This is a genomic window from Sodalis sp. dw_96 (assembly GCF_018449575.1).
Classification (GTDB): Bacteria; Pseudomonadota; Gammaproteobacteria; order Enterobacterales; family Enterobacteriaceae; genus Acerihabitans.
Window position 1 is genome coordinate 1 of record NZ_JAAVUT010000001.1, and the last position, 230,686, is coordinate 230,686.

Genomic DNA, 230,686 nt, shown 5'->3' on the forward strand with positions numbered 1-230,686 from the left:
CTGACCCGTTCCAGCAGGGTATCCAATTCAGCGACAGTGGTAACTGACATCAATGATCTCCTAAAGTGATAAAGACGGTTTAACGACACCGGCTAGCTGAATGGCATTATAAGGTTGTTATGTTTTATAAAAACTCATTTTAGAATAAAAATTCTATTTATGGGATATGGATCAAGAAAATGAAATTTCTGTTTCTTGACGCGTTTTTATTCAGACAATATTCCAATTAATTTTTAATTTTTAGATGCTTACCAGCTTGTTAAGGATTTATATCGAGCTGGGTCATATAAAAGGCACTCTTAACGTATTTTGTAAATAAGCATTACTATCAACTGGTTGTAATAAAGACCTCCTATAGATATTGCCTTTGGCATCGTTGCCAGTGGAGGGAATTTTTTTATTGTAATTGAAAACGAAATTTTTACTCCTCATAATGTCAACAGACATTTTATTGATTAGGGGATTGCACATTATGGGTACAGCGCAGCAGCAGAAAACGCTTGATGTTATTTGCATCGGACGCATCGCGCTCGATTTGTACGGACAACAGATCGGCGCCCGGCTGGAAGATATGACCACCTTTGCCAAATACCTGGGTGGGTCGTCGGGCAATGTCGCCTACGGTACGGCGGTGCAGGGCCTGAAGTCCGGTATGCTGGCCCGTGTGGGCGATGAGCATATGGGGCGCTTCCTGCGCGAGGAGTTACAGCGCGCCGGCGTGGATACGCGTTTTCTCATTACCGACAAGGAGCGGCTGACGGCGCTGGTTATTTTGGGAGTAAAAGATCAGGAAACCTTTCCGCTGATTTTCTATCGAGAAAACTGCGCCGATATGGCGCTGAGCCCCGATGATATCGACGAGGATTATATTGCGTCATCCCGGGCGGTGGCGGTAACCGGCACCCATCTTTCCCATCCGAACACCCGAGCCGCGGTGCTCAAGGCGCTGGAGTACGCGCAACGCCACGGTTTGCGGCGGGCGCTGGATATCGATTACCGGCCGGTACTGTGGGGCTTGACCGCGCTGGGGGACGGCGAAACCCGTTTTGTCTCTTCCGAACGGGTGACCCGGGAACTGCAAGAGGTACTACATCATTTTGATTTGATAGTCGGCACCGAAGAGGAGTTTCATATCGCCGGCGGCAGTACCGATACGCTGGCGGCGCTGCGCCAAGTCCGCCGGGTTAGCCGGGCAACGCTGGTCTGCAAGCGCGGAGCGCAGGGGTGTTCGGTTTTCGAAGGCGAGATTCCGGCCGGCTGGGACGATGTCGAACTTTTCAGCGGGGTACGGGTGGATGTGCTGAATGTGCTGGGGGCGGGGGATGCTTTTATGTCCGGTCTGCTGCGGGGCTATTTGAATGACGAGGGCTGGGATCAGGCCTGCCGTTATGCTAATGCCTGCGGCGCGCTGGTGGTGTCCCGCCTCGGCTGCGCGCCCGCGATGCCGACCCGGACCGAACTGGACGATTACCTGCTGCGCGAGAAGTCGGTGCCGAGGCCGGATAAGGATGTGCGGCTCAATCACCTGCACCGGGTAACCACCCGCAAACAGCAGTGGCCTGAATTGTGCGTGTTCGCGTTCGATCACCGCAAGCAGCTGGCGGACATGGCCCAGGCCGCCGGTCGGGACGAGAGCGATATCCCGCGGCTGAAACAACTGCTGCTGCGAGGAGCGCGGGAAGCGGCCGCCGAAGCGGGGTTGAACAATAACAGCGGTATCCTGGCGGATACGACCTACGGGCAGGCGGCGCTGAACGACATTACCGGACAGGGGTGGTGGATAGGCCGCCCGATTGAGCTGCCGGGTTCGCGTCCGCTGCGCCTGGAGCACGGCGATATCGGTTCGCAATTAGTGGGGTGGCCGCTGGAGCATGTGGTGAAATGCCTGGTGTTTTATCATCCGAAGGACAGCGAGACGCTGCGCAGGGAGCAGGAGACGTTGATCGGCGAGGTGTACCATGCCTGCTGCCAGTCGGGGCATGAGCTGTTGCTGGAAGTGATTTTGCCGGAGAGCAATCCGGACAAGGATGAGCGGTACTACGCGCAGATCGTGTCGCGTTTTTATGCGTTGGGCATTCAGCCGGACTGGTGGAAGCTGCCGCCGCTATCGCCATCCGGCTGGCGGGAAATAGGGCGAATAATCGAGACTCATGACAGTTACTGCCGGGGTGTGCTGATCCTGGGATTGGACGCGCCGGAGGCGAGTTTGAAGGCGGGTTTCGCGGCGGCTGCGGATGCGCCGTTCGTGAAGGGGTTCGCGGTGGGACGGACCATCTTTGGCGAACCGTCGATCAAATGGTTCCGCGGCGAACTGAAGGACAGCCAATTGATAGCGGAAGTGAAACGGAATTTCCTCAAGCTGATCGGCTATTGGCGAATTTATCGTCCCGCCCGTCCTTGATACCGGCCGCAGATATACCCGGCGCGGGAGAGAAAAGGCGGGCTCGCGCCATTACCAAGGACTTTCCTTACCGCCGCGCATGATTTATGGGCGGCATGGCGAATTCATTATGACAACACCAATGCAACTCACCTTGCTGCAGGATGAAATCCGCGGCCGCTACGATACGCTCAGCAAACGACTTAAACAGGTGGCGTGTTATATTCTGGATAACAGTAACAGCATCCCGTTCGAAACCATCGCCATCATCGCTGAAAAAGCCCATGTTCCACCCTCCACGCTGATCCGGTTCGCCAACGCTTTTCAATTTGACGGCTTTAATGAAATGAAACAGGTATTTCGCCAGCACCTGATAGAGGACACCGTCAGCTACACCGAACGCGCTCGGTTATTCCGCCGGACCGCCCCTAAGGACATCTTCGCGCCGGAAAAACCGATGGAAATACTTAACCTTTTCAGCACGGTCAACGAGGTAGCGCTACAGCAGCTGCCGGGACAAATCAATGAAGCGGATTTGTGCCGTGCGGTAGAATTATTAGCCGCCGCCAACAATATTTATATCATCGGATTGCGGCGCTCATTCAGTATCGCCGCCTATCTGACTTATGCCTTGCGGCATCTGGAACGTCACGCCTTTCTGATTGATGGACTGGGCGGCATGTTCGCCGAACAATTAAGCATGGTGCGGTCTGACGATGTGGTGGTCGCCATCAGCTATTCGCCGTATGCCCAAGAGGTGGTGGAGCTGGTTTCGTTCGGCGCGAAGAGCGGCGCCAGGCAAATTGCCATTACCGATAGTATGATAAGTCCCTTGGCCGCATTCAGCGATGTCTGCTTCGCGGTGCGCGAGGCACAGGTGGATGGATTCCGTTCGCAAGTGTTGTCCATGTGCTTGTCCCAGGCATTGATGCTGTCCCTTGCAGTGAATAATACCCACAGGCAACTAACTCCCCATGCAAATACAATCCGGCCGTTGAGAACGGCAAAATAGCTTCGTTAGCTTGCTAATGACCCATTTTGTGATGCATGTATAGAAATTTAAATTCTATTTTATATAAAATTGAATTTAAAATTTCATATTGGGTTGAAATCCCAGAGTGACATTATGGCGGCCCGTTGCAAGAGCAGCGACGCATCACTCCATTAAACCATCCAAAATGGGAGTCATCATGGATAACGGCATAATAAATAATAAAGTCTATTTATTATCGATATGCGGCATTGCGGCCCTCGGGGGAATACTCTTTGGTTATGATACCGCGGTTGTTTCAGGTGCGATAAATTCACTGCAAATCTATTTCAATCTGTCCCCGCTTGAAACAGGATGGGCGGTTTCCAACGTTGTTATCGGTTGCATCATAGGGGCCTTCGCCGCAGGCACCATCGCCGATCGCTGGGGCAGAAAAGTGGCTTTGATTATTTCAGCGATTCTCTTTTCCCTGTCGGCCTGCGGTTCGGCATTGGCGCCGACGTTTACCTCGTTTGTTTTATTCCGCATAATCGGCGGTTTGGCAGTAGGGCTGGCCGCGACCATTTCCCCGATGTACATGTCTGAAACCTCGCCCAAGGATTTTCGGGGGAGGGCATTAAGCATGCAGCAGTTTGCCATCGTATTCGGGCAGATCCTCATTTTTTATGTTAATTACGAAATAGCGCATTACGCTTCCAGCGAATGGTTAACGCAGGTAGGTTGGCGCTGGATGTTCGGTTCCGGCGTGATCCCTTGCCTGATATTTTGTGTCCTGGTGTTTTTTATTCCGGAATCTCCCCGTTGGGATGTTATGGCGGGACGTGATGATGCAGCGTTAAACACCCTGAGCCGTCTTTCCAACCCCGTTCATGCACAGCATTTGCTGCGGGAAATCCGCCAGTCGGTTATTGAGGCGGGAAAGAGCCATAATAAAGTCAATTGGCATGAAGGCACCACGCGTTTCATTCTGATTGTCGGTTGCCTGATCGCCATTTTACAACAGGTCACCGGGGTGAATGTCATGATGTATTATGCCCCGCTGGTGCTGAAAACCGTTACCGGCAGCGTGGAGTCCGCTCTGTTCCAAACCATCTGGATTGGCGTGGTGCAGTTAATAGGTTCCCTGATCGGCGCGGTACTCCTCGATAGGCTGGGCCGACTGCCGTTAATGCGCATCGGAACCCTCGGCGCCATTTTGGGGCTCTTGATCACCTCTTTCGCGCTTTATAGGCATTCCACCGGTTATTTCGCGTTATTCGGCATGCTGTTTTTCATGGTGTTCTATGCCCTTTCGTGGGGCGTGGGGACCTGGGTGTTGATTTCAGAAATATTCCCCAATGATATGCGCGCGCAGGGGATGAGTATGGCTGTGGGATGTATGTGGATAGCGAATTTTTTTGTCTCGCAGACCTTTCCGATGCTTAATGAAAATCCTTATTTATTCAGAGCATTCCACGGTGCTTTCCCCATGTGGGTATTCGCCGGCTTTTGTCTGTTCAGCTTCTTTTTTATCAGTCGCTATGTACCGGAAACCAAGGGCGTTTCCCTGGAGAAGATGCGGCAGACAATGATGGAGAAACATGAGGAAAATTTCAAAAAAGTCATGGAAACCAAGGATGCCAGTAATTAGCGATGGAGTTGCTGGATTAAAGAGCCCGGCAGCCGCGGGCTTTATTGCTTTTAACAGGATGACGGATCGCCGGCTTATGTGTTCTGACAACTGACGGTATAACTGATCCAATTGGGGGTTTTATCCGCCGCGCATGCCGGAGGCAAGGCGCCAAGACTGTCGGTGACATAAGAGATTTTCATGTTCATTTCCTCAGCTACGATATAAGTCGGGATAGGGGGATTTTTTCAGTGCTTCCCACTGAGTTTTCCTACGCGCTGTTGTTTGACGGATAGTTTGTCTCTTTGTAAATAAATATTCTATAAATATTTAATATGAATTAAATTTTCTTAAGTTTATTTCACGAAAGGAAAATTATTTTTTAAAATGTGATAAATATCAACTTATATGGCGAGAAATGTTTTTAGATTGAAAACTAAAATAGAAAAATAATTCTATTTAATATATTCGCAGGTCTATAAGTTCTTTTGAGTGATAGGGTGGGGATAACCATAATGTTGCGCAATGTCAGGGCTAACGCGTCATTGTTATTGCTAAGCAGCGCGGTATTTTTCTGTTACCTCACCATTGGCCTGCCGTTGCCGGTTATCCCCCTGTATGTCCATCACGTTTTGGGTATGAACAATACGCTGGTGGGTATTGCCGTGGGAGCCCAATTTTTGGCGACCATTTTGACGCGCGGCTACGCCGGACGCCTGGCAGACCGGCGGGGGGGTAAACGTCTGACCTTGCAAGGCATGTTGTCCTGCGCCTTGGCGGGATTTGCCTATCTGCTGTCGGCACGGGTTCCATTGCCCGCGGAGGGACGATACGTTTTGCTGATCATGGGCCGTCTGATCTTAGGATTCGGGGAAAGCCAATTGCTCACCGGCACACTGACCTGGGGATTCGGCCTGCTGGGTGCGGCCCGCTCCGGGAAAGTCATGTCCTGGAATGGCGCCGCGGTTTATGGGTCGCTGGCTGTCGGTGCTCCCCTCGGCTTATTGATTGATCAACACTGGGGGTTTATTGCGCTCGGTATATCGACGCTGCTATTACCTTTGCCGGCGTTGATGTGTAACGGCATGGTGCCGGCTGTAAAACCGCGACAGGGCAGCAGGCCGTCGTTATGGCGGGTTATGGGGCTTATTTGGCTGCCGGGGCTGGCATTGAGCTTGCAGGGTGTCGGTTTTGCCGTTATCGGTACCTTTGTTTCGCTGTACTTTGTCAGTCGTGAATGGAGCAATGCCGGACTGGCCTTGAGTGCTTTCGGACTGGCTTTTGTCATAATGCGACTGGTCTTCGGTCATTTGCCGGATAAGATAGGCGGTATCCGCATGACATTACTGTCACTCTGGATTGAAACGGCGGGGCTATTACTGCTTTGGTTGGCACCGATTCCCGCGGTGGCCTTCATGGGGGCGGGTTTGACCGGTGCCGGCTGTTCGTTGATCTTCCCGTCGATGGGGGTCGAGGTGGTCAAGCTGGTGCCGCCGCCGGTCCGTGGAACGGCAGTGGGCGCCTATTCGGCTTTTCAGGATCTTTCGTATGCGGTCACCGGTCCGCTAACCGGTTTGTTGGCAAGCTGGCTGGGTTACTCCTCGGTTTTCGCCGCCGCCATGTGCTGCGCGTTAGCGGGCATCGGGGTCACCTTGTCATTTGCCCGCCGGCATCTGTTGCGGCAGTTTTAACAGCCCGCGCTTGTCCGCCACATCGCGCGCCCCGACGGCGGGGGCGGCATTTCCCCAAGTATTACGAATGTAGGTCGTCACGGCGGCGACCTGCTCGTCCGACAGTTTCCAGGCGAAGCTCGGCATCGCACCCTGGGTTGGATTGCCGGTTGTCACCGCCCCTCGTCCGCCTTGCAGCACCGTGGTGATAAGCGATGAGGCATCCGGTCCCATGACGGCGGGATTATTCGCCAGGCCGGCCGCCAGATTGGGAATACCTTTTCCATCGCTGTTGTGACAGGCTGAGCAGTTCGCGGAATACACATTCGCCCCCATTTTCATCTGTGGGGTATCCACGGGTTGCCGCGCCGGTTTCTGGCTTTCCGAACCCGGCTGCGACCGAAGATAGGTTGTTATGGCATGCAGATCCGCAGCCGTAAGATATTGTGTGGAATTTGTGACGGCCTCGGCCATCGGGCCGGATGCCACGGCAACCTGGTTACTGCCCTGCTTCAGGTATTGCACTACTTGGTCGTCAGACCAGCTCCCTATGCCGCTATAGCGGTTGCCGGTAATTTCCGGCGCATACCATTCGCCGAGATTACTGCCCTGAAGATAATCGCCGGTATCCCCGCCAATCGGGTTTTTGGCCGTATGGCAGGCCGCGCAGTGCCCAAGCCCCTGCACCAGATAGGCTCCCCGGTTCCATTCGGCCGATTTTCCACCATCGGGGATGAACCCGTCGTTTTTAAAAAACAGCAGATTCCAGCCCATCATCGCCAGTCGAATGTTATAAGGGAAAGGCAGCCGGGTTGCCGGAACCCGATTATGCACCGGCTTCACCGAACGCATATACATCCACAGATCGCGCATGTCCCGATCGTTAATCTTGATATAGGCGTTGTAAGGCATGGCGGGGTAGAGGTTTTCACCGTTTTTCCCTTTGCCGTGGCGCACGGCCCGGTAAAAGTCCCGCTCGGTCCAGTTGCCGATACCGGTTTCAACGTCGGGTGTGATATTGCTGGCAAAGATACCGCCGAAAGGCGTGCTGATAGCGTATCCGCCGGAATAGGCTTCTTTGCTGCCCGGCTTGGTGTGGCAAGCAACGCAGTCGCCGGCCAGCGCAATATAATGGCCACGTTCAACCGCCGCGGCATCCCCGACGGTCAGGGGGTGTTTCATCTGTGTGCTGTTATCCGCCACGTCATCCGTCGTGGTATTGCCGTTCTGATACAACAAAACCCCTGTCACTACCGCGGCCACCACCACGATACCGCCGGCTATTTTGATTTTTTTCATATTACACCTTCACCAGGGGACCGGGATTCTTGAGGTACTGCTCAAGGATGGCTTTCGCTGTCCAGAGGCTGAGCGCGCCAATGGTCCCCGTCGGGTTGTAACCGGCGTTATTGGGAAAGGAGGATGCGCCAAGCACAAACAGGTTGTGCACATCCCAGCTTTGCTGATAGCGGTTAAGTACGCTGGTTTCAGGATCGGTCCCCATGACCGCGCCCCCGATGGTGTGATCGCTGGCGAAGTTATAGGGCGAATAATGACCGGAAGCCGAGTTGGTGCCGTTCACCATCTTCGCACCCATGGCTTTGCCTATCTCGACGCTTTTCTCTTCGATAAATTTTGCCGCCCGGCGATCGTTTTCGTTGTAGTCGAAAGTGACCCGCAATAAGGCGTTACCATTGTCATCGACATATTCAGGATCAAGGTCGAGGTAGTAATCTTCGTGGGAATAGCTGGTGCCCTGGCCAAAGATAAACGTCGCGTTCTGGAAGGCATGGGTATAGGCCTTTTTCCACGCCTTGCCCCAGCGCGGCGTTCCCGGAGGAAGGGCATCGGCGTTACCGATGGGTCTCGCGCCGCGCGCCACCACCAAAATGCCGGCCCCGCCGATAAAACCCAGGCCGGTATGGTCGAAATTATCGCCGTTAAAGTCATCAACCTGCTGGGAAAGCGCACCCGCGCCGATAAATTGATTGAGATTTTCATCTTCGAAGAACAGATTTGCGCCCGCCACCGTCTGGAAGCTGTAGGCCCGTCCGACGACCCCTTTTTTAGCCACCGGATCGTAGGGCCGGCCAATTTTTGACAGCAGCAGCAGGCGGACATTCTGCATCTGGAAGGCGGACAGGATGACAATATCCGCCGGCTGCTCCCACTCCTGTTTATTCCGGTCAAAGTAAGTCACGCCGGTAGCCGTTTTACCGTCTTGCGCCTTATTCACCCTGACGACGGCCGATTCCGTCAGCACGGTAAAGTTTTCACGCTGCATCAGCGCGGGGATCACGCAGGCATTAGGACTGGATTTCGAGAAATTACCGCAGCCGTAATAGAGGCAATATCCGCAATAGGTGCACGGCCCCATACGCACGCCGAGCGGATTGAGGTAAGCGCGGGAAGCCTGTCCCGCCGGCACCATAAACGGATGCTGGCCGAGGGATTTTGCCGCGTCGCGGAACAGGTCGGTCAGGCGCATTCCTTCCAGCGGGGGCAACGGGTATTCACTGCTGCGATTGCCTTCAAACGGATTGCCGTCAGCAATGATTTCCCCTTTCAACTTACCGGCTTTACCGGAAACCCCGGCGATTTTCTCAAACCGGTCATAAAAAGGCTCCAGTTCATCATAGGTCACGCCCCAGTCCTGTAAAATCAAACCGTCGGAAATCTGCTTTTTGCCATAACGTGCCAGGGTCCGGCTATAGGGCTGGAAATCGAACGGTGTAAAGCGCCAGGCCATTCCTGCCCAGTGTGTGCCGGATCCGCCGACGTTGTAGCCCAGTTCATTCAGATTCCAGTCGCGGGAAGGCAGGGCTTTCTGATAAATGGTATTACGGAAGGTGGTGGTCTCCACCGCCGGCGGCAACAGCATGCTGCGGCGCGTATCCCAGCGGAGTTCATCCGTATCAATGGAAGGCGGAAAATCAGTGGCGGTTTCAAACCAGGGGCCGCGCTCAATGGCCACGACATTCAGGCCGGCACGGGTCAATTCTTCGGCGATCAAAGAACCGCACCACCCCAGGCCGACAATGACGATATCAGCTTTTGGACGGACGTTTTTCATTATTAAGGCTCGTTATTGCTCAATCACTTCATTAAGGTCAGCTTAAAGGGTGTTATCTATCAGGCTGGTGGGGATAATATTCAGTTTCTGCCCTTTTTTACTCAGCAGATCGCGAAAGTCATATCGTGCGCCGGGAAAACCAATCATTTTCCAACTGGCCATGTCCTTATTCCCGCCGTAGAGGGGATCGGACAAGAAGCCTTCACGGACATTTTGCAATAACAGCTCGAAGAAAACGGGGGTCTCCACCTCCGCGCCGAGATCGAGCCTGTTGGCTTCCATGGCGTGCAGCACGTGATCCTGTTGGTCACCATCGAGCTGAATAAAGGTTTTACCGAACTGCTTTTGTGTAAAGGCATCCAGCGCGGCCAGCCCCTGCCGATAACGCTGCGCGGGGGTCAGTGAAGACTGGGAACCCTGTTCGGGCGTCCCTTTAACAAAGCGGCCAAGACGATAGAGGGAGACGGCATTGCCGTAGTCCCCCGCCAGCTGGCGGTCGATAAAAATGGCGCAACCGGCTTCCTTGCCGCTGATACTCATCTCATCGGCGGGTATAAAGCGTTCTGCAATGGCGCCGACGGTGTCGAATTCGTGTTCAGTCAAATACTGTAACCCGCCTTTCTTGGGCGGCGCCGGCGGCGTATGGATTTTTCCCGGCTCCCACGGTTGACCGCCATTCACTTCCTGTGCGTCTGCGACAGGGAGCGATGAAGTCAGGCCGAGCAGTGCTAGGGATGTGAGAAATTTTCTGCGTTTCATGACATTTCCCTGCCGTTAAAAGTCATTACAAATAGGAAGTCATCACTACCGGAGGTAATATAATTATTGTATTTACATTCAATTAAAATAATTAATAAATAAATAACATCCAAAGTATCTTAAAATTTTCCGGCTGCGCTGGGTACTTTTTTGTTGATGGTTTTCCATCAACAAAATACCGTTTGTTTTGTTAGCATTGCCCATCGGCCCTTTATCAACCTTGATGCTGCTGCGCGGCACCGGGGTAATCTCCGGTCCCGGTCGTATCCCAGGTTCAGCCAAAACCCGGGGTAATCTCTGGTCCCGGTTGTATACCGGGTTCAGCCAAGACCCGGGGAAAGGGCTGCTAGCGACAATTGATACTTGCGAGGATAATTTTGCTACGCATAATACCCCTTGCTGTAGCGCCTGCCGCCATTACAACAGCAGCGGTCGGTATGATTATGTTGTGTTAACCGAGGCCCGCTTACCGCTTTGACGGTATGCCGGCAAGATTTCGCTTTGTGGAGTTACCATGAAAAAGCTCACCCTGCAGATGCTGGCGCAAAGGGCCGGCGTCGGTGTGGCAACCGTTGACAGGGTGCTCAATGAGCGGGGCGGCGTCGCCCCCGAGACGGCCCGTAAAGTATTGCAGGCCGCCCGTGAGGTCGGACTGAAACGTATCCTGCCGGAGGAGTATCGATATCCATGGCAGATTGAAGTGATATTGAGCGCCGGGGACTCTTTTTTCTTCAAGCAGCTTGCCAGAGATTTCAGCCAGATTGCCGATGGCCTGGGCTATCGCCGCATCACTCTCCACCGGACATTTATACAGGAATCTCAGCCGGACAAACTGGTTCAGCACATTCTTGAATGCAGTAAGAACCGCGATGGGCTCATGGTTTTCGCCCAGGATCAGCCTGCCATTCATCATGCGCTGGCGTTTTGCAAGGCCCGCGGCGTACCGGTTATCACCCTTGTCACCGATTTGCCGGGGGCACAGCGTTTGTGCCACATCGGGATCAATCAACCCCAGGCCGGCCGTACGGCGGGTCTGATGATGGGAAAGATGCTGAATCGGCCGGGAGAGGTCATTATGGTCAGCGGGCGTTTCGATTACCGTGCCCACCGCCAGCGCATTGAGGGTTTTCGCGATGTGATGCGGCAGCGCTTTCCGCTGATCCGGCTGAGGGAAGTATTGGCAGGACAGGACGAGAGAAAAGTGATTACCGAACTTTTGAAGCAAAATCTGGCGACGTCGGCAAATCTGGTGGGCCTTTACAATACCGGAGCGGGGAATACCGAAGTCAGTCAAGCCCTGAAACATCACGGCCTGTTAGGGAAATGCATCTATATCACCCATGAGCTGTATGCCTTAACGCGCAGCTTACTGGAAAAAGACGCTGTAGCGCTGACCCTGGATCAAAATGCCCGCCAGCATGCCCAGTTAGCCACGGACATTTTGCTTCGCTATCTTGAGAACGGCGAAGCTCCCGGGCTTTATGCCGACGGGAAAGTCGATTTCCGGCTGATTACCTCTGAAAACACGTGCTGAAGACACACTCCCCGGCCGTGGTGGGCGGTGTATCACTCGCCGCGTCGCCGGGCATCGACTTGCCCGGGTTCGTCGCTGTTCTGCGCTGCTGGGCTACCTGGCTATGCTGGCAAACCTATGCCGCCTGCGCCCGGCAATGCTTTCTCAGACGGCGGGCTGGTAGCGTTTCTTGAAATGCTTTTCCAACTGTTCAAGCGTCTTGCCGCGGGTTTCCGGAACCAGCGTTATCACGAACACTCCGCCGAAGATGCCGACGATGGCAAAAAGCAGGAACGTGCCCGCCAGTCCGAAGGCTTGCATAAGCAACGGGAAGGACATGGAAATCACAAAAGTGGTAAACCACATGGCAAACACGGAAATGCCCATCGCCATGCCGCGTATGCGCATCGGGAATATTTCCGACAACAGCAGCCAGATCACCGGCGATAATGCCCCTTGCTGGAAACAGAGAAACATCATCATACCCGTCAGGACCATCCAACTGCGCAGCATATTCGGCCCCGCGGCCACATGTTCCGGCATAAAATAACAAACAGCGCTGATAAAAAATAAACAGCCGGTACAGCCCATTTGGCCTATCAGCACCAGCGGCCGGCGGCCGGTGCGGCTTAATAGATAGATACCGAACAGCGTCATGACCACCGAGGTCACGCCGTTGCCGATGGTAGCCAGCAACGCGGCGTTGGTGCCCATGCCGGTGGCCTTAAGCACGGTGGGGGCATAATACATGATGGTATTGATACCGGTCAGCTGTTGTATCATGGCGATACCGATACCCAGCCACACCAGGCTTTTCATCCAATGGGCGATGGCTTTTTTTCGCAGCGCTTTTTTCTCGGGCGTGGGTGCCAAGGCGTTTTTGATTTCCGTCAGCTCCTTTTCCACCACCCGTGAATGGCGGGTACGCTCCAGCACGTCCCGGGCTTCTTTAAAGCGGCCGTGCATCACATACCAGCGCGGGGTATCCGGCATAAACAGCATACCGATGCTAAAACACATAGCGGGGATGCAGGCCAAGGCCAGCATCCAGCGCCAGGTGGTCTCGCCACCCCAGACTTCATTCATCACGGCGTTGGAGGTATAGGCCAGCAGTTGGCCGGAAACAATCATCAGCTCCTGCAGGGTCACGAATTGCCAGCGTCGATTGGCCGGAACGATTTCCGCAATATAAATCGGAACGACGGCGGCGGCGCCTCCCACGGCCAGGCCGAGGATTAACCGCGAGACAATCATCCATTGGGCATTCGCTGAAAAGGCGCAGGCCAGGGACCCAAAGACAAAAATCAGCGCCAGACAAAGAATCACTTTTTTACGGCCCATATAATCCGCGAAGCGGCCGGACACTATGGCTCCCAGCGCGGCGCCGAATACCAGGGAACTGGTGACCATCCCGGTGGTCAGGGCGGTCAAGTGCAAATCGGTTTTCATAAACAGCAACGCCCCGGCAATCACACCGGTATCGTAGCCAAATAAAAGTCCACCCAGGGTGGCGATAATGGCGATGGCCTTGACCAGCGGTTCCACCGGCATTTTAACAGTGGCCTGCCCCGGACTCGTTGCGGCTGAATGTGTCTGTTCCATTTATATCCCTGTGGGTTATTATCATTATTCTTGTTTGCGTACATTTGCAGCATGGAACCCGTTAAAAATGTCAATATCTACTTCTAGCGGACGGCGTATGGTATCTGAAAATGTGAAGTAGCGCTAATATTTAGCTTCCTACCTGATTGTTCTCATTCGATGCATTCATCGCATTCAGGCCGACTCGAAAGTCCGAATCGTGGGGCGGGGTTAGCGTTTTTTAACCATGGAAATGGTTAATGATGCTAACTGATGATAATGAGATGCTTGTTATCGGCATTTAAATCTGAGTGATATTTGGCGGTAATTCCGTTGACCTATTTTACCTTTTTTTTACATGCCGGAAACAATCGCAACAGCAAATGGGAATATTCATTTATATTACGGACAGAGTATTTTTTGCCCGCTGGAACTGATTTTAAAATCAAGCGCCAATAATTACCCTTGCTTAGTCTTTTTAATTGGTTGCCCTGTGTGCGGATCCCGATAATGATATAAATAATTATTATCTGAGGAGTTTATTTATGGGCAATAATCAGTTCGATGCCAGCACGCTTTTTCGCGCAGGCCTGCCGGTGCCGGCGCCAGCCTGGCAGGGATTGCCGCGCTATGTCTTTAATTCCGGCCACAACGATCCGGATTTGATTCCATTGGAGGGACTCGCGCAGGCCGCGCAGCGGGTTATTCTGCGCGAGGGGAAAAGCCTGGCGGTCTATAATCAGGCCAATGGGCCGCAGGGATATCCGGCTCTGCGTCAGTTTGTCAGCAATAAGCTTAAAAATCGCGGCATCAGCGCGGGCATTAATGATATTTTAATTACCTCCGGCTCCGGCCAGGCTATCGACCTGGTGAATAATTTGCTGTTGGAACCGGGCGATACCGTACTGGTGGAAGAATTTTCCTACATCGGCGCCCTCAGGAAATTACGGGCAAAAAATATCAATATCGTCGGTATTCCCCTCGACGAACAGGGCATCCGCACCGATAAGCTGGAAGAACTGCTCGCTTCGCTGGCGACCAGGCATATTACCCCTAAATATATTTACACCATTCCAACGGTGCAAAATCCCACCGGCGCCATTTTAGGCCTGGCACGCCGCCGACAGCTGATATCATTGGCGGAAAAGTACCGCACCCTTATTTTTGAAGATGAGTGCTATGCCGATATTATCTGGTCCGGCGAAGCGCCGCCGGCGCTGTTTTCACTGCAGCCGGATCGGGTCATTCATATCAGCTCTTTTTCCAAATCCCTGGCGCCTTCGGTACGCGTGGCGTATCTCACCGCGGCTCCCGCTATTTTAAGCCAGATTGTCGCCCTGAAAAACGACGGCGGCACCGGAGCGCTTGATCAGATGATCGTCGCCGAGTATTTCACCGAGCATTTTGCCGACCATATATCGGCATTGACGCTGGCCCTGCGGCATAAACTGGATATTCTGCGTGATGTGGTGCAAAAGGAACTCGGTGATATCGCCACCCTGTGGCTTCCTCAAGGGGGCATTTTTTTATGGGTTAAGCTGCCGGACTACGTCGATACCCGCGAATTGGTGGCGCCGGCGGAACAGCTAGGCATCTCGTTTAACCCGGGGAGTGACTGGGCGGCGGATGCCGAAAACGGCAAAAACTGGCTGCGTTTGTGCTTTGCCCTGGCCGGCGAGCAGGAGCTTATCGACGGTGTGACGCAACTTGCGGCGTTGCTACGCAGCCATACCGCAATCGCCCGGACCGGACAAACGCTGCGGGAACCGGCTTAATATCATCGACCAGAAAAACGCGGTGGGAGCCGGCTTAATGTCATCGACCGGACAAACGCAGCAAGAACCCGCATAACATCACGGAGTATAAAATCTCAGCAGGTACCGGTATGCTGTCCCTCTCTCCGCCACCCATTCGGTGGCGGAAGATGACTGGCCGAAAGGGGGCCGGGACGCGGGTTTCCTACACGACGGGTTGATGAATGTCGGCGGGCGTGCCGGGATAACCTTTACCCGACGAGCTGATGCATGTCTGCCCTTTGGGCGGTGGAGGCATCCCCCAGGGCGCGGCGCAGGAAAAGCCGGGTGCGCTCGTGACTCGGCTGTTTGAAGATACGTTGCGGATCGCCGAATTCCACAATCCGTCCCGCTTCGGTAAAGTACAGTACGTCGCTTATCTCCTCGGCAAAACGCATTTCATGGGTCACCAATATGCAGGTGATGCCGTCGCTCACCAAATCCCGTATGACGTTCAAGACTTCCCCCACCATTTCCGGGTCAAGGGCGGAGGTGACTTCGTCGAATAAAATCAGCTCAGGGCGCATGGCCAGGGCCCGGGCGATGGCGACGCGCTGCTGCTGTCCGCCGGACAACTCCCCCGGATAGGCTTTTTCCTTATGTTCCATCCGAACCTTTCGCAGTAACTCATAAGCCCGCTCCGTTGCCTCCCGGCGCGACAGGCCCAGCACCTTCACCGGCGAGATCACCAGATTCTCCAGTACGCTTAAATGCGGGAAAAGATTGTATTGCTGGAAGACAAACCCCACGCGTTTACGCAGTTCAACAAACTCTTTTTCCGATTTCAGGTCGTGAACCGGGATGCCGCAAACCTGGATCTGGCCTTTTTGCGGACGCAACAGGCCGGTAATGCTGCGCAGAATGGTGGATTTACCGGAGCCGGAAGGACCGATAATGCAAACCGACTGGCCTTGCCGAACAGAAACATCAATGCCTTTCAGCACCTCGTTGTTATTAAACGAGAGATGCACGTTATCCAACTGCACCAACGGCCGATGGGAAGGATGGAGGACCGGGGAAGAGATCTTGTCAGACTCGCTCATGTCGTTTTTCCAGTAGCCGCGTCATACGGGCAATAGGGTAGCAATAGATAAAAAAGAACAATAACAGCGTGAAATAGACCAGCACGGTGAAGCCGGTGCGCGCCACCGTATTGCTGGCAATCGTGGCGATATCCACAATGTCGTGCACCCCGACCAGCGAGGCCAGCGAGGTGCTCATGGTGATGGCGGCGTACAGGTTCATCCATGGCGGCAGCATGCGCCGCAGACACTGCGGCAAGATCACGTAACGGAAAATCTGGCCGCGCCGGAACGCCAGCGATTGCGCCGATTCCCATTGAGGGCTGGGGATGGACTGTATGGCGCCGCGAAAAATTTCAGCGAGAATGGCGCTGGCGGACAGCCCCAGTCCGATAACCACCTTGATCCAGTCAGGAAACGGCAGATAAAAATGAAATAGACTGAATTCAAAAGGGAAAACATAGGTGGTGAAATAGATCAACACCAGTACCGGCGCGTTGCGGAACACCTGCACATAGAGGCGGACCGGATATCGCAGCAGCGGTGACGGCGAGAGGGATAACGCGCCGAACAGCAGGCCGATAAGCGTGCCCAACGCCATGGACGCCACGCTGATTTTAATATTGATCAGCAGTCCCCTCAGTATCGCCGGCAGCCAATGCCACAGCTGGCTGACGGAAAGGGGGGCCGTGCCGGTGAATAGCCAGAGCATATTCAACGCCGCCAGCAGCAGGAAGACCACAAACCAGGGGTCGGAAAACAGCGCCGAGGCAACGTTCCGGCGCCCCGGACGGGCGGCAAACAGCCTGAGGGAAAGGTCACTGGCCATAGCCGGGCATCCTCAAATGCGTTTCCAGCCAGCGCCCCGCCAGGCTGACTATCCAGGTCAGCAGGCCGAAGTAGACGAGAATCAGCAGCAACAGCTCCAGCACGTTGTCGCGCTGGGACCAAATCATAATGGACGCATAGGTCACGTCCCCGACCGCTATCGCCGAGGCGATGGCGGTCATTTTCACCAGATCAACCAGATTATTAATCAGCGAGGGCAGCGCGAAGCGGACGGCCAGGGGCAGTTGTATGCACCAAAAGGTTTGCCGCCCGGTAAACGCCAGCGAGCGCGAGGCTTCCAGCATCACCGACGGAACGGCGCCGATGCCTGCGCGCAGGGCCTCGGCGTGAAACACCGCTTTATGCAGCGCGATCACCAGCACCACCCACATCATCGGCGTGATGGGGCTGGTGCCGCCGGCTATTTGCCGGCTGATCAGCATATTCAGCACCAGAAACGCACAGTAAAGCTGTATCAATACCGGCGTGTTGCGCACGAGTTCCACCAAAGCGCCGATGGGGGCGACTATCCAACGAGACCGGTGGTTCAAGGCCGCCGCGATAAGCACGCCCAGCAGCAGGCTAAGAGGAATGGTCAACAGGCAGAGCTTGACCGACACCCACAGACCCTCGGCAAACGCCTGCCTGTCGACGGGGTCCAGAACAAAGGCATAGTTCAGGCCCAATGGCCTGAGCGCCTTCACCAGCCATTCGAGCGACGTTAACGGCCAGCCAAGCGCCGCCACCGACCCTCCGGACAGCGCCGGGATCATAAGATAAGCTCCCGTGCCGATGCCGGGCCTGACCTGATAACCTCCCGTGCCGAGGCCAGGCCTGACCTGAAAATCTCCGGCTCGCCTATTTCCGTACAGGCCCCGCTGAACCGGTCCTCAATGCCTCTATCCTGCGACCACCCGGTGCGGCATGTTGACGGCAGGTGAGTGAAATCAGACTTCATATTCCGGCTCCTGTGGCATGGGGGGAAGGGACATATTGTCAGTCCGCCGGTTCTGGCGGCGCGGCATCAAATGCACCCTGCTGCGCTTTTGCATGGGCCGCGGCAAAATACTCATCGGGCACGCCGTATTTATGAGCGAAATCCAGTAATAAACCGCTCTTATGCCAATCCCGGATTGCGCCGTCGACGAAAGCACGGGTATCCTTTTCACCGCGTCTCGTCCAGATAACGGTGGGGGACGGAATAAGCTGATCCCGGGTCGCCAGGGTGTAATCCGTCCATTCCGCCGCGCTGTCTCCTGTGAGTACTTGGTGCAGGGCGGGAGAAACATGCACCGAGGCGGCACAGGTTCCGCCTTTCAGGGCCAACAGGGATTCGGGAATGCCGCGCAGCCCTTTGACAATGGCGCCATACGCCTGCAGCGGTTTGGCAAAGTTGCTGCCCTGGGATACGCACGCCACCTTGCCCTTTAAATCTTCCCACTTGGTGATGCCGCTGTCCTTGCGCACCAGCGCCGCGCCCCCCACCAGATTGTAGGGTGTCGGCGCATAACTCAGCGCCTCGCTGCGTTCCCGGGTCCATTGGATGTTGGCAATCAGCAAATCAACCTTACCGGATTGCAGAAACTGTACGCGGGTCGACGCGGTAACCGGCACCACTTCCAGCGCAACCCCCAGACGCCGGGCGATATCGCGGCCAAGTTCAGTCTGAAAGCCGCCGGTCTGGTTGGTCTTGGGATCGAGAAAACCGAACGGCGGACTGACGCCGTCCACCCCCACCACCAGCTTTCCCCGGTCCTTGACCTTGTCCAGCGTCGCATCCGCCGTTGCGGGCGGGGAGATAAGCGGCAATAATATCGCCGCCAACACCAATGGAATAAATACCTTCATCATCACTCCCGCCACTCCATACCGTTATGCCCGTCATACTTAAAGTCGCAGGTAAGTTGGCTTTACTGCAACCTGAATTATTTAGGGAAATTTTTTTATTCCTATTGGCGATGAGACAAAGCGGCTTTTTCATCTGCTTCATTCAATTTAACACCGTCCAGCAGACGTTTATAATAAGAATGGCCGGTATTGAGGGCGCCAATAGGGTTATGGGCCAATACGCGATCTTTAACGATAAGATAGGTTACCGGCGCGTCCGACTGTTTCATAAAAAGCGAGTCGTGGCCGACACAAAGGCCGCTAATAACATTCAGGTCGGTTTTTTCTTTATTACATAAATTAGCCTGCATCACGGGATTACACATGGCTTCATAACGGCCCGGTTTAATTTTATCCCGGTCCTCGATACCGACGCTGCATTTATCCTGCGCGCCCACCTTGCACAGCACGCCGAAAACGTCTAAATCATTAGCGCGTAATATACTGGCAAAAATTCTGTTCTCTTGAATCAATCCGGCACAGGAAGCGATGCCGATTTTTTTAGCCCCTATTTTTTTGGCGAAAACAATGATTTCCTCTACCCGGGTCAATTGGCCGTAATACTGGCCTTCTACCTGAGCGGCCGCCAGCATGATTTTGTTGACCGAGCGATCATTGTCATAAACATCAAGACTTTGTTGTAAAACGGCGTTGTTGCCCTCAGCCGTGGTCAGGCACTTGCGCGGGAATTCGCTATCCCGGGTCTGGCAGTTAAGAAAGTTGCATTCTGTACACGTAAATTGATTTGCCATGGCGACGTCCTGATTTTTCTCCGCAAACTTTACCCACACAAACTATAAGTATTTTCTGCGCTGAATAAACCAACTATAACGCATATGGATATAAGAATAATGAGTAGACAGCGTCCATGAGGGGGTAAACTGCTTTATCAGGCGGAAATTTGATAAAAAATTCTCGTTGCTCTCATTCAAGGGGAAAATATTATGATCAGGATCAAATTCGGCATATTCAATTAGTCATTCACGGTTCTGAAAAGCTATTTTTGTTATAACGTTACTTGTAAATATACCAAGTGGTTATTCTCATCAATGGTTTTCAGGCATTTTTATGTTCTGTCTCTCACGCTTTTCACCAAAGAAACACGGCTTTATTAACTGTTAGTATTTTGTGACTCTTTTTTTGCCCATAAAAAAGTATACCCATCCATGTATTGTACTTTTTTGTTCTTTTGTGGGAAAAACCTTATGAGAAAACATTGCCATTATTACGCGTTGGTGAAGAAATCCGTGTTTTCTACTTTGTGACGCCATGGGATAGCGAGGAAAATTTATTTGAGGTATTTGAGGTATTTGAGGTATTTGAGATAAAGGTGTTAACGGCTATCGCAATGTACGGCGGACAGTGAGCTGCCCGCCAACGAAAAAAGGTTAGTTGTTACGCCCGGCCTCACGCACAACAACATGGTGAATGGGTCGATGCCTTCTTACAATATGATGTTTTCTGACGTGATGGCGGTGGTGATGGACAACCACCACTCTCTCACTGTTGGGGCTTTGGGCGAAACTCATCGTGGCTACCGGCAGCGTACCTATCAATAAAGCCAGACACAGCAGTAATTTTTTCATTATGAACCTTGCTTGAGAAACTATGTGATGGGTAATGATTATAAGCGTTAATGGATTTTGTATGGCGGGCATTTTTATTTTATTTTCGACGGCGCAAGATAGGATGTGCGGTCCGATTTTCTGAGCCGGCCGAAGTGGGCGTCAAAAGGATAAGTCTCCTTCAATACTCCCTTCTGGCGTATTGCTGTGCCTTGATGCTTCTTAAGTATTCTTAATCCGTACCGATGGAAAATTATTTGCGCCCGCCGCGACGGATCCGGCGGCTCTGATACGTTTAATAGTTGTGTTGCCGCAAACGCTGACCGGCGTAATCGCTGAATTGGCCGTTCCCGGCTTGGGCAAAGGAGATAACATTTCTTGCGGCAAGAGACAGATCCCGATCTGGCGTTGCTCATTCGCGTGGGCGCAGGCGATGGAAACGCCATGCGTCAACTGGTTGCGCGCAAGCTGCCGTGGGTGCTGTCCCTGGCGCAGCGGATGCTGGGGGATCGCGGCGAAGCCGAAGACGTCGCGCAGGAACTGTTTGTCCGCGTTTGGCAGCAGGCGCCCCACTGGAAACCGGGGGTGGCGCGTTTCGACAGTTGGCTGTATCGCGTGGCGCTCAATCTGTGCCATGACCGGCTGCGCGCCCATCGTGAACAACCGGTGGAGATTTTGCCGGAAACGGTGGATCCGGCCCTGGAACCGGCGGAAATGATTGCCGCCCGTCAGCGCAGCGAACGCATGAGGAGGGCGCTGATGGCTTTGCCGCCGCGACAGCGGGAAGCGCTGGTATTGCACTATTTCCAAGGGTTGCCGCAGGCTGAAGTGGCTGACCTTATGGCGGTCAGCGAGGAAGCGCTGGAGAGTATGCTGGCCCGTGCGCGACAGAAGTTGCGAATATCGCTGCAGGCCGATAAGACTGAGGAATTCTTATGACACCGAATCGTTTTCGGCGCCTGCTTGAGGCCTACGGCGCCGATATCGAACGCTGGCCGCCCGCTGAGCGCGTCCAGGCGCGGCTGTTGGTTGCCCAAGACCCTCGCTTCTTGCGCCAGGTCATCGGGCGGGCACGTATGCTCGACGACTGGCTTGATGGCTACAACGTACCATCGCCGTCGCCGGCACTGGCGGCAAGGATAGCGGAGCAGGCAATGACAGTACCGCTGCCGGAACCGGCACCCAGAGCGACGGAGCAGGCAATGACAGTACCGCTGCCGGAACCGGCACCCAGAGCGACGGAGCAGTCATTGATATTACCGCCGTCGGAACCGGCATCCAGAGCGACGGAGCAGTCATTGATGTTACCGCCGTTGGAACCGGCATCCAGAACGGCGAAAACGGCCATGGCATCGTCGGTACGGCGGCCCCCGACGCGGCGCGGGGCAGCGGGCTGGGTGGGCATTGGCCTTGCGGGCATAGGGCTGGCGGGGATGTTGGCCGGGGCAGTGGCTTTTTCGGCGATGTTTAATCTCACCGCATCCGAATCCCATCACGACGGTTTAAGCGATAACAGCGATGTTTTTGGCGTCAATATCGCCGAATGGAGCGATTAATGATTTTGTCATCGAAAATGAAAGCATCGGACATGAAAGGGTCGAAGAAAATGAAAGGCGCCCTGGCGGTCTCGCTGGCTATCAACCTGTTCTTTTTCGCGGCGATCGGCGGGGCGGTGGTGCGTTGGGTCATTCTCGAGTGGCTGATGCGGGATCTGTCCGGTCAACAGCATTACGGCATGCGTTATGTGGTCGACGCGTTGCCGTCCGATCAGAGCGATGCGTTGCGCGGCGCGTTGCGCACCGCCCGCAACGACAGCCGGAATGACGTTCAGACTGCCCGTGAAGGCCGGCGCGAACTGGCGCATCTCCTTGCCGCCCCGGTGTTCAACGCCCGTGACGCCGAAGCCGCCGCGGCGCGTACCCGTACAGCAGATATGGCGATACGCGCCCGGGTGGAGAACGCGGTGATCGACTACGCCTCCACCTTGTCCTCACCTCAGCGCCACACGCTGGCGGAGGCGTTGATCCAGCGCGGTCCGCTGCATGTCTCCGCTGACGCGCCGGCGGCATCAGTCCGCCAGGCGGCGGGGGACGCGCATGACCGCAATCCCTGAGGCGGCGATAGCGCTCAATCGCTTTGGCCTTGGCGCGCGGCCCGATGAAGATCCGCCGGACAATGCGCGGCGCTATCTGCTGGATCAATTCGAGATTTACCAACCGTTAACCGAGCCCTGGGACCCGTTACCCGCCAGCGCGGGGGTGCTGGCGGCGGATATGCTGACGCAGCGCGATCTGCGCGGTCAAGACCCGCTGGTTCGCAGTGATGCGCTGCGGGAGCAACGGGCCGAACAGCGGGACATCTATCTGCAGGCCGTGCAAATCCGCGCCCAAAGCGCATTGCTGACTCCCACGCCTTTTATTGAACGGCTGGTACATTTCTGGGCCAACCATTTTGCGCTTTCAGTTGAAAAAGGCGCGGTTATCGGACTGGCCGGCGGCTTTGAAGCCGAAGCCATCCGCCCCCATGTGCTGGGACGGTTCGAAGATTTATTGATGGCGGTGGAACAGCATCCCGCCATGCTGCTCTATCTGGACCAGACGACATCCATCGGACCGGATAGTCCGGCCGCCCTGCGAGCCGACCGCAAGGGGGATAAGACCGGGAACAAAAATCCTCGCGGCCTTAACGAGAATTTTGCCCGAGAAACCATGGAACTACACACTCTGGGCGCCCGTACCGGCTATACGCAAAACGACGTCACCGAATTTGCCCGCGCGCTGACCGGCTGGGGCGTCGCCGGACCGGAGCAGAACCCGCCGCGCCCGGTCCGTGCCGGCGACCAGCCGCCGCCCAATGCCGTGCCCGGCGCTTTTCGGTTTTTTCCGGCGCTTCATCAGCCCGGCGTTCGCACGGTGCTAGGCCGGCAGTATGCCGGACAGGGCGAGGATCAAGGGCTGGCCATCCTGCGGGATTACGCCGCATCGCCGGCAACCGCCCGGCATATCGCCACCAAACTGGCGCGCCATTTTTCCCAGGATACCCCCGCCAAAGCGCTGGTGGATCGGCTGACAGAGACCTTTATACACCAGCGGGGCTCCCTGCCGGCGCTATACCGCGCGCTAGTGGATGCCCCGGAAACCTGGGCCATGCCGGCCAATAAATTTAAAACGCCTTGGGAATGGCTGATATCAGGTTACCGGGCGCTGGGCCTGCGGGACGTGCAAGACGTCAATTTCAGCCAATTGATGACGCAATTGGGGCAGCCGGTGTGGCGCCCCGGCTCGCCGGCGGGTTGGGATGATATCGCCGCCGGCTGGGCGGCGCCGGATGCGCTGGTTCGACGGGTTGAATTGGCCCAGCGGATGGCGTTTCATGCCGGCAATACGTCCGATCCTAGGGTATTGGCGCGTCAGATCCTGCCCGGTGTGTTAAGCGAGACAAGCGCCACGGCGATATCCCGTGCCGAAAGTCCCGTTTCCGGGCTGGCGCTGTTATTGGTTTCCCCTGACTTTTTGAGGCGATAAAACATGCAACGACGTGATTTTCTGCGCTGCGGTGTGATTGCCGCCGCCGGCGCCCTGTTTGCACCGCGGGTGGTGTTTGCCAATGCCGCCACCGAGCGCCGTTTCGTGTTCATCATACAGCGCGGCGCGGCCGACGGGCTTGATACCGTCATACCCTTTGCCGATCCGGACTATGCCCGTTTACGCGGTGCGGCGGCGGTGGAATCCCCCCTCAGGCTTGACGGTACGTTCGCGCTGCACCCGGCGTTGGCGGAGACGGCAAAACTGTATAATCTCAAGCAGGCGCTGTTTATGCACGCCGTCGCCTCGCCATACCGCGACCGTTCGCATTTTGACGGGCAAAACATTCTTGAGACCGGCGGCACGCTGCCTTACCAGCTTAAAACCGGCTGGCTCAACCGGCTGCTGTCGCTGCTTCCCCCGCCGGATCGCGAGGCCATCGCCTTATCGCCGACGGTGCCGCTGGCGTTGCGCGGACCGATTGATGTTATCTCTTATGCGCCGTCGTCCTTGCCGCAGACGTCCGACGATTTATTATTGCGGGTCGCCCAGCTATACCAACACGATCAACAGCTGCACGGCCTGTGGTCGGAAGCCCTCAATGCCCGCAATATCGCCGGCGACATGAACGCCGGTAATGGCCGTTCAAAGCAGATTCCCGAGGAAATCGGCCGGATGGCGGCTAATTTCCTCAGCCGGCGCGACGGGCCGCGCATCGCGATGATCGAGACCGGCGGCTGGGATACGCATACCGCGCAGACCGGCCGGCTCAGCGGCCAGCTCAAGTCGCTGGATATGCTGGTGGCGTCGCTGCGCGCCGGTCTGGCGGATGAGTGGAACAACACCACGGTGATGGTAGCCACCGAATTTGGCCGCACCGCGGCCGCCAACGGCACCGGCGGCACCGATCACGGCACCGGCAGCGTCGCCATGCTGTTCGGTGGCGCGGTGAAGGGCGGCCGGGTGCTGGCGGATTGGCCGGGGCTGTCCCCGGGCGCCCTTTACCAGGGGCGTGATTTGAAGCCGACGCTGGCATTGGATGCGCTGGTGACCGCCGTGGTCAGCGAGTGTTTCAGTCTCGACCCGAAACGGGCAGGCCGTGTCCTGTTCCCGGCCATGGCGTCCGCTAACCGGCCTATGGCGCCATTGCTTAACCTTTAAAGAGGCTGATGCGCCGCGGGGTAATATTCATCGGTTCAGGCTCACCCGCGCGGAGGCGCCGCCGGGATAACGACAAACGTCAGCGGGTGCGTGGCGGGGTCGCTTTTATTTCAGATGATTGAGCACGGCGTTGCCCTTTATATACACCTGCTCCAGATTGTAGCCGGCGTCCAGCCGTACCAATGAGGCTTTCATGCCGGGTTGGATCCTTCCTAAATCACTCGCGCCTATATAATCCGCAGCCCGCGTCGATGTCATTTCGGAAACCAATTCGAGTGACAGTCCTAGGGACATAAGGCTCTGAAAGTTGGAGATCATGGTTGCGCCGCTGCCGCCGCGGGTGGTGGGGCGGTTTTTCAGGAAAACGTCGATACCGGTTTTGATGATGGTGCGTCTGCCGCCCCGGGTGGTATGTTCACCATCAGGCAGCCCGGCCACGCCTACCGCATCGGTAATGGCGTACAGCTTGGGGATGGCGCGGCAGGCCGCCAGCAGCACCGTGGGATGTACGTGTCGCAGATCGGTAATGATTTCAGCATGGAGCCCGTGAGCCATGGCATAAGCGGCAATGCCGAAAGTTTTATGATCAACCGGGGTCATGGCGTTAAACAGATGGGTATAACCGGTATAACCGATGGCAAAGGCATGGCGCAGGGTTTCGTCGTCGGCAATGCTATGGCCGACCTGCAGCCGGGTCCCGCTCTTGGCGAACTCTCTTGCCACCGCCATTCCCCCGGTGATTTCAGGCGCCACCGTGGCCACACGGATCGGGCAAATGTCCGCCCAACGCGCGGCCAGCCTAACATCGCCTTCCAAGGGTCTTGTCTCTTGGGCGCCGAGGCGATGTTCGCTGATAAAGGGTCCTTCCAGATGCGATCCAAGAATTTCCGCGTCGGTATCTTTATGGCTTGCCATCACCCGGGCGATACCGCCGAGGGCCGTTTCTATCATCTCTATCGGCGCGGTGGAGGTGGTTGGAAGGATGGCCACCGTTCCGTTACGGGCATGAAAATCAACCATGCCGCGTGTGGACGCCTCGCCTTCCAGGCAATCAAATCCGCCGCCGCCGTGCACATGAAGATCGACAAATCCCGGTAAAATAAACGGCGCGTGAGGATGTTCTCCGGGACGAAGCCTCTCACCGTGAATTGACGCGATAAGAGAACCGATTACTTCAATTTTCCCTTTTACCCATCCGCCGGGCGTCAGTATGGTTCCATCGATAAAAAAATTATTTTGCATCAGACATCGAGCTCCGTTGAGATAAAGAAGCGATCCCCGCGAAAATGAGAACGCGTAAATTCCACGGCATGGCCTTGGGCGGAAAATCCGAGCCGTTGCAATACAAGCAGCGGGTCGCCCGCAGAAATGCCCAAGTGTGCGGCCTGTTCGGCGGTGGCGAGGACGGCCCCGTAGCGCTGGACAATTTTCACCGGTTTGGTCCCCATGGATAACATCGCGGCATACAGGGATGTTGAACCGTCATAGCCCGCGGGTACGGCGTCCACAGGGATTACCGACGACTCGATATATATCGGGATTTGATCGGCGAACCGCAATTGTTCAAGGCGCAGCACCCATGCGCCGGGCGCCAGACCCAAATTGAAGGTCTCGTCCGGCAGCACAAGTCCGCGCCGGGTGGAGAGCAGGCGTGAGTGCGCCTTGACGCCGCGGTTTTCCATATCTTTCGAAAAGCCGGTAAGCACTTCTTTAGGTGCCATCACCCGGGCGCTGATAAAGGTACCGGCCCCCGGACGGCGATCGATAACCCCTGATTCCTCGAGAAATTCCAGTCCGCTGCGCAGGGTAGTGCGCGATACATCAAGCACCTCGCACAGCAGTCGTTCGGCCGGCAGCTTTTCCCCCGGCAGCAATTCCCCCGCCTGTACCGCCTCTTCCAATACCCTGGCGACAATCGCGCTTCTTAAACCGTTGGGCTGCAACGCCATGCGCGCCTTAAGAAAGTTACCGAGAGTGGTCATTTCCATTTAATGCCTCTTCATCCTGATAGGTGCTAAATGAGGCATCATCAGATGTCGCCGCGCCCGTGGCAATGAGATAGCAGCCGTACAGCGCATCGGCGGCCGGAACGGCCACCGGCCTTCCCAGCCGTCGGGCGAGACCGGGACCGAGAACGCCGGCAAGGCCTCCGGCCATAAACAGCGGCACGCTTTCATCCAAATCCAGCAGGGCGGCAAGCCGTTCATAATGATCCGTGGCCTCATGTAACAGTCCCTGGGCAAACAGGTCGCCTTCCTGTGCGCTGGCGATCACCCACGGGGCGTAAGCGGCAATCTGAAACGGACGGATGCCGGCGAAACTTTCGGCAATGCCGCCCTGTGATGCGAGTTGTTGCAGGATACGGCGCGCCAATATCGTCGGCGCCTTTATCCCGTCATAAACCTCAACCGCGTGACGCAGCGCTTTGCGGCCTAACCACACGCCGGAGCCGCGATCGCCGCCGATCCAGCCCCAGCCGTCCCGGCGAATCGACCGCCCGTCGGGATACAGGCGATGGGCCACCGCCCCGGTACCGGCGATAATCAATGCGCACGGCCTGCCGGCGCCGGCGCCTATCAGCGCCGCGTGGCCATCCATTTCCAGCGACAGCGTGGCGAAGGGCGGGATCCGTTGCAGAAAAACGCCCCGGGTGACGGTGGGCAGCGTGCCGGCGGCGGCGATCACCGCCGTGACATTCTCCGGCGACAGTTCGCCTTGGCCGTGCTGTGCCGCACAGGCACGCCACACCGAGACGACATTATCAGCGGCCATAGCAGGGTCGGAGGAAACATTGCATGGCCCGGCAACGGCATCGGCCAGTACCGTACCGTCACGGTCATATAGCCGGCCGCGCGTATTTGTCCCCCCGCCGTCGATACAGAAGATCAAGATTATGTTCATACCAATACAATACCAATTGGTCGAAAAAGATCAATACCCTTTGCTGCTAACGCGGCAATATTTTAGCGCATGCCTTTAATTTTTGTCTTTTACCGAAGAAGGTCATAAGAACTTTATATCTCATAAAGTCAAAATAGAGACAGATAAATAGCCAATGGGGGTTCCTTTTTAAAAATATTTTTATAACATTAAGTCAATTTTTCTTGTCTGGTATTTTTATCTATAGATAGATATAACATATTAAAAAATATGATTATTATTCAGTTATAATAAAACATTGTGTTCCACATATCTTTTTCTTATGGCGTTATCGTTATCGTTTTTTATTATATTTATAACGAACCCATTAAGCCTTTGCTATGTATGACGCGTCGGAGGAGTAATTCAATACTAAAGATAAGATTCTCATATTTAATCAGCAAAACCCTCGTTAAAAGTATAAATCACTTCTTGCTAAATGGTTTTTTTTGGTATTAATTTAGAACCCAGATAATCAAAACGCCACGAAAAACCACATCAAACAGGAAACGCTTATGAAATCTCTCGGTATAGCGGCCTTATTCGCAGGCTTCTTTCTCGCAATCGTTGCGCCCGCCTCCGCGCAGAGCACTGAGCTGACCATCGAAAGTTGGCGTAATGATGATCTGATGATCTGGCAGGAAAAAATTCTACCGGTTTTTCATAAAGAGCATCCCGACATTCACGTTACCTTTTCGCCGACGGTTTCAACACAATATAACGCGGCCCTGAATGCCAAACTGGATTCCCGAACCGCCGGCGACCTGATTACCTGCCGGCCTTTTGATATTTCCCTCAATATGTTTCAGCGCGGCCAACTGGCGGATTTAACTCAGCTGCCCGGCATGGCTAATTTCACTCCGCTGGCGAAAACCGCCTGGTCCACCGACGACGGGAAATCGACTTTTTGCGTTCCCATGGCGGCGGTCCTGCACGGTTTTATCTACAACAAGGATGCGTTTAAGAAACTGGGACTGACGCCGCCCACCACCCAGGAGGAGTTTTTTAAACTGCTGGATGCGATAAAAAAAGACGGTACCTATACGCCGCTGGCGATGGGAACCGCCGACGAGTGGGGCACGGCGTCAATGGGCTATCAGAATATCGGCCCGACGTTTTGGAAAGGAGAGGTCGGCCGCAAGGCGCTGCTTGACGGAACGCAGAAACTCACCGACCCGGACTGGGTTAAACCTTTCGAGGTGCTTCAACGCTGGGCTCCGTATATGGGCAAAGGTTTCAAGGCCCGCTCTTATTCCGATAGCCAGAATATGTTTACCCTTGGCCGGGCGATTATCTATCCCGGCGGATCGTTTGAAATCGCGCCGTTCGAAAGCCAGGGCGTCGATTTTGCCATGGGGGCCTTTCCGCCGCCTGTGGATGAAAACGGCAAATGTTATGTCACCGATCACCCGGATATCGCGATGGGCATGAATGCCAAAACTCCGCATCCGGAAGCCGCGCGACTTTTTTTGAGCTGGGTGGCGTCGGATGAATTCGCCCAACTTTACGCCAGCGCGCTGCCGGGATTTTTCCCGTTGTCGAAAGCCAAGGTCAAGATTACCGATCCCCTGGCTATGGATTTTATGAAAATGCGCACCCGCTGCGAAACCACCATCCGGCCGTTTTATCAGATTCTTTCCCGGGGTAATCCCAGCACCGAAGAGCTGAATAAAGTGGTATCGGCGGCGGTGATCAGCGGAACGCTCACCCCGCAGGACGCGGCAAAACGCATGCAGGACAGTGTGGGCTGGTACGGTCCGCAAAAAGCGGCGAAATAATAACCGAGTGCTTATTCAGTCGGCCAACGCCGGCTGAATGTCATATTGTGAGAGGTTTTTATGATCGCAGTGAGAAATAAGCGTCCTTTTCGTTGGTATATTCCGGTATTTCTTATTCCGGCTATTGTTATTTACAGCGTCGTCATGGTCTGGCCGTTATTCGAGAGCCTGCGGATGTCGCTCTATTCAGGTCACGACACTGACCAACAGGTCTTCATCGGATTGGCTAATTATAAAAAGCTATTCGGCGATGTCTTTTGGTCCGGACAATTCTGGAATGCGCTGAAAAATAATTTTCTTTTCTTTGTTATTCATATGATTGTGCAAAACCCCATCGGCATAGCTCTTGCGGCGCTGCTGTCGCTGCCCATCGTGAAAGGCAAGGCGGTTTACCGCACGATATTTTTTATTCCCGCGATGCTCTCTTTTGTCATCGTCGGTTTTGCCTGGCGGTTGATACTGAGTCCGACCTGGGGCGTGGCGGAATCGCTGTTGAGCGCGGTGGGACTGGGATCCTGGTTTCAGCCCTGGCTGGGTCAGCAGAGCACCGCGCTGATAACTCTCTCGCTTATTTCGGTCTGGCAATTTGTCGGCATTCCGATGATGCTGATTTACGCCGCGCTTTTATCCATCCCGGATGAACTCATCGAGGCGGCCGAATGCGACGGCATCACCGGCTTCGCGCAATTTTTCAAAATAAAACTTCCATTACTGTGGCCGTCCATCGGGATAATTTCCATTCTGACTTTTGTCGGTAATTTTAACGCCTTTGATCTGGTGTATGTCGCGCAGGGGGTTTTTGCCGGGCCGGACGGATCGACCGAGCTGCTGGGTACGCTGTTGTTTCGCACCTTCTTTGGCAATACCACCCAGCTTGGCGATCCCTATATGGGCGCCACCATTGCGGGCATTATGTTTGCCATTATTCTTGTTGGCGTGATGCTTTATCTGTTCGGTATTCAACGCCGTTTAACCTATTACAAATTGTGAGGCGTCATGAATTCATTTTATAGCCGTCTGCGCGTCATCGCACCCATTCATGCCATTCTGATCTTCTATGCGGCAATTTGTATCGCACCGGTAATCCTGATCGTTATCAATTCTTTTAAAGGCCGCGCCTGGATATTCAATGAACCGATGTCGCTCCCGGTCGGACAGGCCTTCAGCCTGATTGGTTATAAAACGGTATTCAGTATCGGCAATTTTCCACTTTATTTTGAAAACAGTTTCATCATCACCCTGGTGTCGCTGGTGCTGACCATCGTGTTCGGCGCGATGGCGGCTTTTGCCGTGTCGGAATATGAATTCCGAGGCAAAGAGGCGGTCAACCTCTACCTGATCCTGGGGATTATGATCCCTATCAGACTGGGCACCGTGGCCATTTTAAAGCTGATGGCGGATACCGGGCTCAGCAATACCCGCACCGCGCTGATCCTGGTGTATACCGCTCAGCACCTGCCGTTGGCGGTGTTTGTCCTGTCGGAATTGATGCGACAGGTTTCCGACGATCTCAAAAATGCCGCCCGTATAGACGGTCTGTCGGAATATCGCATTTTGTTTCGTCTGGTGATGCCCATTATGCGTCCGGCCATTGCCACTATCTGCGTTTTTACCATGATCCCCATTTGGAACGACCTCTGGTTTCCGCTGGTTCTCGCGCCGGGTGAGGAAACCCGCACCGTTACGTTGGGGGCCCAGACCTTTATCGGACAATTTGTCACCAATTGGAATGCCGTGCTGGCCGCCCTCACGTTGGCAATCATTCCCATTGTTATTCTTTATCTCATTTTTTCACGGCAAATCATCAGCGGCATTACTTCCGGCGCCGTGAAATAAACAGGCTTAACGAAAGGAAACCCGTTTCATGGGAAATCTTATTTTGCGTAATATCACCAAATGTTATCATAAAACCGAGGTGCTAAAGCGCGTTGACGTTGACGTGGCCAACGGAGAGTTTGTGGTGATAGTCGGTCCTTCCGGCTGCGGAAAATCGACTTTGCTGCGTATTATCGCCGGCCTCGAAAACCAAACCAGCGGCGAGGTTATCATCGGTGATAAAGACGTCAGCCTACTGGCCCCCGCTCATCGCGGAATCGCCATGGTGTTTCAAAGCTATGCCCTTTATCCTCATCTGACCGTCGAGGGCAACATGACCCTTGGCCTGCGCCAGGCGCGCGAGCCGGCGAAAATCATTGCCGATCGCGTCGCTGAAGCGACACGCATACTGGAGCTGGAGCCCTACCTCAAACGCAAGCCCGGGCAATTGTCCGGCGGACAGCGGCAAAGGGTGGCCATAGGCCGCGCCATTACGCGCCACCCGCAAGTGTTTCTTTTTGACGAACCGCTGTCGAATCTCGACGCCGCGTTACGCAACCAGGTGCGGGTTGAGATTGCCGATTTACACCGTCGGCTCGGCACCACCATGATTTATGTCACCCATGATCAGGTGGAGGCGATGACGCTGGCGGATCGTATCGTGGTGATGGACGCGGGCATTATTCAGCAGATCGGCACGCCTTCGGCGCTTTATCGTCAGCCCGCCAACCTGTTCGTCGCCGGTTTTATCGGTACCCCAAAGATCAATTTGCTCACCGGGCATATGGCAAACGCCCGGATTGATATCGACGCTATCGGCGTCCTTAGTACGAAACCTGCCGGCAAGGGCCCGGTCACCGTCGGTATCCGGCCCGCGGATTTTATCATTAACGCCGATCCGCGGGACGACAGCGCGTTTAGCGGGAAGGTTATCGGTACGGAATATTTGGGGAATGTCACCTATATCCGCGTGCTGCTGGGTAACGGACAAACTGTGGTGGTTGAAGAGAAGCCCGACCATCTCTGGCAACACGACCAGCCGGTTTATCTCGGGGTGAATATGGCGAACGTGCATGTGTTTGATGGTGCGGGTATACGCCTGGACCTCAACAAGACCACCGTCACCGATTAGGTATGGTCATCACGGAGCGATGAGGGCATTTTTCAAACAAAAAGGGTTTTCCGAAGAAAAAATTATCAGTGACGGCGTGGGTTTTAGCCGGAAAATTGTGCACCAGATCTCACACCGCATAAACAACGTTAATGTGCGGTTGCCTTGGACGGGGTTTTGTCATCTACACTGAAAAGCATGTCGCATTTTTCCCGATGACTCGGTCTAAGAGGTCGCCCCTTCCAAGGAAACCACCATGAATTCACTGTCTGCGTCTGCCAAATTGCCTCAGCGCGGGGCCAAGACCATTTTTAGCGTCACCAGCGGCAATTTCCTGGAAATGTATGATTTTATGGTGTTTGGCTATTACGCCACCGCCATCGCGAAAACCTTTTTTCCCGGTACGAACCCCTTTGCCTCCTTGATGCTGACCTTGATGACTTTCGGCGCCGGATTCCTGATGCGGCCGCTGGGAGCCATCCTGCTGGGGGCCTATATTGACCATCACGGTCGTCGCAAGGGCCTGCTGCTGACGCTGGGATTGATGGCGCTGGGCACCCTGACCATCGCCTGCACCCCCGGCTATGCCACCCTCGGCATGGCGGCGCCGATCATTATTTTGCTGGGCCGTTTGCTCCAGGGTTTTTCAGCCGGAGTGGAACTTGGCGGCGTGTCGGTTTACCTGGCGGAAGTGGCCCCCAAAAACCGTAAGGGCTTCTATGTCAGCTGGCAGTCCGGCAGCCAGCAGGTGGCGGTTATTTTCGCCGCCCTGCTGGGATTGATGCTTAATCATCTGTTAAGCAACGATCAGGTGACCAATTGGGGCTGGCGCATTCCTTTCGTCATAGGCTGCCTTATCGTGCCGTTTCTGTTCTGGATCCGGCGCATGCTGGAGGAGACGGCGGTGTTTAGCCAGCGCACCCACCATCCTTCCATGAAAGAAATTATGCGTTCGGTGGCGGGTCACTGGGCGCTGGTGCTGGCGGGCATGCTGATCGTGGTCACCACCACGGTGATGTTCTACATGATTACCGCCTTCACCCCGACCTTCGGCAAGACCGTGCTTTTATTGAGTGACCGGCAGAGCTTTCTGGTTACCATGGCGGTGGGCATTTCCAATCTCTTCTGGCTACCGGTGGCGGGGGCCTTCTCTGACCGGGTCGGCAGGCGACCGTTGCTGCTGCTATTCACCCTGCTGATGGTTTTTACCGCCTGGCCGTCGCTGCGCTGGCTGGTGAAGGATGCATCCTTCGAACATCTGCTGGAAGTGGAGCTGTGGCTGTCATTTCTCTATGCCGGTTATAACGGCGCCATGGTGGTGTATCTGACCGAGATTATGCCGGTGGAACTGCGCGCCAGCGGATTTTCCATGGCCTACAGTCTGGCTACGGCCCTGTTCGGCGGATTTACGCCGGCTGTCTGCAGCTATCTGATTCATTTCACGGGGGATAAATCCATGCCGGGGGTGTGGCTTACCCTGTCGGCGCTGTGCGGATTGGCCGGCACGCTGATTATCCCGCGGCTGGTGAGGCAATATCAGGCGGAGCGCGTCCCTCCGGCGGTCAATGCCCTGAATAGCGGGAGCGGCGGCTGATATGCTTTACGTCTCGGACGATTTTGTCACGGCGCGTCCCGTTAAGCGCAAGACATGGCTTATACTTAACACCCCCCGTATCGGGGGCTGAGCTTGTTGACAAAGTGCCTGGTCGGGACAGGCTGCCAGATCGTAAACACGCCGTGAATCCATCCCTGGAGGCTCGATCCGCGCCATCCATGGCGCGGACGGTTTACTTTTCTGGCAGCCTGCCCCGCCTCATTGACGCCGAGTACGTTTGTCAGCAGTCTGAGCCCCCATATCGGGGGCTGTCTATTTGCGGAGAACCGGTAAACATACAGCGGAGGTATTTACCGCCAATCAGGCATTGTTCTCAAGGGCTTCCCACAGGCCGAGCAGATAACTCAGGCCGATGGCGCGGTCATACAGGCCGTAGCCGGGGCGACCGGTCTCTCCCCAGATAAAACGACCGTGGTCAGGACGGATATAACCGTCAAACCCGTTGTCATGCAGGGTTTTCATGACTTTAAACATATCCAGCGAACCGTAGCGGGATAAATGGGCCGACTCGTAGAAGTCTTTATCCTGAATGCGCTTGATATTGCGGACATGGGCGAAATGGATACGTTTACGGCGGGTGAATTCTTCCAGAATCCCGTAGACGTCATTGGTAGGATCCTCGGCAATGGAGCCGGTGCAGAGCGTGATGCCGTTGGCCTCGGAATCGACGGCATTGCAAATCCAGTCTAAATCCTCACGGTTTTTCACCACCCGCGGCAGGCCGAAAATGGAATACGGCGGATCGTCGGGATGAATGGCCATTTTCACGCCCACTTCTTCACAGACCGGGATAATTGCCTGGAGGAAATAGGCCAGGTTTTCTCGCAGCTTTTTATCATCCACATCTTTATATTTGGCGAACAGCGTCTGCACCTGGGCCAAACGCTCCGGTTCCCAGCCCGGCAATGCAAAGCCGTTGGCATTGTCCAGGACCTCTTTCACCACGTCTTCCAGCGATTTGTCGATGCCCTTTTTTTCAAAGGCCATAGTCAGGGAACCATCAGGCAGCACGTAGTTCATATTGGTCTTCATCCAGTCAAAGACCGGCATGAAGTTATAGCAGATAACCTTGACGCCGAACTCGGCCAGGTTGCGGATGGTCTGCTTATAATTGGCAATATATTGGTCGCGGCTCGGCAATCCGATTTTGATATCGTCATGGATATTGACGCTTTCGATGACTTCCATCGTCAGATTGGCCTTATGCGCCAGCCCAACCAATTTTTCAATTTTGTCTTTCGGCCAGACTTCCCCCACCGGCACGTCGTACAACGCACCGACCACACCTTCCACTCCGGGCACCTGGCGAATATAATCCAGGGTGACTTTATCTTCGTCCGGCCCAAACCAGCGCATTGTCATTTGCATGTTTACATCCACCTTTTATCACTAAACGGGTATTGATTTTTTGCCATAGTACCATACTAGTATATGCTTTTAACAGCCTGATTTATGTATGCGTTATTATGATCGTAGCCGTGATAGCAGTTGAAAACAACGGCGGCGGTTGTCCGGCATGGCGGGACGCGATTGGTCAGACTCGGTTGGCAGTGGTTTCATCAACTTACCATCCTATTCGATAATATTGGATAGATAAAAAAATAACCAGTACGATGCCTAGTCATCGGGCCGATATTAACCCCACCCGCATGTCATTGCATATGCGGCCCACCTCGGCAATGTTCTGGGAGCGAGTACGGATGCCTATGAAATTCAGGACGCCTATAAGGCGGCGCTTGCCATCCACTGTCTTAAAAGTCCGTGTAACAGGCGGGAGGTACAGGCCATGACCTCGCCGATAAATGCCGATATCCCTATGCTCCGGAAGTATCTCCAGGGCGAGGTGGACGCCGCCTGTATCTATGCATCCCTTGCACGGGCGGAGACCGAACCTGGCGTCAGGGAGGTATTTCAACGTCTGTCCGCCTCCGAAACGCAACATGCCGCCTTCTGGCAGGCCAGGCTGGCAAGAGCGGGAATGGAGGTCGCCAAGCCAAAACCAAGTTGGCGCGCGCGGGTATTGGCCTGGACGGCGCGGTGTTTTGGCCCGGCGTCGATATTGCCTTACCTGGCGCGTATCGAGATGACGGAAAGCCAGGTGTATGACGGCGAACCGGATGCCGTCGCCGCCGGCATGTCGGCTGACGAACATGGCCACGCCCGCATCGTCCAGGCGGCGGCAATTGCGGCGGGGGGCTTGTCCGGCAAGACCCTGGCGGTGATTGAAGGCCGGCGCAGAGGCGGCAATGGCAATGCGTTGCGTGCCGCCGTACTTGGGGCGAATGATGGCCTGGTCTCAAATCTCAGCCTGGTGATGGGGGTGGTGGGCGCGAGAGTGGATGAACCTACCATCCTGTTAACCGGTATCGCCGGGCTTGTCGCCGGCGCCTGTTCGATGGCGATGGGTGAATGGCTGTCGGTGAGCAGCGCGCGGGAAATGGCCAAGCGCGCCATTGCCGCTGAAAAGGCTGCCATCGATGAAAGCCCGGAGATGGAAAAGCAGGATCTGGTGGTGATTTACCAGTCGAAGGGGCTGGATGCCCTCTCCGCGCGGCGACTGGCGGACCAGCTTTTTCAGTCGCCGGAAGATGCGCTGGATTCCATGTCGCGCGAGAAATTGGGCATCGATCCCAGCGAACCGGGTGGTTCGCCCTGGTCCGCCGCAGCCGTTTCTTTTGGCCTTTTTGCCCTCGGCGCGGTTTTCCCGGTGTTGCCTTTTTTTCTCCTGCACGGGGCCGCCGCCTTCGCGGCAAGTTTTGCGCTGAGTACCCTGGCTTTGCTGGGGATCGGCGCGGCCACCAGCCTGTTCACCGGCCGGAAAATGACCTTTTCGGCGCTGCGGCAGTTGGCCATCGGCCTGGCCGCCGCCCTGGTCACCTTTGGGCTGGGGCACCTCATCGGCGTCAACATCCGTTGATGCCGGTCAATTTCGCACCGCGGCGGATGATGATCGGGATGAGACGCCCTGTATTCAAAGCGGCATCTCTTAGGTACCGCACCGGTTATTATCATGCTTTCCCCTTGACCGCCATAGGGGCGTCCGGTAAAGGGGATATTCCGGGCTAAGCCAGTCCCGCCTAAGTCGAAAAAACGCGGGACTGGATAGAGATAGGTTTAAAAGGTCACCATCGTTTTCAGCGCCCCCACCCATGCATCCGGCGTTTCGCTCAGGCCGGCGGGATTCTTCCAGAACTGGATTTCCGGCTGGATGGCCAACCACGAGGTCACCTGTACCCGGTAATACAGATCCAGATCAATACTGTGTCCGGGAACGGGCTTCCATAACGGATCGTTTATGTCGCTGACCCCATTCATTCCATTGAGGTAATTCTGCTCACGCTGATAATGACTACTGGCTTGGATATAAGTTACGCCAAGTGCCATCATGTCGTCAGGGCGGCTATCGAACAACCCACGATAACGAAGCGCGGTTGAATTCACATATTTAAAGGCCATCGTCCGCTCATCCGCCCAACCGAAGCTATTGGATACGCTGAGCCCGCGGTTGGCATCATCCCCATGCTGGGTAATCTGCTGGTTGAACGAGGTATAGATATACCAGGTATGGTCATGATAGAGATAACCATCAGGATGATAGAGATCGGCCCGTTCGCCGTTGGTGAATATGGCGCCCAGGTTATAGGCGCCCGGCAAGCCCACCACATCACGGGTCCGCCACAGTACCTCCATCGGCAGGAGGAAGCCTTTACTGCCTTGAGTTGACCAGCTCCAGGCATGGCTGCGTTCGGTTGCGGAAGGATTGTATTCCAGCACGCCGGTTTTCAACGTCACCTCCGGCGTCAACTTATATTGAAAGGCGGTTCCCCAGGTGTGAACATTCCAATTAGACCACAGTCCGGATTTTGCGGACTTTCCGCCGCACAGGCTGATGAGCTGAAAATCACAGGGAACAATCAGATCAAAGTCCTGATTTTTATTCATCATCCCGATGCGCCAATTAAGTTTTCGATCCATAAAGCTTCGGCTAAACGTCAGCCAGCCGAGACGGGTTATTGACTGGCCGCCATTAGCAGCTTCCTGTGCCTGATCGTTTCTTGAAACCGAGGGATTGATTAAACGTTCCGACGTTAAATCATCATCATGGTTACGGTTAACGATATTGCCGTCAATTTTTGCATCGGGAATGCCGGTATAGCGTTCGAGATCTTGTGAGAAGGTGAGGGCGGTATCATCGACAAAAGCATAATGATGACTATCATTGTAACCGCCGGACAGGTTATAAGCACTTTCGGTCAGATAAGCCAGGCGGAAGGTAAAACCATGATCCGCAAGATCGGATCTTATTCCCCACATGTCACCCAATAATCCTTGCTTAACGGGTTTGTCATAGCCGAGAACAATATTGCTCCAGGGAACCGTTTGCTGGTTAACGCTATCCGCCAGCGCTGTGGAAGTGAGGCATAAATAAAGTACGGCCAGAGATAAAGCTGTTTTGGTATTGATATTATGTTCCATAATAAAATAGCCTGAATTGAAGCCGCATGGATGCGGGTTGTTGTTATTGGGGTTTATTTATGGCCTGGTTGTCCATTTTTTTGATAAAATCATCCCATGCCTGTCAGTGGGTTACCGACAGGTCAGCCATCAAGGTTTTTTTAATAAAAATGACGTCTTTTAACTAACATTACTTTTAAACACTTTTGGCAACCAGAGTACTTCTTTTGACCGGCTTTTTATGTTCCCCCACATTGGCCAACATTTCCTTTTCCATATTGTCATTAAAGCCAAACAGGTAAGTCGAGACGGCTGTGAATACGAAAGCAAGGGTTATGGCGCAAATAAAGCCGGTAAAACCCGGACCAAAAAATATCGGTAAGGTTGCCAGGCCGGGAATGCCGGGGGCCATGGCGGTGGAACCGGCAAAACCACTGATGGCGCCGCCTAAACCGCCGCCGACCGTTGCCCAGATAAACGGTTTCTTATAACGCAGGCTGATGCCGTAGATAATGGGTTCCACAATCCCAAACAGACCGGTGATGGTGGCGGGTCCGGCGATTTGCTTGATTTTCGGATTGCGCGTTTTCAGGAAAACCCCGAGCGCGGCGCCCGCCTGGGCAAAGTTTGACGGTGCGAACAGCGGTTTCAGGGTATCACTGCCATGAATGGAAATATTATTGTACATGATAGGAACAAAGGCCCAGTGCAAGCCAAAAATAACCAGCACTTGCCAACCCATGCCGGCAACAATGCCGGCAAGGATCGGGCTGAGGTTATAAATAAAGGTATAACCATTGGCCAGAGCAAGGCTGAGATAGGTTCCCAGAGGTCCGATGGCAATCAGGGTTAAGGGCACAATCAGCATGATACAAATTAACGGTGTAATAAAATTGCGGATGCTGTCATGCAGATGTTTGTTTAAAAAACGTTCCAGCAGAGAAAGCAGCCATACCGAGATGATGACCGGTAATACCGAGGAAGTATAACGCATCAGGATCACCGGTATATCGAAAAAATCCAACGCGGCTTTATTATTGAACAGCGTAATCAGGGTTGGATAGACCAGCGCACCGGCAACGGAAAGAGCAACAAAAGCATTGGCACCGAACTTTCTTGCTGACGTAATGGCAATGGCTATCGGCAGGAAATAAAAGATACTATCAGCCGCGGCAAACCAGATAATATAAACGCCGCTCTGAGGCGACATCCAGCCCAGGGCGGTCAGCATCATCAATAACCCTTTTAATATCCCCGCGGCGGCCAACGCGCCAAGAAACGGCGTGAAGATGCCGGAGATAATATCGACGGCACGGGCGAATAATCCCTCTTTTTCACCATCGTCATTTTTTATAGCGGCGGCTGAGTCGTTATTCCCCAGTTGCGTTATAGCCTGAATGGCGTTGAATACTTCACTGACTCGATTACCTATGATTACCTGAAATTGACCGCCGCTTTCGACAACGGTAATGACACCATCAATATTTTTACACTGTTCTTTATTGGCTTTGACGTGTTCTTTAAGTTTAAATCTCAGCCGGGTGGCGCAATGAACGAGACTGATAATGTTCTCTTCACCACCCACCGCGACCAGAATTTCTCTGGAGGTATTTTCGGGGTTCATCATTCTATCCTTTCAGATTTATGGAAATCTCTATAATAAAAAAATAAATACGCATTGGTCTCGTGGCTTTTACGGCACTTGCATAACCGGTGCGTTATAAGTTGCAATATCGCGCCGGTCATTGAGCTCTCGAGCTTATCGGGATCGGCCTACCATTCTTTTAATGGTATGACGCTTGCCTTTTATGGATATCGCCAGCTGATAAACATTTTCAGGCATGGGCGTACCGGCATAACCCCCATCACCTATGGCATGAATATCCGCACCGGTTTGTTTCATCATCAGGGCAATCAGGCGGATGGTTTCCACATCCGCCCCCTCAACCGAACTATTAAGGAAAGAAAGCGCCAAGGTGCCGGGTTTATAGCTATGGGTAAATTCCACGCATTGCCGTACGTGCTCAAGAGTAATGCCGTGACGGGAACCCGGCGCGGGTAAAGTAATCACGTCGGCGCCGGCGTCAATAAGATCTTTGATGATGTCGTTGGCCGGTCGCTTGCTCAACGGGTCGCCGAGCACTTTTTCAATGGTGCCGTCTTCCCATTTACCGGCGCAAATCAGTACGCCGTCACCCAGGACTTCTTTTGTCAGTCGGGTAGCGGCGATAATCTGCTCAAAGGTGGTGCCTGAGGAGGGATTCCCCCCCAGCACCACAAAATCAGCGCCGATATTTTTTATTCTCAGCAAATTTTCACGAGAAATGACGCGGCCTTCTTTTGCCTCGACATAACGCTCGCCGGCAATCTTGGCATTGACGTCCGGACACTCGAGGTAAATTCCCAACGGGATCCCCGCCCACTGTTTGATTTGGCTGACACTGTAAGGCTCATCGGCCATCCTGCCGCTTTTCATCTCATGCATGCCTATATTCTTTGACGCATTCACCAGGTCAAATCCATTGAGCATCACCATATCCGCACCAAACGCGGCCTGGATTTCCGTATTGGTTACGCCGTCCACCAGGCCGGTATTCAGCATCACATGATGCTGTCCCATAATGACCCGGCCCTCGGATGCCAGAATGGATTCTTTAAGACCCATGGCATTCATGGCAAGAATTTCAGTCTTGGTGCTGGAGATTAAACGCATCACCATTTTTTTGTTCTCCTGTTTAGGTCTTTTATTCCCCGGATTCTCGCCGATAAAATAAACTGGTTTTAGTTCGTAAGCGCGCGTAACCGTGCAATGGACTCGCTATAATTGCCTTTATCATTGAATAAGCCCGCCGTTCCCAGCACAAAATAGCTGACCTCGTCGGCCAACTGGCCGACCACCGTCGGACTTATGGCACCGTCGATGGCTATTTCGGTGGTGGCACCCCGTACTTTGATCATGGCGGACAGGCGACGGATTTTATCGAGGGTGCCCGGAATAAAAGGCTGTCCGGCAAAACCCGGATCCACCGACATCATCAGCACCACGTCAATATCCGTCAGTACTTCTTCTATCACGCTCAGCGGAGTGCCGGGATTCAGCGCGACGCCGACCTGACTGCCCGACGCCCGGATCCTCGTCAGGGTCCGGTGCAAATGAACCGGCGCTTCAGCGTGGACATAAATGATTGAACAGCCCAGTCGGGCGAAGGGCTCAATATAATTATCCGGCGAACTCACCATCAGATGAACATCGTAAGGAATACCGGCCAACTTACTGATGGCTTTGATATCTTCAGTGCCCAAGGCAAAATTCGGTACAAAATTACCGTCCATGACGTCAATGTGGAACATATCGGCCCCCGCCTGTTCCAGAGCGCTGATTTCCTCCGCCAGGCGCGAAAAATCCACGCACATCATTGAGGGACAAAATTTAGCCAATGTGTTCACCCCGCTCAATTTGAGAGATTAAATCAATGCGTTTCTGATGACGTCCCCCCTCAAATTCCGCATTTAGCCACGCATCAATGATCATTTTCGCCAATTCACTGCCCACTACCCGCGAGCCGAAGGCCAGGATATTGGTGTTGTTATGCTCCCGGGACAATTTCGCTGAGTAGGGTTCGCTACAGGCAACGGCCCGGATACCGTTAACTTTGTTGGCCGCAATGGATATCCCGATTCCCGAACCACAGATCAGGATGCCCAGATCCGCCTCTTTTGAAATCACGGCATCCGCCACGCGCTTGCCGTACAATGGATAGTCCGTCCGGTCTGATGAATTTGTGCCTTTATCAATAACCTCTATGGATTTTGATTCTAAATATTGAATAACGTCCGGCTTCAGCAGCAGGCCAACATGGTCACATCCCACAGCAATTTTCATTACACCACCTCTTAATCAAACCATTTTTTCAGGCAACAAGCCAAATGGCCGTTGCAGTAACTTCACAAATAAAATACTTTATGTGAAGTATTGATAATGTGAAGTGGATCATATTTTATTAAAAATAATAAAATATATTATTATCATATAGTTATGTTTTGGTGAGCCGTCAGGAATAGTACCGAAAGAGACTCTTTAGTAACCTAGGTTAATGCCAGCCCGGTTTAGCGGTGAAAGAGTAGACCATACTGATAGCCAATCCGTTACAGGATATCCAGGACAAACGGTTCCCCAAAGTGGCGTGATTCTTTTGATAAAAAAAGAGAAAATTCAATGACCAATGTAGATGGCAATATTCTCGCGATTGGCGCACGTATTCGCATGGCATTGTCCAGGCTGAGTTTGACCGAAAAAACGATTGCTGAATGGTTAATCACCAAAGGAAACGTTAAGGAAGAAACAAGCATAAAAGAGGTGGCGGCTGCGATGAATGTGTCGGAACCCCTCATCGTAAAAGTGGCGAAAAAACTCGAATACCAGGGATTCAGGGAGTTAAGGACCGCATTGGTTGCCTATTTTTCAGCCCTACCGTTTGATCAAGAGTTTGAAATCTCAGAAGTTGATAATCTGGAGATCGTGTTGGACAAGGTTTTTAATACCTCGATCCAGTCGTTAAAGGAAGCCAAATCGGTTGCCAAACCCTCGGTGATTTCCCACGCCGCGGCGTTGATTGGCCAAGCCAATCACGTTGTTATACTGGGGGTCGGCGGCTCGGCGTCGGTATGCCGGGATTTCGAGCATAAGCTCCTGCGTATCGGCATACTCGGTCACTCATACAGTGATTACCACTTGATGCTGATGGTCTGCTGCCAATTGGAAGAAAACGATGTGGTCATCGTGATTTCCCAATCGGGCGATACGGTAGAATTGCTAAAATCTATTGAAATCGCAAAGGAAAATAAAGCCAAAATCATCTGTATTACCAATGACGACGCCTCTCCTTTATCACAAGCTTCCGACCTGTCGATTTTCAGCCCGGCCTATGACGGCCCTTTGATAGGCCAGAATGCGGTGGCGCGGATCGTTCAGCTGAATCTGCTGGATACCCTGTTTATCGCCATTATCATACAGGACTATCGGGGAACGAAAACCAAACTCGACAGAAGTATTCAGGTGGTAAAACCGCTGCACGGTAAAAATAGCTGACGGGTATAATGCTGATTAATAACTTCACGGAATTATCACTTCATGTTAACCCTTGCCGATATCCTCCTGATACATACAGAACTTCTTCGGCGCCTCGTCCATGAGAAAACCGATGACGGTGAATGATGCGTTATTCCTTGCTCGGATTGACGCTGCTATCCGTATCGCTTCAAGGGTAACAATTGGTACTGACGGGAAGACGGTGACGAAGTTATACTGAACATATATATGAATTAACTTAAAAAAATTAAATATGAATATAAAGCAGTTGCAGACCATCATTATTACTGCGGATACTGGCAATGTGGGACAAGCCGCCAAGCTGTTGGGAATTACCCAACCGGCCGTCAGCCAGCAGATGCACAGCCTCGAAACCGAACTGGGTTTTCGTTTATTTCAGCGCGAAGGGCGCGGCATGGTATTGACCGCCGCCGGGCGTGCCTTCCTGCCGCAGGCGCGTAAGTCGGTCCAGGCGGCGGAAGAGGCCATACAGGCCGGCGAACGGGCCAATCGGGGCGAGACCGGCCGTTTGCTGGTGGGGTATTGCCATTCATCGCTGCTGGAGCCGGAACTACCGGAATTGATCCGTAGTTTTTCGCTGCAATGGCCTGATATCCGTATTGAAATGCAGGATTTGACGGTACAGCAGCAGGTGGAATACCTGTGCCTGAACCGCTTGGATCTGGCGTTTGCCCGTACGCCTATCGGCCAGGGTGAAAACCAGGAGAAGCTGCGGGTGCAGCCCTTTTCCTGTGCCAGGCTTGAAGTGGTGCTGCCGGTCGATCATCCGCTGGCCGGGCGTCAAGAAATCGATGTTTGCAGTCTGCGTGATGAGCGTTTTTTGCTGCTAAACGAGCCGGATGGGGTCGGGCTGCGCAACCGTATTCTTGACGCGTGCCACCTGGCGGGGTTTGAACCCCTGGCCGAGAACGCCTCCACCAATATGACCAGCATCATCAGCATGATTGCCGCCGGCCTGGGCATTACCCTTGCCCCCAGTCACCTGAGCGGGCTAAATATGCCCGGCGTGATCTTCCGGCCGTTGACCAGCGCCGCCGCCCTTAGTGAGCTGGCGCTCATTTCGCGGCTGGATGAAACCTCCGGCATCATTTTACGCTTTGTCGATCAGGTCTGGGCGCGGCAGTTTGCCTCGCCCGAGCCTCTCCGGACGCCATAAGACGCCGTGGGATGCGATTAAAAATCGTACCACAGGCGAATCAGGTTCATGCCATAGCTGGAGCCGGTGACAGTGGTGAAGACATGCTCATAGTCCGCCCGGAAACCATAATCCAGCTGCGCCGACAGACCCACCCCGTTGTCGTGGCGCTGATAATTGCGGCCACTGACATATTTAAGCCGATCGCCCATAAAATAGGGTTTTAGCGTTTTAACGTTATAGTGTCCGATAGGGAAAGTATAGCCGAGGAAATATTCCGTTCCGTAAGCATTATCGGCAAAATAATCATCGGATTTTTTTATACCGGTGGTCAGGAAATTATGATACCAGCCGCCGCCAACCGCCGCGGTCCAATTTCCCGGCTTCCAGCTCAGCGCGGTGCCGGTAATATCCTGATGATAATCGGCCGAGCCGTGCGTCGCCGGATCTTTCATTGTCGCCTGGGTGTAGTTATAGGCCAGTCCCCAGGTTAAATCGGGCGTGAAATGATAATCCACCCCTGCCGAACCGCCGCCCTTACGCTGATAGCGCAAGCCATTTCCCGGCAGGTAATCGTTATCGGAAAATAAATAGGCCGCATAAAGATCGGTATCACCCAGACTTTTTTTGTACTTTAATTGCTTTCGCGCGTGGTAAGAACCGTCATAATCACCGCTGATGCCGTTATTTGGCGCCTGCGCGAGCATATCATCGTCCCAGATATCGGTTTTGACACCCACCACGTCGTAATAAACGCTATTTTGCTGGCCGAAGGTGAGCTGGCCGTAGGTCTTGCTTTTGAAACCGGTATAGAGCTGGCGCCGCACGGTATCGGTGGCACCTTTGGCGTAATGATCCTTCCAGGCGAATATGGCCGGAATGTTAACGCCCAATTCGTAATAGCTGATCCAACTGATATCATCAAACAGATAGTAATTGGCCGAGAAGCGGAAACGACTGGCACTATCAAAGCCATTTCTTTTGAAAGACCCCTTATCGACGCTGGTGGTTTCGCTATTGAACTGCGGACGAATACTGCCTCCCACCTGGAAATTCAGGCGGCTCAGAGGGTCGCCGGCCTGGGGGTCTTGCTTGAGTAGGGTAATTTCCGCCTGGGCGGCAAAGCTCGCGCAACCAAATAATACGCTCGCGACAACCCCTAGTGCGAGAGGCTTTAATGACATCGCCATGAGTTACTCCAGTATCAAAAAATATATTAAGACAGGGCAGGTATAAAACCGCGTTTGGGCTGGATATAAGGCAATACTTCACCGAGAGATTGAGCAATTAATGCTATCGATAAAATAATGCAAAATAAAAAGGCCTTGAAAAAAACAGAGTGTTTATGAACTTTTTTCGGTCGATTTTCAACTCTAATTTATATTATTCATGCCTGCCTAATTCCAATTTTAGCGACAAAGCCGCACCACAGGCCGATTTGTGTCGGCAAAATTCATCGGCGAATATCCATTGGCATCCATAAGTACTACCTTATGGGTTAATTATATATTGCTTATGGTTTGTGCATTAACTGGAGTTCCTATTAGCGAAAGGATAATTAATTTTATTTTCTTCGCGTTTTATAAAAGCGGGCTTATTTGTCTTTTTTGAGAGAAAAGGTATGATTTATTCCCGTCCGGTAAGATTGAATAATCGGCAACCCTTTATTTTACATAACGCCAACATCAGGGAGATATTTATATGTCAAAACCCACTCGTCCCGCCGTGCAAAGCGGTCCGGCCACCTTTGATTTACGAGGCTGCCTGGAATATCTGAAAACCTTCGATGACGAATATATTGAAACCGACGAAATAGTGGACCCCATAGCCGAGCTTTCCGGCGTGTATCGTTATGTGGGGGCGCACGGTACCGTGATGCGTCCTACCCGCATCGGTCCGGCCATGATGTTTAACAAAGTGAAAGGCTATGACGACGTGCGCGTCATCATCGGGCTTTTGGCTTCCCGTCAGCGGGTGGCCCGCCTGCTGGGTACCACGCCGCAGAAGCTGGGTTTTTTGCTTAAGGATGCCGTCTCCACCCCGGTGGCGCCGGTAGTGGTCCCACGTGAGCAGGCGCTATGCCAGGAAGTGGTGCATCTGGCGAGCGAAGCGGATTTCGATATCCTCAAACTGCTGCCGGCCCCGACCAATACGGAGGAGGATGCCGGTCCGTACTTCACCATGGGCCTGTGCTACGCCGCCGATCCGGAAACCGGTGAGCACGACATTACCATCCATCGGCTGTGCGTGCAGAGCAAAGACGAAATCTCCATGTATTTTGTGCCGGGACGGCATCTGGATGCGTTTCGCATGAAGGCCGAAGCGGCGGGCAAACCCCTGCCGATTTCCATTAGCATCGGCGTGGATCCGGCCATCGAGATTGGCGCCTGCTTTGAGCCGCCCACCACGCCGCTGGGTTATGACGAACTGTCGGTGGCCGGCAGCCTGCGTAAAAAAGCGGTGGAACTGGTGGAGTGCGTCTCGGTAAAAGCCCGGGCCATTGCCCATGCGGAAATCGTGATAGAAGGCGAACTGTTGCCTAACGTCCGGGTACGGGAAGATCAGAACACCAATACCGGCAAAGCGATGCCTGAGTTCCCGGGCTATACCGGCGATGCCAAAGCGGCGATCCCGGTGATCAAGGTTAAAGCCATCACCCACCGCCGGCACCCGATTTTGCAGACCTGCATCGGACCGAGCGATGAGCATACCAACATGGCCGGGATCCCCACCGAAGCGAGCATCCTGCAAATGGTCGAACGGGCGCTGCCGGGTTTTGTCCTGAATGTGCATTGCCCGTCCGCCGGGACCGGTAAATACCTGACCGTTATCCAAATCAAGAAGCGCTCTTTGAACGATGAGGGACGCCAGCGCCAGGCGGCATTACTGGCCTTCTCGGCATTCTCCGAGCTTAAACACGTGATCCTGGTGGATGAAGATGTCGATATCTTCGATATGGACGATGTGCTGTGGGCGATGACCACGCGCTACCAAGGGGATGTCAGCACGGTGTTTATTCCCGGCGTGCGTTGCCATCCGCTGGACCCGTCTTCCGACCCGCGTTTCAGTCCGTCCATTCTCGATCACGGCATTGCCTGCAAGACCATTTTTGACTGCACGGTGCCGTTTGCCCTGAAGGAAAACTTCCAGCGTTCGAAGTTCAAAGAAGTGGATGTGAAACGCTTTTTGCCTGACTTTCGCCCGTAACGGAGGGACATCCCATGCCAAACAAGAAGCTGGTGATTGGTATCAGCGGCGCCAGCGGTTTCCTCTATGGCATCAAAGCACTGGAGTTGGCACGCGAGCTGGGGGTGGAAACCCACTTGGTGATGTCCCGCGCCGCCGGCCTGACGCAACGGCATGAAACCGAGCTCACCCGACAGGACGTGGAAAAGCTGGCTGATGTGGTGTATCCCATCGACGCCATGGGGGCGTCGATCTCCAGCGGTTCGTTCAGGACCATGGGGATGCTGATTGCCCCCTGTTCGATGCACTCACTGGCGGCGATAGCCAACGGTATCAGCGATAACCTGCTGACCCGGGCGGCGGACGTGGTGCTGAAAGAGCGGCGGCGACTGGTATTGATGGTGCGTGAAACGCCGTTGCACCTGATTCATCTACGCAATATGCAGCAGGTTACCGAATGCGGGGGCATTGTGTTCCCGCCGGTGCCCGCCCTGTACGCCGGGCCGGTCTCGGTGGATGAGATAGTCACCCACAGCGTGGCCCGCGCGCTGGACCTGTTTGAACTTCACTATAAAAAACTGCCCCGCTGGGGCGGTCTCCCCGAGGGGATACAAGGAAAAACCTCATGATCATCGGTCCTTATATAAATGCCGGCAGCGTATTGATCGGCGCCGTGGTGGGGGCGGTGTTCGCCAGGCGAATACCCGAGCGGCTCCGGCTGGCGATGCCGCTGACGTTCGGCGTGGCCTCCATGTGCATGGGCGTCATTTTAATTGATAAATCCCAGCATATGCCGGTCATGGTGCTGTCGGCCATTCTGGGTTCCCTGATAGGGGAACTGATCTACCTGGAGCGGGGCATAAGCCTGTGCGGCGATAAAATACGCGGCCTGGTGGAGAAAGTGCTGCCGGCTCCGGAAGGCGAACTGTCCAAACAGGCTTTCCTGGAAAAGTTTGTGGCCATTCTGGTGCTGTTTTGCGCCAGCGGCACCGGTATTTTTGGCGCCATGCACGAAGGCATGACCGGCGATGCCACGGTGCTTATCGCAAAATCGTTTTTAGATCTGTTCACCGCCGCGATATTCGCCACCAGCCTCGGCTTTTCGGTGGCGATGATCGCCGTTCCGCAGTTGGTCATTCTGCTGGCCCTGGCTTTTGGGGCGACCTACATCCTGCCGTTGACCACGCCGGGCATGCAGGCGGATTTTTCCGCCGTCGGCGGACTGCTGATGCTCGCCACCGGTTTGCGCATTTGCGGCATCAAGGTTTTTCCGGTCGCCAACATGCTGCCGGCCATCGTCATCGCCATGCCGATCTCCGCACTTTGGACCCACTTCTTTTAGTTAAAGGACGCTTGCACAGCAAGTAATTGGAGCAGTACCCATGAAGATGCAACAACATCGGACCCTGTTAGCGGGAGCTGTCCTGCTGACCCTGCCGATTCTCAGTAACGCCGAACCTGTATCCCAGGCACCCGCCGACACCATCGCGGTCACCTCCTACGCCGATGACGGCAGCCAGGGCACGCTGCGCTGGGCGATTGAAAAAAACAACCAGGCGCCGGGCCATTACCGCATAGAACTGAGCGCTATCGGCAAAGGCCCCTTTATTATCCAGCCCACCCACGAACTGCCGCCGATCTTGGGACCGGTGGTGATGGAAAACCGGGACTGGGCGCGTAACGGCACCTATGTCACCATCGACGGGTCCGGATACGTGACCGGCAGCGGCCCGCAGGCCTGTCCCGGCGCGGTGCCGGGGCAATACGGCGCCAATGTGCGTACCACCACCAAGCCCGGCCTTATCCTGCGCGATACCCACGGCGTGGAGATCCGCGGGCTGGAGGTGAGCAATTTTTGTATCGGTATCCTGATAAACCGCGTTAGCGACAGCACCATCGAGGACAGCCGCATTGTCGGCAATAAAGGCGGCGCGGGCATTATGATGACCGGCGACGACGGGCAGGGCAATTCCACCGATACCACCCGGCGCAACAAGATCGTGCGCAACACCTTTATCAATAACGGTGATGCCATGGAAGCCACCCGCGGCTCGTCGTTTAACCTGATTGCGGATAACTTTATTACGACCGATCACCAGAAGAACCAGGAGCCTTCACAGGGGCTGGAAATTCTTTGGGGGAACGATAACGAGATCATACGCAATCATTTTGAAAATTATTCCGACGGCGTGCAGCTTAACTGGGGCAATCGCAACTATATTGCCGCCAATACCTTTACCGGCCTCTCCTCCGGCGTGACGCTGAGCGGAACCGGCAATATCGTCGACGGCAATACCATGACCGGCAACCGGGTAGCGATTTCGGTGCGTCCGCAGGGGCTGCCGGGTAGCGATGGTAAACCCGGCATCAATCGTATCGCCGGGCCGGCGGTCAACCGCATCACCGGAAATATCATGTATGGCAACGGCGTCAAGTTCGATCGATGCTTTGCCGGCGGCAGCTGTTTGCCTCAGATGGCGGGCGCCATTGTCTTTAACGTGCCGGGGCTGGAACATGGTCGATTTATCGGCAATCGCGGCGGCGGCATTGACAATGATGCCGCTAAACTGGAAAAGATCTGCGCCCTTGACGGCCAGGTGGACGGCTGTGAATCAACGCCGAATTATGATCAGCAAGCGCCGCGGCTTACCGCCGTACAGCCGGGCGCCGGCAAAGGCCGCGCGGTATTTGGGCAGGTCACCGGCCAGCCGAATACCCTGTATCGCGTGGAGATATTCTCTAACAGCGATCCCTGGGGCACGGAAGCCGAACATTATCTGGGCTTTGTGATGGTACCGGTGAATGCCGCCGGCAAAGGTAACTTTGTTTATTCCGTTGACCCTTTCAGTGCGGTCCAGGCGGCCGATTATACCGCGACGGCGACCACCGCCGACGGTGCCACCTCGCCGTTAAGTCGTCCGCTGATGTCAAAATGAGGCGGCCTTAACTGTCTCGACGCCGGGTCGCAACGCCCGGCGATTTTCCCCTTCGGGCTTCCGTCCCAAGCTTCCATCCTAAGATAGTAAGCCACAGGCGATGGGCCCGATATTTTAGATCTCCGTTCACCTAGCCCCCCACCCGCACGGCGTTTTCTGCATTCACCTCGCGCGGTTAATAGACCAGCGCCTGACCGTCTTTGCGGCTTTCGGTGGCGGCGATGTAGACGCCACGCGGATCGCGGAGGATGGCCTGTGCCCCGCCGAAGCTGTGGATCTGCATGGGATCTTCCACGCTGATGTGATGTCCCATGGCGCGCAGGGCGGCCAGGGTATTGCGATCCAGCGAGGGTTCCACCATCACCTCGCGCCCTTGCACCACTCGCCAGCGCGGCGCATCAATGGCCGCCTGCGGATTTTGCCGGTGCCGCATGATGCGCAGCGCCAGCTGAACATGCCCTTGCGCCTGCATTGATCCGCCCATGACGCCGAACGACATCAGGGGCTGTCCGTCTCCATCCAGGGCAAAGGCCGGAATGATGGTATGGAAGGTCCGTTTATTGCCGGCGAGACAATTGGGATGACCCGGCTTCAGGACAAAACTGGCGCCGCGGTTTTGCAGGCTGATGCCGGTATCCGGCACCACCACCCCTGAACCGAAGCCCATATAGTTGGATTGGATAAAGGACACCATCATGCCGCCGGCATCGGCGGTGGTCAGATAGACCGTGCCGCTTTGCCGCGGCGCGCCGTAGGCGAAATCCCCGGCCTTGTCCGGATCAATCAACGCGGCGCGCTGTTTCAGGTATTCATCGCTCAGCAGATGTTTCCCTTCGAATTCCATATGGGCGCTATCGGCCACGTAGCGCTCCAGATCGGCTAAGGCCAGCTTCATCGCTTCAATGGACAGATGCAGCGATTCCACCGAGTCGGGGTGATAACGGCCTATATCCCACTGTTCCAGGATACCTAAGGCAATCAGCGTGGCGATGCCCTGGCCGTTCGGCGGTAATTCATGTACCGAGCCGCCGGCGAACGGCCGGGACAGCAGCTCGACCCATTCCGGCCGGTGATTGCGCAAATCTTCCAGCGACAGGGCGGCGTGATGCCGGCGGGCGAAGGCGGCGATTTTTTCCGCCAGTTCACCGCGATAGAATGCTTCACCGCCGGTTTGCGCAATGCGCTCCAGCGTTACTGCCTGGGCCGGATTGCGAAAGATGTCGCCGATGCCCGGGGCGTGGCCTTCGGGAGCGAAGCACTCCATAAACCCCGGCTGGCCGCCGAGCCTCGCGACGCCGGCCCGCCATAAGCGACCGATCAAGGGCGACACCGGGAAGCCGTCGCGGGCGTAGTCAATGGCCGGTTGCGCCAGCGTCGTCAACGGCAGGGAGCCGAAACGACGGGCCAGTTCCACCCAGCCGGATACCGCGCCGGGCACCGTTACCGCATCCCAGCCCAACTCCGGCATCGCTGATAAATGGGCATAATCTTCATATTTCCAGGCGGCGGGGGAGCGGCCGGACGCATTCAGTCCATGCAGCCGCTTGCCGTCCCAGACGATGGCGAACGCATCGCTGCCGATACCGCAGCCCGTGGGTTCCACCACCGTCAACGCCATGGCGGCGGCCACAGCGGCATCCACGGCGTTGCCTCCCTGCAGCAGCATGCGCAAACCCGCCTGGGCCGCCAGGGGTTGGGAGGCGCAAACGGCATTGCGGCCCATCATCGCCGGTCGCAGGGAAGGGTAGGCAACCTCGAAATCCAGTTTTAGCGTCATCGTCAACTCCATTAATTGTCGCGGGGATCCAGCGCATCGCGCAGCCCGTCTCCCAGCAGATTGAATCCCTGAACGGTAATAAAGATCGCCAATCCGGGGAAAATCGACATCCAGGGGGATTGTTCGAGATAATTTTTCGCGGTATTCAGCATGGCGCCCCAGGACGGCGAGGGCGGCTGTTGACCGAGTCCCAGGAACGACAGGCTGGCTTCGGTAATGATGGCCGAGGCGATGGCCAGCGTCCCCTGCACCATAATGGGCGAGAGCACATTGGGCAGGACATAGCGCAACACTATCCAGCGGTCCGGCAGGCCGATGGCCCTGGCGCCTTCGATATAATCCTCATTACGGATACTCATCACCTGACCACGGGTCAGGCGGGCAAAAATCGGCATGGCCGACAGGCCGATGGCGATCATGGCGTTAAACAGGCTTGGGCCGAGAAACGCCCCCAGCGCAATGGCCAAAATCAAAAACGGGCAGGAAAGCAGCGCTTCGATAAAGCGTGAAATAATGCCATCCCAGATACCCTGCCAGTAACCGGCCACCAGTCCCAACGGCACGCCGATAAAAATGGCGATAATGACGGAAATACAGCCGGCGGTCAGCGAGGTACGGGCGCCCCAGATAAGCCGGGAGAGAATATCGCGGCCCAGCTCGTCGGTCCCAAGCCAGTAAAGCGCCGACGGGGGCTTGCGTACCGCCAGGAAATTGGCCTTGATGGGGTCGAAGGGGGATAGCCAGGGCGCCAGCAGGGCAATCAGCACAAATAGCAGCACAAGGGCCGCCCCGATCACGGCGCTTTTATTGGCGATGAACTTTTTCATGGCGCGGCTGCCCGCCCTGGGTAATGTCCGCGGGACAGCGCCGGTGAGCAACTGTGACATGTTATTCTCCTCTCATGCGCGGGTTAATCAGCACATACAGCACGTCCGCCAGCAGATTCAGCAACAGAAAACCGATGGCCACCACCAGCACCACCCCTTGTACCACCGCGTAATCCCGGTTAAAGACCGAGTCGACAATCATTTTGCCAAAACCCGGAATGGTGAATACCTGCTCGGTGAGCACCGCGCCGCCAAGCAGCTCGCCAAACAGCAAGGTGGTCAGGGTGACGATGGGGACCAGCGCATTGCGCAGCGCATGTTTCAGGATCACCCGATGGGGCAACAGGCCCTTGGCTTTGGCGGTACGGATATAATCCGCCTTCAGCACCGCAATCATCGCCGCCCGGGTATGGCGCATCAGCGTGGCCGATAAACCGACACCCAACACCACGGCCGGCAGCAGCAGGGTCCGCAGGTTTTGTAGCAGATCCTCCCCCGGCGGCACGAAACCCGATGCCGGCAGCCATTGCAATTTGACGGAAAACAGCAGGATCAACAGCACCCCCAGCCAGAAATTGGGAATGGAAATACCCGACAGGGCGATGAATCCGGCGCCGTAATCCACCCAGGTCCCTTTGTGCACCGCGGCGATAATCCCCATGGTGATGCCCAATGCCAGGGCGATAACCATCGATAGCAGCGTCAGTTCAAGAGTGACCGGCAGCTTGCTGGCGATAAGCCGGGTGACCGGTTCCTGGGTGCGCAGCGATATACCCAGATTGCCCTGCACCGCATCCCGCAGCCAATAAAAATACTGGGCCGGAATGGGGTCGTTCAGACGGTATTTCTCCCGCAGCATGGCGATGACCGCGGGATCGCGCTCTTCGCCGGCCATTGCCAATACTGGGTCGCCGGGCAATAGCTTTTGCAGTGAAAACACCATAATACTAACCAGAAACAGGGTGGGTATCGCCAGCAACAATCGCTTGCCAATCAGTTCTAACATCATCGCTCCCGGGTCATTAACGCATCACTGTGCCAACCGCATATCCGCCAGGCGGATTAACCCGTCCGGATAAGGTTTGAATCCGGACAATTTTTTCGACATACCGAAAATGCGCGGCTCAAAATAGAGATAGACCAGCGGCATATCCTGCTGCAGCTGCGCCACTACCTTGCTATACAGCGCCCTGCGCGTGGCCGGGTCGGAGGTGGTCCTGGCCTGCTGCAGCCAAGCGTCCACCTGAGGGTTACTGTAATGCCCGTCGTTCAGATTGCCGTTCGAGTGGATAAACGAATAAATGCTGCCGTCCGGATCCGGTCGACCGGACCAGCCGGACATACTGACCTGGAAATCTCCCCGCTGCTGTCTGTCCAGCAAGGTGGCGAATTCGGTGGTTTGCAAATGCACGTTAAACCCGGCTTCGCCGGCCATCGCCTGAATAACCTGTCCCACCTGCTGGGCCTCCGGACTATTGGCCACCAGCATGGTGGTCTCTACCGGCGTTTTCACGCCGGCGGCGGCTAGCAGGGATTTGGCTTTTTCCACATTCCGGGTCGAGATCGGCACATCGGCATGATAAGGACTGACGGTGGAGAACGGCTGGTTGGCCGGCGTATACTGACCCTCAAACGCCACCTGATTAATGGCGTCCCGATCCAAAGACAGGGAGAAGGCTTCGCGCACCCGCGCGTCCTTGGCAAACGGGTCGTCGGCGTTAGCCTTGCCGTTGGCAATATTAATGGTCAGCCCCATATAACCCAGCCCGGTCACCTTGGCCAGGGCGAGTTTGGCATCGGCTTCGACGGTTTTGACATCGCTGGCGGAGATGCCTTCGGTCAGATCGAGATCGCCGGCGCGCAGGTTAGCCAGACGCACCGAGGAATCGGGAATGGGTAAAAAAATCACTTTATCAAAGTGATAGGCCTGCTTATTCCAGTAGTTGTTAAAGCGGGTTAATACAATGCGGTCCTGCTGGACCCGGCTTTCAAACTGGTAGGGGCCGGAGCATACCGGGTGTGCGGCGAAGTTGTCTTTGGCGGCGGCCTGCGGCGCCAGCATGGTGCCCGCCCGGTCGGTTAACTGCGAGAGCAGCGCGGCGTCGGGATTTTTCAGATGAAAGGTCACGGCATAGGGACCGGTTACCTCGACGGACGCCACCGAGGACAGTTCGCTTTTGCGCAGCGAACCCGGCAGGGTCAGCGCCCGCTCGATATTGTATTTTACCGCCGTCGCGTCGAATTTTTCCCCATCCTGGAACGTCACGCCCTGGCGCAGGTTCATGGTCAGGGTTTTGCCGTCATCACTGTACTTCCAGTCGGTGGCCAGGCCGGGAACCACCTGCAGTTTCTCATCCACATCCACCAGCCGGTCACACATGGCGGCGAAGACAAAACGACCGTAATAGGTCCGCGCCAGATGAGGATCCAGCATGTCGGGATCGCTGCCAAGACCGATACGCAATACGCTGTCGGCAAACACGTAACCGCTGGCGCCCAGCAACACTAATCCACTCAGCGCGGTATACAACTTGTGACGGGAGTTCATGAGCATCAATTCCTTTATGTGGTTAGGATTTTTGGGTCACGGCGTGTTCAAACAGCGCACGACGCCGCAGGAAAGCCGCCGACGGCGCCACCACCAGGATCACGCTGCGATCGCTGTTCAGTTCGCGCCAGCGATGGCAGGCAACCTGGCGCTGTTCACCGGCGGGTTCCAGCGGAGGTTCATATTGACGACAGACCTCTTTGACATGGGGGCAACGGGTATGAAAACGGCAGCCGGACGGCGGTTGGGAAGGATTGGGCAATTCCCCCTGCAACAGCGGCGCCTGGCGCCGGCCGCCGGGAATCAACTGCGGGGCGGAGGCGATCAGCGCCCGGGTATAAGGGTGCAAAGGCTGATCAAAAATATCATCGGTGGCGGCTATTTCCACCACCTGGCCCAGATACATGACCGCAACGCGGTCGCTCATATGCCGGATCACCGCCAGTCCATGGGCCACCACAATCAGTGTCAGGCCGAACTGCTCTTTCAGGCTCTCTAGCAGATTGACCACCTGCGCCTGCACCGAGACATCCAGCGCGGAAACCGGCTCGTCCCCCAGCAACAGCGTCGGCCTAGAGGCCAGGGCGCGGGCAATGCCGATACGCTGGCGCTGACCGCCGGAAAATTCATGGGGATAACGGCGGGCGTAGGTCTCCGGCAGGCCGACGGTACGCAGTAATTCAATGACCCGTTCATGCCGCTCCTGGCGCGAGAGATGTTCGTGCAGCCAGATGGGTTCGCCGACGATGTTTTCCACCGTCATCCGGGGATTAAGGGAAGCGAACGGATCTTGAAATATCATCTGCAATTCACGCCGCAGCTGATTCAGCTGCCCGGACGCCAGCTTGCCGATATCGTTTCCCCGGTAGAATACCTGCCCTTCGGTGGCCTTCAGCAGGCGCAACAGCAGCCGGGCGAGCGTGGATTTGCCGGAGCCGGATTCGCCCACGATAGCCAGGGTCTCACCCGGCCAAACCTTCAGCGACACCCGGTCCACCGCGTATACCTGGCGCCGGCGGGTGAACAAGCTTTTCGGACTCTGAAAAATTTTCGTCAATGCCATGCTTTCAATAATGGGCTGGTTCATGGTCATGCTCCCGGCGCGAAATGGCGTTCAAGCGGCGCATAAAAACAAGCGACCTGATGGTGAGGGGCGACCGCCCCCAGGCTGGGCCGGGACCGATGGCAACGATCGTCGGCGAACGGACAGCGGGTGGCGAAACGGCAGCCGGACGGCATGGCGTCCGCAATGGGAACCGAACCCGGAATGGTGGCCAGCTTGCCGCTGCGGGCCGCGAGGCTGGGGATCGAAGCCATTAAGCCAATGGTGTAGGGATGCTGGGGATCGTTGAAGATGTCCTCCACGGGGCCGGTTTCAACAATGTGGCCCGCGTACATCACCGCCACCTGTTGCGCCACTTCCGCCACCACGCCGAGATCGTGGGTAATCAATAAAATGGCGGTACCCGTTTCCTGCTTGATCTGGTTAAGCAACTGGAGGATTTGCGCCTGGATGGTGACATCCAGGGCGGTGGTGGGTTCATCCGCAATCAAGAGTTGCGGCCGGTTGATCAGGGCCATGGCGATCATCACCCGCTGGCGCATACCCCCTGAGAGCTGATGCGGATAGGACTTCAGACGCAGTTCCGGCGCCGAGATCTGGACTTTTTCCAGCATCTCCCTGGCGCGGGCCATGGCCTGGGAATAACTCACCCCCTGATGACGGACCACCGCCTCCGCCAGCTGATCGCCCAATGTAAAGGCCGGATTAAGTGATGTCATCGGCTCCTGGAAGATCATGGCCAATTGATCTCCGCGCAAATCGGCATATTGTCGGGGGGTGAGGGTGCGCAGATCGCTCCCGTTAAAGCGCAGTTCGCCTTGTTCGATAAGCGCGCTGTCGGGGAGCAGTCCCATTAACGCCAGCGACGTCACGCTTTTGCCGCATCCTGACTCGCCCACCAGCGCCAGGGTTTCGCCGGGCAGAATCTGCAAGGAAATATCGTCCAGTACGCTTGACGGGGAACCGTTGAACCGTACCCGTAAATGGGCGATATCCAGTACTGGCTGCGACGGAGCGAGAGGGATAGTCATCAGGATCTGGGCTCCTCGTTTGCAGGCAGAACGTCCACCAGCGCCTGCTGCAGCGCCAGGAGATGCTCGGTCATGACCGCGGCGGCGGCTTCCGGCTGGCGGGCCTGCAGATGGCCTATCAGACGCTGATGATGCCGGTCATAGTTTCCCAGCCTGGCCGGATTACGGGCCATTTCCCGCACATGGCGCCAGCTGCTGTCGCGCCGAACGGCGTCCAGGGCGTCGAACAGGCCGAGCAGCAGCCGGTTGCCCGCCGCTTCGGCCAGCGTGCGGTGAAAGGCGCTGTCCCACAATTCGTGCTGATCGCCGTCGTCGGTTTCAATGGCCTGCATGCGCTCTTGCAGACGCGACATCAGCGCCAACTGCTCCCCGCTGGCCCGAACGGCGGCCAATCGCGCCAGACCAGGCTCCAGTTGCAAACGGGCTTCCATCACTTCCAGCGGGTTCGACTGCCGCGGCAAGGATTGCAGCAGCAGCGGCTGGGCCGGGGCATCGGGTCCCAAAAATGTCCCTTTGCCCTGTTTGCGCCACACCCGGCCTTCCATCTCCAGCACATCCAGCGCGCGGCGGATTTCCCGGCGTCCGACCTGATAGCGCTCCGCCAGCTCCCGTTCGGTGGGCAGGGGGAGCTCCGGCGTCGGATGCTGCCGGATAAGCGCGCGAAGCTGTTCTAGCGCGGAGAAAGAGGATGAATTTTTTGCCATTGATATTGCTCTCTCCCTGCCGTTGTGTCCGGCCATTCCACTATTGATGGCGGTAGATATCGGTATGCCACACGTCGGTAAACCCTGATGACAAGCAAGCACAAATCGAACCAATTTTTTATTGGTTCGACTTTTATTGTGACAAACTGCACTAGTTGATTGTATTTATTGGCAAAGGGAGTAGGGGAAGGCGGCGACGCAAGGATACCTGAGGCGTCCTCATCCTGCCGGCAAGGTCGCCAGGGGCAATGCCGCACTCTGCCCGGGCAGAATATGCACCACAATGATTCACCCCGGGCGATAGCGCGCTATACGATGCGGCTCATCGGGTGCTGGATGATACCTTTCGTAAAAACCTCATCGAGCGGTTGCTGATTCGTTATGGAAACAATCAGCCACGGACGACACCGTGTGAGGGTTATTTGACACAGTCAGCACAGTGATTGTGTTGGATCTGCTCGAAGAAATCGTTGCCTTTGTCATCCACCAGAATAAACGCCGGGAAATTTTCCACTTCGATTTTCCAGATGGCTTCCATTCCCAGTTCAGGATACTCAATACAGTCCAGACGCTTGATGCTGTGCTGGGCCAGCACCGCCGCCGGGCCGCCGATGCTGCCAAGATAAAAGCCGCCGTGCTTATGGCAGGCGTCCGTCACCTGCCGGCCGCGGTTGCCTTTGGCCAGCATGATCATGCTCCCGCCGTGGGATTGCAGCAGATCCACATAGGAATCCATCCGTCCGGCGGTGGTGGGGCCCAAAGAACCGGAGGCGTAGCCGGTGGGGGTTTTAGCCGGGCCGGCATAGTACACCGGATGATCCTTGATGTACTGCGGCAGGTCTTCACCGTTATCAAGACGCTCCTTGAGCTTGGCGTGGGCAATATCCCGCGCCACGATAATGGTGCCGCTCAGGGAAAGACGGGTGGACACCGGATACTGGGATAGCTGGGCGAGGATGTCTTGCATCGGGCGGTTCAGGTCCACCTTTATCGCGTCGTCTTCCCCCTGACGGCGCAGGGATGCCGGAATGTAGCGGCCCGGATTGTGCTCGAGTTTTTCAATCCAGATGCCGTCACGGTTGATTTTGGCCTTCACGTTGCGGTCGGCGGAGCAGGACACGCCCATCCCCACCGGGCAGGAGGCGCCGTGACGCGGCAGGCGGACGATGCGGATGTCGTGGGCAAAGTATTTACCGCCGAACTGCGCGCCCAGGCCCAGGTTCTGCGCTTCGGTCAGCAGCTCCCGCTCCAATTGCACGTCGCGGAATGCCTGGCCGTGCTCATTGCCCTCGGTGGGCAGACCGTCATAATAATGGGTGGATGCCAGTTTGACGGTTTTGAGCGTGCTCTCCGCCGAGGTGCCGCCAATCACGAACGCGATATGGTACGGCGGACAGGCGGCGGTTCCCAGCGTGCGCATTTTCTCCACCAGGTAGCTTTTCAGTTTACCGGGACTCAGCAGCGCCTTGGTTTCCTGGTAAAGATAGGTCTTGTTCGCCGAGCCGCCGCCTTTGGCGACGCACAGAAATTTATATTCCTCGCCGTCTACGCTGTAGAGGTCGATTTGCGCGGGCAGGTTGGTGCCGGTGTTCACTTCTGTATACATATCCAGCGCGCTGTTCTGCGAATAGCGCAGGTTGTCTTCGGTATAGGTGTTATATACCCCTTGCGCCAGATGGGCTTCGTCACCGCCGCCGGTCCATACTCGCTGGCCTTTTTTCCCCATGATGATCGCGGTGCCGGTGTCCTGGCAGGTGGGCAGCACGCCTTTCGCGGCAATCTCGGAATTTCTCAGGAACTGCAGCGCGACGTATTTGTCGTTTTCACTGGCCTGCGGGTCGTCAAGAATTGACGCCACCTGTTGCTGGTGGGAAGGGCGCAGCATAAACGACGCATCGTGAAATGCCTGCTGTGCCAGCAGCGTCAACGCTTCAGGGGCGACTTTTAAAATTTCCCGCCCCTCAAACTCAGAGAGGGAAACATGGTCCCGGCTTAATAGGTAGTATTCGGTATCTTCATCGGAAAGGGGAAAGGGGTTTTGATAATGGAACGGTTTATTCGACATTTTTATCTCACTGACTCCGTTATTGTATTGTTGTCATCCAAGGGTAACCAATAAGTAGTGGAGCAACCAACAGGTTAGCGTCAAAAATGGTACCCAGGCGCCATTAATCGCCGGCCGGCAGTGCAGTTTGCCCGCGGTAATATCGGCCTTCCTGCTAAGCGTCACAATGAGACGAAGGGGCGTTGAAGCAGTCTCTTTAAGACAAAAAGCGATGTCGGAACGGGCCGGTTTAGGCCATATTGGTAATGGCAAGCTTGCTTTAGTCGTTATCATAGTAAGGAAAGTAGTATGAGGAAGACAACGTTGGCGCTGGTGCTGACCCTCTTTGCATCAAGCAGTGTGTTTTCGACCGGATCTTACGCCGATGGCCGCTGGGATCACGATCGTCACGGCCCGCGATGGGACCGGGGCCATCCCGGACCCGGCTGGCGCCACGATCGCGGCGATTTCAGAGGCCACGGGTATCGGGACGGCTATCACGACCGATTCGCCTGGCGCGGACATGAGTTCCGAAGGGGCTACCCGCTGCCGCCACCTTACCGGGGCGATTATTATCGCGTGCACGATTGGCGCCACCGTGGTCTTCAGCCGCCTCCACGCGGACATTACTGGTCATATGTCGATGGACGTTATGTGCTGGTCGCCGCCGCCACCGGCGTGATCACCGCTATTATCATGGGCAATGCGCTTCAGCATTATTAAGGGAAACGAGGCGAGTACATCGACGGCTTTCAACTCAGCGTCAGACTGTATTCGCTATAGTATGCCGCTGGACTGGCTCCAGCCAGTCCAGCCGGGAATCACCCTCTTGCGGTTCCCATTTGCTCCACGCCCCCTCGCCAACGCGAACCACGTTAAAACCGGCTTTCTCCAACAACTCGCAGTCATTAACACTAAAGCTACCGATAAATAGCAATTTTGTTACAAAATTTCGCGACCAGTCCGGCGCAAAAATCACATTGTATGGTAATAATGTAATCAGAGAATATGGCTAATGAAAGAAGATACGGCACTGAAAAGAAGGTGCGGCCGGACTAAATGAACAATGTTAAGCCCCAGGGTTTTTTTGACGGTCACAACGATTCATTGCTGAATTTGTGGCTGCATCATGGCGATAATCCGGCAGAGGCTTTTTTCGCCGGGTTGGCGCATGGGCACCTCGATTACCCGCGAATGCGCCGAGGCGGCTTTGCGGCCGGTATGTTCGCGGTATTCGTGCCGCCGGCGGCCTATCTGACTGAAATGCGCAAACGGGAGCTGCCCGGCGCCGCGTTAAATCACGATCCGCTGGCGATTACCAGGGCACAGATCGCCATACTGCATACCTTAGCGCAGGATCCCCAAGGCCGGGTCCGTCTCTGTCGGTCGGTTGATGATATCGAAGATTGCCTGCGGCTCAACGTGCCGGGGATGGTACTGCATATAGAAGGAGCGGAAGCCCTCGACCCGGACCTGGTTCTGCTGGATCAATTTTATCATCAGGGCTTGCGCAGCATCGGTCCGTTCTGGAATGAGCAAAACCAGTTTGGTGCCGGCGTGAAGGGAGATTTTCCCGGATCGCCGGATAGCGGACCCGGCATGACGCCGGCGGGTAAAGCGCTGATTCATGCCTGCAACCGGAAAAAGATTCTGATTGATTTGTCCCATATGAATGAAAAGGCGTTTTGGCAGACGGCCGAACTGAGCGACGCACCCTTGGTGGCGACGCACTCCAACGCACACACCCTCTGCCCGCAGCCGCGCAATCTCACCGATGCGCAGCTGGCGGCGATAGCCAACAGCGATGGCTTGGTGGGCGTCAACTTCGGCACGGCATTTCTGCGCGGGGACGGTAAGCGTGACGGCGATACCCCCCTAACCGAAATTGTCAAACATCTGTGCTACCTGATGGAAGTCCTCGGTGAAGACCGGGTCGGTTTCGGATCCGATTTCGATGGGGTCAACGTGCCTAACGCATTGGGGGATGTTGCCGGAATGCCGCTGCTGCTGGAGGCGATGACCCGTGCGGGTATCAATGACGCCCTGCGGGAGAAGCTGGCCTGGCGCAATTGGCTGAGGGTGTTGAAGCGCACATGGGGTTACTAAGGAAGCATTCCTGCCGCAATGATGTTGTTCTTTGGATTGCCCCCTTTTTTATGGGGGACTGCGATCCTTTTTTTAAACCTTAAGAGGAGAAATATGATGACTGTGTGGACAAAACCGACGTTTGAAGACTTGCGTCTTGGTCTGGAAGTAACGCTGTACATTTCCAACCGTTAATCTTCAATGCCCGCGCTACCGCGGGCATCTTTCTTTTGAATTTCCCGGTTAGCATATGCAGATTAAAGTTTTAGGCTCCGCGGCAGGCGGAGGATTTCCACAATGGAATTGCAACTGCCAAAACTGTCAAGGCGTACGCACCGGCACGATAAAAGCCTCGCGGCGGACGCAATCCTCCATTGCCATCAGCGACAACGGTACCGAATGGGTGCTGTGCAATGTTTCACCCGATATTTGCCATCAAATCCTGGCGACCCCGGAATTGTCTCCCGCCCCGGGCGTGCTGCGCGGAACCGGGATCGGCGCCATTATTCTCACCGACAGCCAAATCGATCACAGCGCGGGCTTGCTAAATTTGCGTGAAGGCTGCCCGCACAAGGTGTGGTGCACCGACGAGGTGCATCAGGATTTAACCAGCGGCTTTCCGGTGTTTACCATCCTATCGCACTGGAATGGCGGCCTTGAGCACCATCCCATTGTGCCGGGGCAGCCCTTCAGCGTCGCCGTCAGCCAGACGATACGGTTTACGCCGATCCCGTTGCTGAGCAATGCGCCGCCTTATTCCTCCTACCGCGACCGTCCGCTGCCGGGACACAATATCGCGCTGTTTATGGAAGACGGCCGCAGCGGCAAAAGCTTGCTCTATGCGCCCGGTCTGGGCGAGCCGGATGAAACGCTGATGCCGTGGCTGCGAAAAGCCGACTGCCTGTTGATTGACGGCACGCTGTGGCGTGATAACGAACTTTCCCTTACCGGCGTAGGCCGGCATACCGGTCGTGAGATGGGGCATCTGGCCTTGGGGGAAGAGCAGGGCCTGGCCGCGCTGCTGGCCTCGCTGCCCGCTAAGCGAAAAATCCTGATTCATATTAATAATACCAATCCCATCCTCGATGAAGACTCCGACGAACGGCAAAGTCTGACGCGGCAAGGCATCGAGGTAAGCTGGGATGGGATGCTGATCGAGGTATAGCCATGACACAAACGCAACCGCTGTCACCACAGGCCTTTGAACAGGCGCTACGGGACAAAGGCGCTTATTACCATATCTACCATCCCTACCACATCGCCATGCATAACGGTCAGGCGACCCGCGAACAGATCCAGGGATGGGTGGCGAACCGTTTTTATTATCAGACCAGCATTCCGCTGAAAGACGCGGCGATCATGGCCAACTGTCCGCATCCGGAAGTGCGTCGCAAATGGGTGCAACGCATCCTTGACCATGACGGTCAGGGCGACGGCGACGGCGGCATTGAAGCCTGGCTACGCCTCGGCGAAGCCGTGGGCCTCAAGCGCGACGTGCTGCTGTCGGAAGAGAGGGTTTTGCCGGGCGTGCGCTTTGCCGTGGATGCTTATGTCAACTTCGCCCGCCGCGCCAATTGGCAAGAGGCGGCGTGCAGTTCGCTCACCGAGCTGTTTGCGCCGCAGATTCATCAGGCGCGTCTCGATACCTGGCCCGGCCACTATCAGTGGATCGAAGCGGAAGGCTACGGCTACTTCCGCAGCCGCCTGAGCCAGGCGAACCGCGATGTGGAACACGGGTTACAGCTGGCGCTGGAGTATTGCGACAGTGTGGAAAAACAGCAGCGCATGCTGGAAATCCTACAGTTCAAATTGGACATACTCTGGAGCATGCTGGATGCCATGAGCATGGCGTATGAATTGCATCGTCCTCCTTACCATACCGTCTCCTCCGAGTCGGTATGGCACAAAACGAGACTGGTATGATGGAGCTTAATCACTCACAGACGCCGATGTTCCGGCGCGGTTTCCGTTTGCAGTGGGAAGAGAAGCAGAATAGCCACGTCATTCTCTATCCGGAAGGGATGGCGAAACTTAACGACAGCGCCGCCGCCATTCTGCAATTGGTGGACGGCAAACGGACCCTCGGCGAGATTATCGCCGATCTGTGCGCCCGTTTTCCCCAGGCGTCGGAGCTCGATGATGACGTCAGCCAATTTTTCATCCAGGCCTATCAGCAAAAGTGGATTATCTTTCGTGAATGAGCAAAAACCAGTCGTGAATCCGCCGCTATGGCTGCTGGCGGAACTGACCTACCGCTGTCCGCTGCAGTGCCCGTACTGCTCCAACCCCCTCGATTTCGCGTCGCAGGACAAAGAGCTGACCACCACACAGTGGATCAAGGTGTTTAAGCAGGCGCGCGCCATGGGCAGCGTGCAACTGGGATTCTCCGGCGGCGAGCCGCTTATGCGCAAAGACCTGGCGGAATTGATCGCCGCCGCCCACGACCTGGGCTTTTATACCAACCTCATTACGTCAGGTATCGGCCTGACGGAGAAAAAGCTGCAAACCTTCGCGGACGCCGGCCTTGATCATATCCAAATCAGTTTCCAGGCCAGCGACGAAACCCTGAACGCCGCGCTGGCGGGCTCGGAAAAAGCCTTCCGGCAGAAATTGGCGATGGCCAAGGCGGTTAAAGCCCATGGTTATCCGATGGTGCTCAATTTTGTGCTGCATCGCCATAACATCGATCAGATCGATCGCATTATTGAGCTTTGTCTCCAGCTGGAAGCCGATGACGTCGAGCTGGCCACCTGCCAGTTTTACGGCTGGGCCCAGCTGAACCGGGAAGGGCTGCTGCCGACGCGGGATCAAATCGAGCGCGCCGAGCAGGTAGTGAAGCGCTATCGGGAGAGCATGGCGAAGGACGGCAACTTGACCAATCTGCTGTTTGTCACCCCCGATTATTATGAAGAGCGGCCCAAAGGCTGCATGGGCGGCTGGGGCGCTATCTTCATCAGCGTTACGCCGGAGGGCACCGCGCTGCCATGCCATAGCGCACGCCAGCTGCCGGTGAAATTTCCCTCGGTGCTGGAGCATGATCTCGATGACATTTGGCACCACTCCTTCGGCTTTAACCGCTATCGCGGTTTCGATTGGATGCCGGAGCCGTGCCGTTCCTGCGACGAAAAGGAGAAAGACTACGGCGGCTGCCGTTGTCAGGCATTTATGCTGACCGGCAGTGCCGACAATGCCGATCCGGTCTGTGCAAAATCGTCCCATCACGACAAAATCCTCGCTGCGCGCGAGGCGGCCAATCGCACACGAACGCAGATCCATGAACTGCAGTTCCGTAACCGCGTCAACTCGCAGCTGATTTTTAAAAGCATCCCATGAAGGGGGTCCGGCAGGAGGCGCGGCAACTTCTGGCGAACGGATTGACCCTCTGTTTGCGGCATGATGCGTGGGCAACCGAAGCCGCCGCGCTGCTGCGGGTTGAGGTCGGCAGCGATGCCGAACCAACCGCCTGGCCGGGCTTGGCGCACCTGCTGGAACATCTGCTTTTCACCGGCGGCAGGGCCTATCAACAGCAGCAGCGGCTGTTAAGCTGGATCCCGGCGCAGGGAGGTCGACTGAATGCCACCACCCGCGGTGATCGCACCGCCTTCTTTTTTGCCGTCGATCCCCCGAAGCTGGCGCCGGGTTTGGCGCGGTTGACGGATATGCTTGCCGCGCCGTTATTCGACCTTGCCGCCCTGGAACAGGAAATAAACGTTATTGATGCCGAGTATCGGCTGTTGATGGCCGATGCGGATACCCTATGCGACGCGGCGCAGCTGTACCTGTTCGACGGCGCGCCGGCCTTGCGGCGTTTCCAAGCGGGCAGCCGCGCCGGTTTCGGCGGGGATTTACCGTCTCTGTGGCAGGCGCTGCGGGATTTTCATCGGGAACATTACCAGGCCGGCCGCATGACGCTGTGGTTGCAGGGGCCGCAGCCCTTGGCTGAGCTGCGCGCCCTGGCCGAAAGCTACGGCGCCAGCTTGCCGGCAACCCGCACCGTCATCCCCGCGTCGCCGTTGCGGTTGACATCCCGTGGCGACGCCATGCTTCAGGTTGCCGGCGGTCCACGGCTTCGGCTGAGTTTTGCCCTGAACGGCTGGCGGAACTGTGACGCGGGCGGATATGACATTTTACGCGCCCTGCTGAACGACGAGGCGGACGGTAGCCTGATGGCCTGGCTGCGGGAGCGTGATTGGTGCGACGGCGCCGATCTTATCAACAGCTGGCGCGGTCCTGATACGGCCATCGTCGCGGTGGAATTCACCCTGACCCGGGACGACCCCGCGTTGGGCGTACAGGTGGAACGGGCATTTTTATACTGGCTAACGCAGCTGTCCGCGCTGTCGGATAATAAACAGTTGCGGCATTACGCCCGGCTGGCGCAGCGGCGCTTTGACAGCCAAACGCCGCTGGATCAGCTGCGGGACCTGGCTTTTGATGCATCGACGCCGCAGCGCATCGACACGCAGTCCTGGCGGCGCTGGCTGGCACGGTTCCGGCCGGAGGGGATAAGCCGGTTATGGCTATCGGAGCAGGTTACGGGGTCTCGGGTCCACAGCCGGGGGTTTGACCTGCAACTCGCCCCGTTTACTCCGCCCTTTGCGGGACCGGTTCCGATGCCGACGCTCTGTTTTTATGCCGACAGCGCATTCCTCACGACGCATCAACTGCCGCAGGCGCAGCCTATGCCGCAGGCGCGGCCCATGCCTCAAACGCCCCCCTTACCTCAGACGCAGCCCGCACTCCCCTCCCAGTTCGTGAGGTTACGGCAGATTGCGGCGGGGGAGACCGCGGTGCTGACGCTGTATCCGGCGCCCTGCAGCGGCTTTACCGAGCTCCAAGGGCACATTCTGCACGCGGCGCTGCGGGCGACGGCGGCCAATCTGGCCCACGGCGGGAGCGAGCTGCGCATTGAGCGGCGGCAGGGCGTGTGGCTGCTTCAGCTTTGCGCCGATGACGCCATGATGCCCCGCGCGCTTGAGGTCATAAGCGAGCGGTTGCGGGATCTTCCTGAAGCGGTAATCCGCCAGGGACAACGCGCCCGGCAGCACGAACTATGGCGCGAGCAGGGACAGATCCCGGTGCGCCGGCTTTTGAGCCAGCTGCCGGGCTGGCTGGGGACGGTCGCCGGGGACAACGCTTCGAACCGACCGCCAGCGGCGCCAGGGCACGGCATGGCCCACTGGCTGGGAGATGTCTCCTGGCAAGGAACCCTGTATGGCGGCACAGCCGGTCTGCACCACCAGCTTTCCCGACTGCTGAGCCGTTTCCCCGGCACTTTTGCGGCACCGGAATTCCCTACAGCAGCAGTGCCGTTCGCCGCCGCATCGGAACTCCCTGCCGCAGCGACGCCGTCCGGCGCCGCACCGGAACTCCCTACCGCAGCAACGCCGAACGCGGCGCGCTATACGCTGCCGCAGGCCGAGGGAGATCACGCCTTCATCCTTTTCTGCCCGTTGCCGGCCGCCGACATCGACAGCCAGCTCGCCTGGCGTCTGTTGGCGCTGATCTACCAGCCTTGGTACTTTCAGCAGCTGCGCGTGGAGCAGAACATCGGCTATGTCGCTAATTGCAGCTTTTATGATACGGCATGGCGTGCCGGGATTGTGTTTGCCCTGCAATCTCCGCACTTTAACGGTGAAGAACTGCATCAGCGCACACTGGCATTTTTGCAATGGATGGAGACTCGGCTTGACGAGATGCCGGCAGAGCTGCTGGCGGAGCGGCGTGCCTCTCTATGGCGGATGCTGACCTGCCGGGAGCCAAACCGCTTTATCCGCGCCGGGCAGGCGTGCTTTATTGACCCGGCGATCGTCACGTCCCAGGCCCGGGAGCGCCTGGAGCATATAGACCCAATGGCGCTCAAGCGCTGGCATAGAATCTTTATCGATTCGGCCAAGCACTCTGCCGGTAATATAGTGGCGACCACCGCATAGGTTCCGTTGTCGGGATCATCTTTAACAGTTACTTTTCCCCGGTTGATCCTTCCCCGGATAAATTTAACGCTATCCGGTTCCGGCAAAGGGAGCCGAAAAACCGTGAGTCCTGGGATAACGCCGATTTTTTGCCGCGTTTAAATCCTCTGGTCTCCCATACATCATTTTCTTTGCGGAATAAAACCAGGCACACCGGTTTCCACCACCGAATTAAAACGTATCCTGGTGGTAATATTTTGCTGAATTTCATCCATTGCACTTACAGGCAGCGTTGAAATATCCATGTTTTCTTGAATATGGCTTGGCGCCGCGGAAGTCGTCAAAAAAGCAGCGCCTCGCTGCACACACCAGGCCAACGCCACCTGTGCCGGCGTCTTTTGCAAACGGCGGGCAATTCGGGTGATCACCGGATCTTCCAGAACATTCGGATCCATGCCATGGCCGAGGGGCGCGAACGCGAGCAGGATAATTCTATGCTGCCGGCAAAACTCAAACAGCTCCCACTCAGGCAGGAAAGGATGACATTCAACCTGCACCACAGCCGGTTTTATCCGCGCCGTCGCGACAATTTTTTTCAGCAGCGGCAAAGTGATATCAGACAAGCCGATGGATTTGCACCGTCCACTCTCCACAAGCCGTTCAAGGGCGCTCCAGGTCTCTGTCAACGTTACCCCCGTGTCGTAAATGACCTGGCCCCGTTCATCCCGGGGATCCTGATTCTCGCCGGGTTGAAAGGCAAAGGGAGTATGGATCAGGTAGCAATCGATATAATCAAGGCGAAGACGGGCGAGGCTCCCCTCAAAAGCAGGCAGAACCCGCTCCGGACGATGATTGGTGTTCCATAATTTCGTGGTGATGAACAAATCCTCCCGCCTGACCTTGCCGGCCTTCAAAGCCTCGTGGATTGCCAAACCGACCATCTCCTCATTTCCATAGCGCTCCGCACAGTCGAAATGCCGGTAACCGGCTTCCAACGCAGCTATGACGGCCTGTTTTGTCACTGAAAGATCGCGGAAAAGCGTGCCGAATCCCACCGCCGGCATCTCGCCGGAACCCTGTAGAACCGGCAATGTTGTGTCGCGAAGTTTATTTTGCGTAGTCATATCTTTACTCCGGTTATTTGTTAACAATCATAAAAGATGATGCAGATTCAACGATAAACTCGTTTCTGCGGGGTTTAATCCGCAGTCGCGGCTTTATCAAATAACAACGCCAATGGGCTCACTACCGCCATTGCCAACAACAAAAGTTTGAACTGCCCGACCAGCGCGACAAACGACGCCTGACCGGTAATCATTTCGTTGAGCGCCGCGGTCGCCACCGGGCTGGTGGACGCCGCCAGGTTATGTGCGGCAATAAAGTAGGGCGTCAAGTGACTTGCAAATGCCTGATGCATCGCTTGGCTATTGTTGAAAAAAAATATCTGTACCACCGCAACGCCCATCGTGCTGCCATAGACACGAGCAAGATTGAAAAAACCTGCGCCTTCGGCACGCAGACCGGGGGCAAGGGTGCTGAACGCCACCTTGGCAAGCGACGGCATTAAAACGCCGAGGCCAATCCCCTGGATCGCTCCGGTAACCGCCACTGGCCACCAGTCCATCGCCGGTGAATAGCCGAGTATCAGAAAATTGGCATAAATCACTAACGCTATGCCTGCGGCGACCCACGGCCGAGGGTCGAGACTTTCGGAAATACGGCCCATCAGGATAAATGCGCTTAATAATCCGATACCCCGTGGAATCGTCATGAAACCGGTTGTTGCCGGCGGATACCCGAGCAGTTCGTTCAACATCGGAGAAGTCAGCGCCATCGTTGACAGCAGCACAAACCCGGCCGCGAAAAAAATGATGGTTGAAAATACGAAATTTCTGTTTCTGAACAATGCTTTGTTGAGAAAATGCACTTTCGCGGTCAGTATGTGCACCATGTACAGATAGAATGCCAGTGCGGATGCCAAGGCCTCCGCCCGGATTTCCGACGAGGCAAACCACTCCATGCGCTCACCCCGGTCGAGCATCATCTGCAACGCAATCATACCCACCGTAAAGGTACCGAAGCCGAAAAAGTCAAAAGGGGCGCTTTTCCCGGCTTTTTTATCGGCAAGGGACAGGGCGGTTGCGATTGCGATAAATCCTGTTAGCGGAAGGCTGATATAGAATAACGCACGCCATCCGTAATATTCGCTGAGCCAGCCACCAATACCCGGGCCGCTGGCTATGCCGAACAGTACAATAGCCGTCCAGGCATGGCCGAATTTCACCCGTCGGGCAGCGGGGAGCAATTCCACTACAATCGCCATTGAAAGGGGGCCGAGAATGCCGCTGGCCGCGCCTTGAACAATACGCGCGCCGACAAACTCCAGCGGGCTGGTGGCAAGGGTGCCGAGAAGCAACCCCATCGTGAAGAGTGCCAGCGCGGTTTGAAACACCCTTTTCAAGCCATAGCGTACCGCCAGCCACTGGGCCAACGGCATGCTGATCGCGCTCGCGGCGAGATAGGCCGTGAATATCCAGCCCACTTCATCGTCGGACATCGATAAGCTTCCCTGAATAAAGCTCAGTGCCGCATTCGGCAAAGACAGATTCACGGCTTGCATATAGGTCGCGAGCAGGGCGGCGGCTTTTAGCGTGCGGACGCCTTTTTGCTCTGGCGTACCCTCAGTATTGACGCTCATAGGCGACGACCCGCGGTCAATAATTTTCCGAACAGCGGCGCCCAGAACCCGCGATATCCGGTATCGACCTTTACCGTGGCGCTGGTACCGGAGAACAGGGTAAGATCGGAACTTGGCTCATCAAATTCGAGCCGAACCGGTACCCGCTGAACGACCTTGACCCAGTTCCCGGTTGCGTTTTCAGGCGGTACCAGGGTGAAATCCGATCCTGCCCCAGGACTCATGCTGATGACGTGGGCTTTGAAAATTCGATCAGGATAGGTATCAATATTGATTGTCGCATCTTGGCCTACATGCATATGGGTCACTTCCGTTTCCCGGAAGTTGGCTTCAACCCACATCTGCCGCCGGGATAGCAGGGCAAACGCCGGCGCACCGCTGTTGATATAGTTGCCGACCTGTAAATCATCCACTTTAGCCACAATACCGTCGTCAGGCGCATATATGGTGGTGTAAGACAGGAGCAGCCGTGCTTCATCGAAGGCGCTCCTGGCTTCGCGAACAGCGGGATGATTATCGACCTCTATATCCGGATGACCGCCCAATTCAACCACCGTATTGGCAATCTGCTGTTCTATGGACGCTATTCGCTGCCGGGCAACTTTAAGGTCGGTATCCGCGCGTTCGTATTCTGAGCGGGAAATGGACTGGCTGACCACCAGCGTCTTTTTTCTAAGAAAGTCTTTTTGCTCAAAATCAGCCGATTCTTTGGCCGATTGCAGTTCAGCCTGTTGTTCCCGGTATTTTGCCTTCAGTCCTTCAATAGCAAGTCTTGCGACATTCAGCTGTGCTTCTGTCTGGCTGAGCGCAATCCGGTACGGCTCAGCATTTATTTGAAAGAGAACTTGTCCTTTATAAACCCGTTGGTTGTCCTTCACCGCAATTTTGGCGACTTGTCCTGAAACCTGGGCATTGATCAATGTTTTAGCTACCCGAGCGTATGCATTGTCGGTTGAAACATAGGGTTCGGCGCCCAGATAATACAAACAGCCGGCTACGGCTAAAAGAACAGGTAATCCAATCATAAGGATGGGACGTAATGTCTCTTTGACTCTTTTCCTGATATGCGTCCCGGCTTTTGTAAGCTCTTTCAGTTCGCGGGCGTCCAACGCCGCGTTGCCAACATTTTTAGTCATAATGAACTTCACCTTCCATCCGGAAACAGGGCCTTTCCCCCTGAGGTATCGCTTCGCCGCACGAAGCTTAAAACTTAGCCTTTTCAGAGTCTTTAATTTTGTGCGACAATGTAAGAATATCGAGCAACCGATCTTTGTTCAAGGACTTTTGTACACTATGGCACAAAATAAAGTTTCAGAAGGGAAGGGCCGTGGCCGCCCCCGTGCGTATAACCCTGAGGCAGCGATACAGCAGGCTCTAGATATTTTTTGGCACCAGGGGTATTCCGCAGCTTCGCTGGATGGCATCGCCAATGCCGCCGGGATGAATCGCCCGAGTCTTTATGCGGCATTCGGCAATAAGCACGCGCTTTATATCAAGGCACTAGAGCAATATTGGGTACAGGCCGCTGATGCCATGCGTAAGGCGCTTGCGGATAACACGCTGTCATTACGCCAGGCGTTGACGCATTTTTATCAGGGGCAATTGTCAATCTACTTCTCGGGCGACGGCCAACCGCGAGGCTGCTTTATGATCAGCACAGCCACGTCCGAGTCCATGGGGGATGCACCAATACAAACGTTTCTTTTGGGGCGGATGCATCAACTTGACGCCAGTCTCGAAACAAGGCTGCGAGCAGCCATCATTGCGGGAGAATTAAAAAAAGATGCCGACGTTGCCGCTCTTGCCATCGTCGGGTCCGCGGTGCTGCATACCCTTTCAATCCGTGCCCGGGCGGGAGAATCCCGCGCTGTATTGATGGAGGTCGCCAACAGCGTGATAAATCTGATTTGCGGGTGAAAGGCGGAACAGATGCCTGGAGGAGGGTACCACCTCCCCTGATGGAACCCAGCTCGCCCAATATCACCATGCTGAAGTAAGTGCATAGATGTATGTATTAATTGAGTTCATTCCCCGGAAGAAGCGTTTGATCCCGTCGAATGTACCCCACCTTATGTTAAGGCATCACAAAAGTGTGACGGCGATCACACTCAGTGACCAAGCAAAGCCCTGACCCCATCAAAGTTGAGCCAGATCACGAAAAATAATGAAACGCTGCTCCATTATCATAAAAACTGTGATTCATACTACAAATTAAGCGCATATCTGAATGGCTGGAAAAATTTTCTTTGACGCCCCTATAGCGCCATGGCCGTGGATTTGTCTTTTTTTTCAATAAGATAGTGCCTGCTGCAGTATTTTCAACAAGGTACTGTATGGCGATGAACAAGGGGTAAGGTATATGCGCACGACGGGTCATTTGCGCTGGTATATGGTGTCATTGGTTACCCTCGGCACGATTTTGTGCTATTTAACCAGAAACACCATTTCAGCGGCCGCGCCAACGCTACAAAGCGATCTGCACGTCACGACACAACAATATTCCTACATTATCGCGGTGTTCTCGGCTTGTTACACCATAGCCCAACCTATCGTTGGTTATGTGATTGATTCTCTGGGTACTAAAGTCGGTTATACCGTTTTTGGCGTTTTGTGGGGGATTTTTTGCCTCGGCGCATCTTTTGCCGGTGGCTGGAAAGGGTTGGCGGTACTTCGCGGCTTGGGCGGTTTTGCAGAAAGCGCCATGATTCCCGCGGGGTTAAAAGCCGTGACTGAATGGTTCCCGGATAAGGAACGTTCCGTTGCGGTGGGATATTTCAACGTGGGTTCCTCAATGGGGGCGGTAATAGCGCCGCCGCTGGTGGCCTGGGCCATCTATATCCATAGCTGGCGTCTGGCCTTTGTCATTGTCGGCTTGGCCAGCGTGATGTGGGGCATTGGCTGGTTGCTGGTATACAACCGTCCGTCAAAATCCAAATCCCTGTCGAAGGAAGAGTACCTGTACATTACCGGCGGACAACCGGAAAAAACGCAGGTGGAAAAGGTTCATATCGGTCGCTTGCTTAAACAGCGTAAATTCTGGGGGATTGCGCTGCCGCGCTTCCTGGCCGAACCGGCATGGGGGACCTTTAACGCCTGGATCCCGTTGTTTATGGTGCATACTTACGGCTTCACGCTGAAAGATATTGCCATGTTTGCCTGGATCCCCATGCTGTTTGCCGATATGGGCTGCATCATCGGCGGCTACCTGCCCGGGATTTTCCAAAAAGTATTCGGCGTAAATATCGTCGTTTCCCGTAAGCTGGTGGTGACCATGGGCGCGGCGATGATGCTGCTGCCGGGCATGGTGGGACTGTTCGGCAGTCCGTTTGTCGCCATTGCCCTGCTGTGCGTCGGCGGGTTTGCCCACCAGTCGTTGTCCGGCGCATTGATTACGCTCTCCTCCGATATGTTTGATCCGGGGGAGGTGGCGACAGCGAATGGTTTTACCGGTATGGCGGCCTGGACGGCAAGCACGCTGTTTGCGCTGGTGGTGGGGGCGTTGGCCGATACCATCGGTTTCAGTCCGCTGTTCGCCGTTTTATCGGTTTTTGATGTGATTGGCGCGGTGATATTGTGGACGCTGCTGAAATCATCCGACCCGACGTTCAGTGCTGAACGAACCGCTTAAGCAAGCTGAATAGCAATAATCGCCGGCCTGTCATTGGTCTCCAGGTCGGTTGGTAGAGGGTGCGGAAAGACAATCCGGCTGCAATCAGACACAACGGATGTCCTTTCGCAACGCATTTACATCCCTCCCCGGCATGTTTCTAAATCACCGAGCATAAGTATCCTCTTTTGCCAAAATCCTTGCCGTAGTAATCCTTTGGATGGGGATGATAGCCAATGGCCTTTCCGTTTCCTTGCGCCGCACACTCTTTGTCCCCTTCATCTTGATATATCTTAGGCACGGGACCAAACAGTTTTGCGTTATTCCAAAACTGTTTTTGACCCGGAGGGCTGACTAACTTGGGCGCGGTATCAGAAGGCTTATCGCCAGGGGTAAAATTCAAATAGGCGCATCCGGAAGAAAACAGCATAAAGCCTGTCAATATAATGGAACTCGTGGTCATTCTCATGATATATGCGCCCAATGATTAGCCGTGTATAATAATATTTGTCTGGTGATATATCATTCAGACAATAATGGTTCATAAAGCTGAAAAGTATTTTTAGCTTTGATGTAATTTTAAATTAAATAAAAAACTATCAAAATTTTGGCATAAATTTGCTCCGCTAAAGGATTGCGTAACATGAAAGCATTTTATTATATTTACTTGGGTTATTAATGCTTTTAACCTACATCTCGTATTGTAAAGTTGCAATTGCCACTTTTATCATTTCTTGTATTTAACGCATTTTGAGAAAACACTTAGATTAGAATAATAAAAATCTCATTAGTTTCAAGTGCTAATGACAGAATTAACATATTAACCTAGATAAAAATTAGTAGTGATACGTATTGTTTTAATCTTCGCGTGCTAACCAATGGAGGTATTCGAAATGGGGATAAGAACCGTTTTTTTATGTTTTTGCCCTGGTCGGCTAGGGCCAAATATTGGCACGATCGTTTTTGATATTCGCGATCGGTAATGAGAAGGGCCACCTAGGCGGCCCTTAATGTATGGGGTAAGTCTTTTTGTTGAACAACCCTTTTCAGATGATTCAGCCTAACTGAAGTCGGTACTGGTGGTGACGCTTGCCCAATCACTGATTTCCTGTCCCAGTTGGCTCAGTTTCTGCCGCACCTGTTCCAGGGCATCCGCCCCCAAAATCAGGTGCACAGGGGGCTTTTCCGCCTGCAAGGCGGTAATAATGGCTTTGCCGGCCAGTGCCGGGTCGCCTCGCTGAATACCGTGCGCCGCAGACAGGCCCGCGCGTACCTTACCGGTGGTTTCAGCATAGGCCGCCAGACGAACCTTCGATTGTTTCATTGAATTTGGGCTACGAAAGTCGGTACGGAACGCGCCCGGTTCGACAACCGTGACGCCAATCCCAAACGGAGCAAGCTCTTTAAACAACGTTTCCGAGAGGCCTTCAACGGCAAATTTTGTCATGTGATAAAACCCGACGGCGGGAAACGTAACCAGTCCGCCCACGGAGCTGACATTGACAACATGCCCATGTCCCCGCCCGCGCATCCCCGGCAGCACCGCTTTGATCATGTTCCAGGTTCCATAAACATTGGTTTCAAACAGGTCGCGGACATCCTGCTCGTCACCTTCTTCTATGGCGGCCAGATAGCCGTAACCAGCATTGTTTACCAGGACATCAACCGCGCCGAAGCGCGCTTTTGCAGCGTTAACCGCGGCCTCTGCCTGCTCGGGGCGGGTGACATCCAGTTCAAGAGCAATCGCCGCATCTTTATACTTTTTGACCAGGTCATCCAGCGCGGAGGCATCTCTTGCGGTCAGCACAACGCGATAACCCGCCATCAGTACCTGTTCAGCAAGGTCTCGTCCCAGACCTTTGGAGCAGCCGGTTATCAGCCATACAGATTTATCTTTAATCATGTGTCAGCCCTTATCTCTTTATTTCATTTAGGCCCCTTCCCAGTCACCAGGAGGACTGACGGGGGGCGACGAACGTCGTTCGATCTCATCGACAATGAGCATTGAGTGTAATAGCCTAGAATTTTTTTATCATGTCTGATAATTAGGACGAGCCATGCAATCTGATAAAACAATCAGCAAGGGCAATCTCGATGATTTATCCGCTTTCGCCACGGTGGCCCGTATCTGCAGTTTTACCCGAGCCGCCGCCGAATTAAAGATGTCCACATCGATGCTGAGCTATACGATTAAACGACTCGAGGCCCGCCTGGGCATGTCTCTGCTGCAACGCACCAGCCGCAGCGTTGCCCCGACGGAAGCGGGGGAGAAACTATTGCTAGCGCTACTGCCTGCGCTGGACACCATCGAAGGGACGCTAAATGAGCTAGCCCTTGCGGAAAAGCATGTGACGGGAACCCTGCGTCTTAATGTCACCCGACAGGCATATAACAATGTAATACGTCCTTTAACCGGTAAATTCTGTGCCATGTATCCGCAGGCCACCCTGGAAGTGATCATTGACTATGGGTTTAGTGATATCGTTGCCGAACGATTTGATGCCGGCATCCGGCTGGGGGAAAAATTACAGCAGGACATGGTGGCCATCCCCGCAGGACCGCCGCTTTGCATGGCGGTGGTGGCCTCACCAGGCTACCTGAAGGACCGGCCTTTACCGGCAACGCCGGAAGATCTCAAAACCCATAAATGCATTAATTACCGGATGATTTCGGCAAATAACATTTACTCCTGGGAATTTTCAAAGGAGGGCAGAGACTTAAGAATTGCCCTCAACGGTCCGCTGACCTTCAATGACCCTGACCTGATGCTGCAAGCCGCCCTTGACGGGTTGGGCATAGCCTATGTCCTTGACCACGAGGTGAAAGACCATATAGCGGCCGGCCGCCTGATAAGATTATTGGAAGACTGGACGACTCATTTCCCCGGTTTCTTTCTTTATTACCCATCCCGGCGGCGCGTCTCTCCCGTATTATCTTCATTTATTTCTTTATTGAAAGGCTAGGGCATAAAAAGACGGCGCTCTCCCCGCGACGGTGAAAATGCAGGCCGGCGAACGCATAAAGCATTCCCAAACACAGCCACCCTTGAGGTGGCTGTATTACTTCTGAATCCCAAATAAACTACGCTACCAAGAAGAGCATTAATTTGCTTTAGCGGGTGCCTAATACAAATAATAATTCCTGAGCAAAATATATGGCTGCTTTATATCTTTCAATCCGATCTGTTATGTTTACTCATTCTGTTCTCCTGTCAGGATACCGGGATTAATTTTATGGTGAATTTCGCTGTCCATCAGCCGACAGTCTTGACCCACACCGACTGGGCATTGGTGAATTCCCTCAAACCGAAATGAGACAGTTCACGCCCGTAGCCGCTGTTTTTAACGCCGCCCACCGGAATGATGGGGTTCGAAGCCGAAAAGCCGTTGATGAAAACACCCCCGGTTTCCCTGGGGGGTCATAATTACATCGGTAGCGACACTGATAGACCCCTCCAAACTCCAGCCACACGGTGATCGGGTCCTGCAACCTGTTACAGCCGCAAAAATTACAGGTATAATCTCAAAAATCATTCAACGGGTTCAGAAACGAAGATGACAAAACTCACCTTACAAGAGCAGATGCTAAAAGCTGGATTAGTGACCAGCAAAAAAATGGCCAAAGTCCAAAGAACGGCTAAAAAATCACGAGTTCAGGCTCGTGAGGCAAGAGAGGCTGTGGAAGAAAATAAAAAAGCACAGCTTGAGCGTGATAAACAGCTCAGCGAACAACAAAAACAAGCTGCTTTATCTAAAGAGTATAAAGCTCAGGTGAAGCAGCTCATTGAAATGAACAAAATTGACATTTCAAAAGGCGATATTGGTTTTAACTTCACAGATAATAATTTAATCAAAAAAATAGTTGTGGATAAGATTACACAAGCTCAGCTGATTAGTGGGCGTCTCGCTATTGCTCGTTTGGTTGTTGATAACAGCGGCGAGAGTAAATACGCTATTATCCCCGCGAGCGTAGCCGATAAAATTGCCCAGCGAGATGCGAACAGTATTGTATTAAATAGTGCGCTTAGTCAGGAAGAGCAAGATGAGGAAGATCCGTATGCCGATTTTAAAGTGCCCGATGATTTGATGTGGTAATTAACGTTTTGCAGATGCTTAAAGTGGATGGTTGGGTTTACAGGGATGCTTACGCCTTCACCTGTCCGTCCCCCTCGCATACCAGAAATTTATCATCCAGACTTCAGCCAAAGACGTAGTCTGCGCAGGCATTGTGCTTTACACTGCGCGCTGCAAAAACTAAGTATTCAGACGATTAAGCAGGCGGTATGGCGATGAACGGAAAGATCACAACGTGGTTTAAGGATAGAGGTTATGGATTTATCAAAGATGAAAACGATGATAACCGTTATTTTCATGTGATTAAGGTCGCCAACCCTGAGTTGATTAAGAAAGATGCGGTGGTGACTTTCGAAGCCACCACCAATAACAAGGGTTTGTCGGCTTATGCGGTGAAAGTCGTACCCCAAAGCAAATACATCTATATTGCGGGCGAGCGCCTTAAGCTTACGTCGATCAAGTCTTACCTGGTTTACAGCGAAGAAGTGTCTGCCGATACCCGCATTGATAAAGAAAATGTGGTGCTGTCTGTGGGTGTACTGATGAGTAGCATCAGGCCGAAATCAGCCGCGAAGCCTGGTGAAATGCGCTCACTGAAAAAACTGGCGATCACCACCTTCCAGGGAACGACGTTAATCTTCTCGGAAGATGAGATAGACGTGGATGCCACGGTGAAACTGCTCAAGGTCTGAGCTAATACACTTAAATACAAATTAAGCATCAGATAATCACACAGGCCTTGCTCGGCCACCCAGTCACATATGGGCAGCCGTTTATTCGCATCCGTTCGCGCCGGCCTTAAAGATCGCGTTCTTTCAGCGCCCGCTGGCGATCGTAATATTCATTTTCAGCGGCAATGATTTCGTCGAGCAGCGAATCCACATCGGCTTTATGCGTTTCTTCGGCGAATTTTCCGGTCAGAATGGTTTCCGGGGTCAATTTACCGTCTTCATACAGCGCCCAGATTTCTTTCCCATAGCGGGTTTCCAGCAACTTCGGCGCGAACTGGCCGTAGTATCCGGTTATGTTGTTGACATCGCGCTCAAACATCTTTCCTGCATGGTTATTTGCCGCGGCATCGACGGCCTGCGGCAGGTCGATAATCACCGGGCCTTCGGCATCCATCAGCACGTTGAATTCCGATAGATCCCCGTGCACGATACCCACGCATAGCATGCGCACGATATTGCGGATCATGGTGTCAAAACCGACTATCGCTTCTTCTTCTGTCAGAATCACATCGCTAAGACGCGGCGCAACCAGGCCGTCGGCATCGGTGATAAGCTCCATCAGCAGCACGCCATCCAGGCAAATGTACGGCTGCGGCACGCGCACACCGGCATCCGCCAGACGGAACAGGGCATCGACTTCCGCCGTCTGCCAGGACTCTTCCTGCTGCTTGCGTCCGAATTTTGAGCCTTTTTCCATCGCGCGCGCGTTGCGGCTGTTACGGACCTTGCGACCTTCCTGATACTGCACGGCCTGCTTGAAGCTGCGCTGTGTCACTTCTTTGTAAACTTTAGCGCAACGAATCTCTTCACCGCAGATTACGGTGTATACGTCGGCTTCTTTGCCGCTTTTCAGTCGACGGACCACATTGTCTATCAGACCGTCATCCACCAGAGGTTGGATTCTATTTGGAATTTTCATGCAGCCTTGTACCTTATTTCAGCGCGGGAGGGAATAACTTGCGCAAAATTTTTGCGGTACAAGTTCTCTCGTGTAGCACTGATGAGTACCATTATCCTTTATCTCGCGTTGCCCTGATGGTTTCTATTATGCCACAATATTTATTGCAGCTGGGCGTTATGCGGCGCAAAAGTAGGGTGACATGTGAAGAACAGGTATACGAAATGACGCTCCCGCCCGCCGCCGGGCTAGGCTGGGGGTAGGGTGGGCAGCCGCTGGGTGATTTGACTGCCGATCGGGTCGGCATGATCCTCCTGGCTGAAATGGCTGCCTGGTCAGAGGGGGCGGACGAAGTCCTTTAATTGAATTTGCGGCCTAGCGGCACGCACAGGCGAAATGAATGTCCCTGGGTCGGCCCTACACCCGTCGGTTGTTGGTAATATCAGGCATCCAGCAGATAGCGGGCAATCTTCACCACGATTTTACGAATCGGCGCTGGCTGCGTCAGCGTGGACATCGGACGGTGCAATTCTCCCGGAAACAGCAGCGCGATGTTCCCCGGCGTCAGGCTCAGCAGCGTTTCGTCGCTGAATCCCTCATACAGGCCGAAATCCTTTTCCTGGTCAAAATCCGTGCTGGGACGCTGCCCCTGGTGGCTGGTGGCCGCGCCGATAATTTCCCGGCCCTCAAGCAGAATATGCAGGTCGATATAGTGACGATGCAGTTCCGGCTGCTGTTCAGCCAGCATTTTGGTGCGGGCGATAATGTGGTTGAGATAAATATCCCGTCCCTCGATTTCCGCTTCCCCCGCCGGCAAGTTTGCGAGATCCAGCGTGCTGATGACTCGCAGGGTACGGCGGATTATCGGGTGATAAAGAGAGTTTTCCGTCGCCGACGTCAGTTCATCTAAAATCATAATTGACTCAATAGCCTCTGTCTGTTCCGGCGCACCGGCTAAAGGCCGGCACCTGCGCCCACTGGCCGGCGCGGCGGTCAACCACCGCTTGCGCCGTGGTGTTGATATTGATTGCGATCCGCACGGACCACCTGTGTAAACTGCGCCGGTCTTAAACCGCCACCACCATACCGCCATCCACGAACAATAAATGTCCGTTGACGAAGTCCGATCCCTGGGAGGACAAAAATACCGCCGCACCTACCAATTCCTCCGGGTTGCCCCAGCGGGCCGCAGGGGTTCTTTTGCATAGCCAATCGGTAAACGGCTGGTCTTCCACCAGCGCTTTGGTCATGTCGGTTTTGAAATAACCCGGCGCGATACCGTTGACCTGGATATTATGCCGGGCCAGCTCAACGCACATGCCGCGTGTCAGCATTTTTACCGCTCCTTTGGACGCGGCGTAAGGCGTGATAGTGTCCCGGCCTAATTCGCTCTGCATGGAGCAAATATTGATAATTTTTCCGCGCTGTCTTTTTACCATAAAACGCGCCACTGCCTGTGACACCAAAAATACTGATTTTTGATTCACGGAAATAACGTCGTCCCAATCTTTTTCCGGAAATTCTGTAAACGGATGACGACGCTGAATGCCGGCGTTATTGATTAAAATATCAATGGCACCAATGGTATTTTCAATGTGTTCTATTGCATTATTCACCTCTTGGTGGCTGGTGACGTTAAATGCCTGGGCGTAGGCGATATAACCTTCGTCGCGCAGTCGAGCGGCGGCATTTTCCGCCCGATCGGCGGTAATATCATTGATAATGATCTCTGCGCCGTATTCCGCCAAGCCTTCGGCCATGAGAAATCCTATACCCTGTGCCGATCCGGTAATTAAAACTTTTTTACCTTTTAATGAAAATAAGTTTTTCATGGAGTAATCCTGCCAGCCAAATCAATAGTGTTTTTTCAAAAATGAAATTACCTATCCCGCCCGAATAATTTCCACGGGATAATGCCGGCGGTGTATACCGCCCCGGTAAACCTTCAGCAAAAACGAATTTTCCTTCTATCGCTAACGAGCTACCGGATAAGTCGTCTTGGAAACTGAGTGTTATCAGAACGTTTTAGCGCCTGCTAAACTGTGATCAAGATCACTTAAGTACATGTTACTAAAAGCTGTTACCCGTAACGTGATCCGGTAGGCGGATACCCGACGTCGCGGGAGGTTTTTGACACTGGAGAGATATTTATTGTGGATAGTTATGATGATAATTCATTGATATATATATAATTTTTAATTATACACTTACGATGTTATCGAATCAATCAAACGTAACGCTATTTTCATCAGCGTCATTAACAGTGCATAATTCACCATTAACCACCGCCCCTGCCAAAGGTTTGCCCCATGAAAGCTCAGCGTGTCACGCTTCAGGATATTGCGCAGCTCGCTGGCGTGACGAAAATGACCGTCAGTCGCTACCTGCGCACCCCGGATAAAGTGGCGCCCGACACGGCCATCCGCATTGCGCAGGTGATGGAGGAAGTGAATTATAACGTCGATCCCGATAATATGATCTACGCCGCCGCGCATAATCCGCGTATCGGCATCTTGATTCCCTCGTTTAATAATCAGATTTTTTCCGATTTGCTGGCCGGTATTGAATCGGTGACCTCCAGCCAAGGCTACCAAACCCTGGTGGTTAACTATGACTATAATAATGAGCGGGAAGAAGGGCAGATTATCCATTTGTTGTCCTGCCACCTTTCCGGCCTGATCCTGACGGAATCGGTACACACTCTGCGTGCCGATAAGTACTTGAATGCCGCGGATATTCCTATCGCCCAGCTGATGGATATTGATCCGCAGCCCAATCGCATTATGGTGGGTTTCGATAACGTCCAGGCGGCGTTTGATATGACCTCAACCCTGTTGGCCAGCGGTAAACGGAATATTGTCTATTTTGGCTCCATGTCGGACGTGCGCGACCAGAAGCGCTACCGGGGCTACTCCAAGGCGATGGAGGATGCGGGCCTGACCCCGCGCAATATTTCTCCCAATACCCTGTCGTCGGTGTCCATAGGCGCCGGTATGTTATCGCTGGCTCGGCAGATGTATCCATTAACGGACGGTATCTTTTGCACCAATGACGATATCGCGGTGGGGGTATTGCAAGAGTGCCTGCGTTTGCAGATTGCCGTGCCGGCGAAAATGGCCATATCCGGTTTTCACGGGCTGGATATCGGTTTGGTGACCACGCCGTCGCTGGCAAGCGTCATTACCCCCCGCTTTGAAATGGGCAAAGTGGCAGCCGAGATTTTACTGAAAAAAATTAAACGGATACCCACCATCGAACACGTCGATTTGCACTATCGCATCTCCTTGGGCGGCACGCTTTAGCCGCTGCCGATCACGTTGCAAGTAACATGTTTTGTTAACATAATTTAAAGAGATCTCCATCACAAAATAAAGCATCGAAAACAGGCTTGATTACGTCATCTTATTTATCAGGTGATTAATCATGAACAATGTGGATACTGAGGCGGTCCTTATCCTGGCCCCGGTGAAAGATGAGCTTATGGAAAAACTGGCTGCCCATTACCGGGTCTATAAGCTGTTTGAATGTGAGGATACGGCGGCATTCCTGGCGAAACGGGGTAACGAGATCAAGGGTATTGTAACCCGTGGCGATATCGGTGTGCGCAACGCGGTGCTGGACATGCTGCCCGGACTTGAAATTATCGCTATTTACGGCGTCGGCACCGATGCGGTCGATCTGGAATATACTCGCGGTCGCGGCATAATCGTTACCACCACCCCCGGCGTGCTCACCGACGACGTGGCCGATATGGCCATGGGGCTGTTGCTGGCCGCCTCGCGCCGCCTATGCCAGGGCGATAGCTTTGTTCGGGCCGGCAAATGGCCCCACGGCAGTATGCCGCTATCCTCGAAGGTCAGCGGCAAAAAGCTGGGCATCTTCGGCATGGGGCGCATCGGCCAGGCCATCGCCCGTCGGGCTGCCGGTTTCGATATGCAGATCACCTACACCGACCGGCAGCGGTTCGATCACCTGCCATACGATTTTTTGCCCGATCTGCCCAGCCTGGCGGCGGCCAATGATTTCCTGATCGTAGCGATTTCCGGCGATCAAAGCAGCGTCGGCATCATCAATAGATCCATATTCGCGCTGATGCCCGCGCATGCACTGCTGATTAACATCGCCCGTGGCACGCTGGTGAATCAAGACGATTTAATCGATGCGCTGCGCGATAAACAGATTGGCGGCGCCGCGCTGGACGTGTTTGCTGACGAACCGCATGTCCCCCGGGATTTGATCGATCTGGACATTGTGGTGCTGCAACCGCATGTGGCCAGCGCCACGGTGGAAACCCGCATCCGGATGAGCGATATCGTCTATGCCAATATCGAGGCTCATTTCAGCGGGCGCCCGGCGCCCACCGCCATCAGTTAATAAGCTATTGACGCAGGGTGCCGGCAACGATCCTCTATAGTGACCTGATGATCAGCTCATCGCACCGGTAAGGTCATGAGCCTTTATTCCCTTATTCAACGGGCCTGGCGATCGCCGGCCATAGGTTTCCTTATGCCTGATCCGGGCTCGACGGACCAGGCTATTTTTGATGAGGCGAGTTATTTATGGATACTAAAATCCCCAATGCCCGCTGGTTACGCGTTATTGTACCGATATTAATTGCCTGTATTATTTCTTTTATGGACAGGGTTAATATCAGTTTTGCGCTGCCGGGCGGGATGGAAAGCGATCTGGGTATTACCAGCCAAATGGCGGGCTTGGCCAGCGGTATTTTCTTTATCGGCTATCTGTTTTTACAAGTCCCGGGCGGACGGACCGCCGTTAATGGCAGCGGCCGGAAATTCATCGCTTGCTCCCTTACCGCTTGGGCGGTGGTATCCATCTCAACCGGATTTGTCACCAACCATTATCAGTTGCTGGTATTACGGTTTATTCTCGGGGTTTCCGAGGGCGGTATGCTGCCGGTGGTATTAACCATGGTCAGCAACTGGTTCCCGGAAAAAGAGATCGGTCGCGCCAACGCCTTTGTCATGATGTTCGCCCCCATCGGCGGCATGTTTACCGCACCGGTGTCGGGTTATATTATTAACGTCCTGGACTGGCGCTGGCTGTTTATTCTTGAAGGCCTGCTGTCAATCGTGGTGCTTACCCTGTGGTGGTTCCTGATAAGCGATCGTCCGCAGGAAGCGAAGTGGCTGTCAGCCACCGAACGGGATTATCTGGTGGGGGAGCTGGCGCGGGAAAAGGCTGCGCGCAGCCTGGATAAAGCGGTATCCAAGGCGCCGCTGGCCGACGTTTTCCGTAATAAAGGGTTGGTAAAATTAGTACTGCTGAATTTCTTTTACCAGACCGGAGATTATGGCTATACCCTGTGGCTGCCGACGATTTTGAAAAACCTGACCGGCGCGAATATGGCTTCGGTGGGCTTATTGGCCATCCTGCCGTTTGTGGCGACCATTCTGGGCATTTATGTTATTTCTTTCCTGTCGGATAAAACCGGTAAACGCCGTGCCTTTATCATGCTGTCATTATTTTGTTTTGCCGCCGGTCTGCTGGCTTCGGTGCTGTTTCGGCAAAATGTACCGGCATCTTATATGTCCCTGGTGATTTGCGGTTTCTTCCTCAAGGCGGCCACCAGTCCCTTCTGGAGTATTCCCGGCCGGATTGCGGCGCCGGAAGTGGCGGGCAGCGCGCGCGGGGTGATCAATGGCTTGGGTAATTTGGGCGGCTTCTGCGGGCCTTATATCGTCGGCGTGATGATCTATTTCTACGGCCAGAGCGTGGCGGTGTGCGTATTGGCCGGTTCGTTGACCATTGCCGGTCTGATCACCCTTTGGTTGCCTAAGGAATGCGATCCGGATTCCAGCCGGGTAGAAAATATCCCCCTGGATACTTTGAACAGTATTAAACGGTCGTAAGCGCACTGCGGGTTAGCGACATATCGCTGCGCCGGCCTTCATAAACACACTCCCCGGCGAACCGCACCGGCCAAAATCAACGGAATTATCCATCATCCATTTTGATGGTGAATTCAGGGCCGGTGCTACCCACTGCGTGAAGTCTTTCCCCGCTCGCCGGGGGGCGTATAATTCATCAATGCAAAGCTTCCGCCTTGATACTGTGGATTTTCAGTCAAAGTGCGTGATGCCAGTGCGGTGATTTCCGCGGCATACTGTTCGGCATTATCCTGGGCGTGGAATCCCAATCGTTCCGCTGCCGAGTTATCCCAATAGGTGCGGCTATTATCGGACACCCCCCAGACGATACAAAACCCGACCTCCTCGGCCGTAATACAACAAGATAACAAGCGTAATAGATCGTCCTCGGATAGCCACGTGCTGAGGTGCCTGACTTCAGTCGGTTTAGGGATGCAACTACCGATACGGATGCAGATGGTTTCAACGCCATGTTTATCCCAGTACATACGCGCCAGGGCTTCGCCCCACACTTTGCTTAATCCATAAAACCCGTCTGGTCGTACGGCGCAGTGGATATCCAGCTTCTCATCAACGGGATACATACCGATGGCATGATTAGAACTGGCAAATACAACGCGTTTGACATGGTGACGACGCACACCTTCATATATCGCCGCCAGGGCGGTCAAATTATTGTCAATAATGCCCGCCAAAGGGCCCTCAACGCTGCTGCCGGCGAAATGCAGAAGGATATCAACCCCTTTGAGCAAACGGTCCACTACCAGGGGATCACGTAAATCACCGCACATGACATCTTCATTCGCTGCAAAAGGTTTAGGACATTTATGGCCGCCCGCAGATCGCAATTCGACCCCCTGGCGCAGAAGTTCAGGACGTATCACCTTGCCGAGATTGCCGCTGGCACCGCTCAGAGCAATTTTCATATCATCTCCTTCGATGCCGGCGCATGCGATGCGGCAACTTCGCTCCGCATCGCCATGCGGGTACTGTCAATGATGCGTTTGCCGCAACCGTCTTAATGCGCCCAATAAATGCACATCTTTAGCATAAGCTGCGGTAAAGGCCATGACAATATCGGCATACTGAAGTTGCGACCGGCCCATATTATTATCCCCGGCGGCGTCAACGGCAAACCTACGCCAATGACTTAGCGGGAGTTGGCCTTCTCCAGTCCTTCCCACAGCCCTTGCATATACATAATGCCCATGGCCCGGTCATGCAGGCCGTAGCCCGGCACGCCCGTTTCGCCCCAAATCATGCGTCCGTGATCCGGGCGGATATATCCCTGGTATTTGGCATCATAAAGCGCGGCCATAATGGCCCCCATATCCAGCGAACCACAGGCGCTGGGATGGGCCGATTCATAGAAATCGCCATTACTGCTGACCTTCACATTGCGGAAATGGACAAAATGCACCCGGTCACGAGCGGCAAACTCATTGATAATATCGGGCAGGTTATTGCGCACATCACAGCCCAGGGAACCCGTGCAAACCGTCAGTCCGTTGGTGGGATCGTCGATAATATCCAGCAGGCGACGGTGATCGTCGATGTTCTTAAGAATACGCGGCAGACCAAATATTTTGCGCGGCGGATCGTCGGAGTGCAGGGCCAGTTTCAGCCCCAGTGATTTAGCCACCGGGATCACTTTTTGCAGGAAATATTCCAGATGTTGCCAGAGCTTTTCCTCATCCACGTTTGCATAATCGGCTAACAATCGCTGGAGTTGCGCCGGCGCATACTTGGCGCCCCAGCCCGGCAGTTCGATACCTTGGCGGGGATCGATGGCATCGATGGTGGCGCTGTCGAAGGCGAGGGTATTTGAGCCGTCCGGCAGGGGATAGGCCAGGTTGGTGCGGGTCCAGTCAAATACCGGCATAAAGTTATAACAGATAATCTTGATGCCGCAGCGGGCCAATATGTGTAAATTTTCGCAATACTCGGCAATCAGCCGGTCGCGGCCGGGTTTGCCCAGCTTGATATCTTCATGGATGCGAAAACTGTCCACCACGTCAAATTTCAGCCCGTGCGCGGCGGCTTGGCGCTTGATATCCAGCAGGCTCTCCTCCGGCCAGACGGTGCCCAGCGGCTGTTTGTACAGGGATGAAACAATACCGTAAAGACCGGGGATCTGGCTGATATATTGCAGAGAAACCGGATCTTCCTGGCCGTGCCAACGAAAAATAATTTTCATGATAACCTCCGGGTTATTTATTTTTTTTTGAGAGCTGTAAGGGGGGCATATTGCCGGCAACCGTCGACGTGAGTTGCAGACGCCGAATTTTGCCGACAATCAACCAGTAACTCAGTACTGCGACAATGCCGTGGGCGCCGACATAAATCAGGGCAATCTTGAATGAACCGGTGCTTTGCAAGATATAGCCGATGACCACCGGGGTAATAATTCCCGCCACATTGCCCAGGGAATTAAACAGGCCGCCGGTGGTGCCGATAATTTCCTTCGGCGCGGTATCCGCGACGACCGCCCAGCCAAGGGAGCCGAATCCTTTGCCGAAGAACGCGGCGCTCATGAGAATAATCACCACCGTCTCGGAATTGACATAATTACACAGCATCATACTGGCGCTCAGCGTCAGGCCGACAGTAATGGGGATTTTTCTGGCAAGACTCAGATTGCCGGTTTTTTTTAGCAGCCAGTCGGATATAAATCCGCTGGAAACGCCGCCGACCAGGCCGCATATTGCCGGGATAGCGGCCATGAAACCGGCATGAAGAATAGTAAATCCGCGTTCTCTCACCAGGTAAATCGGGAACCAAGACATAAAGAACCAGGTAATGGCGGTAATACAATATTGTCCGATAAAAATACCGACTAACATTCTGCTTTTGAATAATTGGGCAACGTCGTGTAGAGAGGCGCCCTTTTTCTTTTCGCCAGCGGCTTTAACGGCATCAAGATTCATATCAAGGTCTGTTAATCCGCCACCTTGCCGAATAAAAGCTAATTCCGACTGATTTACCGATGGATGTTTTGACGGAACAAAAAACAGCAAGCACCAGAAAAGCGCAACCACCAGGCCGATACCGCCCATGACCAGGAAAACGTGATCCCAGCCATAGTCATGACACAGCCAGGCCATCAGCGGGGTAAAGATGGCCAGCGAGGCATATTGCGCGCTATTAAAGACCGCTCCCGCCACCCCACGCTCAGCGGAGGGAAACCAGGCGGCGATGACCCGCCCGGCGGTCGGGCCCACCGGTGATTCGCTGATGCCCAGTAAAAAGAGCAGCATCAATAGCGTCATAAAAACCGAGGCGATATAACTGACCAACCCCATCATTAAGGTCACCGTCGACCAGCAGGCTATGCCAAAGAACATGGCGCGCTTGGAACCTATCTTATCCACGATCCAGCCTGCGGGCGTCATACTGATCACATAAGCCCAGCTAAAAGCGGAAAATAAATAACCGATTTGGACTGAGCTGATATGTAAATCGCTTTGCATACTTGAACCGGCAATGGACAAAGTGGCCCGATCGCCGGTGGCTAATGCCAGCACAAAAGTTATTAATGCCAGCATGACGAATCGTTTTCGGGTACGTGTAACCTGAGAATTCATTAGAATTCACCTTCGAAAAAACATGTAAGGGTAGAGTGGCCGGCGTGCAGGTATTATTTTTTTACCGGTCCGTTATTTGATAAATTATTTATTCATCGATATTCGAGTTTCGCGTAAATAGTTAATCCCGCCTTGTACCATATAAGGAGTAATTGCGGTAACCAAATAGGTGGCGCCCCATTCGATAGCCAAACGCGAACGTTCAGCATCACCGACATACGTGCCCGCGATGCGTCCGTGACGTCGAATGGTCCGAATACATTTCTCCATGGTATCCAATACCTCCGGATGATTCGGATTTTCGGCATGTCCCATGGAAATGGCTAAATCACCCGGACCGACAAACAGCACGTCAATGCCTTCAACCGCTAAAATCGCCTCGAGATTTTTTACCGCTTCCGGCGTTTCAATATGCACTGATACCAGTTTATTGGCGTCCGCTTGGGCCAGATATTGCGCTTTATTGCCGCACATACCGTAGCGGGCGGCACGAGGCAGAAAAGCCACCCCGCGTTCGCCGCGCGGCGGAAAGTGGCAGGCCGCAACCGCGGACGCCGCCCCGGCGACACTGTCCACCAGGGGCACCTGGACACCGTTGGCGCCGAAATCCAGCGCTTTTCGCATGTATTCATGGCGGTTGAACGGCACCCGCACAATGGCCGGCACGTCCACGGCGTGGGAGGCCCGAACCATATCTTCCAGGGTCTCCGGGTTCATATTGCCGTGTTCATTGTCAATCAGCAGAAAATCAAAGCCAATCATTGCGGTAAGTTCGGCGATTTCCGCCGAGGCAAAGGTGACAAAACAGCCTTGTAATGGTCCATCATAGAGCCGCTGTTTCCACTGTGGATCTATCATGACCGGGTTCCTCTTTTTACTTCAATACCGGCCATCTGTTCGAACACCTTGATAATATTGGAATGATCTTCTGTGCCCGTACCCTGCGCCATGCATGTTTTATAGAGTTCGTGTACCATGCCGGCAATGGGCATCGGCACGTCGATGCCTTTGCTTAATTCCATCGCCAGGCCCAAATCCTTATATTGCAGGCGAGTCATAAAGCCGGGTTCGAAGTTACGCTCAAGAATCTGCGCGCCGCGGATATCCAGCGCGCCGCAGCGGGCGTAGCCGGCGGAGAGGACCTCAACAATCCTGGCGGGATCAACGCCGGCCTTGGTGCCCATCACCAGTGCCTCGCCCAGTGCCGCCATGGTCGCCGCCGCCAGTACCTGGTTGCAGGATTTCACCACCTGACCGGCACCGTTGCCGCCGACGTGGGTGATGCGTGTGCCTAATACCGCTAAAATCGGCAGGCAGCGAGCAAACACGTCCGCATCGCCGCCCACCATGATTGACAGGCTACCGCTTTTCGCGCCCTTATCGCCGCCGCTGACCGGTGCATCCAGCATGCTGGCGCCGGTTTTTTTGACCCGTTCGGCAAAATCGCGGGTCGCCAGGGATGATATGGTGCTCATATCAATAATCACTTTGCCTTTGTCCAGCGCCTCGGCTACGCCCTGGTTGCCGAACAGCACTTCTTCCACCTGCGGCGTATTCGGCACCATGGTGATAATGATGTCGGCCTGACGGGCGACCGCCAGATTACCGCTTTCACCTTTGGCGCCGTCGGCTGTAACCTCGTTGATGTCCTGTGCCAGGATGCTGTAAACATGTACCTCATAACCCGCCGACAGTAAATTCCGCACCATGGGTTTGCCCATAATGCCCAGGCCGATAAAGCCTAAAACTGGTTTCATGGTTTTTCTCCGTTAAATGTTGTCAGCGTTATTCACATTGAGTATTCAATAATGGACCGCAGTTCGTTGACGTTCACCCCATCAAAAGGAACCGAGGTTTTAAGCGATAATGACGCCGCCGTTCCGGCGGCATAGCCCGTCAGGAAACACTGGGCAGTGACCCTCGCCGAGGCCAGGGCCTCATGCTCCGCGCATAATATGCGGCCGGGCGCGATCAGGTTCGGCACGGATTCCGGCAGAAGGGTGTCATAAGGAATGTCGTAATAATCGTTATCGAGATAAAACATAAAGATGCCGTCTTTATTGTGCGCCTCGATACACCAGGCGCTTTTGGCGACCGAGCGTTGGCTCTTGCGGGCATGAAACACATCATCGTTGGTCAGGGTCACTTGTCCGACGATGGTGCGGCTCTGGCGGATGCCAATCTGAGTGGCGACATCGTTTAGACGGGCGTGCTCAAAGCCGGGCACAAAATTTTGCAGGAATCGTTCATATTCCCGTACCTGTTTGCGTCCGCGCTGTTCAGCCCAGGTGAGATCCCCTGCGTTCGTGGCATCAATCGGCCGGCCGTCATCGCGCAAAATGCTGGTGACATTGCACATCACCTCATCCGGACGAGGGGAGGGCAACAGGTAAATGTGCCGGCGCGGCAGGTGATAGCCCTGGCGCCGGGCTTCGTCTACCCAAGCCTCCAATTGCGGCACCGGATGGCCGATACCATGAGGGATATCCACATTGCTCATACGGAACACCATGGTCGGGTACTGCACCATGCCATTGCGTCCGACGGTATGCGGCACGCCGGCTTTAACGCATAAATCACCATCACCGGTGGCGTCGATAAACCGTTTGGCCAAAATCACCTGCCGGCCGCTCTTGTTTTCAATAATCACCCCGGCCACGGCACCGTCTTCCATGATGATCTCGGTCATCTGGGTATGGAACAGCACTTTGACGCCGCTTTCCGCCAGCAGGTCATCGGCGATTTCCTTCCAGACATGGGGATCATGCACCACCAGGGCGGTGTCGCCGAACGGGAAGGGGGCGCTCACCGCCCGGCGCTGTTTGAGGAGGTGATAAAACTCACCGGCAAAACCGTCCACCAATTGCTGTGGTTTGCCGGTTTTACCCGAGCTGAACAATCCGCAGATGGCTCCCGACATGCCGGCGGTCGCCATACCGCCGCAGAAGCCATAATGTTCAATTATCATGGTATCCCGGCCGGCCCTGGCGGCGGCAGTCGCGGCGGCGACGCCCGATGGGCCGGCGCCGACGACCAGCACATCCACTTGACAGGCGATCGGCAGATCCCGTGCATTTTCATGAAAAACAGTCATCTCCAGGCTCCTTTCATCGGGGGAACAACGGCGGTACTTCCAGCCGGTTGCTTTTTTTTCCATCAATACACCTGCGTTGTCCCACGCCAGCGTATCCATCACCGTCAGTTATTGTTGTGGATCTTGCGCTTACCCAGCACCGCGCCTTGGGCGATGGGCTGAACCAGTTGGCCATACTGGGATAACCAGCTGCCGTCCGGTTCGCGTTGCAGTGGTTGCCAGTCGCTTAATCGCTGTTTCAGCTCCAGCGCGCTGATATCCACATCGATGCGGCGTTTGTCCACATCGATAATCACGGTTTCGCCTTGTCTGACAACCGCCAGCGGGCCGCCGGCCGCCGCCTCGGGCATTAATTGCCCCACCACGATGCCGCGGTTCAGGCCTGAAAGCTCGCCGTCGGTGACCACCGCAACATATTGCGCGATACCGGCGCCGTTGAGGGCCGCGACAAAGCTGGCGGCAAACACCGTGCCCGGCCCGCCCATAACGCCCATATTGCGCAGGATAACCACGTCGCCTCGCTGGATTTTTCCGTTACCCAAGGCGGTAATGGCCTCGTCTTCACCGTCAAAAATATTGGCGGGACCTTTAAATTCATGCAGTTCGGCCGGTACGGCTGAGAGTTTGACGATAGAGCCTTCGGGTGCCATGTTGCCGCGGAAAATCGCGACGCCGGGACGTGTGCTGATGGGGTTGTCCAGCGGGCGGATCACCTCGCTATTTTTCACTACCACCGTGGCGATGTTTTCACCCACCGTTTTTCCGTTTACCGTCAGGCAGTCCAGATGTAATGAGTCTTTCAGGCGTGACAATACCCCCGGCGTACCCCCGGCCACATCCAGATCTTCGGTGCGGTAAGGGCCGTTAGGGCGGACCGCCGTCAGTAGGGTGATTTTATCGGATAACGACTCATACAGGCCCACCACGTCAATCGGCAGTTCCGCTTCGGTTGCGACGGCTGAAATGTGCCGCACGGTATTCACCGAACCACCCACCGCCTGTACGGTCATAATGGCGTTTTCCACTGCCTGGGCGGTGAGAATATCGCGCGGGCAGATATTTTGTTCCACCAGTTCGACAATTCGTTTACCCGCGGCTTGGGCGTACTCGCGCAAACGACGGCTGTTGGCCCAGATGGGCGAATTGCCGGAGAGCGACATGCCGAGCGCTTCGGCGACGATATGCATTGAGTTGGCGGTACCCAGACCGGCGCAAACCCCCGGAGACTGAATGGCGGACTCGGTCATATCCGTCAGCTCCTCGAGGGTCATGCTGCCGGTTTCCACCGCGCCGATGGACTCGTAGACATCATCGATATCGACAAATTTTTCACTGTGGCACTTGCCGCCAATCTGATAGCCGCACGTCAGCAGCAGCGAGGGAACGTTGAGGCGCGCGGCGGCCATCAGGTGCGCCGGGGTGGTTTTATCGCAGGAAGACAAGCAAATCATGCCGTCGAGGACCGCGCCTTCCACCATCACCTCGATTTCATTCACAATAAGGTCGCGGGTGGGCATCAGGTAACGGGCTTTTTTACCGGCGCTGGTGACAAAGTCGCTCGGTGCGACGGTGCGTATTTCAAAGGGCAGACCGCCGGCGGCGCGAATGGACTCCTGGACCTTTTTGGAGATCTCGTCCAGATGGATATAACAACACGACAGGGAATTGGACGTATTAATCACGGCGATTTTCGGTTTCAACATATCTTCGTCGCTGATGCCCATGCTGCGCCACTGGCTGCGGCGCACAGCCCAGCGGGTGGATCCGGGTTTGAAATTACTTCTATACATCAGGGTATTCCTTAAAATGAATGTGGTTATGGCATGCGTCACTATTCAATATTAATGGTGTGTTGTCCATCCACTTATGAGTGAAAAAGTTGAACTGGTGCACAAATACGTTATTTAAAGCAATTTTGATGCCGGGATGTGCGGGTGCTCAGTGTGAAACAGAAGATTTTACGTCAATTGGATGGACCAATTAACGTAAATGTATCTAACGAAAATGTGCCTCCGGTTAAACAACACCCATTTCCGCCATCACGATTGCCAGCACAACGGCCAGCAGCGGGACCAGCACGCAGGTGACAAAAATGTATTTATAGGTTTCCTTGACCTCCAGTCCGGCGATGGAACTGGCAACCACCGCGCCGGTGGAATGGGGCATGGCGTCCAGGGCGCCGGAGGACATCGTCACGATACGGTGCAGCGCATCCATATTGACATTAGCGGCGGCGAACTTGGCCCCCAGCGCGGTGAGGAAAATGCCCAGTCCGCCGGCGGCGGACCCGGTGATCCCGGAGAAAATGTTGATGGAAATGGCTGATGACACAAAGGGGTCAAAGGTTAAGCTATTAACCAGATCTATAAAGGAATGAAAGGCGGGCGCATTTTTGACCACGCCGCCAAACCCCACCACCGACGCGGTGACAATCAGCGCGATGATACCGTTTTTGGAGCCATTATTCAGCACATCGCTCAGGGACTGCCGGTGACGAAACAGTATCAAACCCATCACTATGGACACCGCCATGGCGATAATCACCGAATAGATTGACTCAACCACCCCTTTTAATGCAAAAAGAGCGATCAACAAGGCGATAATCGGTATTAACGAGGGAATCAATCCGGGAAAATCAGACGTACTGCTTTGCTCAAGGTTGACGGTGGAGTCATTAGCGCCGGGAACAAAATGCTCGCCGGCCAACGCCAGCTTCTTTTGTTGTTTAACCAGGTAAAGATAATTGAGATAGAAGGTCAATACAGAGCAGACGATGCCGATAATCGGGGCTGAAAAAATGGTCGTGCCGAAATATTGGGTCGGCATAACGTTTTGAATCGATGGTGTTCCAGGCAGCATGGTCATGGTTATCGTGGCGGCAACCGCCAGCACGGCGCCGGGGAACATTTTTTTCGGGATGTCCGCTGCCCGGAAGAGCGCGATAGCAATAGGATAAAGCGTAAAGGCAACCAGAAAGGTACTGATGCCGGCATAGGTTAATATCAGCGTGGTGAGGAAAATAATCAATATGACGCGCTGTTTGCCTATTTTTTTCATCAACCAATATGCAATAGAGAACGCCGCGCCGCTGCGGTCCATCATGGCGCCGAAAATAGCCGCTAGCACAAACATTAGGAAATAACTGCCGGCGAAGTTTTTCATTGCCAGCCCGTAGTCATCGGTAAATGTGGGCCAAGGATCCATGCCGTTGGTAATAATGATCACCAGTGAGGCAATAATCGATACCGGAATGGTATTGAGTCCACGATAGACTAAAATAATGATGGTCAATACTGAAAGAAGTAAGCCAATAATACTGATCATGATAATTCCTCGTTCCTTCAGTCAGGATTTAACCGCATACTGTTCAACTTTATTCCAGTCAAGCTCAATGCCGAGCCCGGGCGCATCCGTGAGATGAAAATTCATCTGTTCGTCATGAATAAACGGCGTAAGGGTGATATCGCTTTTGAGTGGATTATTGTTTTCTTCGGACTCCATACGTTCGACATTGGATAGCGAAGCAGACATCTGCAGACTGGCGGCGAAGTGTACCGCTGAGCCAAACGAGTGAAGCGAAACTGCACGGCCATTGGCCTGTGACAAGGCGGCGATTTTTTTACATTCACTAAAACCGCCGGTCCAGCCGATGTCGGGCTGTATAATGTCCACCGCGCAGTTTTTAATCAATTTATTAAAGTTACCCAGTCCCTGTTCGGTTTCAAATCCCACCAGGGACATCCTGTCCGGCAAACTGCGGACAATGCGGACGCAGCCTTCAAGGTCATCCACCAATGTGGGCTCTTCAATCCATGAAACGCCCAGCCGGTCAAGTTCAGACAGGTGGGCAATAACGGTTTTGGCGCTCCAGGCTGCGTTCATATCAACATACAACTGGCTGTCGCCAATGGATTCCCTCACCGCTTCCACCCGCATAAGATCCCCTGCCGCGGTCTCACCAAACGCCTGCGAGGGCATATATTTCAGCGGGCCGGTCAGACTGTCAATATTGCGGCCTATTTTTATTTTTACCGCACGATATCCTTGCGCCATATAGGTCTCCATTTCCTTTTTCAGTGCCGTCAGGTTTTTCCCCGGCGCATAAAAACCGCCGCTTGCATAGGTAGCGACTTTATTACTGAAACCGCCAAGCAATTTATATATGGGCAAATTGGCCGCTTTGCCTAAAATATCCCATAGGGCAATATCAATACCACTCATCGCCCCCATCACCATGCCCCGTTTGCCGTGCATTACGCTGCGCCAAAACAGTTTCTGCCATAGCCATTCGATATTCAGCGGGTCTTCGTTGATCAATGCCGGGGCAAATTGTTTCTCGATAATGCATTGCGTCACATCGAGTGCACTGCCATAAGTGAACGCTTCGCCGATACCATAAAGGCCGCTGTCTGTTTCAATCTTGACCAGGACAGCCTGGCGTTTATTGACGGTGGATAAGGCATCGCCAATGACGTTTTCACACAAAAACTGCAAGGGTAAGGTTTGAATATGCGTAATTTTCATTTCCGTTCTCATATAAGATGGAGGGTAAGACATTATTCGGACAATAGGACTCCCGTGCCGGTAAAAGCATAAGCAAATTATCTTTCTTAAATTCAGCATATTACGCTATATTTTTGCCGTTGCCGGACTCTGACAGGCGCGGGCGGACATATGTCCTGCCGACAGCTATAGGGATTACCGAGGCTTTCTTACACAGCGGAGCACCGTTGAAAACCCGTCGTGTCTTGTTGCAGCGCATCGCGGTAATCCTTGCCGTGACTGAGGAATTACTCAGTTCACACTATTGATGATTATAGGTAAGTTGTCCATCCAGTTATGAAGGTAAAAGTTTGAGGTAGTCCACAAAATCATCACTAACTTGCTGGTCCGGTTGCGTTTTGGTTCATACGCATGGGGATGACGGCAACGAATAACTGAACCCTTTATGTTTTTTGGCAAGATATAACCCTTATTTTATCCATCCAGCATACTGTGTGACCCGTCTGGTGTTAAGGGATTGCACAAGGACCATATAGTGATCCTCGACACTCGGGTGGCCCAAAAATATGCGGACGCTAACAGTTACTATTTAAGTGGATGGACAACTTGCCAAATTAATGGATATTCAATGGGTAGACACCGGTCCGGTAATCAGCGGTGCGATGTATTCATTGCGACGCCGGTATGCCACCGGTTTCCTGTCCCGGTGGACCGTTTCGGCAGCGATGATCGAACCGACACCGGTCTTAAATGCCCTCAAGGAAGTTTAAAATGAATTTCGCTTATTCTTCTGTAATTATGACCAAAACCCTAATGTCCAAGCCCACCGTGGCCGCGCTTATTGTCGGTATGGCCGGTGTTTTCTCCAGCCCGTCGCTGCATGCAGATACCTTTGTCTATGTTTCCAACGCGCTGGACGGAACCATATCCGATTATCGCCTCGATACCCAAAAGGGAGCCTTAACTTTTTTACGTAATACTCCCGCGGGTCAATTGGTGATGCCTATGGCGGTCAGCCCCGATAAAAAACATCTTTATGCGGCGGTTCGTTCTAAGCCTTATTCCGTGGTGACATATCGCATCGACGGCGGGAGCGGTTTCCTTGATCGGATTGCCACCGCACCGCTCAGTGCCAGCATGGCCTATATTTCCACCGATCGGCGCGGTAATTATCTGTTCGGCGCATCGTTTGACGGCGATGTGGTGGCCGTTTCCCCCATCAGTCCCCAGGGTGTGGCGGCCGGTAAAACACTGCAAACTATTAAGACCGGCCCGCACGCCCACTCGGTAATTTCCGATGTCACCAACCGGTTTGTCTACGTAGGTAATCTAGGAGTCGATCGCGTGCTGCAATTCGCCTTTGACGAGCGTAGCGGACAACTCACGCCCATCGGCTCGGGATTTGTACAGGCGCCCACCGGTTCAGGTCCGCGCCATTCAACGGTATCTCCCGACGGTAATAACCTCTACTCCCTCAGCGAGCTGACCGGTACCGTGACCCGGTACGCTATCGATCGTACCGACGGAAATCTCACCCGGCAGGAAATCATCGAGGGCGTACCCGGAAAATATCATCTACAGAAAGGACTGGTGCGGCCGGCACTAGGCCAAGGGGAGAAGATTGACGATACGCCGCGCATCTGGGCCGCAGATATCAAAATCACCCCGGACGGTCGTTTTCTCTATACCACGGAGCGTACCAGCAGTACCGTTACAGCGTATCGGGTGGCTATTGACAGCGGAAAACTCAGTTATATCAATACATTTGATGTTGAAAAACAGCCGAGGGGTATTGCCATTGACCCTCGCGGCCGCTGGCTGGTGGTTTCCGGCGAAAAAAGTGCGACTATCGGTGTTTATGGTATCGACGCTCAACTCGGTAGTCTGACACGTGCCGGCGAGGCACCGGCGGGAAAAGATGCCAATTGGGTTGAAATAGTAGAACAAAATTGACAGGTTGTCTTACCAATTAATTAAGAGATTCGTGAGATCGGAATCAGAAATAAAGTCATAATCTGCCATAAAATGACGACCCGGAGCAGATACAACGACCAAGAGGACACCCAGGGCGGCGGGTGAAAATGCCGCCGCTGAAAAAATGTTAACGATATTTTTTATTAATATTATCCATTAGATAGAAATAAACATACTATTTTTCGATGTGAGCCTGGGAAATGCCGTACCTGCAGTTGCCAAGACCGGAGCGAATAGCGTTGAGTATGTTTTAAATTTGTGGTTCAGTCGACGTTTTATCGTCCTAAACTGGCTAGACAACTTATCAATTTTGCAAGATAGTGATTATGCCGAATGCTCATATTGACAGAGGCGTAAGGGGATGTTTAAACCCACGGCGAAAGCGATTGACCGTCGCCGAACTCCAGCATGCGTCCTCTGCGTATTCCTGATCTGATACCGAGGTTATGCCGCTGCCTTAATTGACGAGGTAGCCGTTGCCGAAAAACGGAGAATAAAATGAATAATAACTTATCGGAAGGGTGTCGCGTTATCCGATTAGATGTGCGTGATAACGTCGTCGTTGCACCTGAGGAAATTGCCGCCGGTAGCTGCATTGACGCCGAAAACGTGGTTGCCCTGCAATCAGTGCCTATGGGTCATAAAATCGCCACGCGATTCATCGCCAAAGGAGAGCCGGTATTGAAATACAATACCGTTATCGGTTTTGCCGGCGAAGATACACCCCCCGGCACCTGGATGCACAGTCATAACATCCTGTTTGATAATTTTGTCCGGGATTATGCCTTTAGCCAGAACTACCATCCGACCGATTACCTGCCGCAGGATAAGCGCGCCACTTTCCAGGGTTTTGTCCGCGAAAACGGCAAGGTGGGCACGCGCAATTATATCGGCGTATTTGTGGTGGGCAATTGCGGTGCCTCCGTGGCGCGCAAGATTGCCGACTATTTTACCGAGGAGCGTCTGGCCGAATACGGCAATGTGGACGGCGTGGTGCCTTTTGTCCATGAGCTGGGCTGCGGTATGGAAATGACCGGCGAGCCGATGGATTTGCTGCGGCGCACCCTGGCCGGTTTTGTGCGCAATCCCAACACCGCCGCCGCGCTGGTGGTGGCGCTCGGCTGTGAGCGCAACAATATCCACGGTTTTTTTGAGCAGATGGGGCTGGAAGAGAGTGATACCCTGTGCAAGCTGGTGATCCAGGATACCGGCGGCACGCGCAAAACCATAGAGAAAGGCATCGAAGACGTTTACGCCATGCTGCCGAAGGCCAACAGCTATAGCCGCCAGAGCGTTTCCGCCGAACATATCTGCATCGGTATGCAGTGCGGCGGCTCCGACGGATTTTCGGGCCTGTCCGCCAATCCCTCGTTGGGCGCGGCGGTGGATATTCTGGTGCGCCATGGCGGCACCGCCATTCTTTCGGAAACCACGGAAATCTTCGGCGTCGAGCACACGCTTACCGCGCGGGCGGTGACGCCGGCGGTGGGGCAAAAGCTAGTGGACTGCATCAACTGGTGGCTGAAATACAATGAAGGACGCGACTGCCAGATCAATGGCCGGGTCAGCCCGGGCAATAACGCGGGCGGTCTGGCCAATGTATTGGAAAAGTCCCTCGGCGGCGCCAAGAAGGGCGGTAACGCGCCGCTGATGGCGGTGTATAAATACGCGGAGCCGGTGACGGAGCACGGCCTGGTGTTTATGGATACCCCCGGCTACGATCCGGTCTCCGCCACCGGCCAAATAGCCGGCGGCGCCAACCTGATTACTTTTACCACCGGCCGGGGATCCTGTTTTGGTTCGGTACCCTCGCCCTGTATCAAACTCGCCAGCAATACCCCGATGTATAATCGTATGGAAGAGGATATGGACATTAATTGCGGCGTGGTGATTGACGGTGAAAAAACCATCCAGGAAATGGGTCAGCTGATTTTCGAAAAGATCCTGCGCGTCGCCTCAGGGGAAGAGAGCAAAAGTGAGGCCTTGGGCATGGGTGAAAACGAGTTTGTGCCCTGGCCCATCGGCGTACTGGCATAATTAACTATCACGTGCCGGTTAATAATGCCGGAGTGTAATAATTAAAAACAACAACTTTGGCGATATTACGTTATCAATATCGGTATAAAAAAATAACTCATTTTGATCCGGCGAGCGGGGTATTTCCGGCGCGATATTCAACAGCGCCGCCTATCTCACCATTGCGATATTCACCCCGCTGATGGGGTGGCTGTGCCATGTTTTCAGCCGGAAACCTGTTTTTATCGTCATGGGAGCAACCGGTTTACTCCTGGCGCCGGCAATGATAGAACGATGCGGTGGGGCGTGCGGCGATGAAAGCACCGACGGTGATGATTTTTTTTGGTATTATAAGAGTTGTCCAACCGAAAGTGGCTTGGGATTTATACGTGTCGGGTGAAATTGCATAAACGTAAAACAGAGTCGCGCTAGTCATCTTTGCGATGTCACAGACGGTGGTTATCCCGCTGATTTGCCATGGATGAGTATTTCTGCTCGGAGGGGAACAAGGACATGCCAGATAAAAATAAATTTTCGATGGTTCCGATTAAACGTACCGACGTATTTCAAACGATAATCAAACAGCTCAGCGATCTGCTGGACAGTGGTAACATTAATGCCGGTGAAAGGTTACCGTCGGAGCGCGAATTATCGGAAAGCCTGGGCGTCAGCCGTACATCCATCCGTCAGGCGCTGAAAGTGCTTGAGGCCTCGGGCCGGCTGGAAACCCGCGTCGGCAGCGGCACCTATTTGACCCACAATCGCGCTCCCCACCCGGGCGTGGGCATCTACCTTCAGCCAGGCGCCGGCGTCACCAAAGAGTTTATGCAGCAACTGATCGTGGCGCGGGCAGGCATCGAGCGCGCCATATTTGAAGAGTATTCACGCAAATCCAATCGTGGCGGCATTAACCAGTTACGCACCCTTATAGAGGATAACGCGCGCGACTTTATCGATGATGAAGAGAATGACGAGAACGGCGGCCTGGATTTAAGCTTTGAAAGTAAAGTGGCTGAGCTCAATCAGAACGTTATCCTGTCCCATCTGCAGCAGCAGATCCATCAGCTCTGGATCAGCGCGTGGAACGAATATGGATTTGTCCCGGAAAAGAAAATCGTGCTGCATCAGGAACATCTGAATATTCTTGAGGCCTTGGCGGCTAAAAACAGCGGGCGGGTGGTGGACCTCATCGTTCAGCACGTCGACAAGGAAATCGATTAGTCCACGCTGTTCTTTACGCACGGAGATATCGTCGCCGGTCTGTTTCTCCCAAAACGCGCATGCGTTGTACCATGCACAGTAACAGTCGGGCAGAGGCGAAGCGCAAACTACCCTGTTGGTGCTTTGCTGATTAACGCCTATTTATGAATTCCCTTCATAAGAGCATTCTCGCCAGTTCGCTACTTCCCGGAGCTGGGTTCTGCTAACGTGGTTTATCAATAACCGGTTGAGGTTTCCACTCGGCGGCATATTCCCTATCTCAGAACCCGATGTCATAATTCTTGACGGAGAAAAAAAACATGCAAAAAAGAAAACTTGGCAACAGTAACCTGGAAGTATCCGCTCTCGGCCTGGGCTGTATGGGCCTGAGCCATGCCTATGGCCCGGCGCAAGATCGGTCGGAGGCCATCAAGCTTATCCGCGCCGCGGTGGAACGCGGGGTGACCTTTTTTGATACGGCGGAAGTCTACGGCCCGTATACCAATGAAGATGTGGTGGGTGAAGCGCTGGCGCCTTTTCGCGATCGGGTGGTTATCGCCACCAAGTTTGGCTTCGAACTGCCGAGCACGGATGGGAAACAGAACCTCAATAGCCGGCCGGAGCATATCAGGCAGGTGGTGGAGGCGTCGCTTAAACGCCTGCGGACCGACGTTATCGATCTGCTTTATCAACATCGCGTGGACCCCAATGTGCCTATCGAGGATGTGGCCGACACGGTCAAGCAATTGATTAAAGAAGGTAAAGTGAAACATTTCGGCCTGTCCGAAGCGGGGGCGCAGACCATCCGCCAGGCCCACGCGGTCCAGCATGTTACCGCATTACAGAGCGAATATTCCTTGTGGTGGCGGGAGCCGGAGACGGAAATCCTGGCGACCCTTGAGGAACTGGGCATTGGTTTTGTGCCCTTCAGCCCGCTGGGCAGGGGGTTCCTTACCGGTGCCATTAATAAGGATACCACCTTCGACAGCAACGACTTTCGCAACACGCTGCCACGCTTTAGCCAGGAGGCGCGTGATGCCAACCAGGCCCTGGTGGAGGTCATCGGCTCTCTGGCGGCCAGCAAGGAAGCGACGCGCGCGCAAATAGCCATTGCCTGGCTGCTGGCGCAAAAACCCTGGATTGTGCCGATCCCGGGCACCACCAAGCTGCACCGCCTGGAGGAAAACCTGGGGGCCGTGGACATTCGATTGACAGCCGGCGAGCTGAACGATATCAACAGCGCCGTGGCGAAAATCAACGTGCAGGGCGATCGTTATCCGTCACATTTGCAGAAAAACGTCGGCCGCTGACTAAAACGCCGGGGCATGTACCCTGAGCGGGTCCCGCTGCGGCGGGGCTTTTGGGCGAAGGCGCGTGACGCTATCGCCGGAACCATGGGGCGAAGGCGCATGCCGTTATCGCTCCCGCTGTTCTCCGGGGTAGACCAGACCGATCTGCTTTCTTATGGTATCCAGCGTTTCCATAATAAGGACACTTTCGTCAGGGGGCATAATCGTCGAGGCGGTTCCCGTTCTCACCAGGCGTTCCATTTCAAATGCCTGAAACTGCATTCCGCGATCGGCCACCGTCTCCGCGTATTCTTCGAGCACATTGCCCTGGTAATCTTCAAGGCGGAATGAAGTGGGGGTGTACCAAACGGGTGCGATGACAATACGTGCCTTCGAACCATACACAACGGCGACATTGGGGCCGGCGCAGTCAAGGGCGGATACGGTGGTTGAAATCGCACCACCCTTATGCTGCATGATTGTGGCGATTTCGGCATCGACACCCGTATCCTTGAAACGGGCAGTCGCCAGGATACACTCGGGAGCACCCAGAATATCGAAGGCAAATGAGACAGGATAAATGCCGAGATCAAGGAGCGCTCCGCCGCCAAGTTCCAGCGCATTCAGGCGGTGATTAGGATCCGTCGGCAAGAATTGACGATGTTCAGCCGACACCGATCGCAATGTGCCCAGGACGCCGGAGTCAATGATTTCGCGGATCCGCTTCATGTGCGGCAGGAAGCGCGTCCACATGGCCTCCAGTACGATCAGGTGCTTTTCCCGTGCGCGCCCGACGATTTTCCCGGCCTCACCGGCATTCAACGTGAACGGCTTCTCAATAAGGACATGTTTGCCGGCTTCCAGCGCAAGCAGGGCTGCGTCCAGGTGCTGCGGATGGGGCGTCGCCACGTAGACAATATCAACGTCAGGATCCGAGACTAGCTGTTGGTAACCGCCATGGGCCTTTGGGATGCCGAACCGTTGGGCGAAAGCTCTGGCTTTCTCCTCCGATCGGGAGCCAACCGCCACCACCTTCAGTCCGGACGCGACGAGATCATGGGTAAACAATTCAGCGATCCCTCCGGTAGCGAGAATACCCCAGCCAAGCGACGTGTTCATTGTTGTCTCCTCAGTTCGTTAACACACTATGCGGCTCACCCTATAATGAAACATTATCAAAAGCCTGACGCCAGTCGTTTTCGAATTTTTCTATCGCCGCTGTTACCGCCGGAGCAGAAATAAACTGCTCCGCAACATCAACAGGTAACGTAATCGCTTCACATCCCGCCAACAGACAATCAAGCGCCTGGCGTGAGGTTTTAAAACTTGCGGCCAGGACTTTCGCAAAAGGTGCATGCAGTTTTAAAAGGCTTTGCAGTTCGGACACCATTTGAATACCGTCGCCCCCTTGAACATCAACACGATTCACGTACGGTGCAACATATTCGGAACCGGCCAGCGCGGCCAAAAGGCCCTGATCCGCGCCGTAGACAGCGGTGCCCAAGGTTGGGATGCCTTCGCTTTTCAGCATTTTGATTGCCGCAAGGCCCTCACTGGTGACAGGAACTTTCACTACCAAATCATCAATGATGGTGCATGGCGACGGAACGTGTTCAAGCTCATAAACAGTGGGTCCGACTTTTTATAATGGGTCTTCCGGGCATCCTGTTTACCCGCCGTTTTATCCCTTCGGTGCAAGATGTTTTACATGCGCGAATGTATGTCGCCCTGCTGTTCAGCGCGCTAATTGCCATTGCGAGGTGAAAAGAGCGTCATCTGCTACAGGTTAGTACGGGGTGTTTTGCCCCGATCCCATTCCCCGATTAAAAAGTTAAAGTTATCAAAATGACAACCGATAGAAACTTCTCCCGTGACAATCCCAACCGAAAACATGGCGGGATTGCCGGGCTTACCACTATGGAAGTTCGCCGTTAAATTCAACAAATAATAACGTCCAATGGATAAAAGGATAGGGTATGGCAAAAACGGGTTTTATTTATCCGCTGCTGATTACAGCTGCGCTACTGGCGGGGTGCGCTACCGAGTCCTCTCATACCCGGGAGGTGCAGAAAGTCGCCTCATATAACACCCCTTATCAGGGGGAGCGAAGTCCCATTGCCGTGGGTAAATTTGATAATCGCTCTAATTATATGAATGGTATTTTTTCCGACGGCATTGATCATTTGGGCAATCAATCTAAAACCATCCTGATAACGCATTTACAGCAAACCGGGCGTTTCAACGTTTTGGATCGCGCCAATATGGATGAGCTGAAGGCCGAAGCGAATATTAAAGGCCAGGCTCAGACGCTGAAGGGCGCCACGTATGTGGTCACGGGCGATGTCACTGAGTTTGGCCGTAAGGAAGTGGGCGACCAGCAGCTCTGGGGCATTTTTGGCCGGGGTAAAACGCAAGTTGCCTATGCCAAGGTTGCTCTTAATATTGTTAACGTACAAACCTCTGAAGTTGTTTTTTCCACCCAGGGGGCAGGGGAGTTCGAGTTATCCAACCGGGAAGTCATTGGTTTTGGCGGCACGGCAAGTTATGACTCGACATTAAATGACAAAGTGCTGGATCTGGCAATTCGTGAAGCGGTCAATAATCTGGTTTCAGGAATTGAAAGCGGTTCATGGCGGCCAACGCATTAAGGGATAGTATTTGAATGACAAGATTAATTAGGCGCCTTATCTTAGGTGCTGCTGTATTACTGGTGGGTTGCGCCACCGCGCCAAAAAATATCTATAACTGGGATAACTACCAACCGACGGTGTATCAATATTATCAGGGAGGTAAAACCAGTCCCGATGAACAAATTGCCGCGCTGAAAGAATCCCTTGAAAAGACGCGCGCCACCGCAAAAAAGGTTCCGCCCGGATTGCATGCCCATCTTGGTCTGCTTTATGCAAATACCGGTCGCACCGACCTGGCATTTCAAGAATTTAATCAGGAAAAGACGTTATTTCCCGAATCAGCACCCTATATGGATTTGCTGCTGAGCAAAAATAAAGGAGAGACGAAATGAATCGTCTTTTAGTATTCATCAGCCTGGTTTTTACCCTGGCGTTGACCGGTTGTGCAAAACCCGTCCCGCATGACTATACGGCGTTTAAGCAGAGCAGACCAAGATCAATTCTGGTGTTGCCGCCGGTAAACCAATCACCGGATGTGAATGCCAGCCATAGCATGCTTTCTCAAGTGACGCTGCCTCTGGCTGAAGCCGGTTATTATGTCTTGCCGGTAGCGGTGGTTGAGGAAACCTTTAAACAGAATGGCATGACGACCCCGCAGGATATTCGCGCCGTCAGCATTGCCAAATTACACCAGATTTTTGGCGCCGATGCCGTGTTGTATATTGATGTGACCGGCTACGGCGCAAAATATGTCGTTTTGGCCAGTGAAACGCGCGTGACGGCAACGGCAAGGTTGGTGGATTTGCGCACCGGGAAACTTCTGTGGACCGGCGGGGCAACCGCATCAAACAATGAACAAGACAACAATAATAATAGCCTGGTCGGTATGCTGATTACCGCCGCCATCAGCCAAGTGGCGAGTAATATGATGGATAAAGGCCATGATATTGCGGGAATCACCAGTGCCCGAATGTTATCCGCCGGCGCACCGGGCGGGATATTATACGGCCCGTATTCCCCGTCGTATGGTAAAGATAAAAGTTAGGTTTAACCCGGGCATTGCACGAGTTCTATCGCACTATCAGACAGCCTGTCCCGCATTATGCGGGCTGTCTGAAACGTGCCGGAGAAACTGAGAGACGAAAGCCGTTAACTCACGCCTGCAATGCAATCCCCCCTGGCGTTAAATTAAAGCAATTGCTCGGACGGGGGAGGCCGATCCCCCGTTTATCCTCAAGGGTAACGCCATAAAGATAAACGTCTCGGGTACCTTATCCAAATTGGCCAGATTTTCCATAATAAGTTTGCCGGCACCCAGAATAATTTGATGGGCGGGATAGGTGGAATTTGACCAGGCATCAAGGGACATGGCGTCCGAACCGATGACATTAACCCCTTTCGCTAATAAGTATTCCGCTCCCCCACCCGATAAACCGGACCAATCTGACAAAAAGGACTTATGATTTGGCCGAGGTTGCCATTTTTTATCATGACCGGTGCGGAACAGTACAATATCATCGGCCTTGATATTTCCGTTTTGCGCTTCCCAAGACTGGATCATGGAGACGGTAATTTCCGTATCCACGGGATAGTCAGAGACGTCTATCTTAACGCCCCGTCCAATCAATTGGTGAACATCGATTTGCTCGATGGTTTTACCGCCGGGTATGAAATGCGAGGGTGAATCAACATGGGTACCGCAGTGATCGCCCATTTGCAACAGGTTATTATAATTTCCATCCCCCGCGGCATGGGTTTCCCAATCGTTCAACATAAACTTCGGATGGGTTGGCCATACAGGCATTGAGGGATCATAACAATAATTCAGTTCAATAAGTTCGCAGTGATGCAATAAGGACAATAGTTCATTATTCATTTCAGGCGCTCTTATGGGTAATGGTTTCTTTTATGAGGTAAAGCGGCAAGCAGGACAGGATCAGTACACCAACGATAATCATATAATGCACATTGAAGCCATAGTCACGGATAATCCAGCCGGTAACGGGGGCGACCAGGATGCCCGAGATCCCGACAGCCAAACCAATCATCAACCCCATGCTGGATGCGGCCGCTTTGGGGGCTGAATCTATCAGCAAGGCATAGGCGACCGGATACGGGGAGTTTCTGAACAATCCCCAGAAGATAAGTATCGCCCAACCAAATGCGGCGGAATGGATATACATGCATAAGGCGGTGGCAATCATCCAGCCAAAAATGATAATACCCAGCGAGCTTTTACGGCCTTTGACATCAGAATAGCTACCCCAGAGAATCTGGCCGATCCAGCCGGTGAGACCCGACGCGCCGGAAATGATGGCGGCGGTAGAGAGCGGCAAGCCCACTTCGCGGGTCAATTGGAGGGTAAGAAAGTTGGCTATCCCCATTTCCGCCCACGTGAAACCGAAGATTAACGAAATCGCCAAGAGACAATTACGGTTTTTCAGGCAAGATAAGGATTTACCTAGCGCGGTTCTGAAATCATCACGTTTTACCTCGGTAACAGGCTCGATCGGCAGGGTAAGTTTATTTTCCGCAATCCATTTCATGACCTTCTGATGATTTTTTTTGGTTCCGACGAAATATTGTATAAAGACAATGGACAGGCCAATAAGCGGGATGAATAGAAATGCCTGACGCCAGGTACCGAAAGCCAGAATCCCGGCAATAAGTACAGGTCCGATAAACTGGCCTAAAGGGAAACCGGTATGGTGAACGCCAATGGCAAAACCGCGATTCTCTTTTTGCCACCACTCTCCGAGTAACGCGACATTAATGGGTTCGGAACCACCGGTCCCCATTCCCATGAAAATCCGCAATGCCTGAAATGATCCCAGGGTTTTACAAAAGGCAGTGGCTACACCCGATACGACTTCAACAATGACTGCGACGGTCCAGCTATAACAACGTTTATGGCCGGTTCCCACAAAATCAGAAAATATTCCGAAAATCACCGCACCACTTAATGTACCAATAAAGCTTAGGGAATTTAGCCAACCGACTTGTATTTCAGTCAGGTTGAAGTCTTTCATGATAGCCGGCAATAATGTGGGCAAAATGATTCTGTCGATGGAGTTCATCAAAATAGCCAAGGTCGTTATAACCAACATCCACCACGACAAGGGGTGTGCCTTGGGAAAAAAACGACGTTTTTCTGTGGAATTCAACGTGTCGTTCGAATTCGCCAAGGATTCATGAGTATTTGCTTCGTGATTGAGTAAAGGTAATTCTTCGTTTGCCATTTCTAAAAAACCCCTTTTTTGTAAGGCAAAGAGTTAGAGCCAGTTTTTTTTTGCCCCACTGTTTATAACGATACAGAGAAATAATAGTCGTAAGATATCAACCTTTAATCAATAAAAGGCAATGATGAGAAATACCGTCTACAGACGAGGTGAAATATTAGAAATCCAATAACTGAAATCAGTTTTGTTCTTAGGGCTAATATCAAGTTAAAGCATAATGTTTCCTTTTTATAAATGAACTGCTTGGTAAAAACGGACTAAAAGACATCGTTGTTGATTTAAAGATAAGCACTTGAATTCTACCATACAAGAATGGAAATGCGGATTTTAGACATAAATCACATTTTTTTTACATCGCGCTAGTTTCATTAACCAGGCTATAGGGGCCGCCATAACGCGCCGGAACGTTGAAAAACGAACCCAATGGCTCCTCCTCATCGGACTCAAACTTTGCGCGGCTTGTTCCACAAAATGACATAGTCCACGGTTGCCAATGGGGGTGTTGTTCCGCGATGATGGCGTAATGAGGGTATTCAAGCCAGGGAGGTTATTATCATGGGAGAGCGCCGGATGGCCAAACCTAAAGCATCACGCAAGAAGGGCGGATCGTCGGGGCCGAATCTGGAAGCCCTGCGCAGGCACATACGGGCGAAGGGCGCCGATTACCTCAAGGATCCCAATATCACGTCCGTTGGCATCGGCCTGAAGAATGGCGATGGACCCGTTTGTATTCAGTTCACCGTCGGGGCGAAGGGCGAATCCGCCATACAGTCCCTCGGTAGCCTTACTATTCCGGAGGCTATCGAAATCGAAGGTGTAATGATACCCACCGACGTAATACAGCGTTCCTATAATCCCTCATTCAAGCTCGTCAAGCCGGAACAAATGAATGCGCGTCGGGAACGCATCGATCCCATCTGTCCGGGAGTCAGCGTTTCTCATCTGGCCGGGACGGCGGGGACGATCGGTTTGATTGTCTACGATCGGTGCACCGGCATGCCCGCCATCCTGTCGAATTGGCATGTCTTGCACGGAAATGCCGGACATGTTGGCAGCACCATCGTTCAACCAGGGCCCTTCGACGACAACCACACCGACCGCAACGTGACCGGCGAGCTGCTGCGCAGTCATCTGGGGCCGGCTGGAGACTGCGCGCTGGCCGGTATCCGCCTGCGCGGATATGACGCATCGGTCTTTGAGCTGGATGTCATCCCGACCCGCATGGCGGAGGTCGATCTCGGCGATCCTGTGGTTAAATCGGGCCGCACCACCGGGGTGACCTATGGCAAGGTTCGCCGCATCGACGTGATGGCGCGCATCAATTATGGCCTTCCCATGGGAGAGCAGGCTGTCGGTGGTTTTGAAATCGGCCCCGATCCGGCTTATCCGTCCGCGGATGGCGGTGTCAGCAAGGGCGGCGACTCCGGCTCGGCCTGGCTTATCGCCGAGGACGGTAAACCCACAGACATTTTCGCGGGATTGCACTTTGCAGGCAACGCAGACGGCAATTTGGACGAGCATGCGCTCGCGTGTTATCCGGCGTCTGTCCAGAAGAAGCTCGACTTTGTGCTTACGCGACCTCATTCTGATGCGAAAAATTCACCTCTTATTAAAACGGTGGTTCCCCGAAACGGCTATGATCCCGATTTTCTCGGAAAACCTGCTCCTGAACCCGGTCTCTCGACGGCGTTAAAGCGCGACGCGGTGAATTTCGGTCGCGGCCAGACTATCCCCTATACCCATTTTTCGGTGTGCCTCAGCGCGGGCCGCTGCATGGCGCGCTACGTTGCCTGGAATATCGACGGCGCGCGGATGGTGAAGCTCCCGAGGTTGGATTTTGCGTTTGATCCGCGCGTCGACACCAAATATCAGATTGGGGATGACCTGTATAAGGACAATCGGCTCGATCGCGGGCATATCGCCCGTCGGGCCGATCTCTGCTGGGGACAAATGGAAGAGGCAAGACAGGCAAACAAGGATTCTTTTTACTTCACCAACATCACGCCCCAGCACCAACGCTTCAACCAGTCATCACGCCGGGGCCTCTGGGGTGAGCTGGAGAATCTGGTTTTTGATCAGGCCGATGTGCAGGACTTCAAGCTTGCCATCCTTGGCGGGCCGGTGCTCGGCAACGACGATCCAGCCTACCGGGAAATACGCTTACCCCGCGCTTTCTGGAAGACGATCGCTTATCGAGCCGGCGATGGTCTATTGCGCTGCTCGGCTTTCATTCTCTCGCAAGACAATTTGCTGAACGAACTTGAACGCCTTGATCTGGACCCTTTTCGCATCTATCAGGTCAGCGTATCGGATCTCGCCTCACGAACCGCCCTCGACTTCTCCGCCTATGGGGCGGCTGACGTCATGCAGCACCCGGAAATGGCGACGGCCGGGCAGGGAATTGAAGCTTTCAAGCGCGAGCCGAGAACCCTTGTGGAAATCAATTCGAGTGGGGAGATCGTTTTTTAATGGCAGTGGCAGATCAATAAAACAATACGAAATTCATCCGTCCGTCGATATGAAGCTTTGGGAAATGTGTCCAGATACTATTGTTTTTGAATGAAAGCAAATGGCCTTAATCCGCGTTATGCCTTAGGTTTGACGACAGAAGATGATGGCTAGCCATCTTTACCAACCGCCGGGTTCGTTTTAAACCGGCTAATGTCTCCATGGGTATAATTCAACAATGGGGATAGATTATCTTCGTTATCCCCTTGGACATGAAAACGCTCGGCGGGTCTTCCGCATACAACAAATATGCTTGTAAAATTATGAATGCTTTGACGTGATCCGTGCTCAGACCTCAAAAATAATTATCTAGGCGGGCGTGTGATTTATTACACTCTATGTAATATTTTTGCGTCGCAAAGCGATGATTTTTTATTCAAAAACATGAACAAAGAAATCCTTGAGGGGATATATTATGAATATAGATAATAGGTTTTAAAAAAATGTTGCTCGCTATGGCGATAACGGAGATGCGGATAGTGGGAATAAATTTATAGCCCCGCTGTCAAATATATGATGTGTAAATTTTAGACCGTTTGGAATATCATTTCATCATGAAAACATTTGTCATTATTTTTATCGCCGACGAATAAAAGAACAGTCTCTCGTTAAACATGTTTTTTTACAAGGTGATTTCTTAAGATATTGATATTGACATTGTGGGCTTAATACTATAAAAATAAGTTGAACAGGTAGGGTAAGGTTATTTAAGCTAAACCAACTTTTATAGAGGTATTTAATATGGAAATTGAAGCAAACACCTATGATACTCCCAAACATAATAACGAGAATGATATAGATGATCTCGAGTTGGAAATCGTAGAGGATCAGCCTGTTATTTCGGCTCGTCCCATCCGCCATATCCGTCAGATAAAGCAATTTTAACCGTTTATTTTATTAAAGATTTAAGTGAAGAGGTAAATAGATGGCCTCTTCACTTATCCGACCGAAAGCTGCATGGAGGCTGCTTATGAGAAGCTTAAGGTTCGAACACCCTTTATTGAATTTCTTTTCTCCTGCAAATTTGGTTAAGCTTCATTCACATATTGCTAAACACGAAACATCAGTAGCGGAATTGCCTTATGAACCGATAAATGCGCCTCATAAAATGCGGCCGCTGCATCTCAGCACCGTTTTCGATCCGACACTGCTTGATGATAATTTGCTTTTTGAGCTATTCGAAAACATGTCCAATGAAGCTGAACGGGCTATTAGCGGTTTCTTACGTGTATACATTGACGGTATGTTAAGCCCGAAGCACGAAAATAACTTACTCTATACTCTTCCCAAAAAAGATGAGAGTTTTAAAGATTACCTAACCCGCGCCACGGAGGGGCATAAGGCCAGTATTGTAATAAATGGTGCTGAGCAATGGTCTGAGACGCTCGCTCGTCTAGCGGTACGTATTTCCAAACCCATTTTAGAGGCTCAAGGAGCAACGCGTAGCACTGTCGAGGCGACCTTATTTATGGGTAATTATGGTTATACGCCGTTTGGTATTCATATTGATGATCCTTTCACTTCGGTCATTCATTGTCATTGTGGACCTGCAGTCAAAACTATGACGCTATTTAGCATTGAGGAATTTCATAAGATAAATGGTCCAAGGAAAAATTGCTTTGATCCCTCTTCCTTAATCCCCTTAGGGCAAACATTCTCTATAAAACAAGGTGATATATTTCTGCTACCTTCCCACTATTACCATGTCGGTCACACCGATGGGTTTTCCATAGGAATCGCGATAGCGATTTCAAAATATCCTGGACCCTCTACAGCACAGCAAATTTTGCAACATGCTATTGTTGAAAATGATTTTTTCGGCAGCATAGATCAGCTTATCGATCGTGCTGAAAATCTCGATTTGTCTCTGGCTACCTGGCTGCGCACGGCAAGCATGAAGCAAGATGCCAAGGCAACGAGCCAGGCACGGTTGCGTTATTCGCCCAGGGGTTTTCACGATCAGAACATGATATCGAAAGACGCTTTATGGTTGCCTAATCCCGATTTTCCCATGACTTTTCTTGGGCAAGTTAGGCATAATATTATTTTTGTGCGCGGCCATCAAATACATTTGAAAAAGTCCTCCCTGACGGATGATTTGGTGGAAAAAATCCCGGATCGTCCTTTTAGTATCAAAGATTTATATAAAATTATGAAAAAAAGAATTTCCCTTTCTGCTATTGAAAATTTAATTAGTCATCTCGTTTACCTAGGGGGACTCGTCCCCGCTGAAAAAAATGAAAATCGCTTGGGATAAAATGCATCTTGGCGAGATTTATAGTGAGTAATTTTATGGAAATAAATGAAAATTGGGCGACTTGCTTAGTCACTGCGTCATGCCGACTCAACTCAATGGCCTATTTACCTAACATGCTGCCCGGTTATAAGAATGTGTATTTTTCTCTCACCAAAATGTTCACAAAATTTAGCGCGGTAAACCTGCCCCGTGCTCGTGCCTGGGTAGGAAGAGGCGAGCTGTATACCATTACAGATGACCTGATAAAACTTGCGCCCCAAAAAAACTTTGAGTTGGAGCAACGTTTGGCTTGCGCGTCGGGAGCTGAAAAATTTTGCGTGACGTTGAATGGTCTTTCGGCATGGTGCACGGATTTTGCGCTGCAAATGCAATCCCAAATGATGGAACCGCTTTTTCGCGCCTTGGGTAAAGCGCCGCAATGTGGCGCGGACTTCTATAGTTTTTTCGGCAATTACGGGTATACCCCTTTCGGGGTGCACGATGACACCGATCATTCTTTGCTTTGGCATTTGGGACCGGCGCCCAAAACAGCCTATATTTGGCCGCGCGCCGCCTATATCAATCTTACTCATGGCACCTTGGCAACCACTGACTATCAAAAACTTTTGCCATATGCTTGTCGGATTGACTTAAAAGCCGGGGATTTGTTATTCATTCCTCAAGGCGATTTTCATATTTTGGAAACGCAGAAATTCTCAGCCACGCTAGGGCTAACGCTATTTCCTGACGATCCGGCGCTAGAATGCCTGGAAGGTGCGCGCTTATTAATATCCAGCGGCAAGACGTTATCCTCCATGGGTTCTGCCGTATTGACATTAGAACAGCTCAGTAAATTACGACGGCTTGCACTGCAAAGTAATGGTCATATTATCACTAAACCTCAGCTTGGCGGCCTATCCGACATTAAGCTAAATAATGCTGAGTTGCAGCGTTCCAAACTGCGCGTTCATCCATTTTGGCCATTACGCCATATGTCGTTAGCCGATCGTGAAGTGTTATTAGTCCGTAGCCGGGTGATGCTGGCGCAAGCAAACCCGCTGTTCAGCTATCTCAGTGAGGCATTGGCCGCGGGTCATCCCGTAAGTTTTGCTTACTTAACCCAACGGTCACCAGGAAAGATTACGACAGAAATGATCACTAAAGTAGTACGAAAAATAGCAAGCCTAGGAGGAGTCGTCATTGAACCAATCTAAACGCCCTGCGCACGTTCTGTTGCAATCGGTATGGAAATGCAGCACCGCCAGACTTGCATCACTGCAAATCGCCTCCCCGCGCCCGATTTCCCTTAATGAGCCCACCGACCGAGTCGCACCCTATATTTGGGCTAGCGTCAAGGCTTGCGCCCCAGGCAGCACTCTTGTCATTGTGCTGGCGACTCTGTTAGGCGCTATATGCAATATCGGCCAATCGTATTTTTTAGGGCAAATCACGGAAGTGGGGATGCTTGATGAGCGACGACAAGTGGTATTGCAACTTTTCTATCTTATCAGCCTTTGGCTGGCCGCGCCGTTGTTACACGTGGTGCAAAACCTCGCCGTGCTTTATTCCAGTCAAAATTTACGAATTGGCGTCACCGATCACCTGAGTGCCCGATTAATGTATGCTCGACCGCAACAATTAGCGAACAATACGGTAGGTAATCTCGTTGAACGTATCGAATTGGTTTCGGTCAGTTTATCAGAGATAGTATGTACGTTGGCCGATACCGCGATCAAACTAATAGCAGTAGCGATATTGGCCAGCCTGGTGTTGACCAGCGCCTCGTGGCCTATTGCGCTGTTGGCCGCTGCCTGGATGATGTCGGCCTTTATGTTATCCAGCTATTTGGCTTATTCAGGTATGAGCATTGCTGAAGATGCAAGTGACGCCCATGCGCAGGTCATGGCTAATCTCAATGAAATAGTGACCAACATACCGTTGATCCGAAGTTTTGTTGCCCATAAAACTGAAAGACATCGATTTAATCATTCGCTGCGCGCAGATTTGCTTGCCTGCCGCAAAGTACGTAGTTATTGGCTGTTTGTGCTGCTTATCGAAACGTCCTACAAATGGTTGTTCGGTATAGGCATAATAACTTATGCCTCGTTCCAGTACAGCACCGGTAGCCTGACGATACCCCAGTTGGTGACTATTGGGTCATTGATCATTATTCTTTCTTGGCATTTCGAATCGGTAGCATTTCACTTTGTCAATCTATTCGATTCACTGGGTATTTTACGCGCAGGCATGCGGGAGCTTTCATCAATTCCCGTTGATTTGCCGAGTGGAAATAAACTGCCGACATTACCTGAACCGGGTAAGATTATGCTGCGCAATGTGAGCGTAGGTCATCAGGGAATAACAGTACTAAAGGAGATCAGCCTTTGCATTGAACCAGGCAGCAGAGTGGGAATCGTGGGTCCGTCGGGATCGGGTAAATCGACGTTATTGGCGGTGCTGCGAGGCGATTTGCAACCTGATCAGGGCACCGTCGAACTTCATGGTCTGCCTTTATCAACATGCCAATCCTCACTTTTCGCAACTTTATGTAGTGAAGCGCTACAAAATGCCTTGATGTTTAATCGCTCTGTTTTAGACAATATTAATTATGGTCAGGATCCATGCCATACTCAAAAGATTATGCAGACAGCCTCAATCGCGCAAGTCAATCGTCTCATAAATAATCTTCCCCACGGCCTGGACACGATTATTGGAGAGCGTGGCGCGGTACTTTCCACGGGTGAACGTCAACGAATCAATATTGCACGGGCGCTGTTAAAAAGCTGCCCATTACTTATTTTTGATGAGGCAACATCTTCAGTGGATGCTATTTCTGAAGCCAGAATCATCGATTACCTTATTCATCGACGTGATAGCACTGTGTTGGTTGTAAGCCATCGAATAGCCAGCATGCGCAATTTTGACCAGATTGTATTGCTCGATCAGGGCCGAATCGTAGATATAGGACGATTTGATGAATTGTTAGCCCGCAACGAATTATTTCAAGCATTAATGCAACATAATGAAAATGTTGAAAATATCTATAATTAAGCGATTCCGAGTTGCAGGAAGATGGTAAGCGCGAGAGCCCCATTGGGCGTAGTAATGCAGCTAACGTACCCGCAACGTGAAGGATGACGGGTATATAACGCTAAATGCCAAACTTATCCCAGCTGAAAGGTCAGGAAGAATTGGAGTTATTAAAATGCGAATAGACCTCATCGAGCAATATCAAATACACCCGCATATCGCATATTTGGCCTTAGCCGACGGGCGGGTAGAAATCAGTTTGCCTCTAAGTTCCAAGCGGCTTAGGGTCGCATCCAATATCGCTTTTATTATTAAAGGGTTTTCTCCTACATTGATTCAAGCAAAAGAAGCGTTTATTCATCCATTGGGATTGCAAGTATTCGCAACGTTAGTCAAATATATGTTTATACTGCCTGCTGACGAGATTGGGTTTTTGAGCAGCGGTGTGAGCGTTGCTGTGAAATACCCAGCTGGCTGTCCTATGGATTTTTACGGTATAGATGATCTTATTGAAAGGGACGTTGTTTTATTGCATGCCCCGTTGTCAACATCAATCACCACCGATTTATCGGTTGCAGGCGGGGGGCGTAGGGTGAGAAGCCATCTGGCGCAGATGTTAGCCCATCCTAATGGCTTAAAGAGCCGACCGGGAGTCCTGTTAGATGCTGATTTTGGCGAGAGTTTGGCGCTGAAACAATTACGCTTGTTCGATTTAGGCGACATTGTTTTTCAACCCACTAAAGATAATGTCGACACCGTCGGCAAGCGAGTATCCTACCTGATCCAGAAAATTACGTCTCAGGGAGCGTATCCCGTGATATTAGGAGGCGACCATACATTGGCTTACTACAGTATCCAAGCGTTGTCGCACAATTATCCTAAACTAGGGGTAATGCAATTTGATGCACATTCAGATCTTTACTCGGTCGGTGCAGCTTGCGATGAGCAGTTGAATCATGCAAATGTTATGCATTGGGTAAGGCGTATGCAACATGTCCAAAGTTTGTGGCAGATCGGCATACGGGATGTATTTCATCAACCAACAGAAGGTTTTACATTGCAAAAAGCGCCGCGTATTCAAACGTTATCTGCCTATGAAGCGGAAACGGCTGGATATGCGCGGATGTACGCGGCATTGAATCCAAACGTACCTTGGTTTATAAGCTTTGATGTGGATGTCCTGGCTGGCAGTGAACCTCCTGACACAGCAACTCCCGTTCTCGGCGGATTGAATTTTTACTCCATTTTGTCCTGTTTCGAATATCTCTTTAGCCATTATCGCATCATTGGCATGGAGTTTGTCGAGATCGGCGATGCGGCTCAGGGGGCCCATGGTGCTTCAGCCGTTGTGGCGCGTTTAATCAGCCGCTTTTTATTCAGTCTTCGTCAAACAACGGCTATCGGACAAAATCTTTACATTCCAGGCGATAATGTAAATTCATTTTCTTGACAGTCTGACTGCCATTTTTGGCGTATGTGTCGACATCCCTTCGAGCGTTAAGCGTTAAAAGAAACCGCCCCCCAGCGGGGGACGTTCGCCATTCAGCGCGTAGGCGCCCACGACCTGCAATTTATAATCCAGCGGATTGTGCCCCAGCAGGGTTCTGATATTGCGCCAATGCCGGTCGAAATTGAACGCGCGGCTGGTGGCGGAACCGCCGCCGGTGTCGAAAATGCCGGTGGCGGCGGCCTGCGCAAGCTCACCGATGACCGCTTGTGCCTGGGCGGTGGCGAGAGCCGATTCCAGTAACAGCCGATCGGTGTCGGGGCTGTGTTGCACAATGCCGTTAAACGCCACATCAAGACGTCCGGCGGCGGCATCCAGGAGCACGTCGACAGCCAATGACCGGGCGGAAATCAGGCCGACGTTGCGCTGGATAAACATATCGTCCACCGCCCGGTCGACATGGCCATGGGTGATGGGCCGGGCGGCTTCCCGCACATAGGCAACGGCGTCGGACAGGACATTGCGAACGATGCCTGCTTGGCAGGCGGCAAGATAGATCTGACGAAAGGTGGCGGCGTGGCGTCCGGCATGGTCCGTGGGTTCCGGGCTATCCCGCCACTGGATTTCTTCCGCCGCGACGGCTACCTGTTCCAGGATGATACTGCCGCTTGATGTCAGTCTCTGCCCCATGCCGTCCCAATCGTCCTGTATCAGGACCCCGAGGCGATTGGCCTCTATTTCCACGGCGGCGGGCCTGCAGTTTTCATCCACGGCGCTGATAAACAGACGATCGGCAAAGGCCGCTCCCGTGGCATAATATTTATGTCCGTCGAGACGATAGCCCGCGCCCTGGCGCGTCAGCCGGGTGCGGATTTCGCCGGGGCGCGCCGTGCCAAGCTCCGTATGCGCGCCGCCGTAGAGATCGCCTCGCAATATCGACGTTAGATAGGGTTGCAGGCGCTCGGGCGGCGCCAGCAACAGGGTTTCGACGAAATTGAAATGCGAGCGCAACGCGTGGGCCACGTTGGAATCGCCGGCGGCAAGCCGGCTTACGGCCGACAAGGTCTCGCGTACCGATGCTCCCGGCCCGCCCAGTGCGATGGGTATCCTCAGCGTGCCGATCCGGGCGGCCCGAATCAGTGAAAACGCCTCATGAGGCAGGATGCGCTCGCGGTCCCGTCTGGCGGCCTCCTTGCCGATACTGGCCGCGATGTCCTCCACCTGTAAAAGCATGGCATCCAGACGGGCGGCGGGCCGGTTGCCGCGGGTAAATTCCTTGAAGGTGCTGGTTGAATCCACTGGCTTTCTCCTGAACGATCCATTCGTGAACACGGTTTTTTTTGCGTTTCATCCCGCCCGGAGCACAAGAGGCCGGACGCTGGGCTGTGGCTGATAACGCAGGTCGAGTACCTCGTCCAGCGATAACCGCCGCGCCGTCGAGCCGATGCGGTATTGCAGGTCGAGCGCCCGTTCCAGGCCGGGAATGTCGATTTGTCCGTCGAAATGGAAAAGCGGCCATTCATTCTTGATGGAGTTACGTGCGATATCGATGTCCACACCGTACAGTTTTTGGTAAAAAGAGAGCCACTCATCCGGATTATCCAGGGCGTAATGGGCGGTTTGCCGTATAACTTCAAGGACATCCCGCAGCAAAGCGGGCTCACGTTCAATAAAGTCCTGACCGGCGATTTGTATGCTCCACTGGATGGACGGAACGTCGGCCAGTTTTTGCGGTGCGCCCCAGGAACGGGCGACGCCGCTGCGTTCGCCGAGCGAAAGATAGGGCTCCCCTGACAGCAGGCCCGCAATCTCGCCGGCTTTCAGCAACTCAAGCTGCCTGTCCATGTCCCCGCCCAGATACCTGAACGTCACATCCTGATCAGGATCGACGCCGTTTTGTTCCAGAATATCGCGCAGATACCAGTAACCGCAGCTGCCGCGGGATAATGCCGCGACGGTTTTACCCTTGAAGTCGTCCCAGTGAGTGATATCGGCACGGGCGATAAGGAAAAACGCCAGCCCGCGGTCCAGCGAACTGCCGACGATGCGAATGCGTTTACCCTCGCCGATAGCCGTCAGGCCCGGCGGCGTGCCGACTTCGCCGATATGCACTTCGCCGCTCTCGACGGCGGCGGCCATTTCCGGTCCGCCGTAGACTTCCTTGATGGTCAAATCAATGCCTTCCCGGGCAAAAAAGCCGGCCTGGGCGCCGAAGCGGCTTAACACCGCGGCATGGCGGGTAACTGAACCATAAATAACAGAACGTGACATAGTCTCTCTCCAGGTAAAAAAACACGGTTATTTACTGAACGGGTGGCGGCGGGTCGATGGCCATGGCGCCGTTGATTATTCGGTCCTCGCTGAAGTCCTCCAGGGGGATGCGGTCGGTAATGCGTCCGCCGGCGACGGTGATAATGCGGTGGCTGATGCCCATGATTTCCGGCATTTCCGAGGAGATAACCAGCACCGCCAGTCCTTGCTCGGCCAGGGCGGCTATCAGGGTATGGATTTCCGCTTTGGCGCCGACATCGATTCCTCGGGTGGGTTCATCCAGGATAAGCAGGCGCGGGGATAGCGAGAGCCAGCGGGCGATCACCACCTTTTGCTGATTACCGCCGCTCAATGTGGCGGTTTCCTGCCCCGGTCCGGCGGCGCTGATCCGTAATGTCTTGCGATAGGACTCGTAAATGGCGGTTTCGGTGGCGCGCCGGATAAACCCGAAGCGGGAGAGCTTATCCAACTGAGCGAGCATGATATTGTCCCGTGCCCCGAGGGCGGGAATCAGTCCTTGTCGTTTTCGGTCTTCCGGCACCAGCGCCATGCCGAGTCGGATGGCATCGCGACTGTGACGGATGTCCTGTAAATGACCTTGCCAGAATACCCGGCCGGAGGATTTTGCCAGCATGCCGAACAGAGATTCCGCGATCTCGGAACGGCCGGAGCCTATCAGGCCGTACAGCCCGACCACTTCGCCGGTACGTACGGAAAAGCTGACGTTATCGACCCGGCCGGGGATGCTGAGATTTTCCACCCGCAGGATTTCCGTGCCCGGCGTCGATTTGGCGCGGACAAAAAAATGGCTGAGGGGACGGCCGATCATAAGCCGGGTTACCTCATGTTCATGGGTCTGGGCCGTTTCAAGTACGCCGGTCACCGCACCGTCGCGCAGCAGGGTAATTCGCTCGGTAATGGCGAAAATCTCGCGCATTTTATGCGAGATATAGACCGTGCTGACCCCCTGTTTTTTCAGGCGGCCGATAGTGGCGAACAACCGGTCGGCTTCCTGGTGGGTCAGCGAGGCCGTCGGTTCGTCAAAGATCACGATGGAGGATTCAAAGGCGAGGGCCCGGGCTATCTCCACCTGTTGCTGTTGCGCCACCGACAGGGCGCCCACCAAGGTGTCGGCCTCGATGTCGCAGCCAAGCAGCGCTAAGACCCGGCGGGCATTGGCGAACAGCGCCGGCCAGTCGACACGTGAAAATGAACGCAATGGCAGCGCGCCAAGATAGATATTCTCGGCCACCGTTAATTCCGGCACTACCGATAGCTCCTGATGCACCAGCAGAATACCCTGCCTTTTCGCCGACAGGGGATTGTCCAGGAGGACCGTTTCGCCACGCAGGCTGATACTCCCCTGGTCGGGCTGGTAGATGCCGGCCAGGATTTTCATCAGCGTGGATTTACCGGCGCCGTTCTCGCCGCAGACCCCATGGATCTCGCCGTAGCGCAGATCAAAATCCGCCGCGTCCAGCGCGCGCACTCCGGGGAAATGTTTGGTTATTCCACGGGCCTGCAGGATACAGTGCCGTCCGGTCTGGCTGATGGCAGGGCCGCTGATGTTCGGATGAGACTGCGGCCTCGGCGGAATATAGGACCCGTCGCTCATGTTCGGTTTACCTGTTTATGGTTTTCAGCGGCGGGTTCCCCATGAACCGCGCCGCATAATTTACGGTTCAATAGGTCGGGCGCGGCGTCTGGTCGATGTTTTTCAAGGTGTAGGCCGGGGTGTCGTAATATTGCTCTTTGGCTACCTGCTGCCCTTCAGCCACTTCGATGGCGGTTTTCAGGGCGAGGCGTGAAGCATCATTGGGCTGCATCAGCACTGAGCCATAGAAATAGCCGCCTTTCTTGATTTCTTCGTATCCTTCGAGCTGCGAGGCGCCGGAGGTGATTTTGATGTGATCCGGTTTAATGCGGCCGGCCTGGACCGCGGCTTTGATGGCGGTAAGGGCGCCCAGCGCCATATCATCGTCATTGGCGCATACCCCGTCGATTTTATTGCCGAACCGGGTAATGAACGCTTCCATGATGGATTGGGCCTTCTCACGTTTGAAGTTGGCCGGTTGCGCGTCCAGCAGCGTCACTCCCGGATTTTCGGACAGGGCTTTGCGGCAGCCTTTCTCACGCAAATCGCCGGATTCGGTGCCGGGGGTGCCGCTGATGATAACGATATTGGCTTTGTCGCCCAGTTGGTCAATCAGCATTTTTCCCGACAGATAACCGGTTTTGAAATGATCCGGACCGGTCCAGGCGGTGACATATTGTGCGCCGGAGGGGGCGACGCGCCCGTTTGACAGCACCACGGGAATCCCGGCGGCGTGGGCCTCTCCAAGGGATGAAACGATGGCCTGGTTGTTCAGGGGCAGGGCAATGACCGTATCGACGCTCTGGGCCACCAGATCGCGGATATCATTGCTTTGTTTCAATACATCCGCCTGAGAATCCAGCACGATGGTTTTGACGCCCAGTTCCTTGGCATAATCACGGAAACTCTGCTCATAGGCCGCGCTCCAGGGGTCAAGCAAAGGAAACGACAGGCCGATAACTACCTGATCGAGCGGCTTCTTAAGCGGTTGCCGCAGCCAGTCGGGCTGGTCCGCCGCCATGGCGATAGACGCTGATGCCGTCATGAGCGCCGCGGCCAGGGCAAGGAGGTTAAAGGGTTTCATCAAACTCTCCTGATTTTTTAGAGGGGGTGGGTTTTAGCGCAATAAAAGGTTTACCCGAGTGTTTATCGAGCACTAAGGCAATCAGCAACGCGAGACCGATGGCGATAAGCACATAGTGGGCGGAAAGATGGATAAGGTTCAGCCCGTTACGCAAGACGGCAAGCAATAGCACGCCCGCCAGGGAGTTCAATATGTTGCCGCTGCCGCCGGTAAGCCTGGTGCCTCCCAGCGCCACGGCGGCGATGGCCCAACCCTCGTATCCCTGCCCATATGTGGGCACCGCGGCGCCCATATTGGCGGAGATGGCCAGGCCGCATAACGCCGCCAGAAAGCCTGATACCATAAAATTGACGATGACATGGCGGCGGACGCCGATGCCGGCGTTCACCGCCGCATGGCGATTACCGCCGATGGCGTAGGCGTCCCGTCCGTGGCGGGTATTTGACATCACCCAGTGGGAGACCGCGATCAGCACGAAAAACACGATGCTAATCAGGTGCAGCGTGCCGATACGCAGATTGCCGATGCCGGTGAAGGTGGTATTGACCGCGATAACGGACTCTTCGCCGACTATCGCGAACGTCAGCCCCTTGAGGCCGATCATGGCCGCCAGCGTCACGATCAGGGAATTGATGCCGAGCCGTTCAATGATAAGACCATTGATGAAACCGCAGAGTACGCCGGCGGCCAGCCCCGCCAGTACGGCCAGCGGCAGCCCGAGCACTGGTTGCAGCACGACGCAAAGTCCCGCGCACAGGCCCACCAGCGAGCCGACCGATAAATCGATATGGCCGCTGATGATGATAAGCGTCATCCCGATCGCCAGGAAACCGAAAAAGGATGCCTGGAGCAGGACATTGGTAATATTGAACCAAGACAGAAAATGCGGGCTTTGAAGGGCGAAAAAAACGATGGCGGCCAGGAGCGACAGCCAGACGGGATGGTGCGCTAACAACACCGGCAGCCGGCGGATGGCGGTAAGCCAGGTTCGTGTGTTCAACGCTGCGCCGGTAAAGGATGTGCTATTCACTGGAATATCCTCTTGCGCTTGGCGGCCAGCTCGACCCAGACGGCGGAGATAATCACTCCCCAGGTAATGAGCCATTGGATGTAATAGGGCAGGCCGAGCAACAGCAGGCCGTTTTGCATGAACGACAGCAGGACGACCCCCGCCAGAGTGCCGATAATGGTACCCGCGCCGCCCAGGAAGCTGGTGCCGCCTAAAATGGCGGCGGAAATCACCTCGAATTCATAGCCGGTGCCGATATTGGTTTGGGCGCCCATGACCCGGCTGGAAATGATCAGGGCCGAGACGGAGGTGGTTAATCCCCCCAGCAGGTAGGCGAGGGCGACCGTTCGGTGGGTATTGATGCCGGAAAACGCCGCCGCCGTTTCATTGCCGCCGATGGCAAAAATCTTTCTGCCGAACGCCGTCATATGCAGCAACAGGCCCGTCAGGACGGTGAGCAGGAAAAATATCAACACCGGCACCGGCACGCCCAGCAGGTAACCGCGGCCGAAAAAGGCAAACCAGGTGGCTTCGGGATGGGCGACATAGACATCCGCGCCCCCGCTGTAGACCAACGTCACCCCTTGCAACAACGACATCATGGCCAGGGTGGCAATCAGCGGGTTCAGCCCGAGATAACCCACTATCAGGCCGTTTACCAGGCCGACGCCGCCGCCGATAGCCAGCGCCGCCGCCACGGCGGCGACCGGGCCGAAATGCTCATGCACATCAACGGTCACAAAGCTCGCCAGCGATAACAGCGAGCCGATGGAAAGGTCAATGCGGCCGGCTATCAAGACAAAGGTGGCGCCCAGGGCCATAACCCCGACAATGGACGATTGGCGCAACACCTGCGCGATATTGTCCGAATCAAGCAAGGCGGGCGTGATGGCGGCAATAACGCCCAGTACGATGACAAAGACCGGCAGCACGCCGAACCGCCCGAAGAGGTTCCGGATCCCGGCGCCGGTTTTCGGTATGGGGCCCGATACCGGTCTGATCATTTCATTGCTCATGGGTTTTCACCGAAGAGCCGCCGCCGGCCATGACCGCGATATCCCCCGGCAGTGTCCCGTTGAGATAAAAATCGCCCACATAAAATTGCCGCCAGCGTACCGGATCGTGAAGGGAATGAGTGCGAACATTGCGCCACAGCCGGTCCAGTCCGCGGTGTTCATCATTCACCCGCGAGACCCGGAAATGCGCAATGTCGTTGGCAAGGGCCGGCGACAATTCATAGGCCACGCTTTTCGCCTCATCGGTGGCGATAAAAGCTCCGTATGCCTCTGTTACCGACGGGGCGTTGGACGCTGGCGCTATTTCCCTCGTCGAAGGGGCGTCAATCGCCGGCGGTTCATCCGCCGGAGAGCCGGCCAAATGCCCTGTTCTGTATGCCGAAGGCGCGTCATGTCCCAGGACCGCATCCACCCGGCGCGCCGCGCGCCTGACCAGAGTTTTGGCGGCGCTGACCCGAACCGCATATTCACCGAGGCGGGCCAGGTCATTATCATTCAGCCGGCCATGGTCCCCCAGAATCCCGGCGGCGGCCCGTAAGGCCCCGCTGGCCGAGCCGGTTTCGATGGCCGCGTGAATCAACTGGTTGCCGGCAAACTGCGCGATGAGAATGGCGGGATCGCCGCGCCCACGGTCCACCACCTGGGATGCCGGCACCCAGACATCGTTGATAAGCGTGGTTCCGCTGAAAGTGCCGCGCTGGCCGAACGCATCCCAGTCGGCCAGGATATCCAGCCCGGGGTTGCCGCGCTCGATATAGGCCGTGAGGATGCGTCCGTCGGTCGCTTTACCGAATACCGGTACCCATTGTGCGGTCAGGGCGCCGGTGGAAAAATACTTGCGGCCGTTCAGGCGAAAGCCTTTGCCCTCGGCAATGATAGTGGTGGCGATATCCCTACGTGAAGGCCTGCCCGGTTCCGCCAGCGCATTGCCGAACCGGGCGCCGCTCAGGAGCTGGTCATAAAAAAAGGCGCGGGTGCCGTGCTCGGCCACCAGCAGCGTATCGACAAAATCAAAATGATTTTGCGGGATCTGGGCTAAGGCCGTATCCACTTCGGCCAGGATCAGGAATACCTCGATCAACGTTTCGGTGGCAACCCCCGCCCCGCCGAATTCCCGCGGCACGGTGATGGCCAGCAGTCCCGAGCGGGACAGCGCATCAAGCTCCGCCACCGGTACGCGGCGTTGCGCATCGATCTCCGCCGCGCTGCGGGACCAGACATCCGCCAGCGCCCTGGCCGCTTCCAGGGCTTGCGCCGCCGAGGAGATGATCTGCACGGAGTCCGTCATAGCGCCACCTCCCAGCGTCCGTCGCCGTCCCGGGGCTGGCCGGGCAGCGGCGCGTCGGCGAAAACGCTGGCCGGACGCGGTAAGCCGTAATGATCGCGCAGCGTAGTACCGGTATACTCGCGGCGAAACAGTCCGCGTTTTTGCAGCTCGGGTACCACCAGATCAACAAAGGCTTCCAGGCCCGAAGGGAATACGTCGCACATGATATTAAATCCATCTGCCGCCCTTTCGTTGACCCAATGCTCCATGGTGTCGGCAATTTGCTGCGGGCTGCCGACCACCAGCCGGTGCGCACCGCCGCCGCGGGCGATGATGTCTCGTACCGTTAGCGACCGGTTGCGGGCCAGGGACAGGGTGGCCTCCACAAAACCCCGGGTGCCCATATAATTATTTATTGTCGTTAAAAGATGTTCCGGAACCGGCCGGTCCAGATCCAGTTCTGCTGCGTTCAGGCCCAGTTGTCCGGCGAAACGCGCCAGCAGGTTGTCTTCCCCGGCCAGCTTATCCAGCGTCTTGCGCCGTTGCCGGGCCTCCGCTTCGCTGGCCGCCACGATCACAAACAGCCCCGGCAGGATGCTGATGCTGTCCGGATCGCGGCCATAGGCCGCCGCCCGGCGCTTGACATCGGCGTAATAGGCTTTTGCCTCCCCCAGATCCTGCTGCACGCTGAAGACGGCCTCGGCATAACGCGCCGCCAGATCCCGCCCCTGTTCCGAGCTGCCCGCCTGTACCAGCAAAGGCCGGCCCTGCGGTGAACGGGGAATTTGCAATGGACCGGTCACCGAGAAATACGCCTGGTTGTGGTCGATGGCGTGGATTTTGGCGGGATCGGCGAAGTGTCCCGCGGCGCGATCCAGAATCAACGCGTCATCCTCCCAGCTGTCCCACAGCGCTTGCACGACATCCACGAACTCCGCCGCCCGGGCATAGCGATCCGCGTGTTTGGGCAGGTTACGCTCGCCAAAATTGCCGGCGGCGCGTTCGTCATAGGTAGTCACGACATTCCAGCCGACGCGGCCATGGGAGACATGGTCAAGGGACGAGAAGGTCCGCGCGATATTGTAAGGATGCGAGAAGGTCGTCGAGGCGGTGGCGATAAACCCGATACGCCGCGTCACCGCCGCCATGCCCGCCACAATCACCGCCGGATCGAGCGCCCAGCTTGGACTGGCCTTCGGATCGAAGGCAATGGCCAGCGCGTCGGCCAGGAACACCGCATCAAGCAGTCCCCGTTCGGCGATTTTGGCTATCTGCTGATAGTGTTCAATCTGGATATAGCCCAGGGGGTTGCCCAAAGGCGAGCGCCAACTGGCCCCGTGGGAGCCGGAGCTTAATATATTCACGTTGATATGCATCTGCTTGTTACTCATGAGTCTTTCCCTGTTGGCGGTTGACGACCCGGTCGCGGCCGATAACTTCGGCCGGACGGCGTGGCGGATGGGCTATGCCATGGGCGGTAAAGTCGCGCCAGAACACATCAAATCCATAACGCTGGCTGGTGGCGCCGGCGCCGAGGAGTTCCAGCGTGCCGTTGATTATTGAGCGGCCCGCCAGGGTGGCATACAAACGCGCCGCCGCTATGGCGTCCCGGGCGTCGCGCAAAGAGCCCTCCCCAGCCTCCGATACTGTTTCCCGGCCATCGCGCGCCAGGCTGTCGCCGCCGTCCAGACCGGTATGGATCAAGCCATCGCCGGCTTCCGTCAGCAAACCTTCCAGGGCATGCAAGGTGGCGACATATTCGCCGTACCGCCTGACCAGGTGGGGGTCGTCCGTGGCCTTGGCGAGACCCTGGCCCTGCCAGGGCCGGGTACGGGTGGTGAGATAAAGATGCGCGGCGGCGGAAAACCCCTGCAAAATGCCGAAATCCAGAGCGGCATGCAGCAGTTCTTCCACCAGGGCGGCGCGTTCCAGCGCGGGATGCCAACGTTTGGCATCCACCGGCTGGAACGAGGTCAATAACCTTGCCGGCGACAGGACGGTTTCGGTAATCCTGAAGCCGTCGCGCTCAAAAATGGGCTCTCCGACCAGGATCGGAGCGCGGCTATCAAAAGAGGCGATATAACCGCCTTTCCCGGCATCCCGATCTCCTATCAGCAGGATTGTCGCCCCATCCGGCCGCGGGCCGGTCCGGAAACGTTGCCGGCCCCGGATTTCAAGATAGTCTCCGGTGAGCGAGGCGGTCAATGCATTCCCGTATAACGGCCCATTGCCATCAGGCAACGATGCCGCGCCAACGGGCAGCGGAGCGTCACCGGGCGGGGAGGGCCACGACCATCCCGCGATTTGCCGGTTATCGGGCAAGGACAATCCCAGTACCCGGGATGCGATAATGTCATTGATTCGGCTTAAGGCCGCCGCCGGATGGGTCTGGGCGGTTTTCGCCACCTCGTGCGCCGCACCGGGGATATCGAGTCCCGGCGCGGTATGGACCGCCTGCGAAAGCGCCGGCGGCGCGCCGGCTAGTTGGGGTTGTTTCATCATGCGTTCCTCGCGGCCTGGCCGGGAATGGATGCCAGCAGTAACCGCGTATAGTCGTGTTGCGGATGGGTGAAAATCGCGTCGATATGACCGGTCTCCACAATGCGTCCTCCTTTCATGACGGCAACCTGGTCGGCCATTTGCCTGACCACCGCCAAATCATGGGTAATGAACAAATAACTCAGGCCATGGGTTTCCTGCAGGCCGGCCAGCAAATCCAGGATCTGCGCCTGGATAGTGACATCCAGGGCCGAAACGGGTTCGTCGCAAATCAGCAATGCCGGTTCCGGCGCCAGCGCCCGGGCAATGGCCACCCGCTGCAACTGGCCGCCGGAAAGCTCCGCCGGGTAACGGCCGAGCAGGTTTTGCGGCAGGCTGACCTGTTCCGTCAATTCCCTGATCCGCCTGAGCCGGCGGGTTTTATCACCCAGTCCGAAACCGATAAGCGGTTCGCCGATAAGGTCGGCAACCGTAAACCGGGGATCAAACGATGAGAACGGATTTTGATAAATGGGCTGTACCAGGCGGCGCATTCGGCGCAAGCCTGGTTGATCCAAACGGTGTATCTCGATGCCTTCGAACAGCACGCTGCCGCTATCCGGCGCGATCAGGCCGAGCGCAATGCGGGCGCTGGTTGATTTCCCCGAACCGGACTCCCCCACGACCGCCAGCGTTTTACCGCGGGGCACATCCAGGCTGACGTCTATCACCGCCCGCACGCTTTCCTCTTCCGCCGCGCCGTTGGTTGCCGGAAAGGTATGTGAAACATGGCGGATGGAGAGCAGCGGTCCGCCGTCGGCCGGCGCTTCTTCCAGCCGGGGCGGGGCGGGGCGGCGGCGGGTCGCCAGACCGGGCGCATTGGCCAGCAGTTGCCGGGTATAGTCGTGTTCCGGCCGTGTCAGGATCTGCCTGGTGGGGCCTTGTTCGACAATTTTGCCTTCCTTTAACACAATGATGCGATCGGCCCGATCCGCCGCGACCCCCAAATCGTGGGTGATAAGCAGCATGGCCATACCGGTGGACGTCACCAGCGCATCGATATCGTCCAGGATGGCTTTTTGCACCGTGACATCCAGCGCCGTGGTCGGTTCGTCGGCCACGATCAGTTTGGGTTCCGGCCCTATGGCCGCCGCAATCAACACCCTTTGCCGCATACCGCCGGACAGCTCATGGGGAAATTGGCGGGCCCGGACCGGCGCGTTGGAAATATGTACCCGGCCAAGCAACGAGGCGACTTTGGCGCCGATAGTACGTTTGTCGAACAGCCGATGGATAATCAACGGCTCCGCCACCTGCCTGCCGATGCGGTGCAGCGGGTTCAACGCCATCATGGGATCCTGGGGTATCCAACCGGCATCCCGGCCGCGAAAGCGATTGGATGCCTTTTCCCCCAACTTCTCCAATTGATGACCGGCGATAACGACGGAGCCGCGGGTGATGGCCGCCGACTCCGGCAGCATGCCCAGTGCGGATAACGCGATGGTGCTTTTGCCCGATCCCGATTCCCCCACCAGGGCAACCACCTCGCCCGGATTCACCTCGAAAGACACGCCGCGCACCGCCGTAAAGACACCACCGCGCGTCCGATAGTCGATATACAGGTCATGTATGCGCAATGGCACGGTCGGTAATGCCTCAACCGATGCATCCGGCGCTGCCGATGTGTCGGCCGGTTGCTGTGATGTCAGGGTCATGTGTTTATCACCTTGCGTCCCGCCAATGCCTGGGCCACACGATTGGCGGCCAATACCGTTATCAGGATGACCAGGCCGGGCAACGCGGTCAGCCACCAGGCCGTGGTCATATAATCGCGGCCGCCTGCCACAAGCTGCCCCCACTCGGGAGTGGGCGGCGGCGGGCCGAATCCCAGGAAACTCAATGCGGAAACGCTCAGAATGGCCCAGCCCAGCTCAAGGGTGGCCAGCACGATAACCGGGCCCAGCGCATTGGGAATAATATGTTTGGCCAGTATCCGGCCCTGGCTGATACCGGCGAATAAGGCCGCTTCCACGTAGGCGGTCGAGCGGATGCCCAGCACCTTGGATCGGCTGAGCCGGGCGAATCCGGCGATACTGCCGATACCGACCGCGATAGCGATGTTCACCATGCCGAATCCCAGCGCGTTGATGATAGCCAGCGAAATCAGGAGCATGGGGACCGACAGCAGAACATCCATCAGGCGCATCAGAATATCGTCCACCCAACGGCCGACGTATCCGGCCAGCAAACCGATGGCGCATCCCACGGCCATGCCGACGCCGACCGCCAGCACCACCGCCTGTAGGGATTGGCGGGTGCCGTAAACCACCCGCGCGAACAGATCGCGCCCCATATTATCGGTCCCGAAAAGGTGCGTCAGGCCGGGAGGCCTGAGCCGCGCGCCGCCCTGGCCGCGGATGGGGTTAAAGGCGGTCAACAGGTCGGGAAACAGCGCCGCGAAACACACCGCCGCCAAGACCAGGATCGCCACAATCAAACCGGGCTGGGTGATGAGAATCCGCCCCAGCGCCGAACCGCTGAATCGGGAAGGCGCGGGCCGTTCTTCGATAAATGGCGGGGTAGCCGCCGTTAGCCGGTCGGAGGTCTCCGACAAAGAAACATTGCTCATAGCGTAGGGCCCATGACTTTCGGCCTGCGTACGCCGATTTCAATACGCGGGTCGATAAACGGATAAAGAATGTCCACCAGCAAATTGACGGTCACGAACACCGTCGCGGCGAACAGTACGGCCACCAGCACAATGGGCGTGTCCTGGAACAGGACCGCTTTCACCGTGAGCAGGCCGATACCCGAACGGGAAAATACGGTTTCCACCACCACCGAGCCGGCAATCAGATTGCCGGTGGTCATGCCCAGGGCGGTGATCACCGGGATGATGGCATTACGCAACGCATGGCCCAGCAACCGGCGCAGCCGGCCGGCGCCATGGCCTTTCGCCGTGACGATATAAGGAGACGCCAGGATATCGTTAAGGCTTTGAAACAGAATTTGGGCGATCAGCGCGGCGGTGGGTATGGCCAGTACCGTTGACGGCAGCACCAGACTGGCTAATCCGTCATTGCCCATACCCGGCAGCAGCTTGAGCTGAAAGGAGAAAACCTGCAGCAAAATGAGACCGATCCAGAACGACGGTATGGATACGCCCACCACCGGCAGCCATGACAAGAGCCCGCGCAGGGCGGACGAGCGGGTATAGGCGCCCAGCAAGGCGACGCCGATGCCCAGCGCGAGCCCTATCAGCAGCGCGAGTCCGGCCAGCTTGAGCGTCTCGGGAATGCCCGCGGCGAACATGTGCAGCGCATCCTGTCCGGTTTGTACCGACACACCGAATTTACCCCGCACGGCGTCCCGCAAAGCGCTGAGATATTGTTGCCACACCGGGCGATCCAGGCCCATGTAGGCCCGCATTTTCGCCAGGGCCTCCACGGAAAAACCGCTGCCGCCGCCCAGATTCATTTTACTGAGCGCGGCATCGCCCGGCAGAACGTACAACAGCAGGAACGCGGCGGTAAAGGTCGCCCAGAGCACGCCGATGGCGTGCGCCAACCGTTTCAGGATAAAGCGCGTCATGGTGATTCACTCCTGGTTATCGCAACGTTTCAATGGCGTACGATGTACTCTGCCGGTATCCGGTCCCGTCTGGCTGACGCCGGGCGGGTTTTACGCCGAAAGGGCAGGGGTGATGGCATCAGCTCGCGGCCGGCGACAGGGTGACATCGTAAAGAATCTGGCTGGTGGATCCGGCGCCCGGCCCGCCCCATTCGAGATTGCGCACGGTGCCGTCGTTCGACCACAATTCCTGCGTGAAGAACACCGGTACCGCATAGGCTCGCTGAAGGATGATTTTTTGCGCTTCATCCGTCAGCTTTTTCCGTTCGGCCGGATCGGTGGTGGCCCGCTGTGCCTCCAGCGGACCGTCCAGATCGTTGGGGGTCGACAGCCTGAAGCGGTTGAGCGCCTTGGTGGAATACAACTGGCGCAATACGTCCGGATCCCCCAATGACCATTCCCAACGGTGCAGATCGTAGTCGCCCGCCAGCAGCGCCTCGTCATACGCGCCGCCGGTCAGGGGCCTTAACCGCAAATCGAAACCGGCGTCACGCACCTGCTGCTGCACGACTTCCAGAAATGCCTGATTCACGGGGGCAGCGTAAAAGGACACCGTGATTTGCAGCGGTTTGCCGTTCTTGACGCGAATGCCGTCCGAACCTTTTTTCCAGCCGGCCTGGTCAAGTAAGGTATTGGCGCCGTTCAGATCGAACGCCAGCAGGGCGCTTTGATCGAGATAACCCGGCGTTTTGCGGGTAAGAACGCCGGTGGCCGGGATTTTGTAACCGGAGAAAGCCAGGTCCACCACTTCCTGGCGATTGATGGCCTTGCTGAACGCCTGGCGGACTTTTTCATCCGCCAGGATCCCGCGGGAGGTATTGATCAACAGATTGACGGCGGTACCGAGGGATTCGATCTTCTCCAGCGGGAAGCCCTCTTTGGCAAGGGGCTGAGCATCATCATAGCCGGTGTCCTGAATGACATTGACCTGATGGCTCCTGAGCGCCCCGGTACGTACCGTGGATTCCGGGATAATGCGGTAAATGACCCGGTCAAGATAAGCCTCGCCGGTATGCTTACGCTGCGACGACGGCCAGTCGTAGCCCCGGCGTTTCACCAGCTCGGTTTTTTCATTCAATTTGACGCTGTCCAGCACAAAGGGGCCGGAACCTATCACGCCTTCATGGCAGCGTTGTTCCGGCGTTTTGGCCAGGGTAGCGGCGGCGACAATACCCAGTTCGCCGGTGGAGGTCGCGGCCAGGAAGGGGACATTCGGACTATCAAATTCAATGACCAGGGTATGGTCGTCCGGTGCCGTAATGGATTTAACCCCTTTGAAATAAGACGCGCCCGCGGCACCGGGAATTTTGGTGATGGTATCGAAATTGTCCTTGATAACCGGCGCGTTCAGCTTACTGCCGTCGCTGAAGGTCACATCTTTGCGTATATGAAAGGTGTAACGGGTGGCATCGGCATTAATTTCCCAGGATTCCGCCAGCCAGGGAGAAATTTTAGACGGATCCTCATAACTCTGATCGGTCAGTGAATCCACCAGGCCGCGGCCTTCTATTGCGGCATAACCATAGTTATCTTGCTGCGGGTCTATGCATTGCGACTGTTCGGCCAGCCCGATAGTCAATACGTTGGAGTGGCCCGCTGTCGTGGTGTTTTGCGCCAGTGCCGGATTGCCGGCAACGGCAAATATCGGCAACATCATCATTAAAGCGCGGTTAAAGTTATTTTTTTGAAAAATTCTGTTGAATGGCATTTATTAACCTACCCCGGAAAAATAAGCGAAACCCAAATAAGGGAATTAAAAGAGCAGCTGAATTTAGCATCAATTAAAAATGAAGTGTTATATTAATTTATGCATTACTTTTCGTAAAAGTTAATATAAAGAAGCCATATGTTAAAAATTAAGAGATTTACAACGGCGTTTTATTTTATCGAATTTTTGAAATGTACTGTATTATTTATGTTGTTTTTCAATAAGATGTTTGTTATGTCTTTATTTTTATCCCTAAATTCACCTTTCGTTATGAAGTTAACATGGCAACTGAATAAATAGCCTTAATAATTAAGTGGAGGTTAATTTTTATGTTGAACCATTAGGTTATCAATGGCCTGAATTTAGTGAGGGTATTATGTCTTTCCCATATTTATACTATCCAATCCTGATTAATGCATATGCCTGCCGTCTGCCAAAGAGAGCGGTGACATATCCTTTTTTATTAGATTAATCAGGCTGTTTTTTTATATTCTTGATTATTTAATACCCTCATTTTGCAAAATTGGCTGATAAGAACGGCGCGGCAATAAAGGCCGGTTTTCAGTGCGTTCCGGATCGGTTGGAACTCGTTTAAACGCAATACTCTCCGCCCATACGCGGTCGGCGGTCGCCAAATCATATCAATTGCTGGGCATTGCGCAGAAAAATCTACCTATTAGGGATTATAGAGAATCATTTAAAGATGCATTTATAATGCATCTTTAAATGACCTACTCTATGAGGTGTTATTATGCATTATCGCGATAAGTCCCTTGGTTCGCTGGCTATAGCCATTCCGCGCGCCACCGGGCTCTTCCGACAGTACGGTCTGGATTTTTGCTGCGGGGGCAAACAAACCCTGTTGCGGGCCGCCGATAAACAAAACCTGGATATTGAACTGATTGAAGCGCAATTGGCAACGTTGGTGCGACAGCCCGATGAAACCAAAAGCTGGCAGAACAGCACGTTGGCTGAACTGATAGAAAACATCCTGGCGCGCTATCATCAACGCCATCGGGAACAATTGCCGGAACTGATTTTGATGGCGGAAAAGGTGGAGCGGGTACATCAGGATAAACCGACGTGCCCGACCGGACTGGCCCGGCAATTGACCATACTCCACCAAGATCTGGGGGATCATATGATGAAGGAGGAGCAGGTGCTGTTCCCCATGATTAAACAGGGAATGGGGCCCCAGGCGGCCGGGCCGATTTCCGTCATGGAGCTTGAGCATGACGATGCCGGGCGGCAACTGGACATCATCAGTAAATTGACCGACAACATCACTCCGCCGGCCATGGCCTGTACTACCTGGCGCGCGCTTTACGCAGGCCTAAATGAATTTACCGCAGATTTAATGGAACATGTTCATCTGGAAAATAATCTGCTGTTTCCCCGGGCGCTCCGCGGAGAATAAGCGTGCGATCCATGGGTGTGATGCATGTTTTTTTGTAAACGCGTATATAAGGCGGCGGAGGTTGGTGATGGCTATCGCGTATTGGTGGATCGCCTTTGGCCGAGAGGCATGACAAAAGAGGCCCTGGTCATGGACGACTGGCTGAAAGAACTGGCGCCAAGCTCCGCTTTACGCAAGCAGTTTCATAGTGGTCGGCTTGACTTTGCCGCTTTCTCCGTACAATACCGGGTGGAATTGAATGCCCAGGCCGCCTTATCACAGTCGCTTTTGGCCCGCTCCCGGCGAGGGAACGTCACGCTGCTGTATGCCGCTCGCGATGAGCAAAATAGCCACGTGCCGATATTAATGGATTTTTTACATCAGCTTACTTAAGCCAACCGGGTTCCATGAGAAGAAAAGGCAGCATAAGCAGGTGAAATAATTTACGTGCCCTTCTTTTATCCGTTATCTAGAACTGTATTAATCCGATAGCGCTCCACCACACAGGGCCGACCAGGGCGAAAATCACCGTGAATATCACACTGAACAACAGCCCAAGCAGCCAGAATGGTTTCAGGGGAATATAGCCGGAATCGAAGAAGATGGGGGCTGAGCCGTTGCCATAATGCGTGAGACCGCTCATGAAATTGCCCGCATACCCCAGGCTGATGGCGGCCAGCATAGGCGGCGTACCGAGTGCGAGCAGAAGGGGCAGAAACGCGGGAACCATAGCGGCCGTATGCGCGGTGGAACTGGCAAAAAAATAGTGCGCATACATGTAGCTCAATATCACTAAAACGAACGCAGCCTGCCACCCCAGGCCACCGAGGGACGTGGCAAGGTGCTGCGTCAGCCAGGGAATGAAACCCAATGTATTCAGATATTTGGCCATCATCACCAGGGCGGAAAACCACACCAGCGTGTTCCATGCTCCTTTCTCGGCGGCAAGGTCCGCCCAGGTCAACACGCGGGTGAGGAGCATGACGACGAGGCCGGTCATGGCGGCGATGGTAGCATCAAGATTGAACAGCTTGGCACCGATGGTCCACAGAAAAATCAGGCCAATGAATACGCCAAGCATGATGTATTCGTCCCTTTTGACCGCGCCCAGCTCGGCGAGTTTTTGTTTTGCTATGATGACGGCTTCAGGGCTTTTTTTAATTTCGGGAGGCCAGACAAGCATCAGCACCAGGGGTAAAACCGCCAGACAGATGATGCCGGGCACGATTGCTCCCATGAACCAGGTGCCCCAGTCCAGGTGGATGCCGTGGTTCACGGCAACATTGGCGACGATGGGATTGAACGCGGCCGCCGTCAGGAACATGGCGGATATAACCAGGTTCCCCTGGAAAGCGTTCGCCATGATGAACGACCCGAGGCGCCTTTCCGTGCCTTTGGCGGGATCGCTGTCATACGCCAGGGAGATAGATTGCTGCAATGGAAAAAGAATCCCCCCAAGGCGGGCGGTATTGGAGGGCACTACCGGAGCGATAACGAGGTTGGTCAATGATGTTGCATAGGCGAGTCCAAGAGTGGTTTTTCCCACTTTGCTCATGAACAGGTAGGCAATACGTTGCCCCAGACCGGTTTTACTGAAGGCTCGTGAAATAAAGAACGCCGTAACAATAAGCCAGATGGTGGGATCGCCAAAGGAGATCAAGGCCTGTTCAGCTTTGAGGGTACCTGTCAGACCGCACATGACAATGCCTGTAAACGCAACGACGACCATGGGATACGGCTTGATGATGAATCCGAGGATGGTTGACAGAAAGATAGCAAATAGCTGCCAGGCTTTAGGGTCCAGGCCTTCCGGCGCGGGGGAGTAATAAATGGCGAGGAAAATGGCTACCCAAATGATGCGTTGCCAGTTGGCAGCGAAAAAGTTTTTTTCCGTTTTTCCGACGATGGGAATAATCGCTTGCATGTTATCTCCTTATTGACGCCGTCGGAAGTCTTCACAGCTTCCGACGAATGGCGCAAATAATAGTTATTTTTCAGAACGTGTCGTTTTTGTCCTTGCATTTACAACCCTGTTTATTGCCGGCGAGAATACCCGCCGCTCTGTCAGGGTTGAACACGCCGCACATGCAGATGCCGCCAATCTTCTTCGCGGCTTCTTCCGCCGTCATCCTTCCCTGGTCCACATCATGCTGAAGTGCCTGCACATACTTGGCCGGTATACGTTGATGGCCGCACATGGTTGTGATGGAAAGGGTTTGGGGGTCGGTCAGCCTGGATATATTGCCAAACACGCCGAGTGACATGTTGGCATAGCAAGGGGTCACCCCGGCCTCTTTACAAATGCGGACAAGCTCGGTGATCACGCCGGAAACAAGGATAGATTGGTTCAGCTCTTTCTTCTTTAAAATCCGAAGAAATTTCACCGCTGCCCTTGGGTTGGAAAACACGCCGCGCAGGCGCGAATTCTTCATCAACTTTGCTTTAATCTCCTTGCTTTGCATGGTGAGAATTGTGCCGATCTTGGTGTCGCCCCAATTAGCAACGTCACCGCTTTCTTCCACCGCCCGAAGGAGGTGCCTGGCGGTTTCGGGAAAGTTGTCGTCATTAAGGCCCTTGGTGGTGTAAGCCAGCCAGCATATTTCTTCACTTTGTGATTCGGGCGTTCCGGCTCTGAATAAAGTGTGAGTCATATCATCATTCCTAAAATATTTAATAGTGCCGTTGAGTACAATTACTGCATCACAATGGGGGAAGCTTTGATAAATCGGGCGAATAGGGTTTACCTAACCCGACGTTAATTTTGGAACGCACGGGGCGGGGAATTCCCAGGTCATCAAAGCAACTCAACACTTCTTCATTTTCGATATTTTCATCCACAGGGAGAATGAGGCCGGGACAGAGCACAGTATCAATTTCTGTTGATACCTTCTTCAGCGCCTTGAGGATGCCGGGGAGCTTGCTCTTATGGAATTCACCTTCTGTGAGAAGACTGTGCATGTGCACATCAAGACAGTCCGGGCGGAATTTACCGGTAGTGCGGTCGGGAATGATCGTAGAAAGCGGAAAATCGCCCTCCGCAAACTCCATGCCCGCAGCCATCAACGCCGTAATGATTTTTTCTGCGTCACGAAGATACAGGCCGACGCCAGGCCTGCCCATATCAAGGCAGATGCTGAAGTGATCGGGCTTGAGAGTGGGTTTCACGTCGAGGGTTTTTATTTCTCTCCCCCCTCGACCCGCGTTGCCGCCAGTGACGCTGGATCCTCTGGGGTCGCCAAACGTCTGCTGGAAAATCTGCAAATCAGTCAAATCGATAGTGGGATGAATAGCCCCGAAAAGGCAGCTATTTTCACAACAGCCACAGAGTGTGCACAGTGTAGGATCCACGTTGCATTTACCGTCGAAATAGTCGATCGCATCATCAGGACAAAAAAGCAGACAGGTTTTACAACCCGTACAGGAAGATTGATCAATAAAGCTCATGATATTTTACCATATCCGTTGTCATGTTAGGGTAGGTTGACCGATGTTCAAATAAGCATTACGCATATCTTGTGCCAAACAATAAAAGAGAAATTATTTCGACGAATAAACCAATAAGCATCGACTTTATAAATCAACGAATTACAATAAAATATTTAATTTCAGCCATTCGAAAAGTTCAGGGCAATTAAATCAAACCTTGTTCCATGCAACATAATAAATACCCAATAAGGGGTATAACTGTTTCAACCGTATAAGACTGTTTCATGGCATGAATTTATACCGAGAGCAGCGGTGCGCATGATAATGATAATGATAAGGAGTACCCTTCATGAGCAATATTACTTTAATAGCAGCAGACAGGACCGTATTCTCCCTTGGACACAAATTAAGTATGCAATTATTTCCTGAAATTCTCGTTGTCCGGGGCGTATTGGGAGAAGGTGTGGCTGCGGCAGCGAACCAGATACGGCAGGGAACAGAGATCCTTATCAGCAGAGGGGCCACGGCTCAGGCAATCAGAGAAGCATTCCCCGCGCTCATTCATGTGACCATCCAGCGCTCAGCCTTCGACTACATTTCCGCGCTCAACCTCGCTCAAAGCGTCGGCAGCCCCATTGCCGCCATTGCCCTCCCTCATCTGGTAGAGGGATTGACAGCGACCGCACGGGTTCTGAACCTTCATCTGCGCTTATACCCCATCGTGAAAGAAGAGGAGGTTGAGCCAATTATATTGCGAGCAATCAACGAAGGGGCATCCGTTGTTATCGGCAGTTCATCAACCGGAATCGCAGCGGCGCGACTGAAAGTGCCTCATGTTGTCGTTCAAAGCGGCGAGGAAACTATCATCGCCGCCATGACTCAAGCTCAGCGCATTTATGAGACGATGCGTATGAACAGGGCGGAAAGCTCGCTGCTCCATGCCGCGGTAAATGCCGCCGATAATGCTATCGTTGCCATAGACAGAATGGGAAGGGTGGTCGCATTCAATGTGATGGCTGAACGAATTATGGGTATTAGCATCAGCGACGCGCTCAATAAACCTTACTCAACACTGTGGCCGAAATTTGATTTTGAAACGGCGATAAGAAATGATTCGACCCCGTTAACCCTTTCGCCCGACGGGACGTCTGAGGTGACAGGATCGGCAAGACCTGTGAAGAACCATGAAGAAACAGTAGGCGTTGTGGTGAGTCTCCAGGAAATGGACCAGCAGCGTATTCTGGCTTCTTCCATCAAAAAACGTACTGGAACCGGGCATATCGCGCGTGCGCAATTTAAGGATATCCAGGGTTCTAGTCAGGCCATAAAGAGGACCCTAGCCCTGGCTACTCGGTATGCGGAGACAGATGGCACCGTATTTATCGTCGGGGAAACCGGCACCGGAAAGGAATTGTTTGCCCAGAGTATCCATAACTCCAGCGCCAGGGCCAACAGGCCCTTTGTGGCGGTGAATTGTTCGGCGCTCCCCGGTTCACTGCTGGAGAGCGAGCTTTTCGGCTATGTTTCCGGTGCATTCACCGGCGCCAGCAGCAAGGGTAAGCCCGGACTGTTTGAACAGGCGGATGGCGGCACTATTTTCCTGGATGAGGTCACGGAAATAGAACCGCATATCCAGGCAAAGTTGTTGCGCGTGCTTCAAGAAAAGCAGGTTATGCGCCTTGGTAGTGATGCCATCACCCCTTTTGACGTGCGCATCATTGCGGCGAGCAATGAGGATATACCCCGGTTGCTTGAATCCGGCAAGTTTCGCTCGGACCTCTATTACCGGCTCAACGTCCTGATGCTGCATTTACCGCCGTTGCGCGAAAGACAAGAGGATATTCCTCTCCTGTGCCGTTATTTTCTCAAATTACATACCCCTGACTCGGCATTCGCGCCAAGTTTTACGCCGGGAGCCCTGCGCCAGCTCTGCGAATGGCCGTGGCGTGGCAATATTCGAGAGATGCAGAACGTTATGTTCCGTGTCGCTACCACGGTCAGGGAGCACTTGGTGGAAAAGGATATCATACGAGATTTGCTTGAAGGGACCATGCTTTTGGGAATAGACCCGGATATTTCGCAGGGGCGGGAAGACGTTATTCGACAGGCGCTCGCCGAGACCGGAGGCAAAAAAGGCAAAGCCGCCGCCAGCCTCGGAATGAGTCGTACTACCCTCTGGCGGAAAATGCGGGAAAAAGAGATATAAGTCGAAATAACGTTCGGCAAAGGGCAGCACAAACGTAAGTGATCGGTAAATGAGGTTGGAAGTGCCACGATGGGGTTAAATGGTTCCAAAGCCGTTCCGAATGTTGTCAAAACTCGTAGAGTGAACACAGAAATCCCAAGGGAAGGTCTATCAAATACATAGGGTGATACAGGTGTGACTGAGTTAAGTCCGGGTATAGAGTAGCAATGAGAATTCTTAAAAGGAGTATGGCCATGAGCAATTCGATTGATGAAGAAGCAAACGATGCAAAGCCTATTGTTGAAGCAGATAGAGAAGCGGATGCCTCTGCCGGTAAATGTCCTTTTCATGAGGGAAACGCGAATAAAACGTCCGGCGGTGGGACAACTAATCGGGACTGGTGGCCTAACCAGCTCAGAGTCGACCTCCTGAATCAGCACTCAAACCGCTCTAACCCGTTGGGCGAATCATTTGATTACCGTCAGGAATTCGCCAAATTAGACTATTCTGAACTCAAAGCCGATCTCAAAGCGTTGCTCACTGAGTCGCAACCCTGGTGGCCCGCCGACTGGGGCAGCTATATCGGCCTTTTCATCCGCCTGGCGTGGCACAGCGCGGGCACGTATCGCTCCGTCGACGGCCGTGGTGGTTCGGGACGCGGCCAGCAGCGCTTCGCACCTTTGAACTCCTGGCCGGATAATGTGAGCCTCGACAAGGCGCGCCGTTTGCTGTGGCCGGTGAAGCAAAAATATGGTCAAAAAATTTCCTGGGCCGACCTCTATATCCTTGCGGGCAACGTCGCTCTGGAAAACTCCGGTTTTCGTACCTTTGGCTTTGGCGCCGGGCGTGAAGACGTATGGGAACCCGATCTGGACATCAACTGGGGCGTCGAGACAACCTGGCTTGAACACCGCCATCCTGAATTGCTGGCTCAATCGCCATTGGGCGCAACGGAAATGGGGCTTATTTACGTCAATCCTGAAGGCCCAAATCACAGTGGTGATCCCGCCTCGGCGGCCCCGGCTATCCGTGCCACCTTCGGCAATATGGGGATGAACGATGAAGAGATTGTCGCGTTAATCGCCGGTGGCCATACGCTCGGCAAAACCCATGGCGCAGGTCCCGCCACTGAGGTCGGTGTCGACCCTGAAACCGCACCTATTGAAGCGCAAGGCCTGGGCTGGGCAAGCAGTTTTGGAACGGGTGCCGGGGCTGATGCCATAACGTCCGGTCTGGAAGTAGCCTGGTCTCAGACGCCAACGCAGTGGAGCCATAACTTCTTCGAAAATCTCTTTAAATTTGAGTGGGTACAAACGCGCAGTCCCGCCGGCGCCATCCAGTTCGAGGCCAAGGATGCGCCGGAGAGTATTCCCGACCCGTTCGATGCGGCGAAGAAGCGTAAACCCACCATGCTGGTCACCGATTTGACGCTTCGTTTCGATCCGGAGTTTGAGAAGATATCCCGCCGTTTCCATGGCGATCCACAGTCCTTCAATGAAGCGTTCGCGCGGGCGTGGTACAAACTGACCCACCGGGATATGGGACCAAAAGCGCGCTATATCGGGCCGGAGGTGCCAAAAGAAGACTTACTCTGGCAGGACCCGCTGCCGCTGCCGGTGTATCAGCCTACTCCCGATGATATCGAGTTGCTGAAAGCCAAGATTGCTGCTTCCGGCCTTACCGTCGGCGAACTGACCTCGGTGGCGTGGGCTTCGGCTTCCACCTTCCGTGGCGGTGACAAACGGGGAGGCGCAAACGGTGCAAGGCTGGCGCTGCTACCGCAAAGAGAATGGGACGTTAACGTCGTTGCTGCCCGCGTACTGCCCACTCTGGAATCTATTCAACAGTCATTCCCGAAAGCTTCTCTGGCGGATGTGATTGTTCTGGCCGGCGTGGTCGGTGTTGAACAGGCGGCGAAAGCGGTCAACGTAGAGATTGAAGTGCCGTTCACCGCGGGTCGTGTGGATGCCCGCCAGGATCAGACTGATATTGAATCGTTCGATTTGCTTAAACCAAAAGCGGATGGTTTCCGTAACTATCGCGGTGTTTCCGCCGGCACGTCCACTGAAAATCTCCTCATCGACAAGGCTCAGCAGCTTACGCTAACCGTGCCGGAATTAACGGTACTCATCGGTGGATTACGGGCGCTTGGAACAAACTACGATGGCAGCCAGCAAGGTGTTTTCACAAACAAAGTGGGTGAACTCAACACTGACTTCTTTGTAAATCTGCTTGATATGCGCACTCAATGGATAGCAACCGACTCCTCCGGAGAACGATTCGAAGGACGCGATCGCCTCAGCGGAGAGGTCAAATTTATCGCAACGCGTGCAGACCTGGTGTTTGGTTCGAATGCCGTATTACGTGCTTCAGCAGAGGTTTACGCCAGCAATGACGCCAAAGAAAAGTTTGTTAAAGACTTTATCGCGGCCTGGACGAAGGTAATGAATCTGGATCGATTCGATCTGGCCTAAGCCTTGCCCTGGCGAGCGGCCACGGCTGCTCGCCAGGATTTGTCTATGCAATTCTTACGGCACAGGTACGCCTGTTTACATGCTGCCTGTTTGCTGGCGACTACACCTTATCGGCTGAATGTAATTTCGTCGCAAAAATTTATTTTAGGGAAAAGTATTGTTGTTTATTGCGGGCAAGAGTGCGGCAAGGGCTATACGGGTTACTCTATCGGCTATTATGACATGCCACAGAAAAGAGATCTATTCAATACGCCAAGCATGCAGAGGGGCACAAATTTTTGCCTTGAAGGGAAAACCGGCGTGAGAGTGATTGCCGGCGAGATTGAAATATTCTAACGCCTGGCAAGGCGATGCCCGTTGCGGAGCAGATTTTCATTTTTGTTTATTACCGTTTGCTCAGTTTTAAACTTACCGGAAAATAAACTAAATAGCTCATCATTAACATTCCCGATGGGCAATTACCGGCAACTGAATGGTATAAAATGGTGAGTAATCCGACAGTGGCGGATGCCCTAAGGGATCGGCTAGTAGATAACGGCCGTCGGCTCGAACTGAGTGACATCAGCGATCGCAATCAGCGAAATAAGCAATAAAGCCTGATCTACTATCATATCGTTGATCCAACCTGGTATGAAATACACTGAATTTTTTAAGTGTATTTTTCAATTGCTCTATTTCTGATTGTTCATCGATTTCAGGAGAAGGAATAGGTATGATTGTGTCAAAGTACTTCTCAACAATTCTATCAAGATCCGCCAAAAGCACTCTTGGCCTGGCCGTCGTAAACGATGGTAGCAGCGCGCGAAGGCCTTAAGGCATGCACACTTCAAGCAGAATGCATGGGTTAGTTAGCCCCGCCAATGACGTGCAATACACACAGCCGTTGAATGTGTTGTGGACGGTGAGCGGCACTTGCTGGTATGCTGTTTATAATTACAGTATTGGAGGCGGTTATGGCTATTGAAATAAAATATGTGGTCGTCAGAAAGGGTGAAGAGAAAATGATATTTGCCAGTAAGAAAGAAGCAGAGGCCTACGACAAGATGCTCGATATGGCTGAAGCGTTCAGCGACTGGTTGTTGAACAGCGGGATGCAGTTGGATGAAACGCAGGCAGAAAATCTGGGTTTTTATCTGGCCAAGCATAAAGATGGCGTTCAGCATATCCTGCGTACCAGCAAATTGCCGGAAGCCGTCGACGCTCAGGCTCCTTCAGATGAACCGGAAAGCATGGACGCCGTCGACGCTCAGTCTCCTTCAGATGAACCGGAAAGCATGGAAGCCGATGACGATGCCGGCACAAAAAAAATCAGAGCGGTGAAAGCAGCCTGATCCCCTCCGAAGAGTACACGAGTACAGAACAGCGCCGTTAGTGATAACCCCTTGCGGCGTTGATGTCTGAAAAAGCAGCCTGAAAACTCATTAAGGGTGGCAACTTCGTTGACAGCTACCGGTTATAGTGACCGGCCTCTTAAATTCCGGCCCCACGGCAGACATCCTTCACGGTTCTGCCAGCCTCGACGGACTTCAAAACGGCAATAATCTGCTGTTCGGTAAAACGGGCTTTACGAATAACGATCCCCTTTGCGGCCATGTCAGTGCCGGAAGATCTCTAAAAGTGAATGGCACCATTATGCGGGATACTTACACGTATATTGACCCGTCAACGGCAAAGTGAGCATGAGGGATTGCAAAAGTTGTATCGACGGATTTTCACGCAAGTGTTTCCCGCCAGGATGCAAACAGGTTCGGATTAACATGGTCAATTACAAAAGACATTATGCGCTTATTCGGGGGAGCCTTGACGGCGATTGGTCCCCTTGGCACGGATTTCTATCTGCCCTCATTGCCGGCAATAGCATTAGATTTAAAAGAATCGATGTCGACTTCCCAGCTTACTTGCAGAATGACTGTTTTTCCCACCAGAACCATGTTGCCTGGGAACCAGACCACACCAGGCGGAAAGTTGTCTGCCATTAGTAAACTGCTTTGCATTAACTTCACTCAAAAATGCGGCTGCGACGAAGGGGCCAGCACCAGTTATCATCAACAGTGTTTTGTATTTTGGCTGCTGCTGGCACAACGCTGCCATGTTGTGCTCTGTCGAACGAATTTGTTCATTGAGCGAATGTATATTTTCCAGTGATGAAAAAAGCAACTGGCATAGTAGCGGCGAAATAAATAGTTTGATCAAGCGGTAAATCATGGCAGCCATGTTGCTAGGCCGGATTATGTGGGTTAGCTCCCTCCGATGCCGATAACCAGCGTTGAGGCAATGATCATCGCCATACCGAGTAACTGGAAACGTATTGGCTTAATTGAAGCGCTTTTCCATTCTTTGAGAACAAAACCCCATATCCCGCCACACAGCACCAGCATCGACATATGGAACGTCCAACTGACAAAGCCAAGTTTGACGCCGGTCATTTGTACATGTCCCCAGCCGTAGAAGAAAAACTGCAGATACCAGATAACCCCGCCCGCTGCCGACAAGGTAATATTGCGCCAAAAATGGGAAGGGTCTTGCCTGATTTTCAGCAATGTATGATTTCTTTTCCCTTTAATCAGACAATAAATCAGATTGGTGGTAAATCCCCCCAGCATGATAATGACATAACCGGGCATAATTTGATAAAGAGGGTCAACGCCTTGGGCCAACGCCATTTGCTGAATAGGTCCTGCCGCCTCAATGGCAAAAGCCATGAAGGCACTCATGATGCCGCAAAATATCGCAATGATAACGCCTTTGCGGACATTTAATTCCCGGTTTGTTATGCCGGATTCATTCTCTTTCATCCGGCCGGCCAGTGACGTGACAGCAATACCGGCAACAGCAATGACTACGCCGATTAGTGCCATAACGCCGGCATGGCTGTTGAATAACTGGAGAAATTTTCCTCCGAATAGCGGCGGCGTCAGGGTGCCCACCACCAATGTGATACCGATAGCAACGCCGTAACCCACCGAGAGCCCTAGATAACGCAGCGTCATACCGAAGGTCAAACCCCCGAGCCCCCATAACACCCCGAACATATAGGTCCGCAAAACCACGCCAAAGGGAATCGCGAGGTAAAATGCGCCAACATTGGGCAGTAGTAATGACGCCACCAGAATGGGCATAATAATCCAGGAAGCGATGCCATTAACCAGCCATGAGGCTTCCCATTCCCAATTTTTGACCAACTGAATCGGAATATAGAACGAGGCCGCAGCCAACGCACCAAGCAGGTGATAAAAAATACCATAGCCAATAGAGTATTCCATATTCTCGCCTCAAGAGATTTTCTGGGCAGAAACGCCGAGTAGTTTCGCCAACTGTTCAATGATTTTGCCCTGATGACCGCTGCCGATGGCGCAGTGATGAGCCGGGCCGCCGAGGCACCATTTTTCCGTGAACTCTCTCGCTGATAAGGCAAATTTATAGTTGCTGTTGGTATTTCCTATATCCAGCACCGGCCCGGCAACTGATTCTCCTTCGGCATATTGCAGCACGATACAGCCGCCACGCTTTTCGACCACGGAAAGAAAGGTGATCGGACCGGCGGCCACCGACATCTGAATAGAAACGCCTTTACCGGGTTTACCGTGGTAAACCGACAGAGGCACCAGTTTCACCTTGGACTCGGACATTTGCGGATGAGCAGGACCATCATGTCCCCACTGCACAGTGTCATTTTCAAAATTGATGCCATAAGGTTCGGAAAAAGAGCCGCCGGCCCCTAACAGACTCATAATTTTCATGGCAATGACATTTTTGATTTCACATTCACCGGCGACCGGGATGCCTTTATGGGTTAATAAAGTGTTTCCCATAATGACCGACGTGATAATACTTTCATGTTGAGATCCTGATGCCCCTTCATAATAATAGGCCAAGGCATCAAGTTTATGCTTGGCTACTAATTTATCCAGCACGATGGACGTTTTTACCGCTCTATCAATTTCATATTGTTCACAACTTTCATCAACGTCAAGAACGGAATGGACTTCATCATATTTTTGATGAATTTCTGTTGGGGTTATTTTAGCAAGATCATCTACCAGTTCGCAAAGCTCCAATATTTTGAATCTTACCCCCAATTTGGCCGATAAATTTGTCATATCAGAATAGACATCATACATGCCGTTATAATAATGTCCCAAAACACCAACATTGGTATTTTTCAGTGTGTGGGATAACCGAAAAGCACTAAGATAGCTTTCAATTTTTTCCCATGCAACGCTGTCATTAAGATAGCCGACCACCAGTTCGAATGAAATATCCGCACGCTGGAATACATTAGCCAGTTCAGGAGCCGTACAGGCTTGGCAGTGCGCCAGCCATTGGCCGGTTCTGGTGCCACGGTCTCCCGCATTATTGATATCCGCCAAAGGTATTTTGCTATCAGGCTGCAACGCGAGTACCAATACCGGCACATTGAGTTTCTGTACTAACGGCAGTACAGTTGAGCTCAGTGCATAAGTAGTAATATAAAGTACTAATACATCGACTTGCGATGACTTAAACAAATTTGCCGCTGCGTCAGATTTGTCATTATTATCCACTAAGCCGCCATTGATCACTTCAATTCCTGCCGTGGTGAGGCGTGAAGCGACTTGATGTAAATAACCTTCCAATGCTTGCTGCAAACCTGAAAATTGAGGCCAATAGGTATCTAACCCAATGCCGAAAACACCTAATTTGATATTCATTTTATATCGCCTGCCAATATTGAATTAAGGAATATCTAGACATACATAATCCACCAAAACAATTTGTTAAAAGTTTACCGTGATGATATGAACGCGTTATCCGTATCCTATCGTAGATGGCGAAGTCAAACATGCTGCTCAATGCCACATAAATTAAGCCCATGGCATTTTTGTCGTATCCCCAGTGATCAAGATCACAGTATCAGATAGGGTCAGTTCTTAGAAAATCACAATAAACTGCATCCCGCCGGCCAAAGCATCATCAGTTTCTTTAACGCCCCAGGTTTTTTAGTATATTGAAGATTTGGACGGATCATAAGCCATTTAGTTGCCTGATATTCATAATTTATTTCAATAACTATATTCTGAAGTTTGTACAGAAAAAAAGTAAGGAACATTAATTGAAATTTCACTGATAGTTTCTTATCCATTAACTTTTGTTCGTAATAGAGTTGAGATAAACGCCATGCGGTACCGCCGCCATAGATTTCCATGGCCGAAGTTAAACCCGTTGCCTTGGGATCGTGGATACGATCGTTTGTGATATCTCTTCCTTCTCGTTCACCTAAACCAACATAAAACTGCGTATCGGGTATATTTGCGATTTTATCTAAATCCAGATTTAAACCGAGTATCAACTGGCCGCTCTAGGGTTTCGCGCTGCGTTATGCGCATACTGGCAAATTCGACTAATGCCGGAATAGAGGAATGGCGGTACGCCCAGACTCGCTCTTCACGTTGAGCATTAATGAAATTGTAATGTGAAGGGGATCAAAAATTAGTTAAAACATGGTTTCATTTTTATGATATTGAGCGGAGAGTATTCAGTGTCTAACAGGAACAGTAGTGTCTAGTGTCGAATTATTCCTGTCGAGCATTGATACTCTTACGGATTGTCATCATGACCATGTCAGCAAAAGATAAACTGTTTCAGGCTATATTAACCCATTATTCCGGTAACCACAGCGGCTTTACCGCGTTGGATTGCGCAGATTTCGTTCCTGTTGGTCGCAGCGTGATAAGTCACTATCTCAATCGTCTGTGTGATGACGAGAAATTAATCAAAGAAAGAACCAGGCCGGTACGCTTTTTTGTCAACACTGCGCAAAAACCTGCCGCGCCGGAGCGGGTGGATAAAAAAGCGCAGGATACCTTCAGCCGATTGATTGGCTCAGACGGTAGCCTGGCGCAGGTCGTGTCGTTGTGCCGTTCGGCGGTGGACTACCCCACCAGTGGACTACCGGTTCTGTTGGCGGGGGAAAGTGGTGTGGGCAAAAGCCATCTCGCCAGCCTGATATATGACTACGCGCTTGAACGCGGCGTTATCGCGACGGACAAACCGTTTATCGAACTGAACTGCGCCGACTATGCCAATAACCCGGAGCTGTTGTCCGGTACGCTGTTTGGTTACGTCCGGGGGGCATTCACCGGTGCCGACCGGGAGAAGCACGGCGCGTTTGATGAGGCGGACGGCAGCTTTCTGTTTCTTGATGAAGTCCATCGGTTATCCGCCGAAAATCAGGAAAAGCTCTTCCTGTTTATGGATAAAGGGTATTTCTATCGGCTCGGCGATAATCGTACCCGCCATCCCGCCAGCATTCGGTTTATTTTCGCCACTACCGAGAATATCGATACCGTTTTGCTAAACACTTTCCGCCGTCGGATACCGGTGCGCGTTACGCTACCGAATTTCATCTCACGCCCGCTCACCGAACGGGTAGCGCAGGTGGAACATTTCCTTCGCTGCGAGGCGCGCAGCCTGGCGAGGGATATTCTTCTGGATGCTTCGCTGATGCACCAATTGGTCATGTCGCCGGTGAGGGGGAATATCGGCGAGTTAAAAAATCAGATAAAAGTGATGTGCGCCAGCGCATGGAGCGACAGCAATAACCCCAAATTTATCGCCCTGAGCTCGCCGCGCCCGCAAACCGGCAACGGGGAAACGCTGCTGATCTCTCATCGTGATGACACGTCCGCCGTGGATGTGGCGTCGTTGCTGCCAAAAGCGATGCGTGATGACGTCATCTTTAACGAATTCTGCCACAGCGGCAATACGTTTTTGCTTAACCGCAAGCTTGAACAATTGCTGACAACCATCAGTGGCGTGCTAAGTCAGGAGTCTCCGTACAGTGGTTATGTCTGGCAGCACACGATGCATGCCATCAACGAGCTGGAGAACTTAACCGGCCTGGCGTTCAACCAGGATCTCCGCAAAGCCGTCTGGCTGTGTCTGAACTATGCGCTGCATCATGTAAACGACGAAGCCCGGGCCGGGGAACTGCGGACGATAACCGATTATGTTTCCAGCAAAGCGCGGCTGTTGGCCGAAGAGTGCGTGAATCTGTTGCGTCAACACGTGGTGAACGCGCCCTTTGTGCTGCTGCCGCCGTTGCTAGGTAGTGCGTTTAACACCTTGGCCGGAGACGATGACCTGATCCAGGGAGTGATCGTTTCCCACGGACGCTCCACGGCCTACAGCCTGGCGGGTATTGCCAATCAATTGACCGGCAGCTATATCTTTAAAGCTTTCGATATGCCGAACGCCACCTCCACACGCGAGATAATCGACCTGCTTATCAACCACCTGGATGCCATTAAACAGAGCGCCGGGTTAATAATACTGGTGGACATGGGATCGCTGAAGGAGATTTACGAAGAGATCAAGCTCCATTTGCACGGTGAGCTGCTGGTTATCAACAACGTCAGCACCGCCATGGCATTGGATATTGCGTCAAAGATACAACAACGCCTGTCCATGGACGAGATCATTGACAGCGTGAAAGGTGCTTACGAAGTGGAAACCCGATATTACGCCGGCGTCCTGCCGGGGAATAAAATCATTATTTCCTGCATCTCGGGCGAAGGCATCTCGCGCAAACTTAAGGACATTGTACGGCGCTATCTTGCACGGGAGGAGGTTGATATCGTCACCATGGAGTATGACGATGTGAAATGGAAAATCGCCCGCTCGGACCCGGCGTTGAATGGCACGCGGCTTATCATCACGACTACCGACCTGGAGGCGGGATATATTCCGCTGTTAAGCGTGGAACAGCTGATTAAAGAAAAAACCGCCGTGTTGCGCCGTGATTATTTCACCGATCTGATAACGGAAGACAGACTGGAGCCGATGATCGATGAAGTGGTTAAACTGTTTACGGTGGAAGGTGTCGCCAGCCGGCTCAACTTTCTCAACCCGGTGGTCATCATTGATGAAGTGGAGTCGGTCATCAAACAGTACGAGTCATTCTACAAGATTCACTTTGAAAGCTATCTGCGTATTAATTTGTTTATGCATATTGCCCTGATGATTGAACGCGTCATGGTCAACGCCGGCATGCGTAATCGTGACGAAACGGAACTGACCGGCGACCAAAAAGCCTTTGTCGAGGTGCATGACACTTTCTTCCTGGCGCTCAATCGAAAATATCATATCGCCCTGCCGCTCACCGAGGTTCTCATGATTTATGAAATTATGGAACCATGGATCGTCTCGCAGCCTGCGTGAACCCGCCTTATGACCCTGCGCTTTTTTATCGCGGGTCTCGTCTTTAGACACTGCTGATTTTAGCGTTTTCAACAGTGTCTCCTGTGTGGAAAATAATAGTTAACTTGATGATTTTAATTTAATAATTTTAATGGCATGACGATTGCATAAAATCCTACGCAAGCTTTCAGTAATTTTTTAAGGAATGCGTAATGCGAGAGGTCTTTATCGCCACCCATGGCAAATATGCGGAAGGCGTTATTTCGGGACTTGATTTGCTTATCGGCAGTGATCACGGCGTAACCCCCATATGCGCCTATTCGGGTGACATTGGTTCCACCGCCGATTTGGCACAGCGTTTCGAAGCTATCGCCATAGAAGCGGCGCGGCGCGGCAACGAACTGGTGTTGTTTACCGATATGCAGGGCGGAAGCGTCAATAACACGGCGATTCAAGTGATGGTGAATTATCCCCATATGCATGTGATTAGCGGCGCGAACCTGATCATGTTGATGGAGTTCTGCATGTCCGAACGTCCGGATACGGCGGCGCGTATCGCAGATGCGATCCAAATGGCGACGCAGGCCATGCAATATATGAATACGCTGCCGGAAATTATCTGTGCGCGCCAAAATCAGGGCGGCGCCTCCCAGGATGACGATGATTTCTTCGCCATGGAGGACAGTAAATGAGCGTAGTGCTTGAATCCCTTAATCCACGGTATGCCGCGGTGCAGACACCGCTTACGCCGGCGTGGTTGCAGGCAGCCATTACCGATGTCCTTGATAGCATCGATGCCATGCTGCCAAGGTTTACCACCACTTTCCCGGCGGCCAGTGCAAAGGACGGGCGTTATCCGGCGGTGGAAAAAGTGGACTGGACTGAAGGGTTTTGGACCGGCCTGTTATGGCTGGCTTGGGAAGTTACCGGCGACAACAAATATCGCCAAAGCGCTCTAGGGCTGCTGGACAGCTTCGCGCACCGGCTTGATGGGCAGATCAAAGTCGATACCCACGATCTGGGCTTTCTGTATCTGCTTTCTTGCGTGAATGCCTGGAAATTGACCGGAAATGAACGCGCGCGGGAACTGGCGTTACGCGCCGCGGAATTACTTTTCCGCCGGTTTGATACAACCGCGGGCGTTATCCAGGCGTGGGGGGATTTAAGCGACCCAGCGCGTCAGGGGCGTATGATTATCGATTGCAATCTCAATGTGCCGCTGCTGTTCTGGGCGGCGGATGAAACCGGCAATCGGGCTTGGCGGGACGCGGCACGCCGCCATTTGGCGCAGGCGTCTCGTTATCTGGTGCGTAACGATGCGTCGACGTTTCATACCTTCTATCTGGATATCCACAGCGGACAACCGTTGCGCGGTGATACCCACCAGGGGTTTAGCGATGACTCCTGCTGGGCACGCGGCCAGGCATGGGGAATGCTTGGCTTCGCGCTGGGCTTCAATTACACCGGAGATGCCCGCCTGCCGGAGCTGTCGCGTAAATTGAGCCACTACTTTCTTAACCGTCTGCCGGAAGACTATGTCTGCTACTGGGACTTGATTTTCTCCCCGCAGGACCACGCGTTTCGTGATACTTCCGCCGCCGCCATTGCCGTTTGCGGACTGGTGGAGTTACTCAAACAACTCCCCCTCAGCGATACGCTGCGCCCGGCCTATGGCAACGCTATCAGTTTGATTATGCGCAATCTGCACCAGTACTACTTTGCGCACGGCGAAGATGGCCTGCTGCGTGAGGGGGTTTACAACTATGGCCGTCATATGGGCATTAACGTGCCTAATCTCTGGGGCGATTACTTTTACTTCGAAGCGCTGGTGCGCTTATCGCGAATCTGGACACCCTACTGGTAAAAACGCATAACAGGAGAAAAAACATGATTTCATTAATTCGTATTGACGATCGATTAATCCACGGCCAGGTGGCCGTGGTATGGACCAAACATCTCGGGGTGAATCGCATTCTGGTGGCCAACGACCAGATTGTGAGCAACGAAGTGCAGAAAATGTCGCTGCGCATGGCGGCGCCGGATACGGCGAAATGCGCCATCATGACGGTAAAAGACGCCGCCGATACTCTTAATGATCCCCGCTCCGAGAGCATGAAAATTTTGGTCATCGTGAACAATGTGGCCGACGCACGCCGCCTGATCGAACAGGTTCCGGCCATTAACCGGCTGAATGTGGCTAATTTCGGGCGCATCACCGATAACCTGGCGGCAAAAACAAAAATCAGCGACACCGTGTATGTTACGCCTGACGATGTGGCGGATTTTCGCGCCATCGCCGAACGCGGCGTGAATGTGGACTATCAGGTATTGCCCTCCCACCCGGTGAAAAATCTCATTGAGATGTTAGATAACGCCCGATAAGCGAGGACATCATGTTAACTCAGGCATTATTGGTAGCATTGGTGATGTATATTGCCAAATTTTCTGACCATACGCTCGGCCAGCCTTTAATCGAGCGCCCGTTGGTGTGTGGTGCCATGGTGGGATTTGTGCTGGGGGATTTTCAGCAGGGCATCATTATCGGTGCCAGTCTGGAGCTTATTTTCCTCGGCACTATCACCATCGGAGGGTCGGTGCCGGCCGACCTGGCGGTGGGTTCGGTGCTGGCAACCGCATTTACCCTTCTAACTCATGCCGAAACGGCGGTGGCCGTGGCGCTGGCATTACCTATAAGCTTGCTGGCGGTGTTCGTCTATCAGGTGCTGAAACTGGTCTATACCGCGCTGGTGGAAAAATATGACGCACTGTTGGAACAAGGGCGCGACCGCGCGGCGCTAAGCTTGACTTTCGGTATGACGATGTTCTATGGGGTGCCGTTTGCGATAATCGCATTTTTCGGCGTGCTGTTTGGCACCGGGGTTATCCGTAGCCTGGTGGAGAGTATACCGAGTACCGTGATGCATGGCATGACCGCTGTGGGGGGGATGCTGCCGGCGCTGGGTTTCGCCATCCTGCTGCGGGCGCTATGGCATCGTAATATCGCCGCGTTCTTTTTTATCGGTTTTGCCCTGGCGGCGTATCTGCAATTGCCGATCATGGGTATCGCCATTATCGCGGCTTCCGTTGCGGTCTACTTGTGTTTTAACGAATTCAATCAGCTTAAATTAAATAAACAGGCGATCGGCACCTCGGATGCCGCGTCTGTTGATAATAAGGATGGGTTCTTCAATGACTGATATTCATTTAAGAAATACTGCCGTCAACGGTCGCGATAAAGACGAAAAAAAGATGTTTCGACAATTATTTTTCCGCCAATTCCAGTTGCTGGGGTCAATGAATTTTACCCGTATGGAGGGGTTGAGTTATGGCTGGGCGCTGGCGCCGATGCTGCGAAAAATCTACCGGGATCCCCATCGTTACCTAGATGCGTTGAAGCGTAATAGCCAGTTCTTTAATACCAATCAGCATTTGGCGCCGTTTATTATGGGGCTGACGTTGTCGATGGAAAAAGAAAACGCCGGTAACCCGGCTTTTGATATCGCGAGCATCAACGGCATCAAAGTGGCGCTGATGGGACCGTTTGCCGGAGTGGGGGACTCCTTTTTTTATGGCGTGCTGCGTATTATCGCCACCGGCATCGCGATTGGCCTGGCATCGCAGGGTAACCCCCTCGGGCCGTTATTATTCTTGCTGGTGTATAACATTCCGAGCTTTTTGATTCGCTATTACGGCGGAATGATGGGCTATCGGCTCGGATCGAAGTATATCGCCGAAGCCACCCAATCTGGGTTGCTGGGCTGTATCACCAAAGCCTCCTCTATCATGGGGCTGATGATGGTGGGGGCGATGTGCGCCTCGATGGTAAAATTCACCACGACGTATAAAACCACCATTGCAGGGCAGCCGTTCGTATTGCAGGCGATCCTCGATAAAATATGCGTCGGCCTGATTCCATTACTGCTAGTACTGGGATGCCTGCGTTTACTGAATAAAAAAGTCAGTCCCAACAAAGTCCTTATTTTACTGATTGTCATTGGCTTCGCCTCCGCCGGAATCGGCATTATCTGACCTATCATCCCCTTTTCATGTGAAAAGGGGATCTACTCACGGATTCTGCATATGGTCTACGCAGCCTGTTTTTCCAACCAGCCTGAAAAATTTCATCGCGTCTTCTCCCGTGGCCGCTGGCAGCAGCTTTCCGCGCTGTGCCAGCTTCACCCGCGTATTGTGACGCAGGAAATGCTGGCGCAAGAGTTGCCTTTGTTATCGCAGGTGGAAGTCATCTTCTCCAGTTGGGGAATGTTTCCCCTGAGCGGGCAAGAGCTCGATCGATTGCCGAAACTGAAAGCCGTTTTCTACGCCGCCGGCGCGACCGAGTATTTTTCCGCACCATTTTTGTCACGCGGGATAGCCGTGGTCAGCGCCTGGCGGGCCAACGCCGTTTCGGTGGCGGAATTTTGTCTTGCGCAGATCCTTTTGTCCTGTAAAGGTTATTTCCGGAATCATCGTGACTATTTTGCACCCAGCACCTTCGACGACCTGAGCCAACGGCATCCGGCGCCCGGTGTCTACGGGGAACGGGTGGCATTGCTCGGCGCCGGGGCGATTGCACAAACGTTAACCGGATTTCTTGAGCCGTTCGAGCTTGAGGTGGTCAGTGTTCCTTCTCGTGTCGAGCACAGAACGGTATCTCTTGAAGAGGCGTTTGAGACGGCGTTTGTGGTCAGCAACCATCTGCCGAATCGAACGGATAACATCGGCATCCTGAATGGTTCGTTATTTCGCCGCTTGCGTCCGGGGGCGGTGTTTATCAATACCGGACGAGGATTGCAGGTTAATGAGCCGGAACTGATTGAGGTCTTTAGCCAGCGTCGGGACCTTACCGCGTTGCTGGATGTCACCAAACCGGAGCCGCCGGTCGACGGCTCAGCGCTTTATCGGCTGCCGAATATCCGGTTAAGCAGCCATATCGCCGGGGCTATCAACCATGAAACCCAGCGCCTGGCCGACTGCGTGCTGGATGAATTTACCCGCTGGCTGCAAGGAGAACCGTTGTGTCATCAGGTCGTAAAATAGCCTCGGCGGCGGGGGGCGGCGGCTATCGACTGGTTATTTTCGATCTGGACGGTACGGTATTGACGCCGGAAAAAAAACTCACTCCGCGGTTTAAGAATGCCGTAAAGCGTGCCGTACGGCTAGGCGTCATGATTGCCCTGGCTTCCGGACGTTCGCTGGGCAGTGTGCTGGATGTGCTGCGGCAATTACCGCTGGGGGATGCGCCAGGATACGCCATCGCCTGTAACGGCGCCATTATCTGGAGCCGACAACCGGGGCAGCTTATCGCCAGTGAATGCCTCGAGCACCACGATGTGCTGCTATTGACCGAACTGGGTCGGCGCTTGGGTTTTGCCTGTTATCTGCTTGAAAATAATCTCCTTCTGACCGATTTCCCCATCACGCCCGACGCCGGTGGACATCTTTTCAGCCGGCTGCCGGTGGTAAAACTGCCCGACGGCTGGCAGGGCATGCCCCGCCGGCCGCCGAAAATGATGTTTATCGAGCAGAAAGAAATAATAGACGCGCTGCCGTCGCTGATCCCTCCGGATATCGCCGGGCAATATCATTTTGTTCGTAGTGAACCGAATTACTATGAAGTGATGAAAAAAGGGGTGCATAAAGGTTCTGCCTGCCGGACGCTGGCCGCCTACCTGAATATTCCGGAAGCGGCTATTATCGCGGTGGGCGATGAACAAAACGATAAAGAAATGTTGTTATTTGCCGGTGTGGGTGTGGCGATGGGAAATGCGGCGCAGGACATAAAATTACTTGCCGACTGGGTGACTGACAACAACCAAAATGAGGGCGCGGCAAAAGTCCTCGAGTATTTTATTTTAAAAAAATATCAACATGCCTGTGATTAAGTTCAAATTTAGTGTTGACGAAATTCTCAATAAAACTTAAACAGAAAAAAAATAAGATAAATATTAATTGCTGAGTGTCTAAACTAACAAAAAATATATTCGCAATACATTGTTAAATATAGATATTTATAATATGGCACAACAATTGCAATATGAAGGGTGTCATCGGGATTTTTTTGCATTACTGCGGTGTCCAGGTAGAGATAAGAAAATGATTCGGTGACGAGTTAAAAACTATTGTCATTATTCAACAAGGCGATACACGGGATAGCATGATTCTGTGGGGCCGTGGTTATCGCAATAATCAAGCAAAAATAATAGCAGGATAGAATATGAAAAAAATAACTTTTCTGGCCATTGGTCTACCTTTGGTCTGTTATACCATTAATGCGATGGCTTCCGCTACGTGGGTTGATAACCGTTATGCTCATACAACAACCACGGATAGAAACCAATATAAAATCGGCGCCGGGCATATTTTTGATAATGGAGCCGGGATTCTTGTCTCGTCAATGTATGACCCTGGGCATGATTTCAATCAGTTTAGAAGTACCTTCCAGGAATATGAAGGTTGGTATCCGCTGCCGTTAAATGATAAATGGAGCATTACGCCCGGCGGGCTGACGGATATTGATAGTAATGGCACTACGTTGTCGCCCTACATCAGCCTGGATTACAAATTTAATAAAGTTTTCAACGTTTCAACGCGTTACCGTTATAACCATATAACTCATCAATCGATGGATTATAATAATAGAATGGATCATAATGATGCTCATCAGATTGATTTATTTTTGAATTACCAGGCCACCGATAAGCTATGGCTGCAGCTCAATCCGGAATTTTTCATTAACACCGGTGATTATTATGCTGCCAACGGCAAGAAAACTCATTGGGAACCCAGCATCGTCGCGCGCTATCGCGTAAGTCAGCACTGGATGCCTTATGCTGAGGTGGCGTGGCTGGATAAGAATAAGTCTATACATAATGATGATCAGGTGCGAATCCGTTTAGGCATCCGCTACTACCTCTTTTGATAAGGATAGGCGGGCGTTTCGCCCGCCCAGAAACGCCATGAAGAAAAAACAGGTTGCGTTATTGCTTGCTCCGGGCTTTGAAGAGGCGGAGGCAATTATTATTCTTGATGTGCTGACCCGGCTTGATATAGAGGTAACAACGCTGGCCTGTTATTCCAGCCAAACTTTGGACAGTTATCACGGACTTAGTGTGAATACCGATGCGTTACTGACCGGGGTTACGGCGGTATTGTATGATGCGGTTGTGATCCCGGGCGGTCCGCAGGGCAGCCAAAATCTGGCGGATAATCAGACCGTTCTGGATTTCATTCGCCGCCATGATGACGCGGGCAAATGGATTTGCCCGATATGCTCCGCCGCGGCTCGCGTACTGGCCCCGCATCAGTTGTTAAGGGGGCGTCGTTATGTGTGTTCCGGCACGCTTTCAGAGGCTGTTACTGATGGAGCGTATGTCGATGCCCCGGTGGTAGAGGACGGAAATCTGCTCAGCGGGCAAGGGCTTGGAGCGGCCTTCGATTTCGCCTTTTGCCTTGCAATGCGCTTAACTGGCGATGAAGCGCGGATACGCCGCCAGGCTGAACATATTTATCACCGACTAACCATCGCGTTGTAGCGCCTAAGGGGCTGCTTCACTGCCCCAGCGGCAAATTGAGGTGTGACCAACTGTCATGCTTTATGAACATTCCGATAACGGAATTGGCAAATCTTGTCATATCTCACATTGCAGGCCAGTTCTATAAATGAACCATCGTCCAGATTGATAACCGGCACCTGATGTTCGGTTAAGCAACCGCGATCGCTCATCCCGCCATGACGCAGGAGGAGTTGCAGTCTATCATGGCCCTTATATAATTGAAAAAAATAACGATGGTTCACTGATATATTCAATCCTGACCCATTAGTCTCGACGGAACTTGGTTAGATCTTAAAATAAACTTTATTTCCTATATCAATTCAATATATTGCTTTTAGCGTAAGAAATTATATTCAACCAAGTAGCATCTTAGTCAGACAAGAGTGATTCGGTCTAGCGGAACCTTTTAGGAGATTGAGAAAAATGTTTCCTGAATAGAGTGGCGAAATGGCTTCTGTTAGTGAAGCCGCATGTATGGGCAATCTCTTCAATAGTTTTGGTACTCTGTTTCAGTTGCTTGCGCGCTTCCAGCAAACGCAGCAGCATGAGATATCGGTGTGGGGTCATGCCGGTACTTTGTTTTAACTGTCGGTGCAGCGTTCGAAGCGGGATGGAGAATTCTTTTGCCAATTGGCTCCAATCGACATTTTTATTAAAATTATGCTGTAACCAACTCATTAAGCTTTGCAGTTGATGCTCGCGATCGCGGTCGCTTGGCTTTTGACAACAGAGTCCGTGAAGCATAACCAATAATTGTAAAAACAGGCCCTCTTCGGCGGCAATATTTTCAGTTGATGTATCGGTAGACAGAACGGCTATGCCTTGGATGGCAATTTTAGCTCGTTGTATATCTTCATGGCTAAGTTGCCAATGAGTCTGATGTTCCTGGCTGTTCATGTTAGGAAGAAAACGGGCAATATCGGTTAAGAAAAGAAAGCTATCCGGCGAACGGTAGAGGACATTGATGAGCGTAAGTTGATCGACTTTTTCAAAAAATTGGTGATCCCCTGGGCGGATAAAACAAACGGTGCCACTGTTCATTAAATAAGCCTGATCGTTAAGAATATGAATGCCAGTGCCATTTTGCACAAACATAATTTCCCAAAAATCGGAAAAAAATTCAACGCAGTCAGTCGGTGGACGCCTTTGCTCAATAAAGATTGTCGACTTTTCTGAAATAAAAAAATCATTGCTAGAGAGGAATTCCATTTTACATGCCTTATCATTATGCGGGAGTTATAAAAAGATATACTGCTATAAATTTTGTCTTAGACAATGATTGAAAAATTATTAAGTTGAGTATTTTTTTTAGATTAAAATGAAGCGGTGTGAAAAGTGAACGTGATCGGTACAACTGACAAGGAGAGTTCCTATTCAACCGATACACGAAAAAAATTATAAGTGGGGTGGTATCCGATAGCTATTAAAAATGGTAGGTGAGACCTAAACCAAAGACACCGTCTGCGGAGATACCGACCGGATTATTTTTATCCAATACGTTGATTTTGTAATCAGCATAAGTCACTATGTTTTTATTAAAATAATACATGAGTGCCGCATCATAATATTTAACTAAATAAAAGCTTCCATATCCTTCTACATCTTGTGCTTTCGATTGAAAGTAACCAATTTGAGGTTTAAATCCTGATAAAAATAAGTAACCGGCGACAGCTTCCCAGTCAATAGTTTTATTTGCAAATCCCAGACTCTTTATCGGGGTCAAATTATGTGTTTCGGCATACACCGCGGCCAAATAAATCTGATTGGCATCATATTTGACACCAACGCTCCAAATATCCGCTTTGTCGCCAGCCCCCAGTGCGAGTCCCTGCTGTGCAGCGGTACGTTTCGATGAGGCATAAGCAGCAATAATCGAGCCGCCCCAATCAAAATTATAGCCACTGGATAAGCCAAATCCTTCACCATTACTTTTGATTGCCGAACGTCCGGAAGTATTCGTCGTTGCATCGTTTGCGCCCTGATATTGCAGCCCTAATTGCAGACCGTTTACTAAACCAAAAAAACCATTATTACGATAGGTAAGCAAACCGGTTGAACGGCCGGTCATAAAGTTGTCGGCACCACTGTACGTGAGATTATTAAATATGGGAGCGTAGTCAGTGAGAGAGGCAACATCATAGACAATCCCCCAGTTACGGCCATAATCCAGTGAGCCATATTGGCCATACTTTAGTCCGGCATAGCCCAGACGTGTAGCGTTCCCTGATTGAGTATCAGTACCCGACTCAGTATGGTTAGCCATGACATTTATTTCCCATTGGCCAAATCCGGTTAATTGATCCGTGATTTTTGTTTGGCCTTTAAAACCGAAACGGATAAAAGTGTTGTCTCCATTCCAGGAAGTATCATCACTGAAGTAATGCCTGGCATGAATAGCCCCGTTAAGGTCAAGTTTATTCCCATCATTATTGTATATTATGGTGGCGTGTGTCGATTGCATAACGGCAAAAGACAAGACTGCCAATAGTTTTTTTCCAGTTGTGTTGAACATTTTAGATATCACCTATCAAAAGAGTTTTCAAAGAAAATAATATTCGCATTTTTAATTATGCAAATTAGTTTATTAGAAATACAACGCCAAGACATTATCCAATAAGACAAGTGTCGATTTTAGGGCTTTACTATCAGAATAAGAGGAGCAGATTGTTCTGCTCCCAGAATCAGCGGATTCTTATTATTCTTTATTTCCAATGCTAATAACTTCCAGTTGGGACGGTGGTACGCTAACGCCATAAAATACGTCGCGAAAAATAGGCAGGGATTCCCAGCGTAAATAATAATCATGGCCATGGCGGTGGTCGTTATTTATTGCCGGGATAAGTTGTACCTCCGCATCCGGGTGAATATTTTGCCGGGGTTGGAGATATTCACTCGGCAATATTGGCTGGCAATCCTGAGTTTCGATAACTTCCAATGTCGATTCATTGAGGACCCACACCCCCGGAGGACACCATTTACTGTGATATTCAACGGCAAGTTGATTTGCACCGATGGTTTTAACTGCTGAAATAGTGATATCAGGGGGAATTGACCCGCCGCCGCTGAAATCCCAACGAAATGTCCATTGGCTTAATTGATGGGAATGCCACTGCCCATCCTGCTCCACGCGTGCCGCATATGCTTGCGAAAATCCCTTCTCATCATAGCGATGGTAGGTGATGACCGGACGTCCTTGATTATCAAAGCCAAGCTCCTGGGACATATTAATCAGCCCCTCATTGCTCTGTGCGCCATCGACAATCTCTCCGCGGGAAAGCGTAATAGGCAGCTCTATCGGCTGGCCATTGAATCGTTCCCAATGCACCAAATCCCTGCTTCGCGCATAAGACAAATTATTATTTGTTTCGCAATGAGGCGTATCGCGCCACATCCAGATCATATGCCAGAACCCATCAGGGCCGGCAGTGGGAAGTCTTGCATAACCGTTACGCGCATTTTCGCCATTGAGTAATGGCGTGTCGAGAAGTCGTTTCCAAACGCGCGTTTGAGTATCATAGATATTATACAGGTCATCGCCATTACCGCTCATCCCGTCCCGGTACCGAAATAGCAGATTCCCCTGATGATCTTTGAAAAACAATGGATAGGTTGTACGGTTCTCCCGGTCGCCGACCATGTTCTTAACACAGCGTAGTGAAAAGATATCTAGCGGCAATTCCGAACGAAAATAAATCAAGGGGTCGACATGCATATTTCCCGATATGTGCAGATACTCATCTTTATCAACGGCCATCGTCAGATAATTGTGGGAATCATATTCCGTAACATGAGAATAGCGTTGTTTCTCATCAATCCAGAATCCCCCGGGTTGAAAAAAAGCCCAATGCGAATGTCCGAGTAAACGCGAGCCCACTGTAATCCGCCGCTCATCATCATAAAACGCCACGAACTGACGATCCCTATGAGTCAATAAACAATATTGAACGGTGAAGACCGAACAAGTAGGTTTTACCGTGATAATGTTAATGCCCTGATGTGAGGACGCTGTCTCGTCAGATGCATTCGCAATGTTATTATCAGAATTTTCTTTAATATTCATTCTATCCACCATTATATGATCTGTTTTTTCTGAAATGATTTATTACGCAGGAAAAAAACTGCAAGAAGAATAGCACCAAGAGGATGTAGTGCGGCACCGAAATAAATAGGCACTGAATAGCCCAAAGCATCAATTATTGAACCGACAAAGCCGTTAAAAATAATGGATGTGATGCCGCCTAACGCGCTCATGACGCCGATGGCGGTGGCAATAGCCACCCGGGGAGCCAGTCCGCCCATCATGATTGTTGCCATGCTAAGCCAGGATGCGCACATGAAATTAATCGCCGTCATGATCCCCACCGCCACCAGGGGGTTATTGACACTGGGCAGGAAAAATGTCAGCGGCGCCAGACAGGTGCAACTCCAGATAATGATTAGTCTTGCACGGGTAGGGTCATAACCTTTTGCCACCAGCCGATCCGACCAATAACAGACGCCCAGCACGCCGATAACCGATGCTAAGGGTGGGAACCATAACAATTTCCCTACTTCGGCAAGCGTCAGCCCCAGTTTTTCCTGCATAAATCCGACTTGCCAGTATTGATAGAAAAACCAAAACGGATCGGTCAGCAATCTGGCGATAATCAGCATCCAGATCGGTTTGGAGGTTAAAACCATTTTGTAGCGTTGTGCCACCGGTACGGTGACAGTCGCCGCCGGGGATCTACTGTCGGTGTCTTCTTTCGGCGGAGTTTTGCGGCTGGTAAAAAACCAGAGTAACGCCACGGCGAGGCCGGTTGCCGCGGGGATGAAAAATGCAAAACGCCATCCCGAAGATAAGGTCATCCAGGCAACGAAGGGCGGTGCAATAATAAGCCCTACAGATTGAATGAGATTAGTGATCTGGAATGCAAATGCGCGCTGCTCCGCCTTGAACCAGGTAAAGATCGCCAGGGTCAGCGCGGGGACGGTACCTGATTCAGCGATACCCAGGATAACCCGGCCAATCATCAGTCCCGTTAAAGATGTCGCCATACCGGTAACGAGGGTCGCGACGGACATGAGCAGCACCACACCGGTCAGGACATATCGGCTGCCGAAGCGGTCAACAACCAGTCCACTGATGAAATACATCAAGGTGTAGGGTATCATAAACGCCGTTATCAGGCTGGAATAGCCGGTATTGGTAACATGCATTTCAATCATCAATGTTGTTTTAAGGATCGAAACGATTTGACGATCAAGGGAAAAGAAAAACAAAACTCCGCCAAGTATCACTAATAAGGCACTTGTCCAGAGCATTTGCCTTTTATTTTTGAGCAACTCATTATCCAATGTAGTCATGTGCTTAATCACTCTTTATTAAATCACTAAATAATAGAAAGTATTTGTTATTTTAAAACTATATGCCATTAAAAATAAAACATTGTTTCTTTAGTGTATTTTTAACTTTTAAGAAATGTGAATCTGTGAGATGGATCAAAATTTTCAAGATGCTAATTTTCAAAAAATATAATTATTTTTTTGAAAAATTAATTACAGATTATTTTTTACATCAACTTAACTTTATGATTTTTAAACAATAAAATACCTCGTTTAATAAATTATAAAAAAATGTTTCCGCTTTAGCCATAAATATAAGTTTCTTGGCTAAAAGATAAAGAACATATAACAATTAACTTGTTATGCTGCTCGGTTATTTTATTTAAAGAGTCGGGGTATTGGCTAAAAATATATGAAAATTGTTTCATTAATGGTGTCATTTATCCTGGTCTTTTGTGCAGTATTCTTACTGCGCGGTTCCATGAATAAAATGTTCGCTCATTAACGTTAACCAGTGGGTAGTTGCGATCGTCTGGATTTACAGATAACTAGAATAAGGTAACCTGTTGAGGGGGCGGGTAACACTTTCGGTGGGTGCGCCTGACTTTCGTTAGGCACGCGATGCTCAGACCATAAAAAAACAAATATGACCTGAAGTAAAATTCATCAAAAAAACTCTACGCATGTTGCCTTTAAGATAAATTATTTATTATACGAACCCCCAGTAAAAAACGACTTATCTACCGCGTATCCCTGAAGGCGGGCTAACGTTTCCGGGTTAGTGAACATCGCCTGCAGCCCATAGCTTGGTGTGAAGAAGAACGCTTTTCCCCGCTGTTCCTGAGTGAGGTAGCCTTTGTCCACGAGTTCGAGGAAGTCACGCCGCGCCGTGGGGTAGGCGATACCATGGTTGTTCTTGTGATAGCGGATCGTGAACTCGGCCTCGGATTTCCGAAGGGCCCTGCCCAAGATGGACCGCTGCCGGTCATTGAGGTGGATGTCCTTCTTGAGCATCTGGCGCAATTCTCGATCCCAATTCTCCCATGTCTCTACATAGTGCTCAACGATCCTCAGCGCCACCAGCATCAATTGGGCGGCCAGCGTTTGCAGCGAGGTGAGATCGCCCGGGCTTCTTTTGCGCAGGTTTTCATAGGTGGAACGATCGAAAGAAACCGAAGGAGGAAGTATTCGGCCCTCGTCCCAATCCAGCTTGACGCGTGAGGCAGGCAGAAGCCCAAGAACCGGCAAATGGTGCTTGAGGGCGTAAAGATGCGCAACGAGACTTCCGACCTGGTAACTCACTTCTTTGAGCGGGCGATAGAAGCGAAACGAGTCAGTGAGCATCAAGGCCCGCAGGACGTCGTGGTCGTATTCGCCGGTTTCGTGGTTCGCATAGGCGGCAATGTAGTCCATCTGCCTATCGGCATAACGCTCGGTCATTTCGTCCGGCCATTCGAACAGACCCGTGCCGAGGGACGCTTTGGTGGTTGCCAGGGCGCTGATGTCCACGTCTTCCAGTAATCGCTCGCGAAGGTGCATAAAGAGATCACGGGAGAACGGCTCGCCGAGCAAATCCGGCAAATGGTCGATGGCACTGAACGTATTGGCCACCAGACGCTCAGTCGCATTCCGAGGTGCCCGATCAAGCCTAAGCTGAATGTCCGCGTCTCGCATCGAGAGCGAAAGGCCGTCAAGACGTGCGGCGGCGATTACCTCGGGGATACGCACATTCATGAGAAAGTGCTGACTTCCTGCGGAGGTCATGGTGCGGTGCAAAGGGGAATCAGGACCGCAGGCGCGGGTGACAATACTGACCACATCGGTAATTTCGTGGGTGCGGCGATACCAGTACTCGCCATCATTCAAATCCGGGATGGGCAGCTCAATGCCCATATAGCGGCTCATCCGATTCATGATTTCCCACATGCCCAGGGGACTGATATTGGGTGGCAGGTTCAGCGACAAGAACTCATCCCAGGACATACACTTCTGCGAGAAGCGCTTGAGCAGGGCCTGGAACGCGGGGTCGTCCAATAGCTCCCCAATGCCTTGCCCTAATGAATACGCCCTGACGTTGTTCATAGTGAACTCTCCTTACGCTCTTTTGTTGTCCCCTTAAACCGGACTAGGAGTTTAAGGGAATGATGAGTAGCCGGGTACAAAAAGCAGTTTTTGCTTACCACCGGTTCTGAGGAGGCTTTTGAGACTTTCCTCACAAATTGATTGCCGACGGCCGGCACGATATCCAAACAAGTACCTTTCTTCTCGGTCAGATCAGAACTATTTTATGGATAGTGATGGATTAAAACGCTTCATTCTGACTGGATCACCGTTTAACCTATACAAAATGTATACATTTTCCAAGTTTCACCCATTTTTTAGGCACGTGAACTATACAATATATTCATATTACAAGAATGGAAAAAATCCCGACCAGATCGATAAACACTCCCTCAGGCACTCAATCGGCATCGCACTTGAGTTCTAGCCGCTGGTTGAACCGATTCAAACACCTCTCTCCGTTCATAGTACCCAGCCGTTGGCATGGACATATTCATCCCTGTTTCTCCAAAGACCGGCCGGATAGGCATTTTTCAAAAACTGTTTCACGCTCAAATCGTACTCTGGCCGTTATTGTTTGCTGTGCTCAGGCGGAGATACATCACAGTATGTCCTTTCAAAATCATGTACGGAATATTTCAAGTTAAGTATCATCGATATATAAAAAATCTATATTATGAACATATATATACTTAATTAACAGCCCTAATATATAGAAAATCTACATATTGACAGGTTATGGGCAGAGACTTAATTTTGTGCACAAAGTATCGCGGTATGGCGGTATTGCAATGGGCAGGTTATCGGCGGGCGGGTGATGAAAGACGGATAGCTGCCATCATGGCTGAAAATCAAAGAGGATGTGATCGTGCCTAAACAGCTATTGGATTTTACCGGTCAGGTTGTTGTTATCACCGGCGGGAGATCGGGTATCGGCCGGGCTACCGCCATCGCTTTCGCGCGTCAGGGTGCCAAGGTCGTCATCGCCGGCCGGAGTCACGCAGACGGGACGCTGCGCGCTATCAAGGATGAGGGTGGGGAAGCTGTCTTTGTACCCACCGATGTCAGCATCGCTGCCGACGTCCAAAAGCTTATCAAGGTAACCCTGGACACCTATGGCCGACTTGACGTTGCTTTCAACAATTCCGGCCTGCTGCCGGTCACCGCCAACCTGGTGGAACAGACCGAGGCGGATTTCGACAAGATCATGGCCGTCGATCTCAAAGGTCTCTTCTTGTGTATGAAATACCAGATTCCTGAAATGCTCAAAGGCGGGGGAGGGTCAATTATCAACTGCGGCTCAGTCGTAAGCCTGGTAGCCGATCCGGGAATGAGCCCCTACGTGGCGGCCAAGCATGGTGCCGCAGGGCTAACAAAGGCTGCTGCACTTGAATATGCCCAAAGCAACGTTCGCATCAACGCGATCTGCCCGGGCTTCACGGAAACCGAGATGACCAAAGGGTGGATGGAAAACCCGCACATGCGCGAGTTGATCAAATCCTTCAACGCGGCTAATCGGATTGCCGCGCCGGACGAGATTGCGGGTATCGTCCTGTTTCTTGCCTCTCCGATGGCATCCTTCATTACCGGCGCGGTCATCCCGGTGGACGGCGCTCAGACCGCCCATTGATCGCACACCGGCATTCGCATCGGACTCGATGTTAATGAGCGCCGGTGAGCTGGTTTTAACAGAGGTTAACTGATGAAAATTATTGTTGTGTTCAAGTGGGCAATGAACCCACAAGACGCACGGGTGGGGTCGGATGGGGCCACCGACTGGCGGGGCGTCAAGATGTCGGCAAGCGACGACGATCCTGCGGCCATCGCCGTTGCCAGGGACATGGCCGCCGCCGAGGGCGAGATTATCGGCCTGACCATCGGTGACGGCGACGCGGCGTGGGCAGCGGCTCGCGGCGCCTCGAGTTCAGTTGCCGTGACCGATGTGCAGGCGGGTCTGGATAGTGCTTCCACTGGCGCCATCTTGGCCGCCGCCGTACGGCACATTGGCGATGCGGATGTGGTCCTGATCGGCGACTCCGTATGGGACTACGGCGTAGTGGCTGCCCTTGCGGGCCAGTTGGGATGGCCCACCCTTGCCAACGTCGTCTCGGCCACGGTGGAAGCGGGTCGGCTGAAAGTGACACGCAAAACGGGGCGCGTAACCCAGGTGGTCGACGTGACCGGGCCAGTCTTCCTCGCCGTTGCCGCGAGCCGGGCCGAACAGCACGTACCCAGCATGAAGGATGTTCTTGCCGCGCGTAAAAAGCCTGTCGTCAAGCTTACGCTGGCGGACTTGGACGTCACATCCGCCGCCATGGTGATATCCCGGGGAACGAAGCTCCCCGATACGGCACCGGCACGGATCATTGATGGCGCTGATCCCGCGGCGGCGGTGACGGAATTGCTGACGGCACTGCGTACGGAGGGAATATTGTGAGCATATTTTCAGTCATTGCCGCTGAACCGGCACCAATAACAGGGGGATGCCAGTGAACGTAGACAGCTGGATTATCGTAACCGACGAAAGGCGCATCGGCGGGATGCTTGCCGCTGCACGCCAGCTCGGTGGCCGCGTTACCGCGGCCGTGGTTGGCCCCCGCAGTTTAGCGGACGCCGTCGCCGCAAACGGATTTGACCGAGTACTCTGGTATAGCCCCGAAGACGGTACACCCGCCGAAGCTTACGCCGCGCAGGTCGCCGAAGCCGCAAACGCGGCAGCTCCGCGCGTCGTGCTGTCATCCGACGCGCCGGCAGGGCGAGTCCTGTTGGGTGTTGTGGCGAGGAAACTGGACGCCGCCGTCGTTGCCTCGGCTCGGGGGGTTAATGTGGTCGGCAACGGCATTCTGGTGAGCCGTTCCGCTGCCGAGGGTAAGGTCGTTGAGACGCTCGAAGCCAGCGGCACCCTTGCGTGTATCTTCGACGGGGATGACGTCTTACAAATTATCCCTCAGCCCACCGCGGTTGAAGATGCGCCGATCGTGGACCCTGGCAGCTCGCTGCGGGTGGTGGAAACAGAGCTGGCCGGCGCCGACAGTGCCGGACTGCTGACCGCAACACGTGTCGTGAGTGTCGGTTTGGGTCTCAGGGCCAAAGAGGACCTCAAGCAAATCGAGGAACTGGCCGCGGCTGTCCACGCAGAAGTTGCCTGCTCGCTGCCCGTATGCGATGACATGCGCTGGTTTGAATCAAGCCGGGTCGTCGGAACATCGCACAATCAGATCGCGCCGGATCTCTATATTGCCGTAGGTATCTCCGGTCAGCCCCAACACATGGCCGGTGTGCGTGACGCGAAGGTGGTTGTCGCCATCAACAACGATCCCGAGGCCCGGATCTTCAAGAATTGCGACATCGGTATCCTCGGTGACCTTTACCAGGTCGTCCCCGCGCTAACGGCGGCGTTCAAGGCTGTCAATTGACGGGGCTTCGGGAAACCTTAACCCATAGGAGAGAATAAAATGTCTGAACAGAATGTCACCGTCGACGCTGAGTACGACCTTATCGTCATTGGCGGCGGCGGCTCAGGAAAGTCCGCCGCGCTCACGGCGGCGCAAAGCGGGCTGCGTGTTGCGCTGCTGGAGAAAAAGCCGGAAACGGGCGGATCCTCCATCTACGCCGAGGGTACCGCGGCTTTCGAGTCGAGCGAGCAGAAAGCGCGTGGCGTGCCGGAGCACGAAGGGGCACATTTCCCTACGCGGGGGGAGGGCTTTCGCCGCTATATCGAATACAGCCATCACCGCGCTAACCCCGATGTCGTACGGATGCTGGTGAACAACAGCGCTGAAACCATCGATATCTTAAAGTCGATGGGTATCGAGTACACTGACGTGACGATCTATGCCTACGATCAGCCTCTGGAGCTGTATACCTTCCATCGGCCAGACGGCCTGGGCGCTCACGTGCAGGATATATTATTGCGGGCCTGCATTAATGCGGGTGTGGATATTTTTACCTCCACACCGGCCAGAAAGATTGTCATGAAAGAAGGCGCCGTTGCCGGCGTCCTTGCCGAGGATGCGGACGGCAGTCAAATGAATCTCGCCTGCAAGGCGGTGGTCATCGCGAGCGGCGGCTTCGGCAACAACCCAGAGATAAGGAAGAAGTATTCATGGCTCGCCCGCTACCTCGACGACACCTACCAATGCGTACCCACCCAGAACACCGGTGACGGTCTCACCATGGCGCTCGAGGCCGGCGCCGATACGGATAACATCGGCGCGCTGATGATAATCCCCTGCGCCCGGGGCAAAACCCTGACCTCGCATATCAGCGGTGCCGGTTCCCAGCCCGTGCTATGGGTCAACAAGACCGGCCGCCGCTTTGCAAATGAAGAGGTCGCGATGAGCTTCGCTGATGCGGGCAACGTGCTGGCCAGGCAGCCGGAATCAACCGTGTACTCAATCATCGACAGCGATACCGTGCGACATCTTATGGAGAACGGTTCGGATATCGGACTGGGCGACTTCATCGAATACAAAATGAAGCTTAGCCGGTTACAAGCCGAGCTCGATCAGGACGTCGCCGACGGCCTGGCGTGGAGGGGTGATACCATCAACGCTCTGGGCAAGGCCGTGGGTCTCGATCCGGCGGTGCTTGATCAGACGGTGGATGAGTACAATTCGGCCTGTGACAAGGGGTATGACCCGCTGTTCTACAAACCCGCCAAGTTCCTGCGCCCGATACGCAAGGGGCCGTTCTATGCCATCAATCTCACGGGAAGCGTGCTCGTGTCCTCCGGTGGCATTCGGGTCAACGGCAACCTTCAGGTCACCGACAAGGACTACCGGCCTATCCCAGGCCTGTATGCCGTCGGCAATGACGCCAGCGGACTCTATGGCGACACCTACAACCTGGATGTGCCCGGGTCGGCGAACGGCTTTGCCCACACGTCGGGCCGCATGGCGGCACGGCATGTGATCACATTCCTCCAGCAAGAATTAACCGTCTGACCGCTCTGCTCCCTCCCTGCATGTAGCCGATTGCGGCGCAGGGAGGGATAAAGGTTTATTCGATGATAGGATTGAAGGAGAACGCAGTATATGGCGCAAAACGTTGAATCTCCGGATGTTGATTTTGACGTCATTGTTATCGGAGCCGGTGTGGCCGGCTGCGTGACTGCCTACCAACTGGCCGTCAAAGGGCATTCCGTGTTGTTGGCAGAGCGGGGTGTGAAACCCGGCAGCAAGAACTTGTCGGGCGGTGTCTTCTACTGCCGGGTGATGGAAGAGGTCTTTCCCGGCTTCGTGACCGAGGCACCCATCGAGCGTCGCATCACCCGCAACTGTCTGAGTTTCCTTACACCGTCATCGTTTGTGAACGTGGACTACCATGACGCGCGTCTGGCGCAGTCCGTGACGGCGGTAACCGTGTTGCGGGCTAAACTCGACGACTGGCTGGCCGGAAAGTGTGAAGAGGCGGGTGTCACGCTGATGCCGAGCGTGAAAGTCGATTCGCTGGTCAGGAACGGAGAACAGATCGTCGGCATCAAGGCGGGTGACGACGAATTGCGCGCCCACGTGGTGGTTGCCGCCGATGGCGTGAATTCATTTATCTGTCAGGATGCGGGCATCAGGAATAAAGCACTGACCAAGCATCTTGCCGTGGGGGTAAAGTCAGTCATCAAGTTGCCGCGCGAAGTGATTGAGAATCGATTCAACCTGACGGGAGACGAGGGCGCCGCGTATGCCGTAGTGGGTGATTGTACCCACGGCGTGGGCGGCGGCGGGTTCATGTATACCAACCTAGACTCCGTATCCATCGGAGTGGTCCTCCGACTCGACTCCCTGGAAAAAAGTGGCGAGACATCATCTGATTTGCACGATCGGTTTCTTAACCATCCGGCGATCGCGCCATTTCTCAGAGGTGGCGAATTACTCGAATACGGCTGCCATATGGTGGCCGAGGGGGGGGCGGCGATGGTTCATGACCTCACCCGACCGGGACTGGTGGTGGTGGGAGACGCGGCCGGATTGACGCTGAACACCGGCCTGACGGTGCGGGGCATGGATCTGGCTGCCGGATCCGGGATAGCGGCAGCGAAGGCCATTGACACCGCGTTGCAGAAGAGCGATTTCTCTCAGGCTTCTTTGGACGCCTACAGCGCCGAACTCAACCGGACCTTCGTCGGCCAGGATATGCGCACTTATGCCGGGGCGCCGACGTTTATGGAGAATCCGCGCATCTACGGAGACTATGGCCTACTGCTGAGCGACGTATTATATGGGGCATACAACCTCGACACCCGTCCCCGCAAGCGTTTGCTGCCGACCGGGATGGCTGCGTTTCGGAAATCCCCGCTCAAGGTGACTCATTTGGTCAAAGATATTTTCACCGCAATGAGGTCGTTATGAGCAAGACGCAATTTGGCTCCGTCAGCGAACGGCTCGACAAAAACCGTTACGAGACCGACGCAGAGCAATCGCATATTCAAATCGACCAGGCCATGGCCAAGTCTACCGGCGCGGGTCCGTTGTTGGTGCGGATCTGTCCCGCCCATGTCTACTCGATGCAGGCCGATAATACGGTTGGCATTATGTACGCGGCTTGTCTGGAATGCGGCACTTGCCGGGCAATGGCCCCGGCCGGGGTACTCACCTGGCATTACCCCCGCAGCGGTATGGGAGTCACCTATCGGGAAGGGTAGACGTGCCATGGCTTTAGCGGTGAGCTAATACGCTATGTCAGCGGGTCCAGGAAATGACGCTGGATACATATTCATCCATCGACTGCGGGCAGGCAAAAAAAACTATCATGCCAGCAACACTTTCCCGGCATTGAATGTGAAGGTGTATAAGCCAGGCCAGTGAAATACCAGGCCGCACTATTAACATCAATATGAAAGTGATATAGACCATGCCGACAAAAAAAGCCATTTGCCGGTGAAATGGCGGAACACCTTTATATTCAATATTTTTTATCATCTACAATAAGGTATAACTATATATGAATACTACACCCTTAAATATAAAAGTTTTTATCAGCAGCGATCAGCAAGCGGGCTTCGGTGTCAGCTCAACGATTATTTATGGCGCAAAAGAGGCGCTATTGGTGGATTCACAATTTACGTTATCGAATGCCCACCGCCTGGTGGCCGACATTATTGAAACCGGCCGGACCTTGACGACCGTTTTCATCACTCATCTTCATCCCGATCATTTTCTCGGCCTGGCCGTCATCAAGCAAGCCTTCCCTAACGCACGGGTGATAGCCTATCAACAAGCCGCCGAGGATGTCAGGCAAGCCTATGACTTCAAAATCGCTTATTGGGGCAACGAGGTATTAAAGGAAAATGGCGCCAAAGAAAAATTCGACGTGGAAACCATTGATGACGCTTTCCTGACACTGGAGGGGCAACGACTGGAAATTTTGGGATTGTTGCGCGGCGATTGCCGCAATATCGCGCCGATATGGATCCCTTCGATAAAAACCCTGATTGCATCGGATTTGGTCTTTTCCAATGCGCACGTCTGGGTGGCTGATGCCCGGGATATGAATATGTTTAATGATTGGTTTGAAACGCTGAACTATCTAGACACACTGGGTGCGGAGGTGGTTGTTCCCGGCCATGGACCGCAGAATGATAAATTGCATCCTTCAGCCATTGGCTTTACCCGTCAGTATATTCAAACCTTTCTGAGGACCTACGCCTTGACAAAAGACGCCGGTGAATTGATACGGGAGATGGACCGGATCTATCCTAATTTACCGGTCAGGATCTGCCTGGAGTATAGTGCTAAAATCCTTAAAGACAACATGGTTTGGGAAGGCGATTGGCCCCTTTCATTACGCCATACCCCGGCTACTTTATGAATAATAATTTCGCTGACATCATATTTTTATATTTATCTCGCAGGATAGTCAGCGCGGCGATGCTGCCGGCAACCCAGACTGACGCATGCGTCAGGTTAATCTCGACGGTAGCTGAGTCCTGAGCAATAATAAAATGTTCCCGCAAGCCATGGCTGATGGCGAAGAAAAGTGTGCCATGAATAAGGTAAGAGACGGTTTTGCGGTCGGCCCTCAGTTTGAGAACGACGTGGACATGACGGGAAATCGTGTGGATGAACGCTATCAGCGCCGAGAGAACGCCAGTAACCACGCCTATGCCAGATTATCAGCCCAGAATGTGGCGGTGATAATCGTCGTGAGGGTTTTGAAATGGGCATCCGTTTCAGCATGTTCGGTTGCAGGCTGCGCCAGTTAATGGTTTTAAGGTCGACGACCATCCTTAAATACCACCTTTCCGCGATTGCCGGCAATGCGTATTGTCATTGGCGTTGGCGCAGGTCAATATTCATCGCTTATACAAGTGGTAGCTAACGCAACCATAAAGCGGCACCGAAATGAGAAGTCTGCCAGCATGGATTTGGTCGTTGATGCGAGGGAGAGAGATTGTGATATTTCCTATATTTATGGCCCTCAAGCAGTCCTTCTCCGGCGCTGGTATGCCACTTCATATCTTTGAATGCGATGGCGGCAAATGCAATCAGGTAGTTTTCCAGAGAGAGGTTATCGCGCAGCGTGTTCCATTGTAGACCGGATTGCTGCAGATAGTATTCGGTCGCCCGGTGATCAATTGTCACTACCTGGAAGGTATCGGGTCGATCGGCACCCAGGAAAGAGGTATAGTTTATATGTTCTATACCGGCGGCTTTGGCGGCATCAACGGCGTTTCTGTGCTGTTGTTGGCGAACTTCCCCCACGGTCATCGCAGAAAGCAGGAAAAGTCCTTTCCCGCCGCGGAAGGCCTCGGTCATGGCATCGTCATAGTCGTCGGCGGCGCGAATGATGAACCCCTGAAGTTTACAACTCTCAAGGGTGGTGTGATCGATACATTCAAGGGCCGGACAGGTGAAATGAGCTGGTCGCCAGAAACTTCTTTCAGGATCTCCTGGGCGACTTTACCCCCGAAATTGCCGTCAACACCGGTAATGATATACATAGGGTCCTCCTGAGCCGCGGGGTTCAACGGATGTTTACATTGAAAAATGGACACTATATGCGGTGGCTGATTGCCATCCTATAGTGCCATTCTACAATGATAATAACGGGGGTGCGTATTCTGGCTCACCGTGAACCGATGCTTTAAGGCGTCGGCGCCGGGTATCGAGGTGGAATGGACACGTAATGGTACCACCCAGTTGATCCATGTCCTACGTACCGAGATGAAAAACGGTCAGGTCAAAGCAGACGTGTTACGGGATTACTGCAAACTCCGGATGAAGATCGAATTTACCGATAGTTTTGCGGATATTGCAGTTGATATCGCAACCCCGGATTGCGATATCAGCGGTTTTTGGCATTCAGTCCCTCAATCAGCCAGATACGCTTAGATCGGATTTAGGGCTTTCGTAGATGAATTCACACGCTGCACTGATGTAATATCACATTACGCCGTAATGTTACGCCGTAATGCCCCGTACCCTTATCGATATCTGTGAGTGTGGTGAAGATGAACCTGACACCTTTACAATCCCGAATCATGCGCGAAATCGTATCCTATGTACGACGAGAGCAGCTATCCCTTGGCACCCACGTTGTCGAATCGCAACTGGCAAAAGAGCTTAATTCGTCACGATCACCGGTGAAATTCGCTCTCGTCTTTCTCGTCCGGCAGGGAATGTTCACATATGACAAAAACCGGGGTTTTTTTCTCGCTCAGGACGCTAGCAATCTTGGTCATCTGGCTGAACAATTGGCCGAAAAAAGTGAAGATCCCATTTATCAAAAAATTGCTGAACTCAGGCTGACTAATAAACTGCCAGAGCTGTTCACTGAAATTGAACTGATGCGGAAACTGGATGTATCCCGCACTGTCTTGCGAAGCGCCCTAACACGTATTCAGCAGGAGGGTTGGCTTGAATTTCGTACGGGGCAAGGCTGGAAGACGTTACCCGTAATAGATTCTGTGGAGGCTTATCGGGAAAGTTTTGCCCTGCGCATTATGATCGAGCCGGCGGGAATTCTTTCGGATGCATTCAATATCGACAGGAAACGTCTTGAAGAGTTTCGTAAGCAGCAACTCCACATTGTCGAGACGGGATTCCTCACCATGACCACGCTGGAATTATTCGAGGCTAACGCAGATTTTCATGAAACGCTGGCGCTCTGTTCGGGAAATCGGTTTTTGCTTCAGACCATCAAGCGTCTTAATCAGCTACGCCGGCTGGTTGAATACCGGCAGATGCAAAAGAAACGTCTGCAACGTAAGCATCCTTCTGAAGAACATATCGAGATTCTTGATTTGCTATTAGAGGGCGATCGTTTGGGTGCGGCTAACAAGCTACGATTGCATCTTGAAAGAGCAAAATCCAACAAAGTCCAGTCAGACTATTTTAGTGATGAAGGCGCTCCGCTTACTGAGACAGAACTCACTTGATTTCTCAACCCTGGAAAATAAACTTTCCGAGGGTTTTCTATGGCGCAGGTAAGCTTCCGGTTCAACGTCGTTCAGGATGGATGCTTTATCGATGCCCCGATGTAGGGTATTTACCTGTATGTCGGGGGCATGAACCTTATTTATTGCTAGGAAAATTATAGATTAATTTACCGCCGCTTTATTGAAACGGCATCATATTTTTTCCTCGGAGAAAAGAATTTTTTCATCGGTTTCCATTGGTTTTCTGGTCATTGTCATGACGACAGAAATACCTACCAGAAGAAGTAGGCCTGCAATACCAAACGCCCAGTTATAACTGTTACTCATCTGGACAACATAGCCTGTTATGATCGGTGCACCCATGCCGAAAATATTGCCTACTACAACTATAAAGGCAATGCCTTTGGCTACATCTTTCGGCGTAGGAAGCAGATCATTGAGCAATGAGTGATTGAGTGGTGTCGCCGAGGCCACCCCGGTAAGCGCAACGGAAAGAATGATCAAAATTATTGTTGGGTTGGTGGTGAAGGGGACGAATAGAATGGTGGCGCCCGTAAGTAATGACAGCGCAACGGCACTACGTCGTTTACCGGTGCCTACACCTCCCTTCCTTAGATATTTGTCGCTCAGATGGCCTATAAAAATGCACAGGATAACGGAGGTAGCATAGGGAACTGCCGAGTACACCCCGGTGTGTCTAATATCCAGGTTCATTGTGGCCTGCAGATAACTCGGCAGCCAGGTAAGGAATAAATACTGAGTGTAGACATTACAACCCTGGGTAATTGCAATGCCCCATAGCGTTGGCGTCTTCATCAACGCTATTAAACCCTGACTGCGTTCATCAGTGCTTTGCGATGGGTTGTTATTGTTGCTGAGGTTGCTAAGGATATACGTCCTTTCTTCTTCGCCCAGCCATTTCGCTTTCTGTGGGCTGTTAAAAAATATTAGCCATGCCAGCAGCCAGATGAAACCCAGAGCCCCCGCCACAACGAATGAAATATGCCATCCATAGAGCGCCACCAACGTTCCCAGAATAATCGAACTGACAGCAGGTCCGGCATAAGAACCACTGTTGAAGATCGCCGTGGTCATTCCGCGTTCAGAGGCGGGGATCCATTGGCGGATCACTTTTGCCCCAGCAGGGTTGCTGACGGATTCACCTATACCCATTATCAGGCGCATCATAATGAGTTGTGTAAAACCCGTTACCACCCCGGTGAGGGCCGTCGCGGCTGACCAGACCAGAATGCCTATGCCGATCATTTTTTTGGTACCGTAGCGATCGACCATATATCCCACCGGGATAAGGAAAATGGCATATCCCCAGATAAATGCCGAGAATAAATAGCCCATATCAACGGCAGATAATTTGAGATCTTTTGCGATGGGTGTTGCCGCTATGGATAATGCAATGCGGTCCATAAAGTTGATCATGGTTAAGCTGAAGAGAAATACAGCAATCCAACCCCGTTTGTAATGCATACATCCTCCGATAAATGTTCTGATCTTTATTATTGGATAAGGTTCTTAACTGATAAAACACAATGCTGACTTGACTCGGGTAACACCACTCGCCCGCCGTCGTGTTGATTTCATAGGCTGTAATACCCTTTCCGCGGTTATCCCATTTTTGATTATCCGGCAACCCACACATGGCCAACGTCCGTCATAAGGTTAAATGAATTATATTCTAATAAAGTGCAATATGTAAGATGATTGCAGGTGTAGTGGAAGGATATGTGAGCAAGATCTCTAAGTTGCGTTTGAATAAAAAATTTTTTTATATATATGTTTTTAAAGTAATTATTTTTTTAGAAGATTTGATGGGAGAAGGGCTAAAAGTATATAGTTCAATAAAACGCCATTTATCAGCAATTTAGTGGCTTGTTGTAAAAAAGATTAATATTGTCATTTATAAGTATTTAAAACATTTTATGCAATTTTTTCAAAAAAAAAACGCAGCCGTAAGAAGGCCCTACAAATATCGGGGCAATTCCCTAATCCAAACATTGGGATTGTCTAAGGGGGGCGAAGTTGCAGACTCTAACGGTGACTCAGACCGGATTGTGCGATCTGGTCAATCATCGGATATCGGATCGCCAACCGGACCCGGGTGATGACGGTCGCGGCCCCATCCCCCGCTAAGGATGGTGCCTGAATGAAGAGGTCGCTATTCCTTTCCCCGTAGAGTCCTGACGGCTTTAGCGAAGAAATCCGTGGCGCCAAAATTGCCCGATTTGAGGGCAAGGGATAGGGGATGTTCGCCTAGTGAAACCAGTGCCGGTATACCGGTATCAATCTCGTCACCAATCATCAGAGCGTCCAGATTGAGCGCGCTGACTACCGCGCCAGAGGTTTCTCCACCGCCTACGACAAGACGACGTACACCGCCTTCAATCAGCTTACGCGCCGTCTCACCAAATAATCCCTCAAGCGCTGCGGACACTTTTTCACGGCCGTAGATTGACTGAGACATTGCGACTTCCGCTTTATCATCTGACGTAAAGATGAGCGGCGATTTGCCCTGGTTGGATAGGATGAATTCTACCAGCTTATCTGAGCTGACCTTGCCGGACATGACGTCATCCACGGCGATCATCATCACGGGATAAGATTTAGCATGTTCTGAAATCTGGCGTAACGTGGTGCGCGAACAACTTCCAACCAGAATAGCCTCAGGACCATCAATGCAGGGCACACGACTATGCGCCCCGGCAGCAAGCCCCTTACTGATAAAATTGTGGGGCAGCCCGATGGCAACGGCGGAACCACCGGTAATGAGGCGTGACTCAGCGCAGGCCTCACCGATTGAAATCAAATCATTTTCACTGATCGCGTCAATGACGGTTAATATTTCACCCGATGCAGCCGCACTGTCCAGCGATTTGCGTATCGCCGCGGCCCCCTCGCTGACTTTTTGCCATGAGATATGGCCGATTTTGCTGGATGATTGCTGTTTCAGTACCCGGCAGAGATTTGCATCTCTCATGGGCGTCAGAGGATGATGCTCCATACCCGACTCGTTGAGCAGTTTGTCGTGAACAAACAGGTGTCCCTGATAAACCGTACGCCCCATGGCGGGAAACGACGGGCAGACCGGGACTGCCCGGGCATCAAGAAATTTTGCCAGGGCATCGGCTACCGGGCCGATATTTCCCTCTGAAGTAGAATCGAAGGTTGAACAATATTTGAAAACGATCTGGCTGCATCCCTGGGAGAGCAACCAGCCACAGGCTTTGAGCGACTGGGTAACCGCCTGCTCGGCGGGGATGGAGCGGCTTTTTAGCGCAATCACACCCGCTTCGACCCCAGCGGGAGCGTCCCGTGCGGGCGTGCCTAAAAAGAGAGTCGTTCGCAATCCGCCCTCATCCGCAATACCTTTCGAAAGAGTGACCGCGATATCGCTTGCACCCGTGAAATCGTCTGCAATTATGCCAATTAACATAATGAGCCCCCCTTGCCGTTTTTAACCAGTGCCTTCATCAATGCGACGGCTGAATCCGGCGCGCTCAGCACCGGAACGGATACCGCTGAACCAACGGCGCTGGCGGCTATGGATGTAGAAAACTGGGCCAACATAATGACGTCGCAGTTTTCGAGCGTATGCGCACTGGCGGCGACCCGCTGGTTATGCGCTTCTATGTTGCCTTGTTTGAGATAATCCATTGCATTTTCCGCGACGACAGTTGTCAGCGATGCATCCTGACCTGAAGAAACAACATATTCATTGAATTCATTCGTCATAGTTTTCACGGCGGGAGCGAAGGTGGCGATCATCCCAATTCGTGTCCCTTTTTGCAGCGCGGCGCGGAACATCGCCTCATTGGGCTTCAGCACCGGGATCGGAAACGCCGCGGCCATTTGCTCAATTGCCGGGCCGAACGCGGAGCAGGTAACCAGGATACCGTCAGCGTCCATATCGTATCCGTATCGACCAAAGCGAACGAACCGCTGAATCATTGACCTGGTCAGCTCTGGTTCCCGCGCCCTGTCGATAGTCAAACCGTCATCCAGCAGATTGACCAGTTCAGCTTCAGGCCAGATTGCCTTGAAACTTTGATGAATGGGCTGCATGGCAAGATGGGTAGCATGCAGCAATACAATTCGTTCTGACATAACAATCACCAGCAATGTTTACGAAAAGGCTTATGAGTACTGAAGAAAAATCAGCGGCACTGAGACTGTTTCTCACAAAAGATCGTAATACTGACCGTGTCGCGGTAATAGGCAAATGCTCACCAACGGCAATTAAACGTTTCGAACAGTTCCTGTAACGCACTTTCAGCGAGGGGCTCCGGCTTTGGGGATGTCATCAGCCATAGCTTTGCCGTCTCTTCCAGTTCTTCGAGTATTTCCGCTGCTTTTGTTACGCTGGCGCCCCAGATAACGGGACCAAGCCTTTCGAGCATGATACCCTTCACGTGGACTGCCAGCTTCGCGGCCTGAACCGCCACAGCAGGGGCCCCCGGACGACAGTAATTGATTAACGGGATCCTTCCGACTTTCATCACCTGATAGGGCGTGATGGGCGGCAGAATTGCGTCGGCGCGCCATACCTTATCCAGCGTCATTGCAACCAGATGGCTGGAGTGGGTGTGGACCACGCCGTTAATGTCGTCATTATTTTCATAAATTGATTTGTGTAATGCCAGCGTTTTAGAAGGCTTCCCGCCATTGACCCATTTACCATCCAACGTTACCTTTGCAATGGATTCCGGAGTTAAAGAACCAAGGCAACTGTCCGTGGGGGTAATTAACCAACCGTCATCCAGACGGGCGCTGATATTTCCGGAACTGCCTACAGTAAATCCCCTGCGATGAAGGCTATGTCCGGTGTGGCATATTTCTTCACGAATGTTTTTTTCATAAAGCATATTTTACCCCCCTCTTAATCGATATTGATTCATTTCAGCCGGCGGCAATCTTAATGGCGTATCTTTGATTACCTCATTATTATCGAGTGCCGCAAGCCGGATATCGCAAGTAATGCAATGTAGAGAAGCGGATAATCTTTAGATGTTAACTATCTTTATACCCACTTTGGCTTGTATAAACTGGTTCTGAACGCCATCAGATAAAAATAGTCAGTGATAATATCTATTCTCTGTAATTGGATTATTAAATAAAGATCACGCTTGCCATATTCAGGGCTATCCGAAACCAGTCTGTTTTTGAAGAGGCTACGCGAGTGCAACAGGACCGGCCATAATACAACGCTTGAACTGCGGGTACGCGCCATGACGTTGTTTGATGGTGCATGACGGAATCGCCTCTTCAGCGCCGGGTCCCGGTGCGACCGGCTTCACTTCGGCTGTTCCTGGATATAGCGGCATATAGCCTCGGCAGCCGCTACTGTACCCGCAGTGCCGCCGAGATCACCGGTCCGTGATTCGGCATGCGCAAGAGCCGAGTCAACTGCGTGCTCAATGGCCTCTCCAGCGGACATGAAGGCTTCAGCACCAGAGCGGAGTCCCAGATGACGGAACAGCGCGGAAGCGGACAGAATCAGACCGGTAGGATTCGCAAGATTCTTGCCTGCGATATCCGGCGCCGAGCCATGCCCGGCATTCGCCGCTGCATATTTATCACCCACGTTGAGTGCCGACGCCATACCGAGGCCGCCTGCCAGCGCGTTGACCAGGTTTGAAAGAATATCGCCGAACATGTTAGTCGTAAGGATAACGTCGAAAGCTGAAGGTCTGGTGTAGAGCTCGGCCGCTATTGCGTCAATATCGATTTCGCGTAGGGTAACATCCGGATAATGGGCGGCTACCTTGTCGACTTCGCCCATGAAAAGTCCATCGGTAACCTGCATCACGTGGCGTTTGCCAACGACCGTGACGTGCTTGCGCCGGGTTCTGGCGATTTTAAACGCCACTTCCGCGATACGTCGCGATGCTTTTGCCGTGATCAGGCGAAGAGAGATGGCAGAGTCGGGCGTCGGCATGAATTCGCCATAACCCTGAAACAGATTTCGGTCCGCATAGAAGCCTTCCGTATTTTCACGGACGATAACGCAGTCAAGTCCCGGGTGGGCTTTGGGCACCCCCGGTCGGGAACGCGCCGGTCGGATATTTGCATACAGATCAAGTTGCTTACGGATCGTTCCCGGGATATTGATTCCGCCTTCGCTAACCGGCGGATACTGGGTCATACCTCCCGGACCGAGAAGGACTCCATCGGCAGCACGTGTAGCCTCAACGACTTCCGACGGCAGGGTGGTGCCGCGTTTGCGGTGGAGGGACATACCGACCTCATGGACTTCTAGGGTAAGATTCAGCCCGAATTTTTTGTCTGCTTCACGAACGACTGCGAGGGTTGCGTCCATGATTTCCGGGCCGATGTCGTCGCCGGGTAGCACTGCAAGTTTCATTACTTCTCTTCCTTATTTCAGTTCTCATCATTTTACGCACGACAGGATCATCGTCCGTATTTCTTATCGTATACCGTATCAGGCACACATGAGTTTAACAATAAATAAATTGCTCTTTGTTTGTATAAAATACAAATTTAAAGACCAAAAATAGGAGCTGCCTCACATGTGTTAAAAGCATGCCCCCGCAAATAAAGGGTACCTTTCGGTAAGCGCGGCGGTGTGAAATCATGATGTACACGCCGGGTGTAAGTAGGGAGCAAGATACTTAAGCCCGCTCAAGGTATCGCCGATGGGACGGTATTCGCAGCCAATCCAATGGTCATATCCCCGGGCAGCCAATTCCGCAAAAATTTCCGGGAAGGGCAGCGTTCCAGTCCCGGGTTCATGTCTGCCTGGAAAATCTGAAATTTGGACATGACCTGTCCGAGGCAGCCAGTGCTTCAGCAGGGCAACGGGATCGGGCGCGAGAGCCGCCGCATGGTAGGTATCAAAGAGGAATTCAAGATGGTCATCCGCAATCGCGGCAAACACCATTTCGGCCAGCTCAAAAGATGACAGGTAGTAACCGGGAACTTCCTGCGGGCTAAAGACCTCAACCAGCGTTCTGATGCCGTCGGCAGCGAACAATGCAACTGCCGCCTGTATGTTTTCCAGGTAGGTATGCAGGCTGGCACCCCTGACCGTTGTAACTATGCCGGCCATGACATGGATACGCGGGCAGCCCAGAGTCAAAGAAGTGTCGCGCGCCAATTTCAAACCATCCAGAAATTCCTGGCGACGCTCAGGGAACGCGGCGATGCCCTTTTCACCGGCTGCTGCAGTGCCCATGGGGGCGCTAATCTGCACCAGTTGCAGGCCATTTTGGTCTAGAAGCTTTTTCAGGATTGCCGGGTCATGGCCATACGGCGCAGGAAACTCTACACCTTGATAACCTGCCTGCGCGGCCAGTTCAAAGCGTTCTAGGAAGGGGACTTCGTTGAACTGGAACCCCAGGTGGGCGCTTAATTTCATATCTTCTATCCTTCCAATCCGTCGCACCTTCGCAACTCAAAGTGCGTTGAGTCTTTATGGAGATTTGCCCTTTTGTTAAGGGGCGATTGAGTGGGGCCGGTCACGCGATGTTCTTCACGGCGCATCACTGACTTCAGGCGTAAAATACTACATTGCATAATTGATTTATATAATAAAAAAGTACAATTTTCGTCATCTCCATAGACTAAAATAACGGCAGGCGTAATTGCCGGAAAGTGCTGCTTTATGACCGGCCACGCCTGTTCAGATTACCCAATCCGAGGTGTTGATCCCACGGGAATGACACCAGTAAAAACTCGAGTCGCAATCAGATTGTCGAGAAAATAATGCATACCGGGCTTGCAGTGTGAATGATGGGACCGTTCCTATGCAGCCGTCCGGTTTGGGCATCGACGCTGAAGGGGACGATGGTGTCGCTGTTTTCGTTGGCGGCGTAGAGGAAGGTGTTGGTCGGATCGAGGGTGCAAAAGCGCGGCCCTTTCCCCTCGCTCGGAACCCATTGTATTGGCGTCAGCCGGCCGCTCGCCGCGTCTACGCCGAACACACCGACGCTGTCATGACCGCGGTTCGAGACATAGATAAAGCGCCCCGACGGCAAGATGTTGATTTCCGCCGCGGTATTGGCGCCGGTAAACGTGTCCGGCGCCGAGGGAATCACCTGGAGAGGGGTCAGCGTACCGGGCGTCGCATCGTAGTGGTAGGCATCGACGGAGGCATCGAGTTCGTCGGTCACGAAGGCGTAAGGCGCTGTGGGATGGAAGACGATGTGGCGGGGGCCGGCGCCCGGGCGAACTTGGCGAAATGGGGGATCCGCCGGGATCAGTTTGCCGCTGGCGGCATCGAAGCGAAAGGTGAAGATCCGGTCCAGCCCCTTGTCGGGGACGAGGATAAATCGGCGTTCAGGGTCATAGGCTACCATATGTGGGTGCGAAAAAGTCTGGTCCACCTTATTCGGACCCGGTATTCCCGGCAGGTGTTCGAGATGCACCACGGTACCAAGCGACCCGTCGTCGTTGCGAGGAAGCACGGCCAGCGTTCCGGTCGCGTAATTGGCCACCAGAACGAATCGATTGCTGTCATCCACGGTCAGGTAGGCTGGGTTCTTTCCCTGTGTGGATTGGTGGTTCAGGAAGGTCAGTTCGCCGCTGTGGGGATTGACGCTGAAAGCGCTCACCTCGCTCATGTCGCCATGTACGGTGTACAAAAAACGCTGTGATTTATCAAGGATCAGGAAGGAAGGATTGACCAGATTCTTCACTAACTGGACCAGCGTCCATGTCGAGGTCGCCGAATCCACGTGGTAAACACTGATTCCTTCTCCGCGGGCATTTCGTTCTTTGGTCGTGCGGCAGCCGACATACGCGAAACATCTGGATTTGGCATTAGGCACGTTGGATTCCCCCATGGGTTTATTTAGATGCTCATCTCCGTGAACGATCTCGGGAAAGACCCCAGCCATCCCAATCGCCATGACGAAAGCGCTCTTCAAAAGATGGCGACGGCTGTTGTCGCATTGCTCAGTTTCTGAAAACGTCGAATTCTCTGGATTATCGGGTAGATTGGACATTTGTTCTCCTAGAAGCACCGACCATTCTCATTCCCTGACGGCATTGATGAAAATGTTCAAGATGTGTAGTGGTCACAAGTAATATTGAATTATATTGTAATTAAACACAATTTGTAAACGAGTTGGGGGAGTGCTTATTCAAAATATGTGAGCTAGCTCGCTAAGTACTATTTTGAAGAAGAATTAGAAGTAACTTATTGAAAAATAATAAATATATGATAATAAATCATAATCATACAGAAAATTTTTTTGCAAGACGATAAATATAATGTCACTTATCAGTGGGTTGTAATGATTGCTGTAAATGGCTTTATATTGTCTTTTGTTATTAATTAATGCATTTATCACACTATGAACTTCGTGACAGCATTGCTGAACTCATCTGTGGAATCGGACCTGATTAAAGGGAATACTTGCGTTCATTAGTGCCCCCTCGAAGATAAAGATATATTTCATAATATGAAATTATCTAACCCCTTCATTAGTAGATCCATGTCAGAAAGTGCGGTCCATCCTTGAAAAGTGCGGAAAGCAGAACAACAGGAAATATTTCAGGTATTGATGCTTCCAGGGCACCGGCGATGGCGGACCGGGGTACTCTGAGCGGCTCAATAACTTTGACTTACTTCAATACGGCTTCAGAGCTGTTTTCAGAAGCCAGCAAGGTGGCATAACGTTGCTTGCTCGCGAGCAGCTCTCGGATTAATACCTTTTGCCAATTGGGCCGAAGTTTGATCTCTTAACTGCCGTGCGTCACGAAGTGTCACGCTGGGAGAGCAACTCTAGGAAGATTCGCTTTTATTTTCCTCCCCAGTAATAGCGGAAGTGCCAGGTTTTTTCACCCTTGGGTGAAACAGCAAGTGAATGGCCGGCATCATCGGGGAGGGTATAGGCATTGCCGGTCGCTTTGGCCCGGCGGACTGCGGTATCGGAAAGTTCCATGATCGTAGCCCTTGATTACTGGTCAGAGCTGGATTCTGGTTTCCGGTCGCAAAGGATAACAGCAACAATGCGAACACCATCTACCCGCATTTCCGATGGACTTAAAAATGGACTTAAAAGTATCGGCTACAGGTGGATTTCAATGTACGTCGCTGGAGCCTAGCAGGATTGGTTTGATCCATATTTCAATGACCTGTGGACATCAGTAGACATCCACAGAATAGGATTTGGCTCCTCTGACTGGGATCGCCTTTGCCAGTAAATGGCTAATAATTAAGCTAAAGGGAAATGACTATCCTGTCAAGACCACCAAAATGACCACCTTTTTCTTCGGTTATATTTAGTGTTCTACAACCGGACCCACTTACACAGCCACCTCGACGGCATCAGTCCTGAGGTCGTCGAACAGACCTCGTGGTGAGGACACGAAATGCCTACCTATCGGTGGCAGTCCATATCACTTAGGGCTGAGTACGTTATTGTTAGGTAGGATCATAGTTGTCAATACGGTTCATGCTGGGCGCTTACGTTCGAGCGATATGCCGACGATATTGTCTGGCATTGCCGTACTGAATCTAAAGGTTGAAACCCTGCAAATAAGATTGACCGCTTGTCGGTTGCAACTTGTTCCGAGAAAGACGCGGCTAGTGTCTTGTAGGGATGGCTGGCGAGACGGCAATGCGGAGCTTACCCGATTTGATTTTCTGGGAATCAGCTTCCATGCCGGGAGCGTACAGAACCGGCAGGGGAATTTATCTATAAGAAAAGTGATATCTTTAGACCACAAATATTATTTCAAATTTATATCATAGTATTACATATAGGAGTTGATTTTTTTATCAAAGTGCAATTCGGGCCTGATCATGTGCCGACTTTGTACGTATAATTGAATATAAACAATCAATCAATGAACACCAAAATTTCACAAAAAGACTTTATCTACAACAGTCTTTGATAAATAGTAGTGTCGCGTGTCGAACTTAATGCGAATAAAATAATGGAGTTAAATTATGTCTAAATTAATTAAAGAAATTAATTTTAACAAAGCAGCTGTAACTATTGTTGCAGATAACAAAAATGCTAAGAAAGCACTAACTCAAGCTATGTTAGATAGCATTTCGGGTGGTTGGGTTAATGCCTTCGCTCGCTGGGACAAGAAATTTTAATTGATGTTTATGCAGTGTGGAAAACCATTCTGCATCTATTTTCCATCAGGGGGCGATCTCAATGATTAAAATAAAACATCTTGAAATAATCCTAAAGGTAAGTGAAAGATGTAACATTAATTGTACCTATTGCTACGTTTTTAATTTGGGAAACGACATATCAATAAACTCAAAGCCTATTATTTCTCACGACATCATTAAAGACTTAACGGGATTCCTTGAGCGAGCCTCTCATGAGTACGACATAGAAACAATTCAAATTGACTTTCACGGAGGCGAACCACTGATGATGGGAAAGGAGAAGTTTGATAGTGCTTGCCGCGATTTTCTATCAGGAAACTACAAAAAATCCAGGTTACAACTTGCTTGCCAAACAAATGCCATGCTTATTGACGAAGAGTGGATCGATATTTTCTCTAATAATAATATCAGCGTTGGTGTCTCTATCGATGGGCCTAAACACATCAATGATAAACACCGCCTGGACAGGAAGGGCCGCAGCACCTACGAAGGTACGGTGAAAGGCTTGGTGATGTTGCAGGATGCGTGGCAAGCCGGAAGACTGATAGATGAACCCGGTATTTTGTGTGTTGCTAATTCATTGGTAAATGGAGCAGAAATTTATCGCCATTTTGTCGATGTGTTGCATTGTAAAAAAATAGATTTCCTTATTCCAGATGAAACGCATGATACCTGTAAGGATCCAGAGGGTTTGTCGGATTTTTATTGCTCAGCAATCGATGAATTCTTTTCTGATGCAGACAGTAATGTATATATACGTTTTTTTTATACGCATATACAATCCATGCTAAATTCAGATTTAAGCCCCGTATTAGGATTGAGTAAATCAGAAAGTGATACCCTTGCCTTTACTGTCGGATCAGAGGGCGAACTTTATGTTGACGATACACTCAGAGCTACCAACGATCCTATATTTACATCAATTGGTAATGTTCGCAATCTGTCTTTGTCGGAAACTATTGCTTCATGGCAGATGCAGAAATATATGGCCGTCAATAATAATTTACCCCTCGTTTGTACTGACTGCATCTGGCAAAAAATATGTGGAGGGGGTCGACATATTCAACGTTATTCAAAAGCTGATGATTTTAACCGTGAAACTGTTTTTTGCCCATCTATCAGGAAAATAATGAGTCGGGCAGCATCGCATTTACTCGATTGCGGAGTATCCGAAAATACAATTATGAAAAACCTGGATAGTTAATTATGATGAGGATTTATCCCTTATTGATGGTGTTTTTTTCCAACATTTGTGTGGCTGACATTCATAATGATTTCATGCGGCTACGGTACGATAAACGTGGCCTGCCAATGGTTGACGTTCAGATAGTCGATAGGTATCACACTCTAACTCTGGATACTGGAAGCGGAGAGGGTATACATATAAATCAATATGATTTGGAACAACTAATCGCTAATCCAAGCTTGGAAGCCATTCATCAAGCTCCTCTAAGAATCAAAGACATAACGGGTTCAGAAAACCAGGTCAACGCTTGGAAAATAAAAAAATTGCGTATCTCCAATATTACTTTCAATAACGTGTTGGCCGTCAGTTTCAAACCATGGGGATTTTCCATGGGAGACAAGATTCCTGTTAATGAAGTAATGGGGCTCGGTATTTTCCAAGAACGTTCCTTTCTCATGGACTTTAAAAACGATCGATTAAAAATGTTGGAAAAATTACCTTCTGATCTTAAAAAATGGTCATCCTACCCGATAGATAGAGCGGAGTCGGGGTTACGTATTAGAGCATACGTGGGGGGCAAACCTTTATATTTGATTGTTGATACCGGTGCCAGCCATTCATTTCTGTTTTCCGATAATTTACCTAGTGAAACCCGTTTTTTTGGTTGTCATACTATTGAGCCCAAAGCAGCCAATGCAGACTGTAGAGTTGCAAAAATCACCCTTAAGGATAAAAAGGGAAGAGAACGTAATAATTTAGCAATTGTAACCAATAGTGTAACGTCTAAAGTACTTGATTTTGATGGCTTATTAGGCATGGGGTTCTTGCGTGGTCATCAGGTGATTGTTGATATGTCAGGGCGTATGCTGTACATCAGTCGTTAGTATTATGAATAATGATAATTCCATTTTCCGCCCTGAGGCTTTACACTACAAAAATAACGCGTGGCTAGGTGATTTTAGTGTTTCTTCGCCGTCAGTGCTAAGGACCGCCCTGTGGTTTGCCCTTGGTGTATTATTGATATGTATACTTCTATTATTTACTACCTATACACAAAGAGTACCTGTAAGTGGTCGAATAATTTATACCCCTTCTGCTGCGGAGGTTATTTTCAATCAAGATGGAGTTATAAGCCGTATCGAGGTACTCCGGGGCGAGATGGTAAAAAAAGGAGATATAATCGCTACGCTTTCGCGGGATATTGCCTACGTTGGAGGCGGGATTAATCAGTCATTACTGGATGCTGCGCAACGCCAAATAGATGAACTTCAAAAAAGAGAGGTTGACCGGCATAGGGAGATAAAAGGAGAGCGTCAACGCTTATATGAAAAAATCAGTATTAAAGAAGAGGAGATAACAGCTATTAAAACAGCAATTGACTTTGAGTCAGCGCGTAGTACCCGATTAAAAGAGCGTATGTCAAGTTATCTGAAGTTTCTCCAAAAGGGTATCACTACCGTACAAGACAAAAATGAGCGTGAAAACGAATACCATAATTCAATTGCTCAACTGCACAGGTATCGCATTAGCATAACTCGTGTGCAAGGAGAGCGTCTTCAATTACTTGATGAATTGGCCCATTCAGTAGCACGGGAGAAACAAGCCATTACCGATATGCATCAACAGCTAGTGACACTACAGCAACAAGTTATCAATGCCTCGGTTGGTATTGAGTCCTACATTGTGGCACCTATTGATGGCATCGTTGCCTCATTAAATATATTGGAAGGTCAGAGAATTAATACTGGCACAATTGCAGCGGTTCTAGTTCCGGAAAATGCTAAACCGTACGTTGAAATGTGGCTTCCCCCATCCGCGTTACCAGAAGTAAAAACTGGCCAGCAGGTAATGATGCGAGTTGAATCATTACCGTGGGAAAGGTTTGGTAAAGTATCCGGCAGCGTTGCAGATATCAGCGCTAGTCCAGAGGCGCTGACAGGAAACAACCGGCGTTTTCGCTTACTCATTGTGCCAGATACCAATACGCAAGTACTACCCGCTGGTGTAGAAGTTAATGCTGACATATTAACTGCGCATCGACGCATTTGGGCATGGATATTTTTTCCTATAAATCAAAGTATCAAACGCATTATGACTGAGAATTAACAAATGTTATTTTCCTGGCAGAAAACACCCCTTATTTTACAATCAGAAACGAATGAATGTGGGTTAGCATGTTTGGCTATGATGGCTGGCTATTTCGGCAAACGCCTTGACCTTGCATCTGCACGCTTTATACATGATGTAGCCAGTCACGGCATGACATTAAGTGAACTCATAAGGGCATTTGAACAAGTAGGAATGACGGCCCGCGCTTCGAGAATAGAACTTAACGAGCTGCGTTCGCTAAGCCGTCCAGTTATTCTTCATTGGTCATTTAATCATTTTGTAGTATTAGCTAAAATGACACATCGAGGTGTCATTATCCATGATCCCAGTATGGGTCGACGAAAAATTTCTTTGCGCGAATTGTCAGATAAATTCACCGGTATCATGATTGAAGCATGGCCCTCTGAGGCATTTGACAAAAAACCACTTGAAATGAATGTCAATGTGTCAGATCTTTTCTCCGGAATTAGGGGGTTACTGCGCATCGTTTCCGGAGTTCTGGCGCTCTCTGTTTTAGTGGAACTGCTTTCTATTGCAGTGCCAGCTGCAACAAAATTCACCATCGACACGCTAATTCGTTCATCTGATCTTGAAGGAATAATTTTTGTAGGGATAATAGTCATCTCTGCGCTACTGATGAAGTCCGCATTTTCGGTGGTTCGAGCTTTGGTACTAATGAATCTTCGTTGTACGCTTGGTGTAAAGTGGGCTGAGATGTTTTTCAATCGACTCATCCGATTGACCCTACCCTTTTTCGAAAAGCGTCATATAGGCGACATAACATCACGCTTCCAGTCTCTGACTGCTATACAAGAAGCATTTACCGCTGAAATGGTAGCCTCAATACTCGACGCAATAGTTATTGTCATTTCAATAATCATAATTTTGGTTTATTCCCCTCTCTTGGCTATTGGCCCACTCACAGCCGCAACCGCATATGTTGTGCTTAAGGCGAGCTTATTTTCTTTGTACCGGACTCGAAAGATTGAACATATCTCTTTCGAAGCGGTTCAGTCATCACATTTTCTTGAGACCGTTAGGGCTATTAAAACCATTAAAATGTTGAACTTAACCCCTATTCGTCGACGAGAGTGGTTAAATCACGTTATTAACAGTACAAAGGCTGGAAATCAACTGTTTAAACTTGATCTTTTGACTAACACTATAGCTGTGCTTTTAATCGGTTTTGCAGGTATCTGTGTGCTTATCGTAGGTGCTATAGGATATGATAATGGAATGACTACTGGTACCTTATTAGCTGTGATGCTTTACTCAGATATGGTGATAACTCGTACAATAAAATTAGTAAATGCAGTTTCTGACTTTTGTCTGGTATCTATGCACAGTCAACGCCTGACAGATATTGCCGTATCTCCTGTAGAACCAAATAATGAAGATAAGCCACAGTTGCAAGTAAATGGGTATATCACAGTCCGCAATCTGTCGTATCGTCATTCCCCATCCGAACCTTATCTATTTGAAGGGATAAATATCGACGTTCAACCTGGAGAAAGTATAGCCATTATTGGGCCATCGGGTTGCGGAAAGTCAACATTTCTCCATGTATTGGCTGGTTTATATGAACCCACCGATGGTAGTATTTTTATTAATGGGATGAATATGTTCAATCTCGGAAAACGAGCTATTAGGGAGCATATCGCTTTTGTCATGCAAGATGACAAGTTGCTAGCCGGAACTTTACAAAATAATATCACTAGTTTCTCAGATTCCCCAGATGTAAAGCGGATGGCAGAATGTGCAAGCCATGCGGCGATTGACGAAGAGATCTGCTCAATGCCAATGGGCTATGATTCAATGATTGGTGATATCAGCGGCACTCTATCAGGAGGGCAACTTCAGCGAGTTTCCATTGCTAGAGCCCTATATCGACAACCGGATATCTTGCTGCTTGATGAAGCAACTAGTGACCTCGACATTGAAAATGAAAAAAAAATAATTCGCTCGATTAGTCGCTTATCAATAACACGGATTTTTGTTGCTCACCGGCCAGAGATGATTAAGTCTGCAGACAGGGTATTTAACCTTCAATTAAATACATGGACGGAGATAACGTAAGCGACCCGGCATCTCGCCTTGTTGATAATTTTTGTTAACGCATTCTTATTTCACCCATTTCAATTGACGTGAAATCTATCATGGAAAAGAGGCATCCCCGCACCGAGCAACTGCGGCATATTGAAGCCTGGCAACGCAGCGCATTATCCAAACCACAGTATTGCCAGCAATATCACATTGCGGTCAAGAGCCTTTATATCTATGGACTACCTCCTTATTGTTGGTTGCATGAGCGCCACAGCGATATCCTGTGCATCATTACCGTCATTTTTCGGTCCACCTATAAATGGCTTTACATATTAGGGGCTGATGATTTTTACTTTGTGCCCTAGTTTTTCAAACTCGCGCTGCCAGTAAAATGCTCCAGTGGAAGCTTCAATACCGATCTGACAAATCGGTATATTTGCTACAGTCTGTAGCAATTGTTTCCGTTCAACACGTTTCTTGCCAAACTCAACGGTCATGACCCCTATATCTGGCTATGCGATGTGCTGACGCGGTTGCCTTCCTGGCCCAATAGCCGAATACGCGAACTGTTACCTTACGCCGAAAACAGCTTTAGCGGCTAGCCAATCCCTCGCTATCTCATCCCTCTTTCGTGGGGGGGGGCGGACCCGAAAGTCCGACCGGTACTACCTGCACATCTTTCATTCACAGAGAGAATGAGGGTGAAGAGTGACATTGCAGACCCAAATAGTTCCTTAATGGTTCCCAAAGTTGTCAAACCCGTTATGCGAGAACGCAGAAGGTATTGTCTGGTTACTGTTTAGCTGCAAGGTGAGATCACCAGCCGGTTACAAAACAAAAGTAAAACCTTCCATAAAGCAAAAAAAGCAGATCCTGATGAAAGGAGTCTGCTTTTTGCAAGCTAATCGTCATTCTTGCGTTTTGTACTGTCGTGCATAAATATACGGCGCGACATAATCTTCGCGATTTACATCCAGATAATCCGACCACCACTGCATCATGGCTTTGCGGGCATCAAGATGTTCGGCTTTGTGGATATAGGCTGCCCGAACGCCGTTGCGTTCCTGATGGCTCATCTGGCGTTCAACGGCATCCCGCGACCATAGCTCTGATTCCATTAATGCGCTACAGGCCATTGCCCTGAATCCGTGGCCGCAGACGTCAGTTTTAGTGTTATAGCCCATCAACCGTAATGCCTTGTTGACCGTGTTTTCACACATTGACTAATATGAATTATGGTCGCCGGGGAATACCAGTTCTAGATGGCCGGATATGTCCTGTATCTGCCTCAGAATAGCAACAGCCTGCCGGGACAGCGGCACGATATGTGGTGTCCGCATTTTCGCGCCACGTCCGGAATAACGGACACCGGCAATGGTGTCGCGGGTGGAAGGAAGCGTCCAGATTCCGTTTTTGAAATCAATCTCGCACCAGCGGGCGAAGCGCAGTTCGCTGGAACGGATAAAAAGGTGCAGGGTGAGCGTCACAGCGAGTCGGGTAAGTGTCCGTCCCGCCATGTAGCCGTCAATGCGCGCCAGCAGTTCCGGCAGGTGTTCCAGGGGTAGGGTAGGATAGTGGTGTTTAACGGGCGGAGCCGTCACGCCTTCCAGATTCAGCGCCGGGTTGTTTTCCACCAGTCCTTGCTGCACAGCATAACGCATGATGCTGCATAGGTGCTGTCGGGTGCGGGAGGCGACTTCCAGCAGTCCCTTTTCCTCAATCCCTTTCAGCAGAGCGGTGAAATGTCGTGTTTTCAGTTCCGTTACCGGCAGATGCCCAATCACCGGGAAAATATGATTGTTCATGCTGGCAAGCAGTCGGCTGGCGTGGTTCTCCGACCAAGCTTTATTGCTTCTATGCCAACCCAGCGCCACGGTCTTGAAACATTTTTCAGGTGAACAGGAGGCTTTTTCAGCAACACGCTGCTGTGCCGGGTTGATATTCTGGTTCAGCAATTTTCGGATGCCATCACGCTTTAGCCGGGCGTCGGCAAGAGATACCAGCGGATAAGCGCCTAAACCGAGACGGGATTCTTTACCATTAATACGATACTTGAGATACCAGAGACGGGAACCACCGGGATTGATCAACAAATACAACCCGTGTGCATCGGACAGTTTGAAAGGTTTTGCTAGGGGTTTACTGCTGCGGATTTTCGTGTCGTTAAGAGACATATGGGGGTCACTCCATAATCGAACCAACCTGACCCCAAATCTGACCACCAATTTTTCCCGATGCAGAGGGAAAACTGAAAACGCATCGGGAAGATTTCTCACGCTAACTTATTGAATCTGAATCATAGAGGGATTCGTAAAGAGGCATGAAAACAAGAAATTGGCTCCTCTGACTGGACTCGAACCAGTGACATACGGATTAACAGTCCGCCGTTCTACCGACTGAACTACAGAGGAATTGCAAAGTGGCTGGCATAATAGCGGGGGACCGGCTTCATGTCAAAGGGCGGTGGGGCGAAAAATGACTGTTTGTTCATAGATTGCGCATTACGCCGTCGGCAGGTCAAATTCAACCCGCCGACAGTTTAAGAGGTATAACAGGCCCGGCTGGCAAAATGCCGGTGCTAAAAGCCCTGCTTACAAGAACCCGTAGGCCCACGCCAGCACCCAGCCCAGCACGCTGGAAACCCCGACGCCGATCAGGCCGACCAATATAAAGCTGTGGTTAATCACAAAACGCCCGATGTGGGTGGTACCGGAGCGGTCGAACTGGATGGCGGCCAGATCGCTGGGGTAGGTGGGCAGGATGTAATAACCGTAGCAGGCCGGCGCAGAAGCCACGATATAAGCCGGGTCGACGCCGATGGCCAGCGCCACCGGTACGATGGCCGCCAGTGCCGCCGCCTGGGAATTGACGAACTTCGACACCACCAGCAGCGCCAGCGCATAGGCCCAGGGATGGACCTTAATGATGGCGCCGAGGCTGGCTTCTATTTCCTTAAGATGCGCGCCGAAGATGGTTTCCGCCATCCAGGCGATACCGTATACCGCCACAATGGCAATCATGCCGGAACGGAATACCTCGTTCTTGGAAATTTCCGCCGGATTGGTTTTGGTGATAATCACGATCAGCGCGCCGGAGAACAACATGCACATCTGAATAACCAGTACCATGGACAGCGGCTCGCCATGGAACACCGGTCGTAATACCGTCACCGCGCCCAGTATCGCCACTACGGCGATGGTTGCCAGGAAAATCCACATCGCTATCCAATTACGACGGGGCAGCTTGCGATCCAGCAGCGTGGCGGTATCGCCATAGACATACTTGTGATTTTCGGGTACCGAGATGAATTTTTGAAAGTCTTCATCGTCGTCCAAATCCTTGCCGCGAAACCAGCTGAAAATACCGATGGCGAGGATACCGCACAGGGTGGAAGGAATGGTGATGGCCAGCAGGTCGAGAAAATCCAGGTGCTTGCCGTTAAAGGTCACATTGCCCAGCATGGCCACCAGCGATACCACCGCCACGGATACCGGACTGGCGATAATGCCCATTTGCGCGCCGATGGAGCTGGCGGCCATAGGACGTTCCGGCCGGATGTTATTTTTTATGGCCACATCATAGATAATCGGCAAAATGGTATAGACCACATGGCCGGTACCGCAAAGGATGGTCAATATGCAGGTCACGAACGGCGCCACGATAGAGACATATTTCGGGTTGCGCCTGAGCATCCGTTCGGCAATTTGCAGCATCACATCCAATCCGCCCGACGCTTGCAAAGTGGCGGAAGCCGCCACCACGGCAATAATAACCAGCATCACGTCAACCGGGGGTTTCCCGGGTTCTAGATGAAACACAAACACCAGAATGACCAGACCTATGCCACCCAGCAACCCCAGCGCAATCCCGCCCTTTCTCGCCCCATATAAAAGGCAGACCAAAATTACCGCCAGTTGAATGAAAAAATCCATAGGTTCCTCAGTAATAAATTGTCATCGTTTAAAGCGCTAATATCGTCCCGGCAAAAAGGCCAAATATTGCGTGAAATCTAAGAAACCTCTCATTTCAGCAGAATTTCATCATAGCGGGAGTTGCGTCACATTCGTGAGGGAAATTTTGGAGGCGCAATCAGAAAAATGGCGGGAATGCAAATGAAAATTATGGATTTTAAGAATGGGTAACCCTGTAAACCACGCGTTATATCCATGGTTCATTACCCGGCGCCGATATTCGCCGATGTGTTGGGGACCCGTTCGCCATAAACCCGACGTTTTTCTATAAGATAAATCAGTAACGGATCTTTTTTCTCCCCCCTTGTTTCGCTTTCCCGATAGGACTCTTGAGCAATTCGCAAGGCGTTGCTTAAGTTTGTCAATGTATGGCAAAGATCTTCATCCAGCCCTTGGGCGCTAAATCCCCTCAGGACTGAATAATAATGAAAATTGTTTACATCCGCCGGGGCACGGATGGTTTTGTAGGTCAGGTTGTAGGCGAAATTATATTTGAAAACCGCCAGGAATCGCTGGATATTTTTCAGGGTAATGTTCTGGTAGATTAAATCGCATTGATTCAGGGTGCAGCGAGCCGATTGATAATAGCCTATAGTACCGTCATATATTTCACAGCACAGGTCGTAATCTTCCCAGTCCATTGGGTTTTCAATGATGCTTTTAAGCAGAAATTTTATTTTTAATTCCTGTAGGGTTTTATGATATCCTTCAATAAAGTGAATATAACCTTGCTGTTTTATCAATGGATCAATTTTTTTGAGCATCCGTTCCGTGGTGTTATGCAGGCCAAGGGCACGATAGTTTTGTTCCGGATCGAGATCAGACGGTTTATTAACGAACGATGAAGATGACGATAGCTGAGATTTTATTTTGTCGATATTTTCCAGTTCCCGGGACAATGCCGTTATTTCTTTATGTAAATTCAAATCCAGGGGTACTTTAATAATTTCGTTATTAAATTTTTCTATAGAAAAATCTATTGAATAATTTTTCCGCATATCCATGGCATAGGCCTTATAAAGAGTCAATTTTCTATCTTAACAAAGAAAAAATCATCGCACTATCAGTCATTTAATCCTATTAACTTAGTGAATAAATATTATTGCCCGGATTTATAAGCAAAGTTTAGAGATAAACTTTATCGGGAGTTAAAAAGTGACCTAATCCAAGACCCTGCAACGGGTTGTCGATTTTTTTTGCCGGCGCCGTCCGGCTTTGAACCCGTCTTCAGCTTGATGCCGTAGGCAAAGAACGGCGGGTTAAAGAGTATTTGAACAGATGAGCGGGCGTTAGGTATTGACAAGTTTAATGTTAGGTAGTTTATTAATGGTATATCAACTATTTTGTTGGAACCTTTCCGCATATGTCCTTATCGTCGTATTCGTTGTCTCCTCAGTCGCCGCAGCGCCGTTTTGCCAGTCTAGTCTCTAAAACCGCACGCCAATGGCGCCGGGTAATCGATCGTAAGCTCCAGCCTTACGGGCTGACCGAGGCGACCTGGGCGCCGCTGTTATATCTTGCCCGTATGGAAAAACCGGTGCTGCAAAAAGATTTGGCGGAAGCGATTTACCTGGATGCCTCGTCGGTGGTCCGGTTGCTGGATAATTTGCAACGCCAGGGGTTTATTGAACGCCGTGAGGGCGTCGATCGCCGTGCCAAGGAGATTCATTTGACATCGCTTGGGCTTGAACGGGTCATACAGGTGGAGGGGACCGCTCTTGCCGTGCGCAATCAGGTTTTGTCGACAGTAAAGGATGAGGAACTGGAAGTGATGAACGGTATGTTGGAGCAGGTTCTGGCCAGTCTGGCGCTGGTTGATAAGGAGCCGTCATGAGCGCTGAAATCAGGTCAACTCGCGGTCTGTCCCTGGATAACTTCAATCGGTTCAGCCGTCGCAAGAAAATCATGCTGTTGGCGGGGCTTGTCGTGTTTATCGTTTTGCTGGTGTGGTTTATCGACTGGTTAAGCTGGCGCTTCGGCCATGTCACCGAAAATGACGCCCAGGTCAGGGGCGAGGTGGTTACCATGGCCAGCCGGGTGGATGGCTGGCTGATGGTCCGTCCGGTCATTGATGGCGATCGGATCAAAAAAGGCCAGATTTTGGCGCAAATCGACGATCGCGATGCCCGCCTGCGATTGGCGGAGGTGGAGGGTAATCTGGCCTCCGCCAACGCGCAAATCCTTTATACCCAGGCCCAGCGGCAAACCACCGATTTGACTACCCAGGCGGAATTGGATCAGGCCAAGGCCCAGTTGACGGTGGCGGAGTCGACGCTGTCCGATGCGGGTCATCAGTTGGCCCTGGCACAGGCCAATTTCACCCGTAACGACAGCCTGGTGAAAGGCGGCTCGGTGGCGAAGGAGACCTGGGATGAAAGCCATACGACGCTGCTGCAGAGGCAGGATCAGCAGCGACAGGATCAGGCGCAGCTGCTTGCTCAACGGGCGGCGGTGTCTAATGCCCTGGCGCAGCGCGGGCAGGTTCAGGTGCTGGACCGGCAAATCGATATGCAGCGCAAGCAGCTGCTGTCCTTGCAGGCCCAGGCGGATCAGTTAAAACAGGAAATCAGCGATCGTACGCTGCGCGCGCCGGTGGACGGGGTAGTGGACCGTACCCTGGCGGACGTGGGGGATTATGTGCAGACCGGGCAATGGGTGATGATGGTGCATGACCCGAAAAATGTCTGGGTGGAAGCCAACGTCAAGGAAACGGATCTGGAACATATCGCGGTGGGGCAAGGGGTGGATGTGACGGTGGATGCTTATCCCGGCCTGGTAAGCCACGGCCATGTGATTCGCGTCGGCAATACCGCCACCAATCAGTTCGCCCTGCTGCCCAGCCCGAATCCGTCCGGCAACTTTACCAAAATCACCCAGCGGGTGCCGGTGCGTATCGCCCTGGATAACGTTGACGGCAGGATAAAACCCGGCTTGATGGTTGAGGTGGCTATAGATGTCACCCATTGAAGCGCAGATAGAACGATTCGGTCCCTCTTACCGCTGGCTGGCGACGGGCACGGTGATGCTGGGGACCATTGCCACCACCGCCACCGCCACCATCGTTAATATCGCCATGCGCGACATCGCCGGCGCCTTTGGCCTTGGACAGGATCAGGTGCAATGGTTGTCCACAGCGTTTCTGGCCTCCATGACCGCCACCATGCTGATTACCGCCTGGGCGCTGGACCGGTTCGGCTATCGCCGCGCTTTTGTCGGCGCATTGGCGCTGTTTATTGCCGGCAGTCTGCTGGGATTCGTCAGCAACAGCGGCGCGGAGGTGATTTTGGCCCGCATACTGCAGGGCAGCGCCTCGGGGATTATCCAGCCGATGGCCATGGTGGTGCTGTCGCAGGTCTTTCCTCCCGCCCAGCGGGGCAAGGCCATGGGCATCTATGGCGTCGGCGTGGTGCTGGCGCCGGCGCTGGGGCCGACGGTGGGCGGCATCATGGTGGATCAGTACGACTGGCGCTTTGTGTTCCTGGTGGTGGTGCCGTTCTGTGTCGCCGGCATGGCGGCCTCGATGTTTATCCTGCCGGATATAGACCGTAACGCCTCCGCCCCACGGCGCCGGTTTGACGGGATTGGTTTTCTGCTGCTGGTGTGCGCCTTGACCACCTTGTTGACCGGCTTGTCCAATGGACAGCGGGAGGGGTGGAACTCATTCTTTATTATCGGCATGTTTGTTACCGCGGTGTTCAGCGCCGCCGGCTTTATCATTTGGGAACTGGTGGCGCCCCAGCCGCTGCTCAGCCTCAGGGTGTTCACCAATATGCGGTTTTCCGCCGGCTGCGTGGTGGCGTTTGCGCTGGGGGCCGGTATCTACGGTTCAACCTATATCGTGCCGCTGTTCGTGCAAAGCATTCAGGGCTATACCCCCACCCGTTCCGGACTATTATTGATGCCGTCCGGTCTGATGCTGGGGGTGTTGTTTCCCATTGCCGGCTTGTTGAGCGACCGGCTGCCGCCCCATATTCCCGTCATAGCCGGTTTGGCTATTTTCGCCGTGTCGTGCTGGTTATCCGGCGGCGCGGATGTGGATACTCCGTTCTGGACCATGGCCGGCTGGGTAGTGCTGGGGCGCGTCGGGCTGGGGGTTATCATGCCGGCCCTGAATGCCGGCGGGCTGAGGGCCCTTCCGGCGGATAAGCTGGCGCAAGGTTCCGGCAGCCTGAACTTTGTCCGGCAATTGGGCGGGGCGTTCGGGGTGAATCTTTTGTCGGTGATTATCGATAGACGTTCCAGCTTTCACGGCGATGCCCTGGCGCAGGCCATGACCGCCTCCAATGCCGCCGCCGCCGAGTCCATCAACCGGCTGGCGGTCATTGTGGGGCATTGGGGCAACCCGTTCGGCAGCCGCCTGCCGGAGGGGGTGGACCCCAGTTCAATGGCCTATCTTGAGAGCATGCTGGTGCCGAAAGCGCAGCTGTTCGCCTATCAAGACGGGTTTTACGTGGTGGCTGTCTTTTTCTTTCTGGCCATCATTCCGGCCTGGTTTATGCGCGGTAAGCCCCGCAGCGCCACCGCCGCCAAACCGGTCGCCGTCGCCGAAGCCCCCAAGTCCTGATCGGACCCGCTATGTTTTAACCGCATTACCAAACCCTTGGCGGTTCAGTGTCCGGACGCAACGGCGCCAGGCCTGCCGGGCTGTTGCCGCAGGGGTTTTCAGCTTTAAGCCGTTGAACGGCTGAATCAGTCGGGGTGTTGAATTTTATAGACGGTCGGTCTATATTATTGCCATGAACCAGACAGCCCCGTTGAAACGGCGCGGGCGGCCGCCGAAAAAGCCGCAAGACAATCCTGACACCCGGGCCGCGTTGATCCGCAGCGGAACCGCCATTCTTACCGAGCAGGGTTTCATCGCATCCGGCATTGACGGCATTCTCAAACAGGTGGGCGTGCCGAAAGGGTCGTTTTATTACTATTTCGACAGTAAAGAGACTTTCGGCCGGGAGATGATCGACTACTACGGTCGCTATTTTGCCCGCAAGCTGGATCGCTGTTTGCTGGATGACGCCTTGCCGCCACTGGACCGCATTCGGGCGTTTGTGCGGGACGCGGCGACGGGAATGGCTAAATATGATTTCAAGCGGGGTTGCCTGGTGGGTAATCTCGGCCAGGAAATCAACGTCCTGCCGGAGGGTTATCGCCGGCAGTTAAGCGATATTTTCCTGGCGTGGCAACAGCGGGTCGCCCATTGCCTGCGCCTGGCCCAGGATAACGGCCAACTGGCGCCGTCGGCGGATTGCGAGGGGCTGGCGGAATTTTTCTGGATCGGCTGGGAAGGGGCGGTGATGCGCGCCCGGCTGGCGAAAAGTCCGCAACCGCTGGAACGGTTTGCCCAGGGCTTCTTTGCCGGTCTGCCTAAATAATGTTTCACCTCTCCTGCTCTGCATGTATCACGTTGCAACCGTGCCGGCGTCGCCCACGCTCATTGATGCCGGGTCGTCCCGACGCAGTCGAGGGCACTGTCCGAATCTAACAGGTTTAGTCGGTTTAATTTATGAGGATTAAGTATGTTTAACGGAATTTTGATAGAGAAAGACCAGCAGGGTTATCGCGCCCGTCTGGCGTCGCTGGCGGAGACACAGCTGCCGGAGGGGGATGTCGAGGTGAGCGTGGATTATTCCACGCTCAACTATAAAGACGGCCTGGCCATTACCGGCAAAGGGCCGGTGGTGCGTTCATTCCCTATGGTGCCGGGGGTGGATTTGGCGGGCAGGGTGGCCCAGAGCAGCCATCCCGCCTTTAAACCCGGCGATGCGGTGTTGCTTAACGGCTGGGGGGTGGGGGAGAAACATTGGGGCGGTTTGGCGCAGAAAGCGCGGCTTAACGGAGATTGGTTGATTCCTCTGCCGGCAGGCTTGACGCCCTGGCAGACCATGGCGGTGGGCACGGCCGGCTATACCGCGATGCTGGCCGTCATGGCGCTGGAAAAGAACGGCGCGACCCCGGATAGCGGTAAAGTGCTCGTCACCGGCGCCAATGGCGGCGTGGGGCATTTCGCCATCGCGTTCCTGTCCCGGCTGGGTTACCGGGTGGTGGCGTCCACCGGCCGGCCGGAAGAAACGGCACATTTGCAGCAATTGGGGGCGGCGGAAGTCATCGATCGGGCGGTGCTTTCCGCCCCGGGGCGTCCGTTGGGGAAAGAGCAATGGGCGGCGGCCATCGACAGCGTCGGCAGCCATACCCTGGCCAATATTTGCGCCGGTTTGCATTATCAGGGCACCGTGGCCGCCTGCGGCCTGGCGCAGGGCATGGACTTGCCGGCCTCGGTGGCGCCGTTTATCCTGCGCGGCGTGACACTGGCGGGCGTGGACAGCGTGATGCGCTCCAAGGCGGACCGCGTCGCCGCCTGGCAGCGTCTGGCGCCTTTGCTGGATGAGGCGTTATTAAAGAGCATCAGCCGGGAGATCCCGCTGGGGCAGGTTATCGATACCGCCAATGACCTGATGGCGGGAAAGGTGCGCGGCCGGGTGGTGGTTGACGTTAACCGCTAAGGCGACCCGCGTCACGTCTTTCGGGTGCCCGGATCCGCGCGGACGGGGCTTTCGCCCATGCCGTCCTCTGGGGGGCGCGGGATGATATGTTCGTAAATCTGCGTCACGATTACCCGCCGTCAATGCACCATTTACGTGCCGATGAACGATAGGCTGTATCGCAGTGGTGCACCGCACTGGCGGGCATAAGCCGGTGCGCCGCTGCAAATGCCGTTTTGCAAGATTGGCATGATTCTTTCATGGCAATAGTTTATCCAAGCCCGGCCATTGCCGATAAGCCTTGACTCATATTACAGGTAACGAAGCCTGATCCCCCCGCAAGGGGCGATCGGGTTTTTTTTTGGAGAAAGGGAAATGCGCCAGAGTATTGATATCGGGATATTGTTGTCCACCGACGGTACCTATCGCCATATGGCGGCCAGCGCTCTGGCGGGAACACAGGATGCCCTGGCGGAAATCAACCAGGACGCCGGTTACGATTTCCGGCTGCGGGCCCGGCATATCAATCCCCATGCCCGGCTGGCGGAGTATAGCGCCGGGGTGGCGCAACTGATTGATGAAGGGGTGCGGCATATTTTCGGCACCATCACTTCCGCCAGCCGCAAAGAAATCATCCCGGATTTGGAACAGCACAACGCGCTGTTATGGTACGGCTCTCCTTACGAGGGTTTTGAAAGCAGCGAGCAGGTGATTTATCTCGGCGGCTGCCCCAATCAAACCCTGGTGCCGCTACTGCGGCTGGCCTTGGAAAATTTCGGCACCCGGGCGTTTTTGATCGGTTCCAATTATGTCTGGGGCTGGGAGAGCAATCGCATCGCACGGGAAGTGGTGGCGGCGGTTAACGGTGAGATTACCGGCGAAAAGTTTCTTCATCTGGGGCAGACCGGTGTGAACGATGTGGTGCATTCTCTGCTGGCGGGCGCGCCGTCGTTTGTGCTGAATAACCTGGTGGGGGAATCCTCTTACGCGTTTTTGCGACGGCTGGACGATATTTGCGCCCAACGTCACATTCGTTTGCCGGTATTAAGCTGCAACCTGACCGAGGCGGAATTAAGCCAACTTGGCGACATCCGGGCGCTGCGTCTGTTCTCCTGCGGGCCGTTCTTCGAGACGGTGGATCCGTTATTCTGCGCGCGCCAGCGGCGGCGTCACGGCCAAGGCCATTATTCTCATTATTACACCGGCGCTTATTTGGCGGTACTGCTGTTTGCCCGGGCGCTGCAGCATAGCGGCAATTCGGATCCGCAGCGCATTTGCGACGCGTTATATGATAGTGACAACGTAACGTTTATGGGGCCGTTGAAAATCTCGCGGCGTAATAATCATACCTTTCTTCCCTGTCATATCACTGAATTGCGCCGCGGCGTGCTGGAGCTGGTTCACAGCGAGGACCGCTGTCTGGCGCCGGACCCTTATCTGACCTTAACCGATCTGCGACAGCCCATTTCCGAACGCGTGACAGGCCAGGGCAGAGCCATGAGGATTGTGAAATGAACCTGACATCACCGGAATTTGAAGCCCGCCCGCTCCTGTTGGTGGATTGCGAAGCCCGAACCCTGGCGGCGTTGGAAAAGAGCCTGCCGCGCATGGGGGTGCGCTGGCTGACGGTGGCGCTGGACGGCCGGTTGCCGGAAGAGCCGCTGTGCGCGGCGCTGGTGGAACTGGAGCATTTCGCCAGCCCTCTGCTGCTGGCCCGGCTTAATCAGGGAGGATTGCCCATCGTGGCCCTGACCTCCCACGAGGCGCTGTCGCAAATCCAGCGGGCCATTGATCTGGGGGCCACCGCGCTGCTGCCCAAGCCTATTAATCAGCGGGCGATTTACACCACGCTGATGATGGCGGTGGGCCTGCGCCAGCAGTTGAACGAAGATAACCGGAATTTGTCTCTGGCCCGCCGCCGGTTGGATTTTAATGCCGAGCTGGCGTTAACCCTGGCCGCACTGATGGTGGAAAAGGATATGGACGAGCGGCAGGCCTATGCCTGGCTGCGGGGGGAATCCATGCGCACCAACCGGCGCATCGAAGAAATCTGTCGTCAGCGGCTGGGGGAATCGGCCCTGAAGCGGCGTGGGGAAAGGGGATGAGTTCCCCCCGCGGTTTCTGGCGCCGGCCGGCGGTCTGGCTGTCGGTGGGCTATATCGCCGTGGTGGTGCTGTCAGCCCTGCTGGCGCCCTGGTGCGCCCCTTTCGATCCCAATGAGCAGTTTACCGAAGGACTGAGCGTAGAAGGCGCGCCCCTTGCCCCGGGCAGTCACTTCTGGCTCGGCACGGATTTGCTCGGTCGGGACCTGCTGTCGCGGCTGATTTATGGTGCCCGCACATCGTTACTGGTGGGGGTGGTGGCCAACGGACTGGCGGTGATCATAGGCACGCTGGTGGGGCTGTGCGCCGGTTTTCTCCAGGGCAGGCTCGGCGGCCTGCTGATGCGCTTTACCGACCTGATGATGGCGTTTCCGGCGTTATTGCTCGCCATCACCCTGGCGGCGATATTCCAGCCCAGCGTCTGGATCGTGGCCATGGTCATCGCCATGGTGAACTGGGTGCAAATAGCCCGGGTGATTTATGCCGAAACCTGCACCCTGGGCGCGCGGGATTTCGTGGCGGTGGAGAAGACACTGGGGGCCGGCTCGCTGCGTATTCTCGGCGTGCATCTGCTGCCGCACCTGGTGCCCACCATTCTGGTATGGTCGACCCTGGGCATTTCCACCACCGTATTGCTGGAGGCCACCCTGTCGTTTCTCGGCGTCGGCGTACAGCCTCCCACCGCCAGTTGGGGCAATATTATTTTCGAGAGCCAGACCTATTTTACCTCCGCCCCCTGGCTGGTGTTTTTCCCGGGGGCGGCCATTGTCTTGCTGTCGCTGGCGTTCAATCTGCTCGGCGACGCCATGCGCGATGCCCTCGATCCTACCTTGAAAGGACGTTCATGATGCTGCTGTTCCTGAGCCGCCGGCTGGGTCATGCCCTGCTGATTTTACTGGGGGTAACGCTTATCAGCTATCTGCTGTTGTTTATGCTGCCCGCCGATCCGGCCCGGCAAATCGCCGGGCGCAGCGCCACGCCGGAAGTGGTGGCCAGCATCCGCCATCAGTTGGGACTGGATCTGCCCTTTTACCGCCAGTACCTGCATTACCTGTTCAATTTATTGCATGGCAATCTGGGCCGCTCGTTTATCCAGCGCAGCCAGGTAAGCGAGCTGATTTCCTCCCGCATCGGCCCATCGCTACAGCTGATGGCGGCGGGCATCGGCTGTGAGCTGGTGATAGGCATCACCCTCGGCACCCTGGCGGCGCTGCGACGGGACGGCCTGGCGGACAAGATTTTAATGGCGCTGTCTTTTATCGGGGTGTCCGCGCCGCAGTTTATCGCCGCCATGTTGTTCCTCTATCTGTTTGCCGCCGTGCTCAACTGGTTCCCCATGGGGGGGTACGGTGGTTTCAGCCATATCGCCTTACCGGCCCTGACCCTGGGCATTCTGGGCAGCGGCTGGTACTCACGCATGCTGCGTTCGTCGATGATAGACGTGCTGCATCAGGATTTTATACGTACCGCCCGCGCCAAGGGGCTGAGCCGCGCGCGGGTGGTCTGCCGCCATGTGCTGCCGAACGCCATATTGCCGTTGATCCCGATGATCGGTATCGATATCGGCATTTTTCTCGGCGGGCTGGTGGTGGTGGAGTCGGTGTTCGGCTGGCCCGGTATCGGCCAACTGGCCTGGCAGGCTATTCAGCAGGTGGATATTCCGGTCATTGTGGGCGTCACCACCGTATCGGCGGTGGCGATTGTGTTGGGCAATTTGCTGGCGGATCTGATTTTGCCATGGGTCGATCCTCGCATCGATGTGAAAAAACAACAGTAACAGGAGCAAGGAAATGAGAAAAAGTTTACTTATGCTGGCCCTGGCAGGGGTGCTGTATGCGGGTGCCGGCCAGGCGGATGAGCCTAAAGACGGCGGCGAAGCGGTGGTGACCTATCAAAATGATATCGCCACCCTGGATCCGGCCATCGGGTATGATTGGCAGAACTGGTCGATGATCAAGAGCCTGTTCAGCCGTCTGATGGACTACAAGCCCGGCACCACGGATCTGGTGAAGGATTTGGCGCAGGATTACAGCATTTCCGACGACGGCAAGGTCTATACCTTTACCCTGCGCAAGGACGTTACTTTTCATAACGGCCGCGCCCTCAACGCCGACGATGTGAAGTATTCCCTGGAACGGACGGTGAACCCGAAAACCCAAAGCCCCGGCGCCGGTTTTTTCAGCGCTATTGTCGGTTATGACGAGATGGCCGCCGGCAAAGCCGATCATCTAAGCGGCATTGAGGTGGTAAACCCCAATACGGTGAAGATCACCCTTAAAGAGCCCAATGCCACGTTTTTGCAGGTGATGGCGCTGAATTTCGCTTCCATCGTACCGAAAGAAGCGGTGGACCAGTGGGGGGCGGATTTCGGCAAGCATCCGGTGGGCTCCGGCGCCTTTGAGTTAAGCGAATGGAAGCTGGGCCAGGAGCTGGTGTTCAAAAAGAACCCCCATTACTACCGGGCCGGGATTCCCCATCTGGACGGCATACGCTTTGAAGTGGGCCAGGATCCGTCGGTGGCGTTGCTGAGACTGGAGAAAGGCGAGGTGGATATCGCCGGTGACGGTGTGCCGCCGGCCCAGTTCCTGCAATTCAAACAAGACCCGAAATACAAAGGCATGCTGGTGACCGGCGATCAGCTGCAAACCGGCTATGTCACCATGAAAACCACCCTGCCGCCGTTTAACAATGTGAAAGTGCGCCAAGCGGTGAATATGGCCATAAATAAAGATCGCATCGTCAGGATCATCAACGGTCGCGCGGCGCCGGCCAATCAGCCGCTGCCTCCCGCCATGCCGGGGTATGACAAAGACTATAAAGGCTATGCCTTCGACATCGCCAAAGCGAAACAGCTGCTGGATCAGGCCGGTTTTGCCAAGGGATTCGATACGGAGCTGTATGTGATGAACACCGATCCGCAGCCGCGTATCGCCCAATCCATCCAGCAGGATCTGGCCAAGGTGGGCATTCGCGTGGCGATTAAATCCTTGGCCCAGGCCAATGTGATTGCCGCCGGCGGTTCGGCGGATCAGGCGCCGATGGTCTGGTCCGGCGGTATGGCCTGGATTGCCGATTTCCCCGATCCGTCCGATTTCTACGGGCCGATTCTCGGCTGTATGGGGGCGGTGGACGGCGGTTGGAACTGGTCGCGCTATTGTAATAAAACCCTGGATGCCGAAGCCGCCAAGGCCGACAGCATAACCAAACCCGATCAGCAGGCGCAGCGTATCGCCCTGTGGCGCAAGATCTTTATCGAAGCCATGGCCGACGCACCCTGGGCGCCGATCTTCAATGAAAAACGCTATACGGTGCATTCGGCGCGCATGGGCGGCGGGGACGCGCTGTATGTGGATCCGGTGCATGTGCCGGTAAATTACGACGCCATCTGGATCAAATAAATGCCGCCGCCGGCCTTATCGCGATAAACGCCGGCGGAACGGAAGGAGACGCGTATGTGTCAGAATTGCCTGGTAAAAACAATCCATCATGCCCAGCACCATTTCGGCTGGGATAATAGTCTGGCTCCGGCGGCCCGGGTGGCGCCGGGCACCACGCTGGAATTCCACTGCCTGGATTCCGGCAATGGCCACTTTGCCGCGGATTCCACGGCGGCGGCGGTGGGCAGCCTGCCGTTCGATAAAATCAATCCGGTTAACGGTCCGGTCTATGTGGAAGGGGCGCAGCCGGGAGACGTTTTGAAAGTTACCCTCAATGAGTTCAGGCCCGGCGGCTTCGGCTGGACCGCCGTGATACCCGGTTTTGGCCTGCTGGCGGAGGAGTTTACCGCCCCGGCGCTGGCCCTGTGGCAGTATGACCGGCACTCCATGGCCCCCTGCGCCTTCGGCCGTTACGGCAAGGTGCCGTTAAAACCCTTCGCCGGTACCCTCGGCGTGGCGCCCGAAGCCGCGGGCCTGCACTCGGTGGTGCCGCCGCGCCGGGTCGGCGGAAATCTTGACATCCGCGATCTCACCGCCGGCTGTACCCTCTACCTGCCGGTGGAGGTGGCCGGGGCGCTGTTTTCCATTGGTGATACCCATGCCGCCCAGGGTGACGGGGAGGTGTGCGGCACCGCCATCGAGAGCGCCATGGACGTGGTGCTGACCCTGGATCTCATTAAAAATACGCCGCTGCCTGCACCGAGGTTCAGTACCCCCGGTCCGGTCACCCGTCATCTTGACGGGGCGGGCTACGAGGTGTTTACCGGTGTCGGCGGTGATTTGATGGCGGCGGCCCGTGATGCGCTGCGCTACACCATCGACTGGTTATGCCGGGAGCACGGGATGCGGGCCGAAGACGCCTATATGCTGTGTTCAGTGTGCGGCGATTTGCGCATTAGCGAGATTGTGGATGCGCCGAACTGGGTGGTGTCCTTCTATTTTCCCAAGACCGTGTTGCAGTGAGGACGGAAGATGTTAACAGCCAATGACCGGCCGGTGCTGTCCGTCGAACGATTGTCCATCGAATTCGGCAGCCGGCGGGTGGTGGATGATGTGAGTTTCTCCCTTTTGCCCGGTAAGACGTTGTGTATCGCCGGCGAGTCCGGCAGTGGCAAATCCCTCACGTCACTGGCGATTATGGGACTTCTGCCCGATGAGGCGGTTATACCCGGTGGCGCCATCCTGTTTGACAATGATGATCTGCTGAGCCTTGGCGAACGCCGGATGCAGCAGCTGCGGGGCAAGCGTATCGGCATGATTTTCCAGGAGCCCATGACCTCGCTTAACCCGCTGATGACCGTGGCGCAGCAGTTGGAAGAAACCCTGCGCCGCCATGAGCATGTGGGCCGGGGGGAGGTGCGCCGTCGGATATTGGCCATGCTGGAGGCGGTGAAGTTGCCCCAGGTGGAAAAGCGGTTGGGGCAATATCCCCATGAGCTGTCCGGCGGCATGCGCCAGCGGGTGATGATTGCCATGGCCATGTTGTGCCAGCCGGAAATCCTGATTGCCGACGAACCCACCACGGCGCTGGATGTCACCATTCAGGCGCAGATCCTGCAACTGATGCGCGAGTTGCAGCGGGATTTTTCCACCAGCCTGCTGCTCATTACCCACGATATGGGGGTGGTGGCGGAAATGGCGGACCAGGTGGTGGTCATGAATCAGGGCCGGGTGGAAGAGCAGCTTTCCGCCCGGGCGCTGTTCAGCGCGCCACAGGCCGCTTATACCCGCAAACTGCTGGCGGCGGTGCCGGTACTGGGCAGTGCGCCGCCGCCGGCGCCGGTGCCCCGGGACAGCCCGCTGCTGTCCGTGCGGGACCTGACCGTGCGGTTTCCGGTGCGCGGGCAGGGATTCGGGCAAAAGCGGCAGGTCTATGCAGTGGAAAACATCAATTTTGATCTTTATCCGGGCGAAACCCTGGGTATTGTCGGCGAAAGCGGCTGCGGTAAATCCACCACCGGCAAGGCATTGTTGAACATGATACCCTTCAGCGGCAGCGCCACCCTGCTGGGCCGTGAACTGAATGGCCTGCAGGGGGAGGGTCTGCGGGCGGTGCGCCGGGATATACAGATGGTGTTTCAGGACCCCTACGCGGCGCTGAATCCTCGCAAGAGCATTTTCGATCTGGTGGGGGAGCCGCTGCTGATCCATGACGGCCTGGCCCACGCTCCCCGCCTTGAACGGGTGGCGACGCTGCTGATGCAGGTAGGGTTATCCGCCGATGCACTGACCCGCTATCCCCATCAGTTTTCCGGCGGCCAGCGCCAGCGCATCTGCATTGCCCGCGCGTTGGCCCTTAATCCCAAGATAATCATCGCCGATGAATCGGTATCGGCGCTGGATGTGTCCGTGCAGGCCCAGGTGCTTGAGCTGCTGGAGCGGCTGCGGGGAGAGTTTCAACTGAGCTATGTCTTTATATCCCATGATATGGCGGTGGTGGAGCGTATTTGTCATCGTGTGGCGGTGATGTATTGCGGCCAGATCGTGGAAATCGGTCCGCGGGATTTGGTCTTGCACCATCCACGTCACCCCTATACCCGGCGGTTGCTGAGCGCGGTGCCCTCTCTGGACGTGGACCATAAACGGGATTTCCGTCCGCTGCTGGAGGAAATGGAACGGCCGGACCCCATCAAGCCTTTCGGTTATCACATTCCGCCGCAGCGCTTCCAGGATTACGGCAACGGTCATTTGGCCGCCTGCTAGGTGAGCGCAGACCTTCGTCCCGGCAAATATCGGAACAGGCATTGGCCCTCGAGGCCGGCCTTATTTTTTACCCACGGCTGTCCAGGCCAATGCCTTTATGCAAAGCTGCCGCTATCACTCATTATTATTATTAAACTATTTTTTTCAATGGGCTGTATTTCCTCGAGGCTCATTGCCGCTACGTCTGTATCTCTTATAATATGCCTGCCGGTTCGTTTTATTATTGTGTAAAAAAATTTATCTTTATTAGCGGGTCCGGAGGATTTGAACTATCCGTTATAAGAAGAGGAATTTTCGCTTTGCCACCGAAATAAGATTACTCACCGGAGGAAATAATGAAAGCAGTCGTTTATAACGGTCCTCGCGATGTCGCGATAAAGGACATGCCGGACGCTAAAATCACCAAGCCTACCGATGCGCTGATTCGCATTACCACCACCAATATCTGCGGTTCGGATCTGCATATGTATGAAGGGCGAACCAGTTTTGAAACCGGTCGTATTTTTGGCCATGAAAATCTCGGGCAGGTCATTGAGGTGGGCGCGGGTGTGGAACGGGTAAAGGTGGGAGATTATGTTTGTCTGCCGTTTAACGTCGGCTGCGGTTTTTGTGAAAACTGCGAGCGCGGGTTGACCGGGTTTTGCCTGACGGCCAATCCCGGATCGGCGGGTGCCGCTTATGGCTTTGCCGAAATGGGGCCTTATGAAGGGGGCCAGGCGGAATTATTGCGCGTGCCATTCGCCGATTTCAACTGCCTGATCCTGCCGCCGGACGCGGTGGAAAAGGAGGATGACTATGTCATGCTGTCCGATATTTTCCCCACCGGCTGGCATGCCACCGAACTGGCCGGCCTGCGGCCCGGGGACAGCGTGGCGATTTACGGCGCCGGCCCGGTGGGGCTGATGGCGGCCCACTCGGCGATAATCAAAGGCGCTTCCCAGGTATTTGTGGTGGATACCCATGACAGCCGGCTGGCGCTGGCGGAAAAAATGGGCGCCACTCCCGTCAAGGGGGTGGGCGAAGCGGCGGTGGAGCAGATTCTTAACCTGACTGACGGACGCGGCACCGATTGCGGCTGTGAATGTGTCGGTTATCAATGCTGCGACAAGCACGGCCATGAAGATAATTCCGCCACCGTGAACAGCCTGGTGGCATCCACTCGGGCCACCGGCGGTATCGGCGTGGTGGGGGTCTTCGTGCCGCAGGACCCGGGGGCCGAGACGGCGCTTGCCAAAGCAGGCAAGATGCCGTTCGACTTCGGCAGCTTCTGGTTCAAGGGGCAGCAGATTCGCACCGGGCAGGCTAACGTCAAGGCCTATAACCGTCAGTTGGCGAAACTCATCCATCAGGGCCGGGCCAAACCGTCGCAAATCATCTCGCACCGCTTGCATCTGGCCCAAGCGCCGGAAGCCTACAAGCATTTTGATAACCGGGATCCCGGCTGGACCAAGGTAATCCTTAAACCCTAAGGGCAAGCTGTTTATCTGAGCTAAATGTGACAACGTAACGGCTGGTGCCGACTGGCTGAACTCAGTTATAAGCCGTGTTCAGGCCGCCGATGAGCGAACCGACGGCGGTAAACCTGTCTTCACCGGCGTTAGGCCGCCGCCTGGGCGTCGGTGATATTATCCGGGAAATAGAGGTTAAAGCAGATTTCCCCCGCCGGCGTGCAGCTGACGCCGGCGCTGCCCCGGTGCAGTTTCATGATGGCCTGCACAATGGACAGACCCAGGCCGCTGGCGTTACCGCTGCTGGTCCGAGCGTCGTCGGCGCGATAGAACCGGTCGAACAGCTTATCCATATGGTCCGGCGGGATGGGCGGGCCGTGGTTAATGACTTCCACAAGCCAGCCGTCGCGAAAGCGCCGGCCGCTGAGGACAATATCGCTGTCGGCGTCGGCATAGCGTATGGCGTTGTCCACCAGATTGCTTAATGCCCTGCGCAACAGCATGGCATCCGCCTGAAGCATGCCTTCGCCCCGGCAACGCAGCGCCAGACCCCGCTCTTCCGCCAGCCCTTCGAAATAATCGGCAATGCGCTGCAGCTCCACTTCCACGGGCAGCGGCACCGGTGAAATGGCGGATTGCGCTTCGCCGGCCCGCGCCAGGAACAGAATGTTTTCCACCATGCGTGAAATGCGCTCCAGCTCTTCGCTGTTTCTGACCAGCACGCTTTCGTATTCCTGCGCCGAACGGCGCTGATAAAGCGCCACCTGACAGTGGCCCATCAGGGCGTTTACCGGCGTACGGATCTCATGGGCCAGATCGGCGGAGAAGCGGCTCAGCCGCTGGTAACCGTCCGCCAGTCGGTCCAGCATGGCGTTGAACGACCGGATCACCTGATGCAGTTCCGTCGGCGCGCCCTGTTCGGACAGCCGGGTGGTGAGGGTGGCGGGATGGATGCCTTCCGCCTGCGCCGCCATCCGCCGCAGCGGCGTCAATCCGTGGCGCATCACACCGTAGCCCAGCAAGGCTATCAGTAAAAACGCCCCGATCACCGCCGCGATGATGCGATCGCGGTATTGGGCCAGCATGCGGGTTTCGTTCAGCATAACGTGACCGGCGGTGATCTGGATGGGATCATGGCCCGCCAGGCTGACCCAGGCGGTCACAAAACGAATGGGAACGCCCTCCGGCGTGCTGGCGGTATGAACCGCCCCAAGGGACACCGGAACGCCGACCGCCACCGGCGTCACTGTCGGTAACCGGAAACGGCCCGGATTAACATTGATGAGCGGCGTCTGGCCCGGGCGCTGAAATATCAGAATATCGCGTTCGTTGCCGAGCATATTCTCAAATAAGTGCGGGTTATCGCTTAGCAGTGAAATGGGGAAGGCGTTGCCGAGCAGGCTGCGGAAATAGGCCACCCGACCGGAGGTTTGCACGCCGGCCTGATGGCGCATGGAACGAGCTATATCGCCGTAGAGATAAAAACCCACGCCGCTAATCACCAGGGCGGCCAGCACGGCGAACAGCAGGGCCGAACGGGCGGTGAGGGAGAGGGAGGGCAAACGCGGAATCTTCATTATTAACGCACTTCGCAGACGTAACCGATACCGCGCACGGTATGGATAAGTTTAACGTCGAAGGGGCGGTCCATTTTGGCGCGCAGGCGCTTGACCGCCACATCGACCACGTTGGTATCGCTGTCAAAATTCATGTCCCACACCTGTGAGGCGATAAGGGTCCGAGACAGCACTTCCCCCTGGCGCCGCGCCAGCAGCGACAACAGGGCAAACTCTTTGTTGGTCAAAATAATCGCGGTGTCGAGCCGGGTCACTTTGCGCCGCAGCATATCGATATGCAAGTCCGCCAGGTGAAAATCGTTTTCTTCGCGAATGACCCCACGGCGCAGCAGGGTGCGGATGCGCAGCACCAGTTCGGTAAACGAGAAGGGCTTGATCAGATAGTCGTCGGCCCCCAGTTCCAGGCCGTGAATCCGATCCTGTACCTGATCCCGGGCGGTGAGAAACAGCACAGGCACATCGCTTTTTTTGCGGATGATATCCATTAATTGCCAGCCGTCCAATCCCGGCAGCATCACATCGAGTATGATGACATCATAGATGTTTTCCAGGGCCAGAAACAGGCCGTCCGGACCGGTACGGGCCAGATCGACCCGATAACCGGCTTCACCCAGGCCTTTTCGCAAATATTCACCAGTACTGAGATCATCTTCTACTATCAGTATACGCATCCAGATATGTCCTCCGGGCCACTTCCTCAGTCTATCAGGTTGTTAGACGCCGGTTGATGACAATATTGTCATGGAACGGTCATCGGGCGGACCGGGTTGATTTGCCAAGCTGGCAGGGAAGCAAGCCCCCGGGGCGAGAGGTACCGGATGCACAGATAACCGGCGCGGCAACGGCCGGACCGAACTTTTTCAGGAGAATCACATGGCCAAACTTACATTTTTGACGGAACGATTTTTGACGGGACGGTTGTTGATGGGAGTCGTAGCGGGCTCGCTGGCCCTGGGCAGCGTAGCGGTACAGGCGGCGGATGCGCCGGCTAAACCCATGATGGCGATTCGCGGCACCATCACGCAAATCAGCGGCGATCAGTTGCAGATTACCGACCGTCGCGGTCAACAGCACCCCGTGACCCTGAATGACAAAACCACCGTCTTGGCGGTATCGCAGGGCAAAATTAGCGATATCAAACCCAACAGCTTTATCGGCACAGCCGCGGCGCCGCAGCCGGACGGCACGTTGAAGGCGCTGGAAGTCCATGTGTTCGACCCGTCGCTGCGGGGAAGCGGTGAAGGCTTCCGCCCCTGGCAGGGGGCCGACGGTAAAACCGGCACCATGACCAACGGTACCGTCGGCACGCTGGTGAACGCCAACGGCCATACCATGACGGTGAAATACCAGAACGGTGAGAAAAAAGTCATTGTGCCGGATGATGTACCGGTTGTGACGTTGTCACCTGGTAATCGTTCGCAGTTGGTACAGGGCGCGCATGTCATATTATGGCCGGCCCCGGGCAGCACCACGCCGCTGGTGGCGGGTCGAATTGTCGCCGGCGTTAACGGCACAATACCGCCGATGTAAGACTAAGACGACCGGGACCGGGGCGTTTCGCCGGTCTTCGGCCGTCTATGCCGGGCTTAAGGAGAGTGCCTGTGAAGAGCGATCACACAGCGGAAAAAATCCCCATGCACCGGTTGCCGGTGCGCGTGACCCATTGGCTGAACGTACTGATTATGTGCGGTATGTTTATGAGCGGATGGGGTATCTATAATGCCTCGCCGATATTTCCTTTTACCTTTCCCGCCGCGCTGACCCTTGGGGGCTGGCTGGGGGGTTCCATTGCCTGGCATCTGGCGGTGATGTGGGCCCTGGCGGCCAACGGGCTGATCTATTTGTCATGGGGCCTGGCCAGCGGCCATTTCCGCCGGGATTTCCTGCCGGTGAACCCCGGCTCGCTATGGCGGGATTTGCGGGCGGCTCTCGCCTTCCGGCTACGCCACAATCCCGGCGAATATAATGCCGTGCAGAAAGCATTTTATCTGTTTGTCCTGCTGTGCGGCCTGGTGCTGGTGCTGTCCGGGTTATCCATTTGGAAACCGGTGCAGCTGAGTTGGCTGGTGGCGCTGTTCGGCGGCTTTGACCGGGCGCGTTATGTCCATTTTTTCGCCATGAGCGCTATCGGGGCTTTTGTGCTGATCCACCTGGTGATGGTATTGATGGTGCCCAGCACCTTTCTGCCGATGATTACCGGTTACCTGCGCCGTAAACCACAGGAAACACGCGATGAATAACCGCAAACAGACCGGATTGATGTTGGAACCGGCCCAGAAAAAAGAGCTTTATCGATTGCAGCGCCGTCTGCTGCTGCGCTCCGGCCTGACTCTGGGGGCGCTGACGATGCTCACCGGCTGCAATATGCAGGACGGCGATGATGTGGACAAGGTTTTATGGGCCATGTCGCGCTGGAATGATCGGGTGCAGGCCTGGCTATTCAGCGGCCAGCGGCCGGCGCAGACCTATAGACCCGACCAAATCACCACGCCTTTTCGCTTTAATGCTTTTTATCCCGAAGATAACGCGCCGGAAGTGGATATCGCCACCTGGCAACTGGACGTCTCCGGCCTGGTGGCGGATAAACGCCCCTGGACCCTGCAAAAATTACGGGCATTGCCGCAGCAAGGCCAGATTACCCGGCTTATTTGTATTGAAGGCTGGAGCGCGATAGGCCAGTGGAGCGGCGTACCGCTGCGGACTTTTTTACAGCATGTGGGGGCCGATATGCGCGCCGCTTTTGTTGGTTTCCGCTGTGCCGATCGTTATTACTCCAGCATCGACATGGCCACTGCGCTGCATCCCCAAACCACGCTGGCGCTGGATTTTATCGGCAAAGAGCTGCCGGACGAATTTGGTTATCCGCTGCGTCTGCGGGTGCCCACCAAACTGGGTTTTAAAAACGCCAAACATATCGTGGCGATTTCCGTCAGCAATACCAATCCCGGCGGCTATTGGGAAGACCAGGGCTATAACTGGTTCAGCGGCATCTGATGCCTGGGTTAGGGTTCGGCGCATGGCCGGCCTGTTATCGGCAGTAGCCCGCGGCGCCGGGGTGCGTTACACAACGATAATGGGCAAAATATCCCTCGGCGCACGGCACGGTAATTGACTTTCGTCCCGTCAGGCTTCGCAGATCCGGTTTCTGCCCCGCCGCTTGGCCTCGTACAGTGCCCCATCCACCCTGACAACCAGCTTGGACGGCGTATCCACATTAATGATGGGCAGTCCGACATAGATGCCGATGCTGGCGCTGATACTGCCCACCGGGCTGCCGCGATGCTGGATTTCAAGTTGACCGATCCGGTCATGAATACGACTTGCCACCGCCAGTGCGCCGTTTTTGTCGGTTTCCGGCAGCAAAACGATAAACTCCTCGCCGCCGTAGCGGGCCACCAGATCGCGCTGGCGCAAGGGCAGCTCAAGCAGGGCATTGCCGATGAGCTGCAGGCATTCGTCCCCGGCCACATGGCCGTATATATCGTTATATTGTTTGAAAAAATCGATATCCAATAAAATCAACCCCAGTGGCCGGTGATACTCAATGGCGCGTTTAAATTCATTTTTGAACACCAAATCGAAGTGACGCCGGTTATACAGGCCGGTAAGCCCGTCGGAGCGCGCCAGCTTTTCCAGCGAGGTGTTCAATTTACGCAGCTCTTGCTGGGCGTGAATCAATTCCAGTTCGATACGCATCCTGGCGCGCACCTGCCGCATCAACAGCAGACAGGTCAGGGATATCATCAGGACAAAAATCAGGGTCATGGCGGCATGGCTGAAGGCGTCGCGTCGCCAGTCGGCCAATGCCTGATCCATGGTTACGCCGCTGGTGATGATGACCGGGAACTGCTTGAGATGCGCATAGCTGTAAACCATGGACTGGGGATCGTTCGACAGGGCGCTGTTAACGGTGCCGGATTGATTTTGGCGGATATTGTCCTTAAACAGCGGCGAGTCGGCGATGGTGGTACCGATCACTTTTTCATTATAAGGATGGCGGTAAAGCACGGTGCCGTTATTAAGCAGCATCATTAACGTGGAATCGTCGCTGATAATAAATTTGGTATAGAAATGACGAAAATGGCTGATCATCACGCTTTCCAGCAGCACGCCGGCGAAGCTGCCGTCGGGATTATTGAGACGGCGGGAGAGCGGTAATATCAATTCGTGGGTCATGCGGCTGCGGATCACCTGGCCGATACGTATGGTCAAATCCGCATGGTCGCGGTGATAAATAAAATAGTCCCGGTCGGAAAAATCATTCACCGACGGTAGAGTATCCGCCGCCGTCACCACCATCCGGCCCAGGGCGTTATAAAAGGATATGGCATCGATTTGTTGCAGCCCGTGGGTTTTTTCCTGAAAAAGCCGGTGTAAACCGGGTAATTTTTCCGATGTCAAACCCTGTTGATTGATGATCTCCGTCAGTTCCTCTAAGGTGGCCTCTGCCTGGACAAACGTGTCGCTGGCATGCTGGGTCAACGCCTGGGTGAGATTGGCGGTATTGGCCTCGGAGCGCGCCAGCGCCTGATGATAGGTACGCCATAAATGCAGACCGTTCAATAAAATCAGCGCCAGTATAAGCAACGTGGCTGAGGCGCCGAGCTGAAACATCAAGGTAAATCGCTGGCGGCCGTAGACCGAATATTCGCGGGCTCTTTGCCGGGGGGAACCGAAGGGTCTTATTTTTCTCATGGGTTATCCACAGCATCTCGGGTCAGGCAGGTGGGTTACCGGTAATGACATTCGCCATAACGTTCATGTAAGAGTATTTATGCTTTGTCACGCTTAGTCAAAGTTTCGGCGGGATTTAATAGCGCAGGTCACTCTTTGGCACAGATAAAGAAGGGTGAATAGAGTAAACTGACAATTATTGAACGGCTATCTATACGCCGAAAGCGGGGCAAAATTGATTCTCCCACCGGCATCAATACGGAATCCGTTACCGACTGCGGCGTGTTGTCCAAATTGGATATTATTTCCCTGGTGATGACGATTTCATACAAATCTTGATTATTTTTTCGCCGATAGGTGAAAAATTTAGTGCGGTGCAGAGTGTAGGTTTGTCCGTTATGACTGAAGGTGCCGTTCAACACATAAAAACCTTCGCGATCATTGGTAAAAAACATTTTAGCTTCGGCGGTATAGCTAAAGCGGCCTTGTGCGGTATTGGCCCTGAATACCATCAGGCCTGAACAATGAAACCCATCAAAGGGGTTATGGTAATTATGCTGATAAAACAGCCAGAAAAAAATAATACCCAGACAAACCGCTGCCAGGATTCTTTTCATTGTTCGTCCCAGTTATAAAAGTAAAAGTTCAGGCAGTTTGATATATTTCCCTTGGCATCACGCGCACATTTAGCCATGTAATTACGCTGGTTAATACCATTTCTTACCATGGTATTGGTTACAATGTTATGGGAAAATAATATAAAATGATGGGCTGAGCATTTTTCAATATTACCCTTCATCACCTGCCGCAGTTGCACAGTCATCGGTTCTTTTTCACGAGGATTTATCGGTCTGAAGGTATAAACATCACAAGAATCCACCTGGGCCATGAAAAAAAACGGCTGTTTATCCTGTTGGCTGAAATAGACATAGGCCATCAGCAGGGTGGTGATAGCGGCGATTGAGAGGATGCCGTTGATGAATATTTCGTTATTTGCCGAAGGCGTCGCGGCAGCGGCAGGGTTATCCGGCGGCTCATCCAGTATATCCTGAGGGGAGAAGTGGGAGGCCAGAGACGGCGGTAATGAATTACCCTCAGCGGTTATTATCAAATAATCGTTAAGCTTCAGGCCGCGTTTGGGCAAGGTAACAATGGCCGACGCGTCCAAATTCAGGGATAAAAGCGCTTTTCTTATTAGGCTGATTTGCTGATTCAAATTGCCGTTGGAGGGTTGCAGACCGTGTTTTACCCAGACGTTATCAAATAGCCATTCCCGGGTCACCGTATTTCCTTTGCCGTGGGCGGCCAGAAGCTCCTCTAAAACCCGGCCGGAGGTAGTGGATAATTTAATCAAGGATGTATTATCATTTAATAAACTTAATTGATATTCTGCTGTGTCAAACAAAACTGAATGATTAATTAAATACTTCATAAAACGCTCCATATTGGACCGATGAACCGACCAATACTTGCACCTGATTTTAGGACTATATTGTTGTAGGCAATGTGAATAATTGCCGGCACCAGAATGTATCAATAAGATAAGCGATCCCTGAAGGGCCAGTGATCAATGTCACAGGGTATATTAATTCATCAGCGATTATAGCTGTAGCCGCATAAAGAAAGAGTTATACCCGTCATAATTTAAGTTGCAGGTTCGTTGTCTTTCCTCGCTCACCCCAGTCACTTACTTGAGTAAGCTCCTGGGGATTCGCTGCGTTGCCGCCTTCCTGCAACTCGAATTATTTAGGGTATAGAACGCGGTCGCGCCGAAAATCAGCAAAAACAATCCCACATCACAAAAAGGGCTACTGATCGGACTTGTTCAGCTTACACATGTACGCTAGGATAACACCCCACAAGTGGCTACAATGATTATAGTCACCAAGAAATGCATGTTAAACCCACTGATAACTATCAGGAAAGTATGCAAAGAACCCATTTTGACCATATGGCTTGTCCCATAGCGCAATCCCTCGAACGGGTGGGTGAGTGGTGGAGCATCTTGATCGTACGGGACGCCTTTCGCGGTTTGACCAAATTCGATGAATTCCAGCATAGCCTGGGGGTATCCCCCACCATGCTGACTCGGCGGCTCAATACGCTGGTGCGTAACGATATTATGTTTAAACGTCCTTATCAGGCGCGGCCGGTCCGTCATGAGTATTTATTGACCGAACGCGGATTGGCGCTGTTTCCGGTGCTGATTTCGCTGTTGAACTGGGGCAACCGGTTCCTCGATGGCGAACAGGCCAACGTGGTGCCGGTACACCGCCACAGCGGCAAAGCGGTTTCGCCTCTGGTGGTTGACAGGCAGACCGGCGAGCCGCTCACTTATCATAACGTCAATATTATCACCACCGGGCGTTGCGCCGGAACGGGCAACAATCCGCAGCGTGACGCGCTTCGGGAAATTTCCGCATCTTACCAATATCAACAAACCTATAACAGGACAGGCAATGAATAAGCGTCGAGTAGTGATCACCGGCATGGGCGCAGTATCGCCGTTAGGCTGTGGCGTAGAAACCATTTGGTCGAGGTTGCTGGCCGGTCAATCGGGGATCGGGCCTTTGCCGGACGAAATGGTCGCGCTGCTGCCGGTGAAAATAGGCGGTCGGGTGCCCGGACCGGAACAAGATCCCGAAGCGGGTCTGTATCCGGACAGGTATGTCCCGCCAAAAGATCAGAAAAAAATGGACCGCTTTATTCTGTTTGCCATGGCGGCGGCGGACGAAGCCCTCCGTCAGGCCGGCTGGACGGCGGATACCGACGAACGCCAGGAGCGCACCGCCACCATTATCGCCACCGGGATCGGCGGGTTTCCCGCGATTGCCAATGCGGTGCGGACTTCGGATAATCGTGGCCCGGGACGGCTCTCTCCGTTCACCGTTCCGTCGTTTCTGGCCAATCTGGCCGCCGGCCATGTCTCCATCAAATACCACTTCCGCGGACCCATCGGCGCGCCGGTCACCGCTTGCGCGGCCGGTGTCCAGGCCATCGGCGACGCGGCTCGCCTGATTGCCAACGATGAGGCGGATATTGCCCTGTGCGGCGGGGCAGAGGCGGCCATCGACACGGTAAGTCTGGGAGGCTTTGCCGCCGCCAGAGCGGTTTCCACCCACTTTAACGATGCTCCGGCCACCGCTTCCCGTCCTTTCGATCGTGACCGGGACGGCTTTGTCATGGGCGAAGGGGCGGGGCTGCTGGTGGTGGAAGCCCTTGACCATGCCCTGGCCCGCGGCGCCACGCCCCTGGCGGAAATCGTCGGTTACGGCACCAGCGCGGATGCCTATCATATGACCTCCGGCGCGGAAGACGGCGACGGCGCTTACCGGGCCATGAAAATCGCCCTGAAACAGGCCGGCATTTCGCCGCGGCAGGTGAGGCATTTGAATGCCCATGCCACCTCGACCCCGGTGGGGGATTTGGGTGAAATCAACGCCATAAAACATCTGTTCGGTCTCGGGTCCGAACTGGCCATCACCGCCACCAAGTCGGCAACCGGCCATCTGCTGGGCGCCGCCGGTGGTCTTGAAGCCATCTTTACCGTGCTGGCCCTGCGGGACCAAATCATTCCCGCCACCCTTAACCTGGAAAATCCGGATCCGGCCACCGAAGGCCTGCATCTGGTGCGCGGCGAAGCGGAGCCGTATGAAATGACCTATGCCTTATCCAACGGCTTTGGTTTTGGCGGCGTCAACGCCAGCGTCCTGCTGAAAAAATGGTCGTGATATCCGTTTTTGTTCCAGGATGCCCCTAGGTTGCCGGCGATAATGATGCCCAACAAAGTTTAATCCGCATTGATGTAAATCAGGGGCGGGGGATCTGGCTGTTGTCCCCCCCCGCCTTATCGTTATATATTCAGTCATATATCGTTCAAACAGTCACCCCCATCTTATGATCACGCCCCGTTTCGCCCGAGAATTCAGTCTGCGCATATTGTTGTGTTTTTCGTTTCTTGCCGCCAGTTTCAGCGCCGTGGCGGATCGCGTCCTCACCGATCAGCTCGGACGACAGGTCACCCTGCCGGATCGGGTGACGCGGGTGGTGGTGTTACAGCATCAAACCTTGAATTTATTGGTGCAGTTGCAGGCCGCCGATGATGTGGTGGGGCTATTGTCCAGTTGGAAAAAGCAGCTGGGGCCGGAATTCGCGCGCTTTTCTCCCCGATTGTCCACCTTGCCCATGCCGGGGGATTTGACCCAGGTGAACATCGAAAGTCTGCTGGCGGAACACCCGCAGGTAGTCTTTGTCGCCAACTATGCGCCGCCGGATATGATCAAGCAGATCGAATCCGCCGGTATCCCCGTGGTTGCCGTCTCGCTGCGCAAGGATCGGCCCGGCGAGCAGGATAAGCTCAATCCCGCCATGGCGGATGAGGAGCAGGCTTATAACGACGGTTTGAAAGAGGGTATCCGGCTGGTGGCCGCGGTGGTCAACCGGCAGCCGCAGGGGGAGGCGATGATTAACGATGTCTTTCGCGCCCGCGAGGATGTGGCCGCCCGGTTGAAGGACGTGCCCGCCGAGAAAAGGGTGCGGGTTTATATGGCCAATCCGGATCTCACTACCTATGGCTCGGGTAAATATACCGGCCTGATGATGCAGCATGCCGGCGCGTTGAACGTGGCGGCGGCCACGGTGAAGGGCTTTAAACAGGTTTCCATGGAACAGGTGCTGGCCTGGAACCCCGAGGTGATTTTTGTGCAGGATCGATATCCTGAAGTGGTGCGGCAAATCAATCAGGATCCGGCCTGGCAGTCTGTTGCCGCCGTGAAGCGGCACCGGGTATTCCTGATGCCGGAATATGCCAAGGCCTGGGGCTACCCCATGCCGGAAGCCTTGGCCATCGGTGAATTATGGATGGCCAAGCAGCTCTATCCGCAGCGGTTCGCCGATGTGGATATGAACCGGCGCGCCGACGACTATTATCAGCGTTTTTACCGCATCCATTGGACGCCGCGCCACGAGACCGATGCCGCCCGCTAAGGGTTATGGGGGGAGGCTGCAGCCGGCGCTGGCGGCGCTTACCCTGGTCATCGCCTTTCTTTCCCTGGGCATCGGGCAATTTGCTCTTTCCCCGCTTCAGGTGCTGCGGGAACTGGCCTCGCCTTTCAATCAGGATCAGCTGGCGGGCCAGGTGATCTGGATGGTGCGCATGCCGCGCATCCTGACCGCCTGCCTGGCGGGGGGCGCGCTGGCGCTCTGCGGCGCCGCTTTGCAGGGTATTTTTCATAATCCGCTGGTGGATCCCCATATCATCGGCGTCAGCGCCGGCGCCGCGTTCGGCGGGACGCTGGCCATATTGTTCGGTCTTACGCCGCTGGCGCTGCTGGGATCGGCGTTTGCGTTCGGTCTGCTGGCGCTGGGGTCGGTGTATGTCATTGCCGCCACCCTGGGCCGGGACAATCTGCTGATGCTGATTCTGGCCGGGATTATCCTGAGCGGTTTTTTTTCGGCGCTGGTCAGCCTGTTGCAATATCTGGCCGACACGGAAGAAAAATTGCCCAGCATTGTGTTCTGGCTGCTGGGGAGTTTTGCCACCGCCGATTGGCATAAAGTCCTGATGCTGGCGGTGCCGGTGCTGCCTGCCGGGTTTTTGCTGCACCGCCTGCGCTGGCGGGTCAATATCCTGTCGCTGGGGGACAGGGATGCCGCGTCTTTGGGCATGTCGGTAGTGCATCTTCGCCGCGTGGTGCTATTGCTGTGCGCGGTGCTGGTGGCGGCTCAAGTGTCGGTAAGCGGCAGCATCGGCTGGATAGGCCTGGTGATTCCCCATGTGGCCCGCCTGCTGACGGGGGCGGATCACCGCCGTCTGCTGCCCGCCGCTTTCTGGCTGGGAGGCGGTTTTATGATCCTGGTGGACGATGCGGCGCGTACCTTTAGCCAGGCTGAAATTCCGCTGGGTATTCTCACCGCCCTTATCGGCGCGCCGCTGTTCGCCTGCCTGCTTGTGCGGGACAATCGCCGGAGGCACCAATGACCGATATCACCCCTTACGCCCGCCTGCTGGTGCGGAAGACGGTCCGGAGGCGACAATGAGCGCCGTCACCTTATCCGCCCGTCAACTGCTGTACGGCCACGGCGAGGCGTTGTTCGCCCCTCTGGATTTTACCTGCGTCGCCGGCGAGATTTGCGCGGTGCTGGGGGCAAACGGACGAGGTAAAACCTCTTTGTTACAAACCCTTATCGGCACGCTGCCGGCCCTGGGCGGCACAGTGCATTGCGCCGGCGGCATCGGCTTCGTGCCGCAGGATTTCGCCTCGGCCTTCGCCTATCGGGTATTCGATATCGTACTGATGGGACGGGCGGCCCATGTGGGGTTGTTACGGATGCCGGACCGGCGGGATGAAAGTATCGCCCGGGAGGCGTTGGAAACGCTTAATATCGCCCCGTTGGCCCATCGGCCGTTTCACTCACTGTCCGGCGGCCAGCGGCAACTGGTGCTGATTGCCCGGGCGCTGGCGACCCGGGGCTGCCTGCTGGTACTGGATGAACCCACCTCGGCTCTTGATTTGTTCAATCAGCAGGCGGTGCTGCAACTGATTCGCCGCCTGGCCCGGGAGCAGGGGATAAGCATTCTGTTCACCACCCATGACCCCTCCCATGCCGCCCTGGCGGCGGACAATACCCTGCTGCTCCTGCCGCAAAGGCAATGGGTATTCGGCGCCACCGGCGAGGTGCTCAGCGAGCAAAACCTTCAACAAGCCTATGGCGTGACGGTAAAACAGATTAACGTCGCTCACCAGGGGCGGGATTACCCCGTTATGGCGCCGCTGTTTGATATACCCAAGCGGTAGCGGTGTTTGAGCTTGTTAACAAAATGCCCGGTCGACACAGGCTACTAGATCGTAAACACGCCGTGAACCCATCCCTGGCGCGGACGGTTTACCCTTCTAGCAGCCTGTCTCGACCTATGGACTCCGAGTCTGTTTGTCAGCAGTCTGAAACGCCACTGGCGGTTTGGCGTTTAACTCGGGATATTACTCTTGGACAAGGGGCATAAAACCCGCCTCCAGCAGAAACCGCTGTCCCGCCGGGGAAAGAATAAATGCCGCCAGCGGCTCGGCGGCAGGCGTGCCTATGCCCAGGGCGTAGAGCGCCAGCACATTGAATTGCGCCGGAATTTCCACCACCCGCAGCGCGGGATCGTTTTGCAGCAGCCGGGCGTAGTGGGCGTAACCGATAAAAATATCCGCTTTGCCCTGCTGAATCAGCCAACCGGCGGCGGTGACGCCGACGGGCAGCGGCGGAGAGTCGGCGCCGCCCACCAATTGCCTGGCCCGCAGTTTAAGCGTGACCGCCGATGGCGGCAGCAGCGGGGCGATATTATCGAACAATTGCCAGGTATAGTCCCCAGACGGATCGCTAACGGGGGTGGACATGCCGATAATCAGATCCGGATTGCTCAGCAGCGACAGCCAGTCCGCCCCAAGGGTTGCAGGCGTGCTGCGCACCGTCAGGCACAGTCGGTTGGCGATAAAAGGCTGCACCCGTAATACCCGGCTCGCCGCCAGCAGCCGTTGCGGATGGGCGGTATTGGCCGACGCGAAGAGATCGCACGGCTCCCCAGCCTCAATACGCTGTCGCAGCAAACCGGCGGGGCCGTACTCCGCCCGCAGCCTTTGCCCGGTGAGATGGGTATATTCAGCCAATAACGGCGTTAGCGCCGTCCGCAGACTGCCGGCGGCCAATACGGTTAAACAGGTCAAGACGCGCTCCCGGAATATTGGTCCATAGTCAGCAAAATATCATTAAATCTGCACATACACTGGGACATCTTGGGGAGATTCGCCGTCGAAAATTTGTCTTTTCTTATATATGGACACATTCTTATTAAGACTATGCCTTGCTTCAAAGTTTGACTTTACGCACAGTTTATACTGTTCCGGCACAACATCGTTACATTCCTGTACAAGTTCTGATAAGCCACAAGGAATCCTACAATGGATGAACAACTCAAACAAAGTGCTTTAGATTTTCATCAATTCCCACAACCAGGGAAAATACGGATTACCCCCACCAAACCGCTGGCGACCCAGCGTGATTTGGCGCTGGCCTATTCGCCTGGCGTCGCCGCCCCCTGTCTTGAAATCGCCGCCGATCCCCTGAACGCCTATAAATATACCGCCCGCGGCAATCTGGTGGCGGTGATTTCCAACGGCACCGCGGTGCTGGGGCTGGGCAATATCGGCGCGCTGGCCGGCAAACCGGTGATGGAAGGTAAAGGCGTCCTGTTTAAAAAATTTTCCGGCATAGATGTTTTCGATATCGAGGTGGATGAGATGGACCCCGATAAGCTCATCGATGTCATTGCCGCGCTGGAGCCCACCTTTGGCGGCATCAACCTAGAAGATATCAAAGCGCCCGAATGTTTTTACATCGAGAAAAAACTTCGGGAACGCATGAAGATTCCGGTATTCCACGACGATCAGCACGGTACGGCCATTATCTGTACCGCCGCGGTGCTGAACGGTTTGCGGGTGGTGGAAAAATCCATCAGCGATGTGCGTCTGGTGGTTTCCGGCGCCGGCGCCGCCTCCATTGCCTGTCTCAACCTGCTGGTGGCGCTGGGCCTGAAGCTGCACAATATTATTGTCTGCGATTCCCGCGGCGTGATCTATAAGGGCCGGGAAACGGACATGGCGGAAACCAAAGCCGCTTATGCCATAGAAGATAACGGCATGCGCACCCTGGCGGACGCTATTCACGGCGCCGACATTTTCCTCGGGTGTTCCGGTCCCGGCGTGCTGACCCAGGACATGGTAATA

The 230,686-nt window shown here is 53.5% G+C and carries 195 protein-coding genes, 1 tRNA gene and 7 pseudogenes (1 of these 203 cut by a window edge); 104 read left to right on the forward strand and 99 right to left on the reverse strand.

What is annotated here, in order from left to right; translation table 11 throughout:
* Positions 1–472 precede the first annotated feature (472 nt).
* From iolC to HB631_RS00020, 4 genes are all read left to right on the forward strand, one after another.
* A complete protein-coding gene (gene iolC, locus HB631_RS00005) occupies positions 473–2,401 on the forward strand; it encodes a 5-dehydro-2-deoxygluconokinase (protein WP_213989113.1) in 1,929 nt (642 codons plus the stop codon).
* A gap of 109 nt (positions 2,402–2,510) precedes the next feature.
* Positions 2,511–3,392 (forward strand): MurR/RpiR family transcriptional regulator, encoded by an 882-nt coding sequence (locus HB631_RS00010; RefSeq protein ID WP_213989114.1) that lies wholly within the window; start codon positions 2,511–2,513, stop codon positions 3,390–3,392.
* 151 nt (positions 3,393–3,543) lie between these two features.
* A complete protein-coding gene (locus tag HB631_RS00015) occupies positions 3,544–5,001 on the forward strand; it encodes a sugar porter family MFS transporter (RefSeq protein WP_345945683.1) in 1,458 nt (485 codons plus the stop codon).
* 494 nt (positions 5,002–5,495) lie between these two features.
* A complete protein-coding gene (locus HB631_RS00020; RefSeq protein ID WP_213989116.1) occupies positions 5,496–6,671 on the forward strand; it encodes an MFS transporter in 1,176 nt (391 codons plus the stop codon).
* On the opposite strand, the gene HB631_RS00025 is transcribed toward HB631_RS00020, so the two are convergent.
* From HB631_RS00025 to HB631_RS00035, 3 genes are read right to left on the reverse strand one after another with little or no spacing between them, the layout of a single operon-like run.
* A complete protein-coding gene (locus HB631_RS00025; protein ID WP_213989117.1) occupies positions 6,636–7,949 on the reverse strand; it encodes a c-type cytochrome in 1,314 nt (437 codons plus the stop codon). The two genes, HB631_RS00020 and HB631_RS00025, sit on opposite strands and share 36 nt — an antisense overlap.
* 1 nt (position 7,950) lies before the next feature.
* Positions 7,951–9,723 carry a GMC family oxidoreductase gene (locus HB631_RS00030; RefSeq protein ID WP_213989118.1) on the reverse strand — a complete coding sequence of 591 codons (1,773 nt, stop codon included), beginning with the start codon at positions 9,721–9,723 and terminating at the stop codon, positions 7,951–7,953.
* 42 nt (positions 9,724–9,765) lie between these two features.
* Complete coding sequence (locus HB631_RS00035) at positions 9,766–10,482, reverse strand: gluconate 2-dehydrogenase subunit 3 family protein (RefSeq protein WP_213989119.1); 717 nt, start codon at positions 10,480–10,482, stop codon at positions 9,766–9,768.
* A 514-nt stretch (positions 10,483–10,996) separates the two neighbouring features.
* Here HB631_RS00035 and HB631_RS00040 point away from each other — a divergent pair.
* Positions 10,997–12,016 (forward strand): LacI family DNA-binding transcriptional regulator, encoded by a 1,020-nt coding sequence (locus tag HB631_RS00040; RefSeq protein ID WP_213989120.1) that lies wholly within the window; start codon positions 10,997–10,999, stop codon positions 12,014–12,016.
* 144 nt (positions 12,017–12,160) lie between these two features.
* Here HB631_RS00040 and HB631_RS00045 read toward each other — a convergent pair whose 3' ends face one another.
* Positions 12,161–13,597: a sugar porter family MFS transporter gene (locus HB631_RS00045; protein ID WP_213989121.1), complete on the reverse strand. Its 1,437-nt coding sequence runs from the start codon at positions 13,595–13,597 to the stop codon at positions 12,161–12,163.
* 524 nt (positions 13,598–14,121) lie between these two features.
* Here HB631_RS00045 and HB631_RS00050 point away from each other — a divergent pair.
* Positions 14,122–15,351, forward strand: coding sequence for a PLP-dependent aminotransferase family protein (locus tag HB631_RS00050; protein WP_213989122.1), 1,230 nt, complete (start codon positions 14,122–14,124; stop codon positions 15,349–15,351).
* 230 nt (positions 15,352–15,581) lie between these two features.
* Here the strand turns inward: HB631_RS00050 and HB631_RS00055 are convergent, their stop codons facing one another.
* From HB631_RS00055 to HB631_RS00075, 5 genes are all read right to left on the reverse strand, one after another.
* Positions 15,582–16,412, reverse strand: a complete 831-nt coding sequence (locus HB631_RS00055) for an amino acid ABC transporter ATP-binding protein (protein WP_275955680.1) — start codon at positions 16,410–16,412, stop codon at positions 15,582–15,584.
* Entirely contained in the window at positions 16,399–17,220 is an 822-nt protein-coding gene (locus HB631_RS00060; RefSeq protein ID WP_213989123.1) for an amino acid ABC transporter permease, read from the reverse strand. Before HB631_RS00060 ends, HB631_RS00055 begins: the two co-directional genes overlap by 14 nt.
* Complete coding sequence (locus HB631_RS00065; RefSeq protein WP_213989124.1) at positions 17,210–17,992, reverse strand: ABC transporter permease subunit; 783 nt, start codon at positions 17,990–17,992, stop codon at positions 17,210–17,212. Before HB631_RS00065 ends, HB631_RS00060 begins: the two co-directional genes overlap by 11 nt.
* Positions 17,993–18,215: 223 nt before the next feature.
* Entirely contained in the window at positions 18,216–19,070 is an 855-nt protein-coding gene (locus HB631_RS00070) for a transporter substrate-binding domain-containing protein (RefSeq protein WP_213989125.1), read from the reverse strand.
* Between the two features lie 98 nt (positions 19,071–19,168).
* Positions 19,169–19,858, reverse strand: a complete 690-nt coding sequence (locus tag HB631_RS00075; protein WP_213989126.1) for a DUF1847 domain-containing protein — start codon at positions 19,856–19,858, stop codon at positions 19,169–19,171.
* 1,191 nt (positions 19,859–21,049) lie between these two features.
* Between HB631_RS00075 and HB631_RS00080 the strand changes: the two genes are divergently transcribed.
* Genes HB631_RS00080 through HB631_RS00100 form a run of 5 tightly spaced genes read left to right on the forward strand, consistent with a single transcriptional unit; the run spans position 21,050 to position 25,356 of the window.
* Entirely contained in the window at positions 21,050–21,610 is a 561-nt protein-coding gene (locus tag HB631_RS00080) for an RNA polymerase sigma factor (RefSeq protein ID WP_213989127.1), read from the forward strand.
* The gene (locus HB631_RS00085) at positions 21,607–22,227 is read left to right on the forward strand and encodes a hypothetical protein (RefSeq protein WP_213989128.1); all 621 of its coding nucleotides are present in this window, start codon (positions 21,607–21,609) and stop codon (positions 22,225–22,227) included. Before HB631_RS00080 ends, HB631_RS00085 begins: the two co-directional genes overlap by 4 nt.
* A complete protein-coding gene (locus HB631_RS00090) occupies positions 22,227–22,784 on the forward strand; it encodes a periplasmic heavy metal sensor (protein WP_213989129.1) in 558 nt (185 codons plus the stop codon). Before HB631_RS00085 ends, HB631_RS00090 begins: the two co-directional genes overlap by 1 nt.
* Positions 22,768–24,195, forward strand: a complete 1,428-nt coding sequence (locus tag HB631_RS00095) for a DUF1800 domain-containing protein (protein WP_213989130.1) — start codon at positions 22,768–22,770, stop codon at positions 24,193–24,195. Before HB631_RS00090 ends, HB631_RS00095 begins: the two co-directional genes overlap by 17 nt.
* A 3-nt stretch (positions 24,196–24,198) precedes the next feature.
* Complete coding sequence (locus tag HB631_RS00100) at positions 24,199–25,356, forward strand: DUF1501 domain-containing protein (RefSeq protein WP_213989131.1); 1,158 nt, start codon at positions 24,199–24,201, stop codon at positions 25,354–25,356.
* 105 nt (positions 25,357–25,461) lie between these two features.
* On the opposite strand, the gene HB631_RS00105 is transcribed toward HB631_RS00100, so the two are convergent.
* Genes HB631_RS00105 through HB631_RS00115 form a run of 3 tightly spaced genes read right to left on the reverse strand, consistent with a single transcriptional unit; the run spans position 25,462 to position 28,257 of the window.
* Positions 25,462–26,598 carry an amidohydrolase family protein gene (locus HB631_RS00105; protein WP_213989132.1) on the reverse strand — a complete coding sequence of 379 codons (1,137 nt, stop codon included), beginning with the start codon at positions 26,596–26,598 and terminating at the stop codon, positions 25,462–25,464.
* Positions 26,598–27,344 carry a GntR family transcriptional regulator gene (locus tag HB631_RS00110; RefSeq protein ID WP_213989133.1) on the reverse strand — a complete coding sequence of 249 codons (747 nt, stop codon included), beginning with the start codon at positions 27,342–27,344 and terminating at the stop codon, positions 26,598–26,600. Before HB631_RS00110 ends, HB631_RS00105 begins: the two co-directional genes overlap by 1 nt.
* Positions 27,322–28,257, reverse strand: a complete 936-nt coding sequence (locus HB631_RS00115; protein ID WP_213989134.1) for a BadF/BadG/BcrA/BcrD ATPase family protein — start codon at positions 28,255–28,257, stop codon at positions 27,322–27,324. The genes HB631_RS00110 and HB631_RS00115 overlap by 23 nt, the downstream gene beginning before the upstream one ends.
* A 533-nt stretch (positions 28,258–28,790) precedes the next feature.
* On the opposite strand from HB631_RS00115, the gene HB631_RS00120 reads away from it, so the two are divergent.
* The 5 genes from HB631_RS00120 to HB631_RS00140 all read left to right on the forward strand — a co-directional run bounded on the left by HB631_RS00120 (position 28,791) and on the right by HB631_RS00140 (position 34,573).
* Positions 28,791–30,053 (forward strand): ABC transporter substrate-binding protein, encoded by a 1,263-nt coding sequence (locus HB631_RS00120; RefSeq protein ID WP_213989135.1) that lies wholly within the window; start codon positions 28,791–28,793, stop codon positions 30,051–30,053.
* A 60-nt stretch (positions 30,054–30,113) separates the two neighbouring features.
* Positions 30,114–31,043 carry a sugar ABC transporter permease gene (locus tag HB631_RS00125; RefSeq protein WP_213989136.1) on the forward strand — a complete coding sequence of 310 codons (930 nt, stop codon included), beginning with the start codon at positions 30,114–30,116 and terminating at the stop codon, positions 31,041–31,043.
* A gap of 6 nt (positions 31,044–31,049) precedes the next feature.
* The gene (locus HB631_RS00130; RefSeq protein ID WP_213989137.1) at positions 31,050–31,889 is read left to right on the forward strand and encodes a carbohydrate ABC transporter permease; all 840 of its coding nucleotides are present in this window, start codon (positions 31,050–31,052) and stop codon (positions 31,887–31,889) included.
* 28 nt (positions 31,890–31,917) lie between these two features.
* Complete coding sequence (locus HB631_RS00135; protein WP_213989138.1) at positions 31,918–33,000, forward strand: ABC transporter ATP-binding protein; 1,083 nt, start codon at positions 31,918–31,920, stop codon at positions 32,998–33,000.
* Between the two features lie 235 nt (positions 33,001–33,235).
* On the forward strand, positions 33,236–34,573 hold the full coding sequence (locus HB631_RS00140) for an MFS transporter (RefSeq protein ID WP_213989139.1): 1,338 nt from the start codon (positions 33,236–33,238) through the stop codon (positions 34,571–34,573).
* Between the two features lie 321 nt (positions 34,574–34,894).
* Here the strand turns inward: HB631_RS00140 and uxuA (HB631_RS00145) are convergent, their stop codons facing one another.
* Positions 34,895–35,962 (reverse strand): mannonate dehydratase, encoded by a 1,068-nt coding sequence (uxuA, locus tag HB631_RS00145; RefSeq protein WP_213989140.1) that lies wholly within the window; start codon positions 35,960–35,962, stop codon positions 34,895–34,897.
* A 418-nt stretch (positions 35,963–36,380) separates the two neighbouring features.
* On the opposite strand from uxuA (HB631_RS00145), the gene HB631_RS00150 reads away from it, so the two are divergent.
* Complete coding sequence (locus tag HB631_RS00150) at positions 36,381–37,511, forward strand: VIT1/CCC1 transporter family protein (RefSeq protein ID WP_213989141.1); 1,131 nt, start codon at positions 36,381–36,383, stop codon at positions 37,509–37,511.
* 197 nt (positions 37,512–37,708) lie between these two features.
* Here the strand turns inward: HB631_RS00150 and HB631_RS00155 are convergent, their stop codons facing one another.
* The 5 genes from HB631_RS00155 to rpiB all read right to left on the reverse strand — a co-directional run bounded on the left by HB631_RS00155 (position 37,709) and on the right by rpiB (position 42,932).
* Complete coding sequence (locus HB631_RS00155; protein ID WP_213989142.1) at positions 37,709–39,070, reverse strand: carbohydrate porin; 1,362 nt, start codon at positions 39,068–39,070, stop codon at positions 37,709–37,711.
* A 175-nt stretch (positions 39,071–39,245) separates the two neighbouring features.
* Entirely contained in the window at positions 39,246–40,676 is a 1,431-nt protein-coding gene (locus HB631_RS00160) for a PTS transporter subunit EIIC (protein WP_213989143.1), read from the reverse strand.
* A 132-nt stretch (positions 40,677–40,808) separates the two neighbouring features.
* Positions 40,809–41,768 (reverse strand): hypothetical protein, encoded by a 960-nt coding sequence (locus HB631_RS00165; RefSeq protein ID WP_213989144.1) that lies wholly within the window; start codon positions 41,766–41,768, stop codon positions 40,809–40,811.
* A 62-nt stretch (positions 41,769–41,830) separates the two neighbouring features.
* Positions 41,831–42,487 carry a ribulose-phosphate 3-epimerase gene (gene rpe / locus HB631_RS00170; protein ID WP_255556630.1) on the reverse strand — a complete coding sequence of 219 codons (657 nt, stop codon included), beginning with the start codon at positions 42,485–42,487 and terminating at the stop codon, positions 41,831–41,833.
* Positions 42,480–42,932: a ribose 5-phosphate isomerase B gene (gene rpiB / locus HB631_RS00175; protein ID WP_213989145.1), complete on the reverse strand. Its 453-nt coding sequence runs from the start codon at positions 42,930–42,932 to the stop codon at positions 42,480–42,482. The genes rpe and rpiB overlap by 8 nt, the downstream gene beginning before the upstream one ends.
* A gap of 333 nt (positions 42,933–43,265) precedes the next feature.
* On the opposite strand from rpiB, the gene HB631_RS00180 reads away from it, so the two are divergent.
* Together HB631_RS00180 and HB631_RS00185 are read left to right on the forward strand one after the other, a co-directional pair.
* Positions 43,266–44,138: an SIS domain-containing protein gene (locus tag HB631_RS00180; RefSeq protein ID WP_213989146.1), complete on the forward strand. Its 873-nt coding sequence runs from the start codon at positions 43,266–43,268 to the stop codon at positions 44,136–44,138.
* A 253-nt stretch (positions 44,139–44,391) separates the two neighbouring features.
* Entirely contained in the window at positions 44,392–45,315 is a 924-nt protein-coding gene (locus HB631_RS00185) for a LysR family transcriptional regulator (protein WP_213989147.1), read from the forward strand.
* Between the two features lie 17 nt (positions 45,316–45,332).
* On the opposite strand, the gene HB631_RS00190 is transcribed toward HB631_RS00185, so the two are convergent.
* Positions 45,333–46,484 (reverse strand): autotransporter domain-containing protein, encoded by a 1,152-nt coding sequence (locus tag HB631_RS00190; RefSeq protein ID WP_213989148.1) that lies wholly within the window; start codon positions 46,482–46,484, stop codon positions 45,333–45,335.
* Positions 46,485–46,995: 511 nt separating this feature from the next.
* On the opposite strand from HB631_RS00190, the gene HB631_RS00195 reads away from it, so the two are divergent.
* From HB631_RS00195 to HB631_RS00210, 4 genes are read left to right on the forward strand one after another with little or no spacing between them, the layout of a single operon-like run.
* Entirely contained in the window at positions 46,996–48,501 is a 1,506-nt protein-coding gene (locus HB631_RS00195) for a UbiD family decarboxylase (protein ID WP_213989149.1), read from the forward strand.
* Between the two features lie 14 nt (positions 48,502–48,515).
* Positions 48,516–49,109 carry a UbiX family flavin prenyltransferase gene (locus tag HB631_RS00200; RefSeq protein WP_213989150.1) on the forward strand — a complete coding sequence of 198 codons (594 nt, stop codon included), beginning with the start codon at positions 48,516–48,518 and terminating at the stop codon, positions 49,107–49,109.
* Positions 49,106–49,822, forward strand: coding sequence for a DUF554 domain-containing protein (locus HB631_RS00205; RefSeq protein ID WP_213989151.1), 717 nt, complete (start codon positions 49,106–49,108; stop codon positions 49,820–49,822). Before HB631_RS00200 ends, HB631_RS00205 begins: the two co-directional genes overlap by 4 nt.
* A 40-nt stretch (positions 49,823–49,862) precedes the next feature.
* Complete coding sequence (locus HB631_RS00210; protein ID WP_255556635.1) at positions 49,863–51,416, forward strand: right-handed parallel beta-helix repeat-containing protein; 1,554 nt, start codon at positions 49,863–49,865, stop codon at positions 51,414–51,416.
* Between the two features lie 175 nt (positions 51,417–51,591).
* Here the strand turns inward: HB631_RS00210 and HB631_RS00215 are convergent, their stop codons facing one another.
* The 8 genes from HB631_RS00215 to fumA form a co-directional block, all read right to left on the reverse strand.
* On the reverse strand, positions 51,592–53,193 hold the full coding sequence (locus HB631_RS00215) for a gamma-glutamyltransferase family protein (RefSeq protein WP_213989152.1): 1,602 nt from the start codon (positions 53,191–53,193) through the stop codon (positions 51,592–51,594).
* A gap of 11 nt (positions 53,194–53,204) precedes the next feature.
* Positions 53,205–54,080 carry an ABC transporter permease gene (locus HB631_RS00220; RefSeq protein WP_213989153.1) on the reverse strand — a complete coding sequence of 292 codons (876 nt, stop codon included), beginning with the start codon at positions 54,078–54,080 and terminating at the stop codon, positions 53,205–53,207.
* Between the two features lies 1 nt (position 54,081).
* The gene (locus tag HB631_RS00225) at positions 54,082–55,026 is read right to left on the reverse strand and encodes an ABC transporter permease (RefSeq protein ID WP_213989154.1); all 945 of its coding nucleotides are present in this window, start codon (positions 55,024–55,026) and stop codon (positions 54,082–54,084) included.
* A 24-nt stretch (positions 55,027–55,050) separates the two neighbouring features.
* Positions 55,051–56,568 (reverse strand): ABC transporter substrate-binding protein, encoded by a 1,518-nt coding sequence (locus HB631_RS00230; protein ID WP_213989155.1) that lies wholly within the window; start codon positions 56,566–56,568, stop codon positions 55,051–55,053.
* Between the two features lie 22 nt (positions 56,569–56,590).
* A complete protein-coding gene (locus HB631_RS00235; RefSeq protein ID WP_213989156.1) occupies positions 56,591–57,655 on the reverse strand; it encodes an oligopeptide/dipeptide ABC transporter ATP-binding protein in 1,065 nt (354 codons plus the stop codon).
* 2 nt (positions 57,656–57,657) lie between these two features.
* Positions 57,658–58,665, reverse strand: coding sequence for an ABC transporter ATP-binding protein (locus HB631_RS00240; RefSeq protein WP_213989676.1), 1,008 nt, complete (start codon positions 58,663–58,665; stop codon positions 57,658–57,660).
* Complete coding sequence (locus HB631_RS00245) at positions 58,662–59,366, reverse strand: FCD domain-containing protein (protein ID WP_213989157.1); 705 nt, start codon at positions 59,364–59,366, stop codon at positions 58,662–58,664. The genes HB631_RS00240 and HB631_RS00245 overlap by 4 nt, the downstream gene beginning before the upstream one ends.
* A gap of 418 nt (positions 59,367–59,784) precedes the next feature.
* Positions 59,785–61,431 (reverse strand): class I fumarate hydratase FumA, encoded by a 1,647-nt coding sequence (gene fumA / locus HB631_RS00250; RefSeq protein ID WP_213989158.1) that lies wholly within the window; start codon positions 61,429–61,431, stop codon positions 59,785–59,787.
* A 288-nt stretch (positions 61,432–61,719) separates the two neighbouring features.
* Between fumA and HB631_RS00255 the strand changes: the two genes are divergently transcribed.
* The 8 genes from HB631_RS00255 (at position 61,720) to pqqF (ending at position 69,428) form a co-directional block, all read left to right on the forward strand.
* Positions 61,720–62,133, forward strand: coding sequence for an RcnB family protein (locus HB631_RS00255; protein ID WP_213989159.1), 414 nt, complete (start codon positions 61,720–61,722; stop codon positions 62,131–62,133).
* A 336-nt stretch (positions 62,134–62,469) separates the two neighbouring features.
* On the forward strand, positions 62,470–63,516 hold the full coding sequence (locus HB631_RS00265) for a dipeptidase (protein WP_213989161.1): 1,047 nt from the start codon (positions 62,470–62,472) through the stop codon (positions 63,514–63,516).
* A 102-nt stretch (positions 63,517–63,618) separates the two neighbouring features.
* On the forward strand, positions 63,619–63,690 hold the full coding sequence (gene pqqA, locus HB631_RS00270) for a pyrroloquinoline quinone precursor peptide PqqA (protein ID WP_213989677.1): 72 nt from the start codon (positions 63,619–63,621) through the stop codon (positions 63,688–63,690).
* A gap of 55 nt (positions 63,691–63,745) precedes the next feature.
* A complete protein-coding gene (gene pqqB, locus HB631_RS00275) occupies positions 63,746–64,660 on the forward strand; it encodes a pyrroloquinoline quinone biosynthesis protein PqqB (protein ID WP_213989162.1) in 915 nt (304 codons plus the stop codon).
* A gap of 2 nt (positions 64,661–64,662) precedes the next feature.
* Positions 64,663–65,418, forward strand: a complete 756-nt coding sequence (gene pqqC / locus HB631_RS00280) for a pyrroloquinoline-quinone synthase PqqC (RefSeq protein WP_213989163.1) — start codon at positions 64,663–64,665, stop codon at positions 65,416–65,418.
* Positions 65,418–65,696, forward strand: coding sequence for a pyrroloquinoline quinone biosynthesis peptide chaperone PqqD (pqqD, locus tag HB631_RS00285; RefSeq protein WP_213989679.1), 279 nt, complete (start codon positions 65,418–65,420; stop codon positions 65,694–65,696). The genes pqqC and pqqD overlap by 1 nt, the downstream gene beginning before the upstream one ends.
* On the forward strand, positions 65,689–66,828 hold the full coding sequence (pqqE, locus tag HB631_RS00290; protein WP_345945671.1) for a pyrroloquinoline quinone biosynthesis protein PqqE: 1,140 nt from the start codon (positions 65,689–65,691) through the stop codon (positions 66,826–66,828). The genes pqqD and pqqE overlap by 8 nt, the downstream gene beginning before the upstream one ends.
* Positions 66,825–69,428, forward strand: coding sequence for a pyrroloquinoline quinone biosynthesis protein PqqF (pqqF, locus tag HB631_RS00295; RefSeq protein WP_213989164.1), 2,604 nt, complete (start codon positions 66,825–66,827; stop codon positions 69,426–69,428). The genes pqqE and pqqF overlap by 4 nt, the downstream gene beginning before the upstream one ends.
* A 161-nt stretch (positions 69,429–69,589) precedes the next feature.
* Here pqqF and HB631_RS00300 read toward each other — a convergent pair whose 3' ends face one another.
* From HB631_RS00300 to HB631_RS00310, 3 genes are all read right to left on the reverse strand, one after another.
* Positions 69,590–70,531, reverse strand: coding sequence for an aldo/keto reductase (locus HB631_RS00300; RefSeq protein ID WP_213989165.1), 942 nt, complete (start codon positions 70,529–70,531; stop codon positions 69,590–69,592).
* 74 nt (positions 70,532–70,605) lie between these two features.
* On the reverse strand, positions 70,606–72,105 hold the full coding sequence (locus HB631_RS00305) for a DHA2 family efflux MFS transporter permease subunit (RefSeq protein WP_213989166.1): 1,500 nt from the start codon (positions 72,103–72,105) through the stop codon (positions 70,606–70,608).
* Positions 72,102–73,241, reverse strand: a complete 1,140-nt coding sequence (locus HB631_RS00310; protein ID WP_213989167.1) for an HlyD family secretion protein — start codon at positions 73,239–73,241, stop codon at positions 72,102–72,104. The genes HB631_RS00305 and HB631_RS00310 overlap by 4 nt, the downstream gene beginning before the upstream one ends.
* Position 73,242: 1 nt before the next feature.
* Between HB631_RS00310 and HB631_RS00315 the strand changes: the two genes are divergently transcribed.
* The gene (locus tag HB631_RS00315; RefSeq protein WP_213989168.1) at positions 73,243–74,022 is read left to right on the forward strand and encodes a TetR/AcrR family transcriptional regulator; all 780 of its coding nucleotides are present in this window, start codon (positions 73,243–73,245) and stop codon (positions 74,020–74,022) included.
* 442 nt (positions 74,023–74,464) lie between these two features.
* A complete protein-coding gene (locus HB631_RS00320) occupies positions 74,465–75,733 on the forward strand; it encodes an MFS transporter (protein ID WP_213989169.1) in 1,269 nt (422 codons plus the stop codon).
* Positions 75,734–75,872: 139 nt separating this feature from the next.
* Here the strand turns inward: HB631_RS00320 and HB631_RS00325 are convergent, their stop codons facing one another.
* Positions 75,873–76,181: a hypothetical protein gene (locus tag HB631_RS00325; protein WP_213989170.1), complete on the reverse strand. Its 309-nt coding sequence runs from the start codon at positions 76,179–76,181 to the stop codon at positions 75,873–75,875.
* A 591-nt stretch (positions 76,182–76,772) separates the two neighbouring features.
* Positions 76,773–77,615: an oxidoreductase gene (locus tag HB631_RS00330; protein ID WP_213989171.1), complete on the reverse strand. Its 843-nt coding sequence runs from the start codon at positions 77,613–77,615 to the stop codon at positions 76,773–76,775.
* Between the two features lie 154 nt (positions 77,616–77,769).
* Here HB631_RS00330 and HB631_RS00335 point away from each other — a divergent pair, with 154 nt between their 5' ends.
* On the forward strand, positions 77,770–78,675 hold the full coding sequence (locus HB631_RS00335; RefSeq protein ID WP_213989172.1) for a LysR family transcriptional regulator: 906 nt from the start codon (positions 77,770–77,772) through the stop codon (positions 78,673–78,675).
* Between the two features lie 290 nt (positions 78,676–78,965).
* On the opposite strand, the pseudogene HB631_RS00340 reads toward HB631_RS00335, so the two are convergent.
* Positions 78,966–79,121, reverse strand: a pseudogene (locus HB631_RS00340) (aldehyde dehydrogenase family protein); the annotation flags it as partial.
* Between the two features lie 145 nt (positions 79,122–79,266).
* Between HB631_RS00340 and HB631_RS00345 the strand changes: the two are divergent.
* Both HB631_RS00345 and HB631_RS00350 read left to right on the forward strand, forming a co-directional pair.
* Positions 79,267–79,806, forward strand: coding sequence for a DUF2058 domain-containing protein (locus tag HB631_RS00345; protein WP_213989173.1), 540 nt, complete (start codon positions 79,267–79,269; stop codon positions 79,804–79,806).
* A gap of 188 nt (positions 79,807–79,994) precedes the next feature.
* Positions 79,995–80,477: a cold shock domain-containing protein gene (locus tag HB631_RS00350; RefSeq protein ID WP_213989174.1), complete on the forward strand. Its 483-nt coding sequence runs from the start codon at positions 79,995–79,997 to the stop codon at positions 80,475–80,477.
* A gap of 106 nt (positions 80,478–80,583) precedes the next feature.
* Here the strand turns inward: HB631_RS00350 and HB631_RS00355 are convergent, their stop codons facing one another.
* From HB631_RS00355 to idnO, 3 genes are all read right to left on the reverse strand, one after another.
* Positions 80,584–81,435: a PA4780 family RIO1-like protein kinase gene (locus HB631_RS00355; protein ID WP_213989175.1), complete on the reverse strand. Its 852-nt coding sequence runs from the start codon at positions 81,433–81,435 to the stop codon at positions 80,584–80,586.
* A gap of 421 nt (positions 81,436–81,856) precedes the next feature.
* Complete coding sequence (locus HB631_RS00360) at positions 81,857–82,330, reverse strand: YhcH/YjgK/YiaL family protein (protein WP_213989176.1); 474 nt, start codon at positions 82,328–82,330, stop codon at positions 81,857–81,859.
* Between the two features lie 151 nt (positions 82,331–82,481).
* Positions 82,482–83,246, reverse strand: coding sequence for a gluconate 5-dehydrogenase (idnO, locus tag HB631_RS00365; protein WP_213989177.1), 765 nt, complete (start codon positions 83,244–83,246; stop codon positions 82,482–82,484).
* 477 nt (positions 83,247–83,723) lie between these two features.
* Between idnO and HB631_RS00370 the strand changes: the two genes are divergently transcribed.
* The 3 genes from HB631_RS00370 to HB631_RS00380 all read left to right on the forward strand — a co-directional run bounded on the left by HB631_RS00370 (position 83,724) and on the right by HB631_RS00380 (position 87,287).
* Positions 83,724–84,716, forward strand: a complete 993-nt coding sequence (locus tag HB631_RS00370; RefSeq protein ID WP_213989178.1) for a substrate-binding domain-containing protein — start codon at positions 83,724–83,726, stop codon at positions 84,714–84,716.
* A gap of 121 nt (positions 84,717–84,837) precedes the next feature.
* A complete protein-coding gene (locus HB631_RS00375) occupies positions 84,838–85,788 on the forward strand; it encodes a 2-hydroxyacid dehydrogenase (RefSeq protein WP_213989179.1) in 951 nt (316 codons plus the stop codon).
* A 185-nt stretch (positions 85,789–85,973) separates the two neighbouring features.
* Entirely contained in the window at positions 85,974–87,287 is a 1,314-nt protein-coding gene (locus tag HB631_RS00380; protein WP_213989180.1) for an MFS transporter, read from the forward strand.
* A gap of 125 nt (positions 87,288–87,412) precedes the next feature.
* Here the strand turns inward: HB631_RS00380 and HB631_RS00385 are convergent, their stop codons facing one another.
* The 9 genes from HB631_RS00385 to HB631_RS00425 form a co-directional block, all read right to left on the reverse strand.
* Entirely contained in the window at positions 87,413–88,231 is an 819-nt protein-coding gene (locus tag HB631_RS00385; RefSeq protein ID WP_213989181.1) for an NAD(P)-dependent oxidoreductase, read from the reverse strand.
* 224 nt (positions 88,232–88,455) lie between these two features.
* Positions 88,456–89,502, reverse strand: coding sequence for a mannonate dehydratase (gene uxuA, locus HB631_RS00390; protein ID WP_213989182.1), 1,047 nt, complete (start codon positions 89,500–89,502; stop codon positions 88,456–88,458).
* Between the two features lie 13 nt (positions 89,503–89,515).
* Positions 89,516–90,889 (reverse strand): MFS transporter, encoded by a 1,374-nt coding sequence (locus HB631_RS00395; RefSeq protein ID WP_213989183.1) that lies wholly within the window; start codon positions 90,887–90,889, stop codon positions 89,516–89,518.
* Positions 90,890–90,973: 84 nt separating this feature from the next.
* On the reverse strand, positions 90,974–91,747 hold the full coding sequence (locus HB631_RS00400; RefSeq protein WP_213989184.1) for an aldolase/citrate lyase family protein: 774 nt from the start codon (positions 91,745–91,747) through the stop codon (positions 90,974–90,976).
* Entirely contained in the window at positions 91,744–92,646 is a 903-nt protein-coding gene (locus HB631_RS00405) for an NAD(P)-binding domain-containing protein (RefSeq protein ID WP_213989185.1), read from the reverse strand. Before HB631_RS00405 ends, HB631_RS00400 begins: the two co-directional genes overlap by 4 nt.
* Positions 92,647–92,678: 32 nt before the next feature.
* Positions 92,679–94,046 (reverse strand): FAD-dependent oxidoreductase, encoded by a 1,368-nt coding sequence (locus tag HB631_RS00410; protein WP_213989186.1) that lies wholly within the window; start codon positions 94,044–94,046, stop codon positions 92,679–92,681.
* Positions 94,047–94,087: 41 nt separating this feature from the next.
* The gene (gene ilvD, locus HB631_RS00415; RefSeq protein WP_213989187.1) at positions 94,088–95,773 is read right to left on the reverse strand and encodes a dihydroxy-acid dehydratase; all 1,686 of its coding nucleotides are present in this window, start codon (positions 95,771–95,773) and stop codon (positions 94,088–94,090) included.
* A gap of 226 nt (positions 95,774–95,999) precedes the next feature.
* Entirely contained in the window at positions 96,000–97,307 is a 1,308-nt protein-coding gene (locus HB631_RS00420) for an SLC13 family permease (RefSeq protein ID WP_213989188.1), read from the reverse strand.
* 21 nt (positions 97,308–97,328) lie between these two features.
* Positions 97,329–98,507, reverse strand: a complete 1,179-nt coding sequence (locus tag HB631_RS00425; RefSeq protein ID WP_213989189.1) for a mandelate racemase/muconate lactonizing enzyme family protein — start codon at positions 98,505–98,507, stop codon at positions 97,329–97,331.
* A 750-nt stretch (positions 98,508–99,257) separates the two neighbouring features.
* On the opposite strand from HB631_RS00425, the gene HB631_RS00430 reads away from it, so the two are divergent.
* The 4 genes from HB631_RS00430 to HB631_RS00445 all read left to right on the forward strand — a co-directional run bounded on the left by HB631_RS00430 (position 99,258) and on the right by HB631_RS00445 (position 104,986).
* Entirely contained in the window at positions 99,258–100,439 is a 1,182-nt protein-coding gene (locus tag HB631_RS00430; protein ID WP_255556653.1) for a beta-propeller fold lactonase family protein, read from the forward strand.
* Positions 100,440–100,958: 519 nt separating this feature from the next.
* Complete coding sequence (locus HB631_RS00435) at positions 100,959–102,497, forward strand: altronate dehydratase family protein (RefSeq protein ID WP_213989190.1); 1,539 nt, start codon at positions 100,959–100,961, stop codon at positions 102,495–102,497.
* A gap of 492 nt (positions 102,498–102,989) precedes the next feature.
* Positions 102,990–103,697 (forward strand): GntR family transcriptional regulator, encoded by a 708-nt coding sequence (locus HB631_RS00440; protein WP_213989191.1) that lies wholly within the window; start codon positions 102,990–102,992, stop codon positions 103,695–103,697.
* Between the two features lie 299 nt (positions 103,698–103,996).
* A complete protein-coding gene (locus HB631_RS00445; protein ID WP_213989192.1) occupies positions 103,997–104,986 on the forward strand; it encodes an aldo/keto reductase in 990 nt (329 codons plus the stop codon).
* Positions 104,987–105,091: 105 nt separating this feature from the next.
* Here the strand turns inward: HB631_RS00445 and HB631_RS00450 are convergent, their stop codons facing one another.
* Together HB631_RS00450 and HB631_RS00455 are read right to left on the reverse strand one after the other, a co-directional pair.
* The gene (locus HB631_RS00450) at positions 105,092–106,084 is read right to left on the reverse strand and encodes a Gfo/Idh/MocA family oxidoreductase (RefSeq protein ID WP_213989193.1); all 993 of its coding nucleotides are present in this window, start codon (positions 106,082–106,084) and stop codon (positions 105,092–105,094) included.
* Positions 106,085–106,124: 40 nt separating this feature from the next.
* Positions 106,125–106,559: pseudogene (locus tag HB631_RS00455) on the reverse strand (transaldolase family protein); the annotation flags it as partial.
* A gap of 382 nt (positions 106,560–106,941) precedes the next feature.
* On the opposite strand from HB631_RS00455, the gene HB631_RS00460 reads away from it, so the two are divergent.
* The 3 genes from HB631_RS00460 to HB631_RS00470 are packed head-to-tail and all read left to right on the forward strand — an operon-like array spanning position 106,942 to position 108,640.
* Positions 106,942–107,613: a CsgG/HfaB family protein gene (locus tag HB631_RS00460; RefSeq protein ID WP_213989194.1), complete on the forward strand. Its 672-nt coding sequence runs from the start codon at positions 106,942–106,944 to the stop codon at positions 107,611–107,613.
* 14 nt (positions 107,614–107,627) lie between these two features.
* Positions 107,628–107,987, forward strand: coding sequence for a DUF4810 domain-containing protein (locus HB631_RS00465; protein ID WP_213989195.1), 360 nt, complete (start codon positions 107,628–107,630; stop codon positions 107,985–107,987).
* Positions 107,984–108,640: a DUF799 domain-containing protein gene (locus HB631_RS00470; RefSeq protein WP_213989196.1), complete on the forward strand. Its 657-nt coding sequence runs from the start codon at positions 107,984–107,986 to the stop codon at positions 108,638–108,640. Before HB631_RS00465 ends, HB631_RS00470 begins: the two co-directional genes overlap by 4 nt.
* 138 nt (positions 108,641–108,778) lie before the next feature.
* Here the strand turns inward: HB631_RS00470 and HB631_RS00475 are convergent, their stop codons facing one another.
* On the reverse strand, positions 108,779–109,471 hold the full coding sequence (locus HB631_RS00475; protein WP_213989197.1) for a cyclase family protein: 693 nt from the start codon (positions 109,469–109,471) through the stop codon (positions 108,779–108,781).
* A 1-nt stretch (position 109,472) separates the two neighbouring features.
* Entirely contained in the window at positions 109,473–110,834 is a 1,362-nt protein-coding gene (locus HB631_RS00480; RefSeq protein ID WP_213989198.1) for an MFS transporter, read from the reverse strand.
* Positions 110,835–111,404: 570 nt separating this feature from the next.
* On the opposite strand from HB631_RS00480, the gene HB631_RS00485 reads away from it, so the two are divergent.
* The 6 genes from HB631_RS00485 to HB631_RS00510 all read left to right on the forward strand — a co-directional run bounded on the left by HB631_RS00485 (position 111,405) and on the right by HB631_RS00510 (position 120,058).
* Positions 111,405–113,303: a DNA/RNA non-specific endonuclease gene (locus HB631_RS00485; RefSeq protein WP_213989199.1), complete on the forward strand. Its 1,899-nt coding sequence runs from the start codon at positions 111,405–111,407 to the stop codon at positions 113,301–113,303.
* 780 nt (positions 113,304–114,083) lie between these two features.
* Positions 114,084–114,227 carry a hypothetical protein gene (locus tag HB631_RS00490; protein ID WP_213989200.1) on the forward strand — a complete coding sequence of 48 codons (144 nt, stop codon included), beginning with the start codon at positions 114,084–114,086 and terminating at the stop codon, positions 114,225–114,227.
* Between the two features lie 85 nt (positions 114,228–114,312).
* The gene (locus HB631_RS00495) at positions 114,313–115,599 is read left to right on the forward strand and encodes a hypothetical protein (protein WP_213989201.1); all 1,287 of its coding nucleotides are present in this window, start codon (positions 114,313–114,315) and stop codon (positions 115,597–115,599) included.
* Between the two features lie 35 nt (positions 115,600–115,634).
* A complete protein-coding gene (locus HB631_RS00500) occupies positions 115,635–116,792 on the forward strand; it encodes a hypothetical protein (RefSeq protein WP_213989202.1) in 1,158 nt (385 codons plus the stop codon).
* On the forward strand, positions 116,779–118,629 hold the full coding sequence (locus HB631_RS00505; RefSeq protein WP_213989203.1) for an ABC transporter ATP-binding protein: 1,851 nt from the start codon (positions 116,779–116,781) through the stop codon (positions 118,627–118,629). Before HB631_RS00500 ends, HB631_RS00505 begins: the two co-directional genes overlap by 14 nt.
* A 154-nt stretch (positions 118,630–118,783) precedes the next feature.
* Positions 118,784–120,058, forward strand: a complete 1,275-nt coding sequence (locus HB631_RS00510) for an arginase family protein (protein ID WP_218626907.1) — start codon at positions 118,784–118,786, stop codon at positions 120,056–120,058.
* 54 nt (positions 120,059–120,112) lie between these two features.
* On the opposite strand, the gene HB631_RS27245 is transcribed toward HB631_RS00510, so the two are convergent.
* From HB631_RS27245 to HB631_RS00575, 13 genes are all read right to left on the reverse strand, one after another.
* Complete coding sequence (locus HB631_RS27245) at positions 120,113–121,354, reverse strand: hypothetical protein (RefSeq protein ID WP_213989204.1); 1,242 nt, start codon at positions 121,352–121,354, stop codon at positions 120,113–120,115.
* A gap of 48 nt (positions 121,355–121,402) precedes the next feature.
* Positions 121,403–122,326 carry an ABC transporter substrate-binding protein gene (locus tag HB631_RS00520; RefSeq protein WP_213989205.1) on the reverse strand — a complete coding sequence of 308 codons (924 nt, stop codon included), beginning with the start codon at positions 122,324–122,326 and terminating at the stop codon, positions 121,403–121,405.
* A gap of 31 nt (positions 122,327–122,357) precedes the next feature.
* Positions 122,358–123,941, reverse strand: a complete 1,584-nt coding sequence (locus tag HB631_RS00525; protein ID WP_213989206.1) for a sugar ABC transporter ATP-binding protein — start codon at positions 123,939–123,941, stop codon at positions 122,358–122,360.
* Between the two features lie 67 nt (positions 123,942–124,008).
* Positions 124,009–125,004, reverse strand: coding sequence for a sugar ABC transporter substrate-binding protein (locus HB631_RS00530; protein WP_213989207.1), 996 nt, complete (start codon positions 125,002–125,004; stop codon positions 124,009–124,011).
* Positions 124,991–126,034 carry an ABC transporter permease gene (locus HB631_RS00535; RefSeq protein WP_213989208.1) on the reverse strand — a complete coding sequence of 348 codons (1,044 nt, stop codon included), beginning with the start codon at positions 126,032–126,034 and terminating at the stop codon, positions 124,991–124,993. Before HB631_RS00535 ends, HB631_RS00530 begins: the two co-directional genes overlap by 14 nt.
* Positions 126,031–127,029, reverse strand: coding sequence for an ABC transporter permease (locus HB631_RS00540; protein ID WP_213989209.1), 999 nt, complete (start codon positions 127,027–127,029; stop codon positions 126,031–126,033). Before HB631_RS00540 ends, HB631_RS00535 begins: the two co-directional genes overlap by 4 nt.
* Positions 127,019–128,317: an acyl-CoA dehydrogenase family protein gene (locus tag HB631_RS00545; RefSeq protein ID WP_213989210.1), complete on the reverse strand. Its 1,299-nt coding sequence runs from the start codon at positions 128,315–128,317 to the stop codon at positions 127,019–127,021. The genes HB631_RS00540 and HB631_RS00545 overlap by 11 nt, the downstream gene beginning before the upstream one ends.
* A complete protein-coding gene (locus HB631_RS00550) occupies positions 128,314–129,687 on the reverse strand; it encodes an LLM class flavin-dependent oxidoreductase (RefSeq protein ID WP_213989211.1) in 1,374 nt (457 codons plus the stop codon). Before HB631_RS00550 ends, HB631_RS00545 begins: the two co-directional genes overlap by 4 nt.
* Positions 129,680–130,798 (reverse strand): hypothetical protein, encoded by a 1,119-nt coding sequence (locus tag HB631_RS00555; RefSeq protein WP_213989212.1) that lies wholly within the window; start codon positions 130,796–130,798, stop codon positions 129,680–129,682. The genes HB631_RS00550 and HB631_RS00555 overlap by 8 nt, the downstream gene beginning before the upstream one ends.
* The gene (locus tag HB631_RS00560) at positions 130,795–132,489 is read right to left on the reverse strand and encodes an ABC transporter ATP-binding protein (RefSeq protein WP_213989213.1); all 1,695 of its coding nucleotides are present in this window, start codon (positions 132,487–132,489) and stop codon (positions 130,795–130,797) included. The genes HB631_RS00555 and HB631_RS00560 overlap by 4 nt, the downstream gene beginning before the upstream one ends.
* On the reverse strand, positions 132,486–133,403 hold the full coding sequence (locus HB631_RS00565) for an ABC transporter permease (RefSeq protein WP_213989214.1): 918 nt from the start codon (positions 133,401–133,403) through the stop codon (positions 132,486–132,488). Before HB631_RS00565 ends, HB631_RS00560 begins: the two co-directional genes overlap by 4 nt.
* Complete coding sequence (locus HB631_RS00570) at positions 133,400–134,365, reverse strand: ABC transporter permease (protein ID WP_213989215.1); 966 nt, start codon at positions 134,363–134,365, stop codon at positions 133,400–133,402. Before HB631_RS00570 ends, HB631_RS00565 begins: the two co-directional genes overlap by 4 nt.
* Before the next feature lie 118 nt (positions 134,366–134,483).
* The gene (locus HB631_RS00575; RefSeq protein ID WP_213989216.1) at positions 134,484–136,112 is read right to left on the reverse strand and encodes an ABC transporter substrate-binding protein; all 1,629 of its coding nucleotides are present in this window, start codon (positions 136,110–136,112) and stop codon (positions 134,484–134,486) included.
* Between the two features lie 751 nt (positions 136,113–136,863).
* Between HB631_RS00575 and ytfE the strand changes: the two genes are divergently transcribed.
* Both ytfE and HB631_RS00585 read left to right on the forward strand, forming a co-directional pair.
* On the forward strand, positions 136,864–137,529 hold the full coding sequence (gene ytfE / locus HB631_RS00580) for an iron-sulfur cluster repair protein YtfE (protein ID WP_213989217.1): 666 nt from the start codon (positions 136,864–136,866) through the stop codon (positions 137,527–137,529).
* A 24-nt stretch (positions 137,530–137,553) separates the two neighbouring features.
* Complete coding sequence (locus HB631_RS00585; RefSeq protein ID WP_213989218.1) at positions 137,554–137,901, forward strand: DUF488 family protein; 348 nt, start codon at positions 137,554–137,556, stop codon at positions 137,899–137,901.
* A gap of 76 nt (positions 137,902–137,977) precedes the next feature.
* On the opposite strand, the gene HB631_RS00590 is transcribed toward HB631_RS00585, so the two are convergent.
* The 3 genes from HB631_RS00590 to HB631_RS00600 all read right to left on the reverse strand — a co-directional run bounded on the left by HB631_RS00590 (position 137,978) and on the right by HB631_RS00600 (position 140,952).
* Entirely contained in the window at positions 137,978–139,432 is a 1,455-nt protein-coding gene (locus tag HB631_RS00590; protein WP_213989219.1) for an anion permease, read from the reverse strand.
* A gap of 70 nt (positions 139,433–139,502) precedes the next feature.
* The gene (locus HB631_RS00595) at positions 139,503–140,159 is read right to left on the reverse strand and encodes a hypothetical protein (RefSeq protein WP_213989220.1); all 657 of its coding nucleotides are present in this window, start codon (positions 140,157–140,159) and stop codon (positions 139,503–139,505) included.
* Positions 140,160–140,208: 49 nt separating this feature from the next.
* Positions 140,209–140,952, reverse strand: a complete 744-nt coding sequence (locus HB631_RS00600) for a 4Fe-4S binding protein (protein ID WP_213989221.1) — start codon at positions 140,950–140,952, stop codon at positions 140,209–140,211.
* A gap of 331 nt (positions 140,953–141,283) precedes the next feature.
* Here HB631_RS00600 and HB631_RS00605 point away from each other — a divergent pair, with 331 nt between their 5' ends.
* The 3 genes from HB631_RS00605 to HB631_RS00615 all read left to right on the forward strand — a co-directional run bounded on the left by HB631_RS00605 (position 141,284) and on the right by HB631_RS00615 (position 145,929).
* Positions 141,284–143,140 (forward strand): sigma-54-dependent Fis family transcriptional regulator, encoded by a 1,857-nt coding sequence (locus HB631_RS00605; protein WP_213989222.1) that lies wholly within the window; start codon positions 141,284–141,286, stop codon positions 143,138–143,140.
* 233 nt (positions 143,141–143,373) lie between these two features.
* On the forward strand, positions 143,374–145,593 hold the full coding sequence (gene katG / locus HB631_RS00610; protein WP_213989223.1) for a catalase/peroxidase HPI: 2,220 nt from the start codon (positions 143,374–143,376) through the stop codon (positions 145,591–145,593).
* Positions 145,594–145,638: 45 nt separating this feature from the next.
* Positions 145,639–145,929 carry a hypothetical protein gene (locus tag HB631_RS00615; protein WP_213989224.1) on the forward strand — a complete coding sequence of 97 codons (291 nt, stop codon included), beginning with the start codon at positions 145,639–145,641 and terminating at the stop codon, positions 145,927–145,929.
* A 225-nt stretch (positions 145,930–146,154) separates the two neighbouring features.
* Here the strand turns inward: HB631_RS00615 and HB631_RS00620 are convergent, their stop codons facing one another.
* Positions 146,155–146,352: a hypothetical protein gene (locus HB631_RS00620; RefSeq protein ID WP_213989225.1), complete on the reverse strand. Its 198-nt coding sequence runs from the start codon at positions 146,350–146,352 to the stop codon at positions 146,155–146,157.
* Between the two features lie 194 nt (positions 146,353–146,546).
* Between HB631_RS00620 and HB631_RS00625 the strand changes: the two genes are divergently transcribed.
* Positions 146,547–146,924, forward strand: coding sequence for a YebG family protein (locus tag HB631_RS00625; RefSeq protein WP_213989226.1), 378 nt, complete (start codon positions 146,547–146,549; stop codon positions 146,922–146,924).
* A gap of 142 nt (positions 146,925–147,066) precedes the next feature.
* Here HB631_RS00625 and HB631_RS00630 read toward each other — a convergent pair.
* From HB631_RS00630 to HB631_RS00650, 5 genes and pseudogenes are all read right to left on the reverse strand, one after another.
* Positions 147,067–147,165: pseudogene (locus HB631_RS00630) on the reverse strand (transposase); the annotation flags it as partial.
* A 339-nt stretch (positions 147,166–147,504) separates the two neighbouring features.
* Positions 147,505–147,636, reverse strand: a pseudogene (locus HB631_RS27250) (transposase); the annotation flags it as partial.
* A 194-nt stretch (positions 147,637–147,830) separates the two neighbouring features.
* A complete protein-coding gene (locus HB631_RS00640; protein WP_213989228.1) occupies positions 147,831–148,856 on the reverse strand; it encodes an L-rhamnose/proton symporter RhaT in 1,026 nt (341 codons plus the stop codon).
* Between the two features lie 9 nt (positions 148,857–148,865).
* On the reverse strand, positions 148,866–150,284 hold the full coding sequence (locus HB631_RS00645; RefSeq protein WP_213989229.1) for an L-fucose/L-arabinose isomerase family protein: 1,419 nt from the start codon (positions 150,282–150,284) through the stop codon (positions 148,866–148,868).
* Between the two features lie 227 nt (positions 150,285–150,511).
* The gene (locus tag HB631_RS00650) at positions 150,512–150,922 is read right to left on the reverse strand and encodes a carbohydrate porin (RefSeq protein WP_213989230.1); all 411 of its coding nucleotides are present in this window, start codon (positions 150,920–150,922) and stop codon (positions 150,512–150,514) included.
* 263 nt (positions 150,923–151,185) lie between these two features.
* Here HB631_RS00650 and HB631_RS00655 point away from each other — a divergent pair, with 263 nt between their 5' ends.
* The 10 genes from HB631_RS00655 to HB631_RS00700 all read left to right on the forward strand — a co-directional run bounded on the left by HB631_RS00655 (position 151,186) and on the right by HB631_RS00700 (position 161,303).
* Positions 151,186–153,792, forward strand: a complete 2,607-nt coding sequence (locus HB631_RS00655) for a sigma 54-interacting transcriptional regulator (RefSeq protein WP_213989231.1) — start codon at positions 151,186–151,188, stop codon at positions 153,790–153,792.
* Positions 153,793–153,983: 191 nt separating this feature from the next.
* Complete coding sequence (locus HB631_RS00660; protein ID WP_213989232.1) at positions 153,984–154,463, forward strand: PTS fructose transporter subunit IIA; 480 nt, start codon at positions 153,984–153,986, stop codon at positions 154,461–154,463.
* A complete protein-coding gene (locus HB631_RS00665; RefSeq protein WP_213989233.1) occupies positions 154,460–155,635 on the forward strand; it encodes a glycoside hydrolase family 88 protein in 1,176 nt (391 codons plus the stop codon). Before HB631_RS00660 ends, HB631_RS00665 begins: the two co-directional genes overlap by 4 nt.
* Positions 155,636–155,658: 23 nt before the next feature.
* Entirely contained in the window at positions 155,659–156,153 is a 495-nt protein-coding gene (locus tag HB631_RS00670; RefSeq protein WP_213989234.1) for a PTS sugar transporter subunit IIB, read from the forward strand.
* 11 nt (positions 156,154–156,164) lie between these two features.
* The gene (locus HB631_RS00675) at positions 156,165–156,968 is read left to right on the forward strand and encodes a PTS sugar transporter subunit IIC (protein ID WP_213989235.1); all 804 of its coding nucleotides are present in this window, start codon (positions 156,165–156,167) and stop codon (positions 156,966–156,968) included.
* Positions 156,961–157,800, forward strand: a complete 840-nt coding sequence (locus HB631_RS00680) for a PTS system mannose/fructose/sorbose family transporter subunit IID (protein ID WP_213989236.1) — start codon at positions 156,961–156,963, stop codon at positions 157,798–157,800. Before HB631_RS00675 ends, HB631_RS00680 begins: the two co-directional genes overlap by 8 nt.
* Positions 157,801–157,851: 51 nt before the next feature.
* On the forward strand, positions 157,852–158,808 hold the full coding sequence (locus HB631_RS00685) for a hydroxyacid dehydrogenase (RefSeq protein ID WP_213989237.1): 957 nt from the start codon (positions 157,852–157,854) through the stop codon (positions 158,806–158,808).
* Positions 158,787–159,653 carry a Cof-type HAD-IIB family hydrolase gene (locus HB631_RS00690; protein ID WP_213989238.1) on the forward strand — a complete coding sequence of 289 codons (867 nt, stop codon included), beginning with the start codon at positions 158,787–158,789 and terminating at the stop codon, positions 159,651–159,653. Before HB631_RS00685 ends, HB631_RS00690 begins: the two co-directional genes overlap by 22 nt.
* 332 nt (positions 159,654–159,985) lie before the next feature.
* Positions 159,986–160,690, forward strand: a complete 705-nt coding sequence (locus HB631_RS00695) for an oligogalacturonate-specific porin KdgM family protein (protein WP_213989239.1) — start codon at positions 159,986–159,988, stop codon at positions 160,688–160,690.
* A 37-nt stretch (positions 160,691–160,727) separates the two neighbouring features.
* On the forward strand, positions 160,728–161,303 hold the full coding sequence (locus tag HB631_RS00700; RefSeq protein ID WP_213989240.1) for a DJ-1/PfpI family protein: 576 nt from the start codon (positions 160,728–160,730) through the stop codon (positions 161,301–161,303).
* Positions 161,304–161,717: 414 nt separating this feature from the next.
* On the opposite strand, the gene rhaS is transcribed toward HB631_RS00700, so the two are convergent.
* The 5 genes from rhaS to HB631_RS00725 all read right to left on the reverse strand — a co-directional run bounded on the left by rhaS (position 161,718) and on the right by HB631_RS00725 (position 168,731).
* A complete protein-coding gene (rhaS, locus tag HB631_RS00705; RefSeq protein WP_213989241.1) occupies positions 161,718–162,533 on the reverse strand; it encodes an HTH-type transcriptional activator RhaS in 816 nt (271 codons plus the stop codon).
* A gap of 214 nt (positions 162,534–162,747) precedes the next feature.
* Positions 162,748–163,836 carry a porin gene (locus HB631_RS00710; RefSeq protein WP_213989242.1) on the reverse strand — a complete coding sequence of 363 codons (1,089 nt, stop codon included), beginning with the start codon at positions 163,834–163,836 and terminating at the stop codon, positions 162,748–162,750.
* A gap of 183 nt (positions 163,837–164,019) precedes the next feature.
* On the reverse strand, positions 164,020–165,384 hold the full coding sequence (locus HB631_RS00715; RefSeq protein ID WP_213989243.1) for a BNR repeat-containing protein: 1,365 nt from the start codon (positions 165,382–165,384) through the stop codon (positions 164,020–164,022).
* An 11-nt stretch (positions 165,385–165,395) separates the two neighbouring features.
* Positions 165,396–166,670: an MFS transporter gene (locus tag HB631_RS00720; protein WP_213989244.1), complete on the reverse strand. Its 1,275-nt coding sequence runs from the start codon at positions 166,668–166,670 to the stop codon at positions 165,396–165,398.
* Positions 166,671–167,351: 681 nt separating this feature from the next.
* The gene (locus HB631_RS00725) at positions 167,352–168,731 is read right to left on the reverse strand and encodes a hypothetical protein (RefSeq protein WP_213989245.1); all 1,380 of its coding nucleotides are present in this window, start codon (positions 168,729–168,731) and stop codon (positions 167,352–167,354) included.
* An 847-nt stretch (positions 168,732–169,578) separates the two neighbouring features.
* Between HB631_RS00725 and HB631_RS00730 the strand changes: the two genes are divergently transcribed.
* From HB631_RS00730 to HB631_RS00760, 7 genes are all read left to right on the forward strand, one after another.
* Entirely contained in the window at positions 169,579–170,340 is a 762-nt protein-coding gene (locus HB631_RS00730) for a glucose 1-dehydrogenase (RefSeq protein ID WP_213989246.1), read from the forward strand.
* A gap of 72 nt (positions 170,341–170,412) precedes the next feature.
* Positions 170,413–171,147 (forward strand): hypothetical protein, encoded by a 735-nt coding sequence (locus HB631_RS00735; RefSeq protein WP_213989247.1) that lies wholly within the window; start codon positions 170,413–170,415, stop codon positions 171,145–171,147.
* A 52-nt stretch (positions 171,148–171,199) separates the two neighbouring features.
* On the forward strand, positions 171,200–172,126 hold the full coding sequence (locus HB631_RS00740) for an electron transfer flavoprotein subunit alpha/FixB family protein (RefSeq protein ID WP_213989248.1): 927 nt from the start codon (positions 171,200–171,202) through the stop codon (positions 172,124–172,126).
* Between the two features lie 39 nt (positions 172,127–172,165).
* Positions 172,166–173,656: an FAD-dependent oxidoreductase gene (locus tag HB631_RS00745; protein WP_213989249.1), complete on the forward strand. Its 1,491-nt coding sequence runs from the start codon at positions 172,166–172,168 to the stop codon at positions 173,654–173,656.
* A gap of 90 nt (positions 173,657–173,746) precedes the next feature.
* Positions 173,747–175,057, forward strand: a complete 1,311-nt coding sequence (locus tag HB631_RS00750) for an FAD-dependent oxidoreductase (RefSeq protein WP_213989250.1) — start codon at positions 173,747–173,749, stop codon at positions 175,055–175,057.
* The gene (locus HB631_RS00755) at positions 175,054–175,350 is read left to right on the forward strand and encodes a 4Fe-4S dicluster domain-containing protein (RefSeq protein ID WP_213989251.1); all 297 of its coding nucleotides are present in this window, start codon (positions 175,054–175,056) and stop codon (positions 175,348–175,350) included. Before HB631_RS00750 ends, HB631_RS00755 begins: the two co-directional genes overlap by 4 nt.
* A gap of 299 nt (positions 175,351–175,649) precedes the next feature.
* Complete coding sequence (locus HB631_RS00760) at positions 175,650–176,516, forward strand: MBL fold metallo-hydrolase (RefSeq protein ID WP_213989252.1); 867 nt, start codon at positions 175,650–175,652, stop codon at positions 176,514–176,516.
* Here HB631_RS00760 and HB631_RS00765 read toward each other — a convergent pair.
* The 3 genes from HB631_RS00765 to HB631_RS00775 all read right to left on the reverse strand — a co-directional run bounded on the left by HB631_RS00765 (position 176,506) and on the right by HB631_RS00775 (position 177,648).
* Positions 176,506–176,805: a hypothetical protein gene (locus HB631_RS00765; protein WP_213989253.1), complete on the reverse strand. Its 300-nt coding sequence runs from the start codon at positions 176,803–176,805 to the stop codon at positions 176,506–176,508. The genes HB631_RS00760 and HB631_RS00765 overlap by 11 nt on opposite strands.
* Positions 176,806–177,022: 217 nt before the next feature.
* Entirely contained in the window at positions 177,023–177,463 is a 441-nt protein-coding gene (locus tag HB631_RS00770) for an NAD(P)H-binding protein (RefSeq protein WP_213989254.1), read from the reverse strand.
* Positions 177,460–177,648 carry a hypothetical protein gene (locus HB631_RS00775; protein ID WP_213989255.1) on the reverse strand — a complete coding sequence of 63 codons (189 nt, stop codon included), beginning with the start codon at positions 177,646–177,648 and terminating at the stop codon, positions 177,460–177,462. Before HB631_RS00775 ends, HB631_RS00770 begins: the two co-directional genes overlap by 4 nt.
* Positions 177,649–178,158: 510 nt before the next feature.
* On the opposite strand from HB631_RS00775, the gene HB631_RS00780 reads away from it, so the two are divergent.
* A complete protein-coding gene (locus HB631_RS00780) occupies positions 178,159–179,085 on the forward strand; it encodes a GntR family transcriptional regulator (RefSeq protein WP_213989256.1) in 927 nt (308 codons plus the stop codon).
* 192 nt (positions 179,086–179,277) lie between these two features.
* Here the strand turns inward: HB631_RS00780 and HB631_RS00785 are convergent, their stop codons facing one another.
* The 9 genes from HB631_RS00785 to HB631_RS00825 all read right to left on the reverse strand — a co-directional run bounded on the left by HB631_RS00785 (position 179,278) and on the right by HB631_RS00825 (position 189,005).
* The gene (locus HB631_RS00785; RefSeq protein ID WP_213989257.1) at positions 179,278–180,570 is read right to left on the reverse strand and encodes an MFS transporter; all 1,293 of its coding nucleotides are present in this window, start codon (positions 180,568–180,570) and stop codon (positions 179,278–179,280) included.
* A gap of 688 nt (positions 180,571–181,258) precedes the next feature.
* Entirely contained in the window at positions 181,259–182,533 is a 1,275-nt protein-coding gene (otnK, locus tag HB631_RS00790; protein WP_213989258.1) for a 3-oxo-tetronate kinase, read from the reverse strand.
* A complete protein-coding gene (locus tag HB631_RS00795; RefSeq protein WP_213989259.1) occupies positions 182,527–183,204 on the reverse strand; it encodes an aspartate/glutamate racemase family protein in 678 nt (225 codons plus the stop codon). The genes otnK and HB631_RS00795 overlap by 7 nt, the downstream gene beginning before the upstream one ends.
* Before the next feature lie 119 nt (positions 183,205–183,323).
* Positions 183,324–183,962 carry an aldolase gene (locus HB631_RS00800; protein WP_213989260.1) on the reverse strand — a complete coding sequence of 213 codons (639 nt, stop codon included), beginning with the start codon at positions 183,960–183,962 and terminating at the stop codon, positions 183,324–183,326.
* A 428-nt stretch (positions 183,963–184,390) separates the two neighbouring features.
* On the reverse strand, positions 184,391–185,461 hold the full coding sequence (locus tag HB631_RS00805; RefSeq protein WP_213989261.1) for an isocitrate/isopropylmalate dehydrogenase family protein: 1,071 nt from the start codon (positions 185,459–185,461) through the stop codon (positions 184,391–184,393).
* A 228-nt stretch (positions 185,462–185,689) separates the two neighbouring features.
* Complete coding sequence (locus HB631_RS00810) at positions 185,690–186,475, reverse strand: TIM barrel protein (RefSeq protein ID WP_213989262.1); 786 nt, start codon at positions 186,473–186,475, stop codon at positions 185,690–185,692.
* 328 nt (positions 186,476–186,803) lie between these two features.
* Positions 186,804–188,063: a lactonase family protein gene (locus HB631_RS00815; protein ID WP_213989263.1), complete on the reverse strand. Its 1,260-nt coding sequence runs from the start codon at positions 188,061–188,063 to the stop codon at positions 186,804–186,806.
* A gap of 650 nt (positions 188,064–188,713) precedes the next feature.
* Complete coding sequence (locus HB631_RS27255; protein ID WP_345945673.1) at positions 188,714–188,830, reverse strand: hypothetical protein; 117 nt, start codon at positions 188,828–188,830, stop codon at positions 188,714–188,716.
* Positions 188,831–188,861: 31 nt separating this feature from the next.
* The gene (locus HB631_RS00825; protein WP_213989264.1) at positions 188,862–189,005 is read right to left on the reverse strand and encodes an Arm DNA-binding domain-containing protein; all 144 of its coding nucleotides are present in this window, start codon (positions 189,003–189,005) and stop codon (positions 188,862–188,864) included.
* A gap of 1,010 nt (positions 189,006–190,015) precedes the next feature.
* On the opposite strand from HB631_RS00825, the gene xyeA reads away from it, so the two are divergent.
* The 5 genes from xyeA to HB631_RS00850 all read left to right on the forward strand — a co-directional run bounded on the left by xyeA (position 190,016) and on the right by HB631_RS00850 (position 195,563).
* Positions 190,016–190,171 carry a XyeA family cyclophane-containing RiPP triceptide gene (gene xyeA, locus HB631_RS00830; RefSeq protein WP_213989265.1) on the forward strand — a complete coding sequence of 52 codons (156 nt, stop codon included), beginning with the start codon at positions 190,016–190,018 and terminating at the stop codon, positions 190,169–190,171.
* 61 nt (positions 190,172–190,232) lie between these two features.
* A complete protein-coding gene (gene xyeB, locus HB631_RS00835; RefSeq protein WP_213989266.1) occupies positions 190,233–191,396 on the forward strand; it encodes a cyclophane-forming radical SAM/SPASM peptide maturase XyeB in 1,164 nt (387 codons plus the stop codon).
* Between the two features lie 2 nt (positions 191,397–191,398).
* On the forward strand, positions 191,399–192,262 hold the full coding sequence (locus tag HB631_RS00840; RefSeq protein ID WP_213989267.1) for a hypothetical protein: 864 nt from the start codon (positions 191,399–191,401) through the stop codon (positions 192,260–192,262).
* A gap of 4 nt (positions 192,263–192,266) precedes the next feature.
* Positions 192,267–193,484 carry an HlyD family efflux transporter periplasmic adaptor subunit gene (locus HB631_RS00845; protein ID WP_213989268.1) on the forward strand — a complete coding sequence of 406 codons (1,218 nt, stop codon included), beginning with the start codon at positions 192,267–192,269 and terminating at the stop codon, positions 193,482–193,484.
* Positions 193,485–193,487: 3 nt separating this feature from the next.
* A complete protein-coding gene (locus HB631_RS00850) occupies positions 193,488–195,563 on the forward strand; it encodes a peptidase domain-containing ABC transporter (protein ID WP_213989269.1) in 2,076 nt (691 codons plus the stop codon).
* A gap of 212 nt (positions 195,564–195,775) precedes the next feature.
* On the opposite strand, the pseudogene HB631_RS00855 reads toward HB631_RS00850, so the two are convergent.
* Positions 195,776–195,994 (reverse strand): annotated as a pseudogene (locus tag HB631_RS00855) (IS110 family transposase); the annotation flags it as partial.
* A 15-nt stretch (positions 195,995–196,009) separates the two neighbouring features.
* On the opposite strand from HB631_RS00855, the pseudogene HB631_RS00860 reads away from it, so the two are divergent.
* Positions 196,010–196,132: pseudogene (locus HB631_RS00860) on the forward strand (transposase domain-containing protein); the annotation flags it as partial.
* Between the two features lie 306 nt (positions 196,133–196,438).
* On the opposite strand, the pseudogene HB631_RS00865 reads toward HB631_RS00860, so the two are convergent.
* From HB631_RS00865 to HB631_RS00880, 4 genes and pseudogenes are all read right to left on the reverse strand, one after another.
* Positions 196,439–197,704: pseudogene (locus HB631_RS00865) on the reverse strand (integrase arm-type DNA-binding domain-containing protein).
* Between the two features lie 161 nt (positions 197,705–197,865).
* Positions 197,866–197,941, reverse strand: a tRNA-Asn gene (locus HB631_RS00870).
* A gap of 180 nt (positions 197,942–198,121) precedes the next feature.
* Positions 198,122–199,462: an anaerobic C4-dicarboxylate transporter gene (locus HB631_RS00875; RefSeq protein ID WP_213989271.1), complete on the reverse strand. Its 1,341-nt coding sequence runs from the start codon at positions 199,460–199,462 to the stop codon at positions 198,122–198,124.
* 242 nt (positions 199,463–199,704) lie between these two features.
* Positions 199,705–200,505 (reverse strand): hypothetical protein, encoded by an 801-nt coding sequence (locus HB631_RS00880; RefSeq protein WP_213989272.1) that lies wholly within the window; start codon positions 200,503–200,505, stop codon positions 199,705–199,707.
* A 359-nt stretch (positions 200,506–200,864) separates the two neighbouring features.
* Here HB631_RS00880 and HB631_RS00885 point away from each other — a divergent pair, with 359 nt between their 5' ends.
* The 13 genes from HB631_RS00885 (at position 200,865) to HB631_RS00945 (ending at position 215,688) form a co-directional block, all read left to right on the forward strand.
* Positions 200,865–201,335 (forward strand): MarR family transcriptional regulator, encoded by a 471-nt coding sequence (locus HB631_RS00885; protein WP_213989273.1) that lies wholly within the window; start codon positions 200,865–200,867, stop codon positions 201,333–201,335.
* Positions 201,332–202,468 (forward strand): HlyD family secretion protein, encoded by a 1,137-nt coding sequence (locus tag HB631_RS00890; RefSeq protein ID WP_213989274.1) that lies wholly within the window; start codon positions 201,332–201,334, stop codon positions 202,466–202,468. The genes HB631_RS00885 and HB631_RS00890 overlap by 4 nt, the downstream gene beginning before the upstream one ends.
* A complete protein-coding gene (locus tag HB631_RS00895) occupies positions 202,455–204,065 on the forward strand; it encodes a DHA2 family efflux MFS transporter permease subunit (RefSeq protein ID WP_213989275.1) in 1,611 nt (536 codons plus the stop codon). Before HB631_RS00890 ends, HB631_RS00895 begins: the two co-directional genes overlap by 14 nt.
* A 172-nt stretch (positions 204,066–204,237) precedes the next feature.
* Positions 204,238–204,870 carry a TetR/AcrR family transcriptional regulator gene (locus HB631_RS00900; protein ID WP_213989276.1) on the forward strand — a complete coding sequence of 211 codons (633 nt, stop codon included), beginning with the start codon at positions 204,238–204,240 and terminating at the stop codon, positions 204,868–204,870.
* 144 nt (positions 204,871–205,014) lie between these two features.
* On the forward strand, positions 205,015–205,998 hold the full coding sequence (locus tag HB631_RS00905) for an MDR family oxidoreductase (RefSeq protein WP_213989277.1): 984 nt from the start codon (positions 205,015–205,017) through the stop codon (positions 205,996–205,998).
* Positions 205,999–206,352: 354 nt separating this feature from the next.
* Entirely contained in the window at positions 206,353–207,492 is a 1,140-nt protein-coding gene (locus tag HB631_RS00910) for a transporter substrate-binding protein (RefSeq protein WP_213989278.1), read from the forward strand.
* Complete coding sequence (locus HB631_RS00915; RefSeq protein ID WP_213989279.1) at positions 207,489–208,082, forward strand: ANTAR domain-containing protein; 594 nt, start codon at positions 207,489–207,491, stop codon at positions 208,080–208,082. The genes HB631_RS00910 and HB631_RS00915 overlap by 4 nt, the downstream gene beginning before the upstream one ends.
* Positions 208,079–208,927: an ABC transporter permease gene (locus HB631_RS00920; RefSeq protein WP_213989280.1), complete on the forward strand. Its 849-nt coding sequence runs from the start codon at positions 208,079–208,081 to the stop codon at positions 208,925–208,927. Before HB631_RS00915 ends, HB631_RS00920 begins: the two co-directional genes overlap by 4 nt.
* A 2-nt stretch (positions 208,928–208,929) precedes the next feature.
* The gene (locus tag HB631_RS00925) at positions 208,930–209,856 is read left to right on the forward strand and encodes an ABC transporter permease (protein WP_213989683.1); all 927 of its coding nucleotides are present in this window, start codon (positions 208,930–208,932) and stop codon (positions 209,854–209,856) included.
* Positions 209,857–209,869: 13 nt separating this feature from the next.
* The gene (locus HB631_RS00930; RefSeq protein ID WP_213989281.1) at positions 209,870–211,477 is read left to right on the forward strand and encodes an ABC transporter substrate-binding protein; all 1,608 of its coding nucleotides are present in this window, start codon (positions 209,870–209,872) and stop codon (positions 211,475–211,477) included.
* 54 nt (positions 211,478–211,531) lie between these two features.
* Positions 211,532–212,479, forward strand: coding sequence for an acetamidase/formamidase family protein (locus tag HB631_RS00935; protein ID WP_213989282.1), 948 nt, complete (start codon positions 211,532–211,534; stop codon positions 212,477–212,479).
* Positions 212,480–212,488: 9 nt separating this feature from the next.
* Positions 212,489–214,219, forward strand: a complete 1,731-nt coding sequence (locus HB631_RS00940) for an ABC transporter ATP-binding protein (protein WP_213989283.1) — start codon at positions 212,489–212,491, stop codon at positions 214,217–214,219.
* 335 nt (positions 214,220–214,554) lie between these two features.
* The gene (locus HB631_RS00945) at positions 214,555–215,688 is read left to right on the forward strand and encodes a glutathione-independent formaldehyde dehydrogenase (protein ID WP_213989284.1); all 1,134 of its coding nucleotides are present in this window, start codon (positions 214,555–214,557) and stop codon (positions 215,686–215,688) included.
* A gap of 128 nt (positions 215,689–215,816) precedes the next feature.
* Here the strand turns inward: HB631_RS00945 and HB631_RS00950 are convergent, their stop codons facing one another.
* Positions 215,817–217,244 carry a heavy metal sensor histidine kinase gene (locus HB631_RS00950; RefSeq protein ID WP_213989285.1) on the reverse strand — a complete coding sequence of 476 codons (1,428 nt, stop codon included), beginning with the start codon at positions 217,242–217,244 and terminating at the stop codon, positions 215,817–215,819.
* Between the two features lie 2 nt (positions 217,245–217,246).
* Entirely contained in the window at positions 217,247–217,915 is a 669-nt protein-coding gene (locus HB631_RS00955) for a heavy metal response regulator transcription factor (RefSeq protein WP_213989286.1), read from the reverse strand.
* Between the two features lie 202 nt (positions 217,916–218,117).
* Here HB631_RS00955 and HB631_RS00960 point away from each other — a divergent pair, with 202 nt between their 5' ends.
* The 3 genes from HB631_RS00960 (at position 218,118) to HB631_RS00970 (ending at position 220,238) form a co-directional block, all read left to right on the forward strand.
* Positions 218,118–218,774 (forward strand): hypothetical protein, encoded by a 657-nt coding sequence (locus HB631_RS00960; protein WP_255556679.1) that lies wholly within the window; start codon positions 218,118–218,120, stop codon positions 218,772–218,774.
* Positions 218,775–218,878: 104 nt separating this feature from the next.
* Positions 218,879–219,484, forward strand: a complete 606-nt coding sequence (locus HB631_RS00965; protein WP_255556781.1) for a cytochrome b/b6 domain-containing protein — start codon at positions 218,879–218,881, stop codon at positions 219,482–219,484.
* Complete coding sequence (locus tag HB631_RS00970) at positions 219,477–220,238, forward strand: molybdopterin-dependent oxidoreductase (protein ID WP_213989288.1); 762 nt, start codon at positions 219,477–219,479, stop codon at positions 220,236–220,238. Before HB631_RS00965 ends, HB631_RS00970 begins: the two co-directional genes overlap by 8 nt.
* Positions 220,239–220,367: 129 nt before the next feature.
* Here the strand turns inward: HB631_RS00970 and HB631_RS00975 are convergent, their stop codons facing one another.
* The 3 genes from HB631_RS00975 to HB631_RS00985 form a co-directional block, all read right to left on the reverse strand.
* Positions 220,368–221,939 (reverse strand): GGDEF domain-containing protein, encoded by a 1,572-nt coding sequence (locus HB631_RS00975; RefSeq protein ID WP_213989289.1) that lies wholly within the window; start codon positions 221,937–221,939, stop codon positions 220,368–220,370.
* Between the two features lie 128 nt (positions 221,940–222,067).
* Entirely contained in the window at positions 222,068–222,535 is a 468-nt protein-coding gene (locus tag HB631_RS00980; RefSeq protein WP_213989290.1) for a FidL-like protein, read from the reverse strand.
* The gene (locus HB631_RS00985) at positions 222,532–223,362 is read right to left on the reverse strand and encodes a hypothetical protein (protein ID WP_213989291.1); all 831 of its coding nucleotides are present in this window, start codon (positions 223,360–223,362) and stop codon (positions 222,532–222,534) included. The genes HB631_RS00980 and HB631_RS00985 overlap by 4 nt, the downstream gene beginning before the upstream one ends.
* A gap of 483 nt (positions 223,363–223,845) precedes the next feature.
* Here HB631_RS00985 and HB631_RS00990 point away from each other — a divergent pair, with 483 nt between their 5' ends.
* The 5 genes from HB631_RS00990 to HB631_RS01010 all read left to right on the forward strand — a co-directional run bounded on the left by HB631_RS00990 (position 223,846) and on the right by HB631_RS01010 (position 228,715).
* Positions 223,846–224,385, forward strand: coding sequence for a helix-turn-helix domain-containing protein (locus tag HB631_RS00990; protein WP_213989292.1), 540 nt, complete (start codon positions 223,846–223,848; stop codon positions 224,383–224,385).
* A complete protein-coding gene (gene fabF, locus HB631_RS00995; protein WP_213989293.1) occupies positions 224,378–225,649 on the forward strand; it encodes a beta-ketoacyl-ACP synthase II in 1,272 nt (423 codons plus the stop codon). Before HB631_RS00990 ends, fabF begins: the two co-directional genes overlap by 8 nt.
* A gap of 166 nt (positions 225,650–225,815) precedes the next feature.
* Complete coding sequence (locus HB631_RS01000) at positions 225,816–226,904, forward strand: ABC transporter substrate-binding protein (protein ID WP_213989294.1); 1,089 nt, start codon at positions 225,816–225,818, stop codon at positions 226,902–226,904.
* On the forward strand, positions 226,891–227,898 hold the full coding sequence (locus HB631_RS01005) for an iron ABC transporter permease (RefSeq protein ID WP_213989295.1): 1,008 nt from the start codon (positions 226,891–226,893) through the stop codon (positions 227,896–227,898). The genes HB631_RS01000 and HB631_RS01005 overlap by 14 nt, the downstream gene beginning before the upstream one ends.
* A 55-nt stretch (positions 227,899–227,953) precedes the next feature.
* Entirely contained in the window at positions 227,954–228,715 is a 762-nt protein-coding gene (locus tag HB631_RS01010) for an ABC transporter ATP-binding protein (protein ID WP_213989296.1), read from the forward strand.
* A 183-nt stretch (positions 228,716–228,898) separates the two neighbouring features.
* Here the strand turns inward: HB631_RS01010 and HB631_RS01015 are convergent, their stop codons facing one another.
* A complete protein-coding gene (locus HB631_RS01015; RefSeq protein ID WP_213989297.1) occupies positions 228,899–229,627 on the reverse strand; it encodes a substrate-binding domain-containing protein in 729 nt (242 codons plus the stop codon).
* A gap of 234 nt (positions 229,628–229,861) precedes the next feature.
* On the opposite strand from HB631_RS01015, the gene maeB reads away from it, so the two are divergent.
* A protein-coding gene (gene maeB, locus HB631_RS01020) for an NADP-dependent malic enzyme (protein WP_213989298.1) crosses the window boundary here: on the forward strand, positions 229,862–230,686 show its 5' portion. 1,455 nt of this gene lie beyond the right edge of the window; only the first 825 of its 2,280 coding nucleotides appear in the window; the start codon lies at positions 229,862–229,864; the stop codon falls past the right edge of the window.

Excerpts from the sequence above, each read along its gene's own strand:
- HB631_RS00695 (WP_213989239.1), top strand. The coding sequence starts at position 159,986 with ATGAAAAAAATAACTTTTCTGGCCATTGGTCTACCTTTGGTCTGTTAT.
- HB631_RS00845 (WP_213989268.1), top strand. The coding sequence starts at position 192,267 with ATGAATAATGATAATTCCATTTTCCGCCCTGAGGCTTTACACTACAAA.
- ilvD (WP_213989187.1), bottom strand. The coding sequence starts at position 95,773 with ATGTATAGAAGTAATTTCAAACCCGGATCCACCCGCTGGGCTGTGCGC.
- HB631_RS00130 (WP_213989137.1), top strand. The coding sequence starts at position 31,050 with ATGAATTCATTTTATAGCCGTCTGCGCGTCATCGCACCCATTCATGCC.
- HB631_RS00930 (WP_213989281.1), top strand. The coding sequence starts at position 209,870 with ATGAGAAAAAGTTTACTTATGCTGGCCCTGGCAGGGGTGCTGTATGCG.
- HB631_RS00715 (WP_213989243.1), bottom strand. The coding sequence starts at position 165,384 with ATGAATATTAAAGAAAATTCTGATAATAACATTGCGAATGCATCTGAC.
- HB631_RS00305 (WP_213989166.1), bottom strand. The coding sequence starts at position 72,105 with ATGAGCGTCAATACTGAGGGTACGCCAGAGCAAAAAGGCGTCCGCACG.
- HB631_RS00255 (WP_213989159.1), top strand. The coding sequence starts at position 61,720 with ATGAGGAAGACAACGTTGGCGCTGGTGCTGACCCTCTTTGCATCAAGC.
- HB631_RS00530 (WP_213989207.1), bottom strand. The coding sequence starts at position 125,004 with ATGAAACCCTTTAACCTCCTTGCCCTGGCCGCGGCGCTCATGACGGCA.
- HB631_RS00680 (WP_213989236.1), top strand. The coding sequence starts at position 156,961 with ATGACTGATATTCATTTAAGAAATACTGCCGTCAACGGTCGCGATAAA.
- HB631_RS00385 (WP_213989181.1), bottom strand. The coding sequence starts at position 88,231 with ATGAAAATTGCTCTGAGCGGTGCCAGCGGCAATCTCGGCAAGGTGATA.
- HB631_RS00490 (WP_213989200.1), top strand. The coding sequence starts at position 114,084 with ATGGAAATTGAAGCAAACACCTATGATACTCCCAAACATAATAACGAG.
- HB631_RS00190 (WP_213989148.1), bottom strand. The coding sequence starts at position 46,484 with ATGGCGATGTCATTAAAGCCTCTCGCACTAGGGGTTGTCGCGAGCGTA.
- HB631_RS00160 (WP_213989143.1), bottom strand. The coding sequence starts at position 40,676 with ATGATGAACCCCGAAAATACCTCCAGAGAAATTCTGGTCGCGGTGGGT.
- HB631_RS00380 (WP_213989180.1), top strand. The coding sequence starts at position 85,974 with ATGGATACTAAAATCCCCAATGCCCGCTGGTTACGCGTTATTGTACCG.
- HB631_RS00375 (WP_213989179.1), top strand. The coding sequence starts at position 84,838 with ATGAACAATGTGGATACTGAGGCGGTCCTTATCCTGGCCCCGGTGAAA.
- HB631_RS00980 (WP_213989290.1), bottom strand. The coding sequence starts at position 222,535 with ATGAAAAGAATCCTGGCAGCGGTTTGTCTGGGTATTATTTTTTTCTGG.
- HB631_RS00090 (WP_213989129.1), top strand. The coding sequence starts at position 22,227 with ATGATTTTGTCATCGAAAATGAAAGCATCGGACATGAAAGGGTCGAAG.
- HB631_RS00890 (WP_213989274.1), top strand. The coding sequence starts at position 201,332 with ATGAGCGCTGAAATCAGGTCAACTCGCGGTCTGTCCCTGGATAACTTC.
- HB631_RS00410 (WP_213989186.1), bottom strand. The coding sequence starts at position 94,046 with ATGGAAAAAAAAGCAACCGGCTGGAAGTACCGCCGTTGTTCCCCCGAT.
- rhaS (WP_213989241.1), bottom strand. The coding sequence starts at position 162,533 with ATGGAATTCCTCTCTAGCAATGATTTTTTTATTTCAGAAAAGTCGACA.
- HB631_RS00020 (WP_213989116.1), top strand. The coding sequence starts at position 5,496 with ATGTTGCGCAATGTCAGGGCTAACGCGTCATTGTTATTGCTAAGCAGC.
- HB631_RS00615 (WP_213989224.1), top strand. The coding sequence starts at position 145,639 with ATGCAATTCTTACGGCACAGGTACGCCTGTTTACATGCTGCCTGTTTG.
- ytfE (WP_213989217.1), top strand. The coding sequence starts at position 136,864 with ATGCATTATCGCGATAAGTCCCTTGGTTCGCTGGCTATAGCCATTCCG.
- HB631_RS00875 (WP_213989271.1), bottom strand. The coding sequence starts at position 199,462 with ATGGATTTTTTCATTCAACTGGCGGTAATTTTGGTCTGCCTTTTATAT.
- HB631_RS00775 (WP_213989255.1), bottom strand. The coding sequence starts at position 177,648 with ATGTATATCATTACCGGTGTTGACGGCAATTTCGGGGGTAAAGTCGCC.
- HB631_RS00555 (WP_213989212.1), bottom strand. The coding sequence starts at position 130,798 with ATGATGAAACAACCCCAACTAGCCGGCGCGCCGCCGGCGCTTTCGCAG.
- HB631_RS00315 (WP_213989168.1), top strand. The coding sequence starts at position 73,243 with ATGAACTTCACCTTCCATCCGGAAACAGGGCCTTTCCCCCTGAGGTAT.
- HB631_RS00570 (WP_213989215.1), bottom strand. The coding sequence starts at position 134,365 with ATGACGCGCTTTATCCTGAAACGGTTGGCGCACGCCATCGGCGTGCTC.
- pqqF (WP_213989164.1), top strand. The coding sequence starts at position 66,825 with ATGAAGGGGGTCCGGCAGGAGGCGCGGCAACTTCTGGCGAACGGATTG.
- HB631_RS00225 (WP_213989154.1), bottom strand. The coding sequence starts at position 55,026 with ATGTTAGAACTGATTGGCAAGCGATTGTTGCTGGCGATACCCACCCTG.
- HB631_RS01000 (WP_213989294.1), top strand. The coding sequence starts at position 225,816 with ATGATCACGCCCCGTTTCGCCCGAGAATTCAGTCTGCGCATATTGTTG.
- uxuA (WP_213989182.1), bottom strand. The coding sequence starts at position 89,502 with ATGAAAATTATTTTTCGTTGGCACGGCCAGGAAGATCCGGTTTCTCTG.
- HB631_RS00540 (WP_213989209.1), bottom strand. The coding sequence starts at position 127,029 with ATGAGCAATGAAATGATCAGACCGGTATCGGGCCCCATACCGAAAACC.
- HB631_RS00325 (WP_213989170.1), bottom strand. The coding sequence starts at position 76,181 with ATGAGAATGACCACGAGTTCCATTATATTGACAGGCTTTATGCTGTTT.
- HB631_RS00430 (WP_255556653.1), top strand. The coding sequence starts at position 99,258 with ATGAATTTCGCTTATTCTTCTGTAATTATGACCAAAACCCTAATGTCC.
- HB631_RS00400 (WP_213989184.1), bottom strand. The coding sequence starts at position 91,747 with ATGATAGATCCACAGTGGAAACAGCGGCTCTATGATGGACCATTACAA.
- HB631_RS00795 (WP_213989259.1), bottom strand. The coding sequence starts at position 183,204 with ATGTCAGAACGAATTGTATTGCTGCATGCTACCCATCTTGCCATGCAG.
- HB631_RS00180 (WP_213989146.1), top strand. The coding sequence starts at position 43,266 with ATGACCAATGTAGATGGCAATATTCTCGCGATTGGCGCACGTATTCGC.
- HB631_RS00900 (WP_213989276.1), top strand. The coding sequence starts at position 204,238 with ATGAACCAGACAGCCCCGTTGAAACGGCGCGGGCGGCCGCCGAAAAAG.
- HB631_RS00755 (WP_213989251.1), top strand. The coding sequence starts at position 175,054 with ATGAGCAAGACGCAATTTGGCTCCGTCAGCGAACGGCTCGACAAAAAC.
- HB631_RS00300 (WP_213989165.1), bottom strand. The coding sequence starts at position 70,531 with ATGACTACGCAAAATAAACTTCGCGACACAACATTGCCGGTTCTACAG.
- HB631_RS00550 (WP_213989211.1), bottom strand. The coding sequence starts at position 129,687 with ATGAGTAACAAGCAGATGCATATCAACGTGAATATATTAAGCTCCGGC.
- HB631_RS00840 (WP_213989267.1), top strand. The coding sequence starts at position 191,399 with ATGATGAGGATTTATCCCTTATTGATGGTGTTTTTTTCCAACATTTGT.
- HB631_RS00165 (WP_213989144.1), bottom strand. The coding sequence starts at position 41,768 with ATGGTGATGCGTTTAATCTCCAGCACCAAGACTGAAATTCTTGCCATG.
- HB631_RS00825 (WP_213989264.1), bottom strand. The coding sequence starts at position 189,005 with ATGGAACTTTCCGATACCGCAGTCCGCCGGGCCAAAGCGACCGGCAAT.
- HB631_RS00970 (WP_213989288.1), top strand. The coding sequence starts at position 219,477 with ATGAATAACCGCAAACAGACCGGATTGATGTTGGAACCGGCCCAGAAA.
- HB631_RS00885 (WP_213989273.1), top strand. The coding sequence starts at position 200,865 with ATGTCCTTATCGTCGTATTCGTTGTCTCCTCAGTCGCCGCAGCGCCGT.
- HB631_RS00095 (WP_213989130.1), top strand. The coding sequence starts at position 22,768 with ATGACCGCAATCCCTGAGGCGGCGATAGCGCTCAATCGCTTTGGCCTT.
- HB631_RS00585 (WP_213989218.1), top strand. The coding sequence starts at position 137,554 with ATGTTTTTTTGTAAACGCGTATATAAGGCGGCGGAGGTTGGTGATGGC.
- HB631_RS00345 (WP_213989173.1), top strand. The coding sequence starts at position 79,267 with ATGACAAAACTCACCTTACAAGAGCAGATGCTAAAAGCTGGATTAGTG.
- rpiB (WP_213989145.1), bottom strand. The coding sequence starts at position 42,932 with ATGAAAATTGCTGTGGGATGTGACCATGTTGGCCTGCTGCTGAAGCCG.
- HB631_RS00495 (WP_213989201.1), top strand. The coding sequence starts at position 114,313 with ATGAGAAGCTTAAGGTTCGAACACCCTTTATTGAATTTCTTTTCTCCT.
- HB631_RS00310 (WP_213989167.1), bottom strand. The coding sequence starts at position 73,241 with ATGACTAAAAATGTTGGCAACGCGGCGTTGGACGCCCGCGAACTGAAA.
- otnK (WP_213989258.1), bottom strand. The coding sequence starts at position 182,533 with ATGTTAATTGGCATAATTGCAGACGATTTCACGGGTGCAAGCGATATC.
- HB631_RS00450 (WP_213989193.1), bottom strand. The coding sequence starts at position 106,084 with ATGAACACGTCGCTTGGCTGGGGTATTCTCGCTACCGGAGGGATCGCT.
- HB631_RS00210 (WP_255556635.1), top strand. The coding sequence starts at position 49,863 with ATGAAGATGCAACAACATCGGACCCTGTTAGCGGGAGCTGTCCTGCTG.
- HB631_RS00945 (WP_213989284.1), top strand. The coding sequence starts at position 214,555 with ATGAAAGCAGTCGTTTATAACGGTCCTCGCGATGTCGCGATAAAGGAC.
- HB631_RS00625 (WP_213989226.1), top strand. The coding sequence starts at position 146,547 with ATGGCTATTGAAATAAAATATGTGGTCGTCAGAAAGGGTGAAGAGAAA.
- HB631_RS00045 (WP_213989121.1), bottom strand. The coding sequence starts at position 13,597 with ATGGAACAGACACATTCAGCCGCAACGAGTCCGGGGCAGGCCACTGTT.
- HB631_RS00910 (WP_213989278.1), top strand. The coding sequence starts at position 206,353 with ATGCGCCAGAGTATTGATATCGGGATATTGTTGTCCACCGACGGTACC.
- HB631_RS00425 (WP_213989189.1), bottom strand. The coding sequence starts at position 98,507 with ATGAAAATTACGCATATTCAAACCTTACCCTTGCAGTTTTTGTGTGAA.
- HB631_RS00975 (WP_213989289.1), bottom strand. The coding sequence starts at position 221,939 with ATGAGAAAAATAAGACCCTTCGGTTCCCCCCGGCAAAGAGCCCGCGAA.
- HB631_RS00950 (WP_213989285.1), bottom strand. The coding sequence starts at position 217,244 with ATGAAGATTCCGCGTTTGCCCTCCCTCTCCCTCACCGCCCGTTCGGCC.
- HB631_RS00120 (WP_213989135.1), top strand. The coding sequence starts at position 28,791 with ATGAAATCTCTCGGTATAGCGGCCTTATTCGCAGGCTTCTTTCTCGCA.
- HB631_RS00545 (WP_213989210.1), bottom strand. The coding sequence starts at position 128,317 with ATGACGGACTCCGTGCAGATCATCTCCTCGGCGGCGCAAGCCCTGGAA.
- HB631_RS00590 (WP_213989219.1), bottom strand. The coding sequence starts at position 139,432 with ATGCAAGCGATTATTCCCATCGTCGGAAAAACGGAAAAAAACTTTTTC.
- HB631_RS00140 (WP_213989139.1), top strand. The coding sequence starts at position 33,236 with ATGAATTCACTGTCTGCGTCTGCCAAATTGCCTCAGCGCGGGGCCAAG.
- HB631_RS00935 (WP_213989282.1), top strand. The coding sequence starts at position 211,532 with ATGTGTCAGAATTGCCTGGTAAAAACAATCCATCATGCCCAGCACCAT.
- HB631_RS00335 (WP_213989172.1), top strand. The coding sequence starts at position 77,770 with ATGCAATCTGATAAAACAATCAGCAAGGGCAATCTCGATGATTTATCC.
- HB631_RS00065 (WP_213989124.1), bottom strand. The coding sequence starts at position 17,992 with ATGATCCCGGCGCTGTCCGGAGGGTCGGTGGCGGCGCTTGGCTGGCCG.
- HB631_RS00025 (WP_213989117.1), bottom strand. The coding sequence starts at position 7,949 with ATGAAAAAAATCAAAATAGCCGGCGGTATCGTGGTGGTGGCCGCGGTA.
- HB631_RS00420 (WP_213989188.1), bottom strand. The coding sequence starts at position 97,307 with ATGATCAGTATTATTGGCTTACTTCTTTCAGTATTGACCATCATTATT.
- HB631_RS00085 (WP_213989128.1), top strand. The coding sequence starts at position 21,607 with ATGACACCGAATCGTTTTCGGCGCCTGCTTGAGGCCTACGGCGCCGAT.
- HB631_RS00895 (WP_213989275.1), top strand. The coding sequence starts at position 202,455 with ATGTCACCCATTGAAGCGCAGATAGAACGATTCGGTCCCTCTTACCGC.
- HB631_RS00055 (WP_275955680.1), bottom strand. The coding sequence starts at position 16,412 with ATGAGCGAGTCTGACAAGATCTCTTCCCCGGTCCTCCATCCTTCCCAT.
- HB631_RS00500 (WP_213989202.1), top strand. The coding sequence starts at position 115,635 with ATGGAAATAAATGAAAATTGGGCGACTTGCTTAGTCACTGCGTCATGC.
- HB631_RS00720 (WP_213989244.1), bottom strand. The coding sequence starts at position 166,670 with ATGACTACATTGGATAATGAGTTGCTCAAAAATAAAAGGCAAATGCTC.
- HB631_RS00030 (WP_213989118.1), bottom strand. The coding sequence starts at position 9,723 with ATGAAAAACGTCCGTCCAAAAGCTGATATCGTCATTGTCGGCCTGGGG.
- HB631_RS00660 (WP_213989232.1), top strand. The coding sequence starts at position 153,984 with ATGCGAGAGGTCTTTATCGCCACCCATGGCAAATATGCGGAAGGCGTT.
- HB631_RS00440 (WP_213989191.1), top strand. The coding sequence starts at position 102,990 with ATGCCAGATAAAAATAAATTTTCGATGGTTCCGATTAAACGTACCGAC.
- HB631_RS00125 (WP_213989136.1), top strand. The coding sequence starts at position 30,114 with ATGATCGCAGTGAGAAATAAGCGTCCTTTTCGTTGGTATATTCCGGTA.
- HB631_RS00195 (WP_213989149.1), top strand. The coding sequence starts at position 46,996 with ATGTCAAAACCCACTCGTCCCGCCGTGCAAAGCGGTCCGGCCACCTTT.
- HB631_RS00940 (WP_213989283.1), top strand. The coding sequence starts at position 212,489 with ATGTTAACAGCCAATGACCGGCCGGTGCTGTCCGTCGAACGATTGTCC.
- HB631_RS00815 (WP_213989263.1), bottom strand. The coding sequence starts at position 188,063 with ATGTCCAATCTACCCGATAATCCAGAGAATTCGACGTTTTCAGAAACT.
- HB631_RS00510 (WP_218626907.1), top strand. The coding sequence starts at position 118,784 with ATGCGAATAGACCTCATCGAGCAATATCAAATACACCCGCATATCGCA.
- HB631_RS00905 (WP_213989277.1), top strand. The coding sequence starts at position 205,015 with ATGTTTAACGGAATTTTGATAGAGAAAGACCAGCAGGGTTATCGCGCC.
- HB631_RS00360 (WP_213989176.1), bottom strand. The coding sequence starts at position 82,330 with ATGATTTTAGATGAACTGACGTCGGCGACGGAAAACTCTCTTTATCAC.
- HB631_RS00205 (WP_213989151.1), top strand. The coding sequence starts at position 49,106 with ATGATCATCGGTCCTTATATAAATGCCGGCAGCGTATTGATCGGCGCC.
- iolC (WP_213989113.1), top strand. The coding sequence starts at position 473 with ATGGGTACAGCGCAGCAGCAGAAAACGCTTGATGTTATTTGCATCGGA.
- HB631_RS00135 (WP_213989138.1), top strand. The coding sequence starts at position 31,918 with ATGGGAAATCTTATTTTGCGTAATATCACCAAATGTTATCATAAAACC.
- HB631_RS00245 (WP_213989157.1), bottom strand. The coding sequence starts at position 59,366 with ATGGCAAAAAATTCATCCTCTTTCTCCGCGCTAGAACAGCTTCGCGCG.
- HB631_RS00600 (WP_213989221.1), bottom strand. The coding sequence starts at position 140,952 with ATGAGCTTTATTGATCAATCTTCCTGTACGGGTTGTAAAACCTGTCTG.
- HB631_RS00810 (WP_213989262.1), bottom strand. The coding sequence starts at position 186,475 with ATGAAATTAAGCGCCCACCTGGGGTTCCAGTTCAACGAAGTCCCCTTC.
- HB631_RS00215 (WP_213989152.1), bottom strand. The coding sequence starts at position 53,193 with ATGACGCTAAAACTGGATTTCGAGGTTGCCTACCCTTCCCTGCGACCG.
- HB631_RS00330 (WP_213989171.1), bottom strand. The coding sequence starts at position 77,615 with ATGATTAAAGATAAATCTGTATGGCTGATAACCGGCTGCTCCAAAGGT.
- HB631_RS00645 (WP_213989229.1), bottom strand. The coding sequence starts at position 150,284 with ATGAATATCAAATTAGGTGTTTTCGGCATTGGGTTAGATACCTATTGG.
- HB631_RS00220 (WP_213989153.1), bottom strand. The coding sequence starts at position 54,080 with ATGTCACAGTTGCTCACCGGCGCTGTCCCGCGGACATTACCCAGGGCG.
- HB631_RS00200 (WP_213989150.1), top strand. The coding sequence starts at position 48,516 with ATGCCAAACAAGAAGCTGGTGATTGGTATCAGCGGCGCCAGCGGTTTC.
- HB631_RS00750 (WP_213989250.1), top strand. The coding sequence starts at position 173,747 with ATGGCGCAAAACGTTGAATCTCCGGATGTTGATTTTGACGTCATTGTT.
- katG (WP_213989223.1), top strand. The coding sequence starts at position 143,374 with ATGAGCAATTCGATTGATGAAGAAGCAAACGATGCAAAGCCTATTGTT.
- HB631_RS00665 (WP_213989233.1), top strand. The coding sequence starts at position 154,460 with ATGAGCGTAGTGCTTGAATCCCTTAATCCACGGTATGCCGCGGTGCAG.
- HB631_RS00850 (WP_213989269.1), top strand. The coding sequence starts at position 193,488 with ATGTTATTTTCCTGGCAGAAAACACCCCTTATTTTACAATCAGAAACG.
- HB631_RS00785 (WP_213989257.1), bottom strand. The coding sequence starts at position 180,570 with ATGCATTACAAACGGGGTTGGATTGCTGTATTTCTCTTCAGCTTAACC.
- idnO (WP_213989177.1), bottom strand. The coding sequence starts at position 83,246 with ATGAAAAACTTATTTTCATTAAAAGGTAAAAAAGTTTTAATTACCGGA.
- HB631_RS00185 (WP_213989147.1), top strand. The coding sequence starts at position 44,392 with ATGAATATAAAGCAGTTGCAGACCATCATTATTACTGCGGATACTGGC.
- HB631_RS00395 (WP_213989183.1), bottom strand. The coding sequence starts at position 90,889 with ATGAATTCTCAGGTTACACGTACCCGAAAACGATTCGTCATGCTGGCA.
- uxuA (WP_213989140.1), bottom strand. The coding sequence starts at position 35,962 with ATGCAAATGACAATGCGCTGGTTTGGGCCGGACGAAGATAAAGTCACC.
- HB631_RS00675 (WP_213989235.1), top strand. The coding sequence starts at position 156,165 with ATGTTAACTCAGGCATTATTGGTAGCATTGGTGATGTATATTGCCAAA.
- HB631_RS00520 (WP_213989205.1), bottom strand. The coding sequence starts at position 122,326 with ATGTCACGTTCTGTTATTTATGGTTCAGTTACCCGCCATGCCGCGGTG.
- HB631_RS00685 (WP_213989237.1), top strand. The coding sequence starts at position 157,852 with ATGGTCTACGCAGCCTGTTTTTCCAACCAGCCTGAAAAATTTCATCGC.
- HB631_RS00760 (WP_213989252.1), top strand. The coding sequence starts at position 175,650 with ATGAATACTACACCCTTAAATATAAAAGTTTTTATCAGCAGCGATCAG.
- fumA (WP_213989158.1), bottom strand. The coding sequence starts at position 61,431 with ATGTCGAATAAACCGTTCCATTATCAAAACCCCTTTCCCCTTTCCGAT.
- HB631_RS00880 (WP_213989272.1), bottom strand. The coding sequence starts at position 200,505 with ATGGATATGCGGAAAAATTATTCAATAGATTTTTCTATAGAAAAATTT.
- HB631_RS00770 (WP_213989254.1), bottom strand. The coding sequence starts at position 177,463 with ATGACCGAGGCCTTCCGCGGCGGGAAAGGACTTTTCCTGCTTTCTGCG.
- HB631_RS00640 (WP_213989228.1), bottom strand. The coding sequence starts at position 148,856 with ATGGAATACTCTATTGGCTATGGTATTTTTTATCACCTGCTTGGTGCG.
- xyeB (WP_213989266.1), top strand. The coding sequence starts at position 190,233 with ATGATTAAAATAAAACATCTTGAAATAATCCTAAAGGTAAGTGAAAGA.
- HB631_RS00475 (WP_213989197.1), bottom strand. The coding sequence starts at position 109,471 with ATGAATAATGAACTATTGTCCTTATTGCATCACTGCGAACTTATTGAA.
- pqqB (WP_213989162.1), top strand. The coding sequence starts at position 63,746 with ATGCAGATTAAAGTTTTAGGCTCCGCGGCAGGCGGAGGATTTCCACAA.
- HB631_RS00105 (WP_213989132.1), bottom strand. The coding sequence starts at position 26,598 with ATGCAAAATAATTTTTTTATCGATGGAACCATACTGACGCCCGGCGGA.
- HB631_RS00700 (WP_213989240.1), top strand. The coding sequence starts at position 160,728 with ATGAAGAAAAAACAGGTTGCGTTATTGCTTGCTCCGGGCTTTGAAGAG.
- HB631_RS00355 (WP_213989175.1), bottom strand. The coding sequence starts at position 81,435 with ATGAAAATTCCAAATAGAATCCAACCTCTGGTGGATGACGGTCTGATA.
- HB631_RS00480 (WP_213989198.1), bottom strand. The coding sequence starts at position 110,834 with ATGGCAAACGAAGAATTACCTTTACTCAATCACGAAGCAAATACTCAT.
- HB631_RS00010 (WP_213989114.1), top strand. The coding sequence starts at position 2,511 with ATGACAACACCAATGCAACTCACCTTGCTGCAGGATGAAATCCGCGGC.
- pqqD (WP_213989679.1), top strand. The coding sequence starts at position 65,418 with ATGGAGCTTAATCACTCACAGACGCCGATGTTCCGGCGCGGTTTCCGT.
- HB631_RS00460 (WP_213989194.1), top strand. The coding sequence starts at position 106,942 with ATGGCAAAAACGGGTTTTATTTATCCGCTGCTGATTACAGCTGCGCTA.
- HB631_RS00405 (WP_213989185.1), bottom strand. The coding sequence starts at position 92,646 with ATGAAACCAGTTTTAGGCTTTATCGGCCTGGGCATTATGGGCAAACCC.
- fabF (WP_213989293.1), top strand. The coding sequence starts at position 224,378 with ATGAATAAGCGTCGAGTAGTGATCACCGGCATGGGCGCAGTATCGCCG.
- HB631_RS00465 (WP_213989195.1), top strand. The coding sequence starts at position 107,628 with ATGACAAGATTAATTAGGCGCCTTATCTTAGGTGCTGCTGTATTACTG.
- HB631_RS00920 (WP_213989280.1), top strand. The coding sequence starts at position 208,079 with ATGAGTTCCCCCCGCGGTTTCTGGCGCCGGCCGGCGGTCTGGCTGTCG.
- HB631_RS00265 (WP_213989161.1), top strand. The coding sequence starts at position 62,470 with ATGAACAATGTTAAGCCCCAGGGTTTTTTTGACGGTCACAACGATTCA.
- HB631_RS00960 (WP_255556679.1), top strand. The coding sequence starts at position 218,118 with ATGGCCAAACTTACATTTTTGACGGAACGATTTTTGACGGGACGGTTG.
- HB631_RS00070 (WP_213989125.1), bottom strand. The coding sequence starts at position 19,070 with ATGATGAAGGTATTTATTCCATTGGTGTTGGCGGCGATATTATTGCCG.
- HB631_RS00735 (WP_213989247.1), top strand. The coding sequence starts at position 170,413 with ATGAAAATTATTGTTGTGTTCAAGTGGGCAATGAACCCACAAGACGCA.
- HB631_RS00560 (WP_213989213.1), bottom strand. The coding sequence starts at position 132,489 with ATGACCCTGACATCACAGCAACCGGCCGACACATCGGCAGCGCCGGAT.
- HB631_RS00965 (WP_255556781.1), top strand. The coding sequence starts at position 218,879 with ATGCACCGGTTGCCGGTGCGCGTGACCCATTGGCTGAACGTACTGATT.
- HB631_RS00075 (WP_213989126.1), bottom strand. The coding sequence starts at position 19,858 with ATGGCAAATCAATTTACGTGTACAGAATGCAACTTTCTTAACTGCCAG.
- HB631_RS00745 (WP_213989249.1), top strand. The coding sequence starts at position 172,166 with ATGTCTGAACAGAATGTCACCGTCGACGCTGAGTACGACCTTATCGTC.
- pqqC (WP_213989163.1), top strand. The coding sequence starts at position 64,663 with ATGACACAAACGCAACCGCTGTCACCACAGGCCTTTGAACAGGCGCTA.
- HB631_RS00050 (WP_213989122.1), top strand. The coding sequence starts at position 14,122 with ATGGGCAATAATCAGTTCGATGCCAGCACGCTTTTTCGCGCAGGCCTG.
- xyeA (WP_213989265.1), top strand. The coding sequence starts at position 190,016 with ATGTCTAAATTAATTAAAGAAATTAATTTTAACAAAGCAGCTGTAACT.
- HB631_RS00485 (WP_213989199.1), top strand. The coding sequence starts at position 111,405 with ATGGCCAAACCTAAAGCATCACGCAAGAAGGGCGGATCGTCGGGGCCG.
- HB631_RS00100 (WP_213989131.1), top strand. The coding sequence starts at position 24,199 with ATGCAACGACGTGATTTTCTGCGCTGCGGTGTGATTGCCGCCGCCGGC.
- HB631_RS00060 (WP_213989123.1), bottom strand. The coding sequence starts at position 17,220 with ATGGCCAGTGACCTTTCCCTCAGGCTGTTTGCCGCCCGTCCGGGGCGC.
- HB631_RS00445 (WP_213989192.1), top strand. The coding sequence starts at position 103,997 with ATGCAAAAAAGAAAACTTGGCAACAGTAACCTGGAAGTATCCGCTCTC.
- HB631_RS00040 (WP_213989120.1), top strand. The coding sequence starts at position 10,997 with ATGAAAAAGCTCACCCTGCAGATGCTGGCGCAAAGGGCCGGCGTCGGT.
- HB631_RS00565 (WP_213989214.1), bottom strand. The coding sequence starts at position 133,403 with ATGAGCAATGTTTCTTTGTCGGAGACCTCCGACCGGCTAACGGCGGCT.
- HB631_RS00990 (WP_213989292.1), top strand. The coding sequence starts at position 223,846 with ATGCAAAGAACCCATTTTGACCATATGGCTTGTCCCATAGCGCAATCC.
- HB631_RS00110 (WP_213989133.1), bottom strand. The coding sequence starts at position 27,344 with ATGGAAATGACCACTCTCGGTAACTTTCTTAAGGCGCGCATGGCGTTG.
- HB631_RS00575 (WP_213989216.1), bottom strand. The coding sequence starts at position 136,112 with ATGCCATTCAACAGAATTTTTCAAAAAAATAACTTTAACCGCGCTTTA.
- HB631_RS00525 (WP_213989206.1), bottom strand. The coding sequence starts at position 123,941 with ATGAGCGACGGGTCCTATATTCCGCCGAGGCCGCAGTCTCATCCGAAC.
- HB631_RS00155 (WP_213989142.1), bottom strand. The coding sequence starts at position 39,070 with ATGGAACATAATATCAATACCAAAACAGCTTTATCTCTGGCCGTACTT.
- HB631_RS00235 (WP_213989156.1), bottom strand. The coding sequence starts at position 57,655 with ATGAACCAGCCCATTATTGAAAGCATGGCATTGACGAAAATTTTTCAG.
- HB631_RS01005 (WP_213989295.1), top strand. The coding sequence starts at position 226,891 with ATGCCGCCCGCTAAGGGTTATGGGGGGAGGCTGCAGCCGGCGCTGGCG.
- HB631_RS00370 (WP_213989178.1), top strand. The coding sequence starts at position 83,724 with ATGAAAGCTCAGCGTGTCACGCTTCAGGATATTGCGCAGCTCGCTGGC.
- HB631_RS00710 (WP_213989242.1), bottom strand. The coding sequence starts at position 163,836 with ATGTTCAACACAACTGGAAAAAAACTATTGGCAGTCTTGTCTTTTGCC.
- HB631_RS00605 (WP_213989222.1), top strand. The coding sequence starts at position 141,284 with ATGAGCAATATTACTTTAATAGCAGCAGACAGGACCGTATTCTCCCTT.
- HB631_RS00115 (WP_213989134.1), bottom strand. The coding sequence starts at position 28,257 with ATGAACATAATCTTGATCTTCTGTATCGACGGCGGGGGGACAAATACG.
- HB631_RS00725 (WP_213989245.1), bottom strand. The coding sequence starts at position 168,731 with ATGAACAACGTCAGGGCGTATTCATTAGGGCAAGGCATTGGGGAGCTA.
- HB631_RS00595 (WP_213989220.1), bottom strand. The coding sequence starts at position 140,159 with ATGACTCACACTTTATTCAGAGCCGGAACGCCCGAATCACAAAGTGAA.
- HB631_RS00150 (WP_213989141.1), top strand. The coding sequence starts at position 36,381 with ATGACCTCGCCGATAAATGCCGATATCCCTATGCTCCGGAAGTATCTC.
- HB631_RS00800 (WP_213989260.1), bottom strand. The coding sequence starts at position 183,962 with ATGCTTTATGAAAAAAACATTCGTGAAGAAATATGCCACACCGGACAT.
- HB631_RS00350 (WP_213989174.1), top strand. The coding sequence starts at position 79,995 with ATGGCGATGAACGGAAAGATCACAACGTGGTTTAAGGATAGAGGTTAT.
- HB631_RS00655 (WP_213989231.1), top strand. The coding sequence starts at position 151,186 with ATGACCATGTCAGCAAAAGATAAACTGTTTCAGGCTATATTAACCCAT.
- HB631_RS00320 (WP_213989169.1), top strand. The coding sequence starts at position 74,465 with ATGCGCACGACGGGTCATTTGCGCTGGTATATGGTGTCATTGGTTACC.
- HB631_RS00435 (WP_213989190.1), top strand. The coding sequence starts at position 100,959 with ATGAATAATAACTTATCGGAAGGGTGTCGCGTTATCCGATTAGATGTG.
- HB631_RS00805 (WP_213989261.1), bottom strand. The coding sequence starts at position 185,461 with ATGAAACTTGCAGTGCTACCCGGCGACGACATCGGCCCGGAAATCATG.
- HB631_RS00470 (WP_213989196.1), top strand. The coding sequence starts at position 107,984 with ATGAATCGTCTTTTAGTATTCATCAGCCTGGTTTTTACCCTGGCGTTG.
- HB631_RS00915 (WP_213989279.1), top strand. The coding sequence starts at position 207,489 with ATGAACCTGACATCACCGGAATTTGAAGCCCGCCCGCTCCTGTTGGTG.
- HB631_RS01010 (WP_213989296.1), top strand. The coding sequence starts at position 227,954 with ATGAGCGCCGTCACCTTATCCGCCCGTCAACTGCTGTACGGCCACGGC.
- HB631_RS00780 (WP_213989256.1), top strand. The coding sequence starts at position 178,159 with ATGAACCTGACACCTTTACAATCCCGAATCATGCGCGAAATCGTATCC.
- HB631_RS00670 (WP_213989234.1), top strand. The coding sequence starts at position 155,659 with ATGATTTCATTAATTCGTATTGACGATCGATTAATCCACGGCCAGGTG.
- HB631_RS00985 (WP_213989291.1), bottom strand. The coding sequence starts at position 223,362 with ATGGAGCGTTTTATGAAGTATTTAATTAATCATTCAGTTTTGTTTGAC.
- HB631_RS00035 (WP_213989119.1), bottom strand. The coding sequence starts at position 10,482 with ATGAAACGCAGAAAATTTCTCACATCCCTAGCACTGCTCGGCCTGACT.
- HB631_RS00955 (WP_213989286.1), bottom strand. The coding sequence starts at position 217,915 with ATGCGTATACTGATAGTAGAAGATGATCTCAGTACTGGTGAATATTTG.
- HB631_RS00230 (WP_213989155.1), bottom strand. The coding sequence starts at position 56,568 with ATGAACTCCCGTCACAAGTTGTATACCGCGCTGAGTGGATTAGTGTTG.